Raw genomic sequence first — 230686 nt, 5'->3', positions numbered from 1 at the left:
GCCTCGACGGGCGCATCGGCGAGTACTACCGCGAGCTGGACAGCGTCGAGAACATGCTGCGCCACCGCGCCGCCGGCTTCGCCGACAATCCCGGCGACAACGGCGTCACCGACTTCGAGAGCTGGAAGGAGCAGGGCGTCTGGTACCAGAAGCCCTATCACTATCGCTACCACCGCGGCGACTTCTATCGCTGGGACGGCCAGCGCCACTCGATCCGCATGAGCGAGGAGGAGGTCAAGGAGACCCTTTTCAAGACCCCCAGCGGCAAGTTCGAGGTGAAGTCCGGGTTTCTGGAGGCTCACGCCGAGTACATCGAGCTGGAACTCGGCATTCCGCGGGACCGCGTTGGCCTGATCCAGTGGCTCGAACCGGTGCACAGCGGCGGCGACGGCGATCTGTTCTTCGTCACGCCCAAGACGCCACTGCACGCCGAGGGGCGCGGCGCCAACATTCCCCATCAGATGGCGATCCACCAGCCCATCGCCGGGGGCCGGGGCACCGTCTATCTGGAGGTACACCCGCAGACCGCCAGGGAGCGTGGCATCGGCAACGGCGACTGGGTACGTATCACGTCCGACCTGGGCAGTATCGAGGCCGAATGCCGCTTCGTGGCCGGCCACCGCCCGGACACCATCGTGCTGCCCTTCGAGTTCGGCCACTGGGCCCAGGGCCGCTGGGCCAAGGGGCGCGGGCCGGGCCACTCGGGTGAGGTGACCCGCAACGTCTCCGACCCGATCTCCGGGCTCGCCAGCTACTACTCCGGCAAGGTCACGCTCGAGCGGGCCTGACACCCGCGCTGACTCTGGACACCCTGACCGAACAAGGCTTGAGGATAACGACTATGGCAAAGTGGGGAATGGTCATCGACCTGGACAAGTGCACCGGCTGCCAGGCCTGCACCACCGCCTGCTCGATGGAAAACAACACCCTGCCGGGCGAGAGCTGGCAGGACGTGCTCTTCTACAACGCCGGGGAGTACCCCAGCGCTCAGATGAAGTGGCTGCCACGACCCTGCATGCAGTGCGAGAACCCCTCCTGCGTGCACGTCTGTCCGACCCGGGCCACCTACAAGGACCCCGACGCCGGCGGCATCGTCTTCGTCGACTGGAACAAGTGCATCGGCTGCAAGTACTGCATGATCGCCTGCCCCTACGGCGTGCGCTTCTACTCCGACGAGCAGCCGCTGATCGAGCCCGATATTCGCGACGCCTATCCCGGCGAGAACGGCCAGCTGTGGAGCCCCCCCTACCAGAACCCCGAAGAGGACTGGCGGCGAGGCATCGGCATCCAGCCCAAAGGCGTGGTTTCCAAGTGCACCTTCTGCTACCACAAGGTCAAGCATGCTCCCGAGGGTATTGCGGATCTCGACGAGGACAACCCCGCGGTCAAGGAGTACGTGCCGGCCTGCGTGCGCACCTGCGCCCCCAAGGCTCGCTACTTCGGCGATCTGGACAACCCCGAGAGTCAGGTCAACCGGCTGATCGGTGACAAGCACGGTGTCCGCCTCAAGGACCATACCGGCAACAAGCCGCAGGTCTACTACCTTGGCGCTGGCGCCGGCATCCCGGCCTTCACCCCCACCGACAGGGAGCATGACGCATGAACACACTCAATATGCGTTCCAACGCCTTGCAGGGCTCGCTGGGCTGGGGGCTGCTGGTAATAGCCGGCATAGCGTTAGTTGCCAGCCTCGGTTTCGCGCTCATGCAGCTGATCACCACCGGCCATACCTCCTTCAATACCAGTTCCAATCTACCCTGGGGGCAACCGATCGCCACCTATCTCTACTTTGCCCTGGCCTCGTCGGGACTGGGGCTGATCGCCTCACTGCCGCTGGTGTTCGGCTTCAAGCAGTACTATCCGGTGGCCAAGCGCTGCATCTTCCTGGCCTTTATCGTGCTGATCTCGGGGATGAGCGTGCTGGCCCTCGAGCTCGGTCATGTCTTTCGCATGCTGTGGGCCATACCGCTGAATCTGCAGGTGCAGTCGGCGATGTTCTGGATGGGTGCCTTCTACGCCCTGGACCTGCTGTTCCTGCTGTGGAAATTCAGCAAGCTGCAGGGCGGCGAGTGGGATAGCAAGACCGCCAAGCAGGTCGGCATTGCGTCGTTCATCGGGGTACTGCTGGCCAGCGGCAACCTGGCGCTGATCTTCGGCATGATGAGCATGCGTCCCTTCTGGTTCGATGCCCTGCTGCCGATCTACTTCTATTTCACCGGCGTGACCAGCGGCGTGGCCGCCCTGGTGTTCTTCACCTACCTGGCCCACGGTTTCAATCGCCAGCGCATGCCCAGCCCCCTGCAGGCCCTGCTGAGCGGCGCCCTGCCCAAGCTGTTCGCCGCACTGATCGGTGGCACCCTGCTGTTCATTGCAGCGCGCGCCATCACCGGGCTCTACAGCAACAACCCGGAAGTCAATCTGGTATGGACCGACTACCTCTTCGCCTCGCCGCTCTACAACGCCGCCCTGCTGCTGGGCCTGCTGCTGCCTTTCGTGATAATGCTCAGCGCTTCGCTGCGCAACCGCACGGGCGTGCAGGTGCTGGTGGCCTGCCTGGTGTTCCTGGGGCTGTTCGCCGAGCGCTTCTATTTCGTGGTGGGTGGCCAGGTGGTGCCGCTGTTCAAGGGCACCTGGGAGCCCAGCCTGCTCAGCTACAGCCCCTCCGCCACGGAGTGGTCGCTAACGCTGATCGGCTGGTCGCTATGCTTCGTGCTCTACCTGCTCGGGGAGAAGTACCTGAACCTGGGTGACATGCCACGTCAGATAGCCGAGGCGCCGGCCGGCGCTCGGGCAGGCACGCTATGAGAGGCCTATCATGACCGATCAGTCGACATGTCCCGATCTGCTGCCCGCCGCCGAGCTCTATCTTTGCCTGGCGCGAGCCCTGCTCGCACCACGGGCCGGGGTTACCCTCGATGAGCTCAAGGGGCCCCTGCTCGAGGATCTCCATAGTCTGGCCGATGGGCTTCCAGCGCTTCAGGTCGAGCGTCTCGACAAGCTCGCCCAAGCCCTCGACGACCTGCTGAACGACGAGCGGCTGATACTCGGCTATAGCCGGCTGTTTCTAACGCCCCCGGCCCCCGCCCCGCTCAATCTCGGCGCCTACCTGGACGGCGCCCTGATGGGCCAGAGCACCCAGTCGATGCTGGCCCTCTACCGCCGCCACGGCCTGGAGCGCGACCCGGCCTTTCACGACCTACCCGACCACCTGTCGCTCAACCTGCAGTGGCTGGCCTGGGTCTACAGCGAGGCCATGGAGGCCAGAGATGCTGGCGAGGAGACCACGCCGCTAATCAGCGACGCCGTGACCATGCTACGCGATATCACCCTGCCCGCCCTGGCGGCGCTGCGCGGCAAGCTGGCTCAGACAAATCCGGAGGATACGTTAACGCGCCCCTGGCGGCAGCTGATTGATCTGGCCTACGACCAGCTCAAGTATGACTTGTCGCGCCTCAAATCCGTGCTGCCTGCGCCCACCCCGAGGGCAAGTCAGGAGCCCTCGCGTGCCAGCGCTCGGGATGCCATCACTACCTTCGAGGCCAGCGAGGCTCCGCGGGAGACGTTGACCTGCCGAGCCTGCGGCGAGGCTTTCGAGAGCGACCCGGTGCTGGCGGAGATGCGCCAACGGCTGGCCACCGCCGGGGTCAGCGCCGAGCATATGACGGTCTGTCCGCGCTGCCAGGGTCGCAGTGCCGCCTCAACCTCGCTCAGGCCGCCCGGCGCCGGCCTCAAGGCCTGGCAGTGACACCCCCGAACCTCGAAACAGGAGTCGCCCATGACGCCAATCGCCCCCCTCTGCGAGATCACCGCCGAGTATGTGCTGACCGACAAGGATGGCGAACGCCTGGCCGCCTCGACCCCCGCGACGCCGCTACGCTATGTGCACTGCAGCGGCCAGATGCTCCCGGCGCTGGAAGCGGCCCTGGAGGGTCGCCGGGCCGGCGAGGAGATCCGCGTAACGCTGACACCAGAGCAGGCCTATGGCCCCCATCGGCCGGAGCTGGTCTTCGAAGCGGTGCGCGAGAATTTGCCGCCGGGCCAGGAGATCCGCGTCGGCATGACGCTGACGCCGGGCGGTCAACGGGGCAAGTTCTCGCTAAAGGTGTTGAAACTGACCGAGCGCGGTGCACTGCTGGATGGTAACCATCCGCTGGCGGGTAAAGCGGTATGCTGGTGGTTAAAAATTCTCGGGGTCAAGCCGGGCAATCAGCGGCCGCAGGGGGAGCTGGATTATCAACCGATTCACTGGGTCGCCGTCGATGAGTGACATTACCGCGCCGCGCTGACCTCAGCACAGCGCGGCGCGGCGTTCAGGGCGGCCACCCATCGCTGCCAGGCGCGCCTGTAGCGCTTCCAGCCGAGCCGTCTCCCCGTCGGCGGCTGCTTCGAGGGTGGCCAGGATCCAGTCGGGGAGTGTCGGCATCACCCCGTAGTAGACCCATTGCCCTTCCCGGCGATCGATCAGCACCCCGCAGGTGCGCAGTTGCGCCAGATGGCGCGACACCTTGGGCTGCGACTCATCGAGTGCATGCGTCAGTTCGCAGACGCACAGCTCCCCCTCGCGATAAATCAGCAGGGTCAGCAGCAAACGGGTTTCGTCGCCGAGGCACTTGAAGAGTCGGGCGGGTTCCAGCGATAGCACGAGATTTCCTTCCCATCATGATCGGCAGGTATCTTACGCGATTGGCGCCACGCCCAACAGCGTGCTGCTCTGGCCGGTTTCGCTTATGGCTTCTGTTACGCTAGCGTCTAGACGAATACATCAAGGAACTTACCTATGCCGAATCTGCTGGTTTTCCTGGGCTCGGCCCGCGACAGCACACCGCCCTCTCCCGCCCGCCTCGGCCTCCGGGTGGCGCGCGCCTGTGTCGGCCTCCTGGAGGCTAACGGCGCCAGCGTCGAGCTGATCGACCCGCTCGATATCGATCTTGGCTGCATTTTTAAACCCCATTTTTCTTACTCCAAGTCGCAGGTTCCCGAGCCCCTCGACGCCCTGGCCACCAAGATCGCCGCCGCCGATGGCTATGTGATGGTCAGCCCCGAGTACAACCACGCCATGAGCCCGGCCCTGGCGCATCTGCTCAATCACTTCGGCAGCTCGAACTTCGCCTTCAAGCCGAGCGCCATTGTCACCTACTCCGCCGGCCAGTGGGGCGGCGCCCGCGCCGCGGTGGGCATGCGCACCTTCCTCTCGGAGCTGGGCTGCCTGCCGGTGTCGGCGATGATTCATGTGCCCAAGGCCCAGGAAGTGCTGGAGGAAAACGGCCGCTTCGTTGAGGATGCCGAGCGCTGGAGCGACTACTTCGGCCGCACCCTTGGCCAACTCGGCTGGTGGGCCGAGGCCTGCGCCCAACACCGCGCGGTCCATGATCCCCATCAGGTGTCGCCCGCTTTCCGCCAGGCGCCCGCTCAGCGCAACGCCCCCTGACCGCTAAGGCGAGCGTTGATGCGTGATCGAATGGAGCGCCACCAGGCCTGGATCTATCTGCTATTTATCCTCGCTGGCCTGGGGCTGGGGCTATGGCAGCCGCTGCTGGCGACAGCGCTTGAAGCGATGCTGTGGCCGCTGCTCGGCGCGCTGCTGTACGCCACCTTTACCCAGATCCCGCTGATCCATATTCGCCGCGGCGTCAGCGACTGGCGCTTTATGGCCGCGCTGCTGCTCGGCAACTTCGTGCTGATTCCGCTGCTGGTGGGCAGCGCGGTTGCGCTGCTGCCGCTGTCGCCGGCGGTGCAGGCAGGCGTGCTGTTGGTACTGCTGGTGCCCTGCACCGACTGGTTTATCAGCTTTACCCACCTCGGCAAGGGCGATGTGGGCAGGGCCATTGCGGCCACGCCGCTGCTGCTGCTGGTGCAGATCGTGGCGCTGCCCGCCTACCTGTGGCTGTTTCTCGGCCCGGGCTGGTTCCAGATCGCGCTCAGCAGCCAACTACTCGGCGCCTTCGCCGGCCTGATCCTTGCCCCCCTGGCACTCGCCTGGCTGACCGAGCGACTCGCCCAGCGCCGAGCGGCGGCCAGGCACCTGGTGCAGGGACTGGGTCTGCTGCCGGTGCCGCTCCTGGCGCTGGTGGTGCTGGTGATCGCCGCATCGCAGGTCAACAGCGTGGTGGGGCTGAGCGGGGTACTGCTGCAGGTGCTGGCGATCTTTCTCGCCTACCTGCTGCTGGCGGCGCTGCTGGGCAGGCTGCTGGGGCGGGGGTTCGGCCTGGCGGCGGGGGCGGCGCGCACCCTCACCTTCAGCTTCGGCACCCGCAATTCGTTCGTGGTGCTGCCCATCGCCCTGACCCTGCCCGAGGTGTGGCAGGCCGCGGTGGTGGTGATCGTGTTTCAGTCGCTGGTCGAGCTGTTCGGGATGGTGGCCTATCTGCGCTGGGTGCCGAGTCGGCTGATTCCCTCTCGCAACCCTCCCTGACACTCAACACAGCGCCGCACGCCGCTCCGGACGGTTGCCCATTGCGGCGAGCCGCGCTGCCAGTCGCTCGAGCCGCTGGCCATCCCCCGCCGCGGCGGCACTCAGTACCTGCAGCGCCCACTCGGGCAGATCAGGGGCCAGGCGATAGTAGACCCACTGGCCGTCGCGCTGGTCGACCAGCAGGCCGCAGCCCCTCAGCTGCGCCAGGTGTCGCGATACCTTGGGCTGCGACTCCTCGAGGATATGGGTCATTTCGCAGACGCACAGCTCACCCTGCTGCTGGATCAGCAGCATCAGCATCAGGCGGGTGTCGTCGGCCAGGCATTTGAACAGGCGTAGCGGTTGCACGGTGTCTTCTCTCCTCTTTGACCTGTCCCCGGCGTTCTTCGCCCAGGGGCAATGGCGGTAACCCTAGCCTAATCAGCGACCGCGGTATCAGCCTGGCGCGGCAGCGCCCATGCCATTAGCGCGCTGGCGGCGACCAGCCCCGCCGCCACCCACAGGCAGGCGCTGAGGCCGTGGGCCATATAGAGCCAACCGGAGAGCAGCGTGCCGATCAACCGCCCCATGGCGTTGGCCATATAGTAGAAGCCGACGTCCATCGATACGCCGTCGGCGCGGGCGTAGTGCACGATTAGATAGCTGTGCCAGCTGGAGTTGATCGCAAACAGCACCCCGAAGGCCAGCAATCCCGCCACCAGCCAGCCCACCGCGGTCAGCGGCAGCAGCGCCAGCGCCACACCGAGGAGTGCCAGGGCCGCGGCCCAGCCGGCGGTGATCACCCGCGCCTCGCCGCTCATCAGCCGAGTCAGCTTGGGCGCCTGGGTCTGCACGCCACCGTAGCCGATCACCCACAGCGCCAGCAGGCCGCCCACGGTCCACTGGCTCCAGCCGTGCTGCTCATACAGAAATACCGGCAGCGCCACCACGAACCACACATCGCGGGAGGCAAACAGGCAGAGTCGCGCCGCCGACAGCACGTTGACCGCCCGCGACTTGGAGAACACTTCGGAGAACTTGGGCTTGACCTTCTGACGCCCCAGGTCGGCGCGCAGCCGCCATAGCGACAGCCCCAGCACGCCGCTGAGCATCAGCGCCATGGTCAGCACAGCACCCTGGAAGCCGATCAGCGTAAGCAGTAGCCCGCCGATAAAGAAGCCCAGCCCCTTGAGGGCGTTCTTGGAGCCAGTGAGCAGCGCCACCCAGCGGAAGAGCGCGCTGCCGGCGCTGGCACTCTCCTTGGGCACCAGCACCTTGACCGCGCTCTTGGCACTCATCTTGTTGAGGTCCTTGGCGATCCCCGACAGCGCCTGGGCGGCCATCACCCACACCACGGTCAGCATGCCGACGGGTACCAGCAGCATCGCCAGGGCGACGATTTGCAGGCCGAGGCCGACATTCATGGTGCGGTTGAGTCCCAGCCGCGCGCCGAGCCAGCCGCCCACCAGGTTGGTGACCACGCCGAACGCTTCGTAGAACAGGAACAGCATGGCCACTTCCAGCGGTGAGTAGCCCAGCTGGCTGAAGTAGAGCACCACCAGCATGCGCAGCGCGCCGTCGGTGAGGGTGAAGGCCCAGTAGTTGCCGGTGATCAGCAGGTACTGGCGCACCTCGAAGGGCAGCTGCTTGACCCGCGCCAGCAGCGACATCGCCTCAGCCACGAGCCACCTGCACGCCGCCCATCTTCAGGGCCAGCTCGGCGGTGCGGTTGGCGTAGCCCCACTCGTTGTCATACCAGGCGTAGAGCTTGAGCTGGGTGCCGTTGACGACCATGGTCGAGAGCGCATCGATGATCGAGCTGCGCGGGTCGGTGCGGTAGTCGATGGAGACCAGCGGACGCTCCTCATAGCCGAGGATGCCGGCCAGCGGACCGTCGGCGGCGACCTTCAAGGCGGCGTTGACCTCCTCCACCGTGACCTCGCGCTCGAGTTCGAACACCATGTCGGTAAGCGAAGCGTTGGCCAGCGGAACGCGTATCGCGTGGCCGTTGAGCTTGCCCTCGAGCTCCGGGAAGATCGCGGTGATCGCCTTGGCCGAACCGGTGGTGGTGGGAATAAGGCTCATGCCGCAGGCCCGCGCCCGGCGAAGATCCTTGTGGGGGGCATCGAGAATGGTCTGGGTATTGGTGATGTCGTGCACCGTGGTCATCGAGCCGTGGCGAATGCCGTAGGTCTCGTGGATCACCTTGACCACCGGCGCCAGGCAGTTGGTGGTGCAGCTGGCCGCAGTGACGATGCGGTGCTGGTCCGGGTCATACAGGTTGTCGTTGACGCCCACCACCAGGTTGAGCACGCCCGCCTCCTTGACCGGCGCGCTGACCACCACCCGCTCGACGCCCTGCTCGAGATAGGCGTTGAGTTTCTCTTGCGTCTTCATCTTGCCGGAACACTCGATGGCCACCTGGCAGGCCGACCAGTCGCTGTCGCTGAGCTCGCGATGGGCGCTAAAGGCGATGCGCCGGCCGTCGATGACGATGGCGTCCTGCTGCGCGACGATGCCCTGCCCCGGCGACCAGTGGCCGTGGACCGAGTCGAACTCGAGCAGATGGGCGAAGGTAGCGGCGTCGCCACCCGGGTCGTTGATACGCTTGATCTCGACCTGTCCGGACTCGACGTGCGCCCAAAGGCTGCGCAGGGCCAGGCGGCCGATACGCCCGAAGCCGTTGATGCCGATGTTTACGCTCATGCTCTTTTCTCCACCAATAGTGACAACATCGCTACCTCCATATATATAAAATACCATATGTGTAGCGGCCTAAAAAAACCGCGCATGGCTATCGCAGATAAGCAGCATCGCTCGGAACTGATCCGTCGACAGGCCTGCGAGGAGGCGCTGTAAACCCTTCCCTGGGCGCTACCTACGCCATCCCTGGCGTAGAACCTCCTCTTCGACCTGTCCCCGGCGTTCCTCACTTACCTCTTAACCATAGCGGCCGGTGATATAGTCCTCGGTCTGCTTCTTTTCCGGCTCGGTGAAGATGGTATTCGTCTCGCCGAACTCGATCAGATCGCCCAGATACATGAAGGCGGTGTAGTCGGAGACCCTGGCCGCCTGCTGCATATTGTGGGTAACGATGAGGATGGTGTACTGCTCCTTGAGCTCGTGGATCAGTTCCTCGATCTTCAGCGTCGAGATCGGATCCAGCGCCGAGGCCGGCTCGTCGAGCAGGATCACCTCCGGCTCGATGGCGATGGCGCGGGCGATCACCAGACGCTGCTGCTGGCCACCGGAGAGGCCGAAGGCGTTGTCGCCGAGGCGATCCTTGACCTCGTCCCACAGCGCCGCGCCGCGCAGCGAGCGCTCCACGACTTCTTCGAGCACCGCCTTGTTGTTGACCCCCTGCAGGCGCAGGCCGTAGGCGACGTTCTCGAAGATCGACTTGGGGAAGGGGTTGGGCTTCTGGAACACCATCCCCACCTTGCGGCGCAGCTCGGCGACGTCGACGCCGCGGGCGTAGATATCCTCACCGTCGAGCAGGATCTCGCCCTCGACGCGGCAGATATCCACCAGGTCATTCATGCGGTTGAAGCAGCGCAGCAGGGTCGACTTGCCGCAGCCCGAGGGACCGATAAAGGCGGTCACCTTGTTGGCCGGGATATCCAGATCGATACCGTTGAGCGCCTGGTCCTTGCCGTAGAACAGGTTGAGGTCACGCACCTTGAAGGTGGTCTTGCCCATGCCGCGCATGGCGTCACGATGGCTGGCGGTGGTCGTGGCTGACGTCATGGTAGTCATTTCTCGCCTCTTGGATGTTGTGGCGGCGGCCTGAGCTGCCGCCGTGCAGTCGGTGGGCATCAGTCAGTGGCGGCGCGGTAGCGCTCACGCAGCCGGTTGCGGATGCTGATGGCGGTCAGGTTGAGGACGATGATCAGGATCACCAGCACCAGCGCCGTGGCGTATACCAGCGGCCGTGCAGCCTCGACGTTGGGGCTCTGAAAGCCGACATCGTAGATATGGAAGCCGAGGTGCATGATCTGGCGGTCCAGGTGCACGAACGGGAAGGTGCCATCTACCGGCAGCGTCGGCGCCAACTTGACCACCCCCACCAGCATCAGCGGCGCCACCTCCCCCGCCGCCCGGGCAATCGCCAGGATCATGCCGGTCATCATCGCCGGGGTGGCCAGCGGCACCACCACCTTCCACAGCGTCTCGGACTTGGTCGCCCCCAGTGCCAGACTGCCCTGGCGCACCGAGGAGGGAATCCGCGCCAACCCCTCTTCGGTAGAGACGATCACCACCGGCAGGGTCAGCAGCGCCAGGGTCAGCGAGGCCCAGATCAGCGCCGGTGAGCCGAAGGTGGGCGACGGCAGCCGCTCGGAATAGAACAGCTGGTCGATGGAACCACCCAGGGTGTAGATAAAGAAGCCCAGGCCGAACACCCCGTAGACGATGGAGGGCACCCCGGCGAGGTTGTAGACCGAAATCCGGATCAGCTTGAGCAGCGGCCCCTGCTTGGCGTATTCGCGCAGATAGATGGCCGCCAGCACGCCGAACGGGCTAACGATCATCGACATCAGGAGCACCATGGTCACGGTGCCGAAGATGGCCGGGAAGATGCCGCCGGCGGTATTGGCTTCTCGCGGTTCGCCGCTGACAAAAGCCCAGAACTGCTGCAGGTACTCCACCACCTTGGCGGTCAGCGACAGGTTGTTAGGCTGCACCGCGCGCACGATATCACCGATGCGAATCTGCACTTCCTCACCGCCCACCACCGTTGCCACCAGGGTGTCGCGATGCAGCTCGCTGCGCAGGATATCGATCTCGGCGCTCAGGGCCTGGAACGCCTCCTGGAGAACGCCCTGCCGCTCCTGAATCTGATCCAATTGAGTTTGAAGCTGGTCGGGTTCGACGTTGGGATCACGCTGCAGGGCCCGCTCGCGTATGCGCAGCTCTTCCATTTCCGCGCTGATCACCCCGACATCGTTACGCTCGATCTGACGAAGTTCTCTGAACAGCGTATTGGCACGCTCGACCCGCGACTGCAGCTCGTCCCACAGCCCCTCGCCCTCGGCCACCACCTCGTCATCTTCCAACACGCGTACGGCGTAGCCATAGAAGTCACCCCATTCGCGACGCTCGAGGCGCATGGCATCCCGGGGCGCGAGCCACTCCGACATCTGCAGTTCGGCGTACCAGGCGAAGTCATTGCCGGTGACGTCGCGGTTGCCCTGCTTGATCAGGTGGCGCGTCACCAGCTCGTCTTCGCCCAGCTCCGGCGGCACGTTGATACCGGCATCCCGCGCTACAGGCACCGGTATGGTTTCGGCACGCACGTGCTCGCCCATCACCATCTGGCCGAGGCCCAGCTCCGGGTCACCGACCTGAAACTCGACGATCTCGGTAGGATAAAAGTGGCTGAGGCCACGCACGGCGATCAGGCCGATCAGCCCCAGCACCATGATAATGGAGACCGCCACCGCACCGGCATTCAACCAGATCCAGGGTGCACCGCTTTTCCACCAAAGTTTCATCTAAGTCTCCCGGAATCAGAGGTTGCCGTAGCGCTTGCGCAGGCGCTGACGAATGATCTCGGCCAGGGTGTTGACCACGAAGGTCATACCCAGCAGTACCAGAGCGGCGAGGAACAGCACTCGGAAGTGGCTCGACCCCACCGCGGTTTCGGTGAGTTCGACGGCGATATTGGCCGACAGGGTGCGCATGCCTTCGAAGATATTGAAGTTCATGATCGGGCTGTTGCCGGTGGCCATCAGTACGATCATGGTCTCGCCCACCGCACGGCCGAAGCCCATCATTACTGCCGAAAACATGCCGATGCTGGCGGTGGGCAGCACCACGCCGACCACGGTCTGCCAGCGCGTCGCGCCCAACGCCAGCGAGCCCTGGGTCAAATGGCGCGGCACGTTGAACACCGCATCCTCGGCAATCGAGAAGATCGTCGGGATCACCGCGAAGCCCATGGCAATACCCACCACCAAGGCGTTGCGCTGGTCGTAGTTGAACCCGGTATTGGTCAGCCACTGACGCATGCTGCCGTCGAAGAACATGATCTCGACATGCGGGCTTGCCGTGACACAGGCCCAGCCCACCAGCACGATGAGCGGCATCAGTATCACCGCCTCCCAGCCGTCGGGCACCGCGGTACGCAGGCCCTCGGGCAGGCGACTCCAGAGGTAGGCGAAGACCAACATGGCGATAGGCATCAGGATCAGAATGCTGAACACCGCCGGCAAATGATTCTCGACGAAGGGTGCCAGCCACAGGCCGGCGAGGAAGCCGAGGATCACCGTGGGCAGCGCCTCCATCACCTCGATGGTCGGTTTGACCTTGCCGCGCAGCCTGGGCGACATGAAGTAGGCGGTATAGACGGCCCCCATCAGCGCCAGCGGGGTGGCGAACAGCATGGCGTAGAAGGCCGCCTTGAGGGTGCCGACGGTCAGCGGCATCAGACTCATCTTGGGCTCGTACTCATCGCCTCCGGCGGTGGACTGCCAGACATAGCGAGGCTGGCTGCTCCCCTCGTACCAGACCCTCTGCCACAGGGACGAGAACGAAATGCCGGGGTGCCGGTTGCTGACCTCGGCGACCTGCAGCTGGTTATTCTCGTCGGCAAACAACGCCATGGAGTTGACCGGCGAGATGGCGATACGCACCAGCGGGCCTTCGGTCATCCGCGCATCGAAGACGTCGGCGCCCGCCGTGGCGTGGTGTATGCCCAGACTGCCCTGCTCATCGCCGACCAGGAAACCGCGCCGCGCATGCTCCGCTGCGATATGGGTAATGGGCGCCTCATAGCGGGCAAAATCTCGGATATGCGTCAGATCGTGCTGGTTCTGGGCGTCGCGCACCGGGAAATACTGGCGGACCTGGCCATCAGAGGTGCCGGCGATGATCGACACGGTGCCGTTGAGAAGGACCATCTCCGACACGTAGCCGCTGTCGGTGACCTGCACGGCCCCGCGATACTGGGGATCGTCGAGGTTGCCGATATCGTAGTGATGGATATAGCCGGCGTCATCGGAGACATAGAGATGCCGGAAGCGATTATCGATCAAGATCTGGCGGGCACTACCGTCGAAGCCGGGCAGCTCGGCGGTGGTCTGCTCGACGGTCACCGCGCCGGTCATGATGTTCTCCTGAACATCGAAGGAGGTCACCATCAGGGTGCCATCGTCGAGCTCGACCGCCGCGTAGATGCCGCGGTCACTGACCTGCAGCCCCAGTACCTGGATGGCCCGCCCCTCTTCGTCCAGGGTCAGCGGCTCTTCACCGAGAGGGAACTCCAGCTCGGGCTCGATATGGCGCAGATTGTCAGGATAGGTGATGGCGTACTCCACCTGCCCGAGGCTGATATCGCCGTTGTCGTAGCCGTAGGCAAAGGCACGCGTGGTGGCGAAAGCGGTGGCGAAAGCCGAGCGGCTGGCACCCTCCGGCCGGGGCACCTCGAACGACGCCCGCAAGTCACCACCGTCCAGGTCGAAGAAGGTGATGCGTCCCGTGTCGGTAAAGCTCGCCCCCAGGGTGTCATGGCGGTCGATGGTCAGGTGCTCGAGCGCCTCGTCGCCCCCTACTCCGGGTACGCTATAGGTCTGCTGGGTGGTGACCTGAGCCGACTTGAAGAGCGGCATGACCTCGGAGAAGAGGTAGACGAAGATCATCCCCAAGGCGAGCACGACGGCAATACCGGCGGCACCGATACCGTAGCGCGAAAAGCTGTCCTTGAAAGCACGCTTGCGCCGCAGTCGCTCACGCTGCTCGGGGCTGGGCAGCAGCGATCTGCCTTGACCCGACAGGGGGCGTTGGGAGGTGTCATTCATGGCGGAGAAAAATCCCGTCGGATGGATGGATACGCAGAGGGTAAGCAGGGTCCATGACAGTCATGTGACAGTCCGGAAATAACAACGGGGCGCCGCAAGGCGCCCCGTTCAGAGCGATCATGATCGGAGTATCAGTCGATACCGAGCTCAGCGCGCACGCGGCTGGCCACTGCTTCGGGCAGCGGAATGTAGCCGTCACGAGCGGTCACTTCCTGGCCCTGGCGGGAGAGGATCATGCGCAGGAATTCGGCCTGCTGCGGATCCAGATCTTCGTTGGGGTGCTTGTTGACGTAGACCATCAAGTAGCGCGCCAGCGGGTAGTTCTCGTTCTCCACGGTGTAGGCCTCTTCGCCCTCGTCACGTGCCACCGGTACGGCGCGCACCTGGGAGGTGATATAGCCGATGCCAGAGTAGCCGATGCCGTTGATCGACTCGCTGACGCCCTGCACCACCGAGGCGGAGCCCGGCTGCTCGTTGATAGAGTCCTTGAAGTCGCCGCCACACAGGGCGTTCTCGGCGAAGAAACCGTAGGTGCCGGAGACGGCGTTACGGCTGTAGAGGGTGAAGTCGCGATTCTCCCAGCTGCCGTCCAGGCCCAGCTGGCCCCAGCGGGTGATGTCTTCGTCATAGCCGCAGCGGCGGGTTTCAGAGAAGATCGCATCGACCTGGGGCAGGGTGATGCTCTCCAGGGGGTTGTCCTGGTTGACGTAGATGGCCAGGGCGTCGATGGCCACCGGCACCATGGTCGGCGGATAGCCGAAGCGGTCCTCGAAAGACTGCACTTCCGAGGTGCGCATCTCGCGGCTCATCGGACCGAACTGGGCGGTGCCCTCGGTCAGCGCGGTCGGCGCGGTGCCGGAACCAGCACCCTGGATCTGGATATTGACGTTGGGGTAGAAGTTAGCGAACTCCTCGGCCCACAGTGTCATCAGGTTGTTCAGCGTATCGGAGCCGATACTGGTCATGTTCCCGGAGATACCACTGACGGTTTCGTACTCGGGCAGATCGGGATCGACGTCTGCCATGGCGTGGGTCGAGATGAATGAAGCGCCGATGACGGCAGCAGCCAGAACCTTGAGTTTCATGTTGATCTCCAGATATGCGCAGCGTATTTGGCCCGGTGGCCTTATCCAGCCATGCTCTGCATGACCGATGTGCCAACGCACTATAGAAATCGCCCATGACACTCACGTGACAGCAGCGGCGAGACAGCGAATTTTTCAATGAAGCTTTTGTGACAGTGTCCTACAACAGCAGGCCAAGTGCGGCCAGGGTGGAGAGCGCCATTGACGACCAGGTCAAGGCGCGGCGATCGAAGCGGTGGGCGCAGGCGTTGGCCAGGGCATTGCCGACCAGCAGCCAGGGGAACAGGGTGACGGCGAGGGTCAGGTGCCAGACACGGACCTGGCCCGCCAGCACCAGGGCCAGCAGCGTCATCAGCGAACTGCAGATAAAGTAGGCGGCGAGATTGCCGCGTGCGCTGTCCGGCGGCAGGCGATGCATCAGCATGGCGATGGGCGGGCCGCCGATTGCCGAGATAGTGCCGAAGATTCCCGACAGTACCCCGGCCACGAACAGGCTGACGCGATTGACCGGCACGCTGACCTTGAGCAGGCTGACCGCCACCGCACTCAGCACGATCAGGGCAATGGCGTTCTCGAGCAGCGCCAGGGGTGCCGCCAGCAGCAGCCAGATGCCGAATACGGTGCCCGGCACCCGCCCCACCAGGGCGGTGCCGATAAAGGTCACCCGCACCTCGTGGCGATACTTGCCGATCATCATCAGCGATACCGTAAAACCGAACAGCACCAGGATCACCGGCACCAGCCGCGGCTCGAGCATCAGCAGCAGCGGTGCACCCACCACTGCCAGGCCAAAGCCGGTGGCGCGCTGCACGAAGGCCCCCACCATTAGCGTCAGGCCGCAGCCCACCCATACCAGCGGTGCCACGTCGAGGGCGCTGAACAGCGCCTCAGGCATCTGCGCGGCGCCCTACCAGCCAGCGCATCGCCACGTTGCCGAAGATCGACACGCCGAGCATGGTGAGTACCATCGGCCACAGATTCTCGATCTCGAAGGCGGTGACCATCACCCCGGCGAGGCCGGCGGCGCCGAACTTGAGAGCGCCCATCACCGCGGTGGCAGTGGCACTGATATGGCCAAAGTGGTCGAGCAGCGACGACATGGCGTTGGGGGTGATCAGCCCCACCATGCCGGCATAGATCATGACCAGTGGCACCAGGGTGTAGAGCGAATCGAGCCCGAGGATGGTGACCGCGACCAGTGCCGTGGCCGCGCTCAGCTGAATGCCCAGGCCCAGATACATGTTCTGCTGCGGGGTACGCTTGCCGCGCAGCAGGCGGATATTGACCCAGTTGGAGAGCGCGATCACCACCACATTGACGCCGAACACCAGCGGATACATGGCCGGTGACAGCCCGAAGTACTCGAGATACAGAAACGGCGAGAAGGTAACGAAGGCAAACAGCCCGGCGAAGGAGGCCGCCACCGCGCAGATATAGCCCATGCCCTGGCGATGGCGCAGCACGCTGGCGTAGTTGGCCAGCACCTGGCGCGGGCTGGCGGCGGGCAGGTTGGGGTCGCGAGTCTCCGGCAGCTGGGTACTGAGCAGCCAGATCAGAAAGGCCGCATAGAGCGCCAGAAACACGAAGATCAGCCACCAGTCGGCCAGATAGAGCAGCCCGCTACCTACCACCGGCGCCACCAGCGGCGCCAGCATCATGATCATCGCCATGGTCGACATCACGCTGGCCGCCTGGCGGCCGCTGAAGCAGTCGCGCACGATGGCCGCCGAGTTGACGACGCAGGCGCCGCCGCCCAGCGCCTGGACGAAGCGCCAGGCCAGCAGCTCAGGGAGTGACCCCACCGTGGTGATCATCAGACTCGCCAGCATGAACACCACCAGGCCACCAATCAGCACCGGCTTGCGCCCCATGCGATCAGATAGCGGCCCGAATACCAGTTGACCAAACGCAAAGCCGAACAGGAACACGCTGATCGAGAGTTCGGTATGGTGAATACTGGCCCCCACCGACGCCGCCAACCGCGACATCGCCGGCAGATAGGCATCAATGGCAAACGGTGCCAGCGCGGTATTAGCCGCTACCAGCCAAGCAACCCGGCGAGCATTGAGCGTCACGACGCCTCCTCGAGCCGGCAACGGCAAGCGGCCGGCCAGCGTGAAAAGATAGGACGCTAATCATACCACCAGACGACGCTAGGCGCAGTGCTTGCCTGATTGGTAGAGTAGCGGCAACGGTACCGACCACGCACAGGAAGCACGCCCATGGACCAGGATAAACTGTCACAGCTCAAACGCATGACCACGGTGGTCGCCGATACCGGCGATATCGAGGCGATTCGCCGCTTCAGCCCCACCGACGCTACCACCAACCCCTCGCTGATTCTGCAGGCGGCTCAGCAGGAGACGCGTCGCGCCCGACTAGCCGAGCTGGCCCGGCAGAGCGTCGATATCGACGACGCCCTGGATGCCGTGGCGGTGGAGATCGGCAGCGAGATCAGCGAGCTGGTGCCAGGCTATGTCTCCACCGAAGTCAGTGCGCGGCTCTCCTTCGACAGCGAGGCCACGCTGGCCCGCGCCCACTCGTTGATCGAGCGCTATGAGCGGCGCGGCGTAGGTCGCGAGCGGATTCTGATCAAGGTTGCCTCGACCTGGGAAGGGATTCGCGCCGCCGAGCAGCTGGAGCGTGAGGGTATCCGCACCAATCTCACCCTGCTGTTCAGCTTCGTCCAGGCGCAGGCCTGCGCCGATGCCGGGGTGACGCTGATCTCCCCCTTCGTCGGTCGCATCCTCGACTGGCACAAGGCCGCCACACCGGACGCCGACTTCAGCGGTGACAACGATCCGGGAGTGCGGTCGGTCAAGGCGATCTACGAACACTACAAGGGGCACGGCTACAAGACCATCGTGATGGGGGCGAGCTTTCGCAACCGCGCCGAGATCGAGTCGCTGGCCGGCTGCGACCGGCTGACCATCTCGCCCAAACTGCTCGAGGAGCTCGCCGCCGAGCGCGGCCCCCTGAGCCGTCGGTTGACGCCGCTGGATGCCGAAACCTCCGCGCCCGAGCCTCACGACGAGGCGGAGTTCCGCTGGGCCATGAACGAGGATGCCATGGCCACCGAAAAGCTGGCCGAGGGGATTCGCAAGTTCATGGACGACCAGCGCAAGCTGGAGAAGCTGCTGGGAGAGCTACGCTGCTAGCCTTGCCTAAAGGTGCACGCTATTCCTAAAGGTGCACGCTATTTAAGCGGCGCAGGGGAGCGTTCGCGCTCCCGTTGCTGCTCTTCGAGCAGCGTCACCAGCGGCTGAAATTCCGAGCGATTGTGCTCGTTCATATGCATCAGGGTGCGATGCGCGTCCAGTATACGCTGCTGCAGGCCGGCTTCGTCGGCCTCGATCTGCGGCAGTTCGTCGAGCTCACGCGGCTCGCTGAGCGGTGCCTCGACCAGGGTGAAGTAGTGGGCAAAGCCCATCACGTCGAGCATACGCTGCACGTCGGGGTGGTCGGCCACAATGGTCGGTGGCTGCTCGATCTTGCCCTGCACGGCCATCGCCACCTTGGCGAGGAACCCCAGCGCCGTCGAATCGACGTTGCTGGTATCGCGCAGGTCGATCATCACGGCCTTGAGCCCAGGCGTCGCAGCCAGACGCTGAACCTGATCGTCCAGCGTGGCGCACAGCGTCAGGCGCACATCGCCGCACAGCTTGAGCACGAAGACACCGGAATCGAACGCGGCCTTCAGTCGCCCCTCATGTATCATCATCGCCAAATCCGCTCAACGTCATGATCGTCAGGTCATCTGGAAGCTCATCATGGCCCGGGGCGCGCTCGGCGACGGCATCGTCGTCGTTTTCCGGCACGTCACCCAGTGACAGCTTCCCCCTCAGTGCGGCCACATCATCACTGGCCAGCACCAGACGCTCGAGTTCCTTGAGCCGACTATCGAGCCCATCACCAGACAGGCACTCCAGTACCCCATCCGAACACAGCCAAAGTCGGAAGTTCTGCGGTAGTTCACAGCCTAGCGTGGGATATTCTACGCCCGGAAACAAGCCCACCGGCATGCCTTCACCCTCAAGCAGACGGAGGCGATTGTCGCTGACCAGCATCGGCATCGGCAGTTGGGCGCCGAGCGAATAGTGCAGGTAGTGGCGCTGGCGGTCAAACACGCCGACGAACAGCGTGGCATGCTTACCGATCCCGGCATCCAGCAGCTCGCGGTTGAGCTTGCTGAGCCAGCGCGCCGGCAGGCGCTCCGGCGCCCGGCCATCCCACTGCGACAACCAGTTATTGCACAGGTACTTGAGCAGCACCGTGACAAAGGCAGAGGAGGCGCCGTGTCCGGAGACATCGGCAAAGTAGAATACGCTGTAGCGCTCGTCGAAGCGCTGAAAGTCGAGGAAATCGCCGGACAGATAGAGGGAAGGCGCCAGCCAGTAGTCGCAGCTCACGCCATTGAGAGTCAGCGGGCGCTGAGGCAGCAGCTTGCGCTGGATATGGCCACCGGCCTGCTGATCGAGGCGCAGCATGTCCAGATGCGTCTCGAGGTGCTCGTTGAGATCGGCGAGGCGCGCACGGTCGCGCTCGTGTTCCCGCGCCAGACGATGATTGTCGATCACCTTGTCGATCATGCGCCGCAGCACGTCGCCATGACGCAGCGGCTCTACGATATAGTCGACCAGGCCGACCTCCACCGCCTTGAGCAGCTCGGCGTCCAGGCGCTCGTCGCTGACCACCAGGGTCGGGAGCCGTTCAGAAAGCGATGCCCACTGGGCAGGCGGCACCGCACGCACATGCGCCACCGCCAGCAGGGTATGGTCGGGCAACTCCTCGGGATCGGTCACCGCCACCACCGCAAAATGGTCCTTGGCAATCATGTCGGCCAGCGCATCGCGCTCCGTTCCAGGCTGGTCGATGACCCCGATCAAGCGCTTGTCACTAGCCATACACCACCTTTAATCGGCGAAGTCGTCATCGTCAAAATCGAAATCGAAGTCGTCGCTGGCGAACGGATCGTCGCCCAGCTCCCCATCGCTGACTTCGTAACGCCGCTGCTGCAAATAGGAGTCACGAATAAAACTGTAGCGATCACCGCTAATCAGATCTTCGAGATCCAGCAGACCGGCGCGCGTGTCGACGACCTGAACCACTCGCAGGCTGTTGCGCAACGCCACGTCATCGATATGATTCACCGGATAGGCATACCAGTCCAGCGGCAGGCCGGCGGTGTCACGCACCGTGCTTGGCCCGAGGAACGGCAGCATGACATAGGGCCCCTCGCCAACACCCCATGCACCCAGGGTTTGGCCGAAGTCCTCGTCGCGCCCGGTGATCTCCATATGCGTGGCAAAGTCCCACAGCCCGCCGATACCCACCGTGGTGTTGATCAGGAAGCGTGCCGTGGCGATACCGGCATTGCCCGGTTTGCCCTGCAGCAGGCTGTTGAGCGCGGTACGCGGTTCGCCGAGATTGGAAAAGAAGTTGCTGACACCGGTCTGCACCGGCTGCGGCGCAACGGTGTCGTAACCGCGGGCCACGGGACGCAGAATGGCGCGATCGAGCGCATCATTGAACACGAAAACTCGCCGATTGAAGCCCTCCCAGGGGTCGTCCGGGTTACGCTCCTCGATCGTCTGGGCACCGGCACAGCCGGCCAGCACCAGCGCCATCATCAACGCTGCCGCCAGACGCACTCCGGCCGCCCACTCGTTCCTCCACCCACGTCCCTTGCCTGGCATCATGTCACCCTGTGGTTACCGCTATATTGTAGATGGTTGATTAAGCCCTGCGTACTACCACGCTGCCGGCACTGTAGCCGGCACCGAACGAACACACCACCCCTAGCTCACCGGCCTGCAAGTCGTCGCGATGCAGATGGAAGGCGATGATCGAGCCGGCCGAGCTGGTGTTGGCGTAGCGATCGAGGATCACCGGCGCCTCGCTCTCGCTGGGCTCGCGACCCAGCACGCGCCGCGCGATCATGTCGTTCATATGGCGGTTGGCCTGGTGCAGCCAGAGCCGCGCCGGCGGCGTATCGGCCACGCCCAGGCTCGCCAGGTGGTCGCCGATCAGCGACGCTACCAGCGGGCAGACCTCCTTGAATACCCGCCGCCCCTCCTGAACGAACAGTTTATCCAGCGACTGAGGGTCGCTATCGGTGACCCGATTGAGAAAGCCGGCATTGTTGCGAATAGCATTGGAGAAGCGCGTGGTCAGCCGCGTACCAAGGATCTCGAAGCGCCGCTCGCTGCGGGCGACGTCGGCGGCTTCGACTACCACCGCGGTACAGGCATCGCCGAAGATAAAATGGCTGTCGCGATCGCGGAAATTGAGGTGCGCCGAGCAGATCTCGGGGCTGACCACCAGCACCCGCTGCAGACTGCCGGCGCGAATGGCGTTGTTGGCCATGTCGATGGCGAAGGTCGCCGAGCTGCACGCCACGTTCATATCGAAGGCGTAGCCGCCGGTGCCGAGCGCCGCCTGCAACTCTACCGCCACCGCCGGATAGGCGCGCTCGAGGTTGGAGCAGGCAACGATCACCAGATCGATCTCGCTGGCCTCGACGTTCGCAGCCTCCAGCGCCTGGCGCGCTGCGGCCAGGCCCATCTCACACTGGATCGAGGGCTCGTCGTTGCCGCGCTGGGGCAGCTTGGGGCGCATCCGCTCGGGATCGAGGATCCCGTCGGCGTCGAGCACGTAGCGGCTGTAAATCCCCGACGCCTTGACGATAAACTCGCTGCTCGAGTGTGCCAGCGGCTCGCATTCGCCGGCGGCGATAGCATCGGCGCGGCGGGCGTTCTCGGCATCGACCCAGGCGTTGAAGGAGGCCACCAGCGCATCGTTGTCGATCGACTGGCTGGGGGTGAAAAGGCCGCTGCCGGTAATCACGGCTGAGGTCATGGCGTATCTCCTGGCGACGGCATCGAGATATCTGGCCGTCGTATATATATAAAGGTATTCAGTGGTGTCGGCCGGTGATCTCGGCCCAGCGCCGTTCCAGCCGCTTGGCCGACACCGGCATCGCGGTACCCAGCTGCTGGGCAAATAGCGAGACCCGCAGCTCCTCGATCCACCAGGCGAAGTCGTCGAGGGCAGGGTCGCTGGCCCCGGAGCGGCGCGTCGCCTCGCGGCGCTCCTCCAGGCGGCGCTCGAACGCCTGCACCTCGAGCATCATCATCTGATCGCGGTTGCGTTCCCGAGGCGCCTTCTCTAAGCGTATCTCGGCGGCCTGCATATAGCGCGGATAGTGTTCGAGCCAGACGCCGGCGTCGGTGACGAAACCGGGATAGACCAGGCGCTGCATCTGCGCCTTCAGGTCACTGTATACCAGCGCCAGGGCGAAGCTGAGATTGCCCTTCAGCGCCTTGGTCACTGCCAGATGGCCCTTGAGCGCCTGTTCGAGGGTCGCCACCAGCGCCTCGGCGTGGGGCACCAGGTCGCTGCGGCTGGCCTCGAGACGCGCCTCGAAGGCGCTGTGCGAGCGTGGCAGCGGGTCCACCGCCACCTCTTGCTCGACACTGGCAAATACCACGTCATCGACCAGTTGGCGCTTGCTGCCGACCTTGGCGAACAGCAGCGCGCAGCGCTCCAGCCCCTTGAGGCGGGCGATATGCCGCGCCTGGTCGGGGAGGCGCTGAATCGCCAGCCGAGTGACCCCACGGCGATGCGCCGCCAGCGCCTTGTCGGGATGGTCGAAAAGCTCGACGGCCAGCCCCTCACCGTTGGCCACCAGCGCCGGGTAGGCCTCGACGCGAATCCCCGCCTGAGTGGTCACCCGCGAGTCGGGCAGCGGCGCCTCGGGCAGCGCTGCGACTGCCTCGCTGCCGCCCACCGCCGCGGCCATGGCGCGGGCGCCCTGACTGGCCGCCGCGCTGAAACGCTCGATCAACCCGTCAAGGTCACGCCCTTCACCCAGCACCTGGCCGTCGTGATCGACCACACGCAGATTCATGACCAGATGCGGCTCGAGCTGATCGTAGCGCCAGTCATCGGGGGACAGACGCAGCCCGGTCTTGACGCGCAGGAACTCGCCCAGTGCCGCGCTCAGCGGTACGTCATCGGGGACCAGCGAGGCCAGGGCAGCGTCCACCCAGTCGGGAATCGGTACCACCTGGCGGCGCACCGCCTTGGGTAGTGACTTCATCAGTGCGATGCACTTCTCGCGCAGCAGGCCCGGCACCAGCCACTCGAGGCGCGCCGCCGGCAGCTGAGCCAGCATCGCCGCCGGCACCGTCAGGGTCACGCCATCGTCGCCAGCACCGGGCTCGAAATGGTAGGCCAGCGGGTAGCGCACTCCGCCCAGCACCAGCTCGTCAGGATACTGCTCGACGGTGACGTCGCCGGCGTCGCGGGCCATCAGCGCGTCGCGGTCGAACTTGAGAATCCCCGGGTCGTCGCCCTCGGCGCGTTTGCGCCACGCCTCGAAGCCCTTGCCATTGATGATCTCGGCGGGCAGTCGCTGGTCGTAAAAGTCGAATAGCGCTTCCTCGTCGACCAGGATGTCACGCTTGCGGGCGCGATCCTCGAGGTCCTCGACTTCGTCGATCAGCGCCCGGTTATGGGCGAAGAACTCACCTTTGGTGCGAAACTCGCCCTCCACCAGCGCGCGGCGAATGAATATTTCGCGCGCTTCGTCCGGTGCTATCGGCCCGTAATGGACCTTGCGGCGATTGACGATCGGCAGGCCGAATAGCGTCACCTGCTCGAAGGCCACCACCTGGGCACGCTTCATCTCCCAGTGCGGCTCGCTGTAGCTGCGTTTGACCAGGTGGCCGGCCAGCGGCTCGATCCACTGCGGCTGAATGCGCGCCACCTCGCGAGCGAATAGCCGCGATGTCTCGACCAGTTCACCGGCCATCAGCCATTTGGGCGACTTCTTGGCCAACCCCGAACCAGGGTGGATCACGAACTTGCGATTGCGCGCGCCCAGGTATTCGCGGTTCTCGAGCAGCTGGCCCAGGTTGGAGAGTAGGCCGGTGAGCAGCGCCTGATGCAATTTGACCGCATTGGCGCGGAGCGCTTCGGCACGCTGCTCGGACGGCTCATCCACCGGTCGCGGCGCAGCCGGTGGCACCTGAATATCCATCTCGCGCAGCAACTGGCGCAGCTGGCGAAAGGTGTCGTGCCACTCACGCAGACGCAGATAGCTCAAGAAGTTGTCGCGGCACCAGCGGCGTAGCTGGTTCCCCGACAGCTCGTCGCGAGCCGCCTCGAAGCCATGCCACAGATTGAGCCAGGCGACGAAGTCAGATTCCGGATCTTGCCAGCGTCGGTGGGCCTGATCGGCGGCCTGACGTTTGTCCGCCGGTCGGTCTCGCGGGTCCTGCACCGCCAGCGCAGAGACCACGATCAGCACCTCACGCAGGGCGCCCTGCTCGGCGCCGGCCAATACCATGCGCGCCAGCCGCGGGTCGATGGGCAGCCGTGCCAGGCGTTTGCCGGTGGCGGTCAGGCGCTGCGCCTCGTCCACCGCGCCCAGCTCGAACAGCAGCCGGAAGCCATCCTTGATAAAGCGCCCATCCGGCGCATCGACGAACGGGAAGTCCTCGATCTCGCCGAGCCTCAGCGACAGCATCGAGAGGATCACCGAGGCCAGGTTGGTACGCTGGATCTCGGGCTCGGTGAAGGCCGGCCGCGCCAGGAAGTCCTCCTCGGCGTAGAGGCGAATGCAGACGCCCTCGGCGATCCGCCCGCAGCGCCCCTTGCGCTGGTCGGCGCTGGCCTGGCTGACCGGCTCTACCGGCAGGCGCTGGACCTTGGAGCGGTAGCTGTAGCGGCTGATGCGCACCAGGCCAGGATCGATCACATAGCGAATCCCGGGCACGGTCAGCGAGGTCTCGGCGACGTTGGTCGAGAGCACGATGCGGCGTCCGGCGTGGGGCTGAAAGACACGATTCTGCTCGGCGTTGGAGAGCCGCGCATAGAGCGGCAGGATCTCGGTGCCCTTGAGGTCGGCGCGGCGCAGGGTATCGGCGGCCTCGCGGATCTCACGCTCGCCGGGCAGGAAGATCAGCACATCCCGGGGGCCGTGCCACCAGCGCTTGTCGCGCTCGATCTGCTCGATCTCCTCCACCGCCTGCAGGATGCCCTCCTGCAGGGTGCGATCCTCTTCATCCTCGGCGTCGCGCACCAGCGGCCGGTAGTGCACCTCCACCGGATAGGTGCGCCCGGTCACCTGGACCACCGGCGCTGGCCGGCCCGGCTCGCCGAAGTGCGCGGCGAAGCGCTCCACGTCGATGGTCGCCGAGGTGATGATGATCTTGAGGTCGGGGCGGCGCGCGGTGAGCCGCTTGAGATAGCCGAGCAGGAAGTCGATATTGAGGCTGCGTTCGTGGGCCTCGTCGATGATGATCGCCTCATAGCGACTCAGATCCGGGTCGTGCTGGGTCTCGGCCAGCAGGATCCCGTCGGTCATCAGCTTGATCAGAGTGCGCTGGTTGCTCTGGTCGCTGAAGCGCACCTGATAGCCGACCTGCTCGCCAAGCGGCACCTCGAGCTCTTCGGCCAGGCGCGTCGCCACCGAGCGCGCCGCCAACCGGCGCGGCTGGGTATGGCCGATCAGGCCGCGCCGCCCCAGGCCTAGCTCCAGGCACAGCTTGGGCAATTGAGTGGTCTTGCCGGAGCCGGTCTCACCGGCCACCACCACCACCTGGTGCTCACGCAGCGCGGCGAGAATATCGTCACGGCGCTCGGCCACCGGCAGTTCGGGGGGGTAGTGCAGGGTGAACGGCTGGGCTCGCCGCGCCGCGACCTTGCCCGCCGAGGCCTCGATCTGCGCGGCGAGCTCGCTCAGGCCACGGTCCGCCGGCTTGCCGTCGCGCAGGCGCCGCTCGAGCCCTGCCAGGCGCTTGCTCAGGCGCACGCTATCGCCACGCAGACAGTCGGCCAGCCGCGTCTCGAGGTCGCGCAGTCGGCTCAGGTCGGTGGACGCATCGGAGCGAGAGGTGGTGGTGCTCAAGGCAGCCTCACAGGTTGAAATGACACTGCCCGCCCCGGCGATACCGGGGCGGGCAGCATAGTGTAACGCTTGGCGACTGGCCGCGCCTAATTCAGGACGATGGCGGCAGCCCATAAGCGAGAACGCCGGGGACAGGCCGTAGAGGAGGTTTGCGCCATGGGTGAGGAGGATTCCTCCGAACGGGCTGGCCATGGATGGCCAGCACCGGTCCTGCAAGCGGAGCAGGATGCGAGAGCGCAGCAGGGCGCAAGGTAGCGCCCAGGGACGGGTTTACAGCGCCTCCTCGCAGGCCTGTCGACGGATCAGTTCGAGCGCTGCTACCAATGTGCGACAACACTGCATGGCTTACTCGTACCGGCGCTCGGGACTACTCCAGCGTCGACGATCAGGCGCTCTGCTTAGTCTCCTGATCGCGCAGCTCGCGGCGCAGCACCTTGCCGACGTTGGTCTTGGGCAGCTCGTCACGGAACTCGACGGTCTTGGGCACCTTGTAGCCGGTAAGCTCCTTCTTGCACCACTGGCGCAGGGTCTCGCCGTCGAGATCCCGGTTGCGCGACACCACGAACAGCTTGATCGCCTCGCCGGCCTCCTCGTCCGGCACCCCCACCACTGCGGCCTCGACCACGTCGGGGTGGCCGGCCACCACGTCCTCGATCTCGTTGGGATACACATTGAAACCGGAGACGATGATCATGTCCTTCTTGCGATCGACGATCTTGACGTAGCCATCCTCCTGCAGCACGGCGATGTCGCCGGTTCGAATCCAGCCGTCGCTGTCCATCGCCTTGGCGGTCTCTTCAGGCAGGTTCCAGTAGCCCTTCATGACCTGCGGCCCCTTCACGCACAGCTCGCCAGCCTCCCCGTAGGGCAGCGCCTGGCCATCGTCGTCGATTACCTTGACCGTGGTCCCGGCCACCGGCTTGCCGATAGTGCCAAGCTGAATGGCGTCGACCGGGTTGAAGGTGACGATCGGCGAGGTCTCGGTCATGCCGTAGCCTTCGGCGATGGCGCAGCCGGTGACCTTCTCCCAGCGCTCGGCGGCAGCCGTGGTCAGCGCCATGCCCCCCGACACCGTCAGCTTGAGGCGCGAGAAGTCGAGCTGCTTGAAGTCGTCGCGATTGCACAGCGCGTTGAACAGCGTATTGAGGCCGATAAAGCCGCTGAACTTGAGGCTCTTCAGCTCCTTGACGAAGTTATCGAGATCGCGGGGGTTGGTAATCAGGACCGAGTGATTGCCGGTCTCGACCAGAAACAGGCAGTTCACGGTGAAGGTGTAGATGTGATAGACCGGCAGCGGCGCAATCACCGTCTCTTCACCATCCTTCAGGGCCGGACCTATCGCCGCCCGCGCCTGCAGCATGTTGGCAATCAGGTTGCGATGGGTCAGCATCGAGCCCTTGGCAAGCCCGGTGGTACCGCCGGTGTACTGCAGTGCAGCGACGTCATCGGGTGTACGCTCGACGTCCTGATGCGAAAGCCCCGCCCCCTTGCTCAACGCCTCACGGAAGCCGACCGCAGTGGGCAGCGAATAGGCAGGCACCATCTTCTTGATGTACTTGACCACTGCGTTGATCAGCAGCCGCTTGGGAAAGCCGTGCATATCGCCGAGCTCGGTGACCAGCACATGCTTGATATCGGTGCGATCGAGCACCTTCTCCAGTTTGTCGGCCATGTTGGCGAGGATCAGGATCGCCTTGGCGCCCGAGTCCTTGAACTGGTGGGCCATCTCGCGTTCGGTGTAGAGCGGGTTGGTGTTGACCACCACCAGGCCGGCGCGCATGGCGCCAAACACCGCCACCGGAAACTGCAGCACATTGGGCAGCTGGATAGCGATGCGATCGCCGGGCTCGAGGCCGGTTTCATGCTGCAGCCAGGCGGCAAAGGCCTGGGACTGCTTGTCCAGCTCGGCGTAGGTGAGGGTCTGCCCCATGCAGGTGAAAGCTGGCTTGTCAGCAAATTTCTTGGCCGATATCTTGAAGACATCGATCACCGACGCGTAGTCGTCGAGGCCTTCCAGGGCCGGACCATTGAGAACCGGGGCAGTGGCATGCTCACTCATGGGCAAATCTCCGCTATTCAGATAGATCGACACCCTGTCGACTCTTATTGTCCGTCAAACGTTCGCTTGAAACTAACGTTGGAACATGACATTTCGCAGCGTCCGATGCCATGCCACTTTAGGCCAGCATCCCCACCCAGCCTATGAATTATTAGGCGCTTTCGCCACCATCGAAGTAGCGCGCAACGATCTCGCCATCGCACCATACCAGCAGTTCACCGGGCAGCATGCGCACCCACTGCTCGTTATCGGTGAGCGGCTCGGTGGCCAGCACCGACACCACATCGTGCTCGGTGGTGTGCTCGACAAAGTCGACGCTGAGCTCGGCATCCGATAGCTGCGCCCTGCCGAACGGCGCACGCCGGGTGATATGCGCCAGCTTGGTGGAGCAGTAGGCGTAGAGGTGGACGCCATCGGAGAGCAGCAGGTTGAACACGCCGTGGCCGCGTAGCCGCTCGCAGAGCCCGTGCAGGCACTCCCAGATCGCCTCGGGCGAGGCCGGCAGATCATCGAAGCGGCGCCTCAGCTCGCCGAGCAGGAAACAGAAGGCGTGCTCGCTATCGGTGCTGCCTACCGGGCGATACACCGCCAGTGGCAGCGACTCCCAGTCGGCGAGCTGGCCGTTATGGGCATAGCACCACTGGCGCCCCCACATTTCACGGGTAAAGGGGTGGGTATTGGCCAACTGCACCTGGCCGACATTGGCCTGACGGATATGGCTGATCACCACGTGGGACTTGATCGGATAGTCGCAGATCAAGCGTGCGATGGGTGAATCCACCGAGGGGTGCGGATCGCGAAAGTCGCGGTAACCGCCGGCTTCATAGAAGGCGATGCCCCAGCCATCGCGGTGCGGGCCGGTGCCGCCACCGCGATGCAGGAAACCGGTGAAACTGAAGCAGATGTCGGTCGGGACGTTGGCGCTCATGCCCAACAATTCACACATGGGGATCCTCTCGATGCAATGGCCGCCGTCGGGCACGTGACCAGCCCGCCAGCACCAGCAGCGCCAGCAGCAGCGCAGCGAGGCCTACAGTCCAACGCAGGGTGCTCTCGCCGTCCAGCCCGAGCGGCTCACCGGCGCGTTCGAGGCGCGGGATGGCATCCCGCCATAGCGTCTGGGCCTGGCGCGGCAGCTGATTGATGGCACTGATCAGGCGCTCGGCAAGGTCGGGCTCGGGCAACGGCTCGGCCTCTTCTACAGGCACCTCCTCGAGGGCTTCGGCCTGCAGACCAGCGCTGTCAGACTGCAAGGCATCGACGCCGATGCGCGCCTGCGGATTGAGCACCAGCCGCGGCAGGCTGAGCTCCAGGCGCTGGTCGTCGAGGGTCACCGTGGCGCTAAGCAGCAACGGTAGGCGGGTATCGTCAGGCAACTCGGGCAAGTCGATCTGCCACTGCCGCTCGTCCAGCGCCTCGACGTCGAGCATCTCACCCTGCAGCTCGGCGCGAATTTGAGTGTTATCGACGTTCAGTTGCGGATGTTCGGCGCGCAGGCTGACCCGCGATACCGCCTCATCGACCTCTGCAGCAATCGCCGGCAGCACGTTGACCGCCTGCACCCGCTGACGCTGGAAACGCACGCTGTCAGCGTCGATCACCAGTCGCGCATTGCCGGCCAGGGCCGGCGCCGGCAGTATCCCACGGAAATGCTGGCCATCGGCAGCCAAGCGAGTCGCCGCCTGGACATTACCCGCCAGATCCTGCAGTTCGGCACGCAGACGCAGGTCGTCGGGCCAGGCCGGTGACGGCAGGATATCACCGTCGAGATCGAGCCAGGCATCGATCGGCAACTCGAATCCCAGGTAGAGAGTCGCCGGCAACTCCTCAGTGCGCAGCGTCAGGGTCGATTCCACGCTGATGCGACTGTCGAGACTGATCGGGCCTTCGACACGCCACTCGCCTTCCGCGGGATCGGGAACGGTGACCAGATCGAAGCGCGGTTCGCTCTGCCAGCGCACGCCGTCGGGATACTCATCGCGAGTGTAGCGCTGACCGTCGGGGGCGATCAGGGTCAATGCCGGCGAATCAGGGTCGTGGAACAGCAGCGCCGAGAACGAATCGACCTGGTCGTCGATGGTGAAACGGCCATCGTCCAGCGGCACCCTGTCGCTAGGGAAGATGCGGTCGAAGATATCCAGAAAGGCACGTAGCAACTCGTCGGGAGACTCGGCCAGTGAGGCCAGGCCACCGCTGCGCTGACCGAGCAGCTCGACCAGTGGCAGGTCAGCCTCCGGGGAGAAGGCCACGGCGTGGATCACCACGCCCTCCTCGGCCAGTTGCGGCGTCAGTTCGTCGCTCAGCCTTCGCTGCGAGGCCTCGTCGCGAGCTGCCTTGTCCTGTCCCGCGGCTGGCAGGTCGATCATGCCGTCGGTGAGCAGAATCAGATGGCGCGGACCATTGTCGGCGTCGCCAGAGGCCTCGCGCACCGCTGCCTCGATATCGGTGAACTGCTGATAATCGACCAGCGCCGGGCGCAGCGCCAGTGCCTGTTCACGCCACTCGGCATCGACCGGTGCCACGGGCAGCGGATTGTCGACGAACTCACCGAAGGTCCAGATACCGCCGTGAATGCCATTGGGCAACAGCGCCACGAGCAGATCCAGTGCACTGGCGGCCAGCTGATCGGGGTCGTTATGGCGCATGCTGCCGGAGACGTCGATGACCACCCGCACTTCGGACGCCGCATTGCTCGCCACGCCGCGCTCGACAAACAGCAACGGCGACTGACCACTATCCGTCGAGAATTCCACGGCAGGCTGTGCCATCAGCGGCATTGCCACGGCCAATAGCCACCACAACCCCATCTTCAGCACAGCGCGCATGTCGCTTCCTTAGCCGATGACCGGCTCCCGACGCTCGCCGGACGGTGGCCGCTCAGCGCGCTCGGCGGGCGCCTGGTGCGCCTCGGTCTGGTCGCCGCCACGGCCCAACAGCCATAGCGCCACACCCGCCACTGCGCCCAGGCCAACGCCCAGTACCAGCAGTATCAGCGCGGTGGTCATGGTGCCGCCATCGCGCTGAAGAAAGGTAATTCCGGCGACCACCACCGCCGGGGCAAAGCCGGTGTAGAATTCGCCCTCTTCCAGCATCGGCAGCCGAAAGCGCGTCGGCATCCACAGCGCCCCGGCCACGGTCCCGACAATCACCAGACGCGGCAGCCGCGGCAAGAAACGCACCGCCATGTAACCTGCCCCCAGTACCATCAGCGACAGCACCGCATAAATCAGCCAGAGTAGGGGGATGGAATCGGATATCAGCATCGAACTCTCCATATCTGCGCCAGCGCAAACGCAGCATTGCAACATTCATGACTCATTATGGTACACCGCACCCGATGAAAGCACAGCCGCCGCGTCATAATCTGCTTAACCAGACAATCGACTCGCCCATTGCCGACTTCCGTCGCCCCGACGACCCGCTCTGGCACTGGCTAGAGTCCCGCGATGACCCACAGGTCAGCGATTTCCTCGAGTCGGCCAACCGCGAATCCGACAGCTGGTTCGCCCCGCTCGAAGCGCTCATCGAGACCCTCTATCACGGCCACCTGGCGCGCCGCGAGCTTGCCGTCAGCGGCTTGCCCAGTCCCCTCGACCACTACTGCTACTGGAGCGAGACCGCCGCCGATGCCGATTTCCCGCGCTGGTGGCGTCACCCGCTCGAGTCGCCCGATACGCGCCACTGCTTTCTCGACCTGGAAGCTCGCGCCGGCGAACATGACTACTTCGAACTGGGTGATATGGCACTCTCCCCCGACGAGCAGTGGCTGGCGTGGAGCGAGGATACCCGCGGTGACGAAACCTTCGAGCTGTGGCTGTTGCGGCTGCCAGGCGGCACGCCACGGCGGATTCTGGAGGACATTGGCCCGGAACTGAGCTGGGCCGAGGACAACGCCACCCTGCTGTTCACTCGCTACGATGCAACCCAGCGGCCGGACAGCGTGTGGCGGCTAATGATCGACGCTGCGGGCAGGGCCAGCGAGCCCAGTCTGATCCTGCGTGAAGAGGATCCGGAGTTCTGGCTCGGGCTGGGCAAGACACGTTCCAGGCAGTGGCTGATACTCGAGTCGGCGTCGAAGGATACGACAGAGTGCCACCTGATACCCGCTGACGCACCGACCACGCCACCGCGCTGCTTCAGGCGTCGTGAGAACGGCGTGGAGTATGCGCTGGACCACCGCCCCGGCGTCTTCTATGTGCTGCACAATCGCCACGCCGCACATTTCCGGCTCGACCGAGTCGTGGAAACAGCGGGCATCACCGACCAGACCGAGCCGGCCTGGCAGCCGCTGCTGCCCCACCGTGACGATGCCACTCTGGAAGGCGTGGACGCCTTCAGTTGGGGGCTGGTGGTCACCGAACGCGACCACCAGCAGGCACAGGTGCGGCTGCGAGTGCTGGAACTGGATGCCACCCATGGCATCGACCGGGATGAACGCCTGCCGCTGCCTGAAGCGCCCTGCAGCCTGATGCTCGGCGACATGCCGCACTTCACCGCCAGGCGCCTGAGGCTTCGCGAAGAGTCGTTCACCCTGCCGGTGCGCTGGCTGGAGCACGACCTCGACAGCGGCGAGCGACGGCTGCTCAAGCAGCAGCCGATCCGCGGCTCGCTGCTCCCCGAACAGCTCGAGTGTCGTCGACTCTGGGCCACCGCCCACGACGGGGAGCAGATTCCGGTATCCATCGTGGCCCGCGCCGACCGGCTCGGCCAGACGCCACTGCCCACGCTGCTGTACGGCTACGGCGCCTACGGCGAAGTGCTCGACCCCTGGTTCTCGGTGGCCAGGCTGGAACTGCTCGAGCGTGGAGTGGCCTTCGCCGTGGCCCACGTGCGCGGCGGCGGCGACCGCGGCGAGCCATGGTATCTGGCCGGCAAGATGGAGCATAAGCAGAACAGCTTTCGCGACTTCCTGGCCGCCCGCGACGCCCTCGCCGACAGCGGCCTCAGCGATCCGACTCGCATCGCCGCCTATGGCGCCAGCGCCGGCGGCCTGCTGGTCGGCGCCAGCCTCAATCTGGCCCCCGAGGCGTTCTGTGCCGCAGTGCTCGACGTGCCGTTCGTCGATGTGCTGCGCACCATGGAGAACCCCGATCTGCCGCTGACCACGGCCGAATACACCGAGTGGGGCAACCCCGATGAGCCAGCCGCCCGCAAGCGTATCCGCGACTACTCACCGCTCGACAACCTCGCTACGCTGCCCTACCCAACTGTCTTTCTGCAGGGCAGTTGGCACGATACGCGGGTGCCCTACTGGGAGCCGGCCAAGCTCTATGCGCGCCTACGCGAGCTGGGCAGCGCCCGCGGGCCGGTGCTGCTGCGTACCGATATGGCCGCCGGCCACGCTGGCGCTTCAGGGCGCTTCAAGGCGTGGCATGATGGCGCTCGCCAGGACGCCTTCATCCTCTGGGCGCTGGGCATGCTCGACGATTAAGGCACTCAGGGAGTGACCTGCCACTGCCCCCACGGGGCAGTGGCCATGACCTTAGCTGCCACCGCCGCTACCACCATTGGCACCGCCGCCGGCTCCCCCACCGCCGTTACCGCCGCTGCCACCGTTGGCGCCACCGCCAGCACCGCCACCAGCACTACCGCCGCCGGAGCCACCATTACCACCACCTCCGGCGCCCCCGCCATTGCCTCCGCCGGAGCCACCGTTACCACCACCTCCGGCGCCCCCGCCATTGCCACCACCAGAGCCACCGTTACCACCACCTCCGGCGCCCCCGCCATTGCCACCGCCGGAGCCACCGTTACCACCACCTCCGGCGCCCCCGCCATTGCCACCGCCGGAGCCACCGTTACCACCACCGCCGGCGCCCCCGCCATTGCCACCGCCGGAGCCGCCATTACCGCCGCCACCGTTACCCCCGCCGTTCCCGCCACCGTTACCGCCATTGCCTGGCGTTGACGGATTGGCCACCACTACCGGCTGCGCCGGTGGCAGCGGCGCTTCGGCATCGGCACTGGTGTTGACGCTGAGCAAGAAACCGCCTCCGCAGCCGCCTCCTTCCTCACCGCCCCCAGCCCCGCAGCCACCGCCGCCCCCACCGCCGGCGGCGGTGGGGGGCAGGTCGTCGATCATTTCCAACAGTTCGTCATCCGCCAGTGACTCGAGTTCACCAGGCGCTGAAATCGCATCCCAGTCGGTCGCCTGCGACCAGGCAACCGGTGCCGCCAGCATCATGCACACTAGCGGCAACCCTACCCTCCGATAGCCTTTCATGTTCCATCCCCCATACCGATCCCCGTCGCTGGCTCAGTAGGCCGCCAGCAACACGCTGTTACATACACTGATCAGCATCGTCGGGAGAAGCGGCCACCACAATCAGAAGGCAAGATGATTATGGCGCACCAGTTGGCTCAGCCCTGTCAGGCGTCATGGGGTTAAGTGCTGGTGGAAACGGCTGAAAGGGGCTAACCGTCGATCGGCAGGATGGCGATGATATGCTCGTCGTAATCGGCTTCGGGCACATCGCGCTGGGAGACGGCGAAGCTGGCCACGCTGATGCCCTTGCGGTGCATGCGGCGGCTATCACCGGAGATCAACGGATGCCAACGCGCCAGGCTGCGCCCCTCGGCCAGGCGGCGATAGGCGCAGGAGCCGGGCAGCCAGCGAAATTCGTCGATGCGCGCTGGAGTCAGCTGCGTGCAGTCGGGAACCCGGGCGAATCGATTGGCGTAGTCACCGCAGCGACAGCTGTCGATATCGAGTAGCTCGCAGGCCACGTTAAGCACCGCCAGTTCACCGCTATCGTCGTCATGAAACTTGAGCAGGCAGCACTGTCCGCAGCCATCGCACAACGCCTCCCACTCCTCATTGGTGAGCTCGTCGAGGCGATAGCGCTCCCAGAACAGCTCGCGCATCCTGTGTCTCCTACGCGCCGGCGGCGCTCAGTAGCGTGATTGCGTTGGCGCACGATAGAGGTCGAGCAGATAGGGCTCCTTGGCAGGCGGCATCTGCAGGTAGAAGCCTTTCTCGGCGATCTGCGCCATGACTTCGCTGGCCTCGGCACGCGCCAGACGCTTGTCGGCGGTCAGCAGCATGGTGGTCAACGACAGCGGCGTGCCGAAGTGCTCGAGTAGCGCCTCAGGCACGTCGCTGAGCCCCCGGCGCTTGTCGACATACAGGTACAGCTCGTCCTTGCGCGGACTCTTGTATATCTCGCATATCAGTTTGTCGCCGCTCATGCCTCTCCTCCCTCTGACAGCGCCGCGGCCAGCCTCGCCGAGAGCCGCTCGCCGCGCCAGCCCTTGGGGAGAGGCAGCGGGCGATCCAGCAGGTCGGCGGCCACTACGGCTTCCAGGTCGCGGCGCCGCAGCAGCACCTCCGGCGCCACTCCCAGCGCTTCGGCGTCGGCGCTTACAACCCGCTTGAGCGCCTTGAAACGCTTCTTGAAAGCCCCCGCCAGGGGCGATGGCAGCGCCTCAGGCAGGTCACTTTCGTCGGCCCGACGCGCCTCACCGACCAGCGCCAGCAGGGTGTCGCCCTCGCGCTTGACCAGCGTCGGCTTGACCCCTTCGATGGCGGCCAGCGCCTGGCGATGCTGCGGCAAGGCCTCGGCGATGGCGTAGAGCAGCTTGTCGTTGACCAGCCAGCCACGCGGTAGATTGCGCCGCCGCGCCTCCCCTTCGCGCCAGATCGTCAGGCGCCGATAGGCGTCGATCTGACGCGGCGTGAGACGCCACAGCTGACGATGGCGCAGGTACCACTGACCGTCGGCGTCGCCGTTACGCCCCGCCTGAGCCAGCAGCTCGGCGCAGTCGGCCTCGAGCCAGTCCAATCTTCCGAGCTCGACCAGCCGCTCGCGCTGCTGCTTCCAGACCTCGAGCAGGTAGACCACATCGAGTGCCGCATACCGACACTGGGCGTCGGAGAGTGGCCGTTCGAGCCAGTCGGAGCGGGTCTCATCCTTGGGCAGGGTCTCGCCGGTCCAGTGCTCGACCAGCCGCTGGTAGCCCATCGCCGGATCCTCGCCCAGCAGGCCCTGGGCGACCTGTGTATCGACCAGCGGGGCCACCAATACGTCTGCCCAGTTGCGCAGCACCTCGAGGTCCTCGCTGCTGGCATGCAGCAGCTTGAGCGGTCCGCCCGCCAACAGTTCACACAGCGCCGGGCTGGCGTCGAGGGCCTGGGGGTCGATCAGGTAGACCGCTTCGCCGGCCGAGAGCTGCAGCAGCGCCGGCACCGGGTGAAAGGTCGATTCACGAAAGAACTCGGTATCCAGCGCCAGGATCTCGGCGCTGGCCAGGTCGGCGCAGGCAGCGTCAAGTGCTGCCGGGGTATCGACCCAACGGATATCGAGGCTGTCGGGCCCGGTGGACGTGATAGGCATAGTCAGGGGGTGTCCTGGCCGCGAAGCGGCTCATTCACTTTGAAAAGGCAGGCGGCCGTTGAAGGCGCGACTGAGGGTGCCGCCGTCGACGTACTCGAGCTCGCCGCCCATCGGCACGCCGTAGGCAAGGCGCGAGAGCCGCAGCGGCCGGCCGGCGAGCTGAGCCGCAATGTAGTGGGCGGTAGCTTCGCCCTCGACGGTCGGGTTGGTGGCCAGAATCACCTCGCTGACCGCCTCGGCGTCGATCCGCGCCTCGAGCTGGTCGAGGCCAATATCCTCGGGGCCGATGCCATCCAGCGGCGAGAGGTGGCCGTGGAGCACGAAATACTGCCCCAGATAACCGCCCGCGTCCTCGATGGCCAGCATATCAGCCGGCGACTCGACCACGCAGAGGATGCTGTCATCACGCCGCGGGTTGCGGCACAGCCCGCAGATCTCCTCCTCCGTCAGCGTGCGGCAGCGTTGACAATAGCCGACCTCATCGAGGGCCTGGGCAAGCACCGCCGCCAGCCGCTGGCCGCCCTCGCGATCGCGCTCGAGGAGGTGCAGCGCCATCCGCTGGGCACTCTTGGGACCGACTCCGGGCAGCACGCGCAGCGACTCGAGTAGACGATCGACAAGCGGAGAAAAACTCATCAGAACGGCATCTTGAAACCGGGCGGCAGATCGAGGCCAGCGGTGGCTTCTTCCATCCGCTCCCGAGTGGTCTCCTCGACCTTGCGCACCGCATCATTGACCGCGGCGGCCAGCAGGTCCTCGAGCAGCTCCTTGTCCTCCTCCAGCACGCTCGGGTCGATGTCCACCTTGCTGACATCGTGGCGTCCGTTCATGGTCACCTTGACCATGCCAGCGCCGGCCTCGCCAGTGACCTCGGCTTTCTGCGCCTCTTCCTGCATGCGCTGCATCTTTTCCTGCATTTCCTGGGCCTGTTTCATCAGGTTGCCCATTCCGCCCTTCATCATGGCTAATGCTCCTGGATCGAAGTGATCAGCGCGCGGCCTCGCCGCTGCGCTGCTGTGGGGACACCGAGGCTTCGAGCAGTCGGGCACCGAAGGCCTCGCGGAGTTCCTGTACGTGGGGGTCGGCCTCCAGCGACTGCACCGCGGCGGCGTGGCGCTCGGCGTTGAGGCGATCAGCCATGGCCCGGGGAGTCTCGATGCCGGGTGGCAGTTCGCCGGGTACGATGCTGACCTTGCGAGTCAGGCCCAGCTCGAGCAGCGCCTTCTCGACCCGCTCTTCATGGACCTCGGCGTTCATCGCCGCCTGGGAGGGATCGAGCCTCAGCTGCAGGCGCTGGCCATCGTCATGCTCGACCAGGCAGTGGGCGGCGAGGTTGCGGGTCAGGCCGCCCAGCCCGAGGTCGTCGAAGCGCGCCAGCCAGGCGTCGTGATCGAAGGCGCCCTGATGGGCGTCGCTAGTTGGTGCGGGCGCAACATCGGACGGTACTTCTTCACTGGGTTCACCTGGGGCAGGCACGCCGGGGGCAAGCTCGGCAGTATCCGGCTGGCTCTCGACCATCGGCTCGACCGCGGCCTGATCGGCAACCGCGGCAACCGCCATGTCCTCTTCGGCCGACTCAACGACATCAGCAGGGGCCACGGTCGGCTCGGCCGGCGCTGCGCTGACGGGCTCGGCCTCTACAACAGGCGGCGCCTGGTTGGCGTGATCCGCGGCCGGCATTTCCCATGGCGGCGGCTCGCGATTCGACGCTGCGGGCTCAGCGGGGCTCGACAGCGTCGCGCTCTCAGCGCTGGGCGCCGGGGGTGCAGACTCGGGTTCGGCGGCCGGTGGCGCCTGTGGCGCGGGCTGCCCCTGAGCCGGGGTGATGCCGCTGATCGGCAGCGACGTGGTAGCCGGCTTGGGCACGCCCTGAGGGCGGAACGCCAGCATGCGTAGCAGGGTCATCTCCAGCGCCGTGCGGGCATCCGGCGCGTGCTCCATGTCACCACGCCCCTGCAAGCCGATCTGATAGTAGAGCTGAACATCTTCAGCGGTGAAACGCGCCGCCAGCGCCAGCAGGGTATCGCGGTCACCGTGGCCGTTATCGAGGGCGTCGGGGACCATCTGGGCCACCGCCAGGCGATGCAGGGTGCCGACCAGATCGTCGAGCACGCCGGCAAAGTCGGGGCCCTGCTCGGCGAGTGCCGCTACCTGGCCTAGGACTCGGGCGGCATCGACCTCGGCCAGGGCCTCGACCAGGGCCAGCAGGTGGCGATGATCGAGGGTGCCGAGCATGGCAGCCACGTCGGCCTGACGCACGACGCCCTGACCGAAGGCGATGGCCTGATCGGTGAGGCTCATGGCATCGCGCATCGAGCCATCGGCAGAGCGCCCCAGCAGCCACAAGGCCGATTCATCGAAATCGATACCCTCGGCAGCGAGCACCTTGCCGAGATGATCGACGATGCGTTCCGGCGGCATGTTCTTGAGGGTAAACTGCAGGCAGCGCGACAGCACCGTGACCGGCAGCTTCTGCGGGTCGGTGGTGGCGAGCAGGAACTTGACGTGGGGCGGTGGCTCTTCGAGGGTCTTGAGCAGCGCGTTGAAGCTGTGAGTCGAGAGCATGTGTACCTCATCGATGAGGTACACCTTGAAACGGCCCTGGGTCGGCGCGTACTGCACGTTATCGAGCAGCTCGCGGGTGTCTTCGACCTTGGTGCGCGAGGCGGCATCCACCTCGATCAGGTCGACGAAGCGCCCCTCGTCAATGGCCCGGCAGCTGTCGCACTCGCCGCAGGGAGTCGAGGTCACGCCCTCCTCGCCATGGCCCTTGGCCGTGCAGTTGAGACACTTGGCGAGGATCCTCGCCAGGGTGGTCTTGCCCACGCCGCGGGTGCCGGTAAATAGATAGGCGTGGTGCAGACGCCCCTGGTCGAGAGCGTTGACCAGCGCTCGCTGCACGTGATCCTGGCCGACCAGCTCGTGGAAGGTGCGCGGGCGCCACTTGCGGGCCAGTACCTGATAACTCATTGGGGGCAGAATCCTTGCGGCCGGGTACACGACATAAATTGCCTAAGGCCAGAGACCTGCGGGCACTGTCATGACAGGGACTTCATTCTAGCGGCTGGGACTCGCAGGGGAAAGCGACGTCAGAGCAAGCAGTCGGAATCGACTACCTTAAATGGAGGTGGCCCCCGACAGCCACATCCCGGCACACGCATCCACCACTACCGTTGCTCCCTTCCGGGCCTGGCGGGATTCGCAGTTTAGCGTTGCGGGAGGACCGACGAGGGCCACCATAACGGCTGATCTGGACGCTGGCATCCTGGGCGGATGTTCGCCTATCCAGACCGAGCGAGGCGCACTATAACAGCGCCCCCATGACCTCGCAACCACGTCAATCGAGGGGAACCCCTGGCGCACTTCACGCGTCGGACCCATACCGGTAGACGCCGGCCGTGAATGCCCTCGCCGCTGTTAAGTTCTCATCACAGGGTGTAGCGTATAGGCATTGTCCAACCTATTTCCAACGGAGGCACTACCATGACCAAGGACCCCAACAAGGGCTATATCGCGCTCCTGGGCTGGAGCCTGAGTGCTGTAGAAGCCGCCGAGAACTTCGATCGTCGCTATGTGGTGGTGGCTCCAGACTGGGCCGAAGAGTACTGCAAGAAGCACGATATCCCCTACGTGTCCTGGAACTTCGAGCGTCTCAATGACCGCTCCCTGGAAATCGCCGAGACGCTGCAGGAGATGGGCGTCGATGTCGCCATCCCACTGTACGAGGAGACCGTCGAGTGGGCCGGCGCCATCAACTCGGTGCTGCTCGACAATCCGCGCCTCTACGGCCAGTCGCTGCTGCTGCGCGACAAGGCACTGATGAAGCGTCGTGCTCAGCTCGGCGGCATCCGCGTGGGTATCTTCGAAGAAGCCCACGACAAGGAAGATGTGGTGCGCTTCCTCAAGCGGGTCAACCAGACGCTGCTCAAGCTCGACGGCGACCCCAACGACCCGATCCACCTCAAGGCCTTCGACAAAGCCGGCTGCCTCGGTCACCGAGTGATCCGTACCCCGGATGAGGTCGATTCGATCCCCGACGAGGAATTCCCGGTACTTATGGAGTCTCACCTCGACGGCTGGGAGTTCGCCGTGGAGGCCTGGATTCACGACGGCAAGATCGTCTTCCTCAACATTTCCGAGTACGTGACCCTCGGCTACTCTGTCTTCGTACCGGCCTCGCCGGAGCTGGAGCAGTATCGCCCGCAGATCACCGCTCAGATCGAGAAGCTGATCAAGACCTTCGATATCGAGTTCGGCTTGATTCATCCGGAATACTTTGTCACCAGCGACGGCGAGATGTACTTCGGCGAAGTGGCCTATCGTCCGCCGGGCTTCAAGGTGTTCGAGCTGCTCGAGCGAGTCTATGGTTTCAACGCCTACCAGGCGTCGATGCTGGTGTTCGACCCCAAGTCCACCGCCGAAGAGGTCCAGTCATACTTCCCCAAGGAGGTCGAGGATGCCAACGGCTACGCCGGCTGTTTCGGCGTCTATCCGCGGCGCCGCGTGGTCAACCGGCTGGAGATCCCCGAAGAGGTCGAAGATCACCCCTACTTCGAGTCGCACGAACTGACTCCGCCGGCGGAAGAAACCGTCACCAAGCGTACCGCCTTCGGCACTCACTGGGGGCTGATCTACTTCAAGGGCGAGGATCCTCACCAGCTGCGTGACCTGCTCAAGCACCAGGAGGATCTGGACTTCTATGTATAATCCCTGGCTGAGACCGGGATAAGGAGTCGGTGTGACTGAGCACCCTGAGACAAATCGTGCAACATCCCCCTCATCCGAGGGGGATAAGCTGAGCGGGTTACTGGACAAGCTGGACGAGGCGATCCAACTGCTCGATGCAGCCCGCGAGTTCGCAAAGCCGGGCAAGTTGGGGCGCGTGCTCGACACCGCCCGCCGGGTGATGATGCAACCCGGCGGCTGTGCGGCGATGGAGGCCCGCGCCGAGGCCTTCGAGTCGGCTGGGCTATTCCTCGGTTCCGACTGGGCGACGCCGCAGTATCTGGTGCCCTCGTTGACGACCCATGCATTGAAGAGCGCTGACCCCAACAGCGTAGTGATCGAGTCGCTCAGCGAGCTGCGCCTGCTGGCGGTGGCCATGGGCGACTATCGTCACCCAATGCTCTCTGCCGAGCAGGCCCATCACTACTTGACCCAGGTGATGGCATTGAACCTGTGGCTGCTGTTCGGTGCACCTAGCGAAGCCGAGCGCGAGACCCAGGGGCGACTGGCCCAGCTGCCGCGGCTGCTGTTCCAGCACCTCGCCGAGCGCATCGGCTATGAACATATCGTCGACCAGTTGATCGATGAGATCTGGCGCATCCTGCGTCAGCGCCCACTGCAGGTCGAACCGGTCAAACAGATGATCACCCAGATCGCCATCTGTCAGGCCAACCCGGCCATCGATCTGGGGTCCAGCGGCCAGGGCGCCGATCGCCTGGTCAGCTCGCTGTTCGGCCCGACCCAGGCGTGTCGCGAAGACCCCGGTCTGGACGTCTACCGCGAGCGACTGGAGAGCATGGATCAGGCCGCCCTGCAGTATGAAGCCAGCGGCTTCGCCCGCGCCATGCACGATACCGGCCTGGTGTCGCCCTATCACGGCGTACTGATGCGCCACTTGCTTGAGCACAGCGACCACCTGCTGGCCGAGACAATGGGCCTTTCTTCCACCGGTCGCGACTGCCTGCTCTGCTACCGCGAACTGGTCCATGCGCTGATCCGTAGTGGCATCTATCCGGCTACGCCTCAGGCCATCTATGGCCTGGCGCTGATGCTCGAGCGCGGCATTCTCTATCAGCCACCGGTCGCCCCGGCGATGTGGCGCCAGCTGGGATTGACGCTCTCGGAGTGGTCGCAGCAGCGCCTGAACATGGCCCACGGTGACGCCGTATCGCCGCGAGCGCGGCTACTCGAGGGCGTGATGTGCATGCTGGGGCTGCCACTGGGGGTGGGCCAGGGCAACAACCCGACCTGTCAGTCGGCCCGCGCGCTATCGATGTGGGCCTACAACGACCCCGACTACCTGCTGCAGATGGTTGCCTGGGCGGCCCGTGATGACGAGATCGTGATGCACTTCGAGGGCCAGCCGATCTCATCCCGTGAGAGCCTGTCAGGGGTAGCCACCGAACTGCCCATGGACCTCGACGCGGTGTCGCTGCTGGTGGTACCGCACCTCGACCGTATCTATGCCGAGATGGGGCGGCGCTGCATCGGCCGCGAGGGTGACCCGCACCGCTGGGTCAACCCGGAGTTCCACGGCTGGTGGTCAGGGCGTGGATTTCGCATCAACGTTGATGTCGCGACCGGACAGCTCGATGACCTCGAGGACTTCCTGCGCCACTTCTATGCGGCCTATCACCCCTACTACAACGGCAATCAGCCGCTGATTCATCCTCAGCCGGCGGGCATTGCCGTGACCGACAGTGCCGCACGCTTCATCGGCTGGCACGCCATTACCCTGCTGCGGGTCAACCTCGACCCCCAGGACGTGATGCGGGTCTATTTCTACAATCCCAATAACGACAGCGGCCAGGACTGGGGTGACGGCGTCAAGGTCAGTACCGCGGGCCAGGGCGAGCGCTTCGGTGAGGCCTCGCTGCCCTTCGAGCAACTCGCCTCACGGCTGTATATCTTCCACTTCGATCCGCTGGAGCGCGGCGAGTTGGCCACTGTCTCCCAGCAGGAACTCGACCGGGTCATCGGCCACGTCCACCGTAGCTGGGGCGCTGATCGGGTGCCGGCCACCGACCTGCAGGCCAGTCCCGGCATCGATGGTGCCTGATCACTCCTTGCCCGGCGGCGGCGCTGCCGCCTGCCGGGCAATGTCATTACTGGGCAGCGGATAGCGACGCGCCAGATAGCGTGCCCAGAACGGCGCAACGGCCATCAGCGCCACCATGCGCAGGATGTGATGAAAAGCGACGAAGACAGGATCGATATCCAGTGCCACGGCAAGGATCGCCATCTCGCCGATGCCGCCGGGCGCCAGTGCCAGCAGCGCCACGTCTCGCGGCACGCCCAACAGGCGGTGGATGAGTTCGGCGAATAGCGCCAGCACCAACAGCGCCAGCAGCGTGGCCAGGGCGGCCTGCCACAGGTACTTGCCGAAGCGCCGCCGCGACAGCCCTTGAAATTTGCAGCCGATAGCACTCCCAAGCCCCCACAGCATCACGTTCATGCCCCAGTCCGGTAGCGTCAGGCTGGCCATGTCGGTGCCCGACAGCAGTGCGGCAAACGCCAGTGGCGCCAGCAGCGAAGCACTCGGCAAGCGCAGCCAGTTGCCCAACGGAATCAGCAGCGGTAGCGCCAGCAGCATCCACAGGTGCGCCGCCGGTTCGCTGACGGCCTCCTGGGCTGATGCGCCCCCCTCGTAGGCCCAGAACAGCGGCGGCAGCAGCAGAATCACCAGGATGATGCGCAGCGACTGGGCCACGGCAACGCGCTGCGGGTCGCCGCCGCACTTCTCGCCGAGCAGGATCATGGTCGGCATCGCTCCGGGGGCAGCGGCGAACCAGGCGCTGACCGGGTCGAAGCCACAGCGCCGGTACCAGGCCGCCGCCACCGCGGTAGACGCCGCTACGCCCACCAGCAGCAGCGCCGCCGAAAGCGGCCAATCGAGCAGTCGCTCGGCCAGCTGCGGCGTTACCTGGCTGCCCAGCACCAGCCCCATCACCCCAAGAAAAGCCTCCCGCAACCCTTCCGGCACCCGCACGTCGATGCCACGCCCCGAGGCCAGCAGATTGGCCACCAGCGGCCCCAGCATCCACGGCAGTGGCAGGTTGAGTAGCGCAAACAATACCCCACCCAGCGCACCGATCAGCAGCGCGCGACATAAGGCCATCAGCGAGGCATAGGACACCCGTCGCTCCTTTGATTAACCGGCTAACGAATCTCCAGTATCGCACGTTCGACGCCAGGCGTTGACAGTGGCGCTATAATCGACGGCGAATCGCTCAAGGACATACTTATGCCGCGTCTCGATCAGCTCCTCGTCAGCCAGGGCTTGGCCCGCTCCCGCACGCGTGCCCAGCGCCTGATCCGGCATGGACGGGTGAGTCTCGAGAAGGACGGACGAGTGCTGACCAAGCCCGGCGAAAAACTACCCGACGACATAGGCCTGCTAGTCGAGGCCGACCCCGAAGAGCGCTATGTATCCCGCGCCGGTCTCAAGCTCGAGGCGCTGCTGGCACAGCGCAAGCTGGATCTTACCGGGCGTGTGGTGCTCGACGTGGGGCAGTCTACCGGCGGCTTCAGCGACTGCGCGCTACAGCACGGCGCGCGCCATATGATCGGCGTGGAGGTGGGCCACGATCAGCTCGACCCGGCCCTGCGCGACGACCCGCGGGTCACCTGCCTCGAGGGGCTCAACGCCCGCGACATGGCCGCGGACCCGCGCCTGAGCGCGGCCCTCGACGCCTTGATACCGGCCGGCCTCGACTGTGCGGTCATGGATGTGTCGTTTATTTCACAGACGCTGATTCTGCCCCAGCTCGCTGCCCTGCTGGTCCCCGGCGGCGAGCTGCTGAGCCTGGTCAAGCCGCAGTTCGAGGTGGGACCCGGCGGCGTCAATGCCCGCGGCATCGTCAGCGAACCGGCACGCTATGCCGAGGTGGAAGCACGCATCCGCGACTGCTGCACAGAGCACGGCCTGACCATTCGCCACTGGCAGGAGAGCCCTCTTCGCGGCGGCGACGGCAACCGCGAATTTCTGCTTCATGCGGTGCGCGACACCGCGGCCTAGCGGCCGTCGGCATCGATATCTCCCGGATCGCCCTTGGCCCCCGGCGGCGGAAAGTCCGGGTTGCTGACCTGCCCTCCGGCGACGCTCTGGACCTTCTGTGACCCACCGCCGCTGCGATGCAGCCAGACATCGAGCTGATTGAAGGCGATGTCGATGCCGTGCTCCTCGAATAGCTCCCCCACCCGACAGTTGATCTCGTCGGTGGCATAGAGCCGGTCACCCAGCGCATTGACGAAGATACGCAGCTCGAAGTTGAGGGTGCTGTCGCCGTAATCCATGAAGAACACCTGCGGCTCGGGGTCGCTCATCACCCGCGGGTTTTCATCGGCAGCCTTGCGCAGCAGGCGGTGCACCAGGCGATGGTCGGAGCCATAGGCCACCCCGTAGTTGAGCACCACCCGGGTAATGCTGTCGGACAGCGACCAGTTGATCAGCTGGTCGGTGACGAAAGTCTTGTTGGGGATGATGATCTCCTTGCGGTCGAAATCGGTCACCGTGGTGGCACGGATGCGTATCTTGCTTACCGTACCGGTGAGGTTGCCGATGGTAATGGTGTCGCCGATCCGAACCGGCCGCTCGAAGAGAATGATCAACCCCGAGATGAAGTTGGCAAAGATCTCCTGCAGGCCGAAGCCCAGGCCCACCCCCAGCGCCGCCACTAACCACTGCAGCTGGCTCCAGGCCACCCCCAGAGTCGCCAGCGACATGACCAGGCCGGTACCGACGATGGTGTAGGAGAGCAGCGAGGTAATGGCATAGGCGCTACCCTGCTTGAGGGTAAGCCGCGACAGCACCATCACCTCCAGCAGGCCCGGCAGATTGCCCGCCAGCATCAGCGTCAAGCCCACGATCACCAGCGCCGTGACGATATCTGACAGCGACACGGTGCTCGCCACCAGCTCCGGACTATCGCCGTTCGCTGCCTCCCATATCGCCACCCGATCGAGGTAGCCGAGCACCGACAGCAGATCGGCCCACACCAGATAGAACAGCGCGGCGAAGCCGATCAGCAGAATCAGCTTGGAGAGTCGCAGTGACTGCTGATTGACCTGCTGCATATCGAGGGGCGGCTCCTCGACCACCTCCAGCCCGCCTTCGGCGCCCTCCTGTACCTGGGCCCGGCGGCGCATCAGCGCCCGGCGGTAGGCCAGTCGTCGCGCCGCCACGGCCAGGCCACGCACTACCGCGGCCTCGACCAGAATCCATAGCCCCAGCAGATAGAGGGTGATCACAAAGCGGCCCACCAGGCTCAGCGCCGTGTACTCGAAGCCGGCGACGATCAATCCCACCAGCAGCAGCGGCACCAGCGCCAGCATGAGCCCCAGCAGCAGCCGGAACAGCTTGACGCCGAAAAACGGGACATGCGCCAGAATCAAACGTGCCAGGAGCACACTCATCGCCACCAGACCGCTCACCAGCAGCGCCAGCGCCAGGGGGCGAGACGCCAGGGTCACCTCGGTATCACGCACCAGCGGCGTGATCAGCAGCACCGGCACCAGCGCACCCCCCAGCCACAGCAGCAGCCAGCGCAGCCGCGCGGCATAGCCGGCCGGCCAGTAGAAGTGACGCATGGCCACGCCATCCTTGACCAGCAGCCGTCGCGACCAGGCGATGGTCGCCCAGGCCAGCGCCAGGTGCCACAGCGCGACACCCAGCGCCACGACGATCCCTTCGCCGCTGGCCACCAGGCCAGTGCCTATCCCCGCCAACACCAGCGACACCGGCATCGCCAGCAGCGCGTTGAGCGCCACCGCCTGGGGCGTGTGGCCCTGGCTATCACTGCGCAGTCGACCGATCTGCTCGTTTAGCAGCGCCAATCGCGCGCGGATGCGTCGGCGTGCCACCACCAGCCCCACTGCCAGCAGCAGGAAGGGTGCGCCCAGCAGCGCCCGAGGCCCCGGCATGCTCCAGCGAGTGGGCAGCCCCTCGCGCCACTCCCCCTCGCGCCATTCGAGCATCAGGTTGGTCGGCAACTGACGCAGCCAACTCCAGTCCAGCGGCCGGCTATTGGCGACCCAGAACAGCTGTTCGTCGATGGTGGCGCGCAGCGACTGTGCGTTTCCAAGCAGCTGCTGCTGGTTCAATTGCAGCTCGATACCGGTGCTCAGCAGCTCACCGTAGGTCTGCTCGAGCTGGTCGACCAGCTCACGACGCGACTGGTAGAGCCGCTGCAGCGAATCGACCAGCTCCTCAGTAATCTCGACCCCCGCCTCCTCCAGACGCTGGTTGGCCAAGCGCTCCCCCTGGCGCAGCAGGTCGCGCTGACGCCCCAGATCAAACTGCCGCAGGCGAAGATCGGCGATCTCCTCCTGAAGGTCGCGCCGCGTCGCCACCTGGGGCAACGACTGACGCTGCTCACGCAGGATCCGCGACAGTAACAAGCTGCCACGCACTGCATTGATCTGCTCATTGAGACTGCGCTGCAGCTGGGTGACCTGGTCAAGCTGGCTGCGCACCGTAATCGCCTCACGCAGCAGGGCATTGCGGCGATCGTTGGCACGCAGCAGCTCTAGGCTCAAGTCGCGATTGATCTGCTGGGCGCGCTCCAGTACCGGATGGCCGGCGGCAATCAGCGGGTCATCACGCGCCGCGTCGGCAATCGCCTGCTCGGCGGCCAGGCGACGCTGTCGGTCGATCACACTCTGCAGCATCAGCAACAGGCTCTGCTGATGCTCGATCTGCGCCGTCAGCAGCTCGCGACGCTGCTGGGCAAGCTCGCGCAGGCGGGTATTCGAGCCCAGCTCGCGCTGATGCAGGTGCAGCTCGCGCTCGGCCAACTGCCGCTCGGCGCGCAGCGCCAGCATGCGCGGGTCGTCGTCGGCGATATCACGTCCGGCCAGTTCATCCAGCGCCCGGCGCGCCTGCTCGGCGCGCTGCATGGCGTCAGGGATTGCCTGCTGAGCTCGCTCCGGAAGGGTCTGGGCGGTCAGCAACTGGGCGTTGACGTCGGCCAGACGGTCCTGCAGCCGCTGCAGTTCGCCAAGCGCCTGCTGTTGACGATCCTCGAGCTCGGCCAGTGGTCGGTCATCGAGATCCGTCGCCGAGAGCTCCGCCGCGCTCTGCTCTTCATCTTGCAGTTCGCGTTCAAGCCTTAGCAGCTCGGTGGGGGCATCCTGCAGACGGCGCTCGAGAGTGGCCAGACGCTCCTCGACGTCCTCCAGTCTCTGTATGGCATCTAGGGCATCTTCTAGCGCATCTCGCTGGCGCTGCTGGGCCTGGCTCAGGGCCTCGCCCTCACCGGGTTCGAGTTCGGCAAGCTGAGACTCCAGCTGCTCCGCGCCAGGCAACTCGGCAAGCGCCGATGAAGGCAGCCATAGCAGTAGCAGCGACATTACGAGCAGGCAGAGCGGGACGCGAGCAACACGACAAATCACGATATTCTCCGGGCGGGAGCGATAGCAGCCCAAGGCTCGATTCTGGGTCTCCGGCGGCGCCAAGGCAATCTCTTTACGTTCCGACGCCACGGCGGTTGACTTGCCCTCCCGGCGTGGTAGAACGGTGGATCGTATCCTCCTTGTGAGCACTCGTTGATGACCCTGCTTCGTACCACTGCCACCGCCGGCACCGCGCTGATCATCCTTAGCCTGGTCGCCACGGCAGGGGCCCACGCCGACACCCGGCGTGCCGAGATTGAAAACCGCATCGACGCCCTGCAGCAGGAGCTGGATAGCCTGCAGTCGGAACTCGAGACGGTTCCCGACGACAGCAGCAACGACGCATTTCAGCCAGACGTCGACCAGACTGCCGTCGATACGCTGCAACAGGCCCAGGAACGGCGTGCCCTGGAACGTGAGTCGGACCGTAATCCGCTGGCCATCACCGCCTATCGCCGCAACTATCTGCTGCCGGTAAGCTATAATTCGCGCCAGAATCCTGAGAACTTCCGCTTCATCAGCGAGGAGAATGGCGTCGATGATGTCGAGGTCAAGTTCCAGTTCAGCGCCAAGGTCAATCTGGTCGAGGGGCTGTTCGGTGATCGCGCCGATCTCTATTTTGCCTACACCCAACGCAGCTGGTGGCAGGCCTACAACTCCAACGCCTCGTCCCCCTTTCGCGAAACCAACTATGAGCCCGAAGCTTTCTTGAGCTTCGACAACGACTCACGGCTGTTCGGCTGGACCAACACCCGCAACCGGCTGGCCTTCAATCATCTCTCCAACGGCCGCTCCACGGAGCTGTCACGCAGCTGGAACCGAATCTACCTGGAGAGCACCTTCCAGCGCGGTGACTGGGCACTGACCGTGACGCCGCACTGGCGCATTCCCGAGTCGGAGGGCGACGATGACAATCCCGATATCGATCGCTACATGGGCTACGGCGACATCGAGGTCGCGCATCGTTTCGCTAACGACCACGAGGCCAGCATGCTGGTACGCGGCAATCCCAGTGCCGGCAACATGGGCTCCCAGGTCGACTACTCCTGGCCGCTATTCGGCAACATACGCGGGCATGTGCAGTACTATGTCGGTTACGGCGAGAGCATGATCGACTACGACAACTCCAACCATCGCCTGAGCGTGGGTTTCAGCCTCAACCCGCTGTTTACCGGGCGACCGGAGCTCTAGCCCTCGCGGCTGATTGAAGTCGCAGGGCGAACTGCTATGCTAGGAGCCTGTCGGGCTTGACGCTGATCGACAACGCGACCGGCCAAATCCGACAGGTTTCAGTGACGTCATTCACCGTCAAAGGAAGACTACGATGGCAAGCCGCAAACCGAATACCGATGCCAATACCGAGCAGCTCAAGGCTGACCTCCACCACCTGACACAGACGATCGAGGAACTGGTACACGCCACCGCCGACGACTCACGCAGCAATATCAAGGAGCTACGCGAGCGCGCCGAAAAACGTCTGCACGACACCCGTGACCGTCTGGAAGCCCGCGGAGAGCGCCTGTATGGCGAAGCGCGCGACACGGTACGCGACCAGGTCGACGTCTGCGACAAGTATGTCCACGACAATCCCTGGTCCAGCGTCGGCATCGCCGCCGCCGCGGGGATGGTGATCGGCCTGCTGCTCGGACGGCGCTGATGAGTCAAGGCCAAGGACCGGCCGAGCGACTGTTCGGCGCCACCAAGCGGCTGATCGCCAGCCTGCTGAGTAACGGCGAGGCGCGCTTGCGCCTCGCCGTCGTTGAACTCGAGGAGGAGCGAGCGCGGCTTTTCACCCTGCTCCTCCTGGCGGGCATCAGCCTGCTGATGGTGATGCTGGGATTGACCGTGCTGACGCTGTTCGTGGTGGTGCTGTTCTGGGAAACCCATCGCCTGATGGCGATTGCTGCCAGCGCGCTGGTACTGCTCGGCGGCGGCCTGGCGCTTGCCGCCTGGGTGATACGCCTCGCCAAACGCCCCACCCTGCTCAAGAGTACTCTCAAGCATCTCGCCACCGACCGAGCGCTGATGGAGACCTCCCGTGACGACTAAGGCACCGTCCGCCCGGGAACTGCGTCGCCAGCGCAAGGCCGCGCTGGAAACACAGATCGAGCAGCAGCGGATCGACTTGATGGTCGAGTCGAGCCGCTGGCTAGGCGCGACACAGCAGATCGATAGCACCTTCCAACGCTTCAAGCTGCCCACCTATACGCTGGGTGCCTTGGCACTGCTGGCCAGCGCGCGGCACCCCCATGCCCTGGTGCGCTTCGCTCAGCGCGGTATCGCCGGCGTGCTGCTGTTCAGGCGCGCTCAGCGGCTGCTGCAGATGATTCGACGCTAATCAGCCCCCTCTTCTACAGCGACTGCCCACAGGCCACCCCTGAGGCCCACGCCCACTGGAAGTTATAACCACCCAGCTCGCCGGTAACGTCGAGCACCTCGCCAATAAAGCGCAGCTGCGGCATGTCATTGACGGCAAACGTCTTGGAGGAGATCGCCTGGGTATCGACGCCACCCAGGGTCACCTCCGCGGTACGCCAGCCTTCAGTCCCCGCAGGCTTGATACGCCATGCCGACAGCCGCTGCTGCCAGGCCTCCAGCTGAGCGTTGGAGAGTTCGGCCAGGGTCGGCGCCTCGCCGTACCACTCCCCCACTGCCGTGGCCAAGCGCCGTGGTAAGCGCTCACTTAGCCAGGTCGCCAGCTGACGGCGCGGCGTCTCACGGCGAGCCGCGGCCAGCGCCTCGGCGACCGACACGCCGGGCAGCAGATCGATCTCCAGCTCATCGCCGGGCTGCCAGTAGCTGGAAATTTGCAGCATCGCCGGCCCTGAGAGGCCACGGTGGGTAAACAGCAGCGGCTCGCGATAGTGCCCGTGTTGCTGGCCCTCACGCCGACAGTGAACGCTCACCTCGCAGGCCACCCCAGCCAGCTCGCTGGCACGGGCTTTCCACTGCGAGGTCAGGGTAAAGGGCACCAGCGCCGGGCGGGTCTCGGTCACCGCCAGGCCAAACTGGCGAGCGATATCGTAGCCGAACCCGCTGGCCCCCATGCTCGGAATCGACAGGCCCCCGCAGGCCACCACGACTGCCCCCGCGTCGATCGCGCCGAGCGAGGTGTGCAAGCGCATACTCTCGCCACAGCGCTCGACCCCGGTGACCGCACTCTTCAGGGACACCTCGACGCCAGCCCACTCGCACTCGGTAAGCAGCATGGCCACGATCTGCTTGGCCGAATCGGCACAGAACAACTGGCCCGGCGCCTTCTCCACGTAGTCGATGGCATGGCGCTCGACCAGCTCGACGAAGTGCTCGGGTCGGTAGCGCTTGAGCGCCGAGATGCAGAAGTGCGGATTGCCCGAAAAGAAGTTCGCCGGGGTGGTCGCCATATTGGTGAAGTTGCAGCGCCCTCCTCCCGACATCAGGATCTTCTTGCCGGCCTTGTTGGCATGATCGATAAGCAGCACCCGCCGCCCGGCATAGCCAGCGGTGAGGGCGCACATCATGCCGGCGGCACCGGCACCGATCACAACAACGTCGTAGGTCATGGGCAAGCGACTCCCGGCTGGGCCTTGGCGTAAGGCGGGATGGGTGAGGCGCGGCATTCTAGCAAGCCAACCGGCGGGCGTCGCGCTACTGCGTTGAGTGGCTGTATAAGGCGCTGTGATAGCGTGTAATAGCACCGACATTACACGCAACGATCAAGAGGATATCTCATGACGCGCATGAACCGACGGTGGCTGGTTGCCGGCACGCTCGCCTCAGGCATGACGTTCGGCCTTGCCGGGCTGGCCATGGCCGACGACTTTCCCAGTGAACCGCTGACCATGGTCATTCCCTTCGGCTCCGGGGGCAGTACCGATATTCAGGGCCGCGTGCTGGCCAACGTGCTGGAAGAGGAGCTCGGCCAGCCGGTCAACGTGGTCAACCAACCCGGCGCCGGAGGCGGCGTAGCGCTGACGCGCCTGGCCAGCAATAGCGACGAGGGCTACACCTTCATCTATGGGCCCTCCTCGCCGATCACCTTTGGTCCCTTGGCGACGCCCACCGACTACGCCATGGACGACTTCCGCTATGTTGCCAGCGTATCGCTGGCTCAGGCCGCCATCGTCACCGGCGAAGAGCGCCCCTTCGGCGACAGCTGGGAGGACCTGCTGGAGTACGCGCGGGAGAACCCCGGGGTCAGCTACGCCACTCAGACGGCGCAGGATCGTCTGATCATCGACTATATCGCCGAGCAGGAAGGCCTCGACCTGCGTGTGGTGCCCACCGAGGGCGGTTCAGGCATGGCCCCGCTGATTCTCTCCGGTGACGTCGACTTCGGCTACAGTGGCGGTACCCACTCCGGCTACGCTGACAGCGGCGAGATGCCGGTGATGCTGAGCCTCGCCGCCGATCGCCTGGTCGCCTTCCCTGACGCCCCGACGCTGGTGGAAGCGGGTTACGACATCACTCCCGGCGATATCCTGATGGCGATCATGCCCGCCGATGCGCCCGATGCGCGCGCCGAGCGACTCGAAGAGGCCCTGGCGAGAGCCACCGAGGACGAGCGTTTCATCGAAGTCACCGAAGAGCGCTTGCTGCTACCGGTGGACCATATGGATGAAGCCACCCTTACCGACACTCTCTATGAACAGTCCGAGGCCTTTGCCGAGCTGATCGAGGAGATGGGCGGCGTGGAAGAGTAACGCCAGCCCCCACGTCATCGAATGCCGTCCCCCGGGGCGGCATACTTGCTTCTAGCGTCTTCTCTCTTGTACAGCTTTTGTATAGCATGGCAGTGTTCTCATTCTTGTCACACTTTTGGCCATAGTGATAAGTAGCCTAAGGAAAGGGGGAGCACAGGAGGTGCGCCTGCCGACTCATTGACCGTGTAGAGACATCATGATCCTTATCTCGATGGCGCCTCGCGCCTGGCTGACGCTCTCCCTGATCCTCTCCCTGACGCTATTCAGCTCGCTCGCCTTGAGCGATGAGCGCACGGCGGTAATCGGCGCCCGTGCCGAGCAGCAGCGCTGGTCCGACCCCCTCGAAGCCTTGGGCACCCTGCGCGCCGACGAGAGCGTCACCCTCTCGGCCACCGTTACCGAGATCGTCCGCGAGCTTAATTTCATCGACGGCGAGCAGGTGGAGGCCGGCCAGCTGCTGGTGCAGCTCGATGACAGCGAGGAGCAGGCCCAACTGCGTGCCACCCAGGCGCTGCGCGACGAGCGCCGTAACGCCGTCTCCCGCGCCTCACAGCTGGAGTCGCGTAACCTCGGCTCACGCGCTGACGTCGAGGACAGCCAGGCGCGGCTGCGACAGGTAGAAGCCGATATCGAAGCCATCGAAGCACGCCTCTCGAGTCACCGCATCCGCGCCCCCTTCGACGGCGTAGTGGGCTTTCGCAATATCAGCGTCGGCGCGCTGGTCACGCCGGGCATGGAGCTGGTCACCCTCGACAAGCTGGATGTCGTCAAGCTCGATTTCAGCGTACCCGAGGTGTACCTGTCGATCCTGCGGCCCGGCCTGACACTGCGTGCCCATAGCGTGGCCTTCCCCGATGAGCGTTTCGAGGGCGAGGTGGCCAGCATCGGCGCCCGGGTCGACCCGGTCACCCGCAGCGTGCAGGTGCGCGCCGAGTTCGACAATCCCGACTTGATCCTGCGCCCCGGCATGCTGATGGAGGTAGTGCTGCAGCGCAGCCCGCGGGACACCATAGTGGTCGCCGAAAGCGTGCTGGTGCCCAGCGGTGAGCGACAATATGTGATGGTCATCGACGAGCAGGATGAGAATCGCATCAGCCGCCGCGAAATCGTCATCGGCGAGCGCCGCGCCGGCCAGGCAGAAGTGCTGGAGGGGCTCGAGCCCGGCGAACTGATCGTAAGCCACGGCGTGCAGCGGGTACGCGACGGTGACCGCGTACGGTTGCTGGGCATCGCCGACGATGAGCACTCGGTCCGCGAGATCCTCGAGCAGCACCGTGAGGATGATGCCTGATGCGCCTCTCGGATGTCTCGGTTCAACGCCCGGTGCTGGCCACGGTCCTTGCCCTGCTGATCGTGGCCTTTGGCATTATGGCTCTCGATCGCCTGCCGCTGCAGGAGTACCCCGCCATCGACCCGCCGGTAGTGAGTATCGATACCCGCTACCCCGGCGCCTCGGCCGGCGTGGTCGAAACCCGCATCACCCAGGTGCTGGAGGACCGTATCGCCGGGGTCGAGGGCATCCAGCTCATCACCTCCTCCAGCGAGGACGGCCGCTCGCGGATCAATATCGAGTTCGGCCTGGAGATGGATATCGACGCCGCCGCCAACGACATCCGCGACCGCATCTCCGGCGCCCTGCGCAATCTGCCCGACGAGGCCGACCCACCCGAGGTACAGAAAGCCGACAGCAGCGAGGACGTGATCCTGTGGCTGAGCCTCTCCGGCGAGAACTTCAGCATTCCCGAACTCACCGATTACGCCAACCGCTTTCTGGTCGACCGTTTCTCGGTACAGCCCGGCGTGGCCCGGGTCCGCGTCGGCGGCGGCCGCGACTACGCCATGCGCGTGTGGCTCGATCGCAACGCCTTGGCGGCGCGTAATCTCACCGCCGGAGACGTCGAGGATGCCCTGCGTGCCGAGAACGTCGAACTGCCGGCGGGCTCCATCGAATCCGACGACCGCCAGTTCGTGGTGCGCCTGCCGCGCAGCTTCGCCACGCCGGACAACTTCCGCTCTCTGGCGCTGTCGCGCAGCGACGACTACATCGTAAGACTGGGCGATGTGGCGCGCATCGAGATCGGCTCGGTAGAGGATCGCTCGGTGTTCCGCGCCAACGGCGTGCCAATGGTCGGGCTAGGCATGATCAAGCAGTCCACGGCCAATGTGCTGGAGGTCTCGCAAGGCGTCAGCGCCGAGATGGAACGCCTGCAGGACACCCTGCCCGAGGGCATGGAACTGAGCATGAATTTCGACTCTTCGGTGTTCGTCTCAGGCGCTATTCGGCAGGTAGTGATGACGCTGTTCATCGCCATGGGGCTGGTGGTGGTGGTGATCTTCATGTTCCTCGGCAACCTGCGTACCACCCTGGTGCCGGCGGTAACCGTTCCCATCGCGCTAGTCGGCGCCTTTATCGCCCTCGCCGCGCTGGGCTTCTCGATCAACCTGCTGACGCTGCTGGCACTGGTGCTGGCCATCGGCCTGATCGTCGATGACGCCATCGTGGTACTGGAGAACATCAATCGCCGTATGCAGGCCTACGGCGAGACGCCGCTGGTGGCCGCCTTTCGCGGCACCCGCCAGATCGCCTTCGCGGTGATCGCCACCACTCTGGTACTGATCGCCGTATTCGTGCCACTGAGCATGCTGCAGGGTGATATCGGCCGGCTGTTCTCGGAGTTTGCGCTGACCCTGGCCGCTGCGGTGGCCATCTCCAGCCTGCTGGCGCTGACCCTGACGCCGATGATGGCGTCGAAGATTCTCAGCCCCGACATGCATGAAGGCAGACTGGCCCACGCCGTGCAGACGCTCCTGGAGTTTACTCAGCGCCTCTATCGCCGCGCGCTGCTCACGGTACTCAAGCTGCGCTTGCTGGTGCTGGCGCTGTTCATCGGGCTAGTGGCAGGTACCGGCTGGCTGGCCAGCCACCTGCCCAACGAGTACACCCCCCAGGAGGATCGCGGCAACTTCATTATCCTGGTCAACGGCCCCGAGGGGGCGACCTTCGACTACATCATGGACTATATGGACGAGATCGAGAGTCGCATGGAGCCGATGGTGGAGTCGGGCGAGCTGGAGCGGGTGGTAATCCGCGCGCCACGGGGCTTCGGCAACATCGAGAACTTCAACAACGGCTTTATCATCGTCAATATGGCCGACTGGGGCAGTCGCCGCAGCGCCTGGGAGATCATGGACGAGGTACGCGCCAAGCTGCGCGATCTACCCGGGGTGACCGCTACCCCGGTGATGCGCCAAGGCTTCGGGCAGCGCATTCAGAAACCGGTCCAGTTCGTGCTCGGCGGCGGCACCTATGAAGAGCTTGCCGAGTGGCGCGACACCATGTTCGACCATATCCGTGACAACAACCCGCGCCTCACCGCCCTGGACAGCAACTATCAGGAGACCCAGCCGCAGCTGCGCGTCGACATCAACTACGAGCGCGCCGCCTCGCTGGGTGTTACCGTCACCGAGATCGGCCGCACTCTGGAGACCCTGCTCGGCGGACGCAACGTGACCCGCTACGTGGACGACGGTGAGGAGTACGACGTTATCCTCGAAGGTGACCGTAGCGCCCAGCGCAGCGCCCGCGCACTCGACAACATCCAGGTACGCTCGTCGAGCTCCGGTGAGCTGATTCCGCTGGCCAGCCTGGTGACCCTCACCGACTTCGCCGGCCCCAGCACCCTGAACCGCTTCAACCGGGTGCGCTCGATCACCCTCGAGGCCAACCTGGCAGGGGGCTATCCGCTAGGCGAAGCGCTCGACTATCTGCAGCAGACTGCCGACGAGATTCTGCCCGCCGAGGCCCAGACCGATGTCGACGGCCCCTCGCGGGACTTCCAGGAAGCCAGCGGCGCCACCACCTTCCTGCTGCTGCTGGGGGCGCTGGTCGTCTTCCTGGTACTGGCCGCCCAGTTCGAGAGCTTCGTGCACCCCTTCGTGATCATGCTCACCGTGCCGCTGGCGATGAGCGGCGCCTTGCTGGGGCTGTTCCTCACCGGGCAGTCGCTGAACATCTATAGCCAGGTGGGGCTGGTGATGCTGATCGGACTGGCAGCCAAGAACGGCATCCTGATTGTCGAATTCGTCAATCAGTTGCGCGACCAGGGCGTGGCCTTCCACGACGCCTTGGTCGATGCCTCGGTGACACGCCTGCGCCCGATCCTGATGACGGCAGTGACCACCATGGCCGGGTCGATCCCGCTGCTGATCGGCAGCGGTGCCGGCGCCGAGACGCGGCTGGTGATCGGTACCGTAATCATGTGCGGGGTGGCCGCGGCGACCCTGTTCACGCTGTTCGTGGTGCCGGTGGCCTACGACCTGCTGGCACGCAATACCGGCTCTCCGGGGGACGTGCAGCGCCGCCTGCAGCGCGAGATGGACGACCATCACACGCCCGCATCGGCTTCTGAGTGACGGGGCTGCTATGCTACTGTTGATGGACATCTCAGCATTCGGCAGCGGATTCAACAGGAGGGTATTAGATGATCGAACTACTCCCGTCAGGCGCTGCCCATCTGGTCGCGGTCCGCGTCAGCGGCCGCGTCGATGGACGCGATCTGCAGACCATCATAGACGCCATCGAAGAGACCAAGCGCCAGCATCCGCGCATCAGTTTCTACGTCGAACTCGATCAGATGCGCTGGATGACCGCCACCGCACTGCTGCGCGACATCGGCTACGGACTGACGCAGCTGGGCGAGCTATCACACTACTACCGCGCCGCAGTGGTCAGCGACAAGCGCTGGGTCAAGCGCCTGGTGCGCTTCGAGGATCGGCTATTTCGCTCGCTGGAGATGCGCGTCTTCCCCACTCACCAGCACGACATCGCGCTGGAGTGGGCCAGGCACCTGCCCGAGGCGCCAGAGCCTGCCGTGGCGCCCGCCACGGCAGTCTGAAAGCGTGCGCGGTAGAGGCGCTGCCGTTCAGCAGTCGCCGAGCCGCTCACCTTCCATATTGGTGTTCATGACCATGTCACCCATCGGTGTGGTGGTCTCGACCCGCATGTCGCCTTCCATGCGCTCCTCGAAGTAGCGCATTTCCCCCTCGACCAGGGCTTCACCGCCTTCGCCCTGGCACGACATGCGATAGCTCATGTGCTCACTGCTGGTCTCCTGCTCGAGGAACTCGCAGCCCTCCTCTTCCTGAACGAAGGCCGCGTTGGCCTCGTCGATGGCATCCTGAGTCAGGCACTCGCGATGGGTATCGGTTTCATCGGGGATCGGGAAATCGCCCTCCACCGTGGTGGTACTGGTGAACTCCCATTCGCCCGGGGTGAGATTGGGGGTTTCCGCCATGGCGGCAAGTGGGAAAGCGAGCAGCGCAGCAGATGCCAGGGCGCGTAATAGCATGGGACAACCTCCGAAACAGTGAATGACGCCTTGTCACAGGCGCGGTGTTTCGACAGCTTAGCCCAGGCGCGGCGCTGTGCGAAGGCGCCGTCTGCATACCACGCAGAGAAGAAAGGCCCGACCGTTACCGGCCAGGCCCTTCTTAGCGTTGCGCTCCTTGCCGCCTCCATGGGCATCCTGCCCATACATCCCTGTGCTTAAATGCGCCGTCCCAGGCGCGTCTTCCATGGCTGAGCGGCTCCTTGCTCAGTGATCCCCAGCCTCTCATGGATAAAGACCGATGTAGCTAACCCAGGTTAAGGGAGGGCAAAGAAAGTGGATATGGAAAGACACCCGCTTATCCCGACTCAAGCACCGTCGAGGGTTACCACCACCCGGCCGCGGACCTGACCGGCAAGCAGCGCCTGGGCGGTGTCGATAGCCTCCTCGAGGAGAATCGTACGGGTGATGGCATCGAACTGCGCGGGATCGAGCAGCTCGCCCAGCCGCTGCCATGCCTCGACGCGATCCTCATAGGGCCGCATCACGCTGTCGATGCCCGCCAGCGTCACGCCACGTAGAATGAACGGCGCCACGCTGGCAGGCAGATCCATTCCCTGGGCCAGTCCGCACGCCGCCACCACGCCACCGTAACGGGTCCCTGCCAGTACATTGGCCAGGGTGTGGCTGCCCACCGAGTCAATGGCGCCGGCCCAGCGCTCCTTGGCCAGCGGGCGTCCTGGCGCAGACAGAGTCTCCCGCTCGATGATCTCCTGCGCCCCCAGCGCGCGCAGATAGTCGGCCTCCTGAGGGCGCCCCGTGGACGCGATGACCCGGTAGCCCAGCGCCGCCAGCAAGGCGATGGCGTAGCTGCCCACCCCGCCGTTGGCGCCGGTGACCAGCACCTCGCCGTGGTCAGGGGTGACGCCGTGGCGCTGCAGCGCCATCACCGACAGCATCGCGGTATAGCCAGCGGTGCCAACCGCCATGGCCTGCTGCGGGGTAAATGCCAGGGGCAACGGGATCAACCAGCGGCTGTCCAGGCGGGCCTTCTCTGCCAGACCGCCCCAGTGCGCCTCGCCGACGCCCCAACCGTTAAGCAGCACCGCATCGCCAGGCTTGAAAGCATCGCTCTGCGAGTCCTCTACCACCCCGGCCAGGTCGATACCCGGCACCATCGGAAACTTGCGCACCACCGGCCCCTGGCCGGTGATGGCCAGGGCGTCCTTGTAATTCAGCGTGCTGCACGCCACGCGCACCGTAACGTCGCCCTCGGGAAGCTGGGTGTCCTCCAGCGTCTTGATCCCCACCTGCTGGACATCGTCATGCTTGTCAATCACCAACGCCTTGAACATCTACCACCTCCTTTGGGCCGGTTGTCTACGCAATTGCCGATGACTGCTGGCTGCCGAACGACCGTTGATCATGTCCGCAGGACAGTCGTCTTCACAGACCTTACACTAGAGCCCATCAGGCGTGGCGATGTTGCGACTAGAGGATGACAGATATGACAGACCCGCTGCCCGACGAGGACAGCCCCTCCACATCGCCCTCACGCATGGAGCGGCTGACGGCGGTGCGGCCCCGCCTGCTCTCCTTTGCCCGCCTGCACCTGCGCGACAGCGCCCAGGCCGAGGATGCCGTGCAGGAAGCGCTGATGGCCGCGATCGAGAAGGACGCCAGCTTTGCCGGGCGCTCCGGCTATGAAACCTGGGTCTTCGGCATCCTCAAGTACAAGATTCTCGACATGATGCGCGCTCAGAAACGCCAGGGAGTTTGGCAACCGCTTGAGGAAGAGGGCGACGACGATTCTATTGAGCGTCAGTTTCAGTCGAGCGGTCGCTGGCAGCAGCACGCCCGCCCCGCCAGCTGGGGCGAACCGCATACCGTGTTCGAGAATGAGCGCTTCTGGCAGGTATTCGACGCCTGCATGATCGCCTTACCGGATAACGTGGCACGGGTCTTCTCGCTGCGCGAGCTGATGGGCCTCTCCACCGCCGAGATCTGCCAGGAAATCGGCATCAAGGAGAACAACTGCTGGGTCATCCTGCACCGCGCGCGACTGCGGCTGCGCAGCTGCCTCGAGAGCGGTTGGCTGAAGGGGGAGACGCTATGATGATGTGCAAAGGGGCGACGCAGCTGATGTCGCTCAAACAGGATCGCGCTTTGACACTCCAGGAGCGCATGTCATTGAGGCTCCACTTGATGATGTGCGATCCCTGCCGCCAGTGCGACAAGCAGTTTGCGCTGCTGCATGAGGCCGGAGAGCGCATGCAGCACGATATCCTAGGTGACGACGCAGCTAAGGACTGATGTCACGCTAGGTGCCTGGCGATGACGCTACCCCGCGTTGCTGTGCCGCGGCCCTTAACTCACCGCCGCACTAGTCGCTTCCCGCTGCCAATGCCTGAGCGTGGAGGGGTGGACACCGAAGTCTTCGGCTAACGGAATATCCAGCTGCTCGGCTAGCAGGCCGATGATCGCCATGTGGTGGATAGTATGGCTGGTCAGAAAGGCCAGCTCTCGCGCCACGCTGGACTCGAGCGTTAGCATCTGGTCGTCGACGGGATAAGAGAGGCTTGCGAGACACGCGACCGACTCGAGTTCGAGCTGCGAGGCAACCTCCTCCAGGCGGGTTAGCGCCAAGCGTGGAGAACACTCCAGACGCTCGTCCCGGCGGCGATGCTCGTAGTCGACCAGAGGGTCACCCAGGTCAGGCTGGCTAGCGGCGAGCAGGGCATCATAATGATCGATGATATGCCGGACATGCTTGCCCAGCGTATGCCGTCCGTGGCGACCCAGCGGTTGCTGATAGTCATCCGCCTGCAGGTCTGCAATAAATTGTCTGAGCTGCGCCAAGGCCAACAGGTTCTCTTCGATAAGCGCCTGTTCCGTGGTGCAGGAGGTGGGTAGTGGTGTCGGCATAGCGATTACCCCGTGGATCGCGTGGAAGTCAGCCGTGCCGGCGCCTAAGCGGCGTCCGGCCCGGCATGTAGCAGAATCAGCCTTCGGCTTCCGCCTCGGCCTCTCCTTCCGCTTCACCTTCTCCTTCCGCTTCTCCTTCTGCCTCTCCTTCCGCGTCGCCTTCGCCCTCCGCCTCGGGATCCGCTTCGGCATGCGCTTCTGCCAGCATCAGCGGCGCCTCCTGGCTACCCGAGAACCCCGCGCCAGTGGTGGCGTCATCCGCAACGGCCTGAAAGGCTACCCCGCTGGCGACCAGCACCAGCGCCGGGGCAGCATAGCCCAGTTGACGGCTGAGCCGGCTCAGCAGGCTGCGGCGTTTTTCGTCTTGCAGTGTCATGATCAAGACCTCCATGGTGACGAGTAAGCGACATGCGATGGCATGCCGCCATGCAGTAGCGTCAACCCCTATAGGGTTGACGCCCTTACGGCGCCACCGTCCTGGGACGGTGGCGTCTTCTGCTCGGTGAGCCTTTCCCCTGCCTCGAGCGCCTTGAGCCAGTGCGACAGCGCGGTAAAGGAGGGCGCCTGAGTGCCCATGGCGCGGCGCGAAAGCCCGGCCAACCAGTCATTGAGCGCCACCACCGTCGCTGCCCCAGCAGGAGCATCGTCGTCGAAGAGGCAGCAGGGCAGCAGGTCGCCCAGCGCATCGAGAACGTCGATCTCACTCAGCTCATGGCTGACGCCGTCCTCCCCACTGCACAGCACCGCCTCAAGCGCGATGGACCCCGGCACGTCGACCAGCCCTGGGCTGATAACGTCGGGGATCGGCAAGCCGAGCGGCTCGACTCGCGGCGTCTCACCCAGTGTCAGGCGCACTCCGCGCGACAGCACGCCCTGGGTTGCCGACACCAGCCGCTGCGCCACCTCGGCACGTTCGACGATGGGAAACAGACACAGCACCCCGGTCCCCCCGGGGGTGATCAGCAAGCCCGCGTCGAGCACCTGGCGCCCCGGCAGAAGGGCCTGGCGCATCAAGTAACCCAGCAGGGCCGGGCCGAGTTGAGCCAGCGTCAGCCGCGCGGCGACCATCTCACCGTTGGCGGCCAGGCTATAACCGGCGGACGCCTTGAGCACTTCGAGTCGAGGCAGACGCAGCGCCGAGCTATCACTGAGCGGCACCAGCGCTCCGGCAAACAGCATCGTCAACGTGTCCAGTGCAGGCGCATCGTGAAGATGCAGCGCCCACTGCTTGCCATCAAAACCCAACTGCAGCGCCTGGGGCTCGTCGTGCATCCTGGCCGCCGGGGCTACCGCGGCGATTTCACCCTCTGCCCCCTGCTGACACAGCAATCCCTCGCGACACCAGCCCGCCAGGCTGGACCAGACCTCGTCACGCAACGCCGAGTGATCCTCACCGGTGGAGCGAGCCAGTTGGTCGGCAATGGTGTCGGGATCGAAGCCCTCGCTGGCCAGTAGCCAAATCAGTGCGGCGGTATCATTGGGACGGTAGTAACGATGGGTATGGGTGGCGTAGAGCGCCAGCTGGTCACCCTCGAAAAGCTCTGCCACGTGGCGACGCATCAACTGTGGCCGCGCCACCCGCTCGCCGCTCATGGCATCGGCCAACTGCAGGTCGGCAGGCGCCGGCAACGAAAAATAGGGCAGATAGCGCTGCTGCTCACTGGCCGGCAACAATCGCTGAAAGCTGCCAGCGCGAGCCTGCTCCGCCTGCGTTTCGGCTAGCGGGGAGTCGTCGCCAGCGGCCTGGGGCTCGCCGATGCCGAGCAGCCTGAGCATGTCCCGCACCAGGCCACCCTTGATCTCCTCCTCGATCACCCCGCCACTCTCCGGCGCAGCGCAGGTACCCAGTGAAGGGCTCAAGTTGCACTCGAGAATCCACGGTTTGAGGGTGTCGTCCACCAGGCAGTCGAGTCCCAGCAGCTCATAGCAGCCGCGGGGGTCTGCACCGGCCTGGGCGGTACGCTGCTTGATGGCGTCGAGCGCCGAGATAGCGGTCAAGGCGACCAGGTCCTCGATCTTGGCAAACAGCTGAGCATCGTCGTGCCCCTGCTCACGCAGCCAGTCTCGATAGCGCTCGAGATCGATAAACTCCACCGGCACGTCGGCCTCTGTGTTGAGCGCGTTGATGTCGGGGTTGGTCAACTGGCTGAAGGGGTTGTCGACATCGTCAGGATCCCAGGGCTCGGAGGCAAGCTTGGCAAACCCCTGACGATAGAGGTAGACGCGCAGCGGCTCGATTGACGAGATCAGTACATAGAGACGCAGCACATACTTGTGGCCACGAATGGTATGCGGGTTGGCCAGGTACTCCTGCACCAGCCAGTCAGGCTTCAGCGGCGCCTCTGCCACTCTCTGCAAAACCTGTATCCCCTTGCCCTTGGAGGCATTGGTGGGCTTGAGAATCCAACGCTGCTGCGGTGCCTCGCGGGCAGCGACCTGTAGGGTGTGGTAATCCTGCGGCATCTCATAGGAGCGCGGAAAGAACGCCAGCCGCTCGGCCCACTCACTATCGGCGCCGTGGATTTGTTGCATACGCTCACGTAGCGCCGCCAGGCTCGCGTGAAGACGGCTCTTGACCGTCAGCGCCGCATTGCCCGGGAAATGGTTCATGCGACGCTGGGGTGATACCTGGCGAAACTGCTTGGCGTCGGGCATCCCGGTGATCCAAGCAGCTTCCCAACGAGTGTCATCCCCCCGGCGCCAGCCTAGCGCCTCCAGCGCCTCGCGAAAAAAACGATCCTGTTCGTCGGCCCGCTTACCGCCCAGCCAGAACCGCCGTTGCGGCGAAGTCTGCTCCGTCATCCCACTGCCCCCCCATTTGGCTACGTCGCGATGTCGTTCAACCTTTGCATGCCCTCCCCGTATGTCGTCGCCGCACGTCAATCCTTACAAGCCCTCATGCCCGACGGGCCTAACGCCCTCCCGGGTAGCGGCGGCGATAAAGGGGAAGGAGCAGCCTTCCCCTTGACGCACGGGGTCAGGTATCGCAGTTATGTCCTGCGCTGCTGCCAGCAAAGCGCTGCTGAGCATCGACCACATAGGCCGATAGCGCCGCCAGCTCGTCCGACTCCCAGTCCAGTGGCTCGGCCTCCATCGGGGCGATCATGCACAGCTGGACCATCTCATCAGCATGCACATGCTCCATGGAGAACATGTCCATGCCCATGGCAACCTGGTGAGGATAGGTTTGGTTGAACGACTCCTGGTATCCGGACAGGCCATCGGCGCCGTGACAGCTGGCACAGGAGAGGCCGTTGCTACTCAGTGACGCGTCGTTGAACAGCGCTTCGCCGCGGGCAATCAGCTCGGCGGGATTATCACCCGACTCGTCATAGCCCGGCGTATATCCCTCGGGGCGCTCGACAGCGGATCTATCGTGGTCGCCCGCTTCGGCTTCACCCTCCGCTTCCCCCTCTGCTTCGGCTTCACCCTCCGCTTCGGCCTCCCCCTCGGCTTCGGCTTCCCCCTCGGCGTGAGCCTCCGCCAGCATCAGCGGTGCTTCCTGGCTGCTGGTAAATGCACTGCTGTCAGCGGCATCGCTGGCCACCGCCTGAAACGCCGATCCACCGGCTACCAGCAGCAGAGCCGGCGCGGTGTAGCCTAGCTGACGGCTTAGCCGACTAAGCATGCTGCGGCGTTTCTCATCTTGTATTGTCATTGTTTGACCTCCTCGATCACGGTTAAGCGGCGCCGGCGTCTGTCGCCGTGCCATGGCGCCATACTCAATGCTCGGTCGGGCATTAGCGGCCGAGTCGTCTCTGGTGCCATACAGGTTTCGTCACCGCCATGCCGGGATCCTTACAGCCCATTCGACCCGCTGTGAAAAAATACACCGCTTGAAATATGGACTGGTCGGTACTAAATTCACGGCATGACACGCGGACGCCCTCTCAACTTCAGCCCCCACCAAGCCACCAGCGCCGCCATGCAGGTGTTCTGGGCACAGGGCTATAACAGCGCCTCTACCCGCGATCTGCTCAATGCCATGCAGATCTCGCGCAGTAGCCTCTACCAGGCCTACGGCAACAAGGAGCAGCTGTTTCTCGAGGCGCTGCGCCACTACCGTGACCACCTGCTCGAGCGTCTCGAAAAGCGCTCGAAAGAGGCCCCCTCTGCCTTGGCCTTCATCGAGAGTCTGTTTCTGGATACCGCCGCCGAGGCCGGCAGTGATCGCGCCGCGCTAGGCTGTTTGATCTTCAACTCCGCCAGCGAACTGGGGCAGCAAGAGGGGCTTGCTGCCGAAGAGGCGAGACGCAGCTTGGATGCTATTACCGCACTGTTTCGTGAGGCGGTGACCGCCGCCCAGCATCAAGGGGAGATTGACGTTCAGCTAGACCCACAGGTGCTGGCCACCTATCTGACCATGGGTATGGCCGGCCTGCGCGCTCTGCTCAAGTCGACCCACGACCGAACCGCCACGGAATCCGCTGCCAGGCTGTTTTTGGCGTCACTTCGCTAACCGCCAGCCTCGTCGCTGGATGCAAACAACCAGATAACTTCTTGCGACTATTTTGAACTGATCGATCCATATTTCAGGTGCTACGCGTACCTTCCACAGCAAGTCAGGAGACACAGCATGTCAGCAGACTACAAGATGCAACTCGCCCCACAGACCCTCGACAACGCCGACGAGCGCGCTCGCCCCCTGCTCGAACAGGCCAATGCCAAGCTCGGTTTCGTGCCCAACATGTACGCCGGCATGGCCAAGGCGCCAGGCGTACTGGACACCTACCTGCACGGCTATGAGCTCTTCCGCGAGGCGTCTGGTTTCACCCCGCCCGAGCAGGAGGTCGTGTTCCTGACCATCAGCCGCCTCAACGGCTGCGGCTACTGCATGTCGGCGCACAGCATGCTGGCCGATAAGATGTCGCAGGTGCCGGCCGACGTGCTCGAAGCCATCCGTGACGATAAACCGATTCCCGATCAGCGCCTGGCCGCGCTCAGCGCTTTCACTAGCGTCATGTTCGAGAGCCGCGGCAAGCCAGCCAACGAGGACGTCACGGCATTTCTTGCGGCCGGCTTCGAGGAGCAGCATATCCTGCAGATCGTCTTGGCCATGGCGGTAAAGACGCTCTCCAACTACGCCAACCATGTGAACCACCCGGAGCTGGATGATGCCTTTGCCGGCCATGCCTGGCAGGGCTAACCTATCCAAGCATGCCGGTGCAGCATGCGCTGCACCGGCATGACATCATTCGCATGAGGGCAATCCCATGTTACGCATTCTGACCCTGTCGTTAGCGACGCTGTGGTTTTCGACGCAGCTATACGCCAGCGATATGACGCCCCTGATCGACGCCGAATGGCTCGATCGCCACCTCGACGAGGACAACCTGGTGGTACTCGACGTGCGCTCGGATATCGACGGCGGCGGTGGCCGTGACGCGTTCGAAGCGGCGCAGATTCCCGGTAGCCTGCATACCCGCTACGGCGAAGATGGCTGGCGCGAGAGCCGTAACGACGTCGCCGGCCTGATGCCTGCGGTCGAAGAGCTGGAACAGCTGATCGGCGAGCTTGGCATCGATAATGACAACCGTGTGGTGATCGTACCCGCAGGCACCGGACCCACCGATTTCGGCACCGCCGCGCGCATCTACTGGACCTTCAAGATCCTCGGCCACGACCAGGTGGCGATTCTCGACGGCGGCTTCGCCGGCTGGCAGCAGCAGGGCTTCGAGGTGGTCAGCGGCCCGACACCCAGCCTAGAGCCCGCCACCTTTCGGGCCGAACTGCGTGAAGCGCTGATCGCCACCACCGAACAGGTGGAAGAGGCGCGTCAGCACCAGACCCAACTGGTTGACGCACGTCCGGCGGACTATTTTACCGGCGAAACCACCTCCCCGGCGGTGCGCCTGGCGGGCACGATCCCCGATGCGCGCAACCTGCCACACCAGAGCCATCTGAATGACCGCAACGGCGCCTTCTATCTGGACACCGCAGGGCTCGATGCACGCATCAATGCCGCCGAACTGAGCCGCGATGAGCGCACCATTGCGTTCTGCAACACCGGCCACTGGGCCGCTACCGACTGGTTCGTGCTCAGCGAGATCGCCGGCTTCGACAATGTCGCCATGTACGATGGGTCGATGGCCGCCTGGACCATCGGTGAATCTCGCCCAGTACAGTTGGCCCGCCGCGGCCTCGAGCTGATCAGCGGCGACTGACGTATCGCGCAAGGCCTAAGACCTAACCACCACCTCGGGCTGGAACATCCTGAGATGAACCAGCCCGAGGCGTGGCAACCGGCCCGCTCAGTGCCGCAGTTCGAGCGCCTCATACCACCCCGAAGCCTGCTGCTCAGGTTCGCCATCGAGCTCATCCGGGCACGGCTCGACCGGTGGCTCAACGGCCGCCACCTGGCCATCCGGGCGCTCCAGTAGCGTTCTGAGCTGGCCGAAGTGCGGCACCTCGCCTCCTTCCAGGTCGAGCATCCCCAGCGTCGACACCAGCGCCTCCATGCCGTGCTCTTGATCCTCCAGCAACTCATACACTTGCACGAAGGGCGTACCATCGTCCCAGCCTACCTTGATCGGCTGGTCGACAATATTGACCTGAGTGCCCACCGGCACGGCACCGAATATCGCCTCGATATCCTCCGGGTACATGCGGATACAGCCGCGGCTGGCACGCATACCGATACCGTCCGGATCATTGGTGCCATGTATCAGATACCCGGGGATATCCAGCAGAATGGCATGCCTGCCCAGCGGGTTGTCGGGCCCAGGCGGCACGACCGCCGGTGCCGGCTCCCCTCGCGCCGCCGCCTCCTCGCGCATGGAGCGGGGCGGATACCAGGCCGGGTCCTCCAGCCGCATGGTCGTTTGGGTCACGCCCAGCGGCGTGTCGTAGCCCTCGCGACCGATACCGATCGGGTAGGTCTCGACTCTCGGCGTCTCCCCCAGCGCTGGCTCGGGAAAGTAGTAAAGACGCAGTTCAGGGATATTGATCACGATGCCCGTGCGTTCCGCATCGGGCAGGATATGCCGGGCCGGCACTACCACCTCGGTCCCGACACCTGGCACCCAGATGCTGACGTCGGGATTGGCGCGACGTATCTCCTCATAGCCCAGATTATGGGCACGCGCGATGTCGAGCAGGGTGTCCTCCTCACTCTCCACCACGATGGTGTAGGTTTCGCCAATCACATCGCCGTTTTCCGGTAACCGGTAGTGGCCCAACGGCCACTCCGTGGTCTCCTCGGCCAGCGCTGGCGACGCGACCAGCAGCGTGAGGGTGAGCAGCAGTCCACACGGCCCGCTCCTGGCAGGTAGCGCGACTCGGCAGGTTCGGGGGATCATCATAAGGCCCCCCGCTGACCGTGCTGCGGCACTTGACCGTCGTCACGCTTAGCGTCTATCGGCTGCCGACGCGACCATGCGACCAGCACCATGCCGACGATGATCATCGGCGCAGTCAGCAGCATGCCCATGGTGACCCAGCCAAAGGCGATAAAGCCGAGGTGCTCATCCGGCAGTCGCACGAACTCCACGGCAAAGCGGAACACGCCGTAGAGCAGCATGAACATGCCGGAGATCATCCCCCGTCGCCGCGGCTCTGCGGACAGCCACCACAGCAGTACGAACAACACCACGCCTTCCAGGGCAAATTCATACAGCGCCGAGGGGTGGCGCGGTTCGGGCCCCATATGGGGAAATGGCATCGCCCAGGGCAGCTCGCTGACCCGACCGGGCAACTCGTGATTGATAAAGTTGCCGATCCTTCCCGCGCCCAGACCGATCGGCACCAGGGGCGCGATAAAGTCGGTGAGCTGGAAGTAGCCGAGCCGATGCTTGCGCGCGAACAGCAGGGCCGCCACCAGTACTCCAAGCAGGCCGCCGTGGAAGCTCATGCCGCCATCCCAGATCTGGAAAAGCCACAGCGGATCGGCCACTAGCCGCTCGACACCGTAAAACAGGGCGTAGCCGAGACGGCCGCCTGCCACTACGCCCAGCGCCGCATAGAACACCAGGTCACCGATAGCATCCTGGCCAAGACCGACCCGATGGGCGCGCCGACATCCCAGCCACCAAGCGGCAACGAAGCCCACCACATACATCAAGCCGTACCAGTGAATCTGCAGTGGCCCAAGCGAAATCGCCACTGGATCGATATTGGGATAGTCCATCAGACGCCCCTCCGCGGCTTGCTGCCAGCGTCCGTCGGCAACGCCACCCAGCAGATGGCGTGCCACTCTGTGCAGTAGGTCATGGATAACCTCTCGTCTCTCGTGAAGATTGACTCGTCAGTAATACGAGCCGCCAATCAGCAGCGAGTCAGACGCGAGGGGGGCGTTCAAGACGCCCGGGGGAGGTAGACAGCCAGGCAGCGTCAGGCGCATGCAGCGCCTCGCTGGAGGGAGGAAGCCATCCGCTCGTGGGCGAGACCCAACCGGCGAGATTGACGCAGGGGCTAACGCAGCCCGTACCGCTACTCTCCTCTTCGGAGAGTTCAACGCCGATAGCGATGTCGAGCGAAGACAGCAGTTCCATGGACGGCTCGCCATGGAAGGGACAACTCTCTTCACCATGCAGGCGCTCCCCTGCCGCTGCGGAGGGCAGCGTCATGGCAAGCACCAGTGGCAGGCATAGCAGCCAGTAGAGGAGATGTCGCAGCATGGATCGAATTGATTCGCCAGAGATATGAGTTACGCAGAGGAGTATTTCACGCTGCTCAGCACCCAGCAACCAAGGGGCCGCACCCTGGTTGGGAGCGCCGCCCATTGTCACGCTGGCCTGAAGGCCCCACCGCGGCTCGAGGCAGTCATTAGCCAAGATCATGGGCCATCGAAATCATTGGGCTGACCAGGATGGCGGGGCCGCTCTCAAAGCCCCTTTGCCCAGCTGGTTTCTCCCAGCGCCGCGATGCGTGCCACCTCTGAGGCCGGAACTGCCTGGCGATTACCCACCTCCAGGGGGTCGTAATGAAACACATAGAGCCGAGAGGCAAACTCGGCAATCGGCAGCGAGGCCTCGCCAGGGCGTTCGCCGTAACCATGGGTGGTACAGGTGATGCCCTGCCCCCAGTTCTGGCCGCTATCATTGTTGGGGTTGAAGAAATAGACGCGCATCTGGTGGCCGGTATCCAGGGCGACGCGGAGTATGGTGATCGCATGCCGGCCCACTAGGCGTGCACCGCTGTCTGTAACCGCAATGCCCGCCGGCTGCGGGTGAACCACCGGCAGGTTACCGTTGTAGAATGGGTGGTAGCAGGCATAGAAGTGGCGAATGAAGTCATCGTAGTCGTCGAGCTTTTGCGAGTGTATGCCCACCACCACCCGAAAGCCCTCGCCCACCCACCAGCCGTAAAGCTCCGGGTTGATCCAGCGGTGCAGGTCATCGTCGCGTTGACCGCACAGCCGGCCCATTTCGATATAAATACGGTCCAGATGGGCCACCAGGATCAACGATACCGCATCGACATCGACAGGCGGCTCTTTCGCCAGACCTGCCTCGAGATCCCGGGAGGAGACTCGCTGGCCCTCGAAGCGCATGGTGATCTCGTCGTCTCGAGCCGCCCATACAACCAGCTGCAGCAGATAGTCGGGGTCGTTGTAAGCCCACATGGAGAGACCGATCACCGATTGGCAGGTCGGGTTATTGCCCTGTCCGACTCCCAGCGGCTGGCCCAGCAGGCCGATCACACCGGCGAGCAAGAAGACCCGCGGGGGATGTGCATCGCCAAAGACAGTCGCCAACTTCTGCGATGATTCAGTGCACAGTGTCAGGCCGATCTGCCTCCACAGCCCCGATGCGACTGCAGGGGTGAACAGCGTGCCGCGCTCGAGCAACATGGCCAGACCGTATAGCGATTGGCAGGTTTCCGGATAGACGGCCTCGTCGATCAGGGTATCCACCAGTTGGCTGTAACACTGCAGAACATCGTGCCCCGTCATGCTCAGCCCCAGCGCGCAGGGAATCAACTCCTCGCGATAGCCCCGCAGGTAGCGCAGGAGCAGCGGGTGATAGGGCGAGACCAGGCCAGTGTCGTGCATTGCCGAAGCGAAAGCGGCGGCCTCGTCGCCAAGTGCGGCCTCGTCCATCGCCTTGAGTCGCTGGCGGTACACCGTCAGGCCCGGGTCGTCACGACAGCCGGGGGCCGGCCCGAAGAGCGCACTCACCAGGCGCGCCGCCTCATCCATGCCCGCGGTGTCGGCCTCGGGGTCGAAAAGGCACTCGGCAATCTGACCGATCATCTGCTTGATGCTTTCCGTCTGAACCGGACGCTGGGAGAGCAGCCGGCTGACCTCCCCGACCAGGCTCTCGTGGATGTTCTCGTAGCCGAGACTCTCGAGCAGGTAGCGGTACAGCGCATGCACGATCTCGCCCAGTGCCTGGGGGCGCTGGCGGTCGGCCTCGCTCAAGGTTGCGGATAGCAGGTCGAGGTTGAGCGCCATCACCTGGTTCAGGAAGCGCTGGGCCTGTTCCGCCGAGATGCCCGGGTGAAAGACATCGCCCTTGGCGACGGCCAGCAGGCGGATCTCGCTGAGGACTTCGATGACCGTGAGGCTGGCGTCACCCTGTCGCAACGAGCGCATCGCCAAGGCGGGTTGCAGTATCACCGGCTGTTCCCAGTCACTGTTGGCGAAAACACCCGCCGACTCGATGGCCGACACCCGGGCATAGAGAGCGTCCAGCCCACCGTCGAGCGCCATTACAGCTCTGGCCGACGCCAGCACCTCGTCCTTGGCGGCCAGCGGTTCCGACAATCGTGCCTGGGCGAGTCGTTGCAGCGCAGCGTCGAGCTGCAAGGCTGCGGGATGTTCAGGGGCACTGGGATCCCGTGTGTTCATGTGACAGCGTTCCCTCTGACTGTGATCGTTATAGTGCGCTCACTATGACACGATTCATTCATGGGCATGCCCACCTCGGTGACCTATTGGCCACCGGACCAGTCTGGGGGATATTGCAGCATGCAGTCACGTCAGGTTCACTCGAGAGGCGACCAGTCTCGCCCGCCATTTGCGCTCAAGAGTAAGTGTCCCTGGTCATCGGCAACCAGCAGACGCTGGGGGTCGTTCGGATCCACTGCCAGGTGCAGCAGGTAGCGTTCCCCCCAGCCGCGCTTCACCACCTCCCAATCACGGTTGCCCTCTTCCGCTCTCAGCAAGCCGCCCCCTATCATGAAGGCATATAGCTCCCCCTGGCTGGCCACCACCAAGCTGGCGGGACGGCGCTCAGGAAATATCTGACGCCAGCGCTCACCGCCGTCAGGGCTCATCAAGAGTCCCGTCTGGGTGGCGGCATAGAGCTGATCGGGATCTCGGCTCGAGGCCGCCAGGGCAATCAGTCCAGCGGGCGCCTTGGCGCGAACCTGCCAGCTGGCACCACCATCGTGGCTGACCTGGAGCTGTCCGCCATAGGCCCCATAAAGGACGCTGGGACTTGCTGGACTGATAGTCATCTGATGGAAATCTACCGGGCCATCTACCCCTGAGGCGTGCCGTGACCAGCTGCGCCCCGCATCGCTGGACTTCACTACGCCCAGATTGCCTCCCCTGGCCGGGTGGCCGCTGGCGAAGAACGTCTCGCCGTCTTCGGGATGAGGCGCAAAGCCCATGAAGTCATGGGTCTCCTCCGAGACCCGGCGAGCCATTCCATCGCGCCCAACGGCATAGAAGCCATGGTGAGTGGCCAGCCACAGTTGTTCGCTATCGGATCGATTGAAGGCCAGACCGTGAATGTGGGTCTGCTCTCGCAACTGCTCAAGACTGATACCGCTTGGTTCACGGGAGCAGCCCGCCAGCAGGGTTACCAGAACGGCCACGGCAAGTAGCCAGCGATAATAGGTCATCAAGTCAGTTCCTAATCACTCGTCAGATAGGGCTAGTGCCACGCAAAGCATCCGCGCGGCGGCGAAATAAAAAAGGAAGAATCAGCTCACTCGGATCGTCGCCATCATGCCTAGCTCTTCGTGTTCGATGATGTGGCAGTGGAACAGCCAATCGCCGGGCTCGCGGAACACCATGCGCAGCCGCAGGCGCTGATAGGGCGCCATGTTGACGGTGTCCTTCCAAGCCAGCCAGGGCGCCTCCCGCCACTCGCCATCGGCATCACGGGTCGAGATCACCTGGAAATGGGTGCCATGCACATGGAAGGGATGGTCCATGTGGGAGTTGTTGAAGACCTCCCACTCTTCCACCTCGTCGGCCTGGCCCTCGAACAGGACCTCGTCCATGGCGAAGGCTCGTCCATTGATCAGGAAGTCCACCTCGGGGGGCGCTGCCGGTTCATCCATCGCTTGGTCAGCCGCATGCCCGGGGCCATGGGTGCCATGATGGCTACCACCGCCGTGGGCAGCATGAGGGTCGCTGTGCCCTGGGCCGTGGTCATCGTGGTCTGGCATCACCTCAGTGAGCTCCACTTGTCGTCGTACTGCCGGCTCACCCAGGGGCTGGATATGCGCCAGAGCGTCGGGGAGTGAAACCGCAGGATAGACGCCAGCATTAAGGGTATGGATGAACAACAGCGGTGCTATCTCGTCCAGGTGGGGTGGCCGAGCGCCCATCCAGCCGCGTTCGTAGGGGTGGCTTGCCAGCATGAAGCGGCCCTCAGCCGACTCACTCACCCTTACCAGCAGGTCGGCCCGCTCCCCAGGAGTGAGCAGCAGTTCCTCCAACGGCTGTGGCCGCTCAATCAACCCGCCATCGGTACCAATCAGGGCAAGCTCATGTTCATCCAGACGCAAGCGTAAATACCGGCCAGCACAGGCGTTGACTATCCTCAGCCGCAGGGTCGTACCCGGCGCCACATCCAGACGCGGTTCACGCTGGCCATTGACCAACAGCAGCTCACCCTCGCGTCCGTTCATCCAGTCCTCGTCGGTATGGGGTGCCACTGTACCGTCCACATTCAGACGCAGGTCGCTGACCACCAGCAGATGCTCATCCACCTCCATAGGCAGCACATCCTGAGCGGGCCTTACCAGCAATGCCCCTGCCAAACCGTGGGCGATTTGCCGGGCTGTGCCGTGATGAGGATGGGGATGGAACCAGTGCAGGCCGGCACTATTTTCCGGGAGAGTGAAGCGGTAGCGGCGCGATTCTCCCGGCGCGACGGAATCCCAAGGCGCACCATCCTGCGCTTTTGGTACCGGCACGCCATGCCAATGGACGGTGGTCTCATGCGACAGTTCGTTGAACAGGGTGACGTCCAGTTCATCCCCCTCGCGCACTTCTATCAGCGGCAGCACTTTGCCGTTGTAGAGCCACAGTCTGGCCTCAAGCTCATCGCTCAGAGGCACCGTATGCGGAGCCGGGGTCAGGGCGCTTTGAAAATGGCCAACAGCATCGCTCAGGTTAACGATGCGTGGCAGCGGCTGCAGCGGCCGGCCGCCCTCCGGTAAGGCGGTAAGAACGGCGGGTAGAGCCGAATGGGGGTGTTGGCGTGACAGGGCAAAGCCCATGGTGCCCGCCGTCGATAGCACCAGGGCTCCTAGCGCCGAATAGCCCAAAAATTCGCGACGATTCATGAAGTTTTCCTCGTAGCATGAACACTCTCACCGAGGATTGATCACCACGGTGCCGTAAGCGGTAAGAGGTTCAGGCGCGAGGAGGACGCTCGTAGGGGGCGGGTTGTCCTGAAGGTTTGCTCAAGCCTAGCTCAGGCAAGGGTGAGGCCAGTGCCACCTCACCGGCGGCCAACGGCCCCATGGAGACAGCACACTGAGCGCAGGGCATACAGCAAGGAGACGCCGCAGTAGGGTGTGAGTCGCTCGTCTCGATCGCTTCAGACATATCCAGTGCCACCTGATCGTGACTTGCCAAGCTCTGCAGGCAGGAGGCATCGCCATGATGTCCAACCGCCACCACAGGCGTGGCTATGGCCAGTATCAAGGCCAACATCAGGCAGATCAGCCGGTGGCGGTGGAGTCGAGACATGAGGTGAGGCGGCCATGTGAGCCATTGGGAGCGCCAGTATTCCACGGCCCTTAGCGCCCAGCAACCTGAGCCCGGCACACAAGTTCCGCAGTGGACATCTCTTGACGTGTATCAATGGACGGGCGGCGGCGGTGAACTAGTGTTAGGAACACACAGCACCGATAAGCGAACCCATCGTCATGCAGCCACAGGCGCCTGAACAGAGCGCGATACCCGACCAAAGCGGACTACCGCTCTGGCTTGGCGCCTTGTTGTTGCTGCTAGTGCTGCTGGTGCCTCATTCGGCCAATGCCCATGAGGGAACCTTTGCCAACTCTGCTATCTCCACAAGCCTCGAATTTTCCTCCCCCGAAGCTTCGCCCGCTTCCTGGCTTACCACACCCCCCGATATGCCGCACTGCCACCATGGCTATGCGGCACGTCAGATCGTCGGTGGTTTACCTCGCGTAGCGCCTCAGGATAGCGAAGACGAGACGGTTCACCACTCTCTGCGTGACACCGACACGCCCCCACGCAACCTGACCCAATGCGGTGTGCCAAGACCCCCTACCCTCTCCTCGGCGATCCCGGTCTATCTCCTGACGCAGCGTTTCAGATCGTGAGTTTCGATGATCTCCCACCGCAATAGGTTGTGACGTGGCATTGACCTCTGTGCCCCACACAGCTCACAGAATGCAGACGATGACCATCGATCGGGCCCCTCGCCCGACGGGAGAATGAATATGAAGACTCGCAAGCACACTATCGCCCTAGGACTCGCCTTGGCACTCGTGGCAGGCGGTACAAGCCTCACCCACGCTCAGGGAATGATGGGCGACAGCCAGGGCGGCATGGGCCCCGGCATGATGGGCGGCAACCAGGGAGGGATGGGCTCCGGCATGATGGGCGGCAGCCAGGGCGGTATGGGCTCCGACATGATGGGGGGCGGCATGATGCCCTGTCCGATGATGGGAGAGGGCATGGGCATGATGTCGATGCTCGACCCCGAGCAGCGCAGCGAGATGCGCGAGCTGATGCAGGAGCACCGCCCCGCCCAGTTCGAACGCATGGGGCAAATGATGAATCTGCGCGAGGACCTGATGGCAGAGATGCAGCAGGAGCGCCCAGACCCAGAGTCCGTGCAGGAACGCCATGCGCGCATGGCCGAGCTGCACGGCGAGATGATGGCCGACATGGTGCGCATGCGTAACGCCATGAACGACCTCATGACCGATGAGCAGCGCGAGCAACTTCGCCAGGACGCACCCGCCGACGTAGATCCCGATGACCATGACGCCCATCACTGATTGTCGATGACTGTGAAGAGGTAACTGGACGGACGGCCCCTTGGCCGTCCACGCGGCGACAGCGGCAGGAGGCACAGGATGCGCGACACCATGTCTAAAACAATCACCCTGACGGTACCCGGCATGGGCAGCGACCATTGTGCCGGGATCGTACGCAAGACGCTCGAGCGTCTCGATGGTGTAGGTGAAATCCAGACCAACATTGCCAACCACCATGTCAGCGTGACTCTCGATGATGGCGGGCCCGATGGTGATTCCCTGAAGGAAGCCGTCGAGGGCGCAGGCTACGATGTGGCGGCCGTCCAGGCCGACCAGGCGGAGGACGCCCACGGCGACGCCGAGATCGAAGAAGCCTATCTCTCCCAGGCCCGCAAGCGCCTGATCATCGCTGCTATACCTACCACCCTGATCATGCTGCTGATGATGCCGCACATGTTCTGGCAGCCGATCCCGGGCTATCTAGCGATTGTCGCCCTGCTCGCCTTTCCGGTGGTGTTCCTTTATGGCGGTATCGCCACCCACAAGTCGACCTGGCGGTCGCTGAAGAACGGCACGTTCAACATGGACGTGCTGATCTCCATGGGCAGCCTGCCCCCCTACCTGATCGGCCTGGTCGGCTTCATTACGCCGATGACCTCATTCATCGAGATGGCCGCCACCATCATGACCTTCCACCTGCTGGGCCGCTACCTGGAGGCACTGGCCAAGGGACGCGCATCCCAGGCCATCCGCCGCCTGATGACCCTGGGCGCCAAGACGGCGCGGGTGGAGCGCGACGGCAAGGAGGTCGAGGTGCCGGTGAAGGAGCTGGCCCTCGGCGACATTATGATCGTGCGCCCCGGTGACAAGATGCCCACCGACGGCGAGGTGGTCGAGGGCGAGGGCCACCTCGACGAGTCCATCGCCACCGGCGAGTCGATACCGGTCTTCAAAAGCACAGGTGACAGCGTGATCGGCGCAACTATCAACAAGGAGGGGCGACTGCGGGTCAAGGCGACAAGAGTCGGCGGCGATACCTTTCTCGCCCAAGTAGTGCGCCTGATCGACCAGGCCCAAGGCTCGCGGGTACCCATTCAGGAATTCGCCGACCGCATGACCGGCCGCTTCGTGCCGACGGTGCTGTTGATCGCCCTTGCCAGCCTGATCATATGGCTGACGGTGCCAGACGTCATGCGCCCGATACTCGACTGGGGCGCAACTTTCCTGCCCTGGGTGAATCCCGACGCTACCACACCGGTCCTGGCGCTCATCGCCGCCATCGCCGTACTGGTCATTGCCTGCCCCTGTGCCCTGGGCCTGGCCACCCCCACCGCCCTGATGGTGGGCTCTGGCATCGGCGCCGAGCGCGGCATCCTGATTCGCTCCGGGGAGGCGATCCAGACCTTCAAGGACGTCAAGGTCATGGTCCTCGACAAGACCGGCACCATTACCCGCGGCGAGCCGAAGCTCACCGAAGTGGTCACCGCTGAAGGCGTCAATGAAACCAAGCTGTTGACGCTTGCCGCCAGTGTCGAAAACGCCTCGGAACATCCCATTGCTCGCGCCATCGTGGAGGGTGCCGACGAACGCGGCGTCAAACCCGGCGATGTCAGCGAGTTTCGCTCCACCGGGGCCCGCGGCGTCTCGGGGAAGGTCGGCGACGAGAGCGTACTGATCGGCAATCGCCACCTACTGGAAGAAGAGGGCGTGCAGGGTCTCGACGCTCTGGACAGTGCCATGGGCGAGCTTGAGGGCAAGGGGCGCACCGTGGTGATCGTCGCTGCTAACGGTCGAGCCCTCGGGCTGGTGGCTGTGGCCGATACCCTCAAGAAGGAGTCGATCGAGGCCATTCGCGGCATGCACGCGCTGGGGCTGCACGTGGTAATGATCACCGGCGACAACGAGCGTGCCGCTCACGCCGTGGCCGAGGAAGTCGGCATCGACGAAGTTCAGGCCGGCGTACTGCCAGAAGGCAAGGTGGATGCCATCCGCGCGCTGCAGGAGAAGCACGGCAACCACGTGGCCATGGTCGGCGACGGCATCAACGACGCCGCGGCGCTCAAGCAGGCCAACGTCGGCATCGCCATCGGCGCCGGCGCCGACGTAGCCATCGAGGCCGCCGACGTGACCCTGGTGCGCGGTGAACTGACCGCGGTAGTGGACGCCATGCACCTCTCCCGCGCCACCTACGGCAAGATCGTTCAGAACCTGATCTGGGCCAGCGCCTATAACATCGCGGCCATTCCGATTGCCGCTGTTGGCCTGCTGCACCCCATGATCGGCGTCATTGCCATGACCGCCAGCTCCCTGTCGGTGATCGGCAACTCGCTGCTGCTCAAGCGGGGCTTCATCCGCAAGAACCCGCAAGGAGAATCAACATGAACCGGCTCCACCACTGGATGATGACCGCTTGCCTGGTACTGATGGTGGGAGCCATGCTACTACTGATGTGGCGCGCCCAGTCCCTAAGCGGCGGGGCCTGGCTATTGCTGCCAATGGCACTCTGTATCGGCGCCCACCTGGTGATGCATCGCCACCACGATAGATAAGATGTCCCGACATAGCTGCCCAGGGACACACGAACATGCTGTCGTCACCTTGCATCCTTGGATGGCGCCCTTCGCCGTCTCATCACCAGCTCTCGATGCCCTGTGTATTCGCAGACTGTCTCCGTTATCGCTTCGAAACCGCAGGACTCATAGAACCCGATGGTCTTGCGGTTTTCCTTATAGACATCGATTGTGAGCTCTGATCGTAGTCGCTTGGCTCGCTCAAGCAGAGCGCTGCCAATGCCTTGGCCTTGGCAGGCAGGGGCGACGAACAAGGCGGCAAGCGCGTCGCCGTGCAGCGAGAAGAAGCCTTTGACCACTTGGCCGTGGTCGTAGACATATGTCTCGGAGGCAGGGATGTAGACCTCACGCATGTCGTCTGCCTTCGATCGCCAGAAACCGGCGTCGATGAAATCGTGGGCGGCGATTGATGCATCCAACCAAATGTCGATGACCGCATCCATGTCGCCTGGTCTGAAGTCACGGATCATGGGTGGCTCCTGTTCCAGTTTGCTAATCGATATCAGGTCTGGAACATACGGTGTAGCGAATCCCACGTATTGAACAAATGCGTCACCGCGACGTAGCGTCGAAGTCTCCATAGACATCGATCAGCACGTTTCGCCGTCGCAGGTACTCGCCGGGCGTGCTACCGATCAACCGCTTGAGTCGCCGAATGAGATGGGGTTGGTCACTGAAGCCGAAGGATTGGGCGATTGCCGTCCAATCGATCTCCTGCTCAGATCGACGGTAGGTATAAACGAGCAGACCGTTCAACGTCAGTATCGTCTTATACTGGCTAAGCGTGAGACCGGTGACTCGCGTCATGGCGCGTTCCAGCGTTCGCTTTGAACAACCGAGCCTATCTGCCAACTGCGCGTGGGTGCCGAAGGATTCCGCCACCTGGGAGCTATTGTCATACCTTGCGTCCAGGTGGGCCATGGCGAGGCGCGCCAGTTGAAAGGCCGGGTCCAGTCGTGCGGATGCCATTAGAGGCGACAGGATATTATCGAGGTACGAAACGACAGTGTCGGGCGTGGCAGCCGAGCCGAGAAGCCAGGAGGGCTTGATCCGCTCCAGGCCACTGATACGACTCAAGTCAGCGTCGCCGATCACCCTGCTGGCGTCCCCTCGGGGCCCCCACCAGGCGTAGAGGGTGCCGGGCTTGAAGGCGATGCCGAGTCGCTCGAGCGGATAGGCTTCGTTCAGGCGCAGCGTCTGGCGGTTGGCAAAGAGCAGGTGGGAACCCCACCCCTGGAAGGTTTGCTCGCCAGCCACATAGTGAAACCGACTATTCGATGGCGCGAGTATGCAGTGGGATAGTGCAGAGGGTGGCAGAAGCGGCGCAGCTCGTCCCGGCTCATGGGGTGCGTTGCGTGCTTCCAGATACCAGTAGCACTCGACGAAGTCCCTTAATCGCTCACAGTTTGGAACCCGGCTCCATGTGTTCATTGCTTGCCCACGGTTGAGGCGCACCGGAAAAGATATCTACAACAGCCAGGGCGATTAGTATAGCTGAACTCTCCGTTCCTCTGACTGCCCCGTGTAATGGCTAGCATCTCATTGAAGTCGGTCGTCAGTGCACATCACAGCCCTGATCGAGAAGCCCCTCGGCCTCTAAGCATTCCCAGCACCGAGTCCAACACTCAAAAACGAAGAAGGCGAATCAACATAAGATGTTGATTCGCCTTCTAAATTTCGTGGCGGAGGGGGAGGGATTCGAACCCTCGAAGCCTTTCGACTTACACACTTTCCAGGCGTGCTCCTTCGACCACTCGGACACCCCTCCGCATTGTGGCTCTGCGCTGGGCGGCATTAGTGGACTGCTGCCGGTGCGTCAGAACGGCGCATACTGTAACGAGCCAAGCCTGTGATTGCAAGCGGTTTTCCCCGAGCTACCGCCTCTCTGGGGCGGGTTCAGCCCCCGGAAACTGGCCAAGAGACTGACGTAGCAAGCGGATTAGTCCCAGCGCTCGACGAAGTCGGCCGGGTCACGCTCGGGCAATGGCTTGTGGCGACCGGCCAGTTGGCCGAGGTAGAGAAAACCGACGATCTCGTCGTGCTCACCCACCCCCAGTCCTTTGCGCACGGTACTGTTGAAGGCGTAATGGCCGCTGCGCCACATCGCGCCAAGACCCAGCGCATGAGCGGCCAGCACGATGCCGTGGGCAGCACAGCCGGCGGAGATCACCTGCTCCACCGGCGGCACCTTGGGCAAGTCGGGGGTGACCTTGGCGATCACCGCGATCACCATCGGCGCCCGATGCGGCTTCTTGCGCGCGGCGTTCAGCGCCTCATCGCCGCGGTTGGGGTCGTCGCGGTACTCGGCTTCGGCGAACAGCTCACCGAGCCGGTCGAGGCCCTTGCCGGAAAACTCGATGAAACGCCACGGCGTCAGCTCCTTGTGATCGGGGGCTCGCAGGGCAGCACGATACAGCGCCTCGCACTGGGCGGCGTCGGGGGGCGGCCCCATCAGCTTGCCCATGGAACTCCGCTCGTGCAGCAGCGTCATGGCATCCATTCGGCCTCTCCTTGTGGTGGCAATATCGATTACGCCAGCTTACCGCAGTGGCTTACTGCCGAGCCAGGCGCAGCGGCGCTGGGGGACGTTCCCCCGGGGTTGCACGCCAAGGCGAGATATCGAGTCCGCCACGGCGCACGTAGCGCGCCAGCACCAGAAGTTTCTCGGGACGCGCCTGGGCCATCAGGTCGGTAAAGATATGCTCGACACAGTGCTCGTGGAAGTCCTGGTGCTGACGATAGCCGATCAGATAGCGCAGCAGGCCCTCGCGGTCGAGCTTGGGGCCGCGGTAGCGGATCAGCACGCTGCCCCAGTCGGGCTGGCCGGTCACCGGGCAGTTGGACTTGAGCAGGTGCGAATGCAGGGTCTCCTCGACGATCTCGTCGCTCACCACCAGATGCCTGGCACTCGGGGTGTAGTCGTCGATGGCGATATCCAGGTCATCCAGGCACTCGCCGGGCAGCGGGCGTGGGGACAGAGTCTCATCCTCTACGCCGAGCAGCGCCACCTCGACCGCTGCCCCGGCCGCAGCGCCCAGGTCGCGTTCAAGGGTAGTGATCACCTCCCCGCGGCTGGCGAAACGGGTCTGGTTGAAGCTATTGAGATAGAGCTTCCAGGACTTGGACTCGATCAGGTTCGGCGAGTCCGCCGGCAGCCGAAAGCGCGCCACGGCGACCAGCGGCTTACCCCTGGCGTTTAGCCAGGAGACCTCGAAGGCGTGCCACTCATCCTCGCCGACGAACGGCAAGGCGCCCTCCTCGATGCCCAGCGGCCCGCGGTTGGCCGCCCGAGGGATCGGGTAGAGCAGCGCGGCGTCGTACTGCTCTGGATAGGCGGACTCGCGCCCCAGCGGGGCGTTGGCGAGGGTCTCGGGTCGTTGCATGGTCAGCTCCTAATCCCTTTTCCGCGATCCAGCATCCACAGCGCGATGCCGAACAGCACCACGATGAACGCCAAGATGGCGCTCAACGCCCAGCCTACCGGGATATCCGACACGCCGAGAAAGCCGTAGCGGAAGACGTTGACCATATACAGGATCGGGTTGAGCATCGATACCGCCTGCCACAGCGCCGGCAGCATCGAGATCGAATAGAAAACCCCACCCAGGTAGGTCAGCGGGGTAAGAATAAAGGTCGGCACGATGGAGATATCATCGAACTTGTCGGCCAGCAGCGCGTTGATGAAACCGCCGATGGAGAACAGCGCCGAGGTCAGCACCACCACGAAGATGGTCAGCAGCGGATGGGCGATGCTGATGCGGGTAAAGAATAGCGACACGATGGTCACGATCAGCCCCACCCCCAGCCCACGGGCCATGCCGCCCAGCACGAAACCGGCCAGGATCACCCAGTTGGGCATCGGCGAGACCATCATCTCCTCGATGGAGCGCTGAAACTTGTTGGAGAAGAAGCTCGACGCCACGTTGGAGTAGCTGTTGGTGATCACCGCCATCATGATCAGCCCAGGGACGATAAAGTCCATGTAGGTGAAGCCGTCCATGGCACCGATCCGCGGACCGATCAGATTGCCGAAGATGATGAAGTACATGGTCATGGTGATCGACGGTGGCAGCAGGGTCTGCGGCCAGATGCGCGTGAAGCGCTTGATCTCCTTGTGCACCAGGGTCCATAGCGCGATGGCGATCTGCGTTGGGTTCATGCCCGCGCCTCCGCTGCCGCGGCGACACGATCGAGCTCGGCATTGCCCTGCTCGACCATGGTCACGAACATCTCTTCGAGGCGGTTGGCCCGGTTGCGCATCGACACCACCTCGATCCCCTGGGCGCCTAGTGCGGCGAAGATGTCATTGAGCCGCTGGCCACGATGCACCATCACGGCGAGCTGGGCACTGTCGACCTGCTGCACCTCGAAGCCTGCGATCTGCGGCGCCGCATCCAGCGGGGCGGCGAGGTCGAACAGGAAGGTCTCGGTGTCGAGCTCGGTGAGCAGCGCCTTGACGCTGGTATTACGAATGATCTCGCCGTGGTTGATTATCGCCACGTTGCGGCACAGGCTCTCGGCTTCCTCGAGGTAGTGGGTGGTGAGAATGATGGTGGTGCCCTCCTCGCGGTTGATGCGGCGCAGGTACTCCCACATGCTGCGCCTCAGCTCGATATCCACCCCGGCGGTGGGCTCGTCGAGGATCAGCAGCTTGGGACGATGCATCAGCGCCCGGGCAATCATCAGCCGGCGCTTCATGCCGCCAGACAGCATCCGCGCGCTACCGTCGCGTTTGTCCCACAGGCCGAGGTCGCCGAGCAGGCGCTTGGCTCGCGGCAACGCCTCGCTGCGCGACATACCGTAGTAGCCAGCCTGGGCCAGGACGATATCGATGACCTTTTCGAACTGGTTGAAGTTGAACTCCTGGGGCACCACACCGAGGTGGTACTTGGCGCGGGCGAAATCGCGGTCGGTGTCGATGCCGAAGATCGAGAGTTGCCCGGCGCTCTTCTGCACCAGCGAACAGACCACACCAAGGGTAGTGGACTTGCCGGCCCCATTGGGGCCCAGCAGCGCGAAGAAGTCGCCCTGCTGCACGTCGAGATCGATACCCTTGAGGGCGTGAAAACCGTTGCCGTAGACCTTGGTCAGCCCACGGATGGACAGCGCCGGTGTGGCCATCGAAATCTCCCGGGAAATGGGTGAATCATTAGGCAACTAAAGATATGGGCGATCGCCGAGAATTCAAGATCTCGGAGAGCCGTAAAGGGGGGCGTTCTTTGGAGCGGGAAACGAGATCGACCGGGCTGGCGCACCAGCTCGCGACCGTAACGCTGGCCTGCTCGGGTCTTGCTTGGAGCGGGAAACGAGATCGACCGGGCTGGCGCACCAGCTCGCGACCGTAACGTTGGCCTGCTCGGGTCTTGCTTGGAGCGGGAAACGAGATTCGAACTCGCGACCCCAACCTTGGCAAGGTTGTGCTCTACCACTGAGCTATTCCCGCATAACGATGAGAGGTGCGATGTGGCGTCCCATAGGGGGTTCGAACCCCTGTTACCGCCGTGAAAGGGCGGTGTCCTGGACCACTAGACGAATGGGACGCATGGAGCGGGAAAGGAGATTCGAACTCCCGACCCTCGCCTTGGCAAGGCGATGCTCTACCACTGAGCTATTCCCGCCTGTATCGCAGCCTACCGATGATCGAGTGGCGTCCCATAGGGGGTTCGAACCCCTGTTACCGCCGTGAAAGGGCGGTGTCCTGGACCACTAGACGAATGGGACGCAGTGGGCGTGGGCTTGGAGCGGGAAACGAGATTCGAACTCGCGACCCCAACCTTGGCAAGGTTGTGCTCTACCACTGAGCTATTCCCGCACTGCCCGCACTACCGATCATCCGGCACCTGACAAGAAGAAGTGGCGTCCCATAGGGGGTTCGAACCCCTGTTACCGCCGTGAAAGGGCGGTGTCCTGGACCACTAGACGAATGGGACGCGGCGTTCCCTCATCGAGGTGGCGCGTATGTTACTGAGCGCCCATGAGAGTGTCAAGCGACTGGCCAAGCGGGATTTTCCCGGCCGGCCAGCTACGCTGATTAATACCCGTGTCGGGACTAGCCAGGCACCCCCTGAGCGGTGTTTGATGACGAGAGATACACCTGTAGCGAGAGAAACCGCCATGCGCAACAAAGTCGAGAAAAGCGACGCCGAGTGGCGTGCCCAACTCACCCCGGAGCAGTATCGCGTCACCCGCGAAAAAGGCACCGAGCCGCCATTTAGCGGCGACTATCAGGTCAGCAACGACCACGGTATCTACCACTGCGTGTGCTGCCAGGCGCCACTGTTCGAGAACGAGCACAAGTTCGACGCCGGCTGCGGTTGGCCGAGCTTTGACCGCCCCCTGGGGGTCCATGCCGTGGAAGAACACGTCGACGACTCCCACGGCATGCAGCGCACCGAGGTGGTCTGCGCCCATTGCAACGCCCACCTCGGCCATGTCTTCCCGGACGGCCCGCCCGAGACCACCGGCCTGCGCTACTGCATCAACTCGGTATCGCTGAGCTTCCACGACGGCGAATGACGCCACCTGGGCCGGTGCCTGCCGGCCCACGCTTACGTCAAGCTCTGCTAGAATGGTCGCCTTTTGCACGCGGATGGAGAGTGGCCATGCTCGGCTGGTTCCCGGGACACATGAACAAGGCGCGCCGCCAGATCAAGGAGGCGCTGCCAGAAATCGACGTGGTGCTCGAAGTGCTCGACGCCCGCCTGCCCTACTCCAGTGCCAATCCGATGCTCGCCGTGCTCACCGAGCACAAGCCGGTGCTCAAGATCCTGTCGCGGGCCGACCTTGCTGACCCGATACGCACCGCCGAGTGGGTCGCCCACTTCGACGCCCAGCCGGATACCCGCGCCCTGGCGGTCACCACCACCAACGCCCGCGAGCTCAAACGCATCCCCAAGCTGTGCCACGAACTGGCCGGCCATATCCGCGCCGACCGCGATGTGCGGGTGATGGTGATGGGCATTCCCAACGTGGGTAAATCGACCTTGATCAACGGCCTGGCTGGCCGCAAGATCGCCAAGACCGGCAACGAGCCGGCGGTGACCAAGCGCCAGCAGCGGGTGCGCATCGATGGTCGTGTGGCGCTGATCGACACCCCTGGGGTGCTGTGGCCGAAGATCGAGGACCAGGCCAGCGCCTACCGCCTGGCGGCCAGCGGCGCGATCCGCGATACCGCCATCGACTATCTCGATGTGGCGGTGGTCACCGCTGCCGAGCTGGCCAAGCGCTATCCCGAGGCGATCACCGCACGCTACAAGCTCAAGGCGCTGCCCGCCTATACCGCCAATCCTGAGGCGGCGCGGGTCGAGGCCGACGGCCCGGAACGCCCCGACTTCCTGGCACTGGCCGGCTTCGATGGCACGGCCATTATCGCCGAGATCGCCGCCAAGCGCGGCGGCCTGAGATCCGGCGGCGAGGTCGACCTGCACCGCGGCGCCGAAGTGCTGCTGCATGAGCTGCGCGACGGCAAGCTCGGCCCCGTCACGCTCGAGACCCCGGCAGACATCCCCCTGCCGCCCGTCGAAGACGACAATCCGGATATCACCGATACCCCATAAGACGCCCCTCAAGGGCCCCACTACTGGACGCACTTTCGGACACCCCATGGACACCCCAATCAGGAAATCGCACAAGCTCCACAACGTCTGCTACGACATCCGCGGCCCGGTGCTCGACCACGCCAAGCGCCTGGAAGAGGAAGGTCAGCGCATCCTCAAGCTCAATATCGGCAACCCCGCGCCGTTCGGCTTCGAGGCGCCGGAGGAGATCCTCCAGGACGTGATGCGCAACCTGCCCACCGCCCAGGGCTACTGCGACTCCAAGGGGCTCTATTCGGCGCGCAAGGCGATCATGCAGGAGTGCCAGCGCAAGCAGATCCCCGGCGTCGGCATCGAGGACATCTACGTCGGCAACGGCGTCTCGGAGCTGATCGTGATGGCCATGCAGGCGCTGCTCAACGACGGCGACGAGGTGCTGATCCCGGCCCCCGACTATCCGCTATGGACCGCCGCCGCCAATCTCTCCGGCGGCCGCCCGGTGCACTACCTGTGCGACGAGCAGGCCGACTGGGCGCCGGACATGGCCGATATTCGCGCCAAGGTCACCAGCCATACCCGCGCCATCGTGCTGATCAACCCCAACAACCCCACAGGGGCGGTATATCCGCCGGCGGTGATCAGCGAGCTGCTCGACATCGCCCGGGAGCACGACCTGGTGGTGTTCTCCGACGAGATCTACGACAAGATCCTCTACGACGAGGTCGAGCACGTCTCCACCGGCGCCCTGGCCAGTGACGACCAGCTGGTGGTGACCATGAACGGGCTCTCCAAGAGCTACCGCTGCGCCGGCTTTCGCTCCGGCTGGATGATCCTCTCCGGCAGCGTCGCCAAGCAGCGCGCCGCCGACTATATCCAGGGTCTGACCATGCTCGCCTCGATGCGCCTGTGTGCCAACGTACCGGCCCAGCACGCCATCCAGACCGCGCTGGGCGGCTACCAGTCGATCAACGACCTGATCCTGCCCGGTGGGCGGCTGCGTGCCCAGCGCGATATTACCGTGGAGAAGCTCAACGCCATTCCCGGGGTATCCTGCACCACGCCCAAGGGGGCGCTCTACGCCTTCCCGCGCCTCGACCCCAAGGTATTCAACATCCACGACGACCAGCAGCTGGTGCTCGACCTGCTGCTGCAGGAGAAGATCCTGCTGGTCCAGGGCACCGCCTTCAACTGGCCGGAGCCGGACCACGTGCGCATCGTCACCCTGCCGTGGGCCGAGCAGCTCGACGATGCCCTGGAGCGGTTCGGCAGTTTCCTGTCGCGCTATCGTCAATGAACCATAAAACGCCACTGACGCTTGAAACCCCAGTCCGGTGGCCGTATCTAATCCACAGCTAATTTGTCGTTTCTTGCCGGAGACCGCGTAACATGATGAGAATCCTGCTTTTCCTGGCCACCAACCTGGGTGTGATCCTGGTCGCCAGTATCACCCTCAGGTTGCTCGGCGTTGAGCCCTACCTCAACGCCCAAGGCCTGAACATGAACTCACTGCTGATCTTCTGCTTTATTTTCGGCATGGCCGGCTCGATGATCTCGCTGTTCATCTCCAAGTGGATGGCCAAGCGCAGCACCGGCACGGTGGTCATCGAGCAGCCATCGAACAGTACCGAGAAGTGGCTGCTCGACACCGTCGAGGAGCTGTCTCGCGAGGCGGGCATCAAGACCCCGGAGGTCGGCATCTTCCCGGCTCAGCAGTCCAACGCCTTCGCCACCGGCTGGAACAGGAACGACGCCCTGGTCGCCGTTTCGGCGGGCCTGCTCAACCGCATGCGCCCGGAGGAAGTGCGCGCGGTGCTGGCCCACGAGATCGGCCATGTGGCCAACGGCGACATGGTCACCCTGGCGCTGATCCAGGGCGTGGTGAATACCTTCGTGATGTTCTTCGCGCGCATCGTCGCCCACCTGGTGGACAGCTTCCTGAAAAGCCGCACCGACGGTGCCGGGCTGGGCTTTATGGGCTACTTTGCGGTGGTGATCGTGGCCGAGATCGTGTTCGGCATCGTCGCCTCGGCGATCGTCGCCTGGTTCTCGCGCTTCCGCGAATACCGCGCCGACGCCGCCGGCGCACAGCTGGCCGGTTCCGGGGCGATGATCAACGCCCTGGCCCGCCTCAAGGCCGAGACCGAGCTGCCTGACCAGATGCCGGATACGCTGCGCGCCATGGCCATCACCAAGGGCCAGACCAAGTCGCTGATGGAGCGGATGTTCGCCAGCCACCCGCCTCTCGACGACCGCATCCGCGCCCTCAAGGAGGCGGCCTACCGGCAGTAAGGCGTCACTGCCCTACCCTTTGGCCACTCGCGGAACGGGCTCACCCATGGGTGAGCCCGTTTGCGTTGCCGCGCTGCGCGCCTCAGCTGACTCGGAACCCCGCTGCGGCGAGCAGCGGTGCCAGTGGCCGGCCGCCGGCCCCCATAGCGATCTCCAGGGTGGCAAACTCGCGGCGCAGCGGATAGTTGGCGCGCCAGGCATCGAAGCCCTTGGCCATGCCATGAGTGGCGACCATCCGTGCCAGACCGTCATGGTCGCGGCGCACGTCATAGACGGCGCGCATGCACAGCCGCAGCGCCTCCCAGGGCGGCAGCCCACTCCCCAGCTCAAGACGCGGTAGCGGCGGCGGCGGCGCCAGGTCGTCGAATCGCAGCCCCACCGGCAGTCCAAAGTAACCCAGCGCGGCGGCATAGACCTGCTGAGTACCGCGCAGCTTGCCATCCAGGCTATGGCCGGCGATATGCGGCGTGGCGATCTCCGCCAACTGCCACAGCTGCTCATCGATAGCCGGTTCCCCTTCCCAGACATCGAGCACCGCGCGCAGATCGCCTGCCGTAGCCAGCCGCTGGCGCAGCGCAGCACCATCCAAGCAGTCGCCGCGACCGGCATTGAGTAGCCAGGAGCCAGGCCTCAGTGCGGCAAGCCGCTCGGCGTCCAGCAGGTGATGGGTGGCATACGGGCCGCTGTGCACCAGCGGGGTGTGCAGACAGAGCACGTCGGCCCACTGGCAGAGCTCGTCCAGCCCGTAGAAGTGCGTCTGCGGCTCGGCCTCGGCGCGGGGAGGGTCGCAGCGGCGGCAATCAAGCCCCAGCGCCGTCAGCCGCTGGTAAAGGCGCTCGCCCACGTTACCGGCGCCGACGATACCCACCCGCCGCTGATCGAGGGCGGCCCCGTCGCGCTCGGCCAGCAGCACAAGACTCGACAGCACATAGTCGACCACCGCCTCGGCGTTGCAGCCGGGGGCACTGGCGAAACCGATGCCGCGAGCGGCCAGGGTTGCCTGATCGATATGGTCAGTGCCAATAGTGCAGGTGCCAACAAAGCGCAGCCGGGCGCCGGCGCGATGGGCGGCATCCAGCAAGGCCTCATCGACCCGGGTGATGGAGCGTACAATTAACGCCTCGGCGCCAGCTAGGTTCGCCGCTTCGATCTCGCGACCAGGCAGCGCCAGCACCTCGCCCAGTTCACCAAAGCAGTGCTCGGCGGCGGGAATATTGGCATCCACGATCACCCGCATACAGGCCTCTCAATAAGCGATTAACGTACAGCCATAGCGCTATGGCTACGACAATAGCGCCGTTACAATAGCATGCTCATCACCACCGAGCGCCTCGCTCGCCAACCATTTGCAGGAGCCTCGATGATCGTCCGCTGGGAGAGTGAGCATGACTACGTGCTGGTGCATATCCATCAAGACATGTTTGGCGACTGGATTTTCAGCCGCGCCTGGGGCCAGATCGGCACCCAGTTCGGAGGGCTCAAGCATCAGTTGGCCGACGACTATACGCAGGCGATGATGTGGCTCGACGACGTCGGCCATATCCAGACTTCACGCGGCTTTCGCAAGGTGCTGGAGGTGCAGGCCGACTCCCCCGAGGGGCGCGACGCCGTGCGCCAGCTATCGCTGCTGGAGGCGCTGTAAGCGCCGAGCGCTAGCCCAGGTAGCGCCGCCCACCGCGCATCACGGCTCCCTTAGCCTCGGAGGGGGCCGGCTGGCCATACAGCTGCCGCTGCAAGGCCTCCCAGGCGCCGGCATCCAGCCAGCCGCGCGCCTCCAGCCAGGCCGCCAGTCGCGCCGGGTCGAAGCCGCGATCGAGCTCCTCGCCCTGGTCATCGGCGAGCACCGGAATCCGCACCCCATAGCGCGCCATCAAGGCGTCGTCTTCGCTGATTTCGATATGCTCGAGGGTCACCGGCTCACGGCTCAGTTCGGTCAAGAGCGCTTCGAGCTGGCTGCACAGATGGCAGCCCAGGGTGGTGTAGAGCCGTAGCCGAATCATGCGCCCTCCCGATGGCGGATCGTGAAGACGTGATGGATATCCGGGCGGCGCGCGAAGTCGGGATCGAAGGTCTTGGCCGAGATATCCTCCACCGCGTAGGCCGCAGCGAGATCGTCATCGAGCACGAACTTGCGCTGGTTGTTGGAGAACACCAGGGTGCCGTCGGTTGCCAGACGCGCCATGGCCAGGCGTATCAGACGACCGTGGTCGCGCTGGATATCCAGGGTCGTGTCCATCTTCTTGGAGTTGGAGAAGGTCGGCGGGTCCATGAAGATCAGGTCGAACTCGCTGCCGGCGGTTTCCAGCCAACGCAGGCAGTCGTCGCGCACCACCCGATGGCGGCTCGGATCGAGACGGTTGAGCGCGAAGTTGTCCCGCGCCCACTCCAGGTAGGTATTCGACAGGTCGACGCTGACGCTATCGCTGGCGCCGCCCTGCTGCTCGGTGCCCAGTGCGGCGTGAACGGTCGCCGTGGCGGTATAGCAGAACAGGTTGAGGAAGCGCGCACCGGGGGCCAGCTCGGCGAGCAGTCGCCGCACCGGACGGTGATCGAGGAACAGCCCGGTGTCCAGGTAGTCGCGCAGGTTGACCCACAGCCGCGCCCGCCCCTCGCGCACCTCGAAGCGCTCGCCGCTGGCAGCCTGCTTCTGGTACTGGGCGCGCCCGCTCTGACGCTCACGCTGCTTGACGTAGACATGCTCGGGGCGCACGCCGAGCACCTCGGGAATCACCTGCAAGGCGTCGTGCAGGCGGCGCTGGGCCTGAGCGGCGTTGACCGTCTTCGGCGGCGCGTACTCCTGCACGTGCACGCGCTCGGCGTAGACGTCGATGGCCAGGGCGTACTCGGGCATATCGGCATCGTAGAGCCGGTAGCAGGACTCACCGCGCTGCTTTAGCCACTTCTTGAGACGTTTACGGTTCTTCTCCAGGCGATTGGCGAACATCTGCGCGCCCTCGCTGCGCCGCGGGACGTCGTCGGCCTCGGTGGAAGTTCTCGGCGTCTGCGGCTCCCCCGGCTCGGCCTGGGGCAGCGGCATCAGCAGCAGCTTGCAGTCCAGGGGACCGTTCTTGAAGGCGTACTGCTTGACGGCGCGCAGCCCGGTGCGGTGGCCAAGGTCCGGGTTGCCGGTGAACAGCGCCAGGGTCCAGCCCGGGAAGGCACGCCGACAGCGCTCGCCTATTGCGGCATACAGCGGCACCAGCTCGGGCAGCTCGCCGATACGCTCGCCGTAGGGCGGGTTGGTGATGACCAGGCCCGGGGTCTCCTCAGACAGCGCCGCGGGGCGCGTCAGCTGGTTTACCGCGCCGCCGCTGAAGGTGATCGGCGCCGGAATCCCGGCGCGCATGGCGTTGGCCTGGGCCGCGGCGATCGCCGGCGGGCTCTGATCGAAGCCGAACAGGGCGCTCTTGCAGCGCTTGCGACCGATGCTGGCGCGGGCCTCGGCCTCGCGCTTGAGCTCGGCCCACAGCGCCGCGTCGTGGCCGGCCCAGCCGTGAAAACCGAAGCGCTCCCGCGCCAGCCCCGGCGCCACATCGGCGGCCATCAGCGCCGCTTCGATGACCAGGGTACCAGCACCACACAGCGGGTCGACCAGCGCCTCACCGGCCTTGGCCCTGGTCGGCCAGTCGACGCGCATCAGCAGCGCGGCGGCGAGATTCTCCTTGAGCGGAGCGTGGCCAAGCTCGCGGCGGTAGCCGCGCTTGTGCAGGCTCTCTCCAGCCAGATCGATGCCCAGGGTAAGGCGACCACGGTGCAGGTGAGCATAGAGACGCAGATCCGGCGCCTTGGGGGCGATATCCGGGCGCCCGACACCAGCGGCGCGCAGCGCCTCGACCACCCCATCTTTGACGGTCTGGGCGCCGAAACGGGTGTGCCGGATATGCTCTGACTGGCCGTGAAAGTCCACCGCCAGGGTCGTTCCCGGCCGCCAGTGCTGCGCCCAGGGCAGTACCGCGGCGCAGGCGGCGAGCTGTTCGGGATGTTCGATGCCCTCTTCCCGGGCCAGGCACAGCACCACCCGATTGGCCAGTCGCGACCATAGGCAGAGCCGATAGGCCACTTCGAGGGAGCCGCTGGCGTGCACGCCAGCCACGGTAGTCTTGTCGACCCGCGCGCCAAGCGCGCTGAGCTCATCTGCCAGCAGCCCCTCGATACCCCACGGACAGGTGACAAAAAGATGATGGCTATCAGCTAGTTGAAGATCAGTCATAAAAAAGTGCCATGGCTCTGGTGCCGGTCATATTCCTGTAGTGTCAATCTGATAATGGCCTTATGCCAAATCGCGGCTCGACAAGGCCCCGCATCATGAACTAGATATAAAAGGGTAGCTACTGAAAACGCATGCGTTTCTTGTCCATGGGCGCCATTGGCAATGGCGTGTGGTGGGTCGGCCCGACTCACCGCACAGACGTCATATGTCCCGAAAAATCCTTGGTTCTTTCAAGAGGCCATCCGATGAAACGACAGAAACGTGATCGCTTCCAGCGTGCTTATGTTCACGGTTACAAGGCAGGCATCACCGGCCGTTCCCGTGATGACTGTCCCAGTCAGGATGTGAATCTTCGCGAATACTGGATGAGCGGTTGGCGTGAAGGTCGTGGGGATCAATGGTCCGGTATGACAGGTGTCTCCGGCATTCACAAGAACCCCATGGTGATGTGATATCACTGTCTTCATCGTTTAATGCCTACGCATACGATGAATCCTTCAAGGCCCGCCTCACCCGCGGGCCTTTCTGTTGCTCCGCTTACGCCACCGACTCATGCGCTTCACGTAGCGCCTGCGCGCACTCCCCCACCAGCGCCGGGCCGCGGTAGATGAACCCTGAGTAGAGCTGCACCAGATCGGCGCCCGCCGCGACCTTGGCGCTAGCCGTCGCGCCGCTTTCGATACCGCCCACGCCAATGATTGGCATGCTCGGCAGCTGCCGGCGCAGCTCGCGAATGACCCGGTTGGACGCCTCGAACACCGGCCGTCCCGACAGTCCACCCTGCTCATCGCCGTGCTGCAACCCCGCCACCGCTTCCCGCGCCACCGTGGTGTTGGTGGCGATCACCGCGTCGATCTCGCTGCGGGTCAGCGAAGCGGCCACCAGTCCGACCTCTTCGGCGCTCATGTCCGGCGCGATCTTCACCGCCAGCGGCACGCGCCGTCCGCTCCGTTGATCCAACTGTGTCGCCTCTTCGCGCAGGCGGCCGAGCAGCCCGTCGAGATGCTCACCGAACTGCAGATTGCGCAGCCCAGGGGTATTCGGCGACGAGATATTGACGGTGATGTAATGGGCGTGGGCGTGCACCTTGCGCAGGCAGATCAGATAGTCATCGACCGCCTGCTCCACCGGCGTGGTGAGGTTCTTGCCGATATTGATGCCGATCACGCCCGGGTAGCGGCTGGCCTTGACCCGCGTTACCAGGTGGTCGACGCCGGCATTGTTGAAGCCCATGCGATTGATGATCGCTGCGGCCTCAGGTAGGCGGAACATCCGCGGCTTGGGGTTACCATCCTGAGGCTTGGGAGTCACGGTGCCCACCTCGACGAAGCCGAAGCCCAGCGCGCCCAGGGCATCGAGGTGGTCGGCGTTCTTGTCGAGCCCGGCGGCCAGACCGACTCGATTGGGGAAACGCAGCCCCATCAGCTCCACCGGATCCTCCACCCCGGCACCGCCGAGATATCGGGCCAGGCCCAGACCATTGGCCAGATCGAGCCCCTTGAGGGTCACGCCGTGGGCAGTCTCCGGATCGAGTCGGAACAGCAGCGAGCGGGCAAGCGAATACATGGCACTCCTCGGGGCGGCGGATGGGCGACGGGCGGCGATTATAGCTCAGCCGCCCCGTAAACGACGAACCCCCGCCGGTCAGCGGGGGTTCGCGGCGCGATCAGCGCGGTTCAGCTCTCGCCGTTGCTCTCGGCGAGGTCGATTAGCTCACGGATCGCCACGGCGAACAGCGGGAAGCCGCCCTGACTGCCGGAGCGAACTTCGGCCGTCAGGCTGCACCAGCGCTGGAAGAGGCTATCGTGGCGCTCGATCCACTGGGCCACGCGCTGCTCGACGTCGCGGGCCCCGCTGTCGAGCTTGATCACCCTCACCGTCAGCGCCAACTGCTGGCGGTCGAGGTCGTCGCGGAAGGCTTCCCGCGCCATCGCTTGCCAGCTGTCGCGCACCTCCAGCGCGTTGATCTGCTCGATCATCCACGGCAGCTCGAGACGGTGCCCCACCTCATAGAAGACCTCGGCGACGCGCTGAATCTTCTCGTCGGTCTGCTTGGCGGCCTCAATGATCCCCAGCCCGGCGTAGAGCCCCTGAGCCGAGGCCACGCTGCTGGCCAGAGCATCGGGTACGCCGGCTGCCTTGAGCTCGGCGCGGCGCGCCTCCCAGGCCTCGCGCTCGTCGCCACGCAGGCGCTTGCCGAGACTCTCCTGGAGCTGAGCCAGCCGCGGCGCGAAGTGCTCGATGCAGTCCTTGGTGGTCATGCCGCTGCGCTGACGCAGGAACCAGCGCGTGGCACGACGCAGCAGCCGCATCAGGTCGAGCATCATACGGTACTGGACGCGGCTCTCGACCTTGTTGTCGAGCGCCTCGATCTTGTGCCACACGCCGTTGAGGCTGAAACTATCGCGGGCCATGATATAGGCGCGGGCAATCTCAGCACGCCCGGCACCCGTGGTATCCATCAGCCGGCGCACGAAGACGATGCCCATGTGATCGACCAGGTCGTTGGCAATCTGGGTGGCGACGATCTCGCGCTTCAGCTTGTGCTCGTACATCTCAGGCTTGAAGCGCTCCACCAGCACCTGCGGGAAGATCCGCTCGAGATGCTGCTGGATATAGGGATCGTCGGGCACCTCGGAGGCGATCAGGTCGCCCTTGAGGGTGCTCTTGGCATAGGAGATCAGTACCGACAACTCGGGCAGGCTGAGGCCCTCACCGGCGTTGGCGCGCTCGATCAGCGACTCGTCGTCAGGCAGGAACTCCAGCTCACGATCCAGGTGGCCGCTGGCCTCCAGCTCGTTGATAAAGCGCCGGAAGGGGCCCATGCCCTCCTTGGAGAGCACTTCCGATAGCGACAGCGCCTGGGTCTGGCGGTAATTGTCGAGCAGCACCAACTGCGACACATCCTCGGTCATCTCGGCCAGCAGCTGATTGCGCTGCTTGTCGGTCATGTCGCCGCGCTTGACGATATCGTCGAGCAGGATCTTGATGTTGACCTCATGGTCGGAGCAGTTGACCCCGCCGGCGTTGTCGATAAAGTCGGTATTGACCCGCACGCCGCGCCATGCGGCTTCCATGCGGCCACGCTGGGTCAGGCCCAGGTTGCCGCCCTCGCCCACCACCCGGCAGGCCAGCTCGCGACCGTTGATGCGCAGCGCATCGTTGGCCTTGTCACCGACCTCGGCGTCGCTCTCGTCGCTGGCCTTGACGTAGGTGCCGATGCCGCCGTTCCAGATCAGGTCTACAGAAGACTTGAGCATGGCGCGAATCAGCTCGTTGGGCGACAGCTTGTCGGCCTGAATACCGAAGGCCGCTTTCATCTCCGGGCTGATGGCGATCGACTTGGCGTGGCGCGAGAAGATACCGCCCCCCTGGGAGATCAGGCCAGCATCGTAGTCCTCCCAGCTCGAGCGCGGCAGGCCGAACAGCCGCTCCCGCTCGGCGAACGACTTGGCCGCGTCCGGTGACGGGTCGACGAAGATATGCATATGGTTGAAGGCGCCGAGCAGGCGGATCTTGTTGGATAGCAGCATGCCGTTACCGAACACGTCGCCGGCCATGTCGCCGATGCCCACCACGCTGAACTCGTCGGCCTGGGTATTGACGCCGAACTCACGGAAGTGGCGCTTGACCGACTCCCAGGCGCCCTTGGCGGTGATGCCCATCTTCTTGTGGTCGTAGCCGTTGGCGCCGCCGGAGGCGAAGGCGTCGCCCAGCCAGTGGCCATACTCGAGGGAGATCTCGTTGGCGATATCGGAGAAGGTCGCGGTGCCCTTGTCGGCGGCGACCACCAGGTAGGGATCATCGTCGTCGTGGCGCACCACCGCCTGGGGCGGCACCACCTCGCCGGCCACCAGGTTGTCGGTGACGTCGAGCAGGGCGCGAATGAAGATCTGATAGCAGGCGATGCCTTCGCGCTGCAGGGCGTCGCGATCGCCACTCTCGGGCAGTCGCTTGCAGACGAAGCCGCCCTTGGCTCCCACCGGCACGATCACCGCGTTCTTGACCTGCTGGGCCTTGACCAGCCCGAGCACCTCGGTGCGGAAGTCTTCGCGACGATCCGACCAGCGCAGCCCACCGCGGGCCACCTTGCCACCGCGCAGGTGCACGCCCTCGACTCGCGGCGAGTAGACGAATATCTCGAACGCCGGACGCGGCTTGGGCATATCCGGCACCTGGGTCGGGTCGAGCTTGAAGGCGATATAGTCCTTGAGCTCACCGTCATCGCCGGGCTGGTAATAGTTGGTACGCAGGGTGGCCTGAATCAGCTCGATATAGCGGCGCAGCAGCAGATCGTCGTTGAGGCTGGCCACCCCGTCGAGGCTGTGCTGCAGGCGCAGCAGGCACGCCTCGACCTCGCTGTCGCGGTCGCCCTGCTCGGGGTCGAAGCGCAGCTCGAACAGCGTCACCAGCTCGCGGGTAATCTCCGGGTGCTTGGTCAGGGTGGTGGCGATATACAGCTGCGACAGACCGAAGCGAATCTGTTTCAAGTAGCGCGCGTAGGCGCGCAGCATGGCCACTTCGCGCCAGCTGAGGTTGGCGCCAATCACCAGCCGGTTGAAGGGGTCGTTCTCGGCTTCGCCGTTCCAGATACGCTTGAAGGCGTCGATGAACGGCTCACGCATCTCCTGCAGATTGACCACTTCGTTGCTGTGGTGCTCGAGATCGAAGTCGTGAATCCAGCAGGTGCCGTCGTCACGGGTGATCTCGTAGGGGCGCTCGCCGATCACTCGCAGCCCGAGATTCTCCATCACCGGCAGCACGTCAGACAGCGGGATCGGCCGGTCGCGATGGAACAGCTTGAGGTTGACCCCGTCGCCCTCCTCCTCGACGAGCCGATAGAGCGACAGCGACAGCGGCGCCCCGGCGTCCAGATCGTTGACGTGGTGGATGTCGTAGACCGCGGTGCGAGCCGTGAAGTCCTCGCGATAAGCCGCCGGGAAGGCGTCGCGGTAGACGTCCATCAGGCGATTGGCCTGCTCCTCGCCGAAGCCCTCCACCATCGCCTCGTGCAGATCGTCGCGCCAGCTGCGCGCCAGGCTGATGACCTTGTTCTCGATGCGCTTGAGGTCGTAATCGGCCGGTGCGTCGCCGTTGAAGCGCAGGATAAGCTGAATACGCGCCAGCACCGACTCGGAAAGATAGGTATTGAAGTCGCCGAAGGTGGCGTCGAGCTCCTCGCACAGCAGGTTCTGGATGCGTACCCGCAGATCGGTGGAGAACACATCCCGCGGTACGAACACCAGGCAGGAGTAGAACTTGCCGAAGCGGTCCTCGCGCACGAACAGCCGCACTCGGCGCCGCTCACGGATATTGAGAATCCCCAGCGCGGTGCGGGTCAGCTCCTCGCTGTCGATCTGGAACAGGTCATCGCGGGGATAGACCTCGAGGATCTGCATCAGCTGCTTGCCATCGTGCCCCTCGGGATTGACCCCGGTGGCCTCCATCACCGCCTTGAGCTTCTTGCGCAGCACCGGCACGCTGCGCGGCGACTCGTTGTAGACCGTCGCGGCATACAGCCCCAGGAAGCGACGCTCACCGATCACCCGCCCCTTGGCATCATAGCGGTCGATGGAGATGTAGTCCGGGTAGGCCGGGCGATGCACGCGGGAGTGATGGGCGCTCTTGGCGAACGACAGCAGCTCGGGAATCAGCACGTAGTGATCGCCGTCGACGCCCTGGTCGTTGCGGATCCGCTCACGGTAGCGAGGCTGGTCGAGGCGGAACACCCCGAGCTCACTGCCCTTGACCTGTTGGAGCTCATCGTGGCCGTCGACGTCCACCACCGCGTACTCGTCGTAGCCGAGGAAGGTGAAATTATCGTCGAGCAACCACTCGAGGAAGGCCATGGCCTCGTCATGGTCGGCGGGATCGACCTGCTTGGGCCGCTTGGTCTTTAGCTCCTTGAGCGCCGCCGCGACCTGCTCACGCATCGGCGCGAAATCGGCCACCGCCGTGCGCACGTCGCGCAGCACCTCGTGCAGGCTGGCTTCGATCTCCTCGAGCAGCTTGGCATCTGAGTGGCGATCGACCTCGATCACCATCAGCGATTCACGCGAGGCCGGCGCGTCCTTGTCGCCGGACCGGGTGACCTTGGTCAGGCGATGCTGGGCATCGCGCTGCATGGCCAGTACGGCATTATGGATGGCGTGCACGGTGATGCCACGACGGTTGAGCTCGATGCGCACCGAGTCGACCAGGAACGGCATGTCCGCATGCAGCACCTCGACCTGGGTGTGGGTCGACTGCCAGCCGTGCTCGGCAAAATCGGGGTTATAGACCCGTACCTTGGGCTTGGAAAGGTCGTGGCTCTGAATAAAGTGCCAGGTCGACAGCGTCGCCCCATAGACGTCCTCGGGGCGGCGACCGGTCATGTCCTCGAGTGACACGCTGGCATAGAACGCATCGGCAAAGGCAGTAATCGCCTTGACCTTGTCGTCCGGTAGCCGCTTGACCAACTGTGCCTGAAGCTGGGCCAGAAACTCCTGTTTGCCTTCGATCGCAACGTGTTGCATCCATCACCTCGGCGTGAGCCGGCCGCTGCGCGACCGACGAAATCATCCATATAAACGACTCTTATGGTCGCATGTGGCGCCACTCTACTCTCGACGCGGCGCATCCCCCACCGACTTGCCAACCTTGTCATGCTGTATGTCAGTTAGGCATCGACGCTTGACTTAGGGAAGCACTGACCAAATGCCTACGCAGGCGAATCGCTGCGTTACGCGCTGCTCGAAATCCTCACCTATACCCCATAGGCTCCGGTTTCTGCGCTGCGGGCGCCTTGCGATCCCGCTCGCCGATTTGCTCAGCGCTTCCCTAGCGGCGCTCCAGCAGCACCCCGCATTCGCAGTGGTGGGTCCAGGGAAACTGGTCGAACAGCGCGAAGCGGGTGATGCGGTGGCTGTCGCAGAGCCGCTCGAGATTGACCGCCAACGTATCAGGGTTGCATGAAATGTAGACGATGCGCGAGTAGCCGCTGAGCTGCGCGCAGCTGGCGTCATCCAGTCCGGCTCGCGGCGGATCCACCAGTACGGTAGAAAAATCGTAGTCGTCGAGCGCCATCTCGGCCACCCGACGGCCACCTTTCTCGCCCTTTAGCGCGGCAGCGAACTCCTCGGCGGACATTCGCCCCACCTGAACATTGTCGACGCCGTTGGCGGCCAGGTTCTCCCGCGCGCTGGCCACCGAGGTGCGCGAGATCTCGGTGGCCAGCACGCGGCGAAAATTCTCGGCCAGGGCCACGGTGAAGTTGCCGTTGCCGCAGTAGAGTTCGACCAGATCGGCGGTCTGGCTGTCGCGGGTCACGTCCCGCGCCCAGCCGAGCATGGCGCGACAGATTTCGGCATTGGGCTGGGTAAAGCTGTTCTCCACCTGCTGGTAGGCGAAGGTGCGCCCGTCTACCTCGAGCCGCTCCCAGACGTGGTCGCGCTCGAGCACCAGGCGCTGCTTGCGCGAGCGGCCGATGATGGCGATGCCCAGCGCCTCCTGCAGCGCCCGCGCCTCGGCCTCCCAGGCCTCGTCCAGCGGCTTGTGGTAGATCAGCGTGACCAGCGCCTCGCCGGTCAAGGTCGTCAAGAACTCGACCTGGAACAGCTTGCGCCGCAGCAGGGTGTTCTCGCGCAGTGCCTCGATCAACTGGGGCATTAGCGCATTGATCCGCTGGCTGGCCACCGGATACTGGTCGAGTCGAATCACCCGTTTCTGCTTGGGATCCTCGGGGTCGACCTCGAACATGGCGTAGTACAGGTCGTCGCCGTCGTGCCACAGACGGAATTCGCAGCGCATGCGGTAGTGGCTGGGCGGCGAAGCGAACACCTCCAGCGGCGGCGGTTCGAAATGCGCGAATTGGGCGCTGATGCGCTGACGCTTGGCCTCGAGCTGCTCGGCATAGCGCGGTGGGTCGACGACGGGTACGGCCACGGGGCCTCCTTGACGATAAACATTCAGTAACCAGCGGCGCCTCAAGGCGCCGGAGAAGATAGCGCGGTATCGGCATCATCCAGCCCCAGCCAGCGCACCTGGGCAAAGCCGAAACGCGCCAGCGCCGGTGTCAGCTGCGGCGCCTCGCGGGTCAGCCAGGCCGTCTGCGGTTCAGACGCCAACGGCAGCGGTGACACCACCTGAGCAACCCGCCGGGCGATGGCGTCGCCGGAGTCGACCCAGGTCACCGGGCGCGGGGCCGCGGCGACCAGCGCCTCGCGCAGGAGCGGAAAGTGGGTGCAGCCGAGCACCACGGTGTCGAGTTCGGGGTCCTGCCACAGCGGCGCCAGACACGCCTCGATCAGCGTCGGCTCCAGCGCCTCGCCGGCCAGCCAGGCTTCGGCCTGGGCCACCAGCGGGTCGGCCGCCAGGCGCTGCACGCGGCAGTGACCGGCGAAGGTTTCGATCAAGCGCCGCGTATAGGGGCGGTTGACCGTGGCCGAGGTGGCCAGCAGCGCCAGGTGGCCGCTCTGCGACAGCGCTGCGGCAGGCTTGATCGCCGGAACCGTGCCCACCACCGGAATCGCCAGGCGGGCACGCAGCGCCGCGAGGGCCAGGGTACTGGCGGTATTGCAGGCCACCACCAGGGCAGTGGCACCGCTAGCCGCTACCGCGGCCTCGCATACCGCCACGCAGCGCGCCACCAGCCAGGCATCCTGCTTGGTGCCATAGGGCAGCATGGCATTATCGCAGACGTAGGCCAGCGACGCCTGAGGCAGGCGCTGACGCATCGCCGCCACCACCGACAGCCCGCCGACGCCAGAATCGAACACCAGCAGCGGGCCGCTCATGCCTGCCGCCCCTGAAAATGCCCCAACAGGGCGTCGATCAGCACCCGTAGTCGGGCCGGCATCAGCTCACGCTCGGCGTACAGCAGGTGCACGTCGAGGGGTGGCGGTACAAAGGCGTCAAGAACCCGCACCAGGCGGCCGCGGCGCACCTCGGGCTCACCGAGAAAGGCCGGTTTCATGGCCAGTCCCATGCCGCGCGCTGCGGCTTCGACCAGGGCGCGGCCGTTATTGCAGGTCAGCACCGGCCGGTAGCGCACCCGCTCCGGCTGGCCGTCGACCCAGAAGGTCCAGCCCGGGCCGCCGCGCTGCAGGCTATAGTGCAGACAGCGGTGGCCGGCGAGGTCGCGGGGATGGTGCGGCACCCCGTAGCGTTCGAAATAGCTCGGCGCGCCGTAGAGATAGATCGGCATTTTCATCAGCGGACGGGCAATCAGGCTGGAGTCCTCCAGCGCCCCGATGCGAACCACCAGGTCGAAGTCCTCGGCCAGCGGATCGACGCGGCGGTCTTCCAGCACCACCTCCAGTTCCACCCCGGTATGGGCCTGCTCGAAGGCCTGCAGCGCCGGCATCAGCTCGCGCACCCCGAAGTCCAGCGGCGCCGACAGCCGCAGGCGACCGCGCACCTCGCCGCGCTGTTCGCCCAGCTCCGCCTCCAGCTCGCCCAGCTCATCGAGCAGCCGAGCGGCGCCCTGCAGGTAGCGCTCGCCCTCGGCGGTCAGCTGCAGGCGCCGGGTGGTACGCATCAGCAGACGCACCCCGAGCAGCGCTTCCAGGCGTGATACCTGCTTGCTGACCATGGCGTTGGAGAGCCCGAGCTTGCGCGCCCCGCCGGCGAAGCTGCCCGCTTCGACGACGGCGCGAAATATCTGCATTGCCTGTAGCCGGTCCATAGCGCCCCGCGCGGTGTGATCGATGCCGGGCATTCTACCCTGCCGCGGGTCACGACTCGACCGTCGCGACGACGCTTGCTCAATATCGAAATACTGGTTATTTTTACAGCATATATGATTTATCTGGAGCCACCATGCGTCTGACCCCTATCCCCCAGCACGCCGCACACAAGGCTTGCCCCGGCCTGCAGCGTCGCGGCGCCAGCGGCTTTCCGTCCCCTGCCGACGACTATCTGGACGCCCCGCTGGATCTGCACCGCCAGCTGGTGCCGCGCCCGGCCTCGACCTTCTTCATGCGCGTCGAGGATTCGAGCCAGGCGGCCAGCGGCTTTCAGCGCGGCGACCTGCTGGTGGTCGACCGGGGGCTGACGCCACAGCGCGGCGACTGGGTGGTGGCGGTGATCGACGGCGAGCTGTGCCTGCGTCAGCTCGACGGTCGCCAGCAGCGCCTTTGGCTGTGCCCACCCAGTCGCTCTCAGGCGCGCCTGCCCCTCGACGGGGAGAGTGACTGCCGCCTGTGGGGGGTCGTCCACTACCTGGTACACGGCTGCCGCCAGGCGCCGCCACTGGATAGCTGAGCCGCGATGTACGCGCTGGTCGATGCCAATAACTTCTACGTCAGCTGCGAGCGGCTGTTTGCCCCCCGTCTGGAGGGCCAGCCGGTGGGCGTGCTCTCCAACAACGACGGCTGCGTGATCGCTCGCTCCAACGAGTTCAAGGCGCTGGGCATCCCGATGGGGATCCCGACCCACAAGATTTCCCCGGCACTGCGCCGCAGGATCACCCTCTGCTCATCCAACTACACCCTCTACGGCGACCTCTCGGCGCGCACCCAGCAGGTGTTGGCAGCGCGGGTGCCGGCGCTGGAGCCCTACTCCATCGACGAGAGCTTCCTCGACCTGCGCGGACTGAGCAACGACCTCTCCGCCCTCGGCGCCGAGCTGTGCCTGGCGGTGGCGCAGGAGGTGGGCCTGCCGGTGTCGGTGGGCATCGCCCCGACCCGCACCCTGGCCAAGCTCGCCAACCACCGCGCCAAACGCCAGCCAAACCGGCCGCAGGTGTGTGTCTGGGCCCACGCTGACGACCGTGATCTGCGAGACACCCTCGCCACGCTGCCGCTGGGAGCGGTGTGGGGGATCGGCGAGCGCCTGCAGTGCCGGCTACTCGATCACGGCATCGAGACCGCCGGCGCGCTGCGCGACGCCCCCCGCAGCTGGCTGCAGCGGCGCTTCGGGGTAGTCGTGGCACGCACCGCTCTCGAGCTCGCCGGGCAGCCCTGCCTCTCGGGCACCGACCTGGCCACGCCGCGGCGCAGTATTCTCTGCTCGCGCTCATTTCGCCAAGCGCTGCGGCGGCGCGACTCCCTCGCCGCGGCCCTGCGCCACCACTGCCAGCGGGCCGGAGAGAAGCTGCGCCGTGACGACCTCCAGGCCGCCGCCATCGGCGTCTTCCTGCGCACCAACCCGTTCCAGGATGTGGTCCAGCGCCGCGCCAGCCTATGGGCGCCGCTGGCAGTACCCAGCGCCGACACCCTGCATCTCAACCACCTCGCCCAGCAGCTGCTTGACCAGCTCTGGGAGGAGGGGCTGGCCTATCACAAGCTGGGCGTCATGCTGGCCGATCTGAGCCCCCTCCAGCACCACCAAGCCTCACTGCTCGACAGCGCCGAACCACCCGAGCAGGCGCGCCTGATGAGCGCCTGGGATGGCATACGCACACGCTTCGGGCGAGAGGCACTGACACTCGGCGTGCAGACTGACGACGCCGAGTGGCAGATGCACAGCCGCCAACGCTCATTGCGCTATACCACGCGCTGGGCTGAGCTGCCGGCGGTGCGGGCCCGCTAGCGGGATATAGGAGCTGGCAGCCTCATAGAGCAGGCTCCGGCGTTGCCCGGAGCTCGGCATAGAGCTCTGGATAGGCGGCCTGCAGATATTCGAGGCGCGCCTTGGCCCCCTCCGGCAGCAGGCTGGCCAAATAGCGCAGATCATCGTCGTCGAAGTGCTCGGCGATCAGCGGGAACAGCGACTCGCGCTCTTCGCGCAGGTAGCCGCGGTGGGCTTCGAGGTAGGCGCGCATATCCTCGGCGAAGCGGTCCATGGGCAGCACCGCGTCCATCAGGATCATATCGATATCCTGAGAGAGGCGCCGCAGCCGCTCACGCAGCCCCTGGTAATCGACGCTTAGACGGTTGCTGAGCTCGCGTACCTCAGGCACCTGGGTCGCGAGCTGTTCGCTGCACAGCCGCTCGAGCGGCACGGTGAAGTCCTCCATATAGTCGAGCATATAATCGACGACTTCACGAATCAGCTGGAAGTCGGGACGCTCACCGGCGGCAAGCGTCTTCTGTTTGAGCTGCAGCACGTGCAGCAGGCGCGCCATATTGGCATGATCCTGGCGCAATTGAGTCAGCATGGGCATGGAGGTAACTCCTCTGCTGTCGAGGGCGGACATCGGCATGGCATTGGATCTTGCCAAGGCGTTCCAGGTTCCAACCGACTAGGATAACGCCACGGCAACCGTGAATATTTAACCCTAGTGGGTATGGCGTGGTTCTGCCTGTCGCCAAACGTCGCACACGAAGTATACTGAGGATAGCATGGACCTGTTCAGCCAATCCCAAGCCAGCGCCAGCGCTCCACTGGCCTACCGCATGCGCCCGCGGCGCCTGGACGAGTACATCGGCCAGCAGGCACTGGTCGGCCCCGACAAGCCACTGCGGCGCATGGCGGAGAGCGCCAGCGTGCGCTCGATGATCCTGTGGGGGCCTCCCGGTGTCGGCAAGACCACCCTGGCAGAGATTCTTGCCAACGAATCCGGCGCCAACTTGGAGCAGCTCTCTGCGGTGATGGCCGGGGTCAAGGATATCCGTGCCGCAGTGGAGCGCGCGCAGCTCTCCCAGGGTCGCAGCACACTGCTGTTCCTCGACGAGATCCACCGCCTCAACAAGAGCCAGCAGGACGCCCTGCTGCCCCACGTCGAGTCAGGGCTACTGACGCTGATCGGCGCCACCACCGAGAACCCCTCCTTCGAGGTCAACTCGGCGCTGTTGTCGCGGGCGCGGGTCTATGTGCTCAAGGCGTTGAGCCAGGAGGAGCTCGAGGCGGTGCTGCGTCAGGCCCTCGACGACCCCGAGCGCGGGCTCGGCCAGCGGCATATTCGGGTCGATGACGAGGTGCTGGCGATGCTGGCCCGCGCCGCCGGCGGCGATGCGCGACGCGCCCTGGGCCTGCTCGAGACCGCCTGCGATTTCTGCGTTCCCGACGGCGACGGCGAGCGCCTGCAAGCCACAGCGCTGGCCGATGTGCTTGGCCACCAGGCGAGCGCCTTCGACAAGCAGGGCGACCACTACTACGACCTGCTCTCGGCGATCCACAAGTCGGTGCGCTCCTCGCGGGTCGACGCGGCGCTGATGTACATGGCGCAGTTCATGCAGGGCGGCGGCGACCCACTGGACGTGATCCGGCGCCTGGCGGCGATCGCCTCGGAGGATGTCGGCAACGCCGATCCCCGCGCACTACCGCTGGTGATGGCAGCCTGGGACGCCTATCTGCGCCTCGGCGACTACGAAGGTCAGCGCGCCATCGCCCACGCCGCCATTCACCTCGCGGTGGCGCCCAAGAGCAACGCCATCGACCAGGCCTGGAAGCAGGCCAAGGCGCTGGCCGCCCAGCACCCCACCCTCGAGGTGCCCAGCTATCTGCGCAACGCCCCCACCAAGCTGATGAAGGAGCTCGGCCACGGCGACGGCTATCGCTACGCCCATCACGAGCCCCACGGCTACCCCGCCGGCAACCGCCACGACTGCTGGCCCGAGGGCCTGCCCAGAGCGAGCCTCTACCAGCCCAGCGACTACGGCCAGGAGGCGCGTTTCAGGCAGATCATGGCGTGGCGCGCCGAGCTCGACGCCGAGGCCGATGGCAGCGCATAAAAACGCCGCCCCTAGGGGCGGCGTTTTCAGGCATGCAGACGGCTGTCAGTGCGTGTCGCGGATCACATCGGTGCCGTCGGGAATGTCAAAGACGAAGATGCTGTCGTCGATGCCCGGGTTGATCTCGATATTGCTGAACTCGATGGCGGTACGCTGGCCGGTGCTGTCGTTCATCTGCAGGGCCCCGAAGCGCTCGTCGTAGAAGGTCATCTTGAGCTCCTCGAACAGCGTATCGGCGCCACGCGGCACCAGCGTAAAAGTCTCGGTATCGCCCTGCTGCTGATGACTCACCTCATAGCTGTCGGTGAGCTCAGCGGCGCTGCCGGACAGCAGCAGTGCCGGCGTATGGGTTACCCGGGTGTCCAGCGCCTGCACCGTGACCTGCTCGAGGTCCGGGTCGTGGAGGAAGACCTCGTCACCATCGGACACCACCTCCTGCTGATAGGGCGCACCCACTTCCCAGCGGAACTTGCCGGGGCGCGACAGCCACATCTGACCGCGGGCCTCCTGGAGGCGCTGACCGCTGCCGTCGAGGATCTGCTGCTCGAAGTCGGCGGTATAGGTCTCCAGCGAATCGAGCAAAGCGGTGAGGCGCTGAGCGCCATCATCGGCCAGGGCGGTGAGCGGCGTGGCGGCAGCCAGCGACAGGGCCAGTAGCGATGTCTTCAGTTTCATCTTCACTCCCTTACGTCGCCCTCTCAGGGCACGACGATAATGTGTTCCCGATACATGGACAGCGCTCATGAGAGGGCGTTGCAGCACAACCCATGCTTCCACGATTGCTGCACGCTTGGCGTCAGTCACCCGCGGGCGGCCCGGCCAACACCTCACGGCTGCCGTTGCTGCCCATCGATGACACCACCCCAGCCGACTCCATTGCCTCGACCAGCCGCGCGGCGCGGTTGTAACCAATCTTGAAGCGTCGCTGCACCGCCGAAATCGAGGCCCGCCGCGACTCGGTGACGAACATCACCGCCTCGTCGTAGAGGGCGTCCTGCTCCGCATCGTCGCCGTCGCCAGCGCCGTCGGCCTCGAGGCCGGCCAGGGCATCGGCGGAGACCCCGCCGGAGAGAATCTCCTCGATGTACTCGGGCTCGCCGCGGCGCTTCCAGTCCTCGACGATGCGGTGCACCTCATCGTCGTCGACGAAGGCACCGTGTACGCGGGTCGGCAGACCCGAACCGGCCGGCAGATAGAGCATATCGCCGTGGCCCAGCAGGTTCTCGGCGCCGCCCTGGTCGAGGATGGTGCGCGAATCGACCCGGGAGGAGACCTGGAACGCCATGCGAGTAGGAATATTGGCCTTGATCAGACCGGTCACCACGTCCACCGAGGGGCGCTGGGTGGCCAGGATCAGGTGGATACCGGCGGCTCGCGCCTTCTGCGCCAGCCGCGCGATCAATTCCTCGACCTTCTTGCCGACGATCATGAACATGTCGGCGAACTCGTCGATCACCACCACGATATAGGGCAGTTTCTCGAGCACCGGCGGCGACTCATGCATCTGCCACGGCTGCGGCTCCCACAGCGGGTCGGCGACCTGGGCGCCGGCACGCTCGGCTTCGTCGAGCTTGGCATTGAAACCGGCGATATTGCGCACCCCCATGGCCGCCATCAGCTTGTAGCGGCGCTCCATCTCGGCCACGCACCAGCGCAGCGCGTTGGCGGCCTCCTTCATATCGGTGACCACCGGCGCCAGCAGATGCGGGATACCGTCGTAGACCGACAGCTCGAGCATCTTGGGGTCGACCATGATCATGCGCACCTGTTCGGGGGTGCCCTTGAGCAGCATCGAGATCAACATGGCGTTGACCCCCACCGACTTGCCCGAGCCGGTGGTGCCGGCCACCAGCAGGTGCGGCATCTTGCCCAGGTTGGCCACCACCGGCGCGCCGCCGATGTCCTGGCCCAGGGCCAGGGTCAGCGCCGAGGCCTCATGCTGGTAGCGGTCGGAGTCGATCACCTCGCGCAGGCGGATCATGGCGCGCTTCGGGTTGGGGATCTCGATGCCCACGGTAGGCTTGCCGGGAATGATCTCCACCACCCGCACGCTCTTGACCATCAGCGAGCGCGCCAGGTCCTTGGCCAGATTGCTGATCTTCGACACCTTGACGCCGGCGGCGGGCTTGATCTCGAAGCGCGTGATCACCGGCCCCGGCCAGGTTTCCACCACCTCGGCCTTGACGCCGTACTCGCGCAGGCGCGTCTCCAGCAGTTCGGCCATGCTCGCCAACTGCTCCTGAGTGTAGTTGGGCTGGTACGGCTCCGGCGGCGTCAGCAGCCGCAGGCTGGGCAGCTCCCCGTCGGGCTCTGAGGCCATGTCGAACTGGGGGCGCTGGTTCTGCAGGTGCTCCACGGTCCATAGCGTGGGGCCCGCCGGCTCGGCAGCCGCGGCGCGCCCCTGCTCGGCGCTGGCCTTGGCCGGCGCGGCGGCAGGCGGCGACTCAGCGGTCGGTGATGACTCAGGTGTCGGGGCCGGCTCGGGCTCCGCAGCGGCGGGAACTTCGTCCACCGTGACGCCGGGCGACGGCGCCTCGTCAGGCTCGTCGAGATCAGACCAGGAGAGTCGCGGCTCGTCGGCGTCACTCTCCTCGTCCCAATCGGCATCGCGCCAGCTGACCAAGCCCGGCTCGCGCTTGTCACTGCGCGCCGGCGAGTGTGGCGAGGAGCCCGATGAGGCCCAGCCCCGGGCAGGTGCATCGTCGGCCTCGCTATCACTGGCCGCTGGCTGCTCCGCTTCGGGCTTCGCCTCACGCGGCTGGTCGTCACGCTGGGCGCTTAGCGACATGCCCGCCCAACTGGGCTCATCGACCTCGGGGCGCAGTGGCGTCTCGCTGGCCGTGGTGCTGGCGGCAGCGGCCGTGCCGGTCCGGGCGACATGCCGGGTAGTCGCCGCAGGCGCATCCGCCACCTGAGCGCTGTAAGCCGCCTCTGGGCGCTTGGCCGAGGGGGTATGCGCCGGCACTTCCCAGGGAATGTCGGTCTTGCCGTCGTCGCCGAAGCCAGGCTCGCGGCGGGCACCGAGACGCGGTGCGTCACTCGCTGCGCTCAACTCCGGCTCGCTGGCAGCACGCTGTCCAGGCAGCAGGCGCTGCCACCAGCGTGCTGGCGCCTCGTCGGTGTCATCGACGTCGGCATCGGACTTGGCATCCTCATCGCTACGCTTGGCATCGCGGGCCTGCTCGCGGCGCACCAGCCAGTGGTCCTTGGCGCCGCCCAGCTGGCCCCAGACCCAGCCGATGAATCGAAACAGCTGGCGGCCCAACTCATCCATCACCGTCAACCAGGAGAGCCCGGAGAATAGCGGGAAGCCGCAGAGGATCGCGACCAGTGCCAGCAGTGTGGTGCCATGCGCACCCACCAGCGGATCCAATCCGATGACCAGCCCCTCACCCAGAATGCCGCCAGAGTTGGCCGGCAGGCTGCTCTGCGGGTTGTAAAAATGCAGGGCGCCGAGGGTGGTAGTGCCCAACAGCAGCAGGAACAGCCCGGCAGATTTGACCGCTAGCACCATCGCATCCCACTCGAAACGCACCTGGCGCGAGCGCACTAGCCACCAGGCGGCAAATCCGAGCATGCCGGGCCACCACAGCGCACTGGCGCCAAACAGCGAATACAACACGTCGGACAGCCAGGCACCCACTGGCCCCATCCAGTTGCCTACCGCGGTCTCCGGGCCGCTATGCGACCACCCGGGATCACCGGACTGGTAGCTGAACAAGGCCAACAGCAGAAATACGCAGCCGGCCAGCAGCAGGATCACTACCCCTTCGCGACTGGCACCTTGAAGCTTCAATCCAACGCGACGCGCCTGGTCCTTGGCCTGACTGGCCCTGCCCTTGGCCTGAGTCGCCGTGGTGCGGCGAGCGCTGGCTCTCTTCTTGACACTCAAGCGGCCTTCCCCCTTGTACGCCCTACGGCGTCTTTCATGGTCATGCAATGGCGCCATCATACCGAGCCAGCAGGCCGCATCACAGTAGGGAAACGGCGACAGCGGTGTAACGGGGATGACCCCCACCCCAGCGATGGTGAATAATGGCCGCTCGCCCTCGAGACGGATCACGTTTATTCATGCTGCCCTGGCTGCCCCCGACGCCGATTCGATTCCCGCCCATCGACACCGCACTCGACGATCCCGATGGTCTGCTGGCGGCGGGTGGCGCGCTCACCCCAGCGTGGCTACTGGCCGCCTACCGGCGCGGCATCTTCCCCTGGTACAGCGACGACCAGCCGATCCTGTGGTGGAGCCCCGATCCACGCATGGTGCTCTTTCCTGGCGAGTTAAAGGTCCGCCGCAGCCTCGCCAAACGACTGCGCAATGGCGGCTTCTCGACCAGCATCGACCACGCCTTCGCCGCAGTCATCGAGGCCTGTGCCGAGAGCCGCGCCGCACATGAAGGCACCTGGATCACCGCCGAGATGCGCCACGCCTACCAGGCACTGCACCGCCTCGGCCATGCCCACTCGGTGGAAGTATGGCGCGGCGGCGAGCTGGTCGGTGGCCTCTACGGGGTAGCCATCGGCCGGATGTTCTTCGGCGAGTCGATGTTCTCACGCGAGCGCGATGCCTCGAAGGTGGCACTGGTCGCTCTGGCCAAGCACCTGGAGGCCGGCGCTGGCGGCCTGATCGACTGCCAGATGCACACCGCCCACCTGGCAAGCCTGGGCGCCCGAGACATCGCCCGAAGCAGGTTCCTCGACTATCTTGAGCAGTATGCACAGGCCGCCGAACCGGCCTTTCATCCACCAGGAGAGGGCGACAGTGAGCAGTAACACGCCTCGGCAACCGACGCGGGATCTACGCTTTTTCCTGACGGTCCCACATGCCTGCAGCTATCTCGAGAAGCATGAAGCCACCACGCTGTTTCTCGATCCGCAGGAATCCCCCGGCCAGGGCGTCTACGATGCCCTGGCGCTGCTGGGTTTCCGACGCAGCGGGCGGCATCTCTATCGCCCCCACTGCGACGGCTGCAACGCCTGCGTCTCGGTACGCGTCCCGGTTGCCGACTTCTCCCCCAGCCGCAGTCAGCGCAAGCTGATGCGGCGTAATGGCGATCTCACCTTGCACGAGCGCCCCGCGCGCTTCGACGCCGAGCATTATGGCCTCTACTCACGCTATATCCGCGAGCGCCACGCCGATGGCGACATGTTCCCGCCCAGCCATGAGCAGTACCGCACCTTCCTGACCCTGGATCATCCCTATGCCCGGCTGCTGGAATTTCGCCTGGATGGACGCCTGGTGGCCGTCGCCGCCATCGACTTGCTGGGTCATGGGGTGTCGGCGATCTATACCTTTTTCGACCCCGACCCGGCCTACGACAGGCGTTCGCTGGGCAGCTACGCAGTGCTCACCCTTATCGAGCTGGCGCGTCGCCGCGACCTGCCCCACGTCTATCTCGGCTACTGGATCCGCGCCTGTCGCAAAATGAACTACAAGCGCAGCTTTCAACCGCTGGAGTACCTGCACGGCCGCCACTGGCGGCGAGAGATACCGCTATGAGCGGCTTTTTTGCCTTGGCGGGCAGCTTGCGGCACAATATCGCGCTATCTTGTTGACCATCACCAAGCGCACCATTACGAGGAACCGCCTAATATGGCACGTGAAGACCATATCGAAATGGAAGGTGTCGTCGTCGATACCCTTCCCAACACCATGTTTCGCGTCGAGCTGGAAAACGGCCACGTGGTTACTGCGCACATCTCTGGCAAGATGCGCAAGAACTACATCCGCATCCTGACCGGTGACAAGGTCAAGGTCGAGCTGACGCCCTACGACCTCTCCAAGGGCCGCATCGTGTATCGCTCGCGCTAACGTGGCGCACCGCGCCGTCTGCCTGCTACCGGCTCTGCGCCACCTTCCGAACGACGTGCGACTGTTTCCGCACGGCTGAGCTAGCGAGCCCCACAACGCGCGACGCCCCGTCTTTCGACAGGGCGCCGGTGTTCATGGGTCGATGGCGACCGGTATCCAGCACCGGCCGCATGTCGTCAGGCCAGTTCGGCCTCCGTTTCCAGACTCAGCTCGTTGCTATCCTGATCAACGCTGACGTGAACCACGCCGCCGTGCTCTGAGAGCTCACCGAACAGAATCATCTCGGCCAGGGGTTTCTTGAGCTTATCCTGAATCAGCCGCGACATCGGCCGGGCACCCATATCGGGATCGTAGCCCTGTTCGGCGAGCCAGCTGCGCGCCGCTTCGTCGACATCCAGCTGTACCCGCTTCTCGTCGAGCTGGGCCTGTAGTTCGACCAGGAACTTGTCGACCACGTTGCGCACCACCTCCGGCACCAGGCCGTGGAACTGGATGATGCCATCCAGACGGTTGCGGAACTCGGGGGTGAAGGTCTTGCGAATCACCTCCATGCCGTCGGTGGAGTGATCCTGGGTCTGGAAGCCGATCGAGCGACGCGAGATCTGCTCGGCACCGGCATTCGAAGTCATGATCAGGATCACGTGGCGGAAGTCCGCCTCGCGGCCGTTGTTGTCAGTCAGACGGCCGTGGTCCATCACCTGCAGTAGCAGGTTGAAGACCTCGGGGTGCGCCTTCTCGATCTCATCGAGCAACAGCACGCAGTGCGGCTGCTTGGTGATCGCCTCGGTCAACAACCCACCCTGGTCATAGCCGACATAGCCGGGAGGCGCGCCAATCAGCCGCGACACGGTGTGGCGCTCCATGTACTCGGACATGTCGAAGCGCAGCAGCTCGATACCCATCAGCGAAGCCAGCTGCTTGGCCACCTCGGTCTTGCCGACCCCGGTAGGGCCAGAGAACAGGAAGCTGCCCACCGGCTTGTCCGGCGACTTGAGGCCGGCCCGTGACAGCTTGATCGCCGCCGACAGGCTAGTGATCGCCTCATCCTGACCGAACACCAGCATCTTGAGGTCGCGCTCGAGATTGGAGAGCAGCTTGCGGTCGGAGCTCGAGACGCTCTTCGGCGGGATCCGCGCGATGGAGGCCACTACCGCCTCGACCTGATCGACATCGATGGTATCGACCCGCACCTCCGGCGGCAGCAAACGCTGATGCGCGCCGGCCTCGTCGATCACGTCGATGGCCTTGTCGGGCAGGTGGCGATCGTTGATGTAGCGGTCTGCCAGGCGCGCCGCACTCTCGAGTGCGCCGTCGGTGTACTTGAGCTTGTGGTGCTCCTCGAAGCGGCCGCGCAGCCCCTTGAGGATACTGATGGTGTCATCCACCGAAGGCGCCATGACATCGACCTTCTGGAAGCGACGAGCGAGAGCACGATCCTTCTCGAAGATGCCGCGGAACTCCTGGAAGGTGGTCGAGCCGATGCAGCGCAGCTCGCCCGAGGAGAGCAGTGGCTTGAGCAGATTGGAGGCATCCATTACCCCCCCTGACGCAGCCCCGGCACCGATCACGGTGTGGATCTCATCGATGAACAGCACCGCGTTGGGCAGCTTCTTGAGCTCGGCCAGCAGGCTCTTGAGACGCTTCTCGAAATCGCCACGATACTTGGTACCGGCCAGCAGCGCGCCCATATCCAACGAGTAGACCACCGCGTCGGCGATCACGTCGGGCACTTCCTCTTCGACGATACGCTTGGCAAGGCCCTCGGCGATGGCGGTCTTGCCGACGCCAGCCTCGCCGACCAGCAGCGGATTGTTCTTGCGCCGCCGGGCGAGAATCTGCACCACTCGCTCGAGCTCGTGATCACGCCCAATCAGCGGATCGATCTTGCCCAGTCGCGCCTGCTCATTGAGATTGGTGGCATAGCCGGTGAGCGGATGTGCCGCGCCTTCGCTACCGCCCTCCTCAGCCTCTTCGGCATCCGATGACGGTGCGGACGACGGGCTCTGGCTATGCCCCGACACCTTGGAGATACCGTGAGCGATATAGTTGACGGCATCCACCCTCGCCACGTTCTGCTGCTTGAGGAAGTAGACCGCCTGGCTCTCCTGCTCGGAGAAGATCGCCACCAGTACGTTGGCGCCGGTCACTTCGCTCTTGCCAGAGGACTGCACGTGGAAGACCGCGCGCTGAAGCACGCGCTGGAAACCCAGCGTCGGCTGCGTCTCGCGATCGACCTGATCCTCAGGAATCAGTGGCGTAGTGGAATTGATGAAATCCTGCAGGTCGGAGCGCAGCTTTTCGAGGTTCGCCCCGCAGGCTCGTAGCACATCTGCAGCGGAGGCGTTGTCCAGCAGAGCCAGCAGCAGGTGCTCCACGGTCATGAACTCGTGGCGCTTGGAGCGGGCCACGGTAAAGGCCGTGTTCAGGGTCAGTTCAAGTTCTTTGCTCAGCATGGCAGTCCCCTTCTCGCCGCCTCGGGCTTACGTCGGCAAATATATCGGCCGTATTCTCACCATCGGGCACATTCACGGGTTTCGCAAGCTCGATGTTCCAACGCTAGCCGGTCGCAGCATGCAAACGACCGGTTGCGTACTTACTCAATCCGCCGCATCGATATCGCACAGCAGCGGATGTTGGCACTCCCGGGCATACTCGTTGACCTGATGACTCTTGGTCTCGGCGATGTCGCGGGTGAAGATGCCGCAGGTCGCCTTGCCCTGAGTGTGTACCGCCAGCATCACCTGTACGGCTTTCTCACTCTCGAGATGGAAAAAGGCCTGCAGCACCTCGACCACGAACTCCATCGGTGTGAAATCGTCATTGTGCAGCACCACCTTGTACATGGGTGGCCTGGCCAGCTCCGGGTCGGCCGGTTTGACCGCCAGTGAACCGTCGTCGTCTTGCTGATCCGGCTCCGGCGGCCGCGTCATGCCTAGCCCCGGCAAGCGGCGGTTGGCGCCCATCGGCTCGACCTTATCGTGCTCAAACATAACCATTCACGTCCATCGATAGCATCAGCTCACCGCCACGTCCTTTCGACGCCATCCGCGGCAGCGGGTTCATTACTGGATGAAAAATGCGTCCTGTCGACGCAACTTGCAAGGCCTGGCCCCAGGACTTAGGCAACAAGGCCCCCGACCGCCAGGCGGACGAGGGCCTCGAACCTCAGGCGGCGCTCAAGCTCAGTCGCTGGCGACCATATTCAGCGCATCGTTGAGAGTCTGGCTGGGCCGCATCGCCTTGCGGGTCAGATCGTGATCCGGGTGATAGTAGCCGCGGATATCGACCGGCTGGCCCTGTACGCCATTCAGCTCATTGAGGATAGTCTCCTCGTGGCGCTTCAGCGACTCTGCCAGGCGCGTGAACAGCGACTTGAGTTCGGCATCCTCGTCCTGGGCGGCCAGGGCTTCGGCCCAGTACATCGCCAGATAGAAGTGGCTGCCGCGGTTATCGAGCTCACCCACCTTGCGCGATGGCGACTTGTTGCTGTCGAGGAACTTGCCATTGGCGCTGTCCAGCGCCTTGGCCAGCAGCGTGGCACGCACGTTGCCGAAGGCATTGCCGAGGTGCTCCAACGAGGCAGCCAAGGCCAGGAATTCACCCAGCGAGTCCCAACGCAGATGGTTCTCCTCGAGGAACTGCTGGACATGCTTGGGCGCTGACCCACCGGCGCCGGTCTCGAACAGGCCACCACCGTTCATCAACGGCACGATCGAGAGCATCTTGGCACTGGTGCCCAGCTCCATGATCGGGAACAGATCGGTGAGATAGTCGCGCAGCACGTTACCGGTCACCGAGATGGTGTCCTGCCCCTGGCGAATGCGCGCCAGCGAGTACTCCATCGCCTCCACCGGGGCCATGATATGGATCTCCAGGCCACTGGTGTCGTGATCCTTGAGGTAGGTCTCGACCTTGTTGATCAGTTGGGCATCATGGGCACGCTTGGCGTCGAGCCAGAACACCGCCGGCGCACCGCTGTCGCGGGCGCGGGTCACGGCAAGCTTGACCCAATCCTGGATCGGCGCGTCCTTGGTCTGGCACATGCGCCAGATATCGCCACGCTCGACGCTATGCTCGAACAGCACTGCGCCATTCTCGTGGGTCACGCGCACGGTACCATCGGCGGGAATTTCGAAGGTCTTGTCGTGGGAGCCGTACTCCTCGGCCTTCTGCGCCATCAGGCCGACGTTGGGCACGCTGCCCATGGTGGTCGGGTCGAAGGCACCGTTGGCCTTGCAGTCGTCGATCACGGTCTGGTAGATGCTGGCGTAGCAGCGGTCCGGGATCACCGCCTTGGCGTCGTGCAGTTGATCGTCAGCGCCCCACATCTTGCCGGAGTCACGGATCATCGCTGGCATCGAGGCGTCGACGATCACATCGCTGGGCACATGCAGACTGGTAATGCCCTTGTGGGAGTTGACCATCGCCAGGCGCGGCCGCTCGGCGTAGAGCGCGTCGACGTCGGCCTTGATCTCGCTCTGCCTGGACTCGGGCAGGGCCTTGATGGTGGCATACAGATCACCGATGCCACTGTTGGAATTGAAGCCCACTTTTTCGAGATCGGCGGCGTGCTTGTCCAGCACCTCGCGGTAGAAGGCGTCGACCGCCACGCCGAAGATGATCGGGTCGGAAACCTTCATCATGGTGGCCTTGAGGTGCACTGAGAACAGCACGTCGCGCTGCTTGGCATCCTCGATCTGTTCAGCGATGAAGGCACTCAGCGCGCGCCGGCTCATCACCGCGCCGTCGACCACCTCGCCGGCCAGTACCGGGGTCTTCTCCTTGAGCACGCGGGCAGTGCCGTCGGCAGCCACCAGCTCGATCTTGACGTTGCCGGCGGTCTCGATCAGCGCCGACTTCTCGCTGCCGTAGAAGTCGCCGTCGCTCATGCATGCCACGTGGGACTTGGAGTCGGCGCTCCACTCACCCATGCGATGAGGGTACTTGCGAGCAAAGCCCTTGACCGACTGCGGCGCACGGCGGTCGGAGTTGCCCTCGCGCAGCACCGGGTTGACCGCGCTGCCCATGACCTTGCCGTAGCGCGCCTTGACGTCGCGCTCGACCTCGGAGGAGGGCTCGTCGGGATAGTTGGGCAGCTTGTAGCCCTGCTGCTGCAGCTCGCGGATTGCCGCCTTGAGCTGCGGCGTCGAAGCGCTGATATTGGGCAGCTTGATGATATTGGCTTCCGGCGTCTTGGCCAGCTCGCCGAGCTCGGCCAGGTGGTCGCCGAGCTGCTGCGCGTCACTCAAGTAATCAGGAAACTGGGACAGGATGCGCCCGGCCAGCGAGATATCGCGGGTTTCCACTTCAATGCCGGCGGGATCGGTAAAGGCGTCGATGATCGGCAGCAGCGAGTGGGTGGCGAGGGCAGGCGCTTCATCGGTAAGCGTGTAGATAATCTTCGGCGTTTTTGACATGTTAGCGGTAGTCTCTCTGGTCTCTCTGGTCACAGCGATTGCAGGAAAGGCGAGCGGGTCGGAACACCAGGCAGGGACAGGACTCGGCGGGTCCGGTTATGACGACGGCGCTCCCAGCGATCGGTTGGCAGTATACCAGCGCAAGGTGTGCTTCGCATGAGCGATGTTCGTCTACCCCGGCGGCCAGACAGTCGGGGACCCCCGCCCGACGCCTGCCTATCATCCCTTTTCATCGCCAATCACGGAGTTACATGAGCACCCTCTATCTCTTGCACAAGCCTTATCAGGTGCTCTCGCAGTTCACCGATCACGAGGGCCGCGCGACCCTGGCCGACTATCTCCCAGTCCCCGGGGTATACGCCGCTGGGCGCCTCGACTACGACTCGGAAGGCCTGCTGCTGCTGTGCGACGACGGCGCCCTGATCCATCGCATTGCGCACCCGCGCCACAAGCAGCCCAAGACCTATCGGGTTCAGGTCGAAGGCGAACCCGACGACGCCGCGCTGCAGGCCCTGCGCCAGGGTATCCAGCTCAAGGATGGCCCGACACGGCCGGCCAAGGTGAGACGTCTGGCAGCCAGCGAGCTGCCCGAGCGGCAGCCGCCGCTGGACGCCAGACGCCACCCGCACACGGCCTGGCTGGAGTTGACCATCAGCGAGGGGCGCAACCGCCAGGTGCGGCGCATGACCGCCCACGTGGGCCACCCCACCCTGCGCCTGGTGCGGGTGGCCATCGGCCACTGGCGCCTCGATGGCCTGGCCCCCGGCGAATGGCGCTGCGAAACCCTACACGCCCCGGCGCGCCGAGCGGCCACGCCGCACGCCGGGTCGCGCACTCAACAGAGGCGGTCACGATGAAACGTTGGTCACCCCGGGTCACGGTCGCCACCGTGGTGGAGCGCGCCGGGCGCTATCTGCTGGTCGAAGAGGACCGCGGCGGCCCCTTCACCCTGTTCAACCAGCCCGCCGGCCACCTCGAGCCCGGCGAGCGGCTGCTCGAGGCAGCCGAGCGCGAGGTTCGCGAGGAGACCGCCTGGCGGGTCGGCATCACCGACTACCTGGGGCTCTACGTCTACCACGCCCCGGATGGCGCCACCTTCCACAGCCACGGCTATGTGGGCATGGCACTGGCCCACCTTGGCAATCCGCTCGACCGTGATGTGCTGGCCATCCACTGGCTGACCTTCGACGAGATCGAGGACCTGGAGCGCGCCGGCCGGCTGAGAAGCCCACTGGTAATGCGCCGGATCCGCGATGCGCGCAGCGGTCGGGTGTTTCCCATGGATGTGATTCAGGAGCGCTGAGGCCTCATCAACAACCGGTAAAGTGCCGGGATCACCAGCAGTGTCAGCAGTGTGGACGCCAGCAGTCCGGAGATGATCGCCCAGGCCATCGGCGGCCACAGCGTCGACTGGGTCAGGGTCAGCGGCACCAGGCCTGCCACGGTCGTGGCTGTGGTCAGCAGCACCGGCCGCGTGCGCCGAGCCACCGCGGCTATTATCGCCTCCCCCACCGCCAGCCCCTGGCCACGGTTGGCGTTCATCAGGTCGATCAGCACGATGGCGTTGTTGACCACGATCCCTACCAGCGCCACCACGCCGAGCATGGCGGTGAAGCCGAACGGCTGGCCGGCCAACCACAGCCCCGGCACCACTCCGATGATCGACAGCGGCACGGTGGTCAGCACGATGGCGAGCTGACGGAAGGAGTTGAACTGCGCCAGCAGAAAGACCACCAGCAGCAGGCCGCCGATCGGCAGAGTCTGGAACAGTGCGGTGTTGGCATCGCCGGCCGACTCCGCCGACCCGCCGACGCGATAGCTCACCCCCGCCGGGAGTTCCAGCGCCTCCAGGCGCGGCAGAATCTCGCCGAGTACGCCGTCGTAGGTCCAGCCATCGGCCACCTCGGCCAGCACCGCCGTCATGCGGCGCATGCCACGATGCTGGATCACCGCCGGGCCCCAGGCCAGTTCCAGCGACGCAATCTCGCCCAGCGGCACCGAACGCCCGTCGGTCGCGGTGAGGCGCAGCCCCTCCAGCCCCTCGATGGAGAAGCGCTCCCCCTCCGGGGCACGCACCAGCAGCGGTGCCGGATCGCGCCCGGCACGCCAGGTGCTGACCTCGATGCCACGACTGGCGCCGGCCAGCGCGGCCGCCACGTCGCGCCGCGACAGCCCGTATTCGGCGGCACGGGCATCGTCGGTCTCGGCCCGTAGCGTCACCAGCCCTTCGCCCAGGCGATGACGAGCATCGCGAGCCCCCTCGGCCTGGCGTACCACACCAAGGACGCGCCCGGCGGCATCCGCCAGCGCGTCACGCTCCTCGGCGAACACGCGGATCTCCACCGGGGCCTCCACAGGCGGCCCCTGGCCCAGCCGCCGGGCCACCACGTCGGCGTCGGGCAATCGCTGCGGCGCTTCAGCCCGCACCCATGCCATCAGGTCGGCAAGCGCGGCGGCACCCTCGGCCTCCACCACCAGCCGCGCCAGATGCGACTGACGCGGCTGCTCGACCAGATTGTAGTAAAAGCGTGGGCCGCTGAACCCGACGAAACGATGCACGGCCTGCACCTCTGGGCGCCCGGCCAGATCCACGGCCAGCGTCTCGGCCTGATGTGCGGTGTAGTCGAGATGGGTGCCCTCGGCGAAGTTGAGATCGACGACCAGCTGATTGCGATCGGTATCCGGAAAGAAGTCGTGATCGAGCAGCGGCAGCATGGCGACGGCAGCGGCCAATAGCATGCCGGCGCCCAGCAGCACCCAGCCCGGCCAGCGCACCGCCACCCGACCGACCCGCTCGCCCCACCCCTGCAGCCGCTCGCGGCGTGGCGAGGCGCGCGGCTTGAGAATGCCGGCGGCAAATACCGGCGTGACGAACACGGCATAGACATAGCTCACCGTCAGGGTCAGCATCACCATGATCGGAATGGCACGGGTGAAGTCAGCGGTGTCACCGCTGGAGAGCAGTAGCGGAACGAAGGCCGCCAGGGTGGTGCCGGTGGCGGCCAGTAGCGGTGTGGCGAGCTCACGCACCGAACGCGTCACCGCCTGGGCTGCCGAACGCCCCTGGTCGCGGTGCCACTGGATGTTCTCGACCATCACGATAGCGTTGTCCACCAGCATGCCGAGCGCGATCACCATGCCGGCCACGGCGATCTGATGCAGCACGCCGCCGCCCATGGCATAGATGCCCAGCGAGGAGAAGGTCACCAGCGGCACGATGACCATCACCGCAAGCCCCAGCCGCAGCCCCATGGACAGGAACAGCAGCACGCCGAGGATGCCGATACCCAGCAACAGCGAGACGCCGAGCTCTGCCAGCCGACGCTCGACCCAGTAGGGTTGATAGAAGGTTTCCTCGATGGCCAGCGGAGCGTAGGCCGGGCGCAGCTCGTCCACCAGCGTGCGCAGCTGCTCACCGAAGCGCACGGCGTTGACCCGATCATTGGAGAGCACCAGGCCCAGCGCCACCGCCGGCCGGCCATCGTGCCACAGCCGCTCGGTAGCGGGCTGTTGGGGCGCGAGGTGCACATCGGCCAGCTCGCCGAGTGGCACCTGCTCGCCTCGCACGGTGCGTATTGGCGTCGCGGAAAGCTCCGCCAGCGAGCCGAATTCGCTATGCGGATCGAGCACCAGTGTACGCCCGCCTATCGCCAGGCTACCGCCCGGGGAGCCCAGATTGCGCGCGGCGAGCTGATCGCCAAGCGCGTGTGCGTCGAGCCCGGTCAGCTCGGCCAGGCTATCGTCCCAGCCGATCACTACCTGCTGCCCCGGATCGGCGAGCAGGTCGATGCGGGCCACCCCCTGCAGCCGAAACAGATCGCGGCGCAGCCGTTTGGCCGCCTCGCGTAGCTCGAGCAGGTCATCGGAGCCGGTCACCGCGAGCACGATGCCGTGGGTGTCCGAGTCGCGGTCGCTGATCTCGGCCTCGCCCACGCCATCAGGAAACTGGCGGCTGGCACGACTCACGGCAACCCGCACCCGCTCCCAGGCGGCATCGGTATCGTAGACATGCTCGTGCATCTCGATATTGACATGCGCCACCCCCAATCGCGCCGTGCCGATGAGTTCATTGACCTCCTCGACCTGGGCCAGCTCCTCCTCCAGCGCATTGAGCACCAGGCGTTCGACCTGCTCCGGCTCGGCGCCGGGATAGGGCACCAGCACCTGGCCGAAGCGGTAGGGGAAGAAGGGGTCCTCCTGACGATCCATGGCCAGCCAGGCCGCCAGGCCAAGCGCGGACAGCAGCAGCGTGACGGTAAGCATCAGTCGCTTGTAGCGCTGCGCGGCGAGTAGCCAACTCATGGCAGCACCCTCACCCGGTCACCCTCCTCCAGGCGCCCCTGGCCTGCCGTCACCACCCGGTCGCCCGCGGCAAGCGATGACGCCGGCAGTGTGACCCAGTTCCCCGTCAGACGCCCTGGCGTCACGGCAATGCGCCGAATCGTGTCGTCGGCGGTCACCAGCAGCACGTGTGGTGAATCACCGCCGGGGTCGACCACTGCCGCCAGCGGCACCTGCAGCACCGGCTGAGCATCGAAGGCCAACCCGACCCTGACCGGCTCGCCCGGCGCTGCTTGCAAGGCCGAGTCGACGGCAATGATGACCGGTGCCATGCCCTCTGCCGCCCGACCGATGGCGGCTATTCGGCCTTCGGTGTGGCGCCCCCCCAGCATCATGGTCAGACTCGCCGCTCGGCCCTCCTCCAGGCGTGCGGCAAGCCCCGCCGGCATATGGATTTCCACTTCGCGTTCGGCGATGCCGACCAGCGTCAGTACCGGCTGGCCTGCCGTCACGAACTCACCGGGTTCGACCAGTAGATCGCTCACCTCGGCATCGAAAGGGGCCCGTAGCGTCAGCTCATCGAGCTGCGCCTGGGCCTCGTCACGCTGCGCCAGGGCCTGTTCACGCGCCTCGGCGGTGGCCCGGTACTCCGCGCGTAGGCGATCCAGCTCCTCCTCGGCCGTGAGATTGCGCTCACGCAGGGTACGCGCACGCTCCACATCGCGACCCAGGCGACTCAAGGTGGCATCCAGCTCGCGTATCCGCGCCTCGCCGGCGGCCAGCGTCGGCGCCAGCGCCGGGTTGTGAAGTCGGGCGAGGGGCTCACCCCGCTCGACCCGCTGCCCGCGTGGCACATGACGTTCACGCAGTACGCCGTCATGCAGAAAGGCGGGTGCCGCACGCTCGCTCGCGCGTAGCGTGCCGGGAAAGTGATGCCCCACCTGATCCTCGGCCAATCGCACCATGTCAATGCGCACGCTGGGGAGCGGCGGCTCGCCCCGCTCACTCTGCGCGGGGGCCGCATCGCACCCCACCAGCAGCGCCACTGTCAGCATCAGCGAAGACCACAGCCCCTGTTTCGCCACCCTGTCCATCGCTTTCTCTCCAATAAACTGGTCGACCGGTCAGTTACGGACATAAAAAAACACTCACTCGCGGGGCTGGACGCCCTCCATGAATATCTTGAGGAAATCCTCCAGGAACGCCTCATTGTCGCCCATGCCCGGCCAGTGCTGGTGATGACACTGGGCTTCGAACCACTGGGTGCAGGTCATCACGAAGATAGCGATCACATGAGTAGGGTTGATATCCTGCCGCAGCAGGCCGCGCATCTGGGCCTGGCGCACCCACTCTGCCCCCGCCCCGACGAGCTGGTTGTCCATCTCGCTGCAGTGGCTATCCCCTTCAAGATGGGTCCAGGCAAACAGCCGTACCACACCGGGGTTGTCGCGCAAAAAATGAAAGTAAGCTACCACCGAGCTGCGCAGCAGGGCGGCATCCGGTTCGCCGGCGTCCTGGAGCATCGCCATCTGGGCGCTGAAATAGCGCTCGAAGGCGCGATTCTTGACCGCCTCCCACAGCTTCTCCTTGCTGCCGAAATGGTGGTGTATCAGGCTCTTGGTTACCTCTGCCGAGCGCGCCAGTGCGCTGAGCTTGACCGCGGAGAAGCCCTGTTCGACGAAGAGGACTTCCGCCGCGTCCAGGATACGAGCGCGGGTCAACTCGGGGTCACGGGTCTGAGTAGGCTGTTTCATGGGCAAACCATAGCTTTGACTGGCCGACCGGTCAATTACTCGATCTGGCCCATTCACCGCCTCCCTCTGCGCCTCCTGCCTGGCCATATTCGCCGCCTACCCTACGCCACGAGATGATGCCCGCACGCAACATGGGGTATAATTTTCGGCCATTTGCGATCCATCCAACCCGAGAGCGCCCATGACCGCCACCGCAGGCAAGGTGATCGTCGGCATGTCCGGCGGCGTCGATTCTTCCGTTTCCGCCCTGCTGCTGATCGAGCAGGGCTATCAGGTCGAAGGCCTGTTCATGAAGAACTGGGATGAAGACGACGGCACCGAATACTGCACCGCCAAGGATGACCTGGCAGACGCCCAGGCCGTGTGCGACAAGCTGGGTATCCGACTGCACACCGCCAACTTCGCCGCCGAGTACTGGGATAACGTCTTCGAGCACTTCCTGGCCGAATACCAGGCCGGGCGGACGCCGAACCCGGATATCCTGTGCAACAGGGAGATCAAGTTCAAGGTGTTCCTCGAGTACGCCGAGATGCTCGGCGCCGACAAGATCGCCACCGGCCACTACGTGCGCGGCGGGGTGCGCGAGGGTCGCGCGCGCCTGCTCAAAGGCGTAGACGCCAACAAGGACCAGAGCTACTTCCTGCATGCCGTCCCCGAGGCAGCCATCGCCCGCACCCTGTTTCCGGTCGGCGAACTCGAAAAACCCGAGGTCCGCGCGCTGGCCGAGCGCCACGGGCTGGTCACCGCACGTAAAAAGGACTCCACCGGCATCTGCTTTATCGGCGAGCGTCGCTTCAGCGACTTCCTCAAGCAGTACCTGCCGGCCCAGCCGGGCACCATCGAAACCCCTGAGGGCGAGGTGATCGGCGAGCATATGGGGCTGATGTACTACACCCTCGGCCAGCGCCAGGGGCTCGGTATCGGCGGGCTGGCCAACCACCCGGATGCGCCCTGGTACGTGGCCGCCAAGGACCTCGAGCGCAATGTTCTGATCGCCGTACAGGGCAAGCATCATCCGCTGCTGTATACCGACAGCCTGGCCACCGAGGCGATGGACTGGGTGGCCGGCGAAGCGCCCGCCGACGGGCGCTTCACCGCCAAGACCCGTTACCGTCAGGAGGACGTGCCGTGCACCCTGCTCAGCCGCGCCGATGGCGGCGTCGAGGTGCGCTTCGACGAGCCTCAGCGCGCGGTGACACCGGGCCAGTCGCTGGTGATCTACGACCATGATATCTGCCTGGGCGGCGGCGTGATCCGCACGACCTGGAACGCCAAGGAGGCCGCCGCATGAGCAGCACGCCGATCCACAGTGCCCCGGATAGCCCGATGGCCCGCCAGACCCTGGCGCTGGCCGGCGTCTTTCAGGCCGCCGCCGTGGTCGACGAACTGGCCCGCACCGGCCAGGCCGACGAGCGCGCCTGGAGCACACTGATTCGCGCCACCGTCGACACCAGTCCCGAGAGCTTCGAAGCCACCTACGGCGGCCATCCCAACCATCTGCGCCAGGGCCTCGAGGTGCTCGAGGCGGTGGCCGGCCGCAAGCAGGCCAATCCGGTGGTGCTGCGCTACGGCTTCTCGCTGCTGATGCTGATGAACAAGCTGCGCAACAACAGCGACATGATGAATAGTCTGGGCAGCAAGCTGACTCGCATCCAGGGCCAGGCCGAGCACTTCGGCGATACCCACGAGAACGTCGTCGCCAGTCTCGGCGAGCTCTATCAGGAGACGCTCTCGACCTTCAAGTACCGCATCGTCGTGCAGGGCGAACCCAGCCTGCTCCAGCAGCGCATGATGCCCGAGCGGGTGCGCGCCGCGCTGCTGGCCGGCGTGCGCTTTGGGCTACTGTGGCACCAGCAGGGCGGTCGGCGCTGGAAGTTAATCTTCCAGCGCGGCGCCATGAAACAGGCCCTCGATCAGATCAACCGCCAGTGATCCGCGGCCAGCTGGCCCGTTCCAACTACCAGGAAAACCCGACCATGCAGCTCTCCTCCCTGACCGCCCTCTCCCCCGTCGACGGCCGCTACGGCAGCAAGGCCGCAGCGCTGCGCGAGCACTTCAGCGAATTCGGCCTGATCCGTGCCCGGGTCACCGTCGAGGTACGCTGGCTCGAGGCGCTGGCCGCACTGCCGGGCATTGCCGAGGTGCCGCCGCTATCGCCGGGTGCGAAGACCTTCCTCGACGCTCTGGTCAACGACTTCAGCGAGGCCGACGCCGCGCGGATCAAGGAGATCGAGCGCACCACCAACCACGACGTCAAGGCGGTGGAGTACTTCATCAAGGAGCGTATCGCCGAAGTCCCCGAGCTCCACGCCATCAGCGAGTTCGTGCACTTCGCCTGCACCAGCGAGGACATCAACAACCTCTCCCACGGCGTGATGCTGACAGACGGGCTCAAGAGCCTGCTGCCGGTCATGCACGAGGTGGCCGACGCCATCGCTGCACTGGCCCACGAGCACGCCGCCCAGCCGATGCTGTCGCGCACCCATGGCCAGACCGCCAGCCCCACCACCCTGGGCAAGGAGATGGCCAACGTCGCCTATCGCCTGCGCCGTCAGCTCAAGCAGATCGAAGGCGTCGAGATCCTCGGCAAGATCAACGGCGCGGTGGGCAACTACAACGCCCACTTCACCACCTACCCGGAGGTCGACTGGGAAGCCAACGCCCGCACCTTCGTCGAGGGCCTGGGGCTGAGCTTCAACCCCTACACCACCCAGATCGAACCCCACGACTATATCGCCGAGCTGTTCGACGCCATCTGCCGCTTCCACACCATCCTGATCGACTTCGATCGCGACGTCTGGGGCTATATCTCGCTGGGCTACTTCAAGCAGCGCACCGTCGAGGGCGAGATCGGCTCCTCGACCATGCCGCACAAGGTCAATCCCATCGATTTCGAGAACTCCGAGGGCAACCTGGGGCTGGCCAACGCCATCCTCGGCCACCTGGCCCAGAAGCTGCCGATCTCCCGCTGGCAGCGCGACCTGACCGACTCCACGGTGCTGCGTAACCTCGGCGTGGGCCTTGCCTACGGCCTGATCGCCTACCAGGCCTCGCTCAAGGGAATCTCCAAGCTCGAGGCCAACCCGGCGCGCATCGAAGAGGATCTCGACGCCAGCTGGGAGGTCCTCGCCGAACCGATTCAGACGGTGATGCGCCGCTACAACATCGAGCAGCCCTACGAGAAGCTCAAGGCGCTGACCCGCGGCAAGCGCATCGACCAGGCCGGCTTCGCCGCCTTTATCGATACCCTCGCGCTGCCCGCCGAGGTCAAGACCGAGCTCAAGGCGCTTAGCCCGGCGACCTATATCGGCAACGCCGAGGCCCAGGCGCGCCGGCTGTAAGCGCCCAGCCAGCCTAGCCAAGGCAGCGGCGCCGGGGACAGGCCTGAAGAGGGTCCGATTCCAGGGAAGGAATCGGTAGCGTACAGGGAGGTATTCACAGCGCCCTCGTACAGGCCTGTCGCCGGGATAGCCGCGATACAGGATACGCGGCGTCGGGATAGCCGCGACACAAGATAAGCGGCGTCGGGGACAGGCATGCTGCCTGCCCGCGGCTTCACTATTCGCAACGAGGTACGACACATGTCCTCCGATACCCCGCGACAACTGCTCGGTGGCCTGAGTGCCAGCGAGTTTCTGCGCGACGTCTGGCAGCAGAAGCCGCTGCTGATTCGCGGCGCCCTGCCCGACCTCGAGTGCCCGCTCGACCCCGACGAGCTGGCCGGCCTGGCCTGCGAGGAGGGGATCGAGGCGCGCCTGGTCGAGGAGCACGGCCGCGATGCCCCCTGGCAGGTACAGCACGGGCCCTTCGATGACGCCACCTTCACCGCCCTGCCCGAAAACCACTGGTCGCTGCTGGTACAGGCCGTCGACCACTTCGTGCCCGAGGTCGCCGCGCTACTTGACCACTTCGATTTCCTGCCGCGCTGGCGTCTCGACGACATCATGATCAGCTATGCCCCACCTGGGGGCAGCGTCGGGCCCCACGTCGATCAGTACGACGTCTTCCTGCTCCAGGCCAGCGGCCAGCGGCGCTGGCAGCTGGGCGGCAAGGTCGCCGATGATGCCCCGATCATCGACGGCATCGATCTGCGCATCCTCGAACGCTTCGACGTCACCCCCGGCGATGACTGGGTGCTCGAACCCGGCGATATGCTCTATCTGCCGCCCGGCTGGGCCCATCACGGCGTCAGCGTGTCCGATGACTGCATGACCGTCTCGGTCGGCTTCCGCGCCCCCTCTGCCGACGAGGCAGTCACCTCCTATGCCGACTATGTCGGCGAGACGCTACCCGCCTCGCTGCGCTTCAGCGATGCCGGCATGGCGCCCCCTGCCGAGCCCGGCAAACTCGACGACGCGGCAGTGGAACGCATGCGCCGACTGATACTCGACAGCCTCGACGACCCCGCCCAGTTGGCGCAGTGGTTCGGCCGGGTAATGACTCAACCCAAGTATGTCGACCAGTTGGTGCCCGCCGAATCGCCGATCGCGGTGGACGAGCTTGTCGCCGCACTACAGGACGGTGATGAGCTGGTGCGCAGTCTTGGCTCGCGCTTCGCATGGCGGGCGCTGGACGATGAGCGCGCTACACTGTTCGTCGACGGCGACGGCCAGACCTGCTCCCTGCCGCTGGCCAGGGCACTGGCCTCGGACACGGCTCTCGATGACACGCTGCTGGCGTACGATGGTGCCGCCGAGCTGCTCGCCCTGCTGCACGACCGTGGTAGCCTGGGCTGGCCACAAGAGGACGATGACGACGAGGATGACCAATGAGCGACGCTACCAGCATTGAACAGGGCGACTGGGAAGAGCTCGGCAGCGAGGCCGGCGAGATACGCCGTATCGTGTTCATCGTCGAGCAGCAGGTACCCGAGAACGAGGAGTGGGATGGCCGAGATACCTTCTGCCTGCATTTTCTGGCTCGCCATGAAGGACGCGCGCTAGGCACCGCACGGCTGCTGCCGGACGGTCACCTGGGCCGCGTGGCGGTGCTCGAAGAGGGACGCGGCCTGGGCCTTGGCCGGCGCCTGGTCGAGGCCGCCATCGAGGCAGCGCGCCACCAGGGACACGCCCATCTCGAGCTGGCCGCACAGCTGCAAGCGATTCCTTTCTATCAACGGCTCGGCTTCACTGCCTACGGCGACGAATTTCTCGACGCCGGCATTCCGCACCGCAACATGTCCCTCCCTCTAGGTGATTGATTCACCTCCTCCTTTCTCAATTGCGGGAAACTGACTACATCAAGTGGGCCTTTTCTGGCCCACTTGTAGTCATACTACAACCCCTTCTGCCGCTAAGTAATGATTGTTGAAGCCCGTATCCATGGGCCATAGTTCAATCACAGGCACACTTTAAAACGATTGTTTCAATGCATCTTGTAGTCGTCATTAAACATTCGTTTGATACTGTCGCCTGATACGACCAAGGCAGTACAGACAGTACTCATGATCTGGTCAACCCTGAACTTACTTCGCAGGTGCAGCATAAGACCAACCACAACCGCACCCGGTGAAGTCGACCAAGTTAATCGCGCGATATCGCAGCGCAACAGACGAGAAAGGACGGCCCATGTCAGTTTACCAAGACGACCTCGACAACATCGCTCGACTACGCGACACCCAGGGCGGCAAGTGGGATGCCATCAACCCCGAGTACGCCGCGCGCATGAAGGCACAGAATCGCTTCCAGACCGGCCTCGACATCGCCCGTTATACCGCTGGCATCATGCGCCAGGACATGGCCGAGTACGATGCCGACCCTAGCCAGTACACCCAGTCGCTGGGCTGCTGGCACGGTTTCATCGGCCAGCAGAAGATGATTGCCGTCAAGCGTCACCACGGCACTACCAAGAAGCGCTACCTCTACCTGTCGGGCTGGATGGTCGCCGCGCTGCGCTCCGAGTTCGGCCCGCTACCCGACCAGTCGATGCATGAGAAGACCTCGGTACCGGCGCTGATCGAAGAGCTCTACACCTTCCTGCGCCAGGCCGACGCCCGCGAGCTCGGCCACCTGTTCCGCGAGCTGGACGACGCCCGGGCCAAGGGCGATGACATCGCCGTTCGCGCCGTGCAGAAGCGCATCGATAACCACGAGACTCACGTGGTGCCGATCATTGCCGACATCGATGCCGGTTTCGGCAACGAGGAGGCTACCTACCTGCTGGCCAAGCGCATGATCGAAGCCGGGGCCTGCTGCATCCAGCTAGAGAACCAGGTCTCCGATGCCAAGCAGTGCGGCCATCAGGACGGCAAGGTCACCGTGCCCCACGAGGATTTCCTGGCCAAGATCAACGCCGTGCGCTACGCCTTCCTGGAGCTCGGCGTCGACGATGGCGTAATCGTCGCGCGCACCGACTCGCTGGGGGCCGGCCTGACCCAGAAGCTGCCAGTCAGCCGCGAGCCTGGCGATCTGGCCGCGCAGTACAATAGCTTCCTCTACACCACGCCGATCGACTCCGTCGACGACGTGCGCGAAGGCGACAGCGTGCTCAAGCTCGACGGTGAACTGCGCAAGCCGCTGCGCCTGGCCAATGGTCTCTATCGTTTCCGCTCCGGCACCGGTGAGGATCGCGTGGTGCTCGACTGTATCACCAGCCTGCAGAACGGCGCCGATCTGCTGTGGATCGAGACCGAGAAGCCCCACGTCGGCCAGATCGCCAGCATGGTCAACCGCATCCGCGAGGTAGTGCCGGACGCCAAGCTGGTCTACAACAATTCGCCGTCGTTCAACTGGACCTTGAACTTCCGTCAGCAGGTATTCGATGCCTGGCAGGCCGAGGGCAAGGATGTGTCGGGCTACGACCGCGACCAACTGATGAGCGCCGAGTACGATGACAGCGCACTGGCAGCACAGGCCGACGAGTGGACGCGCAACTTCCAGCGCGACGCGTCACGCGAGGCGGGCGTCTTCCACCACCTGATCACCCTGCCGACCTACCACACCGCGGCGCTGTCCACCGACGAACTGGCCAAGGGCTATTTCGGCGAGGAGGGCATGCTGGCCTACGTTGCTGGCGTCCAGCGCAAGGAGCTCCGCAGCGGCCTGGCCTGCGTCAAGCATCAGGACATGGCTGGGTCCAATATCGGCGACGACCACAAGGAGTACTTCTCCGGCGCCGGCGCACTCAAGGCCGGTGGCAAAGGCAACACCATGAACCAGTTTGGCTGAGAGACGGCCAAGGCAAGCAGCTCGCATGGCATGACAGTGATTGGGGAGGCAGCCGCCTCCCCTTTTTTATGTTTCCTTATTGTTTGCCGAATGCACAGCCTACACTGTGGGCACTCAAGCAAATGACGCTGGTCGAAGCGGGAAAGTCGGATTAAACTCGCTAAAAACACTGTTTCATAATCTGTTTCATCATCGGAGGAACTCCCATGAAACGTCTTCTTCCCGTCATCGCCATGGGCATGCTGACATTGGCCGGCTGTGCCAATACCGCCCCCTATGGCGGCGACGTCTACCGCGGCAGCCAGGCCCAGACCGGCCAGAGCGTCGCGTACGGCACCATCACTGCGCTGCGTCAGGTGCAGATCCAGGCCGATAGCCCCCAGGGCAATGTGATCGGCACCGTAGGTGGCGGGGTCATCGGCGGCCTGCTCGGCAGTCAGGTGGGTGGCGGCTCCGGACGTCAGCTGGCCACCGCTGCCGGTGCCATCGGTGGCGCCGTGGCTGGCTCACGCACCGAGGACGCGGTCAATCGTACCCGCGCCTGGGAAATGGAAGTACGCCGCGACAACGGCGAGAGCGTAGTAGTGGTCCAGCGCGCCGACCGCGATTTCCAGGTTGGCCAGCGGGTTCGCCTGATCGGCAGCGGTGCCAGCATGAGCGTGGCGCCTTACTGATAACGCCTACCTCGGTACACAAAAAGGCTCGCCGATTGGCGAGCCTTTTTGCGTTGCGTACTGGCCAACCCCTCTCGGCTCAGTGCGACTTGGCCTTCTTCATGGCCCAGCACAGCAACCGTTTGGCGCCCCACGCCACCAGCGCGATAACCAGCAGCGTCAGCAGCATGTCCACCGGGCGCACCAGGAAGGTCGCCCCCAGCACTGCCACTGCCGGGCACCACACCCAACGATCATCACTATCGCTACGCAGCGCCTCGGGCAGCACCCGTGCCAGAAACGGGCTCAGGCTGGCTTCCCAGCCGCGCAGACTGAAAAAGAGGATAGCGGCAAATCCAAGCAGCCAGATAATGGTCACGGTCATCGGCATTCTCCATCATTGATTATCGGTGGAAGGTCCAAGCGCAGTGTGTAATTGGTCATCAGGGTAAAACATGGCGGCCGCGAAAAGTACCCGCTATTGGCCGCATCCCGTAGCGCTGCATCAACACCGCAAACAGTTGGTTGCTACCTGGCAGCGGGTCACAGCGGCCTTGAGCGTCAGTCATGATGGGCAATCGAAACCTGAAAAAATTCCCTGTGCCCCTGACAGCCCCCCAACTGGCACGTTACCATTATGGAGACATGCACTCACCGAAAGGTTCATCAATGCAGATTGCGCAGAACTCTGTTGTCGCGTTTCACTACACCCTGACCAACGATGCAGGTGAGGTGCTGGACAGCTCGGAAGGCCGCGACCCGCTAACGTATCTCCACGGCGCCGGCAATATCATCCCGGGCCTGGAAAAAGAGCTTGAAGGCCGCGAAAGCGGTGAGAAGCTGCAAGTCACTGTGCAACCCGCCGAAGGCTATGGCGAGAATCAGGCGTCGCTGGTGCAGGAAGTGCCCCGCGATGCCTTCCAGGGCGTCGAGAGCGTCGAGCCGGGCATGCAGTTCCAGGCGCAGACCCAGGGCGGCCCGCTGATGGTCACCGTGACCCAGGTCGAAGGCGACACCGTGACCGTGGATGGCAACCATCCGCTGGCCGGCCAGACCCTCAACTTCGACGTTGAGATCGCCACGGTTCGCGAAGCCAGCCAGGAAGAGCTGGAGCACGGTCACGTGCACGGCGAAGGTGGCGTGGAGCACTAAGCGCGCTTCATAGCGAGTACCGCGGGGCAGCCATCGGCTGCCCCGCGGTCGTTTCAGGCCTCGTCCGACTGCTGCGGCACCAGCACCAGTTGCCCATGCCGCACGCTGCGCTCGGCGATTACCTCGCTGGCGAACCCCTGTACCTCGCCGCCCTGCCCCTTGAGCACCGCCACCTCCAGGCAGCTGTGGTGATCGAGATGCACGTGCAGGGTCGAGACGGTCAGGTGATGATGGGCGTGTGAGTGGTGGGTCAAACGCTTTGCCAGCTCTCGCGCCGCGTGATCGTAGACGTATACCAGCGCCCCCACACAGGGCTGCTCGGCATCGCCGTCGAGGGCCGTCTCCTTGATCCCCGCCCGCGTCAGATCGCGAATCGCCTCGGAGCGGTTCTGATAGCCGCGCTGGGCGATCAATCGATCCAGATCCGCCATCAAGGCGTCGTCCAGGGTCACCGTTACCCGCTGCATCACTCCCTCCTTGTCTCGTGTCGTTCGCCACACAAGTATGATGTTATTGACTAGACTTCATACCGCCTCGACTTTAGGGTAAAGAAAAAAACACAGGACCCTACGATGCCGATACTTCGCTATCACTGGATGGCTGCCACGATGCTTGCCGTCCCTCTCGCCCTCGGTTCGCTTGCCGCCCACGCCGAGTCGTCGCTGGTGATGGCCATCGGCGGCGAGCCCGACGACGGCTTCGATCCGCTGCTGGGCTGGGGCCACTACGGCCACCCGCTGTTTCAGTCGACGCTGCTGAGCCGCGATGCCGACCTGGCAACCCAGCCCGAACTGGCCCGCGACTGGACGCTCTCCGACGATCGCCTGCGCTGGACGATTTCCCTGCGCGACGACGCCTACTTCAGCGACGGCACAGCGCTGACCGCCGCGGACGTGGCGTTCACCTTCAATGCCGCCTCCCGCGCCGGGGGCCGCGCCGATCTCAGCGTGCTGGCCAACGCCGAGGCCCTCGATGAGCGGCGGGTGAAGCTGACCCTCAAGGAGCCCCGGGTCACCTTCATGGACACCTTCTATACCCTGGGTATCGTCCCCGCCGCGCAGCGTGACAACGGCTACCACGACGGCTATGGCCGCGCGCCGTTGGGTTCCGGCCCCTATCAGCTGGTGGAGTGGCAGGAGGGCGAACAGCTGATCGTCGAGCGCAACCCGCATTTCTATGGTGAAACACCGCCGTTCGAGCGCCTGGTCTTCCAGTTTACCGGCGAGGATACCACGCTGGCCGCGGCCAATGCCGGTCGCCTGCACCTGGCATCGGTGCCCCCGGCGCTGGCCGCCCAGCCGCCCAGCGGGATGCAGCGCGTCGCCATGCAGAGCGTCGACAACCGCGGCATGCTGTTCCCGATGCAGCCTGATCGCGGCGAGACCAGCGACAGCGATGCCCCGATCGGCAACGATGTCACCGCCGACCCGGCGATCCGCCAGGCGATCAATCTTGCCGTCGACCGCGAGCTGCTGGTGGAGGTCGCGCTGCACGGCTTTGGCCAGCCGGCCTTTGGCCCTGCCGATGGGCTGGCCTGGACCGACCCCGCCGAGCGCTTCGACGACGCCGATCTGGAGACCGCCGCCGCGCTGCTCGACGCAGCGGGCTGGCAGATGGAGAGCGAGGGACTGCGCCAGCGCGACGGCCAGGCGGCACGCTTCCGTCTCACCTATCCGGCCGGTGACACCACCCGCCAGCTGCTTGCCGAGAGCGTCGCCGAGATGCTGCGTCCGCTGGGCATCGCGGTAGACCCCACCGGGCGTCACTGGGACGAGATTCGCCGCGAGGCGCTGCATCAGGACGCCATCCTGTTCGGCTGGGGCAGCCACAGCCCCCAGGAGATCTACTACCTCTATCACAGCCAGTACGCCGGGCAGGACTACTACAACAGTGGCTTCTATGCCAATCCGGCGGTCGACGCCCACCTCGAGGTGGCCCAGGCCGCCGAGAGTCTCGAGGCCTCACTGCCCCACTGGCGAGCGGCCCAGTGGGATGGCACGACCGGCTACGGCATGCGCGGCGACGCCGCCTGGGCCTGGTTGGTCAATCTCGAGCACCTCTACTTCGTCGACGACTGCCTCGATATGGGCGAGCTGGGTATCGCCCCCCACGGCCACGGCTGGCCGATCACCGCCAACCTGCTCGAGTGGCAGTGGCAGTGCGACTGATAGCCCCGCTGGCGCGGCGACTGCTGCGTCTGATCGCGGTGCTCGGCGTGGTGGCGCTGGCCGCCTTCGGCCTGATGCAGGCCTCGCCCATCGACCCGGTGGACGCCTACCTGGGCCCCCAGGCGGCCCAGGTCAGCCCCGAGCAGCGTGCGCTGATCGCCGAACGCTGGGGCGCCGATCAGCCGGCGGCGCAGCAGTTTCTGCACTGGCTGGGCAATATGCTGCGCGGCGAGCTGGGCTGGAGCCGGGTCTACAACGCCCCGGTCAGCGAAGTGATCGGCAGCCGTTTCCTAGCCTCGCTGCCGCTGCTGGCCAGCGCCTGGCTGGGCGCCATGCTGATCGGCTTTGCCCTCGGCGTAGTGGCCGGCACTCGTGAGGGCGGCTGGGTAGATCGCTGGATTTGCCGCTACGCCTATACCCTGGCCTCGACCCCGACCTTCTGGCTGGCGATCCTCGGCCTGCTGCTGTTCTCGGTGACCCTGGGCTGGACGCCGGTGTGCTGCGCCGGCCCCGCCGGGGTGACCCGCGCCGAGCTGAGCCTCGCCACCCGCCTCCACCATCTGCTGCTGCCGGCGCTGACCCTGGCGCTGCTCGGCGTTGCCCAGATCACTCTGCACACCCGTGCCCGTATGCTCGAGCTGATGCGCTCCGATGTCGCCCTGCACGCCTTGGCGCAAGGCGCCAGCCGCCGCGAAGTCGCCTGGCGCCACGGCGCCCGCCACGCCTGCCTGCCGGCCCTGACTCTGGCGTTCGCCTCGCTGGGGGAGCTGTTCGGCGGCTCGATGCTGGTCGAGCAGGTGTTCTCCTACCCCGGCCTGGGCCGCGCCACGGTAGAGGCCGGCCTGCGCAGCGATGTGCCGCTTCTGCTGGCCATCGCACTCTTTACCGCGCTGTTCGTCAGCGTCGGTAATGCCCTCGCCGACGGCCTCTACCGCCTGGTCGACCCGCGCCTCGGCGAGGTCCGCCCATGAGCACCGCGCCAACGCCACCGCTGGCCCTGCGCGGCAACCCGCGACTAGGCCTGGCCCTCGGCAGCCTGGCCCTGCTGGTCGCCCTCGCCGCGCTGCTGCTGATGCAGCCGCAACTCGCCGAGCGTGCCGCTGCCAGCGATTTCCAGGCGCGCCTGCTGGCACCCGGCGCTGAACACTGGTTCGGTACCGATGTGCTCGGCCGCGACCTCCTGGCACGCACCCTACAGGGCCTGGCGCTAAGTCTATGGGTAGGTGCCGCGGCGGCGCTGCTCGGCACCCTGATCGCCCTGAGCCTGGCAGCCCTGGCCAGCCTCGACCGCCGGCTCGATGCCATGGTGGGGCTGCTGGTCGATAGCGTACTGGGGCTGCCACACCTGATTCTGCTGATCCTGATCGCCTTCGCGCTGGGCGGCGGCACCCAGGCGGTGATCATCGCCGTGGCGCTGACCCACTGGCCGAGTCTGACCCGAGTGCTGCGCGCCGAGCTGCTGCAGCTGCAGCAGGCCGACTACGTCCGCCTGTCGCGGCGCTTCGGCAAGTCGCGCCGCTACGTGGTCTGGCACCACCTGCTGCCGGCGCTGCTGCCGCACTGTCTGGTCGGCGGCCTGCTGCTGTTTCCCCACGCGATCCTGCACGAGGCGGCGCTGACCTTTCTCGGCTTCGGCCTTAGCCCAGGGCAGCCCGCCATCGGCGTGCTGCTCGCCGAGTCGATGCGCTATCTCAGCGCCGGCTACTGGTGGCTCGGGGTCTTCCCCGGGCTCGGCCTGCTGCTGCTGGTGCTGGCCTTCGACCGCCTGGGCAATGCCCTGCGCCGGCTACTCACCCCGCGCGAGGCCCAGCAATGATCCTGCGCTCAACCATCCGTGGAGTGTGACCATGCTCGAGATCGACCGCCTCGCCCTCGACTTCCTGCGCTATCGCGGCCTATGGCGGCGCGCAGCGATTCCCTGCCTGCACGACGTCTCGCTTACCCTGGCCCGCGGTGAACTGCATGCGGTGGTCGGCGCCTCGGGGGCCGGCAAGAGCCTGATGGCCCAGGCGCTTATCGGTCTGCTGCCCGGCAACGCGAGACTGCGGGGCAGCCTGCGACTCGACGGCGAGCTCCTCGACGCCACCCGCCAGGCCGCGCTGCGCGGCAAGCACCTGGCGCTGATTCCCCAGTCGCTGGCGGCACTCGACCCGCTGGTGCGTAGCCATCATCAGGTCACCTGGGCGGCGCGCCGCGCCGGGGTCAACGCGCCGCGCGCCGCCGCCGAGCGGGCACTGACCGATGTCGGCCTGGTCGGCGATAGCGCCCGCCGCTACCCCCATCAGCTCTCCGGCGGCATGGCACGCCGGGTGCTACTGGCCATGGCCACCGCCGGCGAGGCCGAGTGGCTGATCGCCGACGAACCCAGCGTCGGCCTCGACCCGGCCCATCGCGCCGGCGTCCTCGAGCAGCTGCGACGACTCGCCGATGCCGGCAAGGGCGTGCTGCTGATCACCCACGACCTGCGCCACGCGCTCAGCGTGGCCGATCGGGTCACGGTGTTCCACGCTGGCACCACCCTGGAAACAGCCCCGGCCACCGCCTTCCAGGGACGCGGCGAGGCGCTGTCCAGCGACTACGCCCGGGCGCTATGGCGAGCCCTGCCCGACAACGACTTCGCGCGGCCGGCGGTGCATGAGGTACCCCAGCTTGCTTGAGGCGCGCGATATCACCCTCGGCTATCGCCCCGGCGACAGCGTGCTGCGCGGCGTGTCGCTGCGCCTGGCAGCGGGAGAGTGGGTGGGCCTCAGCGGCGCCTCGGGATCCGGCAAGTCGACCCTCGGCCGGCTGCTGGCCGGGCATCACACCCCGCGCCGCGGCTCGCTGCGGCTCGACGCCGCTCCCCTCCCTCCGCATGGCCTGCACCCGGTGCAGTGGCTCCCTCAGGTGCCGGAGCTGGCGGTCAATCCGCGCTGGCGCATCGGCCGTATTCTCGCCGAGGCCTGGACGCCCGACGCCGCGCTGCGTCGGCGCTTCGGCATCGCCGACGACTGGCTGGAGCGCTATCCCCATGAGCTCTCCGGCGGCGAACTGCAGCGGGTGGCGGTGCTGCGCAGCCTGGCCCCCGGGGTGCGCTACCTGATCGCCGACGAGATCTCCTCGATGCTCGACGCCATCACCCAGGCCGAGCTGTGGCAGACCCTGGCCGAGATCGCCGAGCAGCGCGACCTGGGGGTGCTGGTGATCGGCCATGACCAGGCCCTGCTGAAACGGCTCTGCCAGCATCAACTGCGGCTAGAGAACGGTCAGCTCTGGGCCGAGCCCTGACCCTCGCGCGCCCGCAGGGTGCGATAGCCGCCCCACAGCCGGGTCGCGGTGGTGATCAGGCAGGCCAGCGCAAACAGGCTGGCGAGCAGCGCGAAGTGCCGGGGAAACAGGCAGAACAGCACCAGGGCGAGCACCGTCTCGGTGCCCTCGGTGAGCCCATGCAGGTAGTAGAAGGCCTTGGACTCGAAGCGCGGCCGCTCGAGGCGATGCTTGGCAGCCATGATGGCGAAGGCCAGAAAGGAGGTGCCGGTGCCGATGAAGGCGAACAACAGCAGCGCCGCCGCCAGGGCGTTGGCGGCCGGGTCGGCCAGCGCAAAACCGAGCACCACCGCGGCGTAGAAGACGAAGTCCAGGCCGATATCGAGAAAACCGCCGGCGTCGCTGGCGCGATCGGTGTGGCGCGCCAGGGCGCCATCCAGCCCATCGCCGAGCCGGTTGAGCAGAATCACCACCAGCGCCGCGGCGTACCACTCCAGCGCCAGCAGCGGCAGGGCCAGCATCCCGATCGCGAAGGCCGCCACGGTGACCTGGTCAGGGCGCCAGCCGCGCCGCGCCAGCACGGCGGCGATCCGCGCCAGCGGTGCCTGGGTCAGCGGCATGGTCCAGCGGTCGAGCATCAGGGACGCTCCTCACTCGCATCGATCAGGTGCAGCTTGCCGCTGCGCCGGCGCCAGGTGAAGTAGCGCGCCAACCAGCCGAGCAGCCACTCTGGCTTATGGGCGTTCTTCCACATCCCGGCGCTGGCCTTGGCCGCCTCGGAGTAGCTCGGGTAGGGGTGAATGGTCGCCAGCAGCTTGTTGAGGCCAATATTACGGGTCATCGCCAGGGTGAAGGTGGCCAGCAGCTCGCCGGCGCCGTGGCCGACCACGCAGGCGCCAAGGATACGATCCTTGCCGGGCACCGTCAGCACCTTGATAAAGCCGCGGTCGTGGCCGTCGGCGATGGCGCGGTCCAGCTCGGCCAGCTCATAGCGGGTCAGCTCATAGGCAATGCCCTGCGCCTCGGCCTCGCGCTCGCTAAGTCCGACCCGCGCCACCTCGGGGTCGCTGAAGGTCACCGCCGGCAGCGCGCGGTAGCTGACCGCGAAACGCTTGATCTCACCGAACAGGGCGTTGACCGTGGCGTGCCAGGCCTGGTGGGCACTGGCGTGGGTCAGTTGGAAGGGGCCCACTACGTCGCCGCAGGCCCAGATATTGGGGTGCAGGCTGCGCAGGGTATCGTCGACGTCCAGGGTGCCGTTGGCACGGGTGGCGATGCCCAGCGCCTCCAGCCCCAGGCCCTCGACGTTGGCCTCGCGCCCCACCGCCATCAGCAGGCGGTCGAAGACGATCCGCGCCTGGCTACCGTCGGCGCGCTCGATCACCAGCACCTTGCCGCGATCGGCGTGACTCGGCCCTGGCTCCACCGCCACCGCCCGGCAGCCGAGGTGCAGCGCCACATCCTCTTCGCGCAGTCCGGCTTCGAGGGCCTCGGCGACGTCGCGGTCCTCCCGCGGCAGCAGCTGGGCGGCGCCTTCGACCAGGTTCACTCGGCTACCTAGCCGCGCGAAGCTCTGGCCCAGCTCACAGCCGATCGGCCCGCCGCCGATCACCACCAGCCGAGCGGGCAGCCGCTCGAGCTGCCACAGGTTATCGGAGGTGAGGATCTCATCGGACGGCATACCCGGCAGCGGCAGCACCCGCGGCCGCGCACCGCTGGCAATGATCACGTGGCGACTGGTCAGCACCCGCTCACCGACGCGCACCTCCCAGGGCGTCTGCAGGCGCGCCGCGCCGTGCACCACGTCCACCCCAAGGCCACGATAGCGGGCCGGGCTGTCGTGGGGAGCGACCTTGGCGACGGCATCGTGCACGTGGGCCATCACGCCGTGAAAATCGATGTCGGGCTCGCCGAGATGAACCCCGAAACGCTTGGCGCCACGTGCCTCATGGGCGGCCCGCGCGGCGCGAATCAACGCCTTGGAGGGCACGCAGCCGGTATTGAGGCAGTCGCCGCCCATGGCATCACGCTCCACCAGCGCCACCCGCGCCTTGACCGCAGCGGCGATATAGCTTGCCACCAGACCCGCCGAGCCGGCGCCGATCACCACGATGTCGTAGTCGAAACTGCGCGGGCGGTGGTAGGCCTTGGCCAGCCGCCGGCGCTTGATGGCATCCACCACGAAACGCGCCAGCAGCGGAAACAGCCCGATCAGCACGAAGGAGACGATCAGCGTCGGCGACAGAATCCCCGACAGCGACTCGAGGCTGCCCAACTCCCGTCCGGCGTTCACGAACACCGCGGTGCCGGGCAGCATGCCCAGTTGGCTGACCCAGTAGAAGGTCACCACCCGCATACGGGTCAACCCCATCACCAGGTTGATGACGAAGAACGGAAACAGCGGTATCAGGCGCAGGGTGAACAGATAGAGCGCGCCCTCGCGCTGGATGCCGCGATTGATGCTGTCGAGCTGAGTGGCGAAGCGCCGCTCCAGCGGGCCGCGAGCCAGAGTGCGGGCGATCAGAAACGCCAGGGTGGCGCCCAGGGTGCTGGCGAAGGAGATGATCAGCAGCCCCCAGCCGAAACCGAATAGCGCCCCGCCGAGCAGCGTCAGCAGGGTCGCCCCGGGCAGTGATAGGCCCGCCATCAGGGTGTAGATCAGGAAGAAGCCACCGCCGACCAGCAGCGGCTGGGCGGCAAACCACTGCTGGAACTCGGCCTGATTGGCTCTGAGATTGTCCAGGGTCAGCCAGTGATGGGCGCCGCTGATAAAGAAGGCCGCCACCAGCAGCGCGATGCTGGCCAGGATCCATAGTCGTCGTTGTGCCAAGCTCATCTCTCCGTGATCGGGGTAGCCGCCCGGGACAGGCAGTTCACTTGCCGCTCTGTCGTCACCCGACGACAGATCCTTACACTATTGGGAACCGTCCCGCTTTCAAGCCATCAAAGCAGGCATCCTCCTCCAACGGCCAATAACCATGACATCGATTCGTCCGCTTCGCTACGCCCTGCTCGCCCTGCTACCGCTTGCCGCCCACGCCGATGAGGCCAACCAGTCGACCGCCGAAGCGGTATTCGGCGGCGGCTGCTTCTGGTGCGTGGAGGAGTTCTTCGACGCCGTCGATGGCGTGGTCGCCACTACCTCGGGCTTCAGCGGCGGCCATGTCGAAAACCCCAGCTACGAACAGGTGGTGAGCGGCGGCACCGGCCACGCCGAGGTGGTCAAGGTCGAGTATGACCCGGAGCGGGTCGACTACGAGACGCTCCTGCACGTGTTCTGGCGCAATGTCGACCCCTTCGCCGAAGACCGCCAGTTCTGTGATGCCGGCGAGGCCTATCGCAGCGCGATTTTCACCGCCAGCGACGAGGAGCGCGCCCTGGCCGAGGCCAGCCGTGACGCCGTTGCCGAACGTTTCGACCGCACCATTGCCACCGAAATAAACGACTTCGAGACCTTCTATGCCGCGGAGGAATACCACCAGAACTACTATCAGGAGAATCCGCTGCGCTACCGCTTCTATAAATCGGCCTGCGGGCGTGAAGAGCGCCTCGAGGAAATCTGGGGCGACGAAGCCGGCGGCCTGTAGCGGAAGCTCACCGCCTGCGGCTGACATGTGACGATTCACCGCACCCTGCATCGTCAGGGAAGTAGAACACGCCCGCATTAATGTGATTGAATCTCATTGTCTTTCACAAGCAAGGGAGTCGCAGATGATTCGTCCAATGGTAGCCGCCGCATTTCTCGGTTTGCTGAGCCTACCCGCCATGGCTGATGAGTGTAGCGCCGTGGTGGAGTCCAACGACCAGATGCAGTTCGATACCGATAGCATCGAGATCAGCCAGAGCTGCGATACCTTCACCCTCGAGCTGGAGCATGTGGGCAGCATGGGCGTCGAGACCATGGGCCACAACTGGGTGCTGACCCGGGAAGCGGACATGGCCGATGTCGCCGAGGCGAGCATGGCGGCCGGCCCGGAGAATGACTATATCGTTCCCGACGACGAGCGCATCATCGCCTATACCGAGATGATTGGCGGCGGCGAGAGCACCTCGGTGACCTTCGACGTCGATGCACTCGATGGTGACGACAGCTACGCCTTCTTCTGCAGCTTCCCCGGCCACTCGGGGATCATGCACGGCAGCGTGACGCTGGTCGACTGATGCCCTAGCCATCTATCAGGGAGCGTGCCCGGCGCGCTCCTTGATCCCTAGCCAGCCGGCCAGCCCCAGGGTCACCGCCAGCACCAGCCATGAGGCCAGCGCCACCCCCCACCAGTGAGCCAGCTGCCAGAACGGCTCCAGATAGAAGCCGCCGAGGCTGGCGCCGACGTAGTAGAACACCAGATAGAGCGCCGAGGCGCTGCCGCGTGCGGTTTTGGCGTGGCGCCCGACCCAGCTCGAGGCCGTCGAATGGGCGAAGAAGAAGCCGAAGGCGTTGACGGTCAGCCCAATGATGATCGCCGTCAGCGAGCCGGCCAGCGTCAGCAGCGTGCCAAACGCGAAGATTCCAATCCCGAGCATCATGCAGCGCGGCTGCGACAGCCGCTGAGCGGCGCGCCCCGATAGCGAAGCCCCCAGAGTACCGCCAAGGTAGGTGACGAAGATCATCCCCAGCCACTGAGTGGCCAGGCCGTAGGGCGCCTCACTCAAGCGGAAGGTGATATAGCTATACTGGTTGATAAAGATCAGGAAATTGAGCCCGCCGATCAGGTAGGCGCCAAACAGCAGCGGATTGCGCAGGTGGCCGGCGATCGACCCCAGCGCCGCGCGCAGCCGAAACGGCTGCGGCTGGAAATGGCGCGACGCCGGCAGCAGCTTCCAGAACAGCGCCACACACACCACGCTGACCGCGCCGACGGTGGCAAAGCTGGCCTGCCAGCCTCCCAGGTCGGCGGCGAAACCGCCCATCACACGACCGCCGATGCCACCCAGGGTGTTGGCGCTGATATACAGCCCCACCGCCAGCATCAATCCACGCCTGTCGAACTCGTCGCCCATCCAGGCGATCGCCACCGCCGGCAGGCCACCCAGCACGAATCCCTGCACGGCCCGCAACCACAGTAGCGTGTGGTAGTTGGGCGCCAGCGCCAGGCCCAGGCTGCACAGCGTGGTCAGCACCAGGGTCACCAGCATGATGCCGCGCCGGCCGATGGCGTCGGAGAGGGTGCCGAACACCAGCAGCGCCAGCGCCAACGCCAGCGTCGATACCGACATCACCAGGCCCGCGGCCAGGGTCGAGATACCGAATACCTGGCGCAGTTCGGGCAGCAGCGGCTGCGGTGCGTAGAGATTGATGAATACCGTGAAGGACCCGAGGCAGAGGGCCAGGGTGGCGCGCCACCAGGCGCGGCTATGGGCTTCGATCATGGACGTCTCCCTATGGGACAGGCATGATCGACGCTTCTGACCAATAAGCCAAACAGCAACTTTTGATAGCCGCCATCGGATCTGCTTATGAGCTTACCCTTCGACCTGCGCGCCCTGCAGTGTTTCGTCAGCGTGGCGGATCATCGCGGCTTCAGCGCCGCCGCCCGCGACCGCCATGTGGCGCAGTCGGCGATCAGCCAGACTGTCGCCAATCTCGAAAAACGGCTGGAGCTGACCCTGTTCCATCGCCACGAGCGGCGCATCAGCCTCACCCCTGAAGGCGAGGCACTCTACACCCACGCCAAGGCGCTGCTGGAACGCGCCGAGGCGGCACATCTGGCGATGCGCGAACTGCACGGTCTGGTCAAGGGCGAGGTACGTATCGGCATCCCCTCGATGCTCGGCTCCTACTACTTCCCACCGCTACTGATGGGTTTCAAGGCGCGTCATCCGGGTATCCGCCTGACGGTGGTCGAGGCCGGCACCCGACGGCTGCAGCGCATGATCAACGCTGGCGAACTGGATCTGGGCGTGGTGATGGACGACGCCAGCAGCCAGGGGCTGGAGCGGCGCCACTTTCTGCGCGAGGAGATGGTGGTGTGCGTGCCGGAGGATCATCCCTTTGCCGGACGTGCCAGCGTCTCGCCGCGGGACTTCTTCAGCGAGCCGTTGGTGCTGTTTCAGGACGGCTATTTCCATCGCGAGTTCGTCGACGCCCTGGCCGAGGCAGGCGGCCACCAGGCCGACGTCGCTTTTCAGTCGAACCTGATACCGCTGACCAAGGCCATCGTCCGCCAGGGCTTCGGTATCACCACCTTCCTGCGTCGGGTCATCGACGAGCCAGGACTGGCCGCGGTGTCGTTCGCACCCCGAGCCTGGCTCGAACTATCGCTGGCCTGGGCTCGCGGCAGCAGCCTGTCGCGGGCCGAGCAGGCGTTCGTCGATTTCGTCCTCGAACACCCCGATCAGCCGCGCTGAGTCCAGGCGGCGCGCTGGGCCAGTTGGTTCTGATCCATCGGCCGCCGCGACTGCCAGTAGTGGCGCTGCCAGTAGTCGTTATCGACCTCGGAGAGGATCACGCCCTGGGAGGTGGAGGCGTGCAGGAAGTAGCCGTCGCCGACGTAGACGCCGACATGGTTGTAGGGTCCCGGCGGACGGAAGAAGACCAGGTCACCCGGGCGCAGCTCGCTACGCTCGATGCGGCTGCCCTGCAGTGCCTGGGAGTCGGTGGTGCGCGGCAGATCCATGCGGAAACTGTCGTTGAAGACATGCTGCATCAGCGCCGAGCAGTCGATACCGGCCTGACCTTCTCCGCCGAGGCGATAGGGGGTACCTACCCAGCGCTCATGCTGGGCCAGCAGCGCCTGGCGCACCAGCGCAGGGGAAGGCCGCTGGAAACTGCGCATCTCACGAATCGGATTATCGACCGGCGACATCAGCGGGTCATGGTCGAGAGACGGCATGGAGGTACTGAAGTAATCGGCAGGCGGCTCTTCTTGCGGTGTTCCAGCACAGCCAGCCAAGATGCCAAGCAGTAGACATACGCCAGCAATACGCAACATTCCAGCGACCTCGTTCACGAATACGCGAACCGCACGCCAATGCCGTCACGCGTACACGCGTGTCGAGGGCAGTTTGACGTCGCTGTGGAAGTGGTGCCCAGGGCGTATGCCCGACGTACCACGTCCATAGCGGCCTGTCAGCGGTCCAATGCCAATGGGAGAGTCAGGCGCCTGACAGGAAGCGCCTGTTGACAATAACCTGATGAATATAATGCATGTTATGGCGTTTGGCGACAGCCTGTAACGTAACGTTTCGTTAAGGAGGCGCTACATACGTCAGCAAACGTGCTGTCCGAGTGCAGCCCTTTTGTAGACGTCCTCTTAATGGAGGGTGCGCGCATCTCCCGGCAGCGTATCAATATGCATCGGCGCCCAGTGGCGCGGACGCGCACCGGGGAAGTCGAGGCTCGCCCAGGACCCGGCCAGCGGCGGCGCGCCAGTCAGCCAAGCGACCAGCGCCTCGCGAAAGCTGGCCAGAAAGGCCGCGCGCTCCTCGGTCTCACCCATGAAGAACGAGAAGCCGGCATACAGGCCACGCGCATAGGCCGACCAACCGCCGTAATGCTCGGCGGCCAGCCGCGTGGCGCGCTCCAGTGCCGCGGCGAAGGCCGCCTCGTCGAGCCAGTTCAGCTGACGCGCGGCTATCGCCAGATCCACCGCCTGGGCAATATCCCAGGCCGTCATGTCGATGTCGTTGCAGCCATCTTCATTGTCACGCACACGCGCGAGCCGCAGCAGGTGGTTGCGGTCCTCTTCCCCGCAGTCTCCGGACTCCAGGGTGGCGATTTCGGAGGCCAGCCGTGCGCCATTGAGGGTATAGGGCGCATAGTTGATCTGGTACTCCTGGCGATCGCCTGAGCCGAGCAGGAAGTCCAGAAACTCGGCCACACCCTCTGCGCTATGCAGGCCATAGTGACTATCGAGCCATTCGCGGATCGCCTCGCACTCACGCGGACTCTCGGGGAGCGGTTCGCTCCAGGCGCTGGTATTGAGAGGGCCGACCAGGGCCAGCGCAGTGAAGCGCGGCAGACTGGGGCGATCGCCGGGCTCTTGCCAGGCTCCCGGCGCCCAGTCGAGCCAATGAAAGGGACTGCCTGGGTCATCGCGGTGCCAGCAGATCTCGTGACTCAGCAGCGGCCCCTCGCCGTCGGGCAGCACGCTCTCCCAGGCGGCCCAGGCCGACAGCAAGCGTCGCGCATCGGGATAGAAGCGGCACAGCACCCCGCGCAGCGACTCGGCCTGATCGGCCAGCGCTGCGGCATCGAACTCCTCACTGTCCATCACCATCTGCAGGTAGAACGCGTACTTTTCGGCCATATGGATGGTGGCGGCATGACGGCTACAGCCGGCCAGGGCATTGCGCTGGGCCAGCGCTGCGGCCGGCGGCTCACCGAACGGCGTGCGAGTCTTGGGCAGCGCCCCGTGGCTGGCATCGGCGGCCAGTTGATTGAGATGATGCGCCTGGGCCGGCAGCCAGTAGCGGCGCAGGCCGTCGGCGCCGTCGTCGGGGAACAGACCCAGGGTGTCACGCAAATAGCCGCGAGCGTCATCGCGACGTGCCGCGCTCAGCGGCGCGGCGACGCCCTGGCGGTAGAGCAGATCCGGCTCGCGGATCGAGGCCAGCGCCAGCACCCAGTGGCGCGGCTCGCTGCGCCAGGCGCGCATCGCCGCCCGACTGCGCTCGCGCAGGGGGTCTTCCAGCAGACCTGCCAAGGGCTCGCGCCAGGGACTGGCCGGCGATTGCAGCAACAGGTGCCAATCGCGGTCGGCCTCGCCGGTAAGATCGCGGGCCTCGAACAGGCTGCGACCGCGCTGATAGGCGTTGACCAGTGCCATCCAGTCGCTATAGCGCCGCGTCAGCAGATCCAGGGCGTGGCCGGCAAAGTCCTCGGCCTCCTCCTGGCTGAGCCACTCCATACACCAGCCGGCGTACGCCAGCTCGACCAGTCGCAGCCAGTCCCAGGCCGCCCACTCGAGCGGCTCGCCGCGGGCCACAAAGGTCAACAGCACGTGTCCATAGGGCTCGGCGCCCTGCAGTCCGGCGAGCCACGCCTGGCGCTCGCCGCTGTCCAGCTCGAGCAGACGGCTGGCGTCGAGGTCCCAGCCGTAGCGGTCTCCCTGGCCGGCCAGCCACAACAGCAGCCGGATCAGTTCGTCACGGCTGTGAACCTGCCACACCTCGTCAAGCCAGGCGCCGACATCCGGCCAGTCGAGCCCCGGACTCGGTGGTAGCGCCAGGGTCGGAGCGAAGGCTGCCCGCAGTCGCCACACCGACTCTCCCGGCGCACTGGGCCACAGAGGCGCCAGTGACTCGCGGTGCGCCAGACGCGCAGCAAGCATCTCCCAGGTCACGCCATCGCCATCCTGCTCGAGGCGTGCCAGTGCCTCACAGGCCTCGAAGAAACCGTCATCGCCGCGTACCCAGCCCTCACCACTGCGAACGCTGAGCAGCGCCTTGAGCCAGTCATCGAGATCTCGGTAGTGGCCACAGATCTCTTCCCCCAGCCGCTTGACCCAGACGCCAGCCTGATCAGCAGGCAGCCAGCCCGCCGCCACGGCCAGCGCCAGCAGTTCCAAGGCATCGAGCTGGCATAGCGCGTTGGGCGCGCCCGGAGGCAATGCTTCAAGCAGTCGCCAGCCCAGCTCACTGCGCTCTTCTACCCCGAGGTAGACCAGTCGTTCGGCGGCCAGCTCTGCCGATACCGCTGTCGGATCGGGCTCGAAGGCCCAACCGCACAGCACCAGTTGTTGAGCCCACCAGGCATTCAGGGGATCGACCAAGACTCACCTCGACATGACAAAAGACGGCAATGCATCAACCGGCGCCTAGTGTAGCCGAAAGCGAACAACGCGCCGATGGTTGAGCGTCAAACAGACCGCCTCCTCCGCCAGTCGTTTTATATATTGCACACTTCGTCAATTATGATGACAATCAGGCCATCTACCCTCAGGAGGCAGCATGCCCATACCTTCACTTCCCGATCTGATGATCGACAAGGCTTACATCGCCGGCACCTGGCGCGACAGCGACCAGCGCTTCGCGGTGATCAACCCGGCCAACGGCGAGACCCTGGCCGAGGTGCCCGACCTCGATGCCGATGCCGCGCGAGACGCCGTGGCCGCCGCCGAGGCGGCCTGGCCGGCATGGCGCAAGACGCCAGCCAAGCAGCGCAGCGCGCTGCTCCGCGACTGGTTCGAGGCGATCATGGCGCACCAGGAGGATCTGGCGCGCCTGATGACACTGGAGCAGGGCAAGCCGCTGGCCGAGTCCCGCGGCGAAGTCGCCTACGGCGCCGCCTTTATCGAGTTCTATGCAGAGCAGGCCAAGCGCATGGCTGGCGAGACGTTGCCCAGCCACGGCGCCGACAAGCGCCTGCTGGTGCTGCGCGAACCGATCGGCGTGGTCGCCGCCATCACACCGTGGAACTTCCCGCTGGCGATGATCACCCGCAAGTGCGCCCCTGCACTGGCCGCCGGCTGCCCGGTGGTGATCAAACCCGCCGAAGCCACTCCGCTGACCGCCCTGGCCCTGGCCCGGCTGGCCGAGCAGGTCGGCTTCCCCGACGGTCTGCTCAACGTGGTGACCGCCAGCCGCCCGGCCGCCATCGGCGAAGTACTGACCACCGACCCGCGGGTGCGCAAGGTATCGTTTACCGGCTCCACGCCGGTGGGCAAGCTGCTCCTCGCGCAGTGTGCCGGCACGGTCAAGAAGGCCTCCATGGAGCTCGGCGGTAACGCCCCCTTTATCGTCTTCGACGACGCCGACCTCGATGCCGCGGTGGAGGGCGCCATCGCCTCCAAGTTTCGCAACGCCGGTCAGACCTGCGTGTGCACCAATCGCTTCCTGGTTCAGGATGGCGTCTACGATGCCTTTCTCGAGAAACTCGCCGCCCGGGTGGCCACTCTGGAGGTCGGCAACGGCCTCGATGAGGGCGTCGTACAGGGCCCGCTGATCAACGCCGCTGCCGTCGAGAAGGTGCAGTCGCATATCCACGACGCCCTGGCGAAGGGCGGTCGACTGATATGCGGCGGTGAGCCCCATGCCCTGGGCGGCACCTTCTTCCAGCCCACGGTGATCGCCGATGTGACCGCCGAGATGCGTGTGGCGCGTGAGGAGACCTTCGGGCCGCTGGCACCGATCTTCCGCTTTACCAGCGACGAGCAGGCCATTGCCATGGCCAACGACACCGAGTTCGGCCTCGCCGCCTACTTCTATGCACGCGACTACCGACGCATCTGGCATGTGATGGAAGGCCTCGAATATGGCATGGTAGCGGTCAATGAAGGACTGCTTTCCACCGAACTTGCGCCCTTCGGCGGCGTCAAGGAATCAGGCTTGGGCCGTGAAGGGTCGCACCACGGCCTGGACGACTTTACTGAGCTAAAGTATGTGTGTATCGGCGGCCTGTGAGCACCCACCACCGTCTACCCAAGGAGTGACATGATGAACAACGCCCAACTCAACGAACTCAAGCAACGCTACGTGGCCAACGGCGCCGCCAGCCCCGCTACGGCCTTCGCCGACCGCGCCGAGAATGCGCTGGTGTGGGACGCCGACGGCAACCGCATCATCGACTTCGCCGGCGGCATCGGCGTGCTCAATATCGGCCATCGCCACCCCAAGGTGGTCGAAGCGGTCAAGGCCCAGCTCGACAAGGTGATGCACACCTGTCAGACCGTGATGCCCTATGAGGGCTATGTGAAGGTGGCCGAGAAACTCAGCCAGATCACCCCGGTACGCGGCCACGCCAAGGTAATGCTGGCCAACTCCGGCGCCGAGGCGCTGGAGAACGCCGTCAAGGTGGCACGCGCCGCCACCGGCAAGAACAACGTGATCTGCTTCGACGGCGGTTACCACGGCCGCACCTTCATGACCATGGCCATGAACGGCAAGGTCGCGCCCTATCAGACAGACTTTGGCAGCATGCCGGGCAACGTCTTCCGCGCCCCCTTCCCGGTGCCCTATCACGGGGTCAGCGAAGACGAGGCGCTGCGCGGTCTGAAGATGGTCCTCAAGACCGACGCCAACCCCAAGGATACCGCCGCCATCGTGCTCGAGCCGGTGCTTGGCGAAGGCGGCTTCTATCCGGCGCCGGCCAGCTTCCTCAAGGCGATCCGCGAGATCTGCGACGAGCACGGCATTCTGATGATCATCGACGAAGTGCAGTCAGGGTTCGGGCGCACCGGCAAGATGTTCGCCATCGAGCATAGCGGCGTCGAACCGGACATCATGACCATGGCCAAGAGCATGGCCGACGGCATGCCGATCTCCGCGGTCGTGGGTACCGATAAGGTGATGGACGCCTCAGGCGGCAACTCGCTGGGCGGTACCTATACCGGCAGCCCGGTCTCCTGCGCCGCGACCCTGGCGGTGCTCGAGGTGTTCGAGCAGGAAGACATTCTCGGCAAGAGCAACGCCCTGGGCGACAAGCTGGCCAAGCGCTTCGCCACCTGGCAGCAGGACTTCGACTGCATCGACAACGCCCGCAACATGGGCGCCATGGCAGCCTTCGACCTGGTCTCCGACAAGGCCAACCACACTCCGGATGCCGAGCTGGCCGCGGCGCTGTGCAAGAAGGCCCGCGACAATGGCCTGATCCTGCTCTCCTGCGGCATGTACGGCAACACCATCCGCTTCCTGATGCCGGTGACCATCGAAGACGAGATCCTCGAAGAGGGGCTGGCGATCATCGAATCCTGCCTCAAGGAGCTGGTCGGCCAGAAGGCCGCTGCCACTGCCTGATCCAGGTCCAAGCCAGTAAGCTGCATGCCCGGTGGCAATCCACCGGGCTTTTTACTGTATACATTAGAACTTATCGACATAAAGCCCGCCAGTTTCATGCTTTTTTGTAAGCTATTTCCTAAAGCTCCCCCCTACCTGTCGATAATACAACTATTACTTTCGATCATATTGAGGTTGGTACCCATGTCCTGGCTCAAGCACCGCACCAGCTCGCAGAGTATCGCTGCCCTCAAGAGCAGCATGGCCTACATCGAGTTTTCGCCACAAGGGGACATCCGCTACGCCAATGATCTTTTTCTTCAAGCCGTGGCTTATACCTTCAATGAAATAACCGGCAAGCATCACCAGATTTTCTGCACCGAAGAGACAAGGAACAGCCAAGAGTATCAGCGATTTTGGCGCGAACTATACTTGGGGAAACAGCAAGCAGGTACCTTTGAGCGGCTCGACAAGCATGGCAATAGCGTGTGGCTGGAAGCAACCTATCTGCCGGTCATGTCAGGCTTTGGAAAAGTCACCAAAGTCATCAAGATTGCCACTGACATAACCCAGAAGCACCATGCATCACGATTACAGAAAGCAGTGCTTGACGCACTGGATAACTCCATGGCGATTATCGAATTTACACCGCAAGGAGAGGTCCTCAAAGCCAATAAGAACTTCCTGGACACCGTGGACTACACGCATGAGGAAATTGTTGGCCAACATCATCGTCTGTTCTGTAGCGAGGCGTTTTATCAGCAAAACCCGAACTTCTGGGACGACCTCAGTGACGGCAAACTCAGCGCCGGCCAGTTTGAGCGTTTCACCTCCAGCGGCCGTCGGATCTGGCTGGAGGCGACTTACAACCCCATTCTGGATGGCCAGGGCAGGGTTGAGAGGATCATCAAGTTCGCCACAGACATCACTGCAAGGGTAGAGAAAGACGAGGCGGCACGACAGGCCGTTGAGGCGGCCAGCAGCGTGGCCACTCAGACAGAACAGATAGCCATCAGTGGCCTGGAAAAACTGGGCGAGGCGGTCACCCACTCTCAGCAAGCCAACAGCGGCATTGGCAGCCTTGCGGCCCTTATCAGCACCCTCAACGAAAAGTCCAACAGTATCAACCAGATTACAGGGACCATTTCCCGGATTGCTGAACAGACCAACTTGCTATCACTCAATGCCGCTATCGAGGCTGCGCGGGCCGGCGAACATGGTAAAGGGTTCTCGGTGGTGGCTAGCGAAGTGCGCCAGCTAGCAAGACAGGCTGGAGAAGCCGCCAGCAACATATCACTGGTACTGAATGAAAATACCTCCCTAACACAGGCAGCGTCAGACAAGATGACGACTGCTTCGAGCCTGAGCAATGAAACACAGCAAGCACTTGCCGATATTTCATCAGTGGTCAGCGAAATGTTGGAAGGCGCCAGGCAGGTATCTCGAGCGGTTGATGGCCTCTCGCGCTAACCAGCTTCTGCCTCGCACAGCAGAGCGGAATAGTGATAAGTTTCATGCCATCACGGCCAATGGTTGATCATACTTAGCATGCTAAGGACGCTGTCACTACTGCGCTCCCTGCGCAGTGCCCACCATTCGCTGGAGGACACACGCGCCACCGTTCAGCGCGCCTGCGACTATCGCTGGCTGCGCGATGCCATGGCCGGTTGCCATGTCGCCGGGTCGTCGCGGCCGCTGGCGGATGGTACCCCCTGTATCGCCCTCACCCAGCTGTTTACAGCCACAGCCGGGCGGCTCCGCGGCGGCAACTGGCCGGCTGACGCAGAGGCTCGAGAGCGCTGTCGGGTCGAGGCTGCCCACGCCTGCCGCGCCGCCGGCGCACCGGCCTATCGCACCCTGGAGAGCCTCTCCCAGGGGCTGGTTCACGGCGGTATGTCGGTACTCAAGGACGCCGCCCGCCTTGATTACCTGACTCAACAGCAGGCGTTATGGTTGCACTGGCGCCGCCCCGATCGCCTCGAACAGACACTGGCCAAGCTAGCTGGCCAGCGGCTCGGGCAGGCACCCCAGGGCGTCTTCGTGCTCGAGTTGAGAGTGCCCGGAGGTAACGCCCAGGGCGCGCCCGGCGGAGACTGGCTCGACCAGCAGCTGGACCGCTATCGCAAGCTGTTGCCGGCCCGCCGCCGCTGACCCCTTGTCGGATACGCCGGGACTCTCCTAGTCTGGTAGCGACGCATGATGCGACGCAACCCGCACAAGGAGAGACGTGTGAAGGATACCGATCTCGGCGTGCTAGACGCCGTACAGCTCGTTGAGCGCTACCGACGCGGCGACTGCTCGCCTCTCGAAGCGACCCGCGCCGCGCTGGCACGCATCGACCGCTTCAACCCCGAGGTCAACGCCTATGTCCACGTCGACCACGAGGGCGCCGAGGAGGCCGCCCGGGCCTCGGCGCGGCGCTGGGGCAAGGGCGAGCCCTTGAGCTCCATCGACGGCGTACCGGTGTCACTGAAAGACCTCACCGAGGTGGTCGGCATGCCCTCCCGGCAGGGCTCTCTGACCACCAGCGATGCACCCCGGGAGCGCGACTCGCCACCGGCCCGCCAATTGCGCGAGGCCGGTGCGATCCTGCTCGGCAAGACCAATACGCCGGAATTTGGCTGGAAGGCGGTGACCGACAACCGGGTCCATGGTGCCACCCGCAATCCCTGGGATACCCGGCTGACGCCGGGAGGCTCCTCCGGCGGGGCAGCGGTTGCCGCAGCGCTGAATATGGGCGTACTGCATCAGGGCGGCGACTCCGGTGGCTCGATCCGCATTCCGGCCGCCTTCACCGGTACCTTCGGCTTCAAGCCGTCGTTCGGCTGGGTACCGCAGTGGCCCCCCTCCCGGGAGCCGACGCTCTCGCACCTTGGCCCGATGACCCGCAGCGTGCGCGATGCTGCCATGATGCTCAATGTGATCGGTCACTATGACTACCGCGACCCTTACGCCATCCGCGGCCAACCCGATGACTGGGGCAGCGATATTGGCCAGGGCCTCAAGGGGCTGCGGATTGCCTACTCCGCCGACCTCGGCTACGCCAGGGTCGACAAGCAGATAGCACAGCGCGTCAAGGAAGCCGCCGACAAGCTGGCCGACCTCGGCGCCGAGATCGTCGAGGTGGATCCGGGGTTCGCCTCGCCCCTGGAAACCTTCCAGACGCTATGGTTTACCGCCTCACTAGACATGTACCTGCAGCTGAGCGATACCCAGCGTGGACAGCTCGACCCGGGGCTGGTGTCAACTGCCCTGCGCGCCGAGTCGCTATCGGCGGTGGACATGTTTCGAGCGTTGAGCGAGCGGGCGCGTCTGACCCAGCGACTGGAGCACTTCAATCGCGACTATCACCTGCTAATGACCCCCACGGTCGCCGTCGAGCCATTCGCCGTCGATCATGAGGTCCCCCCGGGCAGTGGCATGCAGGACTGGACGGAGTGGGCGCCCTTCTCGTACCCGTTCAATCTCAGCCAACAGCCGGCGGCATCGGTACCCTGCGGCGTCACCGACAAGGGCCTGCCGGTGGCCTTCCAGCTCGCCGGTGGCAAGTTCGATGACGTGCGCGTACTGCGTGCCTGCCACGCCTTTATGGAGGCTCACCCGCCGCGCTTCCCCGCCATGCCTGACTCGACTCGGCAGGCCTGAACGCACACCGCCCGGCATCGCCGGGCGGTGATAACCATTGCTTGAGAAAACTCAGCCGCTGCGCACTTTCGAAATTACCCACAGCAGCAGCACCGCCCCCACCGTCGCCGTGACCAGCGAGCCGATGAAACCACCGGACTGCAGTCCCAGCAGGCTGAACAGGAAGCCGCCGATTACCGCCCCGACGATCCCCACGCCGATATTACCGAGGATGCCAAAGCCACCGCCGCGCATGATGTTGCCGGCAATCCACCCCGCCAAGCCACCAATGATCAACCACAGAATCAATCCCATCGTGTGTCTCCTTCGTCCATTGAACCGTCTCGCATGCAGCCCTCCGCGGCGGCTAGAAGCTCAAAATGACGAGCCCGGCTGCTCCAGGAAGGCCAGCTCCTCCGCAGTGGATTCGCGCCCCAGTATGGCATTGCGATGGGGGTAGCGGCCAAATCTGGCAATGATATCGCGATGGCGATGTTCGAATCCCAGGTTCTCCTCGAGGCCGGGCTGATCGAACAGCCGCAGCGCCTCGTCGTGGACCTTGAGCGACTCGCTGTGCATATAGGGCATGTACAGGAAGGCGCGCCAGGCGACGTCGAGATGGCGATCGCGTCGCTGAGCCACCGCCTCCTGAGCCAGCACCAGGGCCATGCCGTCGTTGGCAAAAGCCGCCGGGCTATCGCGGTGCACATTGCGCGAAAACTGGTCGAGCACGATGATCTCGGCAAGCCGACCGCGCGCCGAGAGGCGCCACTCCCACAGCTCGCCGCGCCCCGCCGCCGCATGCACCTCAGCGAAACGCCGGGCGATGACGGCGTCAAGCGCAGCATCCTTGTGGAACCACTGCGTGGGCGTCAGCTCATCGAACCAGAACGCCAGTACTTCATCTGCGTCATCCATGCCATCTCCCGTCATCATCAGCGCGCCGCTGCAGCCGCGCAGTGCAATTGCTATCATCTGAGCCCACCGCTCACCGCGGGTTCCCCATAGCCTACGCCAAGGAGTTTCGATGGCCACCCAGGAACTGCTGGAAATGTCGCTATTCGCCTTCAATCTGGTCGGCCTGGTGGTGTGCCTGATCGGCCTCACTCTGGCGCGACGCCGACAGCGTCGCGTGCTTGGCTACAGCATCGCGGTGCTCGGTTTCGTGATCGCCGCGGCCCCCATGCTGAGCCAATTATTCGGTACTTTCTGAGCCGCTCCGGGCCTTAAGTTTGTAAACTTACCAACATATAGACCATAAGTTCGACCAAAGACGTATATATGAATCGTGTCATCCAATTAAAATCACCACACACTAAATGTCTCACATTTTCCGTCGGCGCCAGACGCCGTAACACTCACGCCAAACCACAAGGTTGAACCCGTCATGCATGCCCTCACCTTGGCGTCCTTCCTGTTCTTTACCGGTCTGGTCGCTTTCGTTACCTGGCGCATCACACGCCGCGATGACCACAAGAGCACCAGCGGCTACTTCCTCGCCGGCCGCACACTGACCTTCCCGCTGATCGCCGGCTCGCTGTTGATGACCAACCTCTCCACCGAGCAGATGGTGGGGCTCAACGGCGCCGCCTTCAGCGACGGCCTCAGCGTCATGGCCTGGGAAGTGGTCGCGGTGATCGCGTTGGTAGCGCTGGCGCTGTTCTTCCTGCCGCGTTTCCTGCGCAGCGGTATCGCCACCCTGCCGCAGCTGCTGTCGATCCGCTTCGATGCCGGCACTCAGCTGATCACCAATGTCATCTTCCTGATCGCCTACGCAGTGATCCTGCTGCCGATCATCCTCTACTCCGGCGCCATGGGCCTGCAGGGCATGCTCGACCTGCAGGGCCTCACCGGTATTCAGTCCCCCACTCTCCTGCTGTGGCTGACGGTGTGGATCGTCGGCATCATCGGCGCCATCTACGCCCTGTTCGGCGGGCTGCGCACCGTTGCCGTATCCGACACCCTCAACGGCGTGGGTCTGCTGATCGGCGGCTTCGTGATCGTCTACTTCGGTCTGCAGGCGGTCAGCGGCGGCGACGGCATCTTCGAGGGCTGGAGCATCCTCAAGGAGAGCGACCCCGAGAAGCTCAACTCGATCGGCGGTTCCGACCAGCAGGTACCCTTCTTCACGCTGTTCACCGGGGTATTCCTGATCAACCTCTTCTACTGGACCACCAACCAGCAGATCATCCAGCGCACCTTCGCCGCCAAGAACCTCGCCGAAGGCCAGAAGGGCGTGCTGCTCACCGGCTTCTTCAAGCTGCTCGGCCCGCTCTACCTGGTACTGCCCGGCATCATCGCCTACCACCTCTACGCTGAGCAGGGGGTGCGCGCCGACGAGGCCTATGGCCACCTGGTATTCAACGTGCTGCCGCCCTACCTTACCGGCTTCTTCGCCGCGGTGATGGTCGGCGCCATCCTGTCGTCGTTCAACTCGGCGCTCAACAGCACCACCACCATCTTCAGCCTGGGCATCTACAAGGGCGTGCTTAACAAGGACGCCAGCGAGGAGCAGGTAGTCAAGTCGGGCAAGGTATTCGGCTGGATCATGGCCTTCGCCACCATGATCATCGCTCCGCTGCTGGCCGGCCAGGAGAGCCTGTTCGGCTACCTGCAGCGCATGAACGCCATCTACTTCATCCCCATCCTGGCGGTGGTGATCGTCGGCCTGCTGACCAAGCGGGTGCCGCCCATGGCGGCCAAGATCGCCCTGGTCGGCGGCTGCCTGCTGATCGCCGCCGGCTACTTCGTGCCGCCCTTCAACCAGTTGCCGGTGGTGATGCACGAGTTCCACTTCGTGGCCAGCGTGTTCGTGCTGCTGGTGGTCGTGATGCTGGTGATCGGCAAGCTGCGCCCTCGCGAGACCGACTGGGTCCATGAGCACAGCGGCGACGTCGACCTGACGCCTTGGAAGGGCGCCGTACCCACCGGCATCGTGCTGATCGTGCTGGTGGTGATCATGTACGCCGCCTTCGCCGGGGTCTGAGCCACCCACGACGCGCCCTCCCTATGACGCAGCCCCGCCTCGGCGGGGCTGCGGCGTTTCAGGGCAAGATGTCCTAATCGGTGGGCATATGGTCCTTGCCGACATTCTCACCAACACCGACACTGCAGGAGTCCCGTCGCCGGAGAGAGATCGTGACCCGCCGCATCGCCCTGCTCGCCTACCCCGACTGCCAGCTGCTCGACGTCAGCGGCCCCTGGCAGGTCTTCGCCAGTGCCAACGAGATCAGCGCATCGCCGCTCTATCAGCTGCATCTGGTCGCCCCCGCGCCGGGGCTGGTCATGACCAATGGCGGCCTGGCGCTGGATGCGCCCCATGGCTATCAGCAACTGAGCGCGCTGATGCCCCTCGATACCCTGCTGGTGGCCGGTGGCCGGGGCGTCATGCAGCAGCGCGAGGATCTCGACCTGCTGGCCACGCTGCAGGCCCTGGCCCCGCAGCTGCGGCGCCTGGGGTCGATCTGCTCCGGCGCCTTCCTGCTCGCCGCGGCCGGGCTGCTCGACGGCCATCGTGCCACCACCCACTGGCGTCACGCCGCGCGCCTGGCCGAGCGCTACCCCAGGATACGGGTGGCGGCCGATGCCCTCTATTTCGAGAGCGAAGGGCGCTATACCAGTGCCGGTGTCACCGCCGGCATCGACCTCGCCCTGTCGCTGCTGGAAGCCGACCATGGCGCCGCCCTGGCCGGCCGGGTGGCCCGCGAGCTGGTGATGTTCCTGCACCGCCCCGGCGGCCAATCCCAGTTCAGTGAGGCGCTGCGCCATCCCCAGGAGAGCGGTCCGCTACGCGCCCTGCTCGACCGCCTGCATGACGATCCCGGCGGCGATCACGATATCGAGAGCATGGCCGCGCAGATGGCGGTATCGCCACGCCACCTGACCCGCCTGTTTCGTCGCTATCTGGATACCAGCCCCGGGGCCTACCTGACCCGGCTGCGCCTCGAGCGGGCACGCATGGCACTCCTCGACAGCCGCCAGTTGACCCCGCTATCGCGTCTCGCCGAGCGCTGGCGGCTAGGCAGCGCCGAGCAGCTGCGCCGCCAGTTTCAGCGCCACTACGGCGTGTCACCTTCCGTCTACCGCCAGCGCTTCGCCACCAGCGCCGCCTAACCTCTATCGGAGAACCTCACCATGCCCATTACCGTCACCCTGCTGTCGCTGTGCCAGGCGCTACTGGTCAGCGGCAATATCCTGCTGATTGCGGTATCGCCGCTGATCGGCGCCAGCCTGGCGCCCAGTGCCAACTGGTCCACTGCGCCGGTGGCCACCCAGTGGCTGGGGCTGATGTGCGCCACCATCCCGGCCTCGCTGATCATGGCCAGGCTGGGCCGCAAGCGCGGCTTCGTGCTGGGCAACCTGCTGGGTCTGGTGGGCGTGGTAGTGGCGATACAGGCGCTGCGCGGCCAGCACTTCGCGCTGTTTCTGCTTGCCACCTGGCTGATCGGTATCGGTATCGGCTTCGGTCAGCTGTATCGCTTCGCCGCGGTGGAGGCCGCCCCGGCAGCGCTGCGTGACCGTGCCATCGGCCTGGTGATGGGCGGTGGCGTGCTGGCGGCCTTCTTCGGCCCGTGGCTGGCCCGGATCAGCCGCGAGCTCGGCGAGGTGCCCTTCCTGGGCAGTTTCGTCGGGCTCGGCGCCCTCTATCTGGTGGCCCTGCTGATCCTCGCCATAACACGCCTGCCGCCGGCGACCCGCACCCACGGCGAGGGCACGCCGCGGCCGCTGGGCGAGATCCTGCGCCAGCCGACATTTGTCGTCGCGGTCAGCGCCGCGCTGATCGGCTACGGAGTGATGAACCTGGCCATGACCGCCACGCCACTGGCGATGGCCAGCGTCGGACACCACTTCGACCACGTAGCGGCGACTATCCAGTGGCACGTGGTGGCAATGTTCCTGCCCTCGTTCTTCACCGGTCATCTGACCGCCCGTTTCGGCGCCAGGCCCATGATCGTCGCCGGCTGCGTGCTGCTGGTGGCCAGCGCCCTGGCCGCCCAGGTCGAGGCCGGGGTGATGGGCTTTCACACTGCTCTGGTACTGCTGGGGCTGGGCTGGAACTTCACCTTCCTGCCCGCCACCGGGCTGCTCACCGAGACCTATCGGCCGGTGGAGAAGGCCCGCACCCAGGCCGCCAACGAGTTCCTGGTGTTCTCCACCGTGGCGCTCACCGCGCTACTCGCCGGTCCGCTGGTCAGCCAGCTCGGTTGGGCCACCCTCAACGCGCTGCTGATTCCGCTGGCGCTGCTGCCGATCGCGCTCCTGACATGGCAACGACTTGCCAAGGCGCCTGCCCGCCCGCACATTAGTGACTGAATTCACACCACGAGTCGTCCTGCATGCCGCAACCCCTGGCACGCGAACTGGGTAATCTCATCGAACGCGGTCGCGACCGCCAGCTGCGGCTGGCGGTCACCGGCCTGTCGCGGGCCGGCAAGACCGCGTTTCTCACCTCGCTGGTCCATCAGCTGCGTCACGCCGGCCTCGAGGCGCGCCTCGACCTGCTGCCGGCGGCCCGCGACGGCCGCCTGCTCGGCGCCAGCCGGGTCAGTCAGCGCGACATCGGCGTGCCGCGCTTCCCCTACGACCAGGCGTTGGCGGCGCTCAGCGAGACCCCGCCGCGCTGGCCCGATCCGACCCGCGGCATCAGCGAGCTGCGCCTGGTGATTCGCTACCGCCCGGCCAAGCGTGGCCTGCTCGGCGGCGAGACCCGCGAGCTGACCCTTGATCTGTTCGACTACCCCGGGGAGTGGCTGCTCGACCTGCCGCTGCTCGACCACGACTACCTGAGCTGGAGCGAGACCCAGGACAGCCGCCAGACCAAAGGCGGCGCACGGCATGCCATGTTCGCCGAGTGGCGCCGCGCGGTCGCCACCCTGGCCCCCGACGATGACGCTGACGAAGCGCAGCTGGCGACGATTGCCGAGCACTTCGCGGCGGGTTTGCGCCGTGCCCGCGAAGCCGGTTTTGCCGACCTGCAGCCGGGACGCTTCCTGCTCCCCGGCGAGCTCGACGGCGCGCCGGTGCTGCAGTTCTTCCCGCTACCTGGCCTGGCCAGCGACCAGCGCAAGACACTCGAGGCACTGCCCGAGAATAGCGTCTATCGCACTCTGGCAGCGCGCTATGCCCACTACCGCCAGTACATCGTCAAACCCTTCTATCAGCAGCACTTCCGGCGCTTCGACCGGCAGATCGTGCTGGTCGACGTGCTTGGCGCCCTCAACGCCGGCCCCGAGCGCTTCGACGATCTGTCCCGCGCCCTGGGCACGCTGATGCAGAGTTTCGCCTACGGCAAGCGCAGCCTGCTCGCGCGGCTGTTCGCGCCACGCATCGACCGCCTGGCCATTGCCGCCACCAAGGCCGACCACGTCACCCCGGAGCAGCACGGCCGGCTGGTCAGCCTGCTCGAGGCACTGCTCGCCGAGCCGCTCAAGGACCTGCGCTTCGCCGATGTGCCGGTGCGTGCCCTGTCACTGGCGTCGATCCGCGCCACCCACTCGCGGGAGGTCGAGCAGCGCGGCAAGCGCAGCCCGGCGCTGGCCGGCACCACCCTCGTCGGTGACGAGGTGCTGCTGTTCCCCGGCGAGGTGCCATCACGCCTGCCGGATGCTGGCTTCTGGGAGCGGCAGGGCTTCGACTTCCCCGCCTTCCGGCCGCTGCCCCACGACGCCGGCGCGCTGCCCCACATCCGTCTGGATGCGGCCCTCGACTGGCTGATCGGAGACAAGCTGCAATGAACGATCCCCGACCGGGCCAGCACTTCGCCCCCGATGAGCCGCCGCCGACCAGCAACGATCCGCGCCCGGCACAGGCCTTCGACCCGGCCACCGCCAGCCGTGACTGGCAGCCCGAGGCTGAGCCGGAGGCGCCCGGCGAAGCGGCACTGGTGGCCGGCCTGGCACGCCCTCGCCGGCGCCGCTGGGGACTGCTGACGCTGCTTGGCGGCGCCCTCGGCCTCGGTGCCGTGGAGGCCGGCCAGACCCTGTATGCGGCGAGCCTCGGCGGCGACTGGCTGGCCGGCGCCTGGAGCCTGCTGCTGCTGCTGGCGCTGGGCCTGGGTGGCAGCGCCCTGCTGCGCGAGCTGTGGCGCCTCAGGCGACTGCGACGCCACGGCCGCCTGCGCGAGGCCCTCGCCGAGCTCGATCAGAGCAGTCCGCGCCAGGCACTTGCACTCGCCGACCAGCTGCGCCGCCAGTTGGGACTCGACGATGACCACCCCCACTGGCAGGGCTTTGTCAGCGCCCACCAGCCGCATCACGACGGCGCCGAGACCCGCGCCCTGCTGGCTCACCATCTGCTCGCGCCCCGCGACCGCGAAGCCCGGCGGCTGATCTCACGCATGTCGGGGGATACCGCAGTACTGGTGGCGGTCAGCCCGCTGACGCTGGTCGACATGGCGCTGGTGGCGTGGCGCAACCTGGCGCTGATCGACCGCCTGGCAAGGCTTTATGGGCTGGAGCTCGGCTATGCCAGCCGTTTGCGGCTGTTCCGTGCGGTGCTCTACAACATGGCCTTCGTCGGCGCCACTGAGCTGGCCAGCGAAGCGAGCATGGAGATCCTGTCGATGAACCTCGCCGGACGGCTGTCGACCCGCGCCGGCCAGGGGCTCGGCGTGGGTCTGCTGAGCGCCAGGCTGGGGCTGCGCACCGCACGCCTGACCCGGCCGCTGGCGTTCGATGCCGACGAGGCGCCGCGGATGAAGGATCTGCGCGGTGAGGTGTGGCAGCGGCTACGCCGCCTCGAGGAGAAACCCTGAGCGTTGCTTGATCGGGATCAAGGCATCATCAGCGCGATCGGCTAGGCTGTGGGGGAATACCCCTGACGGAGAAACGCCATGTTCAAATCGATCCTTATCGCCGTGGACGGCTCGGAGCACGCCAAGAAGGCGCTCGAGGTGGCCTGCCAGTTGGTCTCCAAGGAGGATGCCACCCTGCATATCCTGCATATCCCCGAGGCGCTGTCCCATGAGACCACACTGGTGTGGGGGATCGGCGCCATCGCCATCGAGTCCTCCCGCGAGGTGCTCGAGGAGGCTGGCAAGTCGGTGATCGAGCGCGCCAGCGAGGCCGCACGCAGCATGGGCGCGAGCCACGTCGAGACGCACCTGAGCAAGGGTGATCCGGCGCGCAATATCCTGCGCCACGCCGAGAAGCTCGGCGTCGAGGCCATCGTGCTCGGCAGCCGCGGCCTGGGTGATTTCGCCGGTCTGATGATGGGCAGCGTGTCGCACAAGGTCACCAACAGCGCCAAATGCAGCGTGATCACGGTACGCTGAGTCGTCAGCTATCGACCGGCGCGGCGACGAGCTCGCGTGATACGCGCTCCAGCATCAGCGTTTCTCGCCGGATCGATAGCCCCATGCTGGCTTCCTTGGCCGCCATCACCGACAGGTTGTGGGCGATAGCCTCATGGATATTGACCCAGCGCGGCAGCATGCCATTGGCGACTTCATAGCCCTCGGGCCGAGCCTCCCCCAGGGCGCGCTCGGCGCGACAGTGATAGAAGTACGAGGCCATATGCATGATGTCGTACTCGGGCTTGTAGTGCGGTCGAAATTCCTCCACCCAGCCGAACGGCGCCAGCATCTCGATGCCCTGGGCGCCGGTCTCCTCGGCCAGTTCACGGTGCAGGCCGTCGAGCAGTTCCTCACCCTCATCGACACCTCCTCCGGGAAAGCTGAAATCGTTATAGCGGCGAGTATAGAGCAGCAGGATCTCTTCACCGTCGAGCACGATACCGCGCGCCGCACGGCGTCGGAGAACGCGCTTGGCGGGTACGTCCAAGGTGGTCAGATCCGGGTGAATGATACGCTCGATTCGCTGCATGCCTGGCTCCGGTCAATCAAGAAACGCGGACACTACCCAGCTTCCTGGCGCTTATCAACAGCAAACCGCATGAGCTAGGCGAGCGAGAAGTAGTCCTGCAGGCGCCTGGCTACCGCGATCTCGGCGTGATGGCCAATGACACTGGCACCTGGCACCCGCCCCGGCAGCTCGGGGTGGGCGTTGGCCATCACGTGGGCCTCGCCGGCCACCGCCAGCATCTCGCTGTCGTTGAGGTTATCGCCGAAGGCCAGGCACGCCTCGGGGGCGATCTGCAAGCGCTCGAGAAGCGCGGTCAGCGCCCGTCCCTTGTTGACCCCGCCGGCCATTATCTCCAGCGAATTGGCCATCGAGTAGGTGACGTGTAGCTGCTTACCCAGGCGTCCGACGATGCCGGCTTCGAGCTCGGCGAGATGCTCGGGATCGCCGATATAGAGCACCTTGCCCACTCCTTGCCCATCGAGCAGCGCCGGGTCCACGACCCGGTAACCGAAACCGGTATGGGCGTGCAGCGCCAGCAGCTCCGGCGCTGGGGCGTCGATCAGCCACTCATCGTCTTGATAGAGGTTGAGCCGTACGCCGGCAGGCCGCGCCTGGGCAATCAGCTCTCGGGCGTGCTCCGCCGCCAGATGGCGGGCATGCAGCAGCTGATCGTCCGGGGCGTGCAGATAGGCGCCGTTGGTACTGATCAGATGCACCGGCACGCCCAAGCGCTCACGGAACGCCAGCATATCGCGGTAATGGCGCCCCGACGCAAAAGCCAGATGATGCCCCTGCGCGGCCAGTGCGCGGAGCGTGGCGATAGTATCGGGATGTAGATCATGGTCGGCGCCCAGCAGGGTACCGTCGAGATCGGAAACGATCAGATGGGGCAGCATTCGGCGTCCTCGAATGGAATCGTGTCACCCCGACTAACGTATAGCCGATCGACCTGCGACCACAAGCATCGAACGCGTATGCTGGGTGATAACACCGTGTGATAGGAGAGGCCATGAAGACGCTCGTAGTAGGCGCCAACGGCCAGATCGGCCGCCAGTTTTGCGAACTCGCCCGGCGTGGCGGCATGTCGCTGCGCGCCATGATCCGCGATTCCGACCAGCAGCCCTGGTTTCATGAGCGCGGCATCGATACCGTGATCGGCGATCTGGAAAGCGATATCCACCAGGCCTTCAATGGCTGCGATCAGGTCATCTTCTGCGCCGGTTCCGGGCCGCACACCGGCCCTGACAAGACGCTGATGATCGACCTCCATGGCGCGATCCGCTGCGTCGATCTGGCGGTAGAGCGGGGCCTGGAGCGTTTCATCATGGTCAGCGCACTGCGTGCCAACGATCCCATGGCCGCCCCCGCCAAGCTTCGCCCCTACATGGCCGCCAAGTTCGCCGCCGACGCCTATCTGCGCAGCGCCCGCATCCCTCACGTCATCCTCAAGCCCGGCAAGCTCACCGATGCTCCGGCGACGCGACAGGTCGCTACCGCACTGGAGCATGCCCAGGGTATCGAGGTATCGCGGGGCAACGTGGCCCACGCGTTACTCTATTTGAGCCAGGCGCGCATGCTCAAGAACCGCGAATTCGACCTGCTCGACGGCGAGTCGAGTATCGCCATGGCGCTGCTGTAATTGGCGGGGGCAGCGGGAATCCGTATAGTGATCGTCTACCCTCGCCAAGCTAAAGTGTCCGATGCTGCAGAACAATGCCCTGCTTGCTCAGCTCAAGCAACAGATTCGCTCTACCACGCCCCGCGTAGAGGGCGTGATCAAGGCCACCGACAAGGGTTTCGGGTTTCTCGAGACCGACGACGGCGAGTCCTACTTCGTGCCACCGCCGGCCATGAAGCAGGTCATCCACGGTGACCGCGTCGCCGCCGTCGTCCATGAGGAGGGCGACAAGCGCTCCGTCGAACCGGATACCCTTATCGAACATGGCCTGTCGCGCTTCGTTGCCCGTGTTCAGAAACGCGACGGACGGCTGGCGGTGGTGCCCGACCACCCCTCGATCAAGAACGTGCTCAAATCGCGTATCAAGCGCAGCCTCGATGAGGAGAGCATAGGCGACGGCGACTGGGTGGTGGCCAGACTGGTGCGCCATCCGCTCAAGGAGAATGATCGCGCCTTCTTTGCCCAGATCGACGAACTGGTGGCCAAGGTCGACAACCCGGCGGTGCCGTGGCGCGTGACCCTGGCCCGCCACGCCCTGGAACAGGCCTCCCCCGAGGCCGGCGATGAGTGGCCGCTGCGCGATGAAGGTCTCCAACGTGAGGACCTGACCGCCGAGCCGTTCTTCACCATCGATGGCGAGAAGACACGCGACATGGATGATGCCCTGCGCATCGAGGCCCGCGACGGCGGCGGCTGGCGGCTCAGCGTCGCCATCGCCGATCCTACTGCGTATGTCGATGAACAGCACGCCGCCGACCTCGAAGCCCGGGTTCGTGCCTTCACGGTCTATCTGCCAGGGCAGAACGTCACCATGCTGCCGGAAGTGCTGGCGGACGATCTCTGCTCGCTGTGGGAAGGCCGTGAGCGTCCGGTGCTGGCTTGCACGCTGGAGGTCAATGCCGACGGCAGCCTCGGCGACTACCGCTTCTTTGCCGCCACCGCCAAGTCGCATGCCAAGCTGGCCTATGATCGGGTTTCCGACTGGCTCGAGGGCCAGGGCGAGTGGGCGCCGAGCGACGAGATTGCGCCTCAGCTCAAGGCGCTGCGCGACCTTACCGAGGCCCGTAGCGCCTGGCGTGCCGAGCATGCACTGGTGTTCAAGGATCGGCCCGACTATGAATTCGAGCTCGACGAAGCGGGCAACGTGCTCGGCATCCGCACCGAGGAGCGGCGCATCGCCAATCGCATGATCGAAGAGTCGATGATCGCCGCCAACGCCTGCTGCGCCGACCTGCTTGCCGACAAGGTTGGTCACGGCATCTTCAACGTGCACCGCGCCTTCGATCCGGACAAGGCCGAAGCCGCGCATGAGTTTCTCAGCGCCCAGCAGATCGAGGTCGAGCGCGAAGCTCTCACCGAGCTGCCACGCTACCGTGAGCTCAAGCGCGCCCTCGAGAGCCGCGAGGATGCTTGGCTAGACATCCGTCTGCGCCGCTTCCAGGGCTTTACCAGCATGTCGGCACTGCCCGGCCCGCACTTCGGCCTGGGGCTTGCCGCCTACGCCACCTGGACCTCGCCGATCCGCAAGTATGGCGACATGGTCAACCACCGCCTGATCAAGCGGGTGCTCAAGGGTGAGAGCGCACCGGCCGAGGCCAGCCAGCAGCTCACTGAGCAGCTCACCGAGCGGCGCCGCCTAAACCGCATGGCCGAGCGCGACGTCAAGGACTGGCTCTACGTTCGCTTCCTCGGCGAGGCCGCCAAGCAGCAGCAGACCTTCGACGCCGAGATCATCGCCATCAACCGCGGCGGCATGCGCGTGCGGCTAGTCGCCAACGGCGCCACCGCTTTCGTGCCGGCCCCGCTGATGCACAGTGACCGCGACAAGGTGGCCATCGACGACAAGGAAGGCCGCGTGCAGATCGAAGGCGAAGAGCGCTACAAGCTCGGCGATGCCATTCGCGTGGCGCTCACCGAAGCTCGTGAAGAGACCCGCTCCCTGGTGGCGCGCCCAGAGGCATAGTCAACACCAGTGCGCGACCAAGCCTCGACAGCCAGCGGCTGTCGAGGCTTTTGCGTGCCTACCTCGAGAAAGGTAACTCGCGTGTAAGTGATATTTATGGCAAGGTAACGCAAAAGGATGACAACGGTGGGCGAGAGTATCCACCAGGGAAAGTTGACGCGATGGCAGCAACTCTTGGACTGCGCGGCAAGTCGGTCGCGACCATGCTGCTGGCCTGCCTGCTGGCATTGATACCTGCTTTATTGATCGGCTGGAAAGCCGTCGATGAGGTACGTCGCCACTTCGCCACGGCCTATGCCGAACAGTATACCTTGCTGCAGATGCAGCGAATCACGGCACCCGTTTCCCGCGAACTGGCCCTTTCACGGCGTTTCGCAAACTCGGTGGTTACCCGCGAGTGGCTGCGCCAGCCAGAAGATCCCGAGCGCCGCGAGCGCTTCATCGCCGAGGCTGAAGGCTTCCGGCAGCAGTTCGGCAGCAACGCCTACTTTATTATCGATCACACCACCCAGGACTACTACTTCGCCGACCAGCGCAGCGAGGCGCTGAGTCCACGCTACCGCCTCTTCGCCGATGAACCGCAGGATGCCTGGTACTTCACTGCCATGGCCAGCACCTCGACGTACAATATCGACGTCAGCCATGACCGCGAGCTGGATCGCACCAAGCTGTGGGTCAACGTCAAGGTGCGTGATAACGGCGAATTGCTGGGACTAGCAGGCGGGGCGCTGGATCTCGAGGACTTCCTGGCCCACGTCATCCGCACCGAGGCTCCCGGATTGACCTCCATGATCGTGGATCCTCGCGGGATCCTACAAGCCCACCCCGACCAGTCTCGCTTGGCACTCGGCTCCGCCAGCCATCCCTTGGATGCCGATAGTCAGCAACGTATTCAGTCGTCGCTTGCCGACGCCCAGCAGCGCGAAGCGCTCAGGCAAGCCATGCAGGCCGTGATCCGTCGGCCTGGCGATATCCGCGGCATGGAGGTCGAGATAGACGGCGAGCCCAGACTGCTGACAGTGGGCTATATCCCGGAACTGCAGTGGCTATTGATCACCACGCTGGATATGCAGGCCGCGCCACTGCTCGAGGGACGCTGGTTCTGGCCCCTGCTCGGGGCCCTGTTAATGACCCTGGCCATCCTGACGGGGGCCTTCGCCTACGCCACCCATCGCTTGATTCTGTCACCACTGAAGCGTCTCACCCTCTCCGCACAGGCCATCACCCACGGCGACTATAGCCTGCCGTTACCCGCCGAGCGTGAAGACGAGATCGGCGAGCTGTCACAGGCCTTCTCTCACATGGCCCGTCAGGTAGAGCATCACACCCGCAACCTGGAATCGCAGGTTCGTGAACGCACCCATGAGCTGGAGACGGCCCATAGCGCCATGGCGATCGCGCACAAGCAGCTCGGTGACTCTATCCAGTATGCCAGCATCATTCAGCGAGCCATCTTGCCCGACGCCCAGCTCCGCGGCCATCTTGGTGCCTGCCATGGCGTGCTGTGGAAACCCCGCGACACCGTGGGCGGCGATTTCTACGTCTTCCGGGCGACCCCCAACGGCTATCTTATCGGCGTGGTGGACTGTGCCGGCCACGGCGTGCCGGGGGCGATGATGACCATGTTGGCCCGTGCCATCATCGACAACGCCATCGCTCACGAGGGGGCCGACGACCCGGCTGCCATTCTCAACGAGATCGACCACCAGTCACGGCAACTGCTGCCAGCGGAGCAGCTGCCCTCCTCCATCGCCACCAACATGGATATTGGCCTGGCCTGGGTCGAGCCCGACGAAGGGTGCCTGACTTACGCTGGTGCCAAGCTCGACCTCTATGCCAGTGATGGCCACCATCTGGAGTGTTTCAAGGGCAGCAAGCGGGCACTGGGTCACCGCCGCCCTACGCGCTACAGCAACCAGCGCGTGCCGTTTAACGCCGGATGGAGCTATTATCTGTGCAGCGATGGTTTTCTTGACCAGGCAGGGGGAGAGCATGGTTTCGGCTTCGGAAATCGCCGGTTCGAGAGTTTGCTGCGCCACCTGGCGACAACGCCGCTGGATGAACAAGTCAGCGCTTTCGAGGCCGCCCTGGACGACTATCGCGGCGCGCATGCCCAACGCGATGATATTACTGTGCTGATATTCGGCATGGTCCCATCAGAGGATGGGCCCACTCCGCCATTTCACCCCAGCGAGACCTAGCAATCTGCGATGCAAGCCAAGGAATCACTATGGATCTACTGAGCATGCGGGAAAGCTATCAGCATGATCGCATCATGCTGTGCTTCAATGGCCCCATATCACGCAGTCTCATCGAAGAGATCGGCAAGGCGCTGCGCAATTACCTGGACACCCAGCAAGCGGCTCCCTCCGCCGCCATGGACGTGTTCGCCGTCTACATCGAGATGACCCAGAACATCCGCCACTATGCCCGCCGCCAAGGCTACAATGACGAGCTGGCCGCGGCCACGGTGGCCGTGGCACGCAGTGAGCAAGGGCACTACCAAGTCAGTGCCGGCAATCTGGTCGAGCACGCCGACGGGGAGCGGTTGGTCGCCGCCATCAATGAGCTTGCCCGCCTCGACAAGCAGGCCCTGAAGCAAGCCTACAAGCAGCAACTGAGACGTCCCCGTGATGTTGAAGCACCCAGCGGGGCAGGCCTTGGCCTGCTCGATATGGCTCGCAAGTCCAGCCTACCGTTAGAGGCGTCGCTGCAGCCGCTGCCCAATCACCGAAGCTTTTTTAGCTTAACCGCTACGATTTGATGCTTGCCATGACAACTATGATTACTGACCTCGATATCCCCGGCAATCAGTCCTCGCCGGCCATTCAAAGCGACTGGCAAGCCGGCCGCCTGGCCATGCAAGGTGACTCCTATCCGGAGAACTCCTATGAACTGTTCGACCAGGTCATTCACTGGGTACGCCACTTTCTCGACACTGAACAGCGCCCACTGCATCTCGAACTCGCGCTGGTCTATCTCAACACCAGCTCGGTGAAAGCCATGATGGACATATTCGACCTGCTGGAAGAGGCGTTCGATGCCGGCAAGGCGGTGTCGGTCAACTGGCAATATGACGTTCGCAATGAGCGGATTGCCGAGCTGGCCGATGAATTTCGCGAAGATTGCAGCTACCCATTTGCCATCACCCCGGTCAAGGGCGAGTCATGAAAACCCGCGATGAAGAGGCGCTGTTGGCGCGTGTCGCCGCCCTGCTCGAATCGCCAGAGCATGCCGGCCACCCGCTTCACGACGCCCTTCTGGCCCTCTATCGACAGCATTGCGATCAGCACGAGCAGATCCAGCGCCTGATCAATATCTCCGATCGCTACCAGTTGTTGGCCATGGAAGCCCGACAGGTGACCCAGGAGCGCTATGAGCATAGCCTGCGCCGTCAACGCAAACTGTCACGCATCTCGGACGGTTATCAGGCCTTGATGCGTGAACGCAACCAAGCGTTGCACCAAGCCTCCACCCACGATCCACTCACCGATCTCCCCAACCGCCGACTGATCAACGAGCGCCTTGAAAACCTGGTCAACCAAGGGCGCGCTTTCACCCTCGCGCTACTCGATATCGACCACTTCAAACGCATCAACGACCGCTATGGCCACGACGTGGGCGACCGCCTGCTGGTGGCTATCACCCAGACGCTCAGCGCCACGCTACGTGACTACGATCTGTGTGCCAGATGGGGCGGTGAGGAGTTTCTGCTGCTGCTGGCCGACACTCACCTGGAAGAAGCCCAGCCTATTGTAGAGCGTCTGCGCGCCAGCCTGGCCGCCGTCGCCATCCCCGTCGCAGACCAGAGGCTCTCGGTAACGGTCAGTGCGGGCATGAGCCAGCATCGCCCCTGCGAGCCTCACCAAACCACGCTTAAGCGAGCCGATCAGGCGCTGCTTGACGCCAAACGCGCCGGCCGTGACCGTAGCCTGACCGACACTCTCTGAGCATCGTCCGTGTGCTTACTCACCATCACTGGTTCGGCGCTTCTCGGCGGCCCAGTCGACGCTTGGAGCGCGCATGCCGTGGCCGCCACGATAGGGCGCATAGTTGGGCGGCGCCCAGCCGCTGAGACGCTCTGGAGCCAGCCGAAACACCTCGACGCCGATCGGCTGGCAGGTGGATAGCGGATCCTTGGCGTCGGGGCCCCACAGATCCAGCGACAGATCACCTCCCGGACAGCACGACAGGGCGCAGAGCAGATCGATCTCGGCGAAGAATTCGATGTAGTCCCCTTCCCGAGCCGGACAGGCCTTCATGAAATACTGATCGTCGTCGTTAAGTCCGGTGCACTGAAAAACGTTAAGCACATCGTGGACATCGAACTCGGTGAGCCCGAATGGCGTCACCGCGCGCACCAGGTTCGAGTGGCAGTGGTGGTCGAAGTCCTCGCCGGTGAGCAGCTTGTTGACGTAGGGATCACAGCGCGTGCCGAGCAGGTCATGGACACGGCCGCCGTCATCATCGACACCGTAGCCCTCGAGGGTGTCGGCGATAATCGTCGCCATCGGCCGCAGATAGGGGAGCGTCGACCATAGCCGATCGAAGGTCGAGACGTGGGCCCGCTGCAGCTGACGCGTTCGCGACGCCCAAAAGCGTTCGCGGGGATTGTGCTGATGCCAGAGGTTGAAATCACCCACCTGGGGGCCATGCAGCGTCGAGAGCCGCAGCACATGACCCGCAGGCACCGTCCAGGCCAGACCATCGCGTAGTGGGACCACATGCTGCGCGATGCGCTCACGGTCGGCAGGATCGGTGAGCCGCCCATAGAAGTCGCGATCCACATCGAGCACCGATCCCGGGTTTGCCTGATAGGCGGCGGACACCTTGGCCATGCAGTCTCTCCTTGTGACGTCACATCTGGTCAGGATGAGGCGGTGTGCCCACCTTGGCCTGACTGATGCGCTCGGCGGACAGCCCGCGGTAGAGCGCAAAGATCATCGCGAACACCATGATGAAGATCGGCAGACCGATTACCGTAATCACCTGCTGCAGTGCCTCCAGCCCAGCTTCGCCGGCGAGTACGATCAGCATCGCCGCCACGGCGCCTTCGGATATCCCCCAGAACACCCGCTGGCGAACCGGGCCCTGGCCCGAATCACCGGTACACAGCATATCGACCACCAGGGATGCCGAATCCGAGGACGTCGCGAAGAAGATCGCCACGATCACCACCGCCAGCCCCTGGATCAGCGTAGTGGCGGGGAAATGCTCGAAGAAGGCGAACATCGCCAGCGGCACGCTCTCGGCCACCGCCGCCGACATCACCCCGGCCTGATCGCCCAGCGCCTCACGGGCGGCGCTGCCGATGCCATCGATCTCCATCGCCGACCAGCCGAAGATCGCGAACCACACCAGGGTGAACAGCGACGGTGCGAACAGCACCCCCAGCACAAACTCGCGGATGGTGCGGCCCTTGGAGATGCGCGCCACGAAGATGCCGATAAACGGCGACCAAGTCACCGTCCAGGCCCAGTAGAATACCGTCCAGTTGCCCTGCCAGCCCCAGCTGCCCCCCTCACGAGTGTACTGCGCCAGAGTATCGTTCCAGAACGCCATGGGCACGATATTGGAGACATAGATGCCCAGGGTCTCGATGATCCCGCGCAGCAGGAATACCGTGGAGCCGGTGATCAGCACGAACAGCATCAGGCCGGTGGCCATGCCGATATTGATGTTGGAGAGCACCTTCACGCCCTTGTCGAGCCCCGCTACGATCGACCCCACGGCCACCGCGGTCAAAGCGATGATAATCAACACCTTGACGGTGACGTTATCGGGCACCCCCATCAGCTCGGACAGGCCGGCGTTGATCTGCGAGGTGCCCAGACCGATCGACACCGCCACCCCGAACAGGGTGCCGAGTACCGCGAAGACATCGATGGTCTTGCCGAGCGGGCCGTAGACCCGCTCCTTGAGTAGCGGATAGAACACCGAGCTGACCCTCATCGGCAGGCCATGACGGTGGATGAAGTAGGCGAAGGCGAGCCCCGGCAGGGTGAAGATGGTCCAGGTATGCAGCCCCAGGTGGTAGAGCGAGAAGCCGATCGCCTCCTGGGATGCCGCCACCGAGTGTGCCTCGATATCCCCGTGAGGCGGATTCGAGAAGTGGAAGATCGGCTCGGCCACGCCCCAGAACATCAGCACCGTGCCGATACCGCCGGCAAACAGCATGGTGAACCAGGAGATATTGCCGTACTCGGGTTTTTCATCCTCGCGCCCGAGACGAATCTGACCGTAGCGGCTGATCGCCACCCACAGCAGGAACAGCAGCCAGGCATTGACGCCCATGATGAAGAACCAGCCGAGGTTGGTGACGACCCATTCACGGCCGCCGGCGAACACGTCTCTTATGGTTTCCGGAGCGATCAGCAGCGCCAGCAGAAAGAGCACCATCAGCCCTGCCGAGGTGAAGAAGATGGTCGGTTCGGTGCGCAACCCAAGTCGTTTAGCCAGCTCGTCCATAACGCCCCCTGCTCCCTGTGGCGGGATGAATCGCATCCCGATGGCATTCGCCATTCAGCCTAGCAGTTCTTGTCCATGACGCTGTCACATGCGCTTGCGGGCAATCAACGGAGACGAAAAAGGGCACCCGGAGGTGCCCTTTAGGACGTACGACGCGACGCTGAAACGGCGTCCGACTTACCAGCCGGTGACCTGCTTCAGAGCATCGCCGATCTCGGCCAGCGAACGCACGGTCTTGACGTTGGCGTCTTCGAGGGCGGCGAATTTCTCGTCCGCGGTGCCCTTGCCACCGGAGATGATCGCCCCGGCATGGCCCATACGCTTGCCCGGAGGCGCCGTAACGCCAGCGATGTAGGAGACCACCGGCTTGGAGACATTGGCCTTGATGTAGGCTGCGGCCTCCTCTTCGGCGGTACCGCCGATCTCACCGATCATCACGATCGCCTCGGTCTGCGGATCCTTCTCGAACATCTCCAGGATATCGATGAAGTTGGAGCCCGGGATCGGGTCGCCGCCGATGCCTACACAGGTCGACTGGCCGAAGCCGTGGTCGGTGGTCTGCTTGACCGCTTCATAGGTCAGGGTACCGGAGCGCGACACGATGCCGACACGGCCAGGCTGGTGGATATGGCCCGGCATGATACCGATCTTGCACTGGCCCGGGGTGATCACACCGGGGCAGTTGGGACCGATCAGGCGCACGCCCAGCTCGTCACACTTGACCTTGGCGTCGAGCATGTCGAGGGTCGGGATGCCTTCGGTGATGCAGACGATCAGCTTGATACCGGCGTTGGCGGCTTCGAGGATCGAGTCCTTGCAGAACGGTGCCGGCACGTAGATCACGCTGGCCTCGGCGCCAGTCTTCTCGACCGCTTCCTTGACGGTGTTGAAAACGGGCAGACCGAGGTGCTCCTGGCCGCCTTTACCCGGCGTTACGCCACCGACCATCTGAGTGCCGTAGGCAATCGCCTGCTCGGAGTGGAACGTTCCTTGGCCACCGGTGAAGCCCTGGCAGATGACCTTGGTGTTCTTGTCGATCAGGATACTCATTACTTGCCCTCCGCCGCGTTAACGACCTGCTGTGCCGCGTCGGTCAGACTGGTAGCCGCGATGATGTTCAGACCGCTAGACGCGAGTTTTTCCGTACCTAGCTCGGCGTTGTTGCCTTCCAGGCGTACGACAACCGGCACGTTGACACCGACCTGCTCAACGGCACCGATGATGCCTTCAGCAATCATGTCGCAGCGTACGATACCGCCAAAGATGTTAACCAGTACGGCCTTGACGTTATCGTCAGACAGAATGATCTTGAACGCTTCTGCAACACGCTCTTTGGTTGCACCGCCGCCAACGTCGAGGAAGTTGGCCGGCTTGCCGCCGTTGAGGTTGACGATGTCCATGGTGCCCATGGCCAAACCAGCGCCGTTGACCATGCAGCCGATATTGCCATCGAGCGCTACGTAGTTGAGTTCCCACTTCGCCGCGTCCGCTTCGCGCTCGTCTTCCTGAGACGGGTCGCGCATCGCCTGCAGGTCCGGGTGACGGTACAGCGCGTTGCTGTCCAACCCCAGCTTGGCGTCGAGGCAGTGCAGATTGCCTTCGTCGGTGATCACTAGCGGGTTGATCTCGAGCAGCGCCAGGTCTTTCTCGTGGAACAGCTTGGACAGCCCCAGGAAAATCTTGGTGAACTGCTTGATCTGATCGCCCTTGAGGCCAAGCGCGAAGGCCAGTTCACGGGCCTGGTAGGGCTGCGCACCGACCAGCGGATCGATCTCGGCCTTGAGGATCTTCTCGGGCGTCTCCTCGGCGACCTTCTCGATCTCGACACCGCCTTCGGTAGAGGCCATGAAGACCACGCGGCGGGTAGTACGATCGACGACCGCGCCCAGATAGAGCTCATCGGCGATATCGGTGCAGGTCTCGACCAGAATCTTGGCGACCGGCTGACCGTGTTCGTCAGTCTGGAAGGTGACCAGGTTCTTGCCCAGCCACTGCTCGGCGAAGGCCTTGGCCTCGGCCGGGTCCTTGATCAGCTTGACGCCGCCGGCCTTGCCGCGACCACCGGCGTGGACCTGGGCTTTGACCACCCACATGTCGCCGCCGATCTTCTTGCACGCTTCTGCTGCTTCGTCGGGAGTGTCCACTGCAAAACTCTTGGACACTGGCAGACCATAGTCGGCAAACAGCTGCTTGCCTTGATACTCGTGAAGGTTCATCGATTCATGCCATTGGTTGCATGTGACTCGAACGATGACCGCGGACACTTGACTTGATGCAGTGCGTTCCCGGGTCACCCCCGTCTGCTTCCGATACGTCGCCGGAAGCAATGCGCCGCCCGAGGGCGGCGCTTGTTGTCTTACTTACGCTTCTTGCGATTGGCCATATGGATAGCGTGCCCATCCACGGCGAGTGCCGCTTCGTGGACCGCTTCCGACATGGTCGGGTGCGCATAGCAGGTCAGCGCCAGATCTTCGGCGCTGGAACCGAATTCCATGGCGATCACGCCTTGGGCGATCATCTCACCGGCGTGCTGGCCGACGATATGCATGCCCAGGATCCGGTCGGTCTCGGCATCGGCGATCACCTTGGCCATGCCTTCGGTGGCGTTGTTGGCCATGGCGCGACCGCTGGCGGCGAACGGGAAAGCCCCGGTCTTGACCTCGATGCCGGCCGCCTTGGCGTCCTGTTCGGTCATGCCGACCCAGGCCACCTCGGGGAAGGTGTAGATCACGCTGGGGATGGCGTCGTAGTTCATCTCGGCCTTATGACCGGCGATGATATCGGCCACCATGATGCCCTCTTCCGAGGCCTTGTGCGCCAGCATCGGGCCGCGTACACAGTCGCCGATGGCGTAGACGCTCGGCACGCTGGTGCGGCACTGGTCGTCGACGAAGATAAAGCCGCGCTCGTCGAGCTTGACGCCGGCATCATCGCCCAGCAGCCCCTGAGTGTAGGGACGGCGGCCGACGCACACGATCAGCTTGTCGAACACCTGCTCCTGCTCGCCCTTGGCGTCGGTGTACTTGACGGTGACTTCCTTGCCGTTGGTCTCGGAGCCGGTGACGCGAGCACCCAGCTTGATGTCCAGGCCCTGCTTCTTGAGCAGCTTCTGGGTCTCCTTGGCGATGGCCGAGTCGACCATCGGCAGGAAGGAGTCCATGGCCTCGAGCACGGTGACCTCGGAGCCCAGGCGACTCCACACGCTGCCTAGCTCCAGGCCGATCACGCCGGCACCAATCACGCCCAGACGCTTGGGGGTCTCATCGAACTCCAGCGCACCGGTGGAGTCGACGATCAGGCCTTCGGTAAGCGGGGTCGGCGGAATTTCCACCGGCACCGAACCGGAGGCGATGATGATGTTATCGGCCTCGTAGACGGCCTTGTCACCATCCTTGTTGACCTCGACCTGCTTGCTGGAGAGCACCTTGCCGGCGCCCTCGAGAGCGGTGACACCGTTGGCCTTGAACAGCCCGGCAACACCGCCAGTGAGGTTCTTAACGATCTTGTCCTTGCGGGCCATCATCTTGGTGACGTCCATCTTGACGTCACTGGCCTGGATACCCATGTCGTCGAAGTCGTGCTGTGCCTCGACGAATTTATGCGAAGCTTCGAGCAGCGCCTTGGACGGAATACAGCCCACATTCAAGCAGGTGCCGCCGTGCACGACCTTGCCTTCCTTGCCGATCCACTTTTCGACACAGGCGGTCTTCAGGCCCAGTTGGGCGGCACGGATGGCGGCCACGTAGCCGCCAGGGCCCGCACCAATCACGATCACATCGAATTTATCGGCCATGAATTCGTTTCCTGTTGGGTTGCGCGTTAGTCGTTGGCAGTCGCGTTACACGTCGAGCAGCAGACGTGCCGGATCCTCGAGCAGTTCCTTGATGGTGACCAGGAACTGCACCGCGTCCTTGCCATCGATCATGCGGTGGTCATAGGAGACCGCCAGATACATCATCGGGCGAATCTCGACCTTGCCGTTGACCGCCATGGGGCGCTCCTGAATCTTGTGCATGCCCAGGATCGCGGTCTGCGGCGGGTTGATGATCGGCGTCGACATCAGTGAGCCGAAGATGCCGCCGTTGGTAATGGTGAAGGTGCCACCCTGCATTTCGTCGATGCCCAGCTTGCCATCGCGTGCACGCTTGCCGAAGTCGACAATGGTCTTCTCCACGTCGGCGATCTTCATGCTGTCGGTGTCACGCAGCACCGGCACCACCAGACCACGCGGGGTAGACACCGCCACGCCGATGTCCTGATAGCCGTGGTAGACGATATCGCTGCCGTCGATGGAGGCGTTGACGTCGGGGAAGCGCTTGAGCGCCTCGCTTGCCGCCTTGACGAAGAAGCCCATGAAGCCGAGCTTGGTGTCGTGGGCTTTTTGGAAGGTCTCCTTGTACTGAGCGCGCAGATCCATCACCGCACCCATGTCGACCTCGTTGTAGGTGGTCAGCATGGCGGCGGTTTGCTGGGCCTGGACCAGACGCTTGGCGATGGTCTGACGCAGGCGGCTCATCGGCACACGCTTCTCGGGACGCTCACCCTCGACAACCGGCGCGGCAGCAGCGGCCTGCTTGGGCGCAGCGCTCGCGGCAGCCTTCTTGGCACTGCCCTGCTTGACCGCCTTCTGAACATCCTCCTTGAGGATCCGGCCACCCTTGCCGGTGCCGTCGATCTTGCTCACGTCGAGATCATGCTCGGCGACCATCTTGCGTGCCGCCGGGGCGAGGATCTTGTCGCCGACCTTCTCATCGGCGCTGTCGCTGGACGCGGCACTCTCTGCCGGCGCCGCCTCGGCGCTACCGCTGTCACCACCGGCGCCTTCGGCAAATACTGCCAGTACCTCTTCGGAGGCGACCTGACTGCCCTCCTCGGCCTTGATCTCGGTCAGGGCGCCGTCGGCTGGCGCCACCACCTCGAGCACCACCTTGTCGGTCTCGATCTCGGCCAGCACCTCGTCGCGCTTGACCGCTTCGCCGACCTGCTTGTTCCAGCTGGCCACGGTGCCTTCCTGGATCGACTCGGGGAAGGAGGGTGCCTTGACGTCGTGCTGTTTGCCGCTGGCGGCCGGCTTGGCGTCAGACTCGGGGCCATCTGCCTTGGCCGCCTCACTCTTCTTGCCAGACGCCTTGGCCTTGTCACCCGCCGCGCCGAGAATGCCCAGCACCTGCTCCGACTGAACGGTATCGCCTTCCTCGGCGTTGATTTCGCTCAGCGTGCCGGCTTCCGGCGCCACCACTTCGAGCACCACCTTGTCGGTCTCGATTTCGACGATCAATTCGTCGCGCTCAACGCTGTCGCCCGGCTGCTTGTGCCAGGCCGCCACGCTGCCTTCGGCAACGGACTCTGGAAAGGTTGGCGCTTTGATCTCGGTAGCCATGTTGTTTCCTTGTGTGTTCTCTCTCGCCCGGCAGGACGCCTTCTTTATGCGTTGAAGGCGTCGTCTACCAGTTGGCGCTGCTGTTCGACGTGTACGGACATGTAGCCCGCGGCGGGAGCGGCCGATGCCGGACGGCCGGCGAACTTGAGTTCGCGGCCGAGGCCATTGTCCAGCATGTCAGCCACCACCCGCATATGGTGCTGGCTCTGGTACCAGGCACCCTGGTTGAGCGGTTCTTCCTGGCACCACACCACCTGCTCGAGATTCGAGTAGGCCTTGAGGGTCTCGTAGAGCTCCTCCTTGGGGAAGGGATAGAGCTGTTCGAGACGCACCACGGCAGTATCCTCGCGCTCATGCTCGCTGCGGTAGGTGGCCAGATCGTAGTAGACCTTGCCGGCGCACAGCACCACCCGCTTGACCTTCTCGGCATCGAGCTTGCCCTGATCGGGCAGCACCATCTGGAACTTGCCGTGGGCCAGCTCCTCGAGGGTCGAGGTGGCCTCCTTGTGGCGCAGCAGGCTCTTGGGCGACATCACCACCAGCGGCTTGCGCAGCGGCCGGATGACCTGACGACGCAGCAGATGGTAGATCTGCGCCGGCGTGGTCGGCACACAGACCTGCATATTGTGCTCGGCGCACATCTGCAGGAAGCGCTCCAGACGCGCCGAGGAGTGCTCCGGCCCCTGCCCCTCGTAGCCATGAGGCAGCAGCATGGTCAGGCCACACAGCCGACCCCACTTGGTTTCACCAGAGGAGATGAACTGGTCCACCACCACCTGGGCGCCGTTGAAGAAGTCGCCGAATTGCGCCTCCCAGACCACCAGGTGGTTGGGCGCGGTTGTCGCATAGCCGTACTCGAACGCCAGCACTGCCTCTTCCGAGAGGAAGGAGTCGTGGATGGTGAATTGCGGCTGGCCGTCGGCCATGTGCTGCAGCGGCACGTAGGTGCTGCCATCCTTCTGATTGTGTACCACCGCATGGCGGTGAGAGAAGGTACCACGGCCCGAGTCCTGGCCGGTGATGCGGATCGGGTGCCCCTGATCGAGCAGGGTGGCGTAGGCCAGGGTCTCGGCGAAGCCCCAGTTGAGCCCCATGCCACCGGCCTGCATCTTGCGACGGTCTTCGTAGATCTTGGCCACCTGGCGCTGCACCTGGACCCCGTCAGGCACCTCGCACATCTTCGCTGCCAGCTGCTGCATGCGCTTCATATCGAAGGTGGTATCGGCGTCGCCGGTCCACTCGTGGCCGAGGTAGGGCCCCCAGTCGACGAACAGCTCGGTATTGGGCTCCTTGACCAGGGCATTGGCGACATGGTTGCCGGCCATCAGGTCTTCGCGATAGGTCTCCCCCAGCGCGGTGGCCTCATCCTCGGTGAGTACGCCCTCCTCGACCAGGCGTTTGGCATACAGCGCCCGTGCAGAGGGATGGTTCTTGATCTTCGAGTACATCATCGGCTGGGTGCCGGACGGCTCGTCGGCCTCGTTGTGACCGCGGCGACGGTAGCAGACCAGGTCGATCACCACGTCGCGCTTGAACTGCTGGCGATAGTCGATGGCCACCTGGGTGGCGTGCAGTACCGCATCCGGATCATCACCGTTGACGTGGAAGATCGGCGCCTGAACCATCTTGGCGATGTCGGTGCAGTACTCGGTGGAGCGCGTATCGTCAGGATGCGAGGTGGTGAAGCCGACCTGATTGTTGATCACGATATGCACCGTGCCACCGGTCTTGTAGGCGCGGGTCTGAGACATCTGGAACGTCTCCATGACCACGCCCTGACCGGCGAAGGCGGCATCGCCGTGGATATTGATCGGCAGCACCTTGGTGCCATCGCTATCATCGCGACGATCCTGGCGGGCGCGCACCGACCCCTCTACCACCGGCGACACGATCTCCAGGTGGGAGGGGTTGAAGGCCAGCGCCAGGTGCACTTCGCCACCCGGGGTCATGACGTTGGAGCTGAAGCCCTGGTGGTACTTGACGTCGCCGGAGCCGCGTTCGATGACTTTCTTGCCGTCGAACTCCTCGATCAGCTCCGAGGGACTCTTGCCGAGAATGTTGACCAGCAGGTTGAGACGGCCGCGGTGGGCCATGCCGATCACCACTTCCTTGGTGCCGTAGCCGCCGGCACGCTGGATGATCTCATCCATCATCGGGATAAAGGACTCACCGCCCTCGAGGCCGAAGCGCTTGGTCCCCGGATATTTCGAGGCCAGATAGTTCTCGAGCCCCTCTGCGGCACTCAGCCGCTCGAGCACATGCTTGCGCACCTCGGGGCTGAACTTCGGCTTCGAGCGCACCGATTCGAAACGCTGCTGCAGCCAGCGCTTCTCTTCGGTGTCGACGATATGCATGATCTCGCAGCCGATCGACCGGCAGTAGGTCTCCTCCAGGGCCTGGACGATCTCCTTGAGCGGCGCCTTGTCCTTGCCCAGGAAGAACGAGCCGGTCTGGAACTCGGTATCCAGGTCGGCGCTGGTCAACTGGTGGAAGGAGAGGTCGAGGTCGGGAACCGGTACCGGGCTACGCAGGTCGAGCGGATCGATATCGGCCTTCTGGTGCCCGCGGAAGCGGTAGGCATTGATCAGCTGAAGCACCTTGACCTGCTTCTTGTTCTCGCCGCTGTCGGCGGGGCTGACGGCCTTGGCGCTACGGCGGGACTTGCCGAGCTGATAGAACTGGTCGCGAATCGGGCTTAGCGGAACATCGTGGGAGGTACTGCCTTCAGGACGCGGCAACTGATCGAAGTAGTTGCGCCACTCGTCGGGGACAGCATTGGGATCAACGAGGTACTGCTCGTAGAGCGCTTCCACATAGTGGGCGTTGCCGCCACTCACGTGAGAAGTGCGCCACATCAACTCCATTATGCCTTCTTGCATCTCTCGGTCACCCTGCACTGATGGGGTGTTGTCGGCGCCTGATACGACGTCGCCGCATCGGCGTTTCTGGTGCCCTGCCGGCGGGGCTATCATGCTATCCGGCATGCCTGACCAAGCAGCGTTGCCTGAGCCTCGGCCTTGCCAATGATCGTCGAAAGCCGGTGCCTCGGGCACCGGCTCTCTGCGATCAGGGCCGTAATGGGCTGCGACACTCGGCCACAGCTCAAAACCGGGCTACATGATAGCAAGCCTTGGGCCACGATTTAAGTGGCATTGGCCAGTAGCATTTCGCGAATCTTGCCGATCGCGCGTGTCGGGTTGAGTCCCTTGGGGCATACCGACACGCAGTTCATGATCCCGCGGCAGCGAAATACGCTGAACGGATCCTCGAGTTCGGACAGACGCTCGCGGGTCGCTTCATCACGGGAATCGGCCAGGAAACGGTAGGACTGCAGCAGACCGGCGGGACCCACGAACTTGTCCGGGTTCCACCAGAACGACGGGCAGGAGGTCGAACAGCAGGCGCACAGAATGCACTCGTAGAGACCATCGAGCTTGTCGCGATCCTCCGGTGACTGCAGGCGCTCGATGGCCGGTGCCGGGGTATCGTTCTGCAGATACGGCTGGATGCGCTCGTACTGCTGGTAGAAGATTCCCATGTCGACCACCAGGTCGCGAATCACCGGCAGGCCAGGCAGCGGACGCAGGGTCAGCTTGTTCTTCTTGACCACCTCGGAGAGCGGCGTGATGCACGCCAAGCCGTTCTTGCCGTTCATGTTCATGCCGTCAGAGCCGCAAACGCCCTCGCGGCAGCTGCGGCGATAGGCCATGGAGCTGTCCTGCTCCTTGGTCAGGTGCAGCACGTCGAGCACCATCAGGTCGCGACCCTTGGTATCGACCTGGAACTCCTGCATATAGGGTGCGGAGTCGGTTTCCGGGTTGTAGCGGTAAATGGATACCTGAAGCGTGGACATCGTGACCCCCTTAGTAAGTACGGACTTTCGGCTCGAAAGTATCGACCGTCTTCGGCGTGAAGTTGACGTCGCGCTTGCCCAGCGTCTTGTCGGCGGGGAAATAGAGCGAGTGCTTCAGCCAGTTGACGTCGTCACGATCCGGATAGTCGTAGCGGGAATGCGCGCCGCGGCTCTCCTTGCGCTCCAGCGCCGAGATCGCGGTGGCTTCGGCCACTTCCATCAGGTTGTCGAGCTCGAGTGCTTCGACACGCGCAGTGTTGAAAGCATTCGACTTGTCGCCCAGATGGGCATTGGCGATCCGCTCACGTAGGTCGGCAAGCTGCTTGACGCCTTCCTGCATGTTGTCTTCCTGGCGGAATACGCCAAAGGCATTTTGCATGATGTCCTGCAGCTCGGCCTTCAGCTCCGGCACGCTTTCGCCGCCGCTGGACTCGTTCCAACGGCTCATGCGCTGCATTGCCGCATCGACGTCGGACTCGGTGGCATCCAGATAGTCGATGCCCTCGTTCAAGGCGCCCTCGATGAACATGCCCGCTGCGCGGCCGAACACCACCAGGTCGAGCAGCGAGTTGCCACCCAGGCGGTTGGCACCGTGGACCGAGACACAGGCCGCCTCGCCGCAGGCAAACAGCCCGTTGACGATCTGATCGTTGCCGTCGCCGTCCTGCATGATCGCCTGGCCATGCACGTTGGTGGGGATCCCGCCCATCATATAGTGGCAGGTGGGCACCACCGGGATCGGCTCCTTGGCCGGGTCGGCGTGAGCAAAGGTCTTGGACAGCTCGACGATCCCCGGCAGGCGCTTGCCCAGCACTTCTTCGCCCAGGTGATCGAGCTTGAGGAAGACATGGTCGCCCTTCTCACCGCAGCCGCGACCCTCGAGGATCTCCATGACCATCGAGCGCGCCACCACGTCGCGACCGGCGAGGTCCTTGGCGTTGGGCGCATAGCGCTCCATGAAGCGCTCGCCATCCTTGTTGACCAGATAGCCACCCTCGCCGCGGCAGCCCTCGGTGACCAGCGTGCCGGCGCCGTAGATACCGGTGGGATGGAACTGCCACATCTCCATGTCCTGCATCGGGAAACCGGCGCGCAGCGCCATGCCGATGCCGTCACCGGTATTGATCAGGGCGTTGGTGGTGGAGGCGTAGATACGTCCGGCACCACCGGTGGCCAGTACCGTGGCCTTGGACTTGACATGGACCACTTCGCCGGTCTCGATGTCCATGGCGATGCAGCCGACCACGTCACCGTTGGCGTTCTTTACCAGGTCCACCGCGTACCACTCGTTGAGGAAGGTGGTGTTGTTCTTCAGGTTGTTCTGATAAAGGGTGTGCAGCAGGGCGTGACCGGTGCGGTCGGCCGCGGCGCAGGTGCGCGCCGCCTGACCACCCTCGCCGAAGTTCTTGGACTGGCCGCCGAACGGACGCTGATAGATGCGACCATTGTCGAAGCGCGAGAACGGCAGGCCCATGTGCTCGAGCTCGAAGACCGCCTTGGGCCCCTCGGAACACATGTACTCGGCGGCGTCCTGGTCGGCGATATAGTCGCCGCCCTTGACGGTGTCATACATGTGCCAGCGCCAGTCATCGTTGGGATCGGCGGAGGCGATGGCACAGGTGATCCCGCCCTGGGCCGAAACGGTGTGCGAGCGGGTCGGGAAGACCTTGGACAGCACCGCGGTCTTCTTGCCGGACTTGGCCAGCTCGAGCGCGGCACGCAGGCCGGAGCCACCCCCGCCGATGATGATGGCGTCGAAGGACAGGCTACGCATGTTGGACATGGATCAGGCTCCCCACAGAATTTGAATGCCCCAGACCAGGAACACGAAGATGGCCAGGATAATAGCGCTCTGCACCGCCAGGCGGATGCCGGTCGACTTGAGATAGTCGGTGGTTACGGTCCACAGACCGATCCAGGCGTGGGCAGCGATGGAGACGAACGCCAACAGCGAGAAGATGCGCATCCAGGTCTGGGCGAACAGGCCATTCCAGGTGGCATAGTCGAGGCCCGGATTGAGTAGCAGGTAGGCAACGATGAAGAGCGTGTAGAGTGCCAGTATGACCGCCGAGAAGCGCTGAATCAGCCAATCGGAGAGGCCGCTGCGACCGAGATTCGTGATATTGGTTACCATACCCAGACTCCTGCGAGAATCACCAGAACCGCACTGACCACCACGGTGATCTGTGCCTTGCGCATGCCGCTTTCGAGGGTCACGCCGATGTTGAGATCCATCAGCAGGTGCTTGATACCGGCCACGAAGTGAAAGGCCAGCGCGGACAGCAGCCCCCAGGCGATCAGCTTGGCCAGCAGATTGTTGGCCAGCGCGTCCTGCACCGCGTAGAAGCCCGCCGGGGACGACAGCGACTTGTCCAGGGCCCAGAAGGCGAAGATCAGACCGATGAACAGAATGATGCCGGTGATGCGGTGAGTGATCGACGTCAGCGCGGGTAGGGGTAGCTTGATGGTGGAGATGTCGAGATTAATGGGTCGTTTGCTATTCACGGCTCTATACACACTCTCTTGGCCCGCTCTGTGCTTCGGGCATGGCCCGAGCGGGCGGTGGTTTTGAGGAAGGGCTCGGCCGTCTGCCAAGTCGGCACGACCTCCTGTTCCTGCCAGTCGCGCGGGGTGGATTATAGGGACTGGGGCCAACCATGACAAATTGTCGACGACGACTTGCGACCATGGTGCAGGTCTTGACCCGCCGACCCCAGCGCGGACAATGGTGCAAAGCACCATTTACTATACAAGACCTGTATAAATATAAAAGGTTCGCACAATAGGTCGCCGCTATGGACTAATTGACAATCCCCGGCACGCTTCTATAGTGGGCTGACCTTTTTCGCCGGCTTGGCAAGCGGGACAACGACTTATCGTCTGACGACAGAACTCGAGAGGAGGCCGACATGGCTGACAGAAAAGCACGATTGACCGTAGACGGGCTCGACAAGACGATCGAATTCCCGGTCTATTCTGGCAGCATGGGCCCGGACGTCATCGATGTCCGCACGCTGGGCGCAGAGGGGCTGTTCACCCACGATCCGGGGTTCATGGCCACCTCCTCCACCGAGTCTGCCATCACCTTCATCGATGGCGGCAAGGGGGTGCTGCTGCACCGAGGCTACCCGATCGGGCAGCTCGCCGAGCACTCCAATTTCGTCGAAATGAGCTATGCCCTGCTGTTCGGCGAGCTGCCCGACGAGGAGCAGTACACCAAGTTCGAGAGCACCATCCGCAACCACACCATGGTGCATGAGCAGCTGGCCAACTTTTACAAGGGCTTCCGCCGCGACGCCCACCCGATGTCGATTCTATGCGGCGTGGTGGGCGGCCTGGCGGCCTTCTATCACGACCATCTCGACATCACCAAGGAGGAGGATCGCACCATCAGCGCGATCCGCCTGATCGCCAAGATGCCGACGCTGGCCTCGATGTGCTACAAGTACAACATCGGCCAGCCCTTCAATTACCCGCGCAACGACCTGAGCTACGCCGAGAACTTCCTCTACATGATGTTCAGCAACCCGTGTGAGGAGTTCAAGGTCAACCCGGTATTCGCCAAGGCCATAGATCGCATCTTCATGCTCCACGCCGACCACGAGCAGAATGCCTCCACCTCTACGGTACGCCTGGCCGGCTCCACCGGTGCCAACCCCTTCGCCTGCATCAGTGCCGGCATCGCCGCGCTCTGGGGCCCAGCCCACGGCGGCGCCAATGAAGCCGTGCTGAGCATGCTCGACCAGATCGGCGACGAGTCCGAGGAGAATATCCAGCACTTCATCGACCGCGCCAAGGACAAGAGCGACCCGTTCAAGCTGATGGGCTTCGGCCACCGCGTCTATCGCAACTTCGACCCGCGCGCCAAGGTCATGAAAGAGACCTGTGACGAGGTGCTGGCCGAACTGGGCATGGCCGACGACCCGCAGCTCAAGATTGCCAAGCGCCTGGAGCAGATCGCCCTGGAGGACGAATACTTCATCGAGCGCAAGCTCTACCCCAACGTCGACTTCTACTCCGGCATCATCCTCAAGGCGATCGGCATCCCCACCAACATGTTCACCGTGGTCTTCGCCGTGTCGCGTACCATCGGCTGGATCTCGCACTGGAACGAGATGATCAGCAGCGACTACAAGATCAGCCGTCCGCGCCAGCTCTACACCGGCCACACCGAACGCGACTACCCGAGCAAGTAACCTCTATCAGCCGGCGAGCATTGCCGCTCGCCCACCGCTGCGGGCCACCCTTCGGGGTGGCCCGCTTGCGTTGTCGGCTTGACCGATCTTGCCCACGCCTCAGCGCTTGCAACAGCCCTTGTACAAGCCTCTCCACTCCTCAGCGACGTCTTGCGACGCCCTCCCTGGGCATGCTGCACCACGGCGAACCCCGGCCAGACCTCGCCTCCAGAGGGGTCGCCAAAGGTTTTCCACACAATCTGTGGATAACACTGTGCGCAACCTCGAGATAAGCCGCAGAAGCCACCATGACAAGCGGGCTACAGTTAGATTGTTTAATTTTTGATCAGTTTTATGTCTTTGATTTTATTGAATTAAACGAAGAAATTTCGAACAACCCTAGTTGCATGAAGGTTGTGCACAAGCTGTCAACCCACCAAGCCAGGAGTGGACAACTCAGGGGATATGTCAAGGCTCAGCGGCCAGATTCTGGCTTATATGCTAGGGAATTAGAACAGGAGACAAGGCCGAGCAGCAGCGCGTCACATCGCAATTCTGCGGCACTAACGAGAAAAGACGCCGCGATGGCGTCTTTTCAGAAAGGAGTGGCGTCCCATAGGGGGTTCGAACCCCTGTTCCCGCCGTGAAAGGGCGGTGTCCTGGACCACTAGACGAATGGGACGCTGGTGTCATGAGATGGTGGAGCCTAGCGGGATCGAACCGCTGACCTCAACACTGCCAGTGTTGCGCTCTCCCAGCTGAGCTAAGGCCCCGTCTCTCAAGAACGAGGCGTATACTAATTGCCGCCCCGCCCTTCGTCAAGCATAAATCGGCTACCGGTTTGTGGCTCATAACTCCCTGAACGTTTTCTCGAAACGCTTGGCCTGCTTCTTCGAGACACCGCCGAGAACATCGATGGCGTGTCGCAGCCGCGCACGCGTCATATCGGAGCCGAGTATCACCATGGCATCCATCACCGAGGTGGAGGTCGCCGAACCTGTCACGGCGATGAATACCGGCGCCAGCAGGGCCTTCATTTTCAGCTCGAAATGCTCCCCCAGCATCTTGACCTCGTTAAGCAGCGACTCCTTGTCCCAGCGCGATACGCCCTCGAGGCGCCAGACCAGGAATTGCAGCAGCTTGAGCAGCGTCTCGCGCTCGAGCTTGATATCGGCGAAGCTCGCCTCGTCGATAGCCGGCAGGCCGGAGAAGAAGTGCCCCGCAAGAGGTGCCACCTGAGACAGGGTGTCCACCCGCGGGCGCACCTGGGGCAGGATCTGGTTGACATAGGCCTCGTTGAAGGCCCACTCGCGCAGCGCCTCCAGGAAGGCCGCATCATCGAGATCCTCGCGGATATAGACGCCGTTTAGCCAGGTCAGTTTATCCAGGTCGAATACCGGCCCGCCCAGCGACACCCGCTGGATGTCGAAACTGGCCATCATCTCGTCGAGGGAGAACTTCTCACGGTCGTCGGGCATCGACCAGCCCATGCGTCCCAGGTAGTTGGTCACCGCCTGAGGTAGGAACCCCATGCGCCGATAGTAGTTGATCGAGGTCGGGTTCTTGCGCTTGGAGAGCTTGGACTTGTCGGGGTTGCGCAGCAGCGGCATATGGCAGAGCGTGGGCATCTGCCAGCCGAAGTACTCATACAGCAACTGATGCTTGGGTGCCGAGTTGATCCACTCCTCGCCGCGCAGCACGTGGGTGATGCCCATCAGATGGTCGTCGACCACGTTGGCAAGGTGATAGGTGGGCATGCCGTCCGACTTGAGCAGAATCTGAGCATCGACCTGGGCCCAATCGACCTCGATATCGTCGCGCAGCATATCGCGCACCACGCAGCTGCCCTCGCTGGGTACCTGCATACGCACCACATAGGGCCAGCCCTCGCGTTCACGACGCGCCCGCTCGTCGTCGGGCAGCGCCAGGTCGGCGGGCTTGAGCGCCATCTGCAGGCCGGCCGCCTTGCGCGTCTCGCGCAGCTCATCGAGCTCCTCGCTGGTGCGGTAGCACTTGAAGGCGTGGCCAGCGTCGAGCAGCCGCTGGGCGTGCTCGGCATAGATTTCGCCGCGCTCGCTCTGGCGGTAAGGACCGTGGGGACCACCCACATCAGGCCCTTCGTCCCAGTCGAGACCCAGCCAGCGCAGCGAGTCGAGAATCATCTGCTCGGACTCCGGCGTCGAGCGCACCCGGTCGGTGTCCTCTATGCGCAGCACGAACTGGCCGCCGTGCTGGCGAGCGAAACAGAGGTTGAACAGCGCGATATAGGCGGTGCCGACATGAGGGTCGCCGGTGGGTGACGGGGCGATGCGCGTGCGTACAGTCATCTGCTGCAATCCTTGGGTCGAGAAGCTTGCCGGCATTATACGCACTCCCCCGCCGCCCATCAGCCGGGGAATCATTGCCGCGCCGCGTAGTCCACTGAGCGGCGACATACCAGGAGGTCAGCCATGTTCCCCACGCTCCCCGAGGGCATCAACGTACTCGTCACCGGCGCCTCTGGCGGCATCGGCCAGGCGCTCTGCACAGCGCTACTCAATGCACCTCAGGTCACCCGGCTGATCGCCGTCAGCCGCCGGCCACTGGCGCTGGAGGACCACGACCCGCGGGGTATCGCCGAGCCGCTACAGGCCGACCTGACCAGCGCCGAAGGCCGCGCCGCGCTGGCCGAGCGGCTCGACGGCGCCCCGCTTCACTTGTGCATCAACGCCCTGGGCATGCTCCATGATGACGCCGCCGGCATCGGCCCGGAGAAGCGCCTGGAGGACCTCGAGGCCGGTGCCCTGACCCGCCTGTTCGAGGTCAACGCGGCGACGCCTGCACTGCTGCTGCAGACGCTACTGCCGTCGCTCAAGGGGCAGCACCCGACCTACTTCGCCAGCCTCTCGGCGCGGGTCGGCTCGATCGGCGACAATCGTCTCGGCGGCTGGTACGCCTACCGCGCCAGCAAGGCCGCCCACAATATGCTGCTCAGGACCGCCGCGGTGGAGCTCAAGCGCCTCAACCGCCAGGCCTGCGTGCTGTGCCTGCACCCCGGCACCACAGACACCGCACTCTCCCAACCCTTTCAGGCGCGGGTCCCCGACGGCAAACTGTTCACCCCGGGTTACGTCGCCGAGCGCCTGCTGACGGTAATTGCCCAGCGCACCCCCAACGACAGCGGCAGTTTCTGGGATTGGGCCGGTGAGCCGATCCCGTGGTGACGCTCCCCTACAACGCCAAGTGTTCACGGAACCAGTCGGTAATGAAATCCAGATAGGCGCGGGTCTTGTCGGGCAGATACTTGCGCGAGCGGAACAGCACCAGCATGCTGCCGTGCTCGTTCCAGTAGGGCTGCAGCAGCGGCACCAGCAGCCCCTCGGCCACCGCCTGACGGGCCGCGAAGGTCGGCAGGTAGGCCAGCCCGAACCCCGCCTTCGCGGCTTCCACCACCCCCAGCAGGTTATTGATCACCAACCGTGAGCCGGGCTCGATGTCCAGCGGCTGGCCGTTGAGTGAAAAGCGCCAGTGGGCGCCGAGGTCGTAGTTGCCGTAGAAGATGCTGTCATGCTCGCGGATATCCTGGGGATGCTGAGGACGGTTGACCCGCGCCAGGTACTCCGGCGCCGCATAGAGCCCGTAGACCACCTTGCACAGCGGCCGAGATACCAGGCTCGAGGGCGGCAGCGGCCCCATGCGGATGGCCAGGTCGACGGCGTCGTCGATGGGCTCGAAGCGCTGGTCCTCGAGCAGAATTTCCACCGCCACGTCAGGGTAGCGACGCATGAAAGCGGTAGTCGGTGCGGCCAGATACATGAAGCCGAAGCTGACCTGGGCGCTGACCTTGAGCTGGCCACGCGGCCGCGCGGTGACCGACTGCACCTGGGCCTCGGCGGAGGCCAACTCCTCGCGGATACGCAGGCCATGTTCGTAGTAGATCTGCCCCGACTCGGTAAGCCGCAGTGAGCGCGTCGAGCGATTGAGCAGACTCACCCCCAGCTCGTCTTCCAGCGCCGCGACCCGCTTGGAGGCCAGCGATTTGGAGATACCCAGGCGCCGTGCAGCGGCAGTAAAACTGCCGCTGCGCACCACTTCGACAAAGACTTTAAGAGCATCCAGGGTCGCCATGTCGGGCCTCGTATCCTGTCATGATGGGCTCGCGCTAAGTTTCCATTTTGGAAACACTAGTTTTCGATTGTACCCACTTATTCCGCAAAGGCCGACTGCCTATACTGGCCGGGTCTTCACCGACGACCGGCCCTGCCGGGTGCCGGTAAGACCAACGCCATCAGGCAAGGGCAATGGTGCCCACGCCTGGATGACGCCTTCAGTGCAACTTGCTTGTGCGCGGCCGGCTGTCCCTGGATGACCGGCGCGCTTTCTTTTGCCCGGCATTTGCCCCACATCCAGCACGCAAAAAAAGACCCGCTCACGAGGAACGGGCCGAACAACAGCACGGGCTGTCGAGAGAGATAGTATTCGTTGCCTGCTCAGTGGTGGAAGCGCTCCGCCGCCTGACGTGCCAGCTCGCGGATGGCGTCCCAGTCCTCGGCCTCGACCAGCGCCTTGGGCGTCAGCCAGGAGCCGCCTACGCACATTACATTGGGCAGCGCCAGATACTCGTCGGCATTGTCGACGCTGATCCCCCCTGTAGGACAGAAACGCGCTTCGGGAATCGGCGCACCGAACGCCTTGATCGCCTTGGCGCCACCGCTGGATTCGGCAGGAAAGAACTTGAAGCGACGGTAGCCGTACTGCCAGCCGGTCATCAGCTCGGAAATGGTCGACACCCCCGGCAGCATCGGTACCGGGCTCTCCACGCCATAGCGATAGAGCGCTTCAGTGGCGCCCGGGGTGACCACGAAGTCGGCACCGACCTCCTCGGCCAGACGGTACTGGGCCGGCGTCAGTACCGTTCCCACGCCAATACTGGCGCCCGGCAAGGCCTCGCGCATGCGCTTGATCGCCTCCAGCGCACAGTCGGTACGCAGCGTTATCTCGAGCACGGTCAAGCCACCCTCGACCAAGGCACGCCCCATCGGCACGGCATCCTCGAGGCGCTCAATGGTAATCACCGGAATCACCTCGGCCTTGAGACAGATGCTGTCGAGTTCGGTAGTGCGCGTGGATGGCAGCTGCTTGTCGATGGTCATGATCAGAGTCTCCAGAAAAAATCAGGGTGCCCAATAGATGGCCAGCGGGCAGGCCAGGAAGGCACGGATCGGCAGCGCACGCACGTCGTCGCCGGCCAGCGCGGCAGCCAGCACACTGCGCTTGTCATCGCCGTTGATATGCAACATGTGACGACGCGCCTGATGCAGGCGGCCGGCACTGAAGGTGATCCGCGGCTGCGGCTGGCTAGGAGTACGCACCGCCACCAGCGGCTCATCGCTGGACAGCGCCAGCGAAAGCTCCGGGCTATCGGGAAACAGCGACGCGGTATGACCGTCGCCACCCATACCGAGAACCACCACGCTGGCCGGCCAGGCAAGGCCTTCGACCCGTGCGGCCACTTCGGCCACCCCCTGCTCTGGCGTCTCGGTAGCGCTGGTCAACGGCACGAAATTGGCCGACGCCGCCGGCCCCTGCAACAGATGCTGACGCACCAGGCGGGCGTTGCTGTCGGCGCTGCTCTCAGTAACCCAGCGCTCGTCGGCGAGGGTCACATCGACCCGCGACCAGGGCAGTTCGTAAGCGGCTAGCGCCTCGAAGAACGGCACCGGCGTCGAGCCGCCGGAGACCACCAGCAGGGCGCGCGCCTGGCGGTCGAGATCGCTGCGCAGCGCTTCGGCGACGGCCTCTGCGAGTTGGGTGGCGAGTTGTTGGCGTGCCTGGCTCATATCAGTAGTCCTCATACCAGCTGCGACCATCCTGAGTGATCATCGCAATCGACGCGACCGGCCCCCAGGAACCCGCCGGATAGCGCCGCGGCGGCATATCCCGGGCTTCCCAGCCAGCAATCAGCTGATCACACCAGCGCCAGGCGTGCTCGATTTCATCACGCCGAACGAACAGGTACTGCTGGCCCTTCATCACCTCGAGCAGCAGACGCTCGTAGGCGTCAGGAATCCGCGACTTGGGGAAGGCGTTGTTGAAATCCAGATGCAGCGGGCCCGGGCGCAGGCGCATGCCCTTATGCAGCCCACTGTCCTTGGTCAGCACCTGCAGGGCGATGCCCTCCTCCGGCTGCAGGCGGATGATCAACTTGTTGGCGGCCAGGCTGCGCTGGTCCGGATCGAAGATGTAATGCGGCTGCTGACGGAAGTGAATCACGATCTGCGATAGCTTCTCGGGCATCCGCTTGCCGGTGCGCAGATAGAAGGGCACCCCCGCCCAGCGCCAGTTGGACACCTCGGTCTTCATGGCGACGAAGGTCTCGGTGTGACTCTCGGTATTGGCGCCCTCCTCCTCGAGGTAACCCGGCACGGAGACCCCTTCGTTGGTGCCAGCGGTGTACTGCCCGCGCACCACATCGCGTCCCAGTGCCTCGCCGACAAACGGCTTGAGTGCCTTGAGCACCTTGACCTTCTCATCGCGAATGGCATCGGCATCGAGATTCGACGGCGGGTCCATGGCAATCAGGCAGAGTAGCTGCAGCAGATGGTTCTGGACCATATCGCGCAGCTGACCAGCTTGATCGAAATAGCCCCAGCGGCCCTCGATACCGACCTGCTCGGCGACGGTGATCTCCACGTGGGAGATATGGTTCTGGTTCCACTGGGTGCCGAACAGCGGGTTGGCAAAGCGCAGCGCGATCAGATTCTGCACCGTCTCCTTGCCGAGGTAGTGGTCGATACGATAGATCCGCGACTCGGGAAATACCTCGCCGATCACGTCGTTGATCTGCTGCGAGGAGGCGAGGTCATAGCCGATCGGCTTCTCCACCACCACCCGGGCGCTGTCGTCGAGGCTGCCGCTGGCCTGGAGATTACGGCAGATGTCGCCGTAGATGCTGGCCGGCACCGACAGATAGATCACCAGCGGGCGCGGCGAGCCTTCACGCCAGGCACGAATCGCCTCAAAGCCCTCGACGCTTGAAAAATCCAGCTTGAGGTAATCGAGGCGCGCCAGGAAACGCTTGAGGCTGACCTTGTCCTGCTCACCGCTCTTGATGCGCTTATGCAACGCCTCGGCGACCTGCTGGCGAAACGCCTCGCCGTCGAGCTCCTGCCGCGCCAGGCCGACGATCCGCGTCCCCTCGGGCAGCAGTCCCTCGCGATCGAGGTGGTAAAGCGCTGGAAACAGCTTGCGCAGGGCCAGATCCCCCAGCGCACCGAACAGCGCCAGATCGATCTCGGTATCTGCCACGCTCGACATTGCGCTGTGCTGAATCATGCCTAGCCCCCTGAAATTTGGTTAACTTACCGATAAAATACGTGTTCGTTGGCAAAAAAAGCAACATTTATCTGTAACTTTACTACCAAAGAGGCAGCAGCGTCGAGATCCATGTGGCCTTTGAGACAGTGCCACGCTAGGATAACCGCCATAATGTAGTTAAATCACTACATCATCGACCTCCAAGCATCAAGACCCGTTGCCGCGACATGTCGACCATCGCCCGTTACCAAGAGTCTAGCCGCCCATGTCCAGCCATGACCTGATCGAACGCATCCGCAACCGATTGGACGAGCTCAACCGCTCCGAACGCAAGGTCGCCGATGTGATCCTCGCCGACCCCGCCTCGGCCACCGGCATGAGCATCGCCACCCTGGCCCAGGCTGCCTCGGTCAGCGAACCCACCGTCAATCGCTTCTGCCGTAACTTTGAAGCCAAGGGCTATCCTGACTTCAAGATCAAGTTGGCCCAGAGCCTGGCCGGCGGCACTCCCTACGTGAGTCGCAGCGTAGACCGCAATGATGACGCCGCCGGCTATGGCGACAAGATATTCGGCGCCACCATCGCTGCCCTCGACGAAGCGCGTCGAGCACTGGACGCCAAGCGCGTCGAACGCGCCGTCGACTACCTCATCCAGGCCAAGCAGATCCACTTCTTCGGCCTCGGTGCCTCGGGGCCCGTGGCCCAGGACGCCCAGCACAAGTTCTTCCGCTTCAACCTGCCGGTGATGGCCTACGAGGACGTGCTGATGCAGCGTATGGTCGCCGCTGCCAGTCATACCGGCGACGTGGTGGTGATCATCTCCTATACCGGTCGCACCCGTGAGCTGGTCGAAATCGCCCGGCTGGCACGGCAGAACGGTGCCGTCGTCCTCGGCATCACCGCCCCCGGCTCACCGCTGGCCGGCGAGTGCACCGAGACCCTGGAGGTCACCACCCCTGAAGACACCGACGTCTATATGCCGATGACGTCACGGATGATTCATCTGGCCCTGATCGACGTCCTGGCCACCGGTGTCACCCTGCGCCGCGGCGAAGACTTCCTGACCCATCTCAAGAAGATCAAGGATAGCCTGCAGGCCACCCGCTTCCCTGCCAGCGGCTAGCGACACGCTCACACGGAGGTTTGCGCCGGGAACTGATTGGCGCATCATGGGTCACTGCTCAGGCATCCCGTTCCACCGTCGGAGTCAACATGCTCCTCGCGTCATCATTTCCCGTACGACCACTGCTGGTCGTCATGGCCTCTACCGGCGTCCTGTGCGCCAGCGCTCAGGCCCTGGAGCGAGAAGAGCTGCAGCGCCAACTGGCCGCCCCCGCCCAGCTACAGGGCAACTTCGAGCAGCGCCACTGGCTCGAGGACCAGCAGTCGCGCTTGCACAGCGACGGACACTTCCTCTATCAGCGCGAGCGCCTGCTGGTGTGGCGCTTTTCCTCGCCGCGCGAGGCCACGCTTGCCTTCCCCAAGCGCCTGCCTGGGCCCCGCGACGAGATCGAAGAAGTTGGCTTGCCAGACCGTGAGCTGCTCGATGAACTGCTGCCTGGACGCGCTGAGTTCGGTCGCCATCTGGTCGACCTGCTGGGCGGTAACTGGGGGGCACTGGAGGAGGATTACGCCATTGCCCTGAGCGGCGAAGCCGATGAGTGGCAGGCCCGCTTCAGCCCTCGCTCACCGGCGCTGGAAACGGATCTCGGCGAGCTGCTGCTAAGCGGCGACGACAGCGGCTGGCAGCACCTGGAGATACAGGATGCCAACGGCGACGAGCTGCAGATCTCGTTCTCCTCCATCAGCCCCATGGTCGATGAGTCGCTGAGCGGCTTCCTCGGCCAGTGGCTAGAGGTTGAGGCCGCGCCGCTGGACGCAGAGGAAAACGAGGAAGACGAGGAAGACGACGACACGGTCATGGCAGAGGAAGTCGACCCCGAGGAGATCGATGAGGAGGCCGAGGAAGTCTCCGAGCAGGAAGCCGAGGACAGTGCATCAGAGAGCGATTCAGATGCTGCTGACGGGGAAAGCGACGAGGAAGAGTGAGCCTCAAGTTTACCTCCAACACGCCGATAGTGCTGTCAGGAAACGCCTGGCGATGCGCGCCGGGCGTCGACAGGAGCACGCGGATGAACGTCAAGTCTTCGCCGGGCGCGGCCACGCTGGTGCTGATCGTGGTGGTGGCGCTCGCCCTCGGCGGCCTGGGGCTATCGCTCAGTGAACTGCGCCTGCCGCTGGGCCCTCAGGAACTGGTAGCGCTGGCGGTATACGGCCTGGCTGTGGCGGGGCTGATCTGCCTGCTGACGCTGGTGGCAAGCCTGGTCTCCGGTCTACGCATCCAGCAGCTTGCGCTGAATCAGAGCCTCGAAACCCAGAGCCGTCAACTGCGCACCGCCGAAGCCGCCCAGTTGATGGAGCGCTTCGTGCACCAGGCCGAGGCGCTGCTCGACAAGGAGAGCCTCGATCCCAACAAGCGTAGCGTACTGCGCTGCCTGGCCGTGGATGCCATGCGCGGCAACAGCGGCCGCGGCGACCCTAATATTTCGCGCCTCGGGCGGCTATTCGAGTGGCTGGCCAGCGAAGCCGAGCTGGCCAGCGACGATAGCGCACGCTTGAGCCTGATCGACCCGGTCCTGCGTCAATATGCCGAGATCGCAGAGCAGCTGTGCCAGGTCGGCGAGTGCGACACGGAACGCATGGCGGTGTTTCTTCGCCACCAGCCGCGGCGCCCGGCCGCGACAAGCGACGAACCCACCGATTAGGAGGCGCCAGGAACCAAAGCGGTGACGGTAATCTCCACCTTGAGCTCATCGGCCGGCAGCGGCGCGCATACGCAGGTGCGCGCCGGGGCATGCCCTTCCGGCACCCACGCATCCCAGACCGCATTCATCGCCGCCACGTCCTGCCCCTCCTTGAGGTAGATCGTAGCCGACAACAGATGCTCACGGTCGGAGCCGATCTCGGCGAGCAGTGCATCGACCCGCGCCAGCATGCTCTCGGTCTGAGCGGTAATATCGCCGAGACGCGCCTCGGGGCCCGCCACCTGGCCACACAGCCAGGCCACGCCGTTGTGGATCACCGCGCGGCTCATGCGCGCCTTGGTGTCGTGACGAGTGATAGACATTCTTTTTCTCCCTCAAGTAGCGTGTATTGGCAATAAGATACCCTGAGAATCAGCGCTCATTCCGCCTGTTTCGACTATGCTTGCGCGCAGTCGATGCATTTTAACACCAGCGGATCCCATTCGAGCCGCTTGGCCGCAATCCACTCACCGCAGCCGATGCATTCGCCATAGTCACCGCGCTCGATGCGTATCAGTGCCGCCGCGATGCGCTTGAGTGCCAGCTGGCGACGCTCCTCTTCGGCCTTGGCCATCGCCTGGCCCTGCATGGCGTCCATGCGCGACAATCGCCCCACCGAGGTCTGGTCGAGCACCACCGGGTCGCGCGATTCGCGGCTCGACTCGCTGTCGTCCTGCAGCTCCTGGCGCAGCGCGGCCAGCCGCGCCTGTACTGCCTGCATATCCAGCTCGGGATGATTCATGTCGGTCGCCTCGCTAACCCTGATTCGATGAGCTTGCTATGCTGCACCCCGGCTGACGTCCAGCCGGCTATTCCATCATCATGCCATCCACGGCACGCCAGCGCACAGGGAGACACCTATGGGGTATCGCACCCTGCTACGTCAGCACTACGCTCTGCTGGGCATCGCCTTCCTGGCGATGTTCACCTCGAGCCTCGGTCAAAGCTTCTTCATCGGCCTGTTTCAGGCCCCCATCAGCGAGCGACTTGGGCTAAGTGCCGGCCAGTTCGGCACTGCCTACGCCCTGGTGACCCTGGTCGCCGGCTTCGCCATGCTGCGCTTCGGGCCCAGCATCGACTGGATCGCCCCGCGGCGCTTCGCCATCTTGGTACTCACTGCCCTGGTGGCCGGGATCCTGCTGCTGACGCTCTCGCCGTGGTGGCTGACCGGCCTGCTCGGCCTGGGCCTGGTGCGCTTCTGCGGCCAGGGCATGATGACCCACCTCGGCAACACCCTGGCCGGGCGCGAGTTCAGTCATCAGCGCGGTCGCGCGCTGGGGCTGGTCAGCCTGGGCGTCATGCTCGGCGAGACCCTGCTGCCACCGCTGATGGCAGCGCTGCTGGTCTGGCTTGGCTGGCGCGAGCTGTGGTGGCTGTTCTGCCTGGTACTTGGCGCCCTGTGGTTACCACTGCTGCTGCGCGCTCGCTGGCCGGCCGCGCCGCGCCAGCGCCCGGTTCGCGGCCAGCCACGACAAGGTCCCAGGCCGTTTCGCGACAACCGCTTCTGGCGGCTTCTACCGCTGCTGATGATCCTGCCGGTCACCATGACCGGGCTGTTTATCTACCAGGCCCGCATGACCGACGACCTTGGCAGCAGTCTGGCGGTCTATGCGCTGGCTTTGACCGGGATGGGCATTGCCAAGCTGCCCGGCGCCTTGCTGGGTGGGCGCCTGGTGGACCGTATCGGCCCTCTGGTACTGGCACGCTGCTATCTGCTGCCCTTCGCGCTGGCCCTGCTGTTGGCGCTGGTAGTCGGCGGCAATGTCGGCGTATGGGCACTGATGGTGGGTGGCGGCCTGGCCATGGGCGCCCAGGAGCCGGTGGCCACCAGTCTGCTGGTCAAGCTATGGGGCGTGGAGCACCTGGGCCGCGTGCGGGCCACGCTGAGCGCCTGCATGGTCTTCTCCACCGGCCTGGCACCCGCCGTTATCGGCATCGCCCTCGATCTTGGCAGCCATTTCAACCACCTGCTCGCGGGCATGCTGGTAATGCTGGTGGCGGGTTGGGGCCTCGCCCAGGGCCCCCTATCTCGTCTACCCGACCACCAGTCAGAGACGCCGCGCTAGGCCGGGACGAAACACCTCCCCCGACATGCGGTCATATCGGCTACCGCCCGGGCTTGGTAGGCTATTGTCATGTCGATGCTTTCTTCCCCTCTTGTGCCGGGGCGCATGGCCCGCCGGGCGCTACTGCCCCTGGCCCTGCTGCTGGCGGGCTGTAGCGACTCTGGCGTGCCACCTCAGGCGCTCGCCGATGACGACCCAGCCCCCTCCGGCACGCCGATTGCCGCCGTCGAGGTACAGCCCCGCGACCTGTCGAGGCAACTATCGACCTCGGGCAACGTCGAGGCGCGCTCGCGTATCCAATTGGCCAGCCGCACCGACGGCACCCTCGATGCCGTGCACGTCGATATCGGCGACCGAGTGGAGCGAGGCGCTCTGCTGGCCGAGCTCGACGTAGCCGAAACCCTGGCAGAGCAACGCCGCGCCGAAGCCCAGGCGGATGAAGCACGCTTCCACTACCAGCGCGCCCGCGAGCTGCGTGAGCGCGAGGTGGTCAGCCAGGCCGACTATCAGCAGGCACTGGCTCGCCACCGGATAGCGGAAAGCGAAAACCTGCTGTGGCAGACCCGGGCCGACTTTGGCCAGGTGCTGGCCCCCCGCGATGCGGTGATTACCGCGCGACACGTGGAGCCGGGCGAGGCAGTCGATGCCCGCGACACCCTGTTCGAACTGACCGCCATGGACAGCCTGATCATCCGTCTGGGGGTCTCGGAGCTGGACGTCGGCCAGCTCGCAGCAGATCAGCCGGTGCCGGTGCACCTCGACGCCCTGCCCGACAGCGTATTCGATGCGCATATCGCACGTATCCATCCCACCGCAGACACTACCAGCCGTCTGGTCACCGTCGAAATCGCGCTGCCGGAAGACGCCGCCGAGCGCGGCGTACGCCCCGGCTACCTGGGCCGCGTACAGATGGTCATCGACCCTCGCCCGACGGCGCTGGCGGTGCCCGCCGCCGCCATCGGCGAGCATCAGCAGCAGCACTACGTCTATGTGGTCGAGGCGCAGCAGCTGTCGCGCCGCATTGTCGAGGCCGGGGTGACCCGCGGCGACTGGACCGAGGTTCGCGAGGGACTTAGCGCCGGCGAGGCGGTGCTGGCGACCAACCCCATCGACATGCAGGACGGCGATGCCGTGCGTGTCGTCAGTTGGCGAGACTGACGGTGTCCCGTCGCGGACTGACCAGCGCCGCCATCCGGCGCCCCACCGGCACCCTGGCGCTGGCCGCCGTGGTAGTGGTGCTGGGGCTGTTCTTCTTCAGCCGCCTGCCGGTGGATCTGCTGCCCAATATCGAGTATCCCCAGCTGCGGGTCACGGTGAACTATCCCGGGACTGCACCAGAGGTGGTCGAGCAGCAGGTCACTCGGGTCCTCGAACGCAACCTGGCGGCGGTGGAGAACCTGGTCACCATCGACAGCCGCGCCTCCGAGGGGCGTACCAACGTCAACCTGCGCTTCGAGTACGGCACCAACCTCGACCTGGCGCTACAGGACACCGCCCGCTATCTGGAGCTGGCCCGCACCCAGCTGCCCAGCGACATCGAGCCGCCGCGGCTGTACAAGTTCGATCCGGCCCAGGACCCGATCTGGCAGGCCGGCTTCAGCTCCAGCGTGCGCTCCGAGACCGCGGTGCGCGACTGGGTGGAGAACCAGCTTGCGACCCAGTTGATCGCGCTGCACGGTGTCTCCGGCGTGGAGGCGGCGGGCGGCCAGGAGCGCGAGATCGAGGTGGTACTCGACCAGCAGCGGCTGCGCTCCTATGCGCTGGGCATGCCCCAGGTGATCAATGCTCTGGCCGCCGATAACGTCGATATTGCCGGTGGCTGGATGACCTCCGACACTTTCGATGTGATGACCAAGACCGACGGTCTGTTTACCTCCATCGACGACGTTGGTCAGGTGCTGCTCGACCTGCCCGGCAACGACAATCGCCGTATCCGTCTCGGCGAGGTGGCCGAGGTGCGCGACGGCTACCGCGAGCAGCGGCTGTTCGCACGCCTCAACCAGCGCTCCGCGGCCCAGGTCTCGATCTTCAAGCTCCCCGAGGCCAACACCGTCGACGTGGTCGACAGCATCAATGCGCGCATGGCACAGCTCGAGCGCTCGGGATTCGTGCCCGACGACATCGAATTCCAGGCGGTCAGCGATCCGGCCTTCTTTATCCGCGGCGCCATCAATTCGGTGGCTGGCGCCGCCCTGCTCGGCGGGCTGCTGGCCATGCTGATGGTCTTCCTGTTCCTCGGCAGCCTGCGCAAGAGCCTGATCATCGGGCTCTCCATTCCCATCGCGCTGATGGCCACCTTCGCGATGATGGGCCTGGGTGGCCTGACCCTGAACATCATCAGCCTGGGGGGCCTGGCGCTCGGCGTGGGGTTGCTGCTCGACAACGCCATCGTGATGCTCGAGAACATCTATCGCCACCGCGAACGGCTCGGCAAGTCCAGCGCCCAGGCGGCCCACGACGGCGCCCGCGAAGTGACCTCGGCGATCATCGCCGGCACCGCCACCAACCTCGCCGCGGTGCTGCCCTTCCTGCTGATCACCGGCATCGCCGCACTGGTGTTTCGCGACCTGATTCTGACCATCTCGTTTGCCATTATCGCCACTCTGGCGGCGGCGCTGACCCTGGTGCCGATGCTGGCGGCGCTGCTGGCCGGCATTCGCTATCAGAGCGGCCTGGCCGACCTGGCGCCGCTGCGCGGTTTCCAGCGCCTGATCCTGTGGTTGAGTCACCGCTATCGCCGCCTGCTGCCCAGGGTACTACGGTGGCGCTGGGGGGTGCTGGGGGGCGCCGCCCTGGCGCTGGTCGCGGCGACCTTCGCCGTGGAGCGGCTCGGCAACGAGTTTCTGCCGGTGGTCGACGACGGCAATATCGATATCAACGTCTGGCTGCCGCCGGGCACGCCGCCCAGCGACACCGATGACGTCGGGCGGCGCGTCGAGCAGGTGATCGCCGGGCTACCCGACGTGGAGAGCCAGTTCATGCTGGTGGGCGGCCACCTATCCGGCGGCGTGGTCAACGAGCGTCCCGGTACCGTGCGTACCGAGATCCAGCTGCGGCCGCTGGCCGAGCGTGAGAGTGGCATGAGCGCCGGAGAGTGGGTGAGCGACGCGCAACAGCGCCTCGAGGCCCTCGACCTGCCCGGCGCGCGCCTGCGCGTGCGGCCGCCGAGGATCGACGGGCTGCGCTTTACCACCAGCGGCGATGACCTGTCGATTGGTATCGTCGGCGACGACCTCAGCCAGCTGCAGGCCAGCGCCGCCGATGTGGTAAGGCTGCTGGACGATATTCCCGGGCTCGAGGGGGTCGAAGTGGGCCGCGAGGATCAGTCTCCACTGATGCGGGTGCGAGTCGACCGCGAGCGCGCCGCCGATCTGGGGCTGCGGGTCGCCGATGTGGGCCACGCCATCCGCGATGCGGTGGATGGCGCCGTGGCCACCCAGTACCTCACCGCCAACCGCGAGATCGATATTCGCGTACGGCTACCCAGCGCGGCGGTCGGCAACCCCGACGCCCTCGGCGAGCTGCTGCTGGTGCGCGACAACGGCAGTCCGGTGCAGCTGCGCGACGTGGCGCACTTCTCGCTAGGAGAAGGACCCGCGCATATCGAACGCGAGAATCAGAGCCGGCTGGTGCGCGTCAACGGCGATATCAACACCGCAGTCGCCGATATCGGCACCATCATGGGCGAGGTCGAGGCGCGCCTGGCCACCCTCGACCTGCCCGATGAGCAGAGCCTGCTGATCGGCGGACAGTGGGAGACCATCCAGGAGACCAATCGCGAGATGCGCCTGGTGATCGGTCTGGCGATATTCCTGGTATTCGTGGTGCTGGCAGTGCAGTACGAACGCCTGAGCAATCCGCTGGTGATCCTCAGCGCCGCGCCGCTATCGCTGATCGGGGTGGTGGGGATGCTGTGGGCAACCGCCACGCCGATCTCGGCACCGGTGCTGATCGGCATGATTCTGCTGATTGGCATCGTGGTCAACAACGCCATCCTGCTAGTGGAGTATATCGAGATCGGCCGGCGTGAGCGGCGGCTCTCCCTGGCCAGGGCGGTGGTGGCCGCCGGCACGGTGCGGCTACGCCCGATCCTGATGACCACCTCGACCACCGTGCTCGGCATGCTGCCGCTGGCCATCGGCATGGGCGAAGGCGGCGAGATCATGCGGCCGCTGGCCCTCGCCGTGGTCGGCGGCCTGGCCAGTTCGATGCTGCTGACGCTGTTCGTGGTGCCCTGCCTCTACCTGGTCATCAGCCGCTATGCCGAGCGGCTCAAACAGCGGCTGACCGGTGCCCCCGCCTGACGGCAGAGCGCCGGCCAAGAGCCGGCGCAGTGGTGACCCAAACCACTCGCCTCAGCGCAGCAGCAGCACCGGTACGCTGGCGCGCCGCAGCATCGCCGTGGTGGTGCTGCCCACCAGCAGATGACGAATCCGCGAGTGGCCGTAGGCGCCCATCACCAGCAAGTCGATGCCCTGCTCCTCCTTATAGGTGCGCAGGGTCGCCTCGACCTCGCCGGCGCGAATCGCGCCCTCCGCCTCGAGCCCGGCGTCACGCAGGGTCTTGAGCGCCCACTCCAGCTGCGAACGATTGTCGCCGGTCTCGGCACCAACGATCACCACGTGGCAGGGCACGCCGTTGAACAGCGGGCTCTTGGCGATCATCTCCACCCCCTTGCGGGTGGTCTTGCTGCCGTCGAAGGCGATCATCACCTTGCTGGGCGCCTGAAACTGATCCGGTACCATCAGGATCGGCCGATGCAGGGTGCGCACCACCCGCTCGAGGTTGGAGCCCAGGTGATCGACCGCCCGGTGCGCGGTCTCGCCGCGCTTGCCGATCACCAGCAGGCGGATATCGTTCTCCAGCTCGCTGAGGGTCTCGACCAGGGTGCCATTGCGCTGACGGGTGCCCGGTTCGCTGACGCCCGCCTCCAGTGCACGGGTCTTGGCCGCCGCCAGCATCACCCGGCCCTGCTCCTGGGCCAGCTTGGCACGCTGCTCGTCGAGGCTGGCCAGCTCCTCCAGCAGGTGCTCCCGGGAGCCCAGGCCGATATTCCCGGATAGATCCGCCTCGGCGGTCTGCGGGTGGTTGTCCACCACATGCAGGAAGGTCAGCGGCGCCGCCAGCGCCTGGCTGGCCCAGGCGGCGTAGTCGCATACGCCCTCGGAGAACTGCGAGCCGTCGATGGCGGCCATTACCTGATCAGTCATCGTGTGTTGTCCCGAACTGGCGTGGATTGGCGCTCGGCATAGAGCGTTATTCTGCTGCTATAACACCTCGTTCTACACCATCGCCCTTTCAAATCCCAGCGCACGGGTCTCCTCACGAGACAGGGGTTGCGCCCGGCGTCACCACGGCGGCCAAGGAGAACAGCAGTCCGCCGATGGCGAACACCGAGCAGAACGCCCAGTGAAACCAGTTCTTCCCGGCGCGATTGCGCCTGATGGCTTGCGTGACACCTATGTAGCTGAACAGCGATGAGAAAATCACCAACCAGAGCATGGGAGTGCCTCCTGATGACGACGCGCGTCCACGTCAGAGCCCGAAAAGATCCGCTTTTGGCGGCATGCCCACCTCCTCGACCAGCGCATACACCCGGTCGAGCATCTCACGGTCGGGATAGTTGCCGTCGCAGGCTGCGAGCATCGCCTCGACCTGCCGTTCGTTGTTGGCGCTGACCACCAGCGAGGTCACTGCGGGGTGTGCCAGGGCGAACTTGAGGGCAAAGTTGGTCCAGCCAGCATCCGGCTCACCAATGCTCGCACGTATCTTCTCGAGCAGGGCATAGCGAGAGTCCCAGCCGGCGCGATGCTTGAGATCATCTGCTGGCAGGCCGTCGCGCTGAACCCGCTTGTCGGTCAGCATGCCCTGCAGCAGGGGACGAATGGCCAGAAAGCCCCTGCCCTCATGCTCAAGTCGATCGAGAATCGGCAGTGCCTCGGGCTCAATGACATTGAAGAAGTGCGCCACGCCGGCATAGGCGCCAGTATCCAATGCCGCCTCGGCGTAGCCCATGGTGTGGGGGAAGGTAATGAAATGCCCCACCTTGCCCTCACGCTTGAGCGCCTCGAAGGTGTCCTGGAGAGGCTCCAGTATCTCCGGTAGCGCAGCGATGCGGCGCGCGTCACCTTCTGCCGCATAGGCCTCGGCCTTGGGTACGTGAGGCCCACGCTGAAGGTGCTGCACGATAGCGATGCGGTCGGTATGCAAGTCGCGTAACGCCTCCTCGACGCTGTCCCGCAATACCCGTGGATCAACATGCCCCTCCTCATAGTCGGGAGTGGTCATCTTGATCACATGGTGTATGTCGTGACGCTTGGGGTGCTCGGCGAGAATCTCGCTCAGCATCCAGCGGGTGCCGTAATCGCCACTCGAGTGGATACAGTTGACACCCGCGCCGAGTGCCGCCTCCAGTGCCCGGCGCCCTTCGCGGTTCTGCTGCTCGGCCTCAGCCTGACTGCGCTCCCCGGGAAGCGTCACATGGTCTGCCGTGCTGGTGAAGCGCATTGCGCCAAAACAGAGTTCGGAGAGCTCCAGGTCGGTATTTCCAAATTGCCTATAACGCATGTCGTTACCTCGGTGTTGTCATTATCGGGAGGATGCTGACGACTGAAGCGTCAAGGTGACTGCTTCAGGTACTTATAAACCGTACTGCGCGATACCCCGACGTCGCGCGCTACCTTCGAGACGTTGAACATATGCCGCTTGCATGCCCGCTGAATACGCTCGGCCAGCAGTCTCTGGCGGGTATCACTGGCGCCTGTCACTGCCGGGCGCAGCGATGAGGAATCATTGTCAGGCTGGCTGACCGCATGTACTTTTTCGCGCTGCCGGTTCGGATCGGGTATACCCACTAGTGCTTCCATCTCGAAAGTGGCCAGCACATGTTTTCTGGTAACTTTTCTCTCATCATTCAGCACCACAAGCCGAGTGAGGAAATTGCGCAGCTCGCGGATATTACCTGGCCAGTCGTGACTCTGAAGCTCATCAAGGCCACAGCGTGATAGCGTGACGGTGGGATCTATTTTTTTAAGAATATGTTGCGCCAAATCAGCAAAGTCCGAGCGCTCACAAATATTGGGCAACTGAATGGAAATAGTACTCAGCCGATAGAAAAGATCAGAGCGAAATCCGCCCGCCATGACGGCTTCATGAAGATTGGCATTGGTTGCGGCCACTATTTGTATGTCAACGCGTATATCATTCGTCCCCCCCACCTTTCGATAGCGGCGATTATCCAGCACGCGAAGTAATTTTACTTGAGTTGCCAGGGGGAGCTCACCCAGCTCATCCAGGAAAATGGTGCCTCCATTAGCCTGGTGAAATAGTCCATCTGCACCGCCTTTTCGAGAGCCTGTGAAGGCACCATCGACATAGCCGAACAGCTCGGACTCAACGAGATTCTCTGGAATCGCACCGCAGTTTACCGGCACGAAATCGCCCTCTCTTCCGCTCGCTTGGTGGATATACTTCGCGAAAACTTCCTTGCCGGTTCCAGTCTCGCCGGTAATAAGAATAGGCAGTGAACGTTTGACCGCGTTATTCAGATATTTCAGTCGCTCAAGAAGCTGAGGGTCATTGGCTACGAAGCGAGTGTTCAGGCAGGGATCTTCCTGTTGAGGGTCGGAATCAGATACTCTCTGCCCCCTCTCGACATCTGTCGTCGACATATCTGCCCTGGACTGAAGCGTATGGGTAGTGTGCAGCAAGTTGGTATTCTCTACCGATAGAAAGTAGTGACTCCCCACATGGTCCGCGACCATGGTTTCTCCCGTGGCCAAAACCTTGTCAATGACATCGCCAAACGGCGAAGTAAAGAGATCATTGAAATGGCTATCCCGTGAGATATTCAAACCGTCAAGAATGAATAGCGCCTGGCGGTTGGCGGCCAAGAGCTGGCCATCAGGCGTCAACGCAATCAGGCCGGCACTGACGGTATAGCGGTACTCCCGGCGGCTATGGAAAGACAGAATCAAGTGCTGCTGGTACTGCTCTCGGAAATAGCCCATCTCGATCGTCTTCGCCGAAAAGTTCACTAGTGCCAGCGTGTGGGGTGGCCGCGGACAAGAATCAGACGAAGCATCCAGGATCGCGATAATCTGGCCATCAGGGTCGAAGATCGGCGCGGCAGCACAGGTTAGCGTCTTGTAGCGATCGAGATAATGCTCCCCTGCATGCACCAGCACAGGATGCTGGACAAGTGCACAGGTGCCGAGAGCGTTAGTCCCCCGGAGTGACTCCTGCCAAAGCGAACCAAGCCGGATATTGCGCTCATGCGCTACCCGCTTGAAATCGCTGTCGGCCCGCGCGTCCATGATCATCCCCGACTCATTGGCCAGCGCAACGGCAAAGCGCGTTCCGGCGATTTGGCCGTAAAGTAGATCGAGTTCGGCCCTAGCAATGCGACGTATTGAGTCGAGACGTTCTCGTTCGTCACTCAAAATGGTCTTGGCTACGTAGTTCAGTTCAGGCTCATCTTCTGGCGCGAGCCCCACTGCCTTGCAGCGACGCCAAGAGGCCTCGATCAACGCCTCCTGTGTCACCTCGCTCTGCGCCATCCTGGCTGGAACTGTGTCCATACCGCGTCGACTTTTGCGCTCTAGCGATGCGTGTCGATGATTATTATCACTGGATAACATGGCGTACTCCTCCCGATTCGCCGGCAGCTTGGGAGGCCACTGGCGATCATTTTTATTGTTATATAGTAACAATCTTGAAGGATCCGACTTCATTGAAAGTTAACCATGTCCGTGACGGAAGTGTCCAACCAAGGATGTAAGTGATTAACGACAGTCTCATGGCGGAGCTAAGGCGTATGCCTCATGGCAGTGGCGCCGCATCGCCATCGGTGCCTACCGAAAAGATGTCGTACTCGCGAATGCCGGGCTCGCGCTGGCCGGTGATGCCCACCCAGCCGTTGGCACCCACGTGCTCCGGCTCGACATCTGCCACGTCGTAGTGCCACCAGTCCGGCTCTGCCTCGCCGTCCCGCCACGCCTTTGCCTTGACCTGCAGCGCACCGCCCTTGGCCTCAACCCGCACGCGCAGCCAGCACCAGTCGTCGGGCTGCCAGGGAAAGAAGCTCTCACCCCAGACCTTGGCGACACCGTGGGGACGCTCAGGGCCTCGCTGCGCCTCGCCGTCGGGGTTATAGGCGATCAGAAACAGAGTCTGACGCTGCTCCAGCTTCGGCGCCTCATGCTCCACCAGGGCATGGTTGGCACCCTTGAAACACTCGCAGGTCACGCCCTGCTCGGTGCCACGCTCGCCCTCGCCGTCGCCACGCACGATTACACCGAACCTGGCATCACCGCTGCTACTCCGCATGCGCGCCAACACTTCATAGCAGGACGAGCCCCGAGGCACCTGCTCCCAGGCCCAGGCGCGACGGTTGTTGACGTCAATCTGGTGCCTGAGCAACTTGCCACCGATGGCGTCAGCCGCTTCGCGTACCTCGAGATGGTGCCCACCGGGAATCCAGGCATCCCGCCAATCAGCAGGAGGCCCGCCGCTGGGGTAATCGGAAAAGTCCGTCAGATATTGCGCCACGCAGACCTCCTAATATTCACGACATATATCGATGCAGCCCTATCAGACTGAAAGGGCTGCATCACGTCAGGCACTCATGCGGTTTCCGGCATCTCCCGAAGCTCCAACTTATAGCCCGTGGGATCGACGGCAAAGGCGATCCGCATGCCGTTCTGCATGGTCTTGGGCAGCAGCGAGAACTCGACCCCACGCGACTTCCACTCTTCATAGGTGTCGTCGACGCTCACCACGTCAAAGGCCATATGGCCGTAGCCGTCCCCCAGGTCGTAGGAGCGACCGTCGTGGTTGTAGGTCAGCTCGATCTCGTGCCCGCTCTTGGGCTCGCGCAGGAAGGCGATGGTGGCATCGTTCCCGGGGAGATCCTCCTTGGTCACGAGCTCAAGCCCAATCTTCTGGGTATAAAAGTCGATAGATTCATCCAGATTTTCTACACGAATCATGGTGTGTACCAGTCGCATTGCTTGCTCCTTCGTCGGCGATTACTTGATATTCTCGTTGGCCCACTTCTTGTGCACCGCCAGCGCCATCAGCCGGCGATCCCGCCACTGCTGACGCGCCTTGTGCTGGTCCATCGGTATCCGCTCACGAAAGCTCTTGTCGATGTAGTCCAGTAGCGGGCCGGCCCAGGGCACGAGGTCGCGCTGCTCCATGGCGATATTGCGGTTCATGGCCTCGTACTTCTCGGCATATTCCTTGAAGCCGTTTGGTGCGTTGAGATCGCCGACTTCCAGGGGACCGATGAACGACCAGCGCTGACTGATGCCTTCCGACATCGCCTTGTCCACATCCGCCGGCGACACCACGCCCATGGCGACCAGGCGGAACGCCTCCTGCAGGATCGGCGACTGGAATCGGTTCATGATGAAGCCGGTGATCTCCTTGTGCAGAGTGATCGGCGACATGCCCATGGCTTCGAGTCGCTCGCGGGTCTTCTGAGTGACCTTGGGGTCGGTCCAGGGCGCTGGAACCAACTCGAGAATCGTCACCACATAGGGCGGGTTAGTGGGGTGGACGATCATGCAGCGATGACGCCCCTCCAGCTCCTCGGTGAACTTGGAGGTCACGATCGACGAGGAGGAGCTGGCAAGCACCGCATCCTTAGGGGCAATCTTGTCGAGTTTGGCGAACAGCTCACGCTTGAGTTCAAGCACTTCCGGGGCGTTCTCCTGAACATGGATCGCCCCCTCCACGGCCTCCTCCATGGTCTTGACCGGTATCATCCGGCTCATTACATCATCGGTGGTGCGGTCGTTAAGCAGGCCATTCTGCTCCAGATCAGCCACCGTCTCGCGCATCAAGGGAATGGCCTCCTCCGCCGCACCACCCTTGGGATCGTATAGGGTGACTTCGTAACCACCCCGCGAAAAGCAGATGGCAAAGGCGCGTCCGATAATGCCGCTTCCGATCATTGCTACACGTTCCGCCATGATCATTCTCCTTGGTCTATCTTGTGGTTGTTAGCAGTCAGGATCCGTTTAACGATTCACGACCCTCGGATCCAACAGGGTATAAAGCATGTCTGCCAGCAGATTCAGGGTGATATAGAGCGCGGCCACCGTGGTCAGGCCCGCCGCCACGACAGGGATGTCGAGCATACGGATGGAGTCCATCAGCAGGCGCCCAAAACCCGGCCAGGCAAAGACGGTCTCGATCACCATGGAGCCGGCCAGGATCCAGCCAAACTGCAGGGCGTAGAGAGTCACGTAGGGAATCAGCGCATTGCGCAGGGCGTGCACGTAGATGACCTTGGTCTCGCTGAGCCCCTTGGCACGTGCCGTGCGTACATAGTCCTCGTTGATGACCTCCAGCACGGTGGAACGCATCATCCGGGTCAGATAGGCCATCGGCATCAGCGATAGCACCACCATCGGCATCAGGATGTATCGCGCCTGAGTCCATATCGGCGAGCCGGGGTCAGCACGGCCGGAAGATGGCAGAATGCCCAGCGCAGAAGAGAACAGCAGGATGGCCATGATGCCAACCCAGAAATTGGGTGCCGCCTGACCAATCAGGGCCACGAAACGGGCGACATAGTCGATCATGGTGTTGCGGTGAACGGCGCTGATAACCCCCACCGGAATAGAGACCAGGGCGGCCAGCAGCATGGCAGGAAGTGCCAGTTCGGCTGAACGGCCTAGTCGTTCGAGAATAATGGGCACCACATCGGTGCGCTGGCGATAGGAAACGCCGAAATCCAGCTGTACCGCACTACGCATGAACTCGAAATATTGCACGATCATCGGTCGGTCGAAGCCCATCGAACGACGATAGCGCTCGAGCACTTCGGAGGACGCATCGGGCCCTACGTACATCATCGCAGGGTCCCCGATGACGAACATCATCAGAAAGGCCAGGGTCAGGGCAGCCAGGATCACGATCAAACCCTGGACCATTCGGTTGGCGAGATAGAACATCGACGGCGCTCCTGGAAAGCTATCTTGTTATGGTGGCCAAGAGGCAGCCGGCCGTAGCCGGCTGCTTCACGGCGGGTTACTCCTTCACGTAGATGGAGGCCCAGTCTTCCACGAGCATTGAGGGGTGGGGATAGTAGCCACCAATACGCTCATTGACACCCATGGGAATCGGCATCAGATAGGTATAGAGCCACGGCGGATCCTCGTGCAGGATCTCCTGCATCGCGTAGTTCAACTCCTGCCGGCGATCTTCATCGATCGTCGAAGCGAGCTCGCGATACATCTCTTCCCACTCTTCATAGCGATCGCTGTAGGTCGCCCAGTGGGTCGAGTTGGTCTGACGCCCATCATGCACCGCCCACATATCGGTTTCCGGGGTATTCTCGGCCGCAGACCAGGCGAAAGCGTGCACGCTCAGGGTCCGTGCCGCCCAGCGCTCGCGCACCACGCTCCAGTCGAGCTGACGCACTTCACCGACGTCTACGCCGATAGCGCCCCAATAGGCCGCGGCAATCTCTGCATAGTCGAAGGACTCCGGGGTCATCACGTCGATGGTGTCGATACGGAAACCGTCGGGATAGCCCGCCTCTGCCATCAGCTCCATGGCCCGCTCGAGATCGAAGGGATAGGGGTCGAGATCGGGATTGTCATTGGGCGGGTTGACCACGTTGACCATCTGCAGGTCCTGGTTACCAAATGCCAGGGCATCCACCATCTCATCTCGATCAATGGCGTAGTTGAGTGCCCGGCGGACCCGAGGATCACGCAGCTCTTCGTACATATCCATGTTCAAGCCCAGCATGCCGCGTACCAGACTTGGGCCGATCACGGTGGTCACACCGTCGGCATTTTCAGCGCTATCCACCAGATCGGGACGCAGGCGAATGATGTCGACATTTCCATCGATCAGCTCCGACAGGGCAGTCGACTCTTCGGGGATGTTACGGAATACCAGCTGCTCGATGTTGCTGTTGTCGTACCAGCCCCAGTAGTCGTCATGCCGATCGAGGATCACTCGATCGTCGGCACGGTATTCGTTGAGTTTATAGGGACCGGTGCCCATCGGCTGGAAACGCTTATCGTCGATCTCTGCGATGGCCTGGTAGTGCCCCGGCTCCATGATAAAGGCGCCGTTGCGCGATAGCTGGCTAGGCAGAATTGGCGCCGGCTCGGTAGTATGAATAATGACCTCATGGTCATTCACAATTTCCACGTGGTCGATGGGCACATCGAGGAACTTGTCACCGCTCGGAAAATCATCCCGAAACGGTCTCTCGATACTGTACTTGACAGCTTCGGCAGTGAAAGGCTCACCATTGTGGAAGGTAACCCCCTCACGGAGCTTGAACCGCCAGGCATTCTCGCCCTCGACAGGCTCCCACTCGGTGGCCAGCGCCGGACGAAGCCCACTCTTCTCCCCCTCTTCTGCGCGGGCGTCGAAGTCCCATACCAGTGGCTCGAACATGGCGTTCGAGACCATCTGCTCGGAGTAGTTGACATTCATCACCGGATCACCGATGACGTCGATAGTTTCATACAGGACGTAGGTTACCGTATGGGCTTGCACGGCACCCGCCATGGCGGTCAAGGCCAGCGATGGCAGGAGTGCGCGACGTATCATCTTGGATGGAATTTTCATTATTGTCTCCCGATTAATATTAGCGTGCTGTCTTATGTTATAAGCGTCTTGTACCTCCTCATTCTGCTTTTACGTCGAAGTGATCCCTTACCCAATCACCTAACAGGTTGAAGGCAAGGACGGTGAAAGTTATCGCCAGACCGGGGAAAAGGGCGAACCACCAGTTGCGCAACATAACGTCTCGCGCATCTGCGATCATATTCCCCCAGGTCGGAATAGCGGGGGGGATCCCCAGACCAAAGAAGCTCAGTGAGGCCTCATAATAAATGGCAATTGCCAGCGTGAAGCTCGCCACCACCAGCATGGATGCCAGCGCATTGGGCAGCACGTGTTTGAAGATCAAACGGATATTACCGGCCCCTAGAGCACGGGCGGCCTGGACGTACTCCGTCTCGCGAACCTTGATGACCTCAGAGCGCACAATACGCGCATAGTAGGCCCACTGGGTCAGTGCGATGACGAAGATCAGTTCGGCCACACCAGAGCCGATCAATGCCATGACGATCAGGCCGATCAGCAGACTGGGAAACGCCAGCTGTAGATCCGCCAAGCGCATGATGATGCTGTCCATCCAGCTGCCGAAAAAGCCGCTGATCAAACCCATGAATATTCCGACCAGACCGCTGGCAATAACCGCTGCTACCGCCACAATCAGGGTCATCTGAGAGGCATGGATCAGGCGACTGAGGATGTCACGGCCCAGCGAATCCGTGCCTAGAAAATAGATAGGGTTGGAATTTGAATCGGTCCACACTGGCCAGAGCATACGGTTACTGATATCCACCGCCCGAGGATCATGGGGCGCGATCCACTGGGCCGTCAGCGCCACGATAATCAGCAAGATCAGAAGCAGCGCCGAACCGAGCGCCGCCTTGGAGCGATACAGCGAGCGCATCGCGCGCTTCCACTCGCTTTTCTTGGGGGCCACCACCTGGGAATCGGGCTGGCCTTTGCCGTTGGATGTATGGCGTGCTGCTGTCGTTGTTGTCATTTTGCTGACTCCTGGTCCGCTATTTCAGCGATGAATGCAGGCCTTGAAATGCCCCGGACTCGTCTCCTCCAGGGGGGGAACAACCCTGGCACACTCATCGGTAGCAATCGGGCAACGCGTACGAAACACGCAGCCGGAAGGCGGGTTAATGGGACTGGGAATATCACCCTTGAGGATGATCCGATTCTGATCATGGCGACGCCGAGGGTCGGGCACCGGCATGGCCGAGAGCAGCGACTGGGTATAGGGATGGACCGGATCGGCATAGAGCTTCTCGGCGGGTGCCATCTCCATCACCCTGCCCAGGTAGAGCACGATCACCTTGTCGCAGGCATGCTCGACCACCCCCAGATCGTGGGAGATCATCAGCATGGAAAACTCGTACTCTTCCTTGAGGTCCTGCAAGAGATTCAGCACCTGGGCCTGTACCGAGACATCCAGGGCGGAGACCGGCTCATCGGCCACCAGCAGCTGTGGGCTGACCGCCAGTGCTCGAGCGATACCGATACGCTGGCGCTGGCCCCCCGAGAACTCATGGGGGTGGCGGTTGACGTGGGCAGGACCCAAGCCCACGGTTTCCAGTAGCCTGGCAATGCGCTCATTGCGCTCGGCCATGCTGTACATGCGGTGCACGTCCAGGCCTTCACGAATGATCGGTCCGACTTTCATACGTGGATTGAGGCTGCCGTAGGGATCCTGAAAGATGATCTGGATCGCCTTGCGCATGGCCATCAGTTGCTTACCCTCGGCGGTTGCCACGTCGGTCTCGCCGAACTGGATGCTGCCCGAGGTCGGGTCGATCAGGCGCATGATCATCCGCCCAATGGTGGTCTTGCCCGAGCCCGACTCACCGACCAGCCCAACCACTTCGCCCTTCTTTACACTGAAAGAGACGTCATCGACAGCCTTCACCTGGCGGCGGTTCTTGGCGAAAAACGTCTTGCCGACCGGAAAGTATTTCTTGAGGTTCACGACGCGTAGCAGTTCATCGTCGTCAAGCGTCTGCTGGCCAGTATCCTGCTTGAGTGCGGCTTCGCTCATGATCAGGCCCCCCCTGCCTTGGCATGGTCATTGATTTCCCGCCAGCGCACGCAGCGCACGCGATGATCACCACCGATGGATTCCAGCGGCGGCACCTGTTTCGTGCAGATATCCTTGGCATACCGACAGCGAGGCTCGAAGCTGCAGCCGGGCGGCAGGTTCTGGGGGCTTGGCACATTGCCGGGAATCGCTACCAGACGGTCCCGCTTGCCCTGCTTATCGCCCACCCAGGACGGAATCGAGTTGAGTAGCCCCTGGGTGTAAGGCATGCTCGGCCGCTCGTAGATATCGAACACGCCGGACTCCTCGACGGCGCGACCGGTGTACATCACCACCACCCGGTCAGCCATCTCGGCGACCACTGCCAGATCGTGGGTGATGAACAGGATGCTGGTGCCGATCTCCTTCTGCAGCTTGCGCATCAGATCGAGGATCTGGGCCTGGATGGTCACATCCAATGCCGTTGTCGGCTCATCGGCGATCAACAGCCGCGGATTGCACGACAGCGCGATGGCGATCATCACCCGCTGACGCATGCCGCCGGAGAGCTGGTGGGGGTACTCCTTGGCGCGCTGGGCGGGCTCGGGAATACTGACCAGATCGAGCATTTCGACAGCGCGCTTCCAGGCCGCCTTCTTGTCGAGTTTCTGGTGCAGGGCGACCGCTTCAGCGATCTGATAGCCGCAGGTAAAGACGGGATTGAGGCTGGTCATCGGCTCCTGAAAGATCATTGAAATGCGATTACCTCTCAGGGCCTGACGCTTATGCTTCTCCATCTTGACCAGATCTTCGCCTTCGAAGAGGATCTCGCCCCCGGCGACATAGCCCTTGCCCTTGGGCAACAGATCCATGATGCCCAGGCTGGTGACGGATTTTCCGGAACCGGACTCACCGACCACGGCCAGGGTCTCACCCTCGTTGATATCGAAGCTGACACCATCCACGGCGGGTACGATGCCGTCGTCGGTCTTGAAGTGGACCTTGAGGTCCTTGACGCTGAGAAGCGGTTTATTTGCTGTCATCGGAACGTGCTCTCTCTAGCAAGAGGAATGTCGCGACCCATCCAGGGCAGGCCACTTAATAAGGCTAGGGAATCAGGACGGCGCGTCCCGGCACTCTTCCGTGATGCAAATCATGTAACGCCTGGTTGGCGTCTTTCAGAGCGTACTCGCGGGTGGCCAGCTCCACGGCACCGCGGTCGGCCAGGGCCATCAGTTCGACCAGCTCGGGGTAGGTGCCCACCAGATTGCCGATGATGCTCTTCTCGGTGACGACCATGTCGATGGTGGGAATCTCGATCTTGCCGCCGTAGCCGATCACGTAGTAGCTACCGTTGGCGCGGGTCATGGCCAGGCCCTTGCTTACCGCATCGCCCTCGCCAACGAAATCGAGCACCGCCTCGGCGCCATGGCCGTTGGTCAGCGACATCACCGCGTCGACTTCGCCACCGTCGGCCTTGATGGCGTGGTGGGCACCGCCCGCTTCGGCGAGTTTGAGGGCCGACTCGGCGCGGTCGATGGCGATGATCTCGGCGCCGCACAGCGCCGCCAGTACCTGTACGCCGATATGCCCAAGACCACCCACCCCCAGCACGACCACCTTCTGGCCGGGCACCAGGTGGCTGGCGGCCTTCTTGGCCGCGTGGTACGCCGTGAGGCCGGCATCGGTGTAAGGCGCAACGTCCTTGGGGGCCAAGCTGCCAGGCAGCGAAATCAGCGCCCGCTCATTGGTGTAGAGATAGTCGGCGTAGCCGCCCTGGGCGTTGATGCCCGGGAAGCTACTGTCATTGGCGTGCATGTCGTTACCACGCCGACAGGCCAGGCAGTGGCCGTTGGTGGCCAGCGGATGGCAGATCACCGGATCGCCTGGCTTCACGCTGGTAACGCCGGGGCCGACCTCCTCCACCCAGCCGGCATTCTCGTGGCCCATGACGAAGGGCAGATCGATCGGAGCATGCTCGCGCCAGATGCCCTCGATGATATGCAGGTCGGTACGACAGACACCTGCACCACCGATCCTGACGATCACGTCGTCGGGCTTATGGATCCTGGGGTCCGGCCAGTCCTCATAGGTAACCAGGTCCGGACGTTCGACCTTCTCGTCGTAGGCATGAAGCACGGCTGCTTTCATGAATCCTCTCCTTGTGCGTTGTGATTGTTATGTCTGACGCTGAGTGGCGGCGTTCAACTATGTTCCATTACTACGGCAATAGTTATGCCAAGCCTTTAAATTCATAAACTTAAAGGCATAGGCACCGAATGGAATGTGTTTTTATGATGTTTAGAAGACAGGGAGAGCGAGCACTTCTGGACAGTTTTGAACAAACCTAATGCTCGGAGAATAGTGAGGAATACAGGTACCCCTCGATTACCCCCTGTCCAGAAAAGCCGTCACCGCGCCGGTATGGGTTAGGCTCAGCCGGTGCATGGCGCGAGTACAGGCCACGTAGAGCAGGTTACGCTCCATGTCGGTGGCGTAGTTCTTGGCCGTGGCCTCGGGCACGATGACCCGATCGAATTCCAGGCCCTTGGCCATATGAGCCGTGCAGACGACGATGCCCTGGCCGAAGGCTGCGCTATTTTCAGCGAGCAGCTGCAAGCGCTCGCACTCGCCGTACTCGCCATTCTCAAGAGCATCAAATACCTTCTTCGCCTGCTTCTGGGTCTTGCAGATGATACCCAGGGTGTTGTGCTGGGAGGCAACGAAGTCGCGGGCCATCTCGCCAATGGTAGCGAGCTCCGCCTTGCGGGTAGGGGCGCGGACCACCTCGGGCTCCTCACCGTGGCGCTCAATCGCCTCTAGCTCAGGGTTGGGCGAGATGCGCTGAGCGAAACGAGTGATCTCCAGGCTCGAGCGGTAACTCTTGTTGAGCGTTACGCAGGAGGACTGGCGCAGCACTCGACGGATCTCTTCAGCCTTGGAGGCACTGTAGGGATTCACTGACTGGTAAGCGTCGCCAAGAATGGTCTTCTTGCAGGCGAACAGCCGACCGATGACCGCGTATTGCACCGCTGTGTAGTCCTGCATCTCATCAATCAGCAGATGCTTGACGTCCCGCCAGCGTGAGCGCACCCCCTCCAGGCGCATCTTCAGGTAGATCAGCGGGAAGACGTCCGCGTACTCGAGCCGTCCCCGCGAGGCGGTCTGAAACAGTTCTGGACGCCCCAGCCAGTCGTAGAAGCCTTTGTAGGTCTCGCGCAGGGTCGTCTGCCGCAGCATCGCCTTGATGGCGGCCTTTAGCGCCTTACGCTCCTCGCGCTCCAGGTCATAGTTGTACTGATTGCCGATCTTGCGCTCGATCTCCCAGCTCACCTGCCGAAGCCGCTCGTTGGTAGGTAGTTGGCGATGCTTGCGGAACACTTCCTCGACTAGCCAGCCAGGCACCAGCCGCCGGGCGATCCACAGGTCGTCGGCAGCGAACCGACTAGCCTCCACATCGGCGGCATAGCGGTCGAGCTCATTCAGAAATTCCGGCGAAGCCTTGTAACGCAGGCGCTCCTTCATCGCCTCGTCGTCTTTCTCTAGCAGCCTCGTGGTCTGCTCGAAGAAACTCTCGAAACGGTACTGGCCGTCGAGCATCTCATCGGCCAGTTCCTCCATACCGACCTGATTGACGGTTTCTTCACCGAGTTCCGGCAGCACATTGGCGATATAGTCGGAAAATACCCGGTTGGGCGAGATGATCAGGATGTCCTCAGAGCGTAGAGTGTCCTTGAAGCGATACAGCAGGTAGGCGATACGGTGCAGGGCGATGGAGGTCTTGCCGGAGCCGGCCACTCCCTGAATCACCAGCACTTGCGCTTCGTCATTACGGATGATGGCGTTCTGGTCACGCTGAATAGTGGCCACGATGTTCTTCATGCTCTCATCGGAGGCACGGCTCAGCTCCTCCTGAAGCACGTCGTCGACCACATGTACCGCGCTGTCGATCATCAGCTCGATCTCGCCGCGTTTGATGCGGAACTGGCGTTTCAGCGTCACCTCGCCCGCGACCTGTCCCTGGGGACTCTCGTAGCTGGCCGGGCCGGTTTCGTAGTCGTAGAACAGCGAGGCGATGGGTGCCCGCCAGTCGTGGACTCGGCTCGCGCCCTCAAGATCATCGTGAAAGTGATGAATACCGATATAGACCGGCTCGGGCTCGCCGCCTCGGGCAAAATCGAAGCGCCCGAAGTAGGGAGAGTGCTTGAGCTTCTCAAGCTTGCGACGCCTGGCCAGCGCATTGTCGCCGGTCATGACTGCCTGCTGGATCGACTCGCGGGCCGATATCTTCTCGATATGGTCCATCTCGTCGCGACTCGACCAGAGGTACTCCTTCTGCGCCTGAATATCATCGGCATAGGCCTTGAGCCGCTGGTCCAGCTCATCCAGGTTGGCGTCGATGCGCGCCAGGGTGTGGTCGAGCTGGCGACGTTCCGCCGCTCGCTCCAGAGTGTCGGCGTTTTGATTCATCGGGTCAGGTTGATCTCGCGGGTGCTATGGAAGTCGATCTCGGGCCACTTCTCTACGGTCAGGTCGAGGATCGAGCGATTGGGTGCCATGAACGCCAGTGCCCCGGCGGCATCTCTGGCCAGTCGATTGGCGTTGGACTGTATGAACCGCTTTAGCGCCGAGGTATCGGCACTACTGACCCATAGCGCCTTGTACACGGGGACGCTGTCGAATGAAGCGTCGACCTTGTACTCGGTAAGCAGACGGTGGGCCACGGTCTCGAACTGCAGTTGCCCAACGGCACCCAGTACCATGCCGGTCTTCTCGAGGGGTTCAAAGACCTGGATCGTGCCCTCCTCGCCAAGCTCCTGCAGCGCCCTGTTGAGCTGCTTGGCGCGCAGCGGGTCGTTGAGCCTGGCGACTTTGAAAATTTCTGGCGAGAAATGCGGGATACCTTCAAGCTCCAATGTCTCGCCCTGGGTTATGACGTCACCGATGCGCAGGCGGCCATGGTTGGGAATGCCGATGATATCCCCCGCATAGGCTTCGCTCAGGTGGCTACGCTGCTGTGCCATGAAGGTGATGGCATGATCCAGCTTGATGGGCTTGCCCGAGCGTAGATGCTTGGCACGCAACCCCTGGCGATACTCTCCCGAGCAGATACGCAGGAAGGCTATACGGTCGCGGTGCAGCGGGTTCATGTTGGCCTGGATCTTGAAGACGATGCCGGTGAAGTTGGCCTCCTCGGGCAGGACTTCGCGCTCCCTGGCGTCCCGTGGCCTGGGGGATGGTGCCCAGGACACCAGCGCCTGAAGAATATCGCGTACGCCGAAGTTGTTGATGGCTGATCCAAAGAACACCGGAGAGAGGTCGCCGGACAGGAACGCCTGGTGATCGAAGGGTGCTGCCGCCTCGCGGACGATCTCCACCTCCTCCTTGAAGGTGGCGTGGGCAATGGGAAAGTGCTCGACCAGATAGGGGTTATCCTCGCCATCCAGTACTTCGACCTCGCTATCCGCCGTGCTATCTCCCGGCGTGAACTTGAGCATCTGATGGCGATGCAGGTCGTAGACCCCGGCAAACTGCTTACCCATGCCAATCGGCCAGGTGACCGGAGCACATGCCAATTTCAGGATATCCTCGATCTCGTCGATCAGCTCCAGCGGCTCGCGCACCTCGCGATCCATCTTGTTGATAAAGGTGATGACCGGGGTCTTGCGCAGCCGGCACACCTCGAGCAACTTGATGGTCTGAGGCTCGACGCCCTTGGCGGCATCGATCACCATCAGGGCAGCATCTACTGCGGTCAGCACTCGGTAGGTGTCTTCCGAGAAGTCCTGGTGGCCCGGCGTATCAAGCAGGTTGATCACGCAGCCTTCATGCTCAAACTGCATGACGGAGCTGGCCACGGAAATCCCGCGCTGCTTCTCGACCTCCATCCAGTCCGAGGTGGCGAACTGATGGCTTTTCTTGCTCTTGACAGTGCCCGCCGAGCGGATCGCTCCACCATACATCAGCAGCTTTTCGGTGAGCGTCGTCTTGCCGGCATCGGGGTGCGAGATGATCGCGAAGGTACGGCGTCTTGCCACCTCCTGCGGGAGCGAGGGGGTCGCATTGTAGCTAGCGGTTGATGACATCTTCGACCTGATCAGAACGGGAAGCTTGGGGCAATTTCGGAAAGCCAATGTAGGCGCTGCGATGCGGTGAGTGTCTCTCGACTCATCACTCCTCTCCCTGGAAACGCCATGAGCGTACGCCGCGCACAAGCGCGCGGTTGGACATGCTCAGAAAGCGCCCCCGCTCCATGATCGCTGACGTGACGCCTGCTCTATGCATGTCCTGATACACTACTAACAGTGAGGCGCGGGTATCGATGGGGAGATGGTCATGAACGCTGACCCAGCCATCCTTCGAGGAGAGCCGTTCAGCATCGGGGAGGAAAGCACCTGTAGTACTCATAAAGATATCCTTTGACACGTCTGAAAGACAGCCAGCCGGACTTCATAAGGCGATGACAGGAAGGCTGCGAAACGCCAAATAGGCAAGGATAACGAGAGCGCTAGGGCGGGGTGAGGCAGGTGTCGGTCAGTAACTGAGGCAACGGATAGCTCCTCTTGCAGTTACCAGCGACCTCAAGAAAGGTATCTGGATAGATATTAACAACAGTTTACGATAACAAATCCTTGAACAGCTGTTCAAGGGAATGGTCTCTACAGCGTTCCACCTCGATTTCCACTTGTTCTGGGATGCCCTCTCAAAAGTCGGCGCACCGCACCCGGCGGGGCCGACTCACTGGACAACTAGCGAAGTAGCAAAACAGGTTTACTCGCGCGCCGCAGCATCTCGGTGGTGGTGCTGCCCACCAGCAGGTGGCGAATCCGCGAGTGGCCGTAGGCGCCCATGACCAGCAGGTCGATGCCTTGCTCCTCCTGGTAGGTACGCAGCGTCTCCTCGACCTCGCCGGCGCGAATCGCGCCCTCGGCCTCATGGCCGGCGTCGCGCAGGGTCTTGAGCGCCCACTCCAGCTGCGAACGGTTATCGCCGGTCTCGGCGCCGACGATCACCACGTGCACCGGGATGCCCTCGAACAGCGGGCTCTTGGCGATCATCTCGACGCCCTTGCGGGTGGTCTTGCTGCCGTCGAAAGCGATCAACACCTTGCTGGGTGCCTGGAACTGATCCGGCACCATCAGAATCGGCCGGTGCAGGGTGCGCACCACCCGCTCGAGGTTGGAGCCCAGGTGATCGACCGCCCGGTGCGCGGTCTCGCCGCGCTTGCCGATCACCAGCAGGCGGATGTCGTTCTCCAGCTCGCTGAGGGTCTCGACCAGGGTGCCGTTGCGCTGACGTGTGCCCGGTTCGCTGACGCCGGCCTCCGCCGCCCGCGTCTTGGCCGCCGCGAGCATTACCCGGCCCTGCTCCTGGGCCAGCTTGGCGCGCTGCTCATCGAGGCTGGCCAGCTCCTCCAGCAGGTGCTCCCGCGATCCCAGGCCGATATTGCCGGACAGGTCCGCCTCGGCGGTCTGCGGGTGGTTGTCCACCACATGCAGGAAGGTCAGCGGTGCCGCCAGGGCCTGGCTGGCCCAGGCGGCGTAGTCGCACACGCCCTCGGAGAACTGCGAGCCGTCGATGGCGGCCATTACCTGATCTGTCATATCCCTCTCCTTGACGGCAGCGATTAGTAATAGTGGTGCTTAGCGAAATACACCGTGATAAGCCGCCCGCGCGGTCAGGTCGGCGCTGCGACGCTCAATGGGATCGCTGCCATACACCCGGTCGCTATCTCGCGGCGTGACGCGACGGTTTTCCCACGGCATGAAGACGCGGCATACGTCGTCCAGGCGCTTGCTGCGGTAGGTCGGCACCACGGTTGAAGCAATCGGGGCAAAGCCGAGATTGAGTAGCTTAAGAAAATACATGCGAATCTCCTTTAACGTTTAGTGAACAAAGAAACGGCAGCCGGCTGGTATTCCAACGGCTGCCATGGGTATCGGATCAGTGACCGCCCATCAGCTTCTCGACGGCGGCGGGATCGTCGTGCACCGCGTAGCGGTCGACGATGGTGGCACTCGCCTCGTTGAGGCCGATCAGCTCGACCTCGGTACCCTCGCGGCGGAACTTGATCACTACCCGGTCCAGGGCCTGGACGGCGGTGATGTCCCAGAAGTGGGCGCGGGACAGGTCGATGGTGACCTTCTCAACGGTCTCCTTGAAATCGAAGGATTCACCGAAACGTTCGGAGGAGGCGAAGAACACCTGGCCGACAATCGTGTAGATACGACGGCTGCCCCCGTCGGTCTCTTCTGACCCGATATAGAGGATATTGCCGACCTTGTTGGCGAAGAACATCGCCGCCAGCAGCACACCGACGAATACGCCAATAGCCAGATTGTGCGTACCTACCGTGGCGACCACGGTAGCCACCATCACGATATTGGTGCTTATCGGGTGCTTCTTGAGATCCTTGATGGACGTCCAGCTGAAGGTACCGATGGAGACCATGATCATCACCGCCACCAGGGCAGCCATGGGAATCTGCGAGACCCAGTCGGCAAGGAACACCACCATCAGCAGCAGCACGACGCCGGCGATCAGCGAGGAAAGCCGACGGCGGCCACCAGACTTGATGTTGATCACTGACTGGCCAATCATCGCGCAGCCCGCCATGCCACCAATCAGGCCGGAGCCGATATTGGCGATGCCCTGACCCTTGCACTCGCGGTTCTTGTTGCTCTTGGTATCGGTGAGATCATCGACGATGGTCGCGGTCATCATCGACTCCAGCAGCCCCACTAGCGTGAGCATCAGCGAGTAGGGCAGCACGATCATCAGGGTCTCGAGGTTGAGCGGCACGTCCGGCCACAGGAAGACCGGCAGGCTGTCGGGCAGCTCGCCCATGTCGCCAACATCACGAATATCCATACCAGTGATCATATACACCGCGGTCAGCACCACGATGCATACCAGCGGCGAAGGAATCGACTTACCGATCGCCGGCAGATAAGGGAAGCCGTAGATGATCGCCAGGCCCGCCACGGTCATGGCGTACACATGCCAGGTCACGCCGGTCAACTCAGGCAGCTGGGCCATGAAGATCAGGATCGCCAGGGCGTTGACGAAGCCGGTCACAACCGAACGCGACACGAAGCGCATCAGCTCGGCGAGCCTGAGATAGCCGGCCGCGATCTGCAGCACCCCGGTGAGCAGAGTAGCCACCAACAGGTACTCGAGGCCGTGATCGCGAACCAGGGTCACCATCAGCAGTGCCATGGCGCCGGTGGCACCGGAGATCATGCCCGAGCGGCCGCCGGTAAAGGCGATGATCACACAGATGGCAAAGGAGGCGTAGAGACCGACCTTGGGGTCGACGCCGGCGATGATCGAGAAGGCGATGGCCTCGGGAATCAGCGCCAGCGCGACGACGATACCCGACAAGGTGTCGCCCTTGAGGTTGGAGAACCAACTCTGTTTCATTGTTTCGAACATTCTGCGGTCCTGTCGAGGGTGTTTATCATGCCCATAGGGCGCCAGGGTGCTATGGCACGGGGTTGCGCAGCGCTGAGATCAATCGAGGGGCCGCCAGATGGCGAGCAGGGCACGCGCGTGCCTGACGATGAACGAGGCATCGCCGAAGAAAGGGGTAGTGCGCTAGGGCGGCGTGGTGCCGGCCTGGAGGGTGCTGCTGCTGGTCAAGGTTAGAAGTCCGTTACTCGTATCGGGTGACGGGCCCTGGCTGTTTCAAGGCATTAGACCTTGGTAGTAGCACTGGCCACATTCGAGCCGCGGATTCTAACAGAGCTTACGCTGCATTGCACCTAAAGGGGGGGATGGGCAAGGCAGCCAGGCGCGGGACTGGTCCATCGGCGGGCCTGCCATCAATGCAGGCCCGCCGAGGGATCACGCCTCGGGATCGGTAGGCGCCTGAGTGCGCGTTTGGGCGGCAGGCGACGCCTTCATCTGCTTGAACGCCTCCATGATATCCATCGGCAGGGGGAAGACGATGGTCGAGGCGTTCTTGTTACTCATATCGCTCATGGTCTGCAGATAGCGCAGCTGCAACGCGGCAGAGTTCTCGGCCATGACGTTGGCGGCCTCGACCAGCTTGCGCGAGGCCTGCAACTCACCCTCGGCGTGAATCACCTTGGCGCGCCGCTCGCGCTCTGCCTCGGCCTGGCGGGCAATGGCACGGATCATGCTCTCGTCGAGGTCGACATGCTTGATCTCGACGTTGGCCACCTTGATCCCCCAGGATTCGGTCTGCGAGTCGAGAATCTCCTGAATGTCGTCGTTGAGCTTGTCGCGCTCGGAGAGCATCTCGTCGAGGTCATGCTTGCCGAGCACCGAGCGCAGCGTGGTCTGGGCCAACTGGCTGGTCGCCACCGTGAAGTTCTCGACCTGGATGATCGCTTTCTCGGGGTCGACGACCCTGAAGTAGAGCACCGCGTTGACCTTGACGGTGACGTTGTCCTGGGAGATGACGTCCTGCTCCGGTACGTCCATGGTGATCACGCGCAGATCGACCACCTCCATCTTCTGAATGCCCGGGATGATGATGATCAACCCCGGCCCTTTGACCGCCTGATAGCGCCCCAGGAAGAACACCACCCCGCGTTTGTACTCCGGCAGGATCCGGATCGATGCCGCCAGTATCATGACCACCAGCACCAGCGGTACGAGATAGGAAATCATCATGGCTGTCTCTCCTTGCATGGAATTACGGGCGAAGTGGTTGAATGATCGCTCAGTCGGGGTCCCGCGGGGCCACCTCGACGGTCAGGCCATCCAGCGCCGTGACCACCAAGGTCTGGCCCTTGGTGACCTGGGTCTGGCTGTGAGCCTTCCAGGATTCGCCATGGAGCCGAACCCGCCCATGGCCGTCGAAATCCCCCAGCGCCACGGCGCGTGCACCGATCAGCTCCTCCTGGCCGGTGCGCACCTTGGTCTTGCGCAGCCCCATGAAGCGGGTCATGGTCCACAGCATAAATACCGCTGCCACCAGCGCCACGCCGCCGATCAGCGGCAGGGAAACCTGCAAGTTATCTGCGTCCATAAGAATCACCGACCCGATCACGAAAGCCACGATGCCGCCAATGCCGAGCACCCCGAAACTCGGCATTAGTGCCTCACCTACGATCAGCGCCAACCCGGCAAGAATCAAGGCCAGACCGGCATAGTTGATAGGCAGCACCTGAAAGGCGAACAGCGCCAGCAGCAGGGAGATAATGCCGATGGTGCCAGGGATCAGGCTGCCAGGGCTGGAGAGTTCGAAGATCAGCCCATAGAAGCCGATGATCATCAGGAAGTAGGCCACGTTGGGATTGGTGATCACCGATAGCAGTTGGGTACGCCAGTCGGGATCGAAACGCTCGATGGTCAAATCAGCAGTCTCCAGGGTGCGCTCACCGCGCTCCATCACCACCTCGCGGCCGTCAATCTGCGCCAGCAGATCCTCGACATCGCTGGCCACCACATCAATGACGTTCATCTCCAGCGCCTGGCGAGCCGTCAGGTTGACCGCCTCGCGCACCGCCTCCTCGGCCCAGTCGGCGTTGCGGTCGTGGCGCTCGGCGAGGCCGCGAATATAGGACACCGCATCTTCGAGGACCTTGCGCTCCATGGCAGTCTCGCCGCGGCGTGGTTCGCGCTCCGCCTCGTCGTTGCCATTGGCCGCTTCATCATCGCCGTTGGCGGCGTCATCCTGATTGCCGTTGGCATCGTCGGCGTCACCGCCGCCGATGCCGGGCAGACCGCCGCCACCCATCTGCACCGGCGTCGCCGAGCCGAGATGGGTCGAGGGTGCCATGGCCGCCACATGACTGGCGTAGGTGAGATAGGTGCCGGCGCTGGCGGCTCGGGCGCCGCTGGGGGAGACATAGATCGCTACCGGGACGTCGGCGGTGAGCATGGCGCGAATCATGTCGCGCATCGAGGCATCCAGGCCACCGGGGGTATCGAGCTGCACCACCACCAGTTCGGCGCCATCCTCGCTGGCCTGGCGCAGCCCACGCTGAAAGTAGTCGCTGGTAGCCGGCCCAATGGCACCGTCGATGGTCATCACCAGCGCGGTGCGCTGCGATTCCTGAGCCTGGGAGTGCCAGGCCAGCAACGCGCCCAATAGCAGGCTCAGCAGACTGACCCACAGCAGCCATCGACGACCGAAGAGGTGCGCACTCGTCAACATGATCCCTGTGCCTCACGTTAGCATTACCAATGTGATGCCGAGGATGGCGGTTCGTTCACTCGACTTCGGTCGGGCGTCGAGTTCTCAATCCGATCGTACTACCAGATACTTGATCATGCTCGCGGCGGCCAGGCCCACCAGCAGCAATCCGGCTGCTCCCATGCCTATCATCATGGCACCGCCTACAGCGCCGTCCATCCAGCCGCACATGGGGCAAAATCCCGTCATCTGTTGCATCATGGTAGATTCCCCTGAGCGTTGAATGCCAAGCATGGCACCCGGGGGCAGCACCAAGGTCAAGACTGTCTGTAAGGCTGCGCCGATGGCTGCGACTGAGCCTATGTCACTGCTATTACAAGGATCTTGCATGCGCCCTGCATTGCCACTCTCCGGCTCGCTGCTGATTCTCGCCGTCGGCTGGCCGCTGCTGGCCCGGCAACCCGATGAGGCGCCGACATGTCCCTGATCTCCCTCGATGCCGTGCGCAGCGCCCTGGCCAACACGCCCTGGGCCGAGGCGCCGCTGCAGCCCCTGGAGGACAGCGGCCTGGCCCATTGGCATCTGCGGCTGGGCGATAGTGGCTGGCTGATGCGCATACCCAAGCAGAGCCAGATGGGGCTGGAAGCCGCCGCGCACCTCGTCTATGAAGCTGGCTGCTTTGCCCACGCCGCGCCCAGCGGCGTGACTCCGCCGCTGGCCGAACACCTTGCCCCCAGCCGCGACCTGCCCCGCGGCGCGCTGGTGGTCAAGGCCATCGAGGGGCGCCCCGCCGAGCTGCCCGGCGACCTGACGGCGCTGATGCGCAGCCTGGCGGCCATTCATCGTCTGGCGCTGCCCGAGGCGTCGGCCCGCACCCCGCTGCTGGCCCCCCACGACCCGCTGGCGGCGATGTTTCAAGAGATTCAGGCGCAGGCCGAGTATCTTGCCGAAGCCGGCCTGAGCGACGCCGCCGAGCAGGCCATCCGCGGCGAGCTGGCGACGTTCGCCGCGACGCTCGAGTCGCCGGCGCGCCCCGAACCGCGATTGATCACCTTCGACGCCCACCCCGGCAACTTCCTGGTCGATCGGCGTGGCAAGGCCTGGATGGTCGACCTGGAAAAGGCCCGCTACAGCTACCCCGGCTTCGACCTCGCCCATGCCACCCTCTACACCTCGACGACCTGGGACCTCAACAGCCATGCGGTACTCGACAGCGATGCTATCCTGGCCGCCTATGACGCCTGGGAGCAGGCCATGGGCGATGCCGGCCGCGCCTATCGCCCGTGGCACATGCCGCTGCGCCGCGCCATGTGGCTATGGTCGGTCACCTGGTGTGCCAAGTGGCAGGTCACGTCCGGGGCACCGCCGCTTGACGCCAGCCGCGGCCAGGACTGGTCGCGCCAGCTCAACAGCGGCACTCTCAACGCCCACGTGCAGGAGCGCGTGGCACACTATCTTTCGGCACCGGTGGTCGAGACCATGGCCGAGGAGTTTCACACCCTCGCCAGCGCCTTCGGTGACGACGCTCGCCGCTCCGCGTCTACCGCCGCCCAACCTGATAATCTCCGCCAGCCACAAGGAACGCCACGCTGATGTCACTGCCTCGCTTACGTCATGCCCTCGCCGCCGGCCTGCCCCTCGCCGCCCTGCTGGGCAGCCCCGCCCTGCTCGCCGATCCCGACCCCAGCGACTGGCAGGCCGTGGTCGAGGAGGCCCGCGGCCAGACCGTCTACTGGTACGCCTGGGCCGGCGAGGATCGCACCAACGAGTACATCCAGTGGACCGCCGACCAGGTCGCCGAGCGCTACGACATCGACCTGGTGCATGTAAAACTCAGCGACACCGCCGAGGCGGTATCGCGGGTGCTCGCCGAGAAGCAGGCCGGCAACGATGAGCGCGGCAACGTCGACATGATCTGGATCAACGGCGAGAACTTCGCCACCATGAAGACCAACGATCTGCTGTTCGGCCCCTGGGCTGAGCAGCTGCCCCACTATCCGCTGACCGATCCCGACAACACCCCGGCGGTGCGCTACGATTGGACCATCCCGGTGGACGGGCTAGAGTCACCCTGGAGTAGCTCCCAGGTGGTCTTCTACTACGATACCGCGCTGGTCGACACTCATCCGCGCTCGATGCCCGAGCTGCTGGCGTGGGCCCAGGAGAACCCCGGCGAATTCACCTATGCCCGCGTCCCCAACTTCCTCGGCAATGCCTTTATCACCCAGGCGCTGCTGGAGCTGGCCGACGACACCGAGATCCTCTACGAACCCATGCAGGAGGAGGACTTCGAGGAGGTCACGGCCCCGCTGTGGACCTTCCTGGACGAGCTGCACCCACTGCTGTGGCGCAGCGGCCGCGCCTTCCCCAGCAATAGCTCGGAGCTGCGCCGCCTGATGGGCGACGGCGAAATCAGCATCGGCCTCTCCTTCAGCACCACCGAGGCCTCCGGCGCCATCGCCAACTTCGAGCTGCCCGACAGCGTGCGCAGCTATGTGCACGACGACGGCATGATCGGCAACATGAGCTTCATGGCGATCCCCTATAACGCCCAGCACAAGGCCGGCGCCATGGTAGTGGCCAACTATCTGCTGAGCCCCGAGGCCCAGGCCCACAAGCAGGACCCGGTGGTATGGGGCAGCAACACGGTGCTCTCGCTGGAGACCCTCGAGCCCGCCGATCGCGCGCTGTTCGACGATATCGACCTGGGCATCGCCACCCTGGCCCCGGATGAGCTCGGCGAGGTCTTGGGTCAGCCCCACCCGAGCTGGGTCGATGCCCTGGCGGAGGCCTGGCAAGCGCGCTATGTCGGCCGCTGATCGACTGACCGCGTGATGCTGAGACTCGCCCCTTGGCTGATCACTGCCCTGCTGGTGGGGCCGATCCTGGCCGGGCTGGCCATGGCCACCCTGCCCGCCTTCGGCTACCTGCCGGCCCTCGGCGGCCACAGCCTGAGCCTCGATCCCTGGCGCGACCTGTTCGCCCAGCCCGGCCTGGCACGCTCGGTGGCGATCAGCTTCAGCAGCGGTATCGCCACCACGGCGCTGTCGCTGACAGTGGTGCTGCTGTTCCTGGCCGGCGCCTCGGGCAGCCGGCTGGACCGCTGGATACGGCGCATGATTTCGCCGCTGCTGTCGATCCCCCACGCCGCGGCGGCCTTCGGCCTGGCTTTTCTGATCGCCCCCTCGGGGCTGATCTCACGGGCACTCTCGCCGGGCTTGACCGGCTGGGAGCGACCGCCGGATCTGCTGATCGTCCAGGACCCCTGGGGGCTGTCGCTGATGGCCGGGCTGGTGATCAAGGAGATCCCCTTCCTGCTGCTGATGAGCCTGGCCGCCCTGCACCAGATCGATGCCGAGCGTCGCGTGGCCCTGGCCCGCTCGCTGGGCTACCGGCCCACCATCGCCTGGCTCAAGGTGGTGCTGCCGTCGCTCTATCCGCTGATCCGGCTGCCGGTGTTCGCGGTCATTGCCTACGCCTCATCGGTGGTCGACGTGGCGATGATCCTCGGCCCGACGCTGCCGCCTACCCTGGCGGTATCGATCCTCGGCTGGTTCAACGACCCGGACCTGTCACGCCGCTTCAT

General features: G+C 64.3%; 202 protein-coding genes, 9 tRNA genes and 1 other RNA gene (2 of these 212 running past the window's edge). 87 read left to right on the top strand and 125 right to left on the bottom strand.

Annotated elements, in window-relative coordinates:
• The 5 genes in view from IEI94_RS08585 to IEI94_RS08565 are tightly spaced (at most 53 nt apart) and all read left to right on the top strand, a layout consistent with a single transcriptional unit that may run on beyond the window.
• On the top strand, positions 1-788 hold the 3' portion of the coding sequence (locus IEI94_RS08585) for a molybdopterin-dependent oxidoreductase (protein ID WP_191166875.1). The gene continues 1699 nt to the left of window position 1, outside the view; the window shows 788 of its 2487 coding nt (coding positions 1700-2487); its start codon lies off the left edge, out of view; its stop codon occupies positions 786-788.
• A gap of 53 nt (positions 789-841) precedes the next feature.
• A complete protein-coding gene (locus IEI94_RS08580; RefSeq protein ID WP_224750008.1) occupies positions 842-1603 on the top strand; it encodes a 4Fe-4S dicluster domain-containing protein in 762 nt (253 codons plus the stop codon).
• Positions 1600-2805 (top strand): NrfD/PsrC family molybdoenzyme membrane anchor subunit, encoded by a 1206-nt coding sequence (gene nrfD, locus IEI94_RS08575; RefSeq protein WP_224750007.1) that lies wholly within the window; start codon positions 1600-1602, stop codon positions 2803-2805. Before IEI94_RS08580 ends, nrfD begins: the two co-directional genes overlap by 4 nt.
• A gap of 10 nt (positions 2806-2815) precedes the next feature.
• Entirely contained in the window at positions 2816-3745 is a 930-nt protein-coding gene (locus IEI94_RS08570; RefSeq protein WP_191166874.1) for a molecular chaperone, read from the top strand.
• Positions 3746-3775: 30 nt separating this feature from the next.
• The gene (locus IEI94_RS08565; RefSeq protein ID WP_191166873.1) at positions 3776-4267 is read left to right on the top strand and encodes an FKBP-type peptidyl-prolyl cis-trans isomerase; all 492 of its coding nucleotides are present in this window, start codon (positions 3776-3778) and stop codon (positions 4265-4267) included.
• A 21-nt stretch (positions 4268-4288) separates the two neighbouring features.
• Here IEI94_RS08565 and IEI94_RS08560 read toward each other — a convergent pair whose 3' ends face one another.
• Complete coding sequence (locus IEI94_RS08560; RefSeq protein WP_191166872.1) at positions 4289-4642, bottom strand: metalloregulator ArsR/SmtB family transcription factor; 354 nt, start codon at positions 4640-4642, stop codon at positions 4289-4291.
• Positions 4643-4777: 135 nt separating this feature from the next.
• On the opposite strand from IEI94_RS08560, the gene IEI94_RS08555 reads away from it, so the two are divergent.
• Both IEI94_RS08555 and IEI94_RS08550 read left to right on the top strand, forming a co-directional pair.
• On the top strand, positions 4778-5428 hold the full coding sequence (locus IEI94_RS08555; protein ID WP_191166871.1) for an NADPH-dependent FMN reductase: 651 nt from the start codon (positions 4778-4780) through the stop codon (positions 5426-5428).
• 18 nt (positions 5429-5446) lie between these two features.
• Complete coding sequence (locus IEI94_RS08550) at positions 5447-6412, top strand: arsenic resistance protein (protein WP_191166870.1); 966 nt, start codon at positions 5447-5449, stop codon at positions 6410-6412.
• A gap of 3 nt (positions 6413-6415) precedes the next feature.
• Here the strand turns inward: IEI94_RS08550 and IEI94_RS08545 are convergent, their stop codons facing one another.
• The 9 genes from IEI94_RS08545 to IEI94_RS08505 form a co-directional block, all read right to left on the bottom strand.
• On the bottom strand, positions 6416-6760 hold the full coding sequence (locus IEI94_RS08545; RefSeq protein ID WP_191166869.1) for a metalloregulator ArsR/SmtB family transcription factor: 345 nt from the start codon (positions 6758-6760) through the stop codon (positions 6416-6418).
• Between the two features lie 68 nt (positions 6761-6828).
• Positions 6829-8061 carry an organoarsenical effux MFS transporter ArsJ gene (gene arsJ / locus IEI94_RS08540; RefSeq protein WP_191166933.1) on the bottom strand — a complete coding sequence of 411 codons (1233 nt, stop codon included), beginning with the start codon at positions 8059-8061 and terminating at the stop codon, positions 6829-6831.
• 4 nt (positions 8062-8065) lie between these two features.
• A complete protein-coding gene (locus tag IEI94_RS08535) occupies positions 8066-9097 on the bottom strand; it encodes an ArsJ-associated glyceraldehyde-3-phosphate dehydrogenase (RefSeq protein WP_191166868.1) in 1032 nt (343 codons plus the stop codon).
• Positions 9098-9331: 234 nt separating this feature from the next.
• Complete coding sequence (pstB, locus tag IEI94_RS08530) at positions 9332-10138, bottom strand: phosphate ABC transporter ATP-binding protein PstB (protein ID WP_412030904.1); 807 nt, start codon at positions 10136-10138, stop codon at positions 9332-9334.
• Positions 10139-10206: 68 nt separating this feature from the next.
• Positions 10207-11883: a phosphate ABC transporter permease PstA gene (pstA, locus tag IEI94_RS08525; protein WP_191166866.1), complete on the bottom strand. Its 1677-nt coding sequence runs from the start codon at positions 11881-11883 to the stop codon at positions 10207-10209.
• Between the two features lie 15 nt (positions 11884-11898).
• A complete protein-coding gene (locus IEI94_RS08520; RefSeq protein WP_191166865.1) occupies positions 11899-14187 on the bottom strand; it encodes an ABC transporter permease subunit in 2289 nt (762 codons plus the stop codon).
• 131 nt (positions 14188-14318) lie between these two features.
• The gene (locus IEI94_RS08515) at positions 14319-15272 is read right to left on the bottom strand and encodes a PstS family phosphate ABC transporter substrate-binding protein (RefSeq protein ID WP_191166864.1); all 954 of its coding nucleotides are present in this window, start codon (positions 15270-15272) and stop codon (positions 14319-14321) included.
• A gap of 160 nt (positions 15273-15432) precedes the next feature.
• Positions 15433-16167: a sulfite exporter TauE/SafE family protein gene (locus IEI94_RS08510; RefSeq protein WP_191166863.1), complete on the bottom strand. Its 735-nt coding sequence runs from the start codon at positions 16165-16167 to the stop codon at positions 15433-15435.
• Positions 16160-17347 (bottom strand): multidrug effflux MFS transporter, encoded by a 1188-nt coding sequence (locus IEI94_RS08505; protein WP_191166862.1) that lies wholly within the window; start codon positions 17345-17347, stop codon positions 16160-16162. Before IEI94_RS08505 ends, IEI94_RS08510 begins: the two co-directional genes overlap by 8 nt.
• Positions 17348-17494: 147 nt before the next feature.
• Here IEI94_RS08505 and tal point away from each other — a divergent pair, with 147 nt between their 5' ends.
• Positions 17495-18430: a transaldolase gene (tal, locus tag IEI94_RS08500; protein WP_191166861.1), complete on the top strand. Its 936-nt coding sequence runs from the start codon at positions 17495-17497 to the stop codon at positions 18428-18430.
• 38 nt (positions 18431-18468) lie between these two features.
• Here the strand turns inward: tal and IEI94_RS08495 are convergent, their stop codons facing one another.
• The 9 genes from IEI94_RS08495 to IEI94_RS08455 form a co-directional block, all read right to left on the bottom strand.
• Positions 18469-18993, bottom strand: a complete 525-nt coding sequence (locus tag IEI94_RS08495; protein WP_191166860.1) for an STAS domain-containing protein — start codon at positions 18991-18993, stop codon at positions 18469-18471.
• Positions 18980-20176, bottom strand: a complete 1197-nt coding sequence (locus IEI94_RS08490) for a PP2C family protein-serine/threonine phosphatase (RefSeq protein ID WP_191166859.1) — start codon at positions 20174-20176, stop codon at positions 18980-18982. The genes IEI94_RS08495 and IEI94_RS08490 overlap by 14 nt, the downstream gene beginning before the upstream one ends.
• A gap of 9 nt (positions 20177-20185) precedes the next feature.
• Positions 20186-20902, bottom strand: coding sequence for a VacJ family lipoprotein (locus tag IEI94_RS08485; protein ID WP_224750024.1), 717 nt, complete (start codon positions 20900-20902; stop codon positions 20186-20188).
• Positions 20903-21008: 106 nt separating this feature from the next.
• Positions 21009-22130 (bottom strand): beta-ketoacyl-ACP synthase III, encoded by a 1122-nt coding sequence (locus IEI94_RS08480; RefSeq protein WP_191166857.1) that lies wholly within the window; start codon positions 22128-22130, stop codon positions 21009-21011.
• 58 nt (positions 22131-22188) lie between these two features.
• The gene (gene hrpA, locus IEI94_RS08475) at positions 22189-26187 is read right to left on the bottom strand and encodes an ATP-dependent RNA helicase HrpA (protein WP_224750006.1); all 3999 of its coding nucleotides are present in this window, start codon (positions 26185-26187) and stop codon (positions 22189-22191) included.
• 385 nt (positions 26188-26572) lie between these two features.
• Positions 26573-28246 (bottom strand): AMP-binding protein, encoded by a 1674-nt coding sequence (locus IEI94_RS08470; RefSeq protein ID WP_191166856.1) that lies wholly within the window; start codon positions 28244-28246, stop codon positions 26573-26575.
• A gap of 151 nt (positions 28247-28397) precedes the next feature.
• A complete protein-coding gene (locus tag IEI94_RS08465; protein ID WP_191166855.1) occupies positions 28398-29192 on the bottom strand; it encodes a class II glutamine amidotransferase in 795 nt (264 codons plus the stop codon).
• A complete protein-coding gene (locus tag IEI94_RS08460) occupies positions 29185-31071 on the bottom strand; it encodes a vWA domain-containing protein (protein ID WP_191166854.1) in 1887 nt (628 codons plus the stop codon). The genes IEI94_RS08465 and IEI94_RS08460 overlap by 8 nt, the downstream gene beginning before the upstream one ends.
• Positions 31072-31080: 9 nt before the next feature.
• The gene (locus IEI94_RS08455) at positions 31081-31509 is read right to left on the bottom strand and encodes a hypothetical protein (RefSeq protein ID WP_191166853.1); all 429 of its coding nucleotides are present in this window, start codon (positions 31507-31509) and stop codon (positions 31081-31083) included.
• 74 nt (positions 31510-31583) lie between these two features.
• Here IEI94_RS08455 and IEI94_RS08450 point away from each other — a divergent pair, with 74 nt between their 5' ends.
• Positions 31584-33677 (top strand): S9 family peptidase, encoded by a 2094-nt coding sequence (locus tag IEI94_RS08450; RefSeq protein ID WP_191166852.1) that lies wholly within the window; start codon positions 31584-31586, stop codon positions 33675-33677.
• 5 nt (positions 33678-33682) lie between these two features.
• Here IEI94_RS08450 and IEI94_RS08445 read toward each other — a convergent pair whose 3' ends face one another.
• The 8 genes from IEI94_RS08445 to ffs all read right to left on the bottom strand — a co-directional run bounded on the left by IEI94_RS08445 (position 33683) and on the right by ffs (position 39808).
• Positions 33683-34141 carry a hypothetical protein gene (locus tag IEI94_RS08445; protein WP_191166851.1) on the bottom strand — a complete coding sequence of 153 codons (459 nt, stop codon included), beginning with the start codon at positions 34139-34141 and terminating at the stop codon, positions 33683-33685.
• 519 nt (positions 34142-34660) lie between these two features.
• Positions 34661-35110 (bottom strand): YcgN family cysteine cluster protein, encoded by a 450-nt coding sequence (locus IEI94_RS08440; protein WP_191166850.1) that lies wholly within the window; start codon positions 35108-35110, stop codon positions 34661-34663.
• 27 nt (positions 35111-35137) lie between these two features.
• Entirely contained in the window at positions 35138-35434 is a 297-nt protein-coding gene (locus IEI94_RS08435; RefSeq protein ID WP_191166849.1) for a YcgL domain-containing protein, read from the bottom strand.
• Positions 35431-36579: a ribonuclease D gene (rnd, locus tag IEI94_RS08430; RefSeq protein WP_191166848.1), complete on the bottom strand. Its 1149-nt coding sequence runs from the start codon at positions 36577-36579 to the stop codon at positions 35431-35433. The genes IEI94_RS08435 and rnd overlap by 4 nt, the downstream gene beginning before the upstream one ends.
• A gap of 30 nt (positions 36580-36609) precedes the next feature.
• Positions 36610-37215 (bottom strand): recombination mediator RecR, encoded by a 606-nt coding sequence (recR, locus tag IEI94_RS08425; RefSeq protein ID WP_191166847.1) that lies wholly within the window; start codon positions 37213-37215, stop codon positions 36610-36612.
• Positions 37215-37541, bottom strand: a complete 327-nt coding sequence (locus tag IEI94_RS08420; protein WP_191166846.1) for a YbaB/EbfC family nucleoid-associated protein — start codon at positions 37539-37541, stop codon at positions 37215-37217. Before IEI94_RS08420 ends, recR begins: the two co-directional genes overlap by 1 nt.
• A gap of 25 nt (positions 37542-37566) precedes the next feature.
• Positions 37567-39549 carry a DNA polymerase III subunit gamma/tau gene (dnaX, locus tag IEI94_RS08415; protein WP_191166845.1) on the bottom strand — a complete coding sequence of 661 codons (1983 nt, stop codon included), beginning with the start codon at positions 39547-39549 and terminating at the stop codon, positions 37567-37569.
• Positions 39550-39711: 162 nt separating this feature from the next.
• Positions 39712-39808: signal recognition particle sRNA small type (ffs, locus tag IEI94_RS08410), an RNA gene on the bottom strand.
• Positions 39809-40062: 254 nt separating this feature from the next.
• Here ffs and IEI94_RS08405 point away from each other — a divergent pair.
• On the top strand, positions 40063-41286 hold the full coding sequence (locus IEI94_RS08405; RefSeq protein ID WP_191166844.1) for an ATP-grasp domain-containing protein: 1224 nt from the start codon (positions 40063-40065) through the stop codon (positions 41284-41286).
• A gap of 31 nt (positions 41287-41317) precedes the next feature.
• Positions 41318-43363, top strand: coding sequence for a hypothetical protein (locus IEI94_RS08400; RefSeq protein ID WP_191166843.1), 2046 nt, complete (start codon positions 41318-41320; stop codon positions 43361-43363).
• Here the strand turns inward: IEI94_RS08400 and IEI94_RS08395 are convergent, their stop codons facing one another.
• Entirely contained in the window at positions 43364-44422 is a 1059-nt protein-coding gene (locus tag IEI94_RS08395; protein WP_191166931.1) for an AbrB family transcriptional regulator, read from the bottom strand.
• Positions 44423-44548: 126 nt separating this feature from the next.
• Between IEI94_RS08395 and IEI94_RS08390 the strand changes: the two genes are divergently transcribed.
• Positions 44549-45322: a TlyA family RNA methyltransferase gene (locus IEI94_RS08390; RefSeq protein WP_191166842.1), complete on the top strand. Its 774-nt coding sequence runs from the start codon at positions 44549-44551 to the stop codon at positions 45320-45322.
• Here IEI94_RS08390 and mscK read toward each other — a convergent pair.
• Positions 45319-48654 carry a mechanosensitive channel MscK gene (gene mscK / locus IEI94_RS08385; protein WP_191166930.1) on the bottom strand — a complete coding sequence of 1112 codons (3336 nt, stop codon included), beginning with the start codon at positions 48652-48654 and terminating at the stop codon, positions 45319-45321. The genes IEI94_RS08390 and mscK overlap by 4 nt on opposite strands.
• 198 nt (positions 48655-48852) lie before the next feature.
• Here mscK and IEI94_RS08380 point away from each other — a divergent pair, with 198 nt between their 5' ends.
• The 4 genes from IEI94_RS08380 to IEI94_RS08365 all read left to right on the top strand — a co-directional run bounded on the left by IEI94_RS08380 (position 48853) and on the right by IEI94_RS08365 (position 51034).
• Positions 48853-49887, top strand: a complete 1035-nt coding sequence (locus IEI94_RS08380) for a phospholipase A (protein WP_191166841.1) — start codon at positions 48853-48855, stop codon at positions 49885-49887.
• Between the two features lie 133 nt (positions 49888-50020).
• Entirely contained in the window at positions 50021-50353 is a 333-nt protein-coding gene (locus IEI94_RS08375) for a DUF883 family protein (protein WP_191166840.1), read from the top strand.
• Complete coding sequence (locus IEI94_RS08370; protein ID WP_191166839.1) at positions 50353-50745, top strand: phage holin family protein; 393 nt, start codon at positions 50353-50355, stop codon at positions 50743-50745. The genes IEI94_RS08375 and IEI94_RS08370 overlap by 1 nt, the downstream gene beginning before the upstream one ends.
• The gene (locus IEI94_RS08365) at positions 50735-51034 is read left to right on the top strand and encodes a YqjK family protein (protein ID WP_191166838.1); all 300 of its coding nucleotides are present in this window, start codon (positions 50735-50737) and stop codon (positions 51032-51034) included. The genes IEI94_RS08370 and IEI94_RS08365 overlap by 11 nt, the downstream gene beginning before the upstream one ends.
• 13 nt (positions 51035-51047) lie before the next feature.
• On the opposite strand, the gene IEI94_RS08360 is transcribed toward IEI94_RS08365, so the two are convergent.
• Positions 51048-52238, bottom strand: coding sequence for an NAD(P)/FAD-dependent oxidoreductase (locus IEI94_RS08360; protein WP_191166837.1), 1191 nt, complete (start codon positions 52236-52238; stop codon positions 51048-51050).
• A gap of 168 nt (positions 52239-52406) precedes the next feature.
• Between IEI94_RS08360 and IEI94_RS08355 the strand changes: the two genes are divergently transcribed.
• The 4 genes from IEI94_RS08355 (at position 52407) to IEI94_RS08340 (ending at position 58273) form a co-directional block, all read left to right on the top strand.
• Positions 52407-53378: a Bug family tripartite tricarboxylate transporter substrate binding protein gene (locus IEI94_RS08355; protein WP_224750005.1), complete on the top strand. Its 972-nt coding sequence runs from the start codon at positions 52407-52409 to the stop codon at positions 53376-53378.
• A 196-nt stretch (positions 53379-53574) separates the two neighbouring features.
• Entirely contained in the window at positions 53575-54669 is a 1095-nt protein-coding gene (locus tag IEI94_RS08350) for an efflux RND transporter periplasmic adaptor subunit (RefSeq protein ID WP_191166836.1), read from the top strand.
• Positions 54669-57791 (top strand): efflux RND transporter permease subunit, encoded by a 3123-nt coding sequence (locus tag IEI94_RS08345; protein ID WP_191166835.1) that lies wholly within the window; start codon positions 54669-54671, stop codon positions 57789-57791. Before IEI94_RS08350 ends, IEI94_RS08345 begins: the two co-directional genes overlap by 1 nt.
• A gap of 68 nt (positions 57792-57859) precedes the next feature.
• Positions 57860-58273 carry an STAS/SEC14 domain-containing protein gene (locus IEI94_RS08340; protein WP_191166834.1) on the top strand — a complete coding sequence of 138 codons (414 nt, stop codon included), beginning with the start codon at positions 57860-57862 and terminating at the stop codon, positions 58271-58273.
• Between the two features lie 27 nt (positions 58274-58300).
• Here IEI94_RS08340 and IEI94_RS08335 read toward each other — a convergent pair whose 3' ends face one another.
• Both IEI94_RS08335 and IEI94_RS08330 read right to left on the bottom strand, forming a co-directional pair.
• Complete coding sequence (locus tag IEI94_RS08335) at positions 58301-58726, bottom strand: DUF3617 domain-containing protein (RefSeq protein WP_191166833.1); 426 nt, start codon at positions 58724-58726, stop codon at positions 58301-58303.
• Positions 58727-59073: 347 nt separating this feature from the next.
• Entirely contained in the window at positions 59074-60060 is a 987-nt protein-coding gene (locus IEI94_RS08330) for an MDR family oxidoreductase (RefSeq protein ID WP_191166832.1), read from the bottom strand.
• 152 nt (positions 60061-60212) lie between these two features.
• Here IEI94_RS08330 and IEI94_RS08325 point away from each other — a divergent pair, with 152 nt between their 5' ends.
• Both IEI94_RS08325 and IEI94_RS08320 read left to right on the top strand, forming a co-directional pair.
• Positions 60213-60821, top strand: coding sequence for a sigma-70 family RNA polymerase sigma factor (locus IEI94_RS08325; RefSeq protein ID WP_224750004.1), 609 nt, complete (start codon positions 60213-60215; stop codon positions 60819-60821).
• Positions 60818-61018, top strand: a complete 201-nt coding sequence (locus tag IEI94_RS08320) for a zf-HC2 domain-containing protein (RefSeq protein ID WP_191166830.1) — start codon at positions 60818-60820, stop codon at positions 61016-61018. Before IEI94_RS08325 ends, IEI94_RS08320 begins: the two co-directional genes overlap by 4 nt.
• Before the next feature lie 54 nt (positions 61019-61072).
• Here the strand turns inward: IEI94_RS08320 and IEI94_RS08315 are convergent, their stop codons facing one another.
• The 4 genes from IEI94_RS08315 to IEI94_RS08300 form a co-directional block, all read right to left on the bottom strand.
• Positions 61073-61630, bottom strand: coding sequence for a DinB family protein (locus IEI94_RS08315; RefSeq protein WP_191166829.1), 558 nt, complete (start codon positions 61628-61630; stop codon positions 61073-61075).
• A gap of 76 nt (positions 61631-61706) precedes the next feature.
• Positions 61707-62006: a hypothetical protein gene (locus IEI94_RS08310; protein ID WP_191166828.1), complete on the bottom strand. Its 300-nt coding sequence runs from the start codon at positions 62004-62006 to the stop codon at positions 61707-61709.
• Positions 62007-62074: 68 nt separating this feature from the next.
• The gene (locus IEI94_RS08305; RefSeq protein WP_191166827.1) at positions 62075-64432 is read right to left on the bottom strand and encodes a PqqD family peptide modification chaperone; all 2358 of its coding nucleotides are present in this window, start codon (positions 64430-64432) and stop codon (positions 62075-62077) included.
• 175 nt (positions 64433-64607) lie between these two features.
• A complete protein-coding gene (locus IEI94_RS08300) occupies positions 64608-65288 on the bottom strand; it encodes a hypothetical protein (protein ID WP_191166826.1) in 681 nt (226 codons plus the stop codon).
• Between the two features lie 213 nt (positions 65289-65501).
• On the opposite strand from IEI94_RS08300, the gene IEI94_RS08295 reads away from it, so the two are divergent.
• The 3 genes from IEI94_RS08295 (at position 65502) to IEI94_RS08285 (ending at position 67794) form a co-directional block, all read left to right on the top strand.
• Complete coding sequence (locus tag IEI94_RS08295) at positions 65502-66089, top strand: TetR/AcrR family transcriptional regulator (protein ID WP_191166825.1); 588 nt, start codon at positions 65502-65504, stop codon at positions 66087-66089.
• Between the two features lie 117 nt (positions 66090-66206).
• Positions 66207-66776: a carboxymuconolactone decarboxylase family protein gene (locus IEI94_RS08290; RefSeq protein ID WP_191166824.1), complete on the top strand. Its 570-nt coding sequence runs from the start codon at positions 66207-66209 to the stop codon at positions 66774-66776.
• Between the two features lie 67 nt (positions 66777-66843).
• Complete coding sequence (locus tag IEI94_RS08285) at positions 66844-67794, top strand: sulfurtransferase (protein ID WP_191166823.1); 951 nt, start codon at positions 66844-66846, stop codon at positions 67792-67794.
• An 87-nt stretch (positions 67795-67881) separates the two neighbouring features.
• On the opposite strand, the gene IEI94_RS08280 is transcribed toward IEI94_RS08285, so the two are convergent.
• From IEI94_RS08280 to IEI94_RS08255, 6 genes are all read right to left on the bottom strand, one after another.
• Positions 67882-68931, bottom strand: coding sequence for a L,D-transpeptidase family protein (locus IEI94_RS08280; RefSeq protein WP_191166822.1), 1050 nt, complete (start codon positions 68929-68931; stop codon positions 67882-67884).
• Positions 68928-69758, bottom strand: a complete 831-nt coding sequence (gene lgt, locus IEI94_RS08275; protein ID WP_191166928.1) for a prolipoprotein diacylglyceryl transferase — start codon at positions 69756-69758, stop codon at positions 68928-68930. The genes IEI94_RS08280 and lgt overlap by 4 nt, the downstream gene beginning before the upstream one ends.
• A gap of 145 nt (positions 69759-69903) precedes the next feature.
• A complete protein-coding gene (locus IEI94_RS08270; protein WP_191166821.1) occupies positions 69904-70245 on the bottom strand; it encodes a hypothetical protein in 342 nt (113 codons plus the stop codon).
• 206 nt (positions 70246-70451) lie between these two features.
• Complete coding sequence (locus IEI94_RS08265) at positions 70452-72419, bottom strand: hypothetical protein (protein WP_191166820.1); 1968 nt, start codon at positions 72417-72419, stop codon at positions 70452-70454.
• A 137-nt stretch (positions 72420-72556) separates the two neighbouring features.
• The gene (locus IEI94_RS08260; protein WP_191166819.1) at positions 72557-73420 is read right to left on the bottom strand and encodes an exo-alpha-sialidase; all 864 of its coding nucleotides are present in this window, start codon (positions 73418-73420) and stop codon (positions 72557-72559) included.
• An 81-nt stretch (positions 73421-73501) separates the two neighbouring features.
• The gene (locus IEI94_RS08255; protein WP_191166818.1) at positions 73502-75097 is read right to left on the bottom strand and encodes a multicopper oxidase family protein; all 1596 of its coding nucleotides are present in this window, start codon (positions 75095-75097) and stop codon (positions 73502-73504) included.
• Positions 75098-76228: 1131 nt separating this feature from the next.
• On the opposite strand from IEI94_RS08255, the gene IEI94_RS08250 reads away from it, so the two are divergent.
• From IEI94_RS08250 to IEI94_RS08240, 3 genes are all read left to right on the top strand, one after another.
• Positions 76229-76792 (top strand): periplasmic heavy metal sensor, encoded by a 564-nt coding sequence (locus IEI94_RS08250; protein ID WP_191166817.1) that lies wholly within the window; start codon positions 76229-76231, stop codon positions 76790-76792.
• Between the two features lie 90 nt (positions 76793-76882).
• The gene (locus IEI94_RS08245; RefSeq protein ID WP_224750003.1) at positions 76883-79153 is read left to right on the top strand and encodes a heavy metal translocating P-type ATPase; all 2271 of its coding nucleotides are present in this window, start codon (positions 76883-76885) and stop codon (positions 79151-79153) included.
• Positions 79150-79320, top strand: a complete 171-nt coding sequence (locus tag IEI94_RS08240; protein WP_191166815.1) for a hypothetical protein — start codon at positions 79150-79152, stop codon at positions 79318-79320. The genes IEI94_RS08245 and IEI94_RS08240 overlap by 4 nt, the downstream gene beginning before the upstream one ends.
• A gap of 44 nt (positions 79321-79364) precedes the next feature.
• Here IEI94_RS08240 and IEI94_RS08235 read toward each other — a convergent pair whose 3' ends face one another.
• The 13 genes from IEI94_RS08235 to IEI94_RS08175 all read right to left on the bottom strand — a co-directional run bounded on the left by IEI94_RS08235 (position 79365) and on the right by IEI94_RS08175 (position 85271).
• On the bottom strand, positions 79365-79811 hold the full coding sequence (locus IEI94_RS08235; RefSeq protein WP_191166814.1) for a GNAT family N-acetyltransferase: 447 nt from the start codon (positions 79809-79811) through the stop codon (positions 79365-79367).
• Positions 79812-79893: 82 nt separating this feature from the next.
• Complete coding sequence (locus IEI94_RS22860; RefSeq protein ID WP_191166813.1) at positions 79894-80598, bottom strand: helix-turn-helix domain-containing protein; 705 nt, start codon at positions 80596-80598, stop codon at positions 79894-79896.
• A 423-nt stretch (positions 80599-81021) separates the two neighbouring features.
• Positions 81022-81109: transfer RNA gene (locus tag IEI94_RS08225), tRNA-Ser, on the bottom strand.
• Positions 81110-81280: 171 nt separating this feature from the next.
• A complete protein-coding gene (locus IEI94_RS08220; RefSeq protein WP_191166812.1) occupies positions 81281-81841 on the bottom strand; it encodes a nitroreductase family protein in 561 nt (186 codons plus the stop codon).
• A gap of 52 nt (positions 81842-81893) precedes the next feature.
• Complete coding sequence (queF, locus tag IEI94_RS08215; RefSeq protein ID WP_191166811.1) at positions 81894-82724, bottom strand: NADPH-dependent 7-cyano-7-deazaguanine reductase QueF; 831 nt, start codon at positions 82722-82724, stop codon at positions 81894-81896.
• A 2-nt stretch (positions 82725-82726) separates the two neighbouring features.
• Positions 82727-83500, bottom strand: a complete 774-nt coding sequence (locus IEI94_RS08210) for an ABC transporter permease (RefSeq protein WP_191166810.1) — start codon at positions 83498-83500, stop codon at positions 82727-82729.
• Complete coding sequence (locus IEI94_RS08205) at positions 83497-84462, bottom strand: ABC transporter ATP-binding protein (RefSeq protein WP_191166809.1); 966 nt, start codon at positions 84460-84462, stop codon at positions 83497-83499. Before IEI94_RS08205 ends, IEI94_RS08210 begins: the two co-directional genes overlap by 4 nt.
• A 247-nt stretch (positions 84463-84709) precedes the next feature.
• A tRNA-Gly gene (locus tag IEI94_RS08200) sits at positions 84710-84784 on the bottom strand.
• 21 nt (positions 84785-84805) lie between these two features.
• Positions 84806-84881 (bottom strand) — tRNA-Glu (locus IEI94_RS08195).
• Positions 84882-84884: 3 nt separating this feature from the next.
• A tRNA-Gly gene (locus tag IEI94_RS08190) sits at positions 84885-84959 on the bottom strand.
• A 27-nt stretch (positions 84960-84986) separates the two neighbouring features.
• Positions 84987-85062: transfer RNA gene (locus IEI94_RS08185), tRNA-Glu, on the bottom strand.
• A 16-nt stretch (positions 85063-85078) separates the two neighbouring features.
• A tRNA-Gly gene (locus IEI94_RS08180) sits at positions 85079-85153 on the bottom strand.
• A gap of 42 nt (positions 85154-85195) precedes the next feature.
• Positions 85196-85271, bottom strand: a tRNA-Glu gene (locus tag IEI94_RS08175).
• A 184-nt stretch (positions 85272-85455) separates the two neighbouring features.
• Between IEI94_RS08175 and msrB the strand changes: the two genes are divergently transcribed.
• The 4 genes from msrB to htpX all read left to right on the top strand — a co-directional run bounded on the left by msrB (position 85456) and on the right by htpX (position 89165).
• Positions 85456-85857 (top strand): peptide-methionine (R)-S-oxide reductase MsrB, encoded by a 402-nt coding sequence (gene msrB / locus IEI94_RS08170; protein WP_191166808.1) that lies wholly within the window; start codon positions 85456-85458, stop codon positions 85855-85857.
• 86 nt (positions 85858-85943) lie between these two features.
• Positions 85944-86897 carry a ribosome biogenesis GTPase YlqF gene (gene ylqF / locus IEI94_RS08165; protein WP_191166807.1) on the top strand — a complete coding sequence of 318 codons (954 nt, stop codon included), beginning with the start codon at positions 85944-85946 and terminating at the stop codon, positions 86895-86897.
• 46 nt (positions 86898-86943) lie between these two features.
• Positions 86944-88170 (top strand): pyridoxal phosphate-dependent aminotransferase, encoded by a 1227-nt coding sequence (locus IEI94_RS08160; RefSeq protein ID WP_191166806.1) that lies wholly within the window; start codon positions 86944-86946, stop codon positions 88168-88170.
• 92 nt (positions 88171-88262) lie between these two features.
• Positions 88263-89165, top strand: coding sequence for a protease HtpX (gene htpX / locus IEI94_RS08155; protein ID WP_191166805.1), 903 nt, complete (start codon positions 88263-88265; stop codon positions 89163-89165).
• An 82-nt stretch (positions 89166-89247) separates the two neighbouring features.
• On the opposite strand, the gene pdxB is transcribed toward htpX, so the two are convergent.
• Entirely contained in the window at positions 89248-90402 is a 1155-nt protein-coding gene (gene pdxB, locus IEI94_RS08150; protein ID WP_191166804.1) for a 4-phosphoerythronate dehydrogenase PdxB, read from the bottom strand.
• Positions 90403-90525: 123 nt separating this feature from the next.
• Here pdxB and IEI94_RS08145 point away from each other — a divergent pair, with 123 nt between their 5' ends.
• Positions 90526-90807, top strand: a complete 282-nt coding sequence (locus tag IEI94_RS08145) for a hypothetical protein (RefSeq protein WP_191166803.1) — start codon at positions 90526-90528, stop codon at positions 90805-90807.
• 10 nt (positions 90808-90817) lie between these two features.
• On the opposite strand, the gene IEI94_RS08140 is transcribed toward IEI94_RS08145, so the two are convergent.
• Both IEI94_RS08140 and rlmKL read right to left on the bottom strand, forming a co-directional pair.
• The gene (locus IEI94_RS08140) at positions 90818-91165 is read right to left on the bottom strand and encodes a glutaredoxin family protein (RefSeq protein WP_191166802.1); all 348 of its coding nucleotides are present in this window, start codon (positions 91163-91165) and stop codon (positions 90818-90820) included.
• On the bottom strand, positions 91162-93375 hold the full coding sequence (gene rlmKL, locus IEI94_RS08135; protein WP_191166801.1) for a bifunctional 23S rRNA (guanine(2069)-N(7))-methyltransferase RlmK/23S rRNA (guanine(2445)-N(2))-methyltransferase RlmL: 2214 nt from the start codon (positions 93373-93375) through the stop codon (positions 91162-91164). Before rlmKL ends, IEI94_RS08140 begins: the two co-directional genes overlap by 4 nt.
• Positions 93376-93620: 245 nt before the next feature.
• On the opposite strand from rlmKL, the gene rmf reads away from it, so the two are divergent.
• Complete coding sequence (rmf, locus tag IEI94_RS08130) at positions 93621-93827, top strand: ribosome modulation factor (RefSeq protein ID WP_076748798.1); 207 nt, start codon at positions 93621-93623, stop codon at positions 93825-93827.
• 85 nt (positions 93828-93912) lie between these two features.
• Here the strand turns inward: rmf and IEI94_RS08125 are convergent, their stop codons facing one another.
• From IEI94_RS08125 to IEI94_RS08105, 5 genes are all read right to left on the bottom strand, one after another.
• Complete coding sequence (locus tag IEI94_RS08125) at positions 93913-94941, bottom strand: quinone-dependent dihydroorotate dehydrogenase (protein ID WP_191166800.1); 1029 nt, start codon at positions 94939-94941, stop codon at positions 93913-93915.
• Between the two features lie 110 nt (positions 94942-95051).
• Complete coding sequence (locus tag IEI94_RS08120) at positions 95052-99890, bottom strand: NAD-glutamate dehydrogenase (RefSeq protein WP_191166799.1); 4839 nt, start codon at positions 99888-99890, stop codon at positions 95052-95054.
• A 304-nt stretch (positions 99891-100194) separates the two neighbouring features.
• Complete coding sequence (trmA, locus tag IEI94_RS08115) at positions 100195-101298, bottom strand: tRNA (uridine(54)-C5)-methyltransferase TrmA (RefSeq protein WP_191166798.1); 1104 nt, start codon at positions 101296-101298, stop codon at positions 100195-100197.
• A 41-nt stretch (positions 101299-101339) separates the two neighbouring features.
• Positions 101340-102149, bottom strand: a complete 810-nt coding sequence (gene murI, locus IEI94_RS08110) for a glutamate racemase (RefSeq protein ID WP_191166797.1) — start codon at positions 102147-102149, stop codon at positions 101340-101342.
• Positions 102146-103021 (bottom strand): LysR family transcriptional regulator, encoded by an 876-nt coding sequence (locus tag IEI94_RS08105; RefSeq protein WP_224750002.1) that lies wholly within the window; start codon positions 103019-103021, stop codon positions 102146-102148. The genes murI and IEI94_RS08105 overlap by 4 nt, the downstream gene beginning before the upstream one ends.
• 152 nt (positions 103022-103173) lie before the next feature.
• Between IEI94_RS08105 and IEI94_RS08100 the strand changes: the two genes are divergently transcribed.
• A complete protein-coding gene (locus IEI94_RS08100; RefSeq protein ID WP_191166796.1) occupies positions 103174-103617 on the top strand; it encodes a LexA family protein in 444 nt (147 codons plus the stop codon).
• Between the two features lie 6 nt (positions 103618-103623).
• Entirely contained in the window at positions 103624-104886 is a 1263-nt protein-coding gene (locus tag IEI94_RS08095; RefSeq protein WP_191166795.1) for a Y-family DNA polymerase, read from the top strand.
• 22 nt (positions 104887-104908) lie between these two features.
• Here the strand turns inward: IEI94_RS08095 and IEI94_RS08090 are convergent, their stop codons facing one another.
• Positions 104909-105454 carry a hemerythrin domain-containing protein gene (locus IEI94_RS08090; protein ID WP_191166926.1) on the bottom strand — a complete coding sequence of 182 codons (546 nt, stop codon included), beginning with the start codon at positions 105452-105454 and terminating at the stop codon, positions 104909-104911.
• A gap of 184 nt (positions 105455-105638) precedes the next feature.
• Here IEI94_RS08090 and IEI94_RS08085 point away from each other — a divergent pair, with 184 nt between their 5' ends.
• Positions 105639-106970, top strand: coding sequence for a replication-associated recombination protein A (locus tag IEI94_RS08085; RefSeq protein WP_191166794.1), 1332 nt, complete (start codon positions 105639-105641; stop codon positions 106968-106970).
• A gap of 45 nt (positions 106971-107015) precedes the next feature.
• Here the strand turns inward: IEI94_RS08085 and lolA are convergent, their stop codons facing one another.
• Positions 107016-107645, bottom strand: a complete 630-nt coding sequence (lolA, locus tag IEI94_RS08080; protein ID WP_191166793.1) for an outer membrane lipoprotein chaperone LolA — start codon at positions 107643-107645, stop codon at positions 107016-107018.
• 121 nt (positions 107646-107766) lie between these two features.
• Positions 107767-110862: a DNA translocase FtsK gene (locus tag IEI94_RS08075; protein WP_224750001.1), complete on the bottom strand. Its 3096-nt coding sequence runs from the start codon at positions 110860-110862 to the stop codon at positions 107767-107769.
• Between the two features lie 179 nt (positions 110863-111041).
• Between IEI94_RS08075 and aat the strand changes: the two genes are divergently transcribed.
• The 3 genes from aat to infA all read left to right on the top strand — a co-directional run bounded on the left by aat (position 111042) and on the right by infA (position 112782).
• A complete protein-coding gene (gene aat / locus IEI94_RS08070; RefSeq protein ID WP_191166792.1) occupies positions 111042-111743 on the top strand; it encodes a leucyl/phenylalanyl-tRNA--protein transferase in 702 nt (233 codons plus the stop codon).
• The gene (locus tag IEI94_RS08065; RefSeq protein WP_191166791.1) at positions 111733-112470 is read left to right on the top strand and encodes an arginyltransferase; all 738 of its coding nucleotides are present in this window, start codon (positions 111733-111735) and stop codon (positions 112468-112470) included. Before aat ends, IEI94_RS08065 begins: the two co-directional genes overlap by 11 nt.
• A gap of 93 nt (positions 112471-112563) precedes the next feature.
• Entirely contained in the window at positions 112564-112782 is a 219-nt protein-coding gene (gene infA / locus IEI94_RS08060) for a translation initiation factor IF-1 (RefSeq protein ID WP_013332816.1), read from the top strand.
• 176 nt (positions 112783-112958) lie between these two features.
• Here the strand turns inward: infA and clpA are convergent, their stop codons facing one another.
• The 3 genes from clpA to IEI94_RS08045 all read right to left on the bottom strand — a co-directional run bounded on the left by clpA (position 112959) and on the right by IEI94_RS08045 (position 118199).
• Entirely contained in the window at positions 112959-115235 is a 2277-nt protein-coding gene (gene clpA, locus IEI94_RS08055; RefSeq protein WP_191166790.1) for an ATP-dependent Clp protease ATP-binding subunit ClpA, read from the bottom strand.
• A gap of 144 nt (positions 115236-115379) precedes the next feature.
• On the bottom strand, positions 115380-115712 hold the full coding sequence (gene clpS / locus IEI94_RS08050) for an ATP-dependent Clp protease adapter ClpS (protein WP_318153378.1): 333 nt from the start codon (positions 115710-115712) through the stop codon (positions 115380-115382).
• Positions 115713-115964: 252 nt separating this feature from the next.
• Positions 115965-118199 carry an NADP-dependent isocitrate dehydrogenase gene (locus IEI94_RS08045; protein ID WP_191166788.1) on the bottom strand — a complete coding sequence of 745 codons (2235 nt, stop codon included), beginning with the start codon at positions 118197-118199 and terminating at the stop codon, positions 115965-115967.
• A 251-nt stretch (positions 118200-118450) separates the two neighbouring features.
• On the opposite strand from IEI94_RS08045, the gene IEI94_RS08040 reads away from it, so the two are divergent.
• Both IEI94_RS08040 and IEI94_RS08035 read left to right on the top strand, forming a co-directional pair.
• Positions 118451-119056, top strand: coding sequence for a pseudouridine synthase (locus IEI94_RS08040; RefSeq protein WP_191166787.1), 606 nt, complete (start codon positions 118451-118453; stop codon positions 119054-119056).
• Positions 119053-119502: an NUDIX domain-containing protein gene (locus tag IEI94_RS08035; RefSeq protein WP_191166786.1), complete on the top strand. Its 450-nt coding sequence runs from the start codon at positions 119053-119055 to the stop codon at positions 119500-119502. Before IEI94_RS08040 ends, IEI94_RS08035 begins: the two co-directional genes overlap by 4 nt.
• On the opposite strand, the gene IEI94_RS08030 is transcribed toward IEI94_RS08035, so the two are convergent.
• Genes IEI94_RS08030 through IEI94_RS08020 form a run of 3 tightly spaced genes read right to left on the bottom strand, consistent with a single transcriptional unit; the run spans position 119490 to position 124234 of the window.
• Positions 119490-122501, bottom strand: coding sequence for an efflux RND transporter permease subunit (locus IEI94_RS08030; RefSeq protein WP_191166785.1), 3012 nt, complete (start codon positions 122499-122501; stop codon positions 119490-119492). The genes IEI94_RS08035 and IEI94_RS08030 overlap by 13 nt on opposite strands.
• Positions 122498-123574, bottom strand: coding sequence for an efflux RND transporter periplasmic adaptor subunit (locus IEI94_RS08025; protein WP_191166784.1), 1077 nt, complete (start codon positions 123572-123574; stop codon positions 122498-122500). Before IEI94_RS08025 ends, IEI94_RS08030 begins: the two co-directional genes overlap by 4 nt.
• A 54-nt stretch (positions 123575-123628) precedes the next feature.
• Positions 123629-124234, bottom strand: a complete 606-nt coding sequence (locus IEI94_RS08020; protein ID WP_191166783.1) for a TetR/AcrR family transcriptional regulator — start codon at positions 124232-124234, stop codon at positions 123629-123631.
• 181 nt (positions 124235-124415) lie between these two features.
• Between IEI94_RS08020 and mnmA the strand changes: the two genes are divergently transcribed.
• From mnmA to IEI94_RS07985, 7 genes are all read left to right on the top strand, one after another.
• Positions 124416-125525 carry a tRNA 2-thiouridine(34) synthase MnmA gene (mnmA, locus tag IEI94_RS08015; RefSeq protein ID WP_191166782.1) on the top strand — a complete coding sequence of 370 codons (1110 nt, stop codon included), beginning with the start codon at positions 124416-124418 and terminating at the stop codon, positions 125523-125525.
• Positions 125522-126166: a high frequency lysogenization protein HflD gene (hflD, locus tag IEI94_RS08010; protein ID WP_191166781.1), complete on the top strand. Its 645-nt coding sequence runs from the start codon at positions 125522-125524 to the stop codon at positions 126164-126166. Before mnmA ends, hflD begins: the two co-directional genes overlap by 4 nt.
• 44 nt (positions 126167-126210) lie before the next feature.
• Positions 126211-127575: an adenylosuccinate lyase gene (gene purB / locus IEI94_RS08005; RefSeq protein ID WP_191166780.1), complete on the top strand. Its 1365-nt coding sequence runs from the start codon at positions 126211-126213 to the stop codon at positions 127573-127575.
• Between the two features lie 240 nt (positions 127576-127815).
• Positions 127816-129006 carry a cupin domain-containing protein gene (locus IEI94_RS08000; RefSeq protein ID WP_191166779.1) on the top strand — a complete coding sequence of 397 codons (1191 nt, stop codon included), beginning with the start codon at positions 127816-127818 and terminating at the stop codon, positions 129004-129006.
• Entirely contained in the window at positions 129003-129434 is a 432-nt protein-coding gene (locus tag IEI94_RS07995; protein WP_191166778.1) for a GNAT family N-acetyltransferase, read from the top strand. The genes IEI94_RS08000 and IEI94_RS07995 overlap by 4 nt, the downstream gene beginning before the upstream one ends.
• Before the next feature lie 367 nt (positions 129435-129801).
• Positions 129802-131400 (top strand): isocitrate lyase, encoded by a 1599-nt coding sequence (locus IEI94_RS07990; RefSeq protein WP_191166777.1) that lies wholly within the window; start codon positions 129802-129804, stop codon positions 131398-131400.
• 206 nt (positions 131401-131606) lie between these two features.
• Entirely contained in the window at positions 131607-132074 is a 468-nt protein-coding gene (locus IEI94_RS07985) for a glycine zipper 2TM domain-containing protein (RefSeq protein ID WP_191166776.1), read from the top strand.
• A 79-nt stretch (positions 132075-132153) separates the two neighbouring features.
• Here the strand turns inward: IEI94_RS07985 and IEI94_RS07980 are convergent, their stop codons facing one another.
• On the bottom strand, positions 132154-132438 hold the full coding sequence (locus IEI94_RS07980) for a hypothetical protein (protein WP_191166775.1): 285 nt from the start codon (positions 132436-132438) through the stop codon (positions 132154-132156).
• Between the two features lie 284 nt (positions 132439-132722).
• Between IEI94_RS07980 and IEI94_RS07975 the strand changes: the two genes are divergently transcribed.
• A complete protein-coding gene (locus IEI94_RS07975) occupies positions 132723-133205 on the top strand; it encodes an FKBP-type peptidyl-prolyl cis-trans isomerase (RefSeq protein WP_191166774.1) in 483 nt (160 codons plus the stop codon).
• A 53-nt stretch (positions 133206-133258) separates the two neighbouring features.
• On the opposite strand, the gene nikR is transcribed toward IEI94_RS07975, so the two are convergent.
• On the bottom strand, positions 133259-133672 hold the full coding sequence (gene nikR / locus IEI94_RS07970) for a nickel-responsive transcriptional regulator NikR (protein WP_191166773.1): 414 nt from the start codon (positions 133670-133672) through the stop codon (positions 133259-133261).
• A gap of 105 nt (positions 133673-133777) precedes the next feature.
• On the opposite strand from nikR, the gene IEI94_RS07965 reads away from it, so the two are divergent.
• The 5 genes from IEI94_RS07965 to IEI94_RS07945 are packed head-to-tail and all read left to right on the top strand — an operon-like array spanning position 133778 to position 138640.
• Positions 133778-135373 (top strand): ABC transporter substrate-binding protein, encoded by a 1596-nt coding sequence (locus IEI94_RS07965; RefSeq protein ID WP_224749999.1) that lies wholly within the window; start codon positions 133778-133780, stop codon positions 135371-135373.
• Entirely contained in the window at positions 135364-136344 is a 981-nt protein-coding gene (locus IEI94_RS07960; protein ID WP_191166772.1) for an ABC transporter permease, read from the top strand. Before IEI94_RS07965 ends, IEI94_RS07960 begins: the two co-directional genes overlap by 10 nt.
• The gene (locus IEI94_RS07955; RefSeq protein ID WP_191166771.1) at positions 136341-137189 is read left to right on the top strand and encodes an ABC transporter permease; all 849 of its coding nucleotides are present in this window, start codon (positions 136341-136343) and stop codon (positions 137187-137189) included. The genes IEI94_RS07960 and IEI94_RS07955 overlap by 4 nt, the downstream gene beginning before the upstream one ends.
• A gap of 31 nt (positions 137190-137220) precedes the next feature.
• Positions 137221-138030: an ATP-binding cassette domain-containing protein gene (locus tag IEI94_RS07950; protein ID WP_191166770.1), complete on the top strand. Its 810-nt coding sequence runs from the start codon at positions 137221-137223 to the stop codon at positions 138028-138030.
• Positions 138023-138640, top strand: a complete 618-nt coding sequence (locus tag IEI94_RS07945; protein ID WP_224749998.1) for an ABC transporter ATP-binding protein — start codon at positions 138023-138025, stop codon at positions 138638-138640. Before IEI94_RS07950 ends, IEI94_RS07945 begins: the two co-directional genes overlap by 8 nt.
• Here the strand turns inward: IEI94_RS07945 and IEI94_RS07940 are convergent.
• Together IEI94_RS07940 and IEI94_RS07935 are read right to left on the bottom strand one after the other, a co-directional pair.
• Positions 138619-139257, bottom strand: coding sequence for a CDP-alcohol phosphatidyltransferase family protein (locus IEI94_RS07940; protein WP_191166768.1), 639 nt, complete (start codon positions 139255-139257; stop codon positions 138619-138621). The two genes, IEI94_RS07945 and IEI94_RS07940, sit on opposite strands and share 22 nt — an antisense overlap.
• Complete coding sequence (locus IEI94_RS07935; RefSeq protein ID WP_412030903.1) at positions 139257-141455, bottom strand: FAD-dependent oxidoreductase; 2199 nt, start codon at positions 141453-141455, stop codon at positions 139257-139259. The genes IEI94_RS07940 and IEI94_RS07935 overlap by 1 nt, the downstream gene beginning before the upstream one ends.
• A 142-nt stretch (positions 141456-141597) precedes the next feature.
• On the opposite strand from IEI94_RS07935, the gene msrA reads away from it, so the two are divergent.
• Positions 141598-142206: a peptide-methionine (S)-S-oxide reductase MsrA gene (gene msrA / locus IEI94_RS07930; RefSeq protein ID WP_191166766.1), complete on the top strand. Its 609-nt coding sequence runs from the start codon at positions 141598-141600 to the stop codon at positions 142204-142206.
• A 124-nt stretch (positions 142207-142330) separates the two neighbouring features.
• A complete protein-coding gene (azu, locus tag IEI94_RS07925; protein WP_191166765.1) occupies positions 142331-142780 on the top strand; it encodes an azurin in 450 nt (149 codons plus the stop codon).
• A gap of 15 nt (positions 142781-142795) precedes the next feature.
• Here the strand turns inward: azu and IEI94_RS07920 are convergent, their stop codons facing one another.
• Positions 142796-144031 carry an MFS transporter gene (locus IEI94_RS07920; RefSeq protein WP_191166923.1) on the bottom strand — a complete coding sequence of 412 codons (1236 nt, stop codon included), beginning with the start codon at positions 144029-144031 and terminating at the stop codon, positions 142796-142798.
• Positions 144032-144073: 42 nt separating this feature from the next.
• Here IEI94_RS07920 and IEI94_RS07915 point away from each other — a divergent pair, with 42 nt between their 5' ends.
• The gene (locus IEI94_RS07915; protein WP_191166764.1) at positions 144074-144964 is read left to right on the top strand and encodes a LysR family transcriptional regulator; all 891 of its coding nucleotides are present in this window, start codon (positions 144074-144076) and stop codon (positions 144962-144964) included.
• On the opposite strand, the gene IEI94_RS07910 is transcribed toward IEI94_RS07915, so the two are convergent.
• Positions 144952-145548 carry a C40 family peptidase gene (locus IEI94_RS07910; protein WP_191166763.1) on the bottom strand — a complete coding sequence of 199 codons (597 nt, stop codon included), beginning with the start codon at positions 145546-145548 and terminating at the stop codon, positions 144952-144954. The genes IEI94_RS07915 and IEI94_RS07910 overlap by 13 nt on opposite strands.
• 321 nt (positions 145549-145869) lie before the next feature.
• Positions 145870-148329 (bottom strand): DUF1266 domain-containing protein, encoded by a 2460-nt coding sequence (locus IEI94_RS07905; protein ID WP_191166762.1) that lies wholly within the window; start codon positions 148327-148329, stop codon positions 145870-145872.
• Positions 148330-148507: 178 nt separating this feature from the next.
• On the opposite strand from IEI94_RS07905, the gene IEI94_RS07900 reads away from it, so the two are divergent.
• The 5 genes from IEI94_RS07900 to IEI94_RS07880 all read left to right on the top strand — a co-directional run bounded on the left by IEI94_RS07900 (position 148508) and on the right by IEI94_RS07880 (position 154915).
• Positions 148508-149959: an NAD-dependent succinate-semialdehyde dehydrogenase gene (locus IEI94_RS07900; protein ID WP_191166761.1), complete on the top strand. Its 1452-nt coding sequence runs from the start codon at positions 148508-148510 to the stop codon at positions 149957-149959.
• A gap of 33 nt (positions 149960-149992) precedes the next feature.
• The gene (gabT, locus tag IEI94_RS07895) at positions 149993-151291 is read left to right on the top strand and encodes a 4-aminobutyrate--2-oxoglutarate transaminase (protein WP_191166760.1); all 1299 of its coding nucleotides are present in this window, start codon (positions 149993-149995) and stop codon (positions 151289-151291) included.
• A gap of 183 nt (positions 151292-151474) precedes the next feature.
• Complete coding sequence (locus IEI94_RS07890) at positions 151475-152740, top strand: methyl-accepting chemotaxis protein (RefSeq protein WP_224749997.1); 1266 nt, start codon at positions 151475-151477, stop codon at positions 152738-152740.
• Between the two features lie 78 nt (positions 152741-152818).
• A complete protein-coding gene (locus IEI94_RS07885) occupies positions 152819-153421 on the top strand; it encodes a hypothetical protein (protein ID WP_191166759.1) in 603 nt (200 codons plus the stop codon).
• Positions 153422-153499: 78 nt separating this feature from the next.
• On the top strand, positions 153500-154915 hold the full coding sequence (locus IEI94_RS07880) for an amidase (protein ID WP_318153377.1): 1416 nt from the start codon (positions 153500-153502) through the stop codon (positions 154913-154915).
• A gap of 51 nt (positions 154916-154966) precedes the next feature.
• Here IEI94_RS07880 and IEI94_RS07875 read toward each other — a convergent pair whose 3' ends face one another.
• Both IEI94_RS07875 and IEI94_RS07870 read right to left on the bottom strand, forming a co-directional pair.
• A complete protein-coding gene (locus IEI94_RS07875; protein ID WP_095619737.1) occupies positions 154967-155209 on the bottom strand; it encodes a GlsB/YeaQ/YmgE family stress response membrane protein in 243 nt (80 codons plus the stop codon).
• A 60-nt stretch (positions 155210-155269) separates the two neighbouring features.
• Positions 155270-155812, bottom strand: a complete 543-nt coding sequence (locus tag IEI94_RS07870) for a DUF924 family protein (protein ID WP_191166920.1) — start codon at positions 155810-155812, stop codon at positions 155270-155272.
• A gap of 109 nt (positions 155813-155921) precedes the next feature.
• Between IEI94_RS07870 and IEI94_RS07865 the strand changes: the two genes are divergently transcribed.
• The 7 genes from IEI94_RS07865 to IEI94_RS07835 all read left to right on the top strand — a co-directional run bounded on the left by IEI94_RS07865 (position 155922) and on the right by IEI94_RS07835 (position 163166).
• Positions 155922-156107: a hypothetical protein gene (locus IEI94_RS07865; protein WP_191166758.1), complete on the top strand. Its 186-nt coding sequence runs from the start codon at positions 155922-155924 to the stop codon at positions 156105-156107.
• Between the two features lie 174 nt (positions 156108-156281).
• Positions 156282-157880 carry a solute:sodium symporter family transporter gene (locus IEI94_RS07860; RefSeq protein WP_191166757.1) on the top strand — a complete coding sequence of 533 codons (1599 nt, stop codon included), beginning with the start codon at positions 156282-156284 and terminating at the stop codon, positions 157878-157880.
• A 152-nt stretch (positions 157881-158032) separates the two neighbouring features.
• Positions 158033-159007 carry a GlxA family transcriptional regulator gene (locus tag IEI94_RS07855; RefSeq protein ID WP_191166756.1) on the top strand — a complete coding sequence of 325 codons (975 nt, stop codon included), beginning with the start codon at positions 158033-158035 and terminating at the stop codon, positions 159005-159007.
• 21 nt (positions 159008-159028) lie between these two features.
• On the top strand, positions 159029-160207 hold the full coding sequence (locus IEI94_RS07850; RefSeq protein WP_191166755.1) for an MFS transporter: 1179 nt from the start codon (positions 159029-159031) through the stop codon (positions 160205-160207).
• A 23-nt stretch (positions 160208-160230) separates the two neighbouring features.
• Positions 160231-161628 (top strand): YcjX family protein, encoded by a 1398-nt coding sequence (locus tag IEI94_RS07845; protein WP_191166754.1) that lies wholly within the window; start codon positions 160231-160233, stop codon positions 161626-161628.
• On the top strand, positions 161625-162647 hold the full coding sequence (locus tag IEI94_RS07840; RefSeq protein WP_191166753.1) for a TIGR01620 family protein: 1023 nt from the start codon (positions 161625-161627) through the stop codon (positions 162645-162647). The genes IEI94_RS07845 and IEI94_RS07840 overlap by 4 nt, the downstream gene beginning before the upstream one ends.
• Before the next feature lie 78 nt (positions 162648-162725).
• On the top strand, positions 162726-163166 hold the full coding sequence (locus IEI94_RS07835; protein WP_191166752.1) for a universal stress protein: 441 nt from the start codon (positions 162726-162728) through the stop codon (positions 163164-163166).
• Positions 163167-163170: 4 nt separating this feature from the next.
• Here IEI94_RS07835 and IEI94_RS07830 read toward each other — a convergent pair whose 3' ends face one another.
• Positions 163171-163716 carry an NUDIX hydrolase gene (locus IEI94_RS07830; protein WP_191166751.1) on the bottom strand — a complete coding sequence of 182 codons (546 nt, stop codon included), beginning with the start codon at positions 163714-163716 and terminating at the stop codon, positions 163171-163173.
• Between the two features lie 74 nt (positions 163717-163790).
• Entirely contained in the window at positions 163791-164591 is an 801-nt protein-coding gene (locus IEI94_RS07825) for an HAD family hydrolase (protein WP_191166750.1), read from the bottom strand.
• A 113-nt stretch (positions 164592-164704) separates the two neighbouring features.
• Between IEI94_RS07825 and IEI94_RS07820 the strand changes: the two genes are divergently transcribed.
• The 6 genes from IEI94_RS07820 to siaD all read left to right on the top strand — a co-directional run bounded on the left by IEI94_RS07820 (position 164705) and on the right by siaD (position 171286).
• Positions 164705-165334, top strand: a complete 630-nt coding sequence (locus IEI94_RS07820; RefSeq protein ID WP_191166749.1) for an SDR family oxidoreductase — start codon at positions 164705-164707, stop codon at positions 165332-165334.
• Between the two features lie 61 nt (positions 165335-165395).
• Positions 165396-167336: an exoribonuclease II gene (locus IEI94_RS07815; protein ID WP_191166748.1), complete on the top strand. Its 1941-nt coding sequence runs from the start codon at positions 165396-165398 to the stop codon at positions 167334-167336.
• A gap of 161 nt (positions 167337-167497) precedes the next feature.
• Positions 167498-169537, top strand: coding sequence for a biofilm regulation protein phosphatase SiaA (gene siaA, locus IEI94_RS07810; RefSeq protein ID WP_191166747.1), 2040 nt, complete (start codon positions 167498-167500; stop codon positions 169535-169537).
• 29 nt (positions 169538-169566) lie between these two features.
• On the top strand, positions 169567-170100 hold the full coding sequence (gene siaB / locus IEI94_RS07805) for a biofilm regulation protein kinase SiaB (protein WP_191166746.1): 534 nt from the start codon (positions 169567-169569) through the stop codon (positions 170098-170100).
• 8 nt (positions 170101-170108) lie between these two features.
• Positions 170109-170507: a biofilm regulation phosphoprotein SiaC gene (gene siaC / locus IEI94_RS07800; RefSeq protein WP_412030902.1), complete on the top strand. Its 399-nt coding sequence runs from the start codon at positions 170109-170111 to the stop codon at positions 170505-170507.
• On the top strand, positions 170504-171286 hold the full coding sequence (gene siaD / locus IEI94_RS07795; RefSeq protein WP_191166745.1) for a biofilm regulation diguanylate cyclase SiaD: 783 nt from the start codon (positions 170504-170506) through the stop codon (positions 171284-171286). The genes siaC and siaD overlap by 4 nt, the downstream gene beginning before the upstream one ends.
• Positions 171287-171301: 15 nt before the next feature.
• Here siaD and IEI94_RS07790 read toward each other — a convergent pair whose 3' ends face one another.
• From IEI94_RS07790 to sdhC, 11 genes are all read right to left on the bottom strand, one after another.
• A complete protein-coding gene (locus tag IEI94_RS07790) occupies positions 171302-172174 on the bottom strand; it encodes an urea carboxylase-associated family protein (RefSeq protein WP_191166744.1) in 873 nt (290 codons plus the stop codon).
• A 19-nt stretch (positions 172175-172193) separates the two neighbouring features.
• Positions 172194-173804 carry a BCCT family transporter gene (locus tag IEI94_RS07785; protein ID WP_191166743.1) on the bottom strand — a complete coding sequence of 537 codons (1611 nt, stop codon included), beginning with the start codon at positions 173802-173804 and terminating at the stop codon, positions 172194-172196.
• A 177-nt stretch (positions 173805-173981) separates the two neighbouring features.
• Positions 173982-174854, bottom strand: a complete 873-nt coding sequence (sucD, locus tag IEI94_RS07780; RefSeq protein WP_191166742.1) for a succinate--CoA ligase subunit alpha — start codon at positions 174852-174854, stop codon at positions 173982-173984.
• Positions 174854-176020 carry an ADP-forming succinate--CoA ligase subunit beta gene (sucC, locus tag IEI94_RS07775; protein WP_191166741.1) on the bottom strand — a complete coding sequence of 389 codons (1167 nt, stop codon included), beginning with the start codon at positions 176018-176020 and terminating at the stop codon, positions 174854-174856. The genes sucD and sucC overlap by 1 nt, the downstream gene beginning before the upstream one ends.
• Positions 176021-176160: 140 nt before the next feature.
• The gene (gene lpdA / locus IEI94_RS07770) at positions 176161-177597 is read right to left on the bottom strand and encodes a dihydrolipoyl dehydrogenase (RefSeq protein WP_191166740.1); all 1437 of its coding nucleotides are present in this window, start codon (positions 177595-177597) and stop codon (positions 176161-176163) included.
• A 45-nt stretch (positions 177598-177642) separates the two neighbouring features.
• Positions 177643-179184, bottom strand: coding sequence for a 2-oxoglutarate dehydrogenase complex dihydrolipoyllysine-residue succinyltransferase (odhB, locus tag IEI94_RS07765; RefSeq protein ID WP_191166739.1), 1542 nt, complete (start codon positions 179182-179184; stop codon positions 177643-177645).
• Between the two features lie 44 nt (positions 179185-179228).
• Complete coding sequence (locus IEI94_RS07760; RefSeq protein ID WP_191166738.1) at positions 179229-182063, bottom strand: 2-oxoglutarate dehydrogenase E1 component; 2835 nt, start codon at positions 182061-182063, stop codon at positions 179229-179231.
• Between the two features lie 263 nt (positions 182064-182326).
• Entirely contained in the window at positions 182327-183037 is a 711-nt protein-coding gene (locus IEI94_RS07755; RefSeq protein WP_191166737.1) for a succinate dehydrogenase iron-sulfur subunit, read from the bottom strand.
• 10 nt (positions 183038-183047) lie between these two features.
• Entirely contained in the window at positions 183048-184820 is a 1773-nt protein-coding gene (sdhA, locus tag IEI94_RS07750) for a succinate dehydrogenase flavoprotein subunit (RefSeq protein WP_191166736.1), read from the bottom strand.
• A 3-nt stretch (positions 184821-184823) separates the two neighbouring features.
• Entirely contained in the window at positions 184824-185171 is a 348-nt protein-coding gene (sdhD, locus tag IEI94_RS07745) for a succinate dehydrogenase, hydrophobic membrane anchor protein (protein ID WP_191166735.1), read from the bottom strand.
• Positions 185165-185542: a succinate dehydrogenase, cytochrome b556 subunit gene (gene sdhC, locus IEI94_RS07740; RefSeq protein WP_318153376.1), complete on the bottom strand. Its 378-nt coding sequence runs from the start codon at positions 185540-185542 to the stop codon at positions 185165-185167. Before sdhC ends, sdhD begins: the two co-directional genes overlap by 7 nt.
• 404 nt (positions 185543-185946) lie before the next feature.
• Between sdhC and gltA the strand changes: the two genes are divergently transcribed.
• Positions 185947-187233, top strand: a complete 1287-nt coding sequence (gene gltA / locus IEI94_RS07735; RefSeq protein ID WP_191166733.1) for a citrate synthase — start codon at positions 185947-185949, stop codon at positions 187231-187233.
• Between the two features lie 585 nt (positions 187234-187818).
• On the opposite strand, the gene IEI94_RS07730 is transcribed toward gltA, so the two are convergent.
• The 3 genes from IEI94_RS07730 to gltX all read right to left on the bottom strand — a co-directional run bounded on the left by IEI94_RS07730 (position 187819) and on the right by gltX (position 189539).
• Positions 187819-187894, bottom strand: a tRNA-Glu gene (locus tag IEI94_RS07730).
• A gap of 15 nt (positions 187895-187909) precedes the next feature.
• Positions 187910-187985, bottom strand: a tRNA-Ala gene (locus IEI94_RS07725).
• A gap of 75 nt (positions 187986-188060) precedes the next feature.
• On the bottom strand, positions 188061-189539 hold the full coding sequence (gene gltX, locus IEI94_RS07720; RefSeq protein WP_191166732.1) for a glutamate--tRNA ligase: 1479 nt from the start codon (positions 189537-189539) through the stop codon (positions 188061-188063).
• A gap of 123 nt (positions 189540-189662) precedes the next feature.
• Between gltX and IEI94_RS07715 the strand changes: the two genes are divergently transcribed.
• Positions 189663-190415 (top strand): SDR family NAD(P)-dependent oxidoreductase, encoded by a 753-nt coding sequence (locus IEI94_RS07715; protein ID WP_191166731.1) that lies wholly within the window; start codon positions 189663-189665, stop codon positions 190413-190415.
• Positions 190416-190422: 7 nt separating this feature from the next.
• Here the strand turns inward: IEI94_RS07715 and IEI94_RS07710 are convergent, their stop codons facing one another.
• The 4 genes from IEI94_RS07710 to zwf all read right to left on the bottom strand — a co-directional run bounded on the left by IEI94_RS07710 (position 190423) and on the right by zwf (position 194526).
• Positions 190423-191319 (bottom strand): LysR family transcriptional regulator, encoded by an 897-nt coding sequence (locus tag IEI94_RS07710; RefSeq protein WP_191166730.1) that lies wholly within the window; start codon positions 191317-191319, stop codon positions 190423-190425.
• A 362-nt stretch (positions 191320-191681) separates the two neighbouring features.
• Entirely contained in the window at positions 191682-192344 is a 663-nt protein-coding gene (locus IEI94_RS07705; protein ID WP_191166729.1) for a bifunctional 4-hydroxy-2-oxoglutarate aldolase/2-dehydro-3-deoxy-phosphogluconate aldolase, read from the bottom strand.
• A gap of 21 nt (positions 192345-192365) precedes the next feature.
• On the bottom strand, positions 192366-193031 hold the full coding sequence (gene pgl, locus IEI94_RS07700) for a 6-phosphogluconolactonase (protein ID WP_191166728.1): 666 nt from the start codon (positions 193029-193031) through the stop codon (positions 192366-192368).
• A 1-nt stretch (position 193032) separates the two neighbouring features.
• Positions 193033-194526 (bottom strand): glucose-6-phosphate dehydrogenase, encoded by a 1494-nt coding sequence (zwf, locus tag IEI94_RS07695; RefSeq protein ID WP_191166727.1) that lies wholly within the window; start codon positions 194524-194526, stop codon positions 193033-193035.
• A 247-nt stretch (positions 194527-194773) separates the two neighbouring features.
• Between zwf and IEI94_RS07690 the strand changes: the two genes are divergently transcribed.
• The 3 genes from IEI94_RS07690 to IEI94_RS07680 all read left to right on the top strand — a co-directional run bounded on the left by IEI94_RS07690 (position 194774) and on the right by IEI94_RS07680 (position 197273).
• The gene (locus IEI94_RS07690; protein WP_191166726.1) at positions 194774-195631 is read left to right on the top strand and encodes a MurR/RpiR family transcriptional regulator; all 858 of its coding nucleotides are present in this window, start codon (positions 194774-194776) and stop codon (positions 195629-195631) included.
• Between the two features lie 89 nt (positions 195632-195720).
• Positions 195721-196557, top strand: coding sequence for a LolA family protein (locus IEI94_RS07685; protein WP_191166725.1), 837 nt, complete (start codon positions 195721-195723; stop codon positions 196555-196557).
• An 83-nt stretch (positions 196558-196640) separates the two neighbouring features.
• On the top strand, positions 196641-197273 hold the full coding sequence (locus IEI94_RS07680) for a hypothetical protein (protein WP_191166724.1): 633 nt from the start codon (positions 196641-196643) through the stop codon (positions 197271-197273).
• On the opposite strand, the gene IEI94_RS07675 is transcribed toward IEI94_RS07680, so the two are convergent.
• Positions 197270-197635 carry a RidA family protein gene (locus IEI94_RS07675; protein WP_191166723.1) on the bottom strand — a complete coding sequence of 122 codons (366 nt, stop codon included), beginning with the start codon at positions 197633-197635 and terminating at the stop codon, positions 197270-197272. The genes IEI94_RS07680 and IEI94_RS07675 overlap by 4 nt on opposite strands.
• 74 nt (positions 197636-197709) lie before the next feature.
• The gene (locus IEI94_RS07670) at positions 197710-198054 is read right to left on the bottom strand and encodes a TraR/DksA family transcriptional regulator (protein ID WP_191166722.1); all 345 of its coding nucleotides are present in this window, start codon (positions 198052-198054) and stop codon (positions 197710-197712) included.
• A gap of 118 nt (positions 198055-198172) precedes the next feature.
• On the opposite strand from IEI94_RS07670, the gene IEI94_RS07665 reads away from it, so the two are divergent.
• The 3 genes from IEI94_RS07665 to IEI94_RS07655 all read left to right on the top strand — a co-directional run bounded on the left by IEI94_RS07665 (position 198173) and on the right by IEI94_RS07655 (position 203682).
• On the top strand, positions 198173-199378 hold the full coding sequence (locus IEI94_RS07665) for an MFS transporter (RefSeq protein ID WP_191166721.1): 1206 nt from the start codon (positions 198173-198175) through the stop codon (positions 199376-199378).
• A gap of 69 nt (positions 199379-199447) precedes the next feature.
• Complete coding sequence (locus IEI94_RS07660; protein WP_224749996.1) at positions 199448-200536, top strand: efflux RND transporter periplasmic adaptor subunit; 1089 nt, start codon at positions 199448-199450, stop codon at positions 200534-200536.
• A 2-nt stretch (positions 200537-200538) separates the two neighbouring features.
• Positions 200539-203682: an efflux RND transporter permease subunit gene (locus tag IEI94_RS07655; protein ID WP_318153375.1), complete on the top strand. Its 3144-nt coding sequence runs from the start codon at positions 200539-200541 to the stop codon at positions 203680-203682.
• Between the two features lie 51 nt (positions 203683-203733).
• Here the strand turns inward: IEI94_RS07655 and IEI94_RS07650 are convergent, their stop codons facing one another.
• From IEI94_RS07650 to IEI94_RS07545, 22 genes are all read right to left on the bottom strand, one after another.
• Positions 203734-204588 carry a universal stress protein gene (locus tag IEI94_RS07650; RefSeq protein ID WP_191166719.1) on the bottom strand — a complete coding sequence of 285 codons (855 nt, stop codon included), beginning with the start codon at positions 204586-204588 and terminating at the stop codon, positions 203734-203736.
• 112 nt (positions 204589-204700) lie between these two features.
• The gene (locus IEI94_RS07645) at positions 204701-204880 is read right to left on the bottom strand and encodes a hypothetical protein (RefSeq protein ID WP_191166718.1); all 180 of its coding nucleotides are present in this window, start codon (positions 204878-204880) and stop codon (positions 204701-204703) included.
• 33 nt (positions 204881-204913) lie between these two features.
• Entirely contained in the window at positions 204914-205945 is a 1032-nt protein-coding gene (locus tag IEI94_RS07640) for an aldo/keto reductase (RefSeq protein ID WP_191166717.1), read from the bottom strand.
• 50 nt (positions 205946-205995) lie between these two features.
• The gene (locus IEI94_RS07635) at positions 205996-208017 is read right to left on the bottom strand and encodes a sigma-54-dependent Fis family transcriptional regulator (RefSeq protein WP_191166716.1); all 2022 of its coding nucleotides are present in this window, start codon (positions 208015-208017) and stop codon (positions 205996-205998) included.
• Between the two features lie 181 nt (positions 208018-208198).
• Positions 208199-208927: a hypothetical protein gene (locus IEI94_RS07630; RefSeq protein ID WP_191166715.1), complete on the bottom strand. Its 729-nt coding sequence runs from the start codon at positions 208925-208927 to the stop codon at positions 208199-208201.
• A gap of 74 nt (positions 208928-209001) precedes the next feature.
• Entirely contained in the window at positions 209002-209385 is a 384-nt protein-coding gene (locus IEI94_RS07625; protein ID WP_191166714.1) for a VOC family protein, read from the bottom strand.
• Between the two features lie 21 nt (positions 209386-209406).
• On the bottom strand, positions 209407-210354 hold the full coding sequence (locus IEI94_RS07620) for a 3-hydroxyacyl-CoA dehydrogenase (protein ID WP_191166713.1): 948 nt from the start codon (positions 210352-210354) through the stop codon (positions 209407-209409).
• Positions 210355-210402: 48 nt separating this feature from the next.
• Entirely contained in the window at positions 210403-211341 is a 939-nt protein-coding gene (locus IEI94_RS07615) for an ABC transporter permease (RefSeq protein ID WP_191166712.1), read from the bottom strand.
• A gap of 76 nt (positions 211342-211417) precedes the next feature.
• Positions 211418-212980, bottom strand: a complete 1563-nt coding sequence (locus IEI94_RS07610; RefSeq protein WP_191166711.1) for an ABC transporter substrate-binding protein — start codon at positions 212978-212980, stop codon at positions 211418-211420.
• 58 nt (positions 212981-213038) lie between these two features.
• Positions 213039-213971: an ABC transporter permease gene (locus IEI94_RS07605; RefSeq protein WP_191166710.1), complete on the bottom strand. Its 933-nt coding sequence runs from the start codon at positions 213969-213971 to the stop codon at positions 213039-213041.
• 24 nt (positions 213972-213995) lie between these two features.
• A complete protein-coding gene (locus IEI94_RS07600; protein WP_191166709.1) occupies positions 213996-215012 on the bottom strand; it encodes an ABC transporter ATP-binding protein in 1017 nt (338 codons plus the stop codon).
• Between the two features lie 2 nt (positions 215013-215014).
• Complete coding sequence (locus IEI94_RS07595; RefSeq protein ID WP_191166708.1) at positions 215015-216034, bottom strand: ABC transporter ATP-binding protein; 1020 nt, start codon at positions 216032-216034, stop codon at positions 215015-215017.
• A 64-nt stretch (positions 216035-216098) separates the two neighbouring features.
• Positions 216099-217142 (bottom strand): NAD(P)-dependent alcohol dehydrogenase, encoded by a 1044-nt coding sequence (locus tag IEI94_RS07590; protein ID WP_191166707.1) that lies wholly within the window; start codon positions 217140-217142, stop codon positions 216099-216101.
• Positions 217143-217379: 237 nt separating this feature from the next.
• Complete coding sequence (locus tag IEI94_RS07585; protein ID WP_191166706.1) at positions 217380-219461, bottom strand: HelD family protein; 2082 nt, start codon at positions 219459-219461, stop codon at positions 217380-217382.
• Positions 219458-221077, bottom strand: coding sequence for a peptide chain release factor 3 (locus IEI94_RS07580; protein ID WP_191166705.1), 1620 nt, complete (start codon positions 221075-221077; stop codon positions 219458-219460). Before IEI94_RS07580 ends, IEI94_RS07585 begins: the two co-directional genes overlap by 4 nt.
• Positions 221078-221162: 85 nt before the next feature.
• Positions 221163-221399: a hypothetical protein gene (locus IEI94_RS07575; protein WP_191166704.1), complete on the bottom strand. Its 237-nt coding sequence runs from the start codon at positions 221397-221399 to the stop codon at positions 221163-221165.
• A gap of 341 nt (positions 221400-221740) precedes the next feature.
• Positions 221741-222595 (bottom strand): universal stress protein, encoded by an 855-nt coding sequence (locus IEI94_RS07570; protein WP_191166703.1) that lies wholly within the window; start codon positions 222593-222595, stop codon positions 221741-221743.
• Between the two features lie 39 nt (positions 222596-222634).
• The gene (locus tag IEI94_RS07565; RefSeq protein WP_191166702.1) at positions 222635-222859 is read right to left on the bottom strand and encodes a hypothetical protein; all 225 of its coding nucleotides are present in this window, start codon (positions 222857-222859) and stop codon (positions 222635-222637) included.
• 76 nt (positions 222860-222935) lie between these two features.
• Complete coding sequence (locus IEI94_RS07560; protein ID WP_191166701.1) at positions 222936-224426, bottom strand: SulP family inorganic anion transporter; 1491 nt, start codon at positions 224424-224426, stop codon at positions 222936-222938.
• A 411-nt stretch (positions 224427-224837) separates the two neighbouring features.
• On the bottom strand, positions 224838-225632 hold the full coding sequence (locus IEI94_RS07555) for a slipin family protein (protein WP_191166700.1): 795 nt from the start codon (positions 225630-225632) through the stop codon (positions 224838-224840).
• Positions 225633-225681: 49 nt separating this feature from the next.
• The gene (locus IEI94_RS07550; RefSeq protein ID WP_191166699.1) at positions 225682-227121 is read right to left on the bottom strand and encodes an NfeD family protein; all 1440 of its coding nucleotides are present in this window, start codon (positions 227119-227121) and stop codon (positions 225682-225684) included.
• A gap of 84 nt (positions 227122-227205) precedes the next feature.
• Positions 227206-227361, bottom strand: coding sequence for a hypothetical protein (locus IEI94_RS07545; RefSeq protein ID WP_191166698.1), 156 nt, complete (start codon positions 227359-227361; stop codon positions 227206-227208).
• 216 nt (positions 227362-227577) lie between these two features.
• Between IEI94_RS07545 and IEI94_RS07540 the strand changes: the two genes are divergently transcribed.
• The 3 genes in view from IEI94_RS07540 to IEI94_RS07530 are tightly spaced (at most 15 nt apart) and all read left to right on the top strand, a layout consistent with a single transcriptional unit that may run on beyond the window.
• Positions 227578-228693: an aminoglycoside phosphotransferase family protein gene (locus IEI94_RS07540; protein WP_191166697.1), complete on the top strand. Its 1116-nt coding sequence runs from the start codon at positions 227578-227580 to the stop codon at positions 228691-228693.
• Positions 228693-229919, top strand: a complete 1227-nt coding sequence (locus tag IEI94_RS07535; RefSeq protein WP_191166696.1) for an ABC transporter substrate-binding protein — start codon at positions 228693-228695, stop codon at positions 229917-229919. Before IEI94_RS07540 ends, IEI94_RS07535 begins: the two co-directional genes overlap by 1 nt.
• Before the next feature lie 15 nt (positions 229920-229934).
• On the top strand, positions 229935-230686 hold the beginning of the coding sequence (locus tag IEI94_RS07530; RefSeq protein ID WP_191166695.1) for an ABC transporter permease. The gene runs 943 nt beyond the window's last position; the window shows 752 of its 1695 coding nt (coding positions 1-752); it begins with the start codon at positions 229935-229937; its stop codon lies off the right edge, out of view.

The sequence above is a fragment of the Halomonas sp. ML-15 genome, from assembly GCF_014779595.1.
Classification (GTDB): Bacteria; Pseudomonadota; Gammaproteobacteria; order Pseudomonadales; family Halomonadaceae; genus Franzmannia.
Note: the sequence above shows the minus strand (reverse complement) of the source record. Positions and strands in the feature narration are given on the sequence as shown.

Excerpts from the sequence above, each read along its gene's own strand:
- IEI94_RS08235 (WP_191166814.1), bottom strand. The coding sequence starts at position 79,811 with ATGATCCGTGACTTCAGACCAGGCGACATGGATGCGGTCATCGACATT.
- IEI94_RS07640 (WP_191166717.1), bottom strand. The coding sequence starts at position 205,945 with ATGCGTTATAGGCAATTTGGAAATACCGACCTGGAGCTCTCCGAACTC.
- pstA (WP_191166866.1), bottom strand. The coding sequence starts at position 11,883 with ATGAAACTTTGGTGGAAAAGCGGTGCACCCTGGATCTGGTTGAATGCC.
- IEI94_RS08105 (WP_224750002.1), bottom strand. The coding sequence starts at position 103,021 with ATGCAGATATTTCGCGCCGTCGTCGAAGCGGGCAGCTTCGCCGGCGGG.
- IEI94_RS07985 (WP_191166776.1), top strand. The coding sequence starts at position 131,607 with ATGAAACGTCTTCTTCCCGTCATCGCCATGGGCATGCTGACATTGGCC.
- IEI94_RS07845 (WP_191166754.1), top strand. The coding sequence starts at position 160,231 with ATGCCGCAACCCCTGGCACGCGAACTGGGTAATCTCATCGAACGCGGT.
- IEI94_RS08040 (WP_191166787.1), top strand. The coding sequence starts at position 118,451 with ATGAGCACCCTCTATCTCTTGCACAAGCCTTATCAGGTGCTCTCGCAG.
- IEI94_RS07825 (WP_191166750.1), bottom strand. The coding sequence starts at position 164,591 with ATGCTGCCCCATCTGATCGTTTCCGATCTCGACGGTACCCTGCTGGGC.
- IEI94_RS07940 (WP_191166768.1), bottom strand. The coding sequence starts at position 139,257 with ATGCTCGACCGCTGGACCATGCCGCTGACCCAGGCACCGCTGGCGCGG.
- lolA (WP_191166793.1), bottom strand. The coding sequence starts at position 107,645 with ATGAAACTGAAGACATCGCTACTGGCCCTGTCGCTGGCTGCCGCCACG.
- IEI94_RS08395 (WP_191166931.1), bottom strand. The coding sequence starts at position 44,422 with ATGGCCTTATGTCGCGCGCTGCTGATCGGTGCGCTGGGTGGGGTATTG.
- tal (WP_191166861.1), top strand. The coding sequence starts at position 17,495 with ATGGACCAGGATAAACTGTCACAGCTCAAACGCATGACCACGGTGGTC.
- sdhA (WP_191166736.1), bottom strand. The coding sequence starts at position 184,820 with ATGTCCAACATGCGTAGCCTGTCCTTCGACGCCATCATCATCGGCGGG.
- IEI94_RS07835 (WP_191166752.1), top strand. The coding sequence starts at position 162,726 with ATGTTCAAATCGATCCTTATCGCCGTGGACGGCTCGGAGCACGCCAAG.
- gltX (WP_191166732.1), bottom strand. The coding sequence starts at position 189,539 with ATGACTGTACGCACGCGCATCGCCCCGTCACCCACCGGCGACCCTCAT.
- IEI94_RS07680 (WP_191166724.1), top strand. The coding sequence starts at position 196,641 with ATGAACGTCAAGTCTTCGCCGGGCGCGGCCACGCTGGTGCTGATCGTG.
- IEI94_RS07915 (WP_191166764.1), top strand. The coding sequence starts at position 144,074 with ATGAGCTTACCCTTCGACCTGCGCGCCCTGCAGTGTTTCGTCAGCGTG.
- IEI94_RS07660 (WP_224749996.1), top strand. The coding sequence starts at position 199,448 with ATGTCGATGCTTTCTTCCCCTCTTGTGCCGGGGCGCATGGCCCGCCGG.
- arsJ (WP_191166933.1), bottom strand. The coding sequence starts at position 8,061 with ATGTCGCTGCTGGCGCGGGTCAAGCAGCTGCCCTTCGAGGTGCGCCAG.
- clpA (WP_191166790.1), bottom strand. The coding sequence starts at position 115,235 with ATGCTGAGCAAAGAACTTGAACTGACCCTGAACACGGCCTTTACCGTG.
- IEI94_RS08345 (WP_191166835.1), top strand. The coding sequence starts at position 54,669 with ATGCGCCTCTCGGATGTCTCGGTTCAACGCCCGGTGCTGGCCACGGTC.
- IEI94_RS08440 (WP_191166850.1), bottom strand. The coding sequence starts at position 35,110 with ATGCGCGAGCTGTTCTGGGAGCGCTATCGCCTCGACGAGCTCACCAAT.
- mscK (WP_191166930.1), bottom strand. The coding sequence starts at position 48,654 with ATGTCGCTGCTACTGCTATGGCTGCCTTCATCGGCGCTTGCCGAGTTG.
- IEI94_RS08300 (WP_191166826.1), bottom strand. The coding sequence starts at position 65,288 with ATGACAATACAAGATGAGAAACGCCGCAGCATGCTTAGTCGGCTAAGC.
- IEI94_RS07910 (WP_191166763.1), bottom strand. The coding sequence starts at position 145,548 with ATGTTGCGTATTGCTGGCGTATGTCTACTGCTTGGCATCTTGGCTGGC.
- queF (WP_191166811.1), bottom strand. The coding sequence starts at position 82,724 with ATGCAACGACCCGAGACCCTCGCCAACGCCCCGCTGGGGCGCGAGTCC.
- IEI94_RS08405 (WP_191166844.1), top strand. The coding sequence starts at position 40,063 with ATGACCAAGGACCCCAACAAGGGCTATATCGCGCTCCTGGGCTGGAGC.
- IEI94_RS08435 (WP_191166849.1), bottom strand. The coding sequence starts at position 35,434 with ATGAGCGGCGACAAACTGATATGCGAGATATACAAGAGTCCGCGCAAG.
- IEI94_RS07565 (WP_191166702.1), bottom strand. The coding sequence starts at position 222,859 with ATGTATTTTCTTAAGCTACTCAATCTCGGCTTTGCCCCGATTGCTTCA.
- IEI94_RS07610 (WP_191166711.1), bottom strand. The coding sequence starts at position 212,980 with ATGAAAATTCCATCCAAGATGATACGTCGCGCACTCCTGCCATCGCTG.
- IEI94_RS07865 (WP_191166758.1), top strand. The coding sequence starts at position 155,922 with ATGGCCACCCAGGAACTGCTGGAAATGTCGCTATTCGCCTTCAATCTG.
- IEI94_RS07685 (WP_191166725.1), top strand. The coding sequence starts at position 195,721 with ATGCTCCTCGCGTCATCATTTCCCGTACGACCACTGCTGGTCGTCATG.
- sdhD (WP_191166735.1), bottom strand. The coding sequence starts at position 185,171 with ATGGTAACCAATATCACGAATCTCGGTCGCAGCGGCCTCTCCGATTGG.
- IEI94_RS08580 (WP_224750008.1), top strand. The coding sequence starts at position 842 with ATGGCAAAGTGGGGAATGGTCATCGACCTGGACAAGTGCACCGGCTGC.
- IEI94_RS08375 (WP_191166840.1), top strand. The coding sequence starts at position 50,021 with ATGGCAAGCCGCAAACCGAATACCGATGCCAATACCGAGCAGCTCAAG.
- IEI94_RS07615 (WP_191166712.1), bottom strand. The coding sequence starts at position 211,341 with ATGTTCTATCTCGCCAACCGAATGGTCCAGGGTTTGATCGTGATCCTG.
- azu (WP_191166765.1), top strand. The coding sequence starts at position 142,331 with ATGATTCGTCCAATGGTAGCCGCCGCATTTCTCGGTTTGCTGAGCCTA.
- IEI94_RS08285 (WP_191166823.1), top strand. The coding sequence starts at position 66,844 with ATGTTACGCATTCTGACCCTGTCGTTAGCGACGCTGTGGTTTTCGACG.
- IEI94_RS07870 (WP_191166920.1), bottom strand. The coding sequence starts at position 155,812 with ATGGATGACGCAGATGAAGTACTGGCGTTCTGGTTCGATGAGCTGACG.
- IEI94_RS07840 (WP_191166753.1), top strand. The coding sequence starts at position 161,625 with ATGAACGATCCCCGACCGGGCCAGCACTTCGCCCCCGATGAGCCGCCG.
- IEI94_RS07885 (WP_191166759.1), top strand. The coding sequence starts at position 152,819 with ATGCTAAGGACGCTGTCACTACTGCGCTCCCTGCGCAGTGCCCACCAT.
- IEI94_RS07860 (WP_191166757.1), top strand. The coding sequence starts at position 156,282 with ATGCATGCCCTCACCTTGGCGTCCTTCCTGTTCTTTACCGGTCTGGTC.
- pstB (WP_412030904.1), bottom strand. The coding sequence starts at position 10,138 with ATGACGTCAGCCACGACCACCGCCAGCCATCGTGACGCCATGCGCGGC.
- IEI94_RS08550 (WP_191166870.1), top strand. The coding sequence starts at position 5,447 with ATGCGTGATCGAATGGAGCGCCACCAGGCCTGGATCTATCTGCTATTT.
- IEI94_RS07995 (WP_191166778.1), top strand. The coding sequence starts at position 129,003 with ATGAGCGACGCTACCAGCATTGAACAGGGCGACTGGGAAGAGCTCGGC.
- IEI94_RS08085 (WP_191166794.1), top strand. The coding sequence starts at position 105,639 with ATGGACCTGTTCAGCCAATCCCAAGCCAGCGCCAGCGCTCCACTGGCC.
- IEI94_RS08095 (WP_191166795.1), top strand. The coding sequence starts at position 103,624 with ATGTACGCGCTGGTCGATGCCAATAACTTCTACGTCAGCTGCGAGCGG.
- IEI94_RS08485 (WP_224750024.1), bottom strand. The coding sequence starts at position 20,902 with ATGATGGCGCTGGTGCTGGCCGGCTGTGCCGGTGCCCAGACGATCGAG.
- siaB (WP_191166746.1), top strand. The coding sequence starts at position 169,567 with ATGGATCTACTGAGCATGCGGGAAAGCTATCAGCATGATCGCATCATG.
- IEI94_RS07545 (WP_191166698.1), bottom strand. The coding sequence starts at position 227,361 with ATGATGCAACAGATGACGGGATTTTGCCCCATGTGCGGCTGGATGGAC.
- rmf (WP_076748798.1), top strand. The coding sequence starts at position 93,621 with ATGAAACGACAGAAACGTGATCGCTTCCAGCGTGCTTATGTTCACGGT.
- IEI94_RS08455 (WP_191166853.1), bottom strand. The coding sequence starts at position 31,509 with ATGCTGATATCCGATTCCATCCCCCTACTCTGGCTGATTTATGCGGTG.
- IEI94_RS07955 (WP_191166771.1), top strand. The coding sequence starts at position 136,341 with ATGAGCACCGCGCCAACGCCACCGCTGGCCCTGCGCGGCAACCCGCGA.
- IEI94_RS07715 (WP_191166731.1), top strand. The coding sequence starts at position 189,663 with ATGTTCCCCACGCTCCCCGAGGGCATCAACGTACTCGTCACCGGCGCC.
- IEI94_RS07570 (WP_191166703.1), bottom strand. The coding sequence starts at position 222,595 with ATGACAGATCAGGTAATGGCCGCCATCGACGGCTCGCAGTTCTCCGAG.
- IEI94_RS08495 (WP_191166860.1), bottom strand. The coding sequence starts at position 18,993 with ATGATGATACATGAGGGGCGACTGAAGGCCGCGTTCGATTCCGGTGTC.
- IEI94_RS08220 (WP_191166812.1), bottom strand. The coding sequence starts at position 81,841 with ATGGATGCCATGACGCTGCTGCACGAGCGGAGTTCCATGGGCAAGCTG.
- msrA (WP_191166766.1), top strand. The coding sequence starts at position 141,598 with ATGACATCGATTCGTCCGCTTCGCTACGCCCTGCTCGCCCTGCTACCG.
- IEI94_RS08280 (WP_191166822.1), bottom strand. The coding sequence starts at position 68,931 with ATGATGATCCCCCGAACCTGCCGAGTCGCGCTACCTGCCAGGAGCGGG.
- IEI94_RS07540 (WP_191166697.1), top strand. The coding sequence starts at position 227,578 with ATGTCCCTGATCTCCCTCGATGCCGTGCGCAGCGCCCTGGCCAACACG.
- IEI94_RS07965 (WP_224749999.1), top strand. The coding sequence starts at position 133,778 with ATGCCGATACTTCGCTATCACTGGATGGCTGCCACGATGCTTGCCGTC.
- IEI94_RS07875 (WP_095619737.1), bottom strand. The coding sequence starts at position 155,209 with ATGGGATTGATTCTGTGGTTGATCATTGGTGGCTTGGCGGGGTGGATT.
- IEI94_RS08305 (WP_191166827.1), bottom strand. The coding sequence starts at position 64,432 with ATGACGGAGCAGACTTCGCCGCAACGGCGGTTCTGGCTGGGCGGTAAG.
- IEI94_RS08490 (WP_191166859.1), bottom strand. The coding sequence starts at position 20,176 with ATGGCTAGTGACAAGCGCTTGATCGGGGTCATCGACCAGCCTGGAACG.
- IEI94_RS07990 (WP_191166777.1), top strand. The coding sequence starts at position 129,802 with ATGTCAGTTTACCAAGACGACCTCGACAACATCGCTCGACTACGCGAC.
- IEI94_RS08330 (WP_191166832.1), bottom strand. The coding sequence starts at position 60,060 with ATGTTCAAGGCGTTGGTGATTGACAAGCATGACGATGTCCAGCAGGTG.
- sucC (WP_191166741.1), bottom strand. The coding sequence starts at position 176,020 with ATGAACCTTCACGAGTATCAAGGCAAGCAGCTGTTTGCCGACTATGGT.
- pdxB (WP_191166804.1), bottom strand. The coding sequence starts at position 90,402 with ATGCGGGTGATCGTGGATGCCAATATTCCCGCCGCCGAGCACTGCTTT.
- IEI94_RS07635 (WP_191166716.1), bottom strand. The coding sequence starts at position 208,017 with ATGTTATCCAGTGATAATAATCATCGACACGCATCGCTAGAGCGCAAA.
- IEI94_RS07590 (WP_191166707.1), bottom strand. The coding sequence starts at position 217,142 with ATGAAAGCAGCCGTGCTTCATGCCTACGACGAGAAGGTCGAACGTCCG.
- IEI94_RS08120 (WP_191166799.1), bottom strand. The coding sequence starts at position 99,890 with ATGCAACACGTTGCGATCGAAGGCAAACAGGAGTTTCTGGCCCAGCTT.
- lpdA (WP_191166740.1), bottom strand. The coding sequence starts at position 177,597 with ATGGCCGATAAATTCGATGTGATCGTGATTGGTGCGGGCCCTGGCGGC.
- IEI94_RS08090 (WP_191166926.1), bottom strand. The coding sequence starts at position 105,454 with ATGCTGACTCAATTGCGCCAGGATCATGCCAATATGGCGCGCCTGCTG.
- IEI94_RS07785 (WP_191166743.1), bottom strand. The coding sequence starts at position 173,804 with ATGGACGAGCTGGCTAAACGACTTGGGTTGCGCACCGAACCGACCATC.
- IEI94_RS07935 (WP_412030903.1), bottom strand. The coding sequence starts at position 141,455 with ATGAGCTTGGCACAACGACGACTATGGATCCTGGCCAGCATCGCGCTG.
- IEI94_RS08450 (WP_191166852.1), top strand. The coding sequence starts at position 31,584 with ATGAAAGCACAGCCGCCGCGTCATAATCTGCTTAACCAGACAATCGAC.
- gltA (WP_191166733.1), top strand. The coding sequence starts at position 185,947 with ATGGCTGACAGAAAAGCACGATTGACCGTAGACGGGCTCGACAAGACG.
- sucD (WP_191166742.1), bottom strand. The coding sequence starts at position 174,854 with ATGAGTATCCTGATCGACAAGAACACCAAGGTCATCTGCCAGGGCTTC.
- IEI94_RS08210 (WP_191166810.1), bottom strand. The coding sequence starts at position 83,500 with ATGAACCCAACGCAGATCGCCATCGCGCTATGGACCCTGGTGCACAAG.
- mnmA (WP_191166782.1), top strand. The coding sequence starts at position 124,416 with ATGACCGCCACCGCAGGCAAGGTGATCGTCGGCATGTCCGGCGGCGTC.
- IEI94_RS08390 (WP_191166842.1), top strand. The coding sequence starts at position 44,549 with ATGCCGCGTCTCGATCAGCTCCTCGTCAGCCAGGGCTTGGCCCGCTCC.
- IEI94_RS07550 (WP_191166699.1), bottom strand. The coding sequence starts at position 227,121 with ATGTTGACGAGTGCGCACCTCTTCGGTCGTCGATGGCTGCTGTGGGTC.
- rlmKL (WP_191166801.1), bottom strand. The coding sequence starts at position 93,375 with ATGACTGATCTTCAACTAGCTGATAGCCATCATCTTTTTGTCACCTGT.
- IEI94_RS08535 (WP_191166868.1), bottom strand. The coding sequence starts at position 9,097 with ATGAGCGTAAACATCGGCATCAACGGCTTCGGGCGTATCGGCCGCCTG.
- pgl (WP_191166728.1), bottom strand. The coding sequence starts at position 193,031 with ATGAGCCAGGCACGCCAACAACTCGCCACCCAACTCGCAGAGGCCGTC.
- IEI94_RS07890 (WP_224749997.1), top strand. The coding sequence starts at position 151,475 with ATGTCCTGGCTCAAGCACCGCACCAGCTCGCAGAGTATCGCTGCCCTC.
- IEI94_RS08205 (WP_191166809.1), bottom strand. The coding sequence starts at position 84,462 with ATGGCCACACCGGCGCTGTCCATCCGTGGGCTGACCAAGGTCTACGGC.
- IEI94_RS08320 (WP_191166830.1), top strand. The coding sequence starts at position 60,818 with ATGATGATGTGCAAAGGGGCGACGCAGCTGATGTCGCTCAAACAGGAT.
- IEI94_RS08310 (WP_191166828.1), bottom strand. The coding sequence starts at position 62,006 with ATGACACTGCAAGACGAAAAACGCCGCAGCCTGCTGAGCCGGCTCAGC.
- IEI94_RS07815 (WP_191166748.1), top strand. The coding sequence starts at position 165,396 with ATGCTGCAGAACAATGCCCTGCTTGCTCAGCTCAAGCAACAGATTCGC.
- murI (WP_191166797.1), bottom strand. The coding sequence starts at position 102,149 with ATGAGCGGCCCGCTGCTGGTGTTCGATTCTGGCGTCGGCGGGCTGTCG.
- IEI94_RS07560 (WP_191166701.1), bottom strand. The coding sequence starts at position 224,426 with ATGTTCGAAACAATGAAACAGAGTTGGTTCTCCAACCTCAAGGGCGAC.
- zwf (WP_191166727.1), bottom strand. The coding sequence starts at position 194,526 with ATGATTCAGCACAGCGCAATGTCGAGCGTGGCAGATACCGAGATCGAT.
- IEI94_RS08325 (WP_224750004.1), top strand. The coding sequence starts at position 60,213 with ATGACAGACCCGCTGCCCGACGAGGACAGCCCCTCCACATCGCCCTCA.
- IEI94_RS07830 (WP_191166751.1), bottom strand. The coding sequence starts at position 163,716 with ATGCAGCGAATCGAGCGTATCATTCACCCGGATCTGACCACCTTGGAC.
- infA (WP_013332816.1), top strand. The coding sequence starts at position 112,564 with ATGGCACGTGAAGACCATATCGAAATGGAAGGTGTCGTCGTCGATACC.
- IEI94_RS08145 (WP_191166803.1), top strand. The coding sequence starts at position 90,526 with ATGATCGTCCGCTGGGAGAGTGAGCATGACTACGTGCTGGTGCATATC.
- IEI94_RS08555 (WP_191166871.1), top strand. The coding sequence starts at position 4,778 with ATGCCGAATCTGCTGGTTTTCCTGGGCTCGGCCCGCGACAGCACACCG.
- IEI94_RS07650 (WP_191166719.1), bottom strand. The coding sequence starts at position 204,588 with ATGACTGATCAGGTAATGGCCGCCATCGACGGCTCGCAGTTCTCCGAG.
- IEI94_RS08335 (WP_191166833.1), bottom strand. The coding sequence starts at position 58,726 with ATGCTATTACGCGCCCTGGCATCTGCTGCGCTGCTCGCTTTCCCACTT.
- IEI94_RS07595 (WP_191166708.1), bottom strand. The coding sequence starts at position 216,034 with ATGACAGCAAATAAACCGCTTCTCAGCGTCAAGGACCTCAAGGTCCAC.
- siaD (WP_191166745.1), top strand. The coding sequence starts at position 170,504 with ATGAAAACCCGCGATGAAGAGGCGCTGTTGGCGCGTGTCGCCGCCCTG.
- IEI94_RS07790 (WP_191166744.1), bottom strand. The coding sequence starts at position 172,174 with ATGGCCAAGGTGTCCGCCGCCTATCAGGCAAACCCGGGATCGGTGCTC.
- IEI94_RS08445 (WP_191166851.1), bottom strand. The coding sequence starts at position 34,141 with ATGGCGGTAACGGTGGCGGGAACGGCGGGGGTAACGGTGGCGGCGGTA.
- IEI94_RS08460 (WP_191166854.1), bottom strand. The coding sequence starts at position 31,071 with ATGCGCGCTGTGCTGAAGATGGGGTTGTGGTGGCTATTGGCCGTGGCA.
- IEI94_RS08380 (WP_191166841.1), top strand. The coding sequence starts at position 48,853 with ATGACCCTGCTTCGTACCACTGCCACCGCCGGCACCGCGCTGATCATC.
- odhB (WP_191166739.1), bottom strand. The coding sequence starts at position 179,184 with ATGGCTACCGAGATCAAAGCGCCAACCTTTCCAGAGTCCGTTGCCGAA.
- siaA (WP_191166747.1), top strand. The coding sequence starts at position 167,498 with ATGGCAGCAACTCTTGGACTGCGCGGCAAGTCGGTCGCGACCATGCTG.
- IEI94_RS08370 (WP_191166839.1), top strand. The coding sequence starts at position 50,353 with ATGAGTCAAGGCCAAGGACCGGCCGAGCGACTGTTCGGCGCCACCAAG.
- IEI94_RS08315 (WP_191166829.1), bottom strand. The coding sequence starts at position 61,630 with ATGCCGACACCACTACCCACCTCCTGCACCACGGAACAGGCGCTTATC.
- dnaX (WP_191166845.1), bottom strand. The coding sequence starts at position 39,549 with ATGAGTTATCAGGTACTGGCCCGCAAGTGGCGCCCGCGCACCTTCCAC.
- IEI94_RS08510 (WP_191166863.1), bottom strand. The coding sequence starts at position 16,167 with ATGCCTGAGGCGCTGTTCAGCGCCCTCGACGTGGCACCGCTGGTATGG.
- IEI94_RS08250 (WP_191166817.1), top strand. The coding sequence starts at position 76,229 with ATGAAGACTCGCAAGCACACTATCGCCCTAGGACTCGCCTTGGCACTC.
- IEI94_RS08025 (WP_191166784.1), bottom strand. The coding sequence starts at position 123,574 with ATGGACAGGGTGGCGAAACAGGGGCTGTGGTCTTCGCTGATGCTGACA.
- IEI94_RS07535 (WP_191166696.1), top strand. The coding sequence starts at position 228,693 with ATGTCACTGCCTCGCTTACGTCATGCCCTCGCCGCCGGCCTGCCCCTC.
- IEI94_RS08125 (WP_191166800.1), bottom strand. The coding sequence starts at position 94,941 with ATGTATTCGCTTGCCCGCTCGCTGCTGTTCCGACTCGATCCGGAGACT.
- IEI94_RS07600 (WP_191166709.1), bottom strand. The coding sequence starts at position 215,012 with ATGAGCGAAGCCGCACTCAAGCAGGATACTGGCCAGCAGACGCTTGAC.
- msrB (WP_191166808.1), top strand. The coding sequence starts at position 85,456 with ATGCGCAACAAAGTCGAGAAAAGCGACGCCGAGTGGCGTGCCCAACTC.
- IEI94_RS07760 (WP_191166738.1), bottom strand. The coding sequence starts at position 182,063 with ATGCAAGAAGGCATAATGGAGTTGATGTGGCGCACTTCTCACGTGAGT.
- IEI94_RS08350 (WP_191166836.1), top strand. The coding sequence starts at position 53,575 with ATGATCCTTATCTCGATGGCGCCTCGCGCCTGGCTGACGCTCTCCCTG.
- IEI94_RS08265 (WP_191166820.1), bottom strand. The coding sequence starts at position 72,419 with ATGAACACACGGGATCCCAGTGCCCCTGAACATCCCGCAGCCTTGCAG.
- IEI94_RS07755 (WP_191166737.1), bottom strand. The coding sequence starts at position 183,037 with ATGTCCACGCTTCAGGTATCCATTTACCGCTACAACCCGGAAACCGAC.
- IEI94_RS08295 (WP_191166825.1), top strand. The coding sequence starts at position 65,502 with ATGACACGCGGACGCCCTCTCAACTTCAGCCCCCACCAAGCCACCAGC.
- IEI94_RS07620 (WP_191166713.1), bottom strand. The coding sequence starts at position 210,354 with ATGGCGGAACGTGTAGCAATGATCGGAAGCGGCATTATCGGACGCGCC.
- IEI94_RS07585 (WP_191166706.1), bottom strand. The coding sequence starts at position 219,461 with ATGAATCAAAACGCCGACACTCTGGAGCGAGCGGCGGAACGTCGCCAG.
- IEI94_RS08465 (WP_191166855.1), bottom strand. The coding sequence starts at position 29,192 with ATGTGTGAATTGTTGGGCATGAGCGCCAACGTCCCGACCGACATCTGC.
- IEI94_RS08160 (WP_191166806.1), top strand. The coding sequence starts at position 86,944 with ATGGACACCCCAATCAGGAAATCGCACAAGCTCCACAACGTCTGCTAC.
- IEI94_RS08420 (WP_191166846.1), bottom strand. The coding sequence starts at position 37,541 with ATGATGAAGGGCGGAATGGGCAACCTGATGAAACAGGCCCAGGAAATG.
- IEI94_RS08245 (WP_224750003.1), top strand. The coding sequence starts at position 76,883 with ATGTCTAAAACAATCACCCTGACGGTACCCGGCATGGGCAGCGACCAT.
- aat (WP_191166792.1), top strand. The coding sequence starts at position 111,042 with ATGCTGCCCTGGCTGCCCCCGACGCCGATTCGATTCCCGCCCATCGAC.
- IEI94_RS07820 (WP_191166749.1), top strand. The coding sequence starts at position 164,705 with ATGAAGACGCTCGTAGTAGGCGCCAACGGCCAGATCGGCCGCCAGTTT.
- IEI94_RS07705 (WP_191166729.1), bottom strand. The coding sequence starts at position 192,344 with ATGACCATCGACAAGCAGCTGCCATCCACGCGCACTACCGAACTCGAC.
- IEI94_RS07690 (WP_191166726.1), top strand. The coding sequence starts at position 194,774 with ATGTCCAGCCATGACCTGATCGAACGCATCCGCAACCGATTGGACGAG.
- IEI94_RS08570 (WP_191166874.1), top strand. The coding sequence starts at position 2,816 with ATGACCGATCAGTCGACATGTCCCGATCTGCTGCCCGCCGCCGAGCTC.
- IEI94_RS08355 (WP_224750005.1), top strand. The coding sequence starts at position 52,407 with ATGACGCGCATGAACCGACGGTGGCTGGTTGCCGGCACGCTCGCCTCA.
- IEI94_RS07900 (WP_191166761.1), top strand. The coding sequence starts at position 148,508 with ATGCCCATACCTTCACTTCCCGATCTGATGATCGACAAGGCTTACATC.
- IEI94_RS07670 (WP_191166722.1), bottom strand. The coding sequence starts at position 198,054 with ATGAATCATCCCGAGCTGGATATGCAGGCAGTACAGGCGCGGCTGGCC.
- IEI94_RS07975 (WP_191166774.1), top strand. The coding sequence starts at position 132,723 with ATGCAGATTGCGCAGAACTCTGTTGTCGCGTTTCACTACACCCTGACC.
- IEI94_RS07665 (WP_191166721.1), top strand. The coding sequence starts at position 198,173 with ATGGGGTATCGCACCCTGCTACGTCAGCACTACGCTCTGCTGGGCATC.
- IEI94_RS08000 (WP_191166779.1), top strand. The coding sequence starts at position 127,816 with ATGTCCTCCGATACCCCGCGACAACTGCTCGGTGGCCTGAGTGCCAGC.
- IEI94_RS08140 (WP_191166802.1), bottom strand. The coding sequence starts at position 91,165 with ATGATTCGGCTACGGCTCTACACCACCCTGGGCTGCCATCTGTGCAGC.
- rnd (WP_191166848.1), bottom strand. The coding sequence starts at position 36,579 with ATGCCTATCACGTCCACCGGGCCCGACAGCCTCGATATCCGTTGGGTC.
- IEI94_RS08255 (WP_191166818.1), bottom strand. The coding sequence starts at position 75,097 with ATGAATCGTCGCGAATTTTTGGGCTATTCGGCGCTAGGAGCCCTGGTG.
- IEI94_RS07625 (WP_191166714.1), bottom strand. The coding sequence starts at position 209,385 with ATGCGACTGGTACACACCATGATTCGTGTAGAAAATCTGGATGAATCT.
- IEI94_RS07555 (WP_191166700.1), bottom strand. The coding sequence starts at position 225,632 with ATGATGATTTCCTATCTCGTACCGCTGGTGCTGGTGGTCATGATACTG.
- IEI94_RS07950 (WP_191166770.1), top strand. The coding sequence starts at position 137,221 with ATGCTCGAGATCGACCGCCTCGCCCTCGACTTCCTGCGCTATCGCGGC.
- IEI94_RS07850 (WP_191166755.1), top strand. The coding sequence starts at position 159,029 with ATGCCCATTACCGTCACCCTGCTGTCGCTGTGCCAGGCGCTACTGGTC.
- IEI94_RS08520 (WP_191166865.1), bottom strand. The coding sequence starts at position 14,187 with ATGAATGACACCTCCCAACGCCCCCTGTCGGGTCAAGGCAGATCGCTG.
- IEI94_RS08045 (WP_191166788.1), bottom strand. The coding sequence starts at position 118,199 with ATGTCAAAAACGCCGAAGATTATCTACACGCTTACCGATGAAGCGCCT.
- IEI94_RS08030 (WP_191166785.1), bottom strand. The coding sequence starts at position 122,501 with ATGAGTTGGCTACTCGCCGCGCAGCGCTACAAGCGACTGATGCTTACC.
- IEI94_RS07710 (WP_191166730.1), bottom strand. The coding sequence starts at position 191,319 with ATGGCGACCCTGGATGCTCTTAAAGTCTTTGTCGAAGTGGTGCGCAGC.
- htpX (WP_191166805.1), top strand. The coding sequence starts at position 88,263 with ATGATGAGAATCCTGCTTTTCCTGGCCACCAACCTGGGTGTGATCCTG.
- IEI94_RS08290 (WP_191166824.1), top strand. The coding sequence starts at position 66,207 with ATGTCAGCAGACTACAAGATGCAACTCGCCCCACAGACCCTCGACAAC.
- IEI94_RS07645 (WP_191166718.1), bottom strand. The coding sequence starts at position 204,880 with ATGCTCTGGTTGGTGATTTTCTCATCGCTGTTCAGCTACATAGGTGTC.
- siaC (WP_412030902.1), top strand. The coding sequence starts at position 170,109 with ATGACAACTATGATTACTGACCTCGATATCCCCGGCAATCAGTCCTCG.
- IEI94_RS08340 (WP_191166834.1), top strand. The coding sequence starts at position 57,860 with ATGATCGAACTACTCCCGTCAGGCGCTGCCCATCTGGTCGCGGTCCGC.
- IEI94_RS08360 (WP_191166837.1), bottom strand. The coding sequence starts at position 52,238 with ATGACCTACGACGTTGTTGTGATCGGTGCCGGTGCCGCCGGCATGATG.
- IEI94_RS08240 (WP_191166815.1), top strand. The coding sequence starts at position 79,150 with ATGAACCGGCTCCACCACTGGATGATGACCGCTTGCCTGGTACTGATG.
- IEI94_RS08035 (WP_191166786.1), top strand. The coding sequence starts at position 119,053 with ATGAAACGTTGGTCACCCCGGGTCACGGTCGCCACCGTGGTGGAGCGC.
- IEI94_RS08470 (WP_191166856.1), bottom strand. The coding sequence starts at position 28,246 with ATGAGTGAGCATGCCACTGCCCCGGTTCTCAATGGTCCGGCCCTGGAA.
- recR (WP_191166847.1), bottom strand. The coding sequence starts at position 37,215 with ATGAGTTTTTCTCCGCTTGTCGATCGTCTACTCGAGTCGCTGCGCGTG.
- nrfD (WP_224750007.1), top strand. The coding sequence starts at position 1,600 with ATGAACACACTCAATATGCGTTCCAACGCCTTGCAGGGCTCGCTGGGC.
- hflD (WP_191166781.1), top strand. The coding sequence starts at position 125,522 with ATGAGCAGCACGCCGATCCACAGTGCCCCGGATAGCCCGATGGCCCGC.
- IEI94_RS08515 (WP_191166864.1), bottom strand. The coding sequence starts at position 15,272 with ATGAAACTCAAGGTTCTGGCTGCTGCCGTCATCGGCGCTTCATTCATC.
- IEI94_RS07605 (WP_191166710.1), bottom strand. The coding sequence starts at position 213,971 with ATGACAACAACGACAGCAGCACGCCATACATCCAACGGCAAAGGCCAG.
- clpS (WP_318153378.1), bottom strand. The coding sequence starts at position 115,712 with ATGACGCGGCCGCCGGAGCCGGATCAGCAAGACGACGACGGTTCACTG.
- IEI94_RS08480 (WP_191166857.1), bottom strand. The coding sequence starts at position 22,130 with ATGACCTCAGCCGTGATTACCGGCAGCGGCCTTTTCACCCCCAGCCAG.
- purB (WP_191166780.1), top strand. The coding sequence starts at position 126,211 with ATGCAGCTCTCCTCCCTGACCGCCCTCTCCCCCGTCGACGGCCGCTAC.
- IEI94_RS07575 (WP_191166704.1), bottom strand. The coding sequence starts at position 221,399 with ATGAGTACTACAGGTGCTTTCCTCCCCGATGCTGAACGGCTCTCCTCG.
- gabT (WP_191166760.1), top strand. The coding sequence starts at position 149,993 with ATGAACAACGCCCAACTCAACGAACTCAAGCAACGCTACGTGGCCAAC.
- IEI94_RS08020 (WP_191166783.1), bottom strand. The coding sequence starts at position 124,234 with ATGAAACAGCCTACTCAGACCCGTGACCCCGAGTTGACCCGCGCTCGT.
- IEI94_RS08260 (WP_191166819.1), bottom strand. The coding sequence starts at position 73,420 with ATGACCTATTATCGCTGGCTACTTGCCGTGGCCGTTCTGGTAACCCTG.
- nikR (WP_191166773.1), bottom strand. The coding sequence starts at position 133,672 with ATGCAGCGGGTAACGGTGACCCTGGACGACGCCTTGATGGCGGATCTG.
- IEI94_RS07580 (WP_191166705.1), bottom strand. The coding sequence starts at position 221,077 with ATGTCATCAACCGCTAGCTACAATGCGACCCCCTCGCTCCCGCAGGAG.
- IEI94_RS08565 (WP_191166873.1), top strand. The coding sequence starts at position 3,776 with ATGACGCCAATCGCCCCCCTCTGCGAGATCACCGCCGAGTATGTGCTG.
- IEI94_RS07980 (WP_191166775.1), bottom strand. The coding sequence starts at position 132,438 with ATGACCGTGACCATTATCTGGCTGCTTGGATTTGCCGCTATCCTCTTT.
- IEI94_RS08270 (WP_191166821.1), bottom strand. The coding sequence starts at position 70,245 with ATGCTGCGACATCTCCTCTACTGGCTGCTATGCCTGCCACTGGTGCTT.
- IEI94_RS07675 (WP_191166723.1), bottom strand. The coding sequence starts at position 197,635 with ATGTCTATCACTCGTCACGACACCAAGGCGCGCATGAGCCGCGCGGTG.
- IEI94_RS08100 (WP_191166796.1), top strand. The coding sequence starts at position 103,174 with ATGCGTCTGACCCCTATCCCCCAGCACGCCGCACACAAGGCTTGCCCC.
- ylqF (WP_191166807.1), top strand. The coding sequence starts at position 85,944 with ATGCTCGGCTGGTTCCCGGGACACATGAACAAGGCGCGCCGCCAGATC.